At 44.2% G+C, this 230,686-nt stretch carries 183 protein-coding genes, 7 pseudogenes and 1 riboswitch (1 of these 191 only partly in view); of the genes and pseudogenes, 94 read left to right on the top strand and 96 right to left on the bottom strand.

The window, feature by feature from the left end; translation table 11 throughout:
• The first annotated feature begins 526 nt into the window (after positions 1 to 526).
• A complete protein-coding gene (locus tag NLZ44_RS20215; RefSeq protein WP_493753036.1) occupies positions 527 to 964 on the top strand; it encodes a DUF928 domain-containing protein in 438 nt (145 codons plus the stop codon).
• Here the strand turns inward: NLZ44_RS20215 and NLZ44_RS20210 are convergent.
• The gene (locus NLZ44_RS20210) at positions 954 to 2,279 is read right to left on the bottom strand and encodes a protein kinase domain-containing protein (RefSeq protein ID WP_493750945.1); all 1,326 of its coding nucleotides are present in this window, start codon (positions 2,277 to 2,279) and stop codon (positions 954 to 956) included. The two genes, NLZ44_RS20215 and NLZ44_RS20210, sit on opposite strands and share 11 nt — an antisense overlap.
• A gap of 841 nt (positions 2,280 to 3,120) precedes the next feature.
• On the opposite strand from NLZ44_RS20210, the gene NLZ44_RS20205 reads away from it, so the two are divergent.
• Positions 3,121 to 3,339: a DUF4327 family protein gene (locus NLZ44_RS20205; protein ID WP_006618883.1), complete on the top strand. Its 219-nt coding sequence runs from the start codon at positions 3,121 to 3,123 to the stop codon at positions 3,337 to 3,339.
• 14 nt (positions 3,340 to 3,353) lie between these two features.
• Here the strand turns inward: NLZ44_RS20205 and NLZ44_RS20200 are convergent, their stop codons facing one another.
• The 3 genes from NLZ44_RS20200 to NLZ44_RS20190 all read right to left on the bottom strand — a co-directional run bounded on the left by NLZ44_RS20200 (position 3,354) and on the right by NLZ44_RS20190 (position 8,957).
• Complete coding sequence (locus NLZ44_RS20200) at positions 3,354 to 4,607, bottom strand: protein kinase domain-containing protein (protein WP_493750944.1); 1,254 nt, start codon at positions 4,605 to 4,607, stop codon at positions 3,354 to 3,356.
• An 8-nt stretch (positions 4,608 to 4,615) separates the two neighbouring features.
• Positions 4,616 to 6,808: a serine/threonine phosphatase gene (locus tag NLZ44_RS20195; protein WP_493750943.1), complete on the bottom strand. Its 2,193-nt coding sequence runs from the start codon at positions 6,806 to 6,808 to the stop codon at positions 4,616 to 4,618.
• Positions 6,809 to 6,929: 121 nt separating this feature from the next.
• The gene (locus tag NLZ44_RS20190) at positions 6,930 to 8,957 is read right to left on the bottom strand and encodes an amylo-alpha-1,6-glucosidase (protein ID WP_493750942.1); all 2,028 of its coding nucleotides are present in this window, start codon (positions 8,955 to 8,957) and stop codon (positions 6,930 to 6,932) included.
• Positions 8,958 to 9,268: 311 nt separating this feature from the next.
• On the opposite strand from NLZ44_RS20190, the gene NLZ44_RS20185 reads away from it, so the two are divergent.
• Entirely contained in the window at positions 9,269 to 12,841 is a 3,573-nt protein-coding gene (locus tag NLZ44_RS20185; protein WP_493750941.1) for a sensor domain-containing protein, read from the top strand.
• Positions 12,842 to 12,848: 7 nt separating this feature from the next.
• Here NLZ44_RS20185 and NLZ44_RS20180 read toward each other — a convergent pair whose 3' ends face one another.
• The 5 genes from NLZ44_RS20180 to NLZ44_RS20160 form a co-directional block, all read right to left on the bottom strand.
• Positions 12,849 to 13,700 carry an energy-coupling factor ABC transporter ATP-binding protein gene (locus NLZ44_RS20180; RefSeq protein ID WP_493750940.1) on the bottom strand — a complete coding sequence of 284 codons (852 nt, stop codon included), beginning with the start codon at positions 13,698 to 13,700 and terminating at the stop codon, positions 12,849 to 12,851.
• The gene (gene cbiQ, locus NLZ44_RS20175) at positions 13,684 to 14,487 is read right to left on the bottom strand and encodes a cobalt ECF transporter T component CbiQ (RefSeq protein ID WP_493750939.1); all 804 of its coding nucleotides are present in this window, start codon (positions 14,485 to 14,487) and stop codon (positions 13,684 to 13,686) included. Before cbiQ ends, NLZ44_RS20180 begins: the two co-directional genes overlap by 17 nt.
• On the bottom strand, positions 14,488 to 14,796 hold the full coding sequence (locus tag NLZ44_RS20170; RefSeq protein WP_008050789.1) for an energy-coupling factor ABC transporter substrate-binding protein: 309 nt from the start codon (positions 14,794 to 14,796) through the stop codon (positions 14,488 to 14,490).
• A gap of 8 nt (positions 14,797 to 14,804) precedes the next feature.
• Complete coding sequence (locus NLZ44_RS20165) at positions 14,805 to 15,560, bottom strand: energy-coupling factor ABC transporter permease (protein ID WP_008050788.1); 756 nt, start codon at positions 15,558 to 15,560, stop codon at positions 14,805 to 14,807.
• Positions 15,561 to 15,580: 20 nt separating this feature from the next.
• A riboswitch (cobalamin riboswitch) is annotated at positions 15,581 to 15,741 on the bottom strand.
• Positions 15,742 to 15,784: 43 nt separating this feature from the next.
• A complete protein-coding gene (locus NLZ44_RS20160) occupies positions 15,785 to 16,711 on the bottom strand; it encodes a glycosyltransferase family 2 protein (protein WP_493750938.1) in 927 nt (308 codons plus the stop codon).
• Positions 16,712 to 16,833: 122 nt separating this feature from the next.
• Here NLZ44_RS20160 and NLZ44_RS20155 point away from each other — a divergent pair, with 122 nt between their 5' ends.
• Together NLZ44_RS20155 and iscB are read left to right on the top strand one after the other, a co-directional pair.
• The gene (locus NLZ44_RS20155) at positions 16,834 to 18,036 is read left to right on the top strand and encodes an argininosuccinate synthase (protein ID WP_006625671.1); all 1,203 of its coding nucleotides are present in this window, start codon (positions 16,834 to 16,836) and stop codon (positions 18,034 to 18,036) included.
• 285 nt (positions 18,037 to 18,321) lie between these two features.
• A complete protein-coding gene (gene iscB, locus NLZ44_RS20150; protein WP_493750937.1) occupies positions 18,322 to 19,593 on the top strand; it encodes an RNA-guided endonuclease IscB in 1,272 nt (423 codons plus the stop codon).
• A gap of 512 nt (positions 19,594 to 20,105) precedes the next feature.
• Here iscB and NLZ44_RS20145 read toward each other — a convergent pair.
• Positions 20,106 to 21,125 (bottom strand): long-chain acyl-[acyl-carrier-protein] reductase, encoded by a 1,020-nt coding sequence (locus NLZ44_RS20145; protein ID WP_493750936.1) that lies wholly within the window; start codon positions 21,123 to 21,125, stop codon positions 20,106 to 20,108.
• A gap of 368 nt (positions 21,126 to 21,493) precedes the next feature.
• On the opposite strand from NLZ44_RS20145, the gene NLZ44_RS20140 reads away from it, so the two are divergent.
• Positions 21,494 to 21,640: a hypothetical protein gene (locus NLZ44_RS20140; RefSeq protein ID WP_493750935.1), complete on the top strand. Its 147-nt coding sequence runs from the start codon at positions 21,494 to 21,496 to the stop codon at positions 21,638 to 21,640.
• Between the two features lie 79 nt (positions 21,641 to 21,719).
• Here the strand turns inward: NLZ44_RS20140 and NLZ44_RS20135 are convergent, their stop codons facing one another.
• On the bottom strand, positions 21,720 to 22,415 hold the full coding sequence (locus NLZ44_RS20135; protein ID WP_493750934.1) for an aldehyde oxygenase (deformylating): 696 nt from the start codon (positions 22,413 to 22,415) through the stop codon (positions 21,720 to 21,722).
• A gap of 476 nt (positions 22,416 to 22,891) precedes the next feature.
• Here NLZ44_RS20135 and NLZ44_RS20130 point away from each other — a divergent pair, with 476 nt between their 5' ends.
• From NLZ44_RS20130 to NLZ44_RS20070, 13 genes are all read left to right on the top strand, one after another.
• Entirely contained in the window at positions 22,892 to 23,707 is an 816-nt protein-coding gene (locus NLZ44_RS20130) for a carbohydrate ABC transporter permease (RefSeq protein ID WP_008050783.1), read from the top strand.
• An 83-nt stretch (positions 23,708 to 23,790) separates the two neighbouring features.
• The gene (locus NLZ44_RS20125) at positions 23,791 to 24,588 is read left to right on the top strand and encodes a DUF3153 domain-containing protein (RefSeq protein ID WP_111890706.1); all 798 of its coding nucleotides are present in this window, start codon (positions 23,791 to 23,793) and stop codon (positions 24,586 to 24,588) included.
• 102 nt (positions 24,589 to 24,690) lie between these two features.
• Positions 24,691 to 25,824, top strand: coding sequence for a glycosyltransferase family 4 protein (locus NLZ44_RS20120; protein WP_008050780.1), 1,134 nt, complete (start codon positions 24,691 to 24,693; stop codon positions 25,822 to 25,824).
• 128 nt (positions 25,825 to 25,952) lie between these two features.
• A complete protein-coding gene (locus tag NLZ44_RS20115) occupies positions 25,953 to 28,559 on the top strand; it encodes a GAF domain-containing protein (RefSeq protein ID WP_493750933.1) in 2,607 nt (868 codons plus the stop codon).
• A gap of 245 nt (positions 28,560 to 28,804) precedes the next feature.
• Positions 28,805 to 31,471 (top strand): bifunctional acetaldehyde-CoA/alcohol dehydrogenase, encoded by a 2,667-nt coding sequence (gene adhE, locus NLZ44_RS20110; RefSeq protein ID WP_493750932.1) that lies wholly within the window; start codon positions 28,805 to 28,807, stop codon positions 31,469 to 31,471.
• A 191-nt stretch (positions 31,472 to 31,662) separates the two neighbouring features.
• Positions 31,663 to 33,123 (top strand): cation:proton antiporter, encoded by a 1,461-nt coding sequence (locus NLZ44_RS20105; RefSeq protein ID WP_111890709.1) that lies wholly within the window; start codon positions 31,663 to 31,665, stop codon positions 33,121 to 33,123.
• Positions 33,124 to 33,288: 165 nt separating this feature from the next.
• Positions 33,289 to 33,597: an NADH-quinone oxidoreductase subunit K gene (locus NLZ44_RS20100; protein ID WP_493753035.1), complete on the top strand. Its 309-nt coding sequence runs from the start codon at positions 33,289 to 33,291 to the stop codon at positions 33,595 to 33,597.
• Positions 33,594 to 35,054 carry a cation:proton antiporter gene (locus NLZ44_RS20095; protein WP_493750931.1) on the top strand — a complete coding sequence of 487 codons (1,461 nt, stop codon included), beginning with the start codon at positions 33,594 to 33,596 and terminating at the stop codon, positions 35,052 to 35,054. The genes NLZ44_RS20100 and NLZ44_RS20095 overlap by 4 nt, the downstream gene beginning before the upstream one ends.
• The gene (locus tag NLZ44_RS20090; RefSeq protein ID WP_493750930.1) at positions 35,051 to 35,449 is read left to right on the top strand and encodes a cation:proton antiporter; all 399 of its coding nucleotides are present in this window, start codon (positions 35,051 to 35,053) and stop codon (positions 35,447 to 35,449) included. The genes NLZ44_RS20095 and NLZ44_RS20090 overlap by 4 nt, the downstream gene beginning before the upstream one ends.
• Positions 35,446 to 35,706: a hypothetical protein gene (locus NLZ44_RS20085; protein WP_006619692.1), complete on the top strand. Its 261-nt coding sequence runs from the start codon at positions 35,446 to 35,448 to the stop codon at positions 35,704 to 35,706. The genes NLZ44_RS20090 and NLZ44_RS20085 overlap by 4 nt, the downstream gene beginning before the upstream one ends.
• 3 nt (positions 35,707 to 35,709) lie before the next feature.
• Positions 35,710 to 35,991, top strand: coding sequence for a monovalent cation/H(+) antiporter subunit G (locus NLZ44_RS20080; RefSeq protein WP_006669178.1), 282 nt, complete (start codon positions 35,710 to 35,712; stop codon positions 35,989 to 35,991).
• Positions 35,981 to 36,610 (top strand): DUF4040 domain-containing protein, encoded by a 630-nt coding sequence (locus NLZ44_RS20075; protein WP_006625696.1) that lies wholly within the window; start codon positions 35,981 to 35,983, stop codon positions 36,608 to 36,610. Before NLZ44_RS20080 ends, NLZ44_RS20075 begins: the two co-directional genes overlap by 11 nt.
• Complete coding sequence (locus tag NLZ44_RS20070) at positions 36,610 to 37,272, top strand: Na(+)/H(+) antiporter subunit B (RefSeq protein ID WP_111890713.1); 663 nt, start codon at positions 36,610 to 36,612, stop codon at positions 37,270 to 37,272. The genes NLZ44_RS20075 and NLZ44_RS20070 overlap by 1 nt, the downstream gene beginning before the upstream one ends.
• A 6-nt stretch (positions 37,273 to 37,278) precedes the next feature.
• Here NLZ44_RS20070 and NLZ44_RS20065 read toward each other — a convergent pair whose 3' ends face one another.
• From NLZ44_RS20065 to gghA, 4 genes are all read right to left on the bottom strand, one after another.
• Complete coding sequence (locus NLZ44_RS20065) at positions 37,279 to 38,925, bottom strand: ABC1 kinase family protein (RefSeq protein WP_493750929.1); 1,647 nt, start codon at positions 38,923 to 38,925, stop codon at positions 37,279 to 37,281.
• Between the two features lie 24 nt (positions 38,926 to 38,949).
• Positions 38,950 to 40,767, bottom strand: a complete 1,818-nt coding sequence (locus NLZ44_RS20060; protein ID WP_493750928.1) for a polysaccharide biosynthesis/export family protein — start codon at positions 40,765 to 40,767, stop codon at positions 38,950 to 38,952.
• Between the two features lie 132 nt (positions 40,768 to 40,899).
• Positions 40,900 to 41,115, bottom strand: coding sequence for a DUF7219 family protein (locus NLZ44_RS20055; RefSeq protein ID WP_006669175.1), 216 nt, complete (start codon positions 41,113 to 41,115; stop codon positions 40,900 to 40,902).
• Between the two features lie 205 nt (positions 41,116 to 41,320).
• Positions 41,321 to 43,828: a glucosylglycerol hydrolase gene (gghA, locus tag NLZ44_RS20050; protein ID WP_493750927.1), complete on the bottom strand. Its 2,508-nt coding sequence runs from the start codon at positions 43,826 to 43,828 to the stop codon at positions 41,321 to 41,323.
• A 192-nt stretch (positions 43,829 to 44,020) separates the two neighbouring features.
• Here gghA and NLZ44_RS20045 point away from each other — a divergent pair, with 192 nt between their 5' ends.
• The 4 genes from NLZ44_RS20045 to NLZ44_RS20030 all read left to right on the top strand — a co-directional run bounded on the left by NLZ44_RS20045 (position 44,021) and on the right by NLZ44_RS20030 (position 48,675).
• Positions 44,021 to 44,167 (top strand): hypothetical protein, encoded by a 147-nt coding sequence (locus NLZ44_RS20045; RefSeq protein ID WP_008050757.1) that lies wholly within the window; start codon positions 44,021 to 44,023, stop codon positions 44,165 to 44,167.
• A gap of 182 nt (positions 44,168 to 44,349) precedes the next feature.
• Positions 44,350 to 45,858: a glucosylglycerol-phosphate synthase gene (ggpS, locus tag NLZ44_RS20040; protein ID WP_493750926.1), complete on the top strand. Its 1,509-nt coding sequence runs from the start codon at positions 44,350 to 44,352 to the stop codon at positions 45,856 to 45,858.
• A gap of 105 nt (positions 45,859 to 45,963) precedes the next feature.
• Positions 45,964 to 47,658 (top strand): glycerol-3-phosphate dehydrogenase, encoded by a 1,695-nt coding sequence (glpD, locus tag NLZ44_RS20035; protein ID WP_008050755.1) that lies wholly within the window; start codon positions 45,964 to 45,966, stop codon positions 47,656 to 47,658.
• 69 nt (positions 47,659 to 47,727) lie between these two features.
• Positions 47,728 to 48,675, top strand: a complete 948-nt coding sequence (locus tag NLZ44_RS20030; protein WP_493750925.1) for an NAD(P)H-dependent glycerol-3-phosphate dehydrogenase — start codon at positions 47,728 to 47,730, stop codon at positions 48,673 to 48,675.
• A gap of 6 nt (positions 48,676 to 48,681) precedes the next feature.
• On the opposite strand, the gene NLZ44_RS20025 is transcribed toward NLZ44_RS20030, so the two are convergent.
• Both NLZ44_RS20025 and NLZ44_RS20020 read right to left on the bottom strand, forming a co-directional pair.
• Positions 48,682 to 49,932 carry a sensor histidine kinase gene (locus NLZ44_RS20025; RefSeq protein WP_493750924.1) on the bottom strand — a complete coding sequence of 417 codons (1,251 nt, stop codon included), beginning with the start codon at positions 49,930 to 49,932 and terminating at the stop codon, positions 48,682 to 48,684.
• A gap of 66 nt (positions 49,933 to 49,998) precedes the next feature.
• Positions 49,999 to 53,727: a PAS domain-containing protein gene (locus NLZ44_RS20020; protein WP_493750923.1), complete on the bottom strand. Its 3,729-nt coding sequence runs from the start codon at positions 53,725 to 53,727 to the stop codon at positions 49,999 to 50,001.
• Between the two features lie 219 nt (positions 53,728 to 53,946).
• On the opposite strand from NLZ44_RS20020, the gene NLZ44_RS20015 reads away from it, so the two are divergent.
• Positions 53,947 to 55,275: a hypothetical protein gene (locus tag NLZ44_RS20015; protein ID WP_493750922.1), complete on the top strand. Its 1,329-nt coding sequence runs from the start codon at positions 53,947 to 53,949 to the stop codon at positions 55,273 to 55,275.
• Positions 55,276 to 55,281: 6 nt separating this feature from the next.
• On the opposite strand, the gene NLZ44_RS20010 is transcribed toward NLZ44_RS20015, so the two are convergent.
• The 5 genes from NLZ44_RS20010 to NLZ44_RS19990 all read right to left on the bottom strand — a co-directional run bounded on the left by NLZ44_RS20010 (position 55,282) and on the right by NLZ44_RS19990 (position 61,538).
• A complete protein-coding gene (locus NLZ44_RS20010) occupies positions 55,282 to 56,193 on the bottom strand; it encodes a GGDEF domain-containing protein (protein WP_493750921.1) in 912 nt (303 codons plus the stop codon).
• A gap of 309 nt (positions 56,194 to 56,502) precedes the next feature.
• A complete protein-coding gene (locus tag NLZ44_RS20005) occupies positions 56,503 to 56,859 on the bottom strand; it encodes a slr1659 superfamily regulator (RefSeq protein WP_493750920.1) in 357 nt (118 codons plus the stop codon).
• A gap of 57 nt (positions 56,860 to 56,916) precedes the next feature.
• Entirely contained in the window at positions 56,917 to 57,492 is a 576-nt protein-coding gene (locus NLZ44_RS20000) for a slr1658 family protein (protein WP_493750919.1), read from the bottom strand.
• A 222-nt stretch (positions 57,493 to 57,714) separates the two neighbouring features.
• Positions 57,715 to 60,273, bottom strand: a complete 2,559-nt coding sequence (locus tag NLZ44_RS19995; protein ID WP_493750918.1) for a cache domain-containing protein — start codon at positions 60,271 to 60,273, stop codon at positions 57,715 to 57,717.
• Between the two features lie 35 nt (positions 60,274 to 60,308).
• A complete protein-coding gene (locus NLZ44_RS19990; RefSeq protein WP_493750917.1) occupies positions 60,309 to 61,538 on the bottom strand; it encodes an ABC transporter substrate-binding protein in 1,230 nt (409 codons plus the stop codon).
• A gap of 154 nt (positions 61,539 to 61,692) precedes the next feature.
• On the opposite strand from NLZ44_RS19990, the gene NLZ44_RS19985 reads away from it, so the two are divergent.
• From NLZ44_RS19985 to NLZ44_RS19975, 3 genes are all read left to right on the top strand, one after another.
• Positions 61,693 to 62,799: a glycosyl transferase gene (locus NLZ44_RS19985; protein ID WP_493750916.1), complete on the top strand. Its 1,107-nt coding sequence runs from the start codon at positions 61,693 to 61,695 to the stop codon at positions 62,797 to 62,799.
• Between the two features lie 610 nt (positions 62,800 to 63,409).
• Positions 63,410 to 63,874, top strand: coding sequence for an ATP-dependent zinc protease family protein (locus NLZ44_RS19980; protein ID WP_006625720.1), 465 nt, complete (start codon positions 63,410 to 63,412; stop codon positions 63,872 to 63,874).
• A gap of 104 nt (positions 63,875 to 63,978) precedes the next feature.
• Entirely contained in the window at positions 63,979 to 64,545 is a 567-nt protein-coding gene (locus NLZ44_RS19975; protein WP_493750915.1) for a hypothetical protein, read from the top strand.
• Between the two features lie 113 nt (positions 64,546 to 64,658).
• On the opposite strand, the gene NLZ44_RS19970 is transcribed toward NLZ44_RS19975, so the two are convergent.
• A complete protein-coding gene (locus NLZ44_RS19970) occupies positions 64,659 to 65,294 on the bottom strand; it encodes a sigma-70 family RNA polymerase sigma factor (RefSeq protein WP_493750914.1) in 636 nt (211 codons plus the stop codon).
• A 428-nt stretch (positions 65,295 to 65,722) separates the two neighbouring features.
• Between NLZ44_RS19970 and NLZ44_RS19965 the strand changes: the two genes are divergently transcribed.
• A complete protein-coding gene (locus NLZ44_RS19965; RefSeq protein ID WP_493750913.1) occupies positions 65,723 to 66,601 on the top strand; it encodes an ABC transporter permease in 879 nt (292 codons plus the stop codon).
• A 39-nt stretch (positions 66,602 to 66,640) separates the two neighbouring features.
• On the opposite strand, the gene NLZ44_RS19960 is transcribed toward NLZ44_RS19965, so the two are convergent.
• Complete coding sequence (locus NLZ44_RS19960; RefSeq protein ID WP_493750912.1) at positions 66,641 to 66,928, bottom strand: hypothetical protein; 288 nt, start codon at positions 66,926 to 66,928, stop codon at positions 66,641 to 66,643.
• Positions 66,929 to 67,261: 333 nt separating this feature from the next.
• Here NLZ44_RS19960 and NLZ44_RS19955 point away from each other — a divergent pair, with 333 nt between their 5' ends.
• From NLZ44_RS19955 to pyk, 3 genes are all read left to right on the top strand, one after another.
• Positions 67,262 to 68,140 (top strand): ABC transporter permease, encoded by an 879-nt coding sequence (locus NLZ44_RS19955; protein WP_111892152.1) that lies wholly within the window; start codon positions 67,262 to 67,264, stop codon positions 68,138 to 68,140.
• A 260-nt stretch (positions 68,141 to 68,400) separates the two neighbouring features.
• Positions 68,401 to 69,765 carry a hypothetical protein gene (locus NLZ44_RS19950; protein ID WP_493753034.1) on the top strand — a complete coding sequence of 455 codons (1,365 nt, stop codon included), beginning with the start codon at positions 68,401 to 68,403 and terminating at the stop codon, positions 69,763 to 69,765.
• Positions 69,766 to 69,999: 234 nt separating this feature from the next.
• Entirely contained in the window at positions 70,000 to 71,421 is a 1,422-nt protein-coding gene (gene pyk / locus NLZ44_RS19945; RefSeq protein WP_493750911.1) for a pyruvate kinase, read from the top strand.
• Between the two features lie 138 nt (positions 71,422 to 71,559).
• On the opposite strand, the gene dnaB is transcribed toward pyk, so the two are convergent.
• Together dnaB and rplI are read right to left on the bottom strand one after the other, a co-directional pair.
• Complete coding sequence (gene dnaB, locus NLZ44_RS19940; protein WP_493750910.1) at positions 71,560 to 73,323, bottom strand: replicative DNA helicase; 1,764 nt, start codon at positions 73,321 to 73,323, stop codon at positions 71,560 to 71,562.
• Positions 73,324 to 73,428: 105 nt separating this feature from the next.
• A complete protein-coding gene (gene rplI / locus NLZ44_RS19935; protein WP_006669164.1) occupies positions 73,429 to 73,887 on the bottom strand; it encodes a 50S ribosomal protein L9 in 459 nt (152 codons plus the stop codon).
• 158 nt (positions 73,888 to 74,045) lie between these two features.
• On the opposite strand from rplI, the gene NLZ44_RS19930 reads away from it, so the two are divergent.
• Entirely contained in the window at positions 74,046 to 74,828 is a 783-nt protein-coding gene (locus tag NLZ44_RS19930) for an amino acid ABC transporter ATP-binding protein (RefSeq protein WP_493750909.1), read from the top strand.
• A gap of 57 nt (positions 74,829 to 74,885) precedes the next feature.
• Here NLZ44_RS19930 and NLZ44_RS19925 read toward each other — a convergent pair whose 3' ends face one another.
• The 3 genes from NLZ44_RS19925 to NLZ44_RS19915 form a co-directional block, all read right to left on the bottom strand.
• Positions 74,886 to 76,610 carry a potassium channel family protein gene (locus tag NLZ44_RS19925; RefSeq protein WP_493750908.1) on the bottom strand — a complete coding sequence of 575 codons (1,725 nt, stop codon included), beginning with the start codon at positions 76,608 to 76,610 and terminating at the stop codon, positions 74,886 to 74,888.
• 174 nt (positions 76,611 to 76,784) lie between these two features.
• Positions 76,785 to 78,371, bottom strand: coding sequence for a hypothetical protein (locus NLZ44_RS19920; RefSeq protein WP_493750907.1), 1,587 nt, complete (start codon positions 78,369 to 78,371; stop codon positions 76,785 to 76,787).
• Positions 78,372 to 78,416: 45 nt separating this feature from the next.
• Positions 78,417 to 79,367 carry an ABC transporter ATP-binding protein gene (locus NLZ44_RS19915; protein WP_493750906.1) on the bottom strand — a complete coding sequence of 317 codons (951 nt, stop codon included), beginning with the start codon at positions 79,365 to 79,367 and terminating at the stop codon, positions 78,417 to 78,419.
• 128 nt (positions 79,368 to 79,495) lie between these two features.
• Between NLZ44_RS19915 and NLZ44_RS19910 the strand changes: the two genes are divergently transcribed.
• Complete coding sequence (locus NLZ44_RS19910; RefSeq protein WP_493750905.1) at positions 79,496 to 80,080, top strand: nicotinate-nucleotide adenylyltransferase; 585 nt, start codon at positions 79,496 to 79,498, stop codon at positions 80,078 to 80,080.
• Positions 80,081 to 80,082: 2 nt separating this feature from the next.
• A complete protein-coding gene (locus tag NLZ44_RS19905) occupies positions 80,083 to 80,817 on the top strand; it encodes an NUDIX hydrolase (protein WP_008050717.1) in 735 nt (244 codons plus the stop codon).
• A gap of 311 nt (positions 80,818 to 81,128) precedes the next feature.
• On the opposite strand, the gene NLZ44_RS19900 is transcribed toward NLZ44_RS19905, so the two are convergent.
• From NLZ44_RS19900 to NLZ44_RS19880, 5 genes and pseudogenes are all read right to left on the bottom strand, one after another.
• Positions 81,129 to 83,678 carry a glycosyltransferase family 39 protein gene (locus NLZ44_RS19900; RefSeq protein WP_493750904.1) on the bottom strand — a complete coding sequence of 850 codons (2,550 nt, stop codon included), beginning with the start codon at positions 83,676 to 83,678 and terminating at the stop codon, positions 81,129 to 81,131.
• 45 nt (positions 83,679 to 83,723) lie between these two features.
• Positions 83,724 to 84,206 carry a cytochrome b6-f complex subunit IV gene (gene petD / locus NLZ44_RS19895; RefSeq protein WP_006616442.1) on the bottom strand — a complete coding sequence of 161 codons (483 nt, stop codon included), beginning with the start codon at positions 84,204 to 84,206 and terminating at the stop codon, positions 83,724 to 83,726.
• Positions 84,207 to 84,335: 129 nt separating this feature from the next.
• Positions 84,336 to 85,004, bottom strand: coding sequence for a cytochrome b6 (petB, locus tag NLZ44_RS19890; protein ID WP_006616443.1), 669 nt, complete (start codon positions 85,002 to 85,004; stop codon positions 84,336 to 84,338).
• 60 nt (positions 85,005 to 85,064) lie between these two features.
• A pseudogene (locus tag NLZ44_RS19885) lies at positions 85,065 to 85,453 on the bottom strand (zinc ribbon domain-containing protein); the annotation flags it as partial.
• Positions 85,454 to 85,861: 408 nt separating this feature from the next.
• Positions 85,862 to 86,253 (bottom strand): annotated as a pseudogene (locus NLZ44_RS19880) (zinc ribbon domain-containing protein); the annotation flags it as partial.
• Positions 86,254 to 86,459: 206 nt separating this feature from the next.
• Between NLZ44_RS19880 and NLZ44_RS19875 the strand changes: the two are divergent.
• Together NLZ44_RS19875 and NLZ44_RS19870 are read left to right on the top strand one after the other, a co-directional pair.
• On the top strand, positions 86,460 to 87,233 hold the full coding sequence (locus tag NLZ44_RS19875; protein WP_493750903.1) for a hypothetical protein: 774 nt from the start codon (positions 86,460 to 86,462) through the stop codon (positions 87,231 to 87,233).
• A 42-nt stretch (positions 87,234 to 87,275) separates the two neighbouring features.
• On the top strand, positions 87,276 to 87,614 hold the full coding sequence (locus tag NLZ44_RS19870; RefSeq protein ID WP_493750902.1) for a sugar ABC transporter ATP-binding protein: 339 nt from the start codon (positions 87,276 to 87,278) through the stop codon (positions 87,612 to 87,614).
• A 50-nt stretch (positions 87,615 to 87,664) separates the two neighbouring features.
• On the opposite strand, the gene NLZ44_RS19865 is transcribed toward NLZ44_RS19870, so the two are convergent.
• From NLZ44_RS19865 to NLZ44_RS19855, 3 genes are read right to left on the bottom strand one after another with little or no spacing between them, the layout of a single operon-like run.
• On the bottom strand, positions 87,665 to 88,876 hold the full coding sequence (locus NLZ44_RS19865; protein WP_493750901.1) for a DUF790 family protein: 1,212 nt from the start codon (positions 88,874 to 88,876) through the stop codon (positions 87,665 to 87,667).
• The gene (locus NLZ44_RS19860) at positions 88,863 to 88,997 is read right to left on the bottom strand and encodes a hypothetical protein (protein WP_493750900.1); all 135 of its coding nucleotides are present in this window, start codon (positions 88,995 to 88,997) and stop codon (positions 88,863 to 88,865) included. The genes NLZ44_RS19865 and NLZ44_RS19860 overlap by 14 nt, the downstream gene beginning before the upstream one ends.
• A gap of 22 nt (positions 88,998 to 89,019) precedes the next feature.
• Positions 89,020 to 90,129, bottom strand: a complete 1,110-nt coding sequence (locus NLZ44_RS19855; RefSeq protein ID WP_493750899.1) for an S-(hydroxymethyl)glutathione dehydrogenase/class III alcohol dehydrogenase — start codon at positions 90,127 to 90,129, stop codon at positions 89,020 to 89,022.
• 63 nt (positions 90,130 to 90,192) lie between these two features.
• Here NLZ44_RS19855 and NLZ44_RS19850 point away from each other — a divergent pair, with 63 nt between their 5' ends.
• The 3 genes from NLZ44_RS19850 (at position 90,193) to NLZ44_RS19840 (ending at position 93,590) form a co-directional block, all read left to right on the top strand.
• Entirely contained in the window at positions 90,193 to 91,524 is a 1,332-nt protein-coding gene (locus NLZ44_RS19850) for a DNA cytosine methyltransferase (RefSeq protein WP_493750898.1), read from the top strand.
• Between the two features lie 108 nt (positions 91,525 to 91,632).
• Positions 91,633 to 92,994, top strand: coding sequence for an NCS2 family permease (locus tag NLZ44_RS19845; protein WP_493750897.1), 1,362 nt, complete (start codon positions 91,633 to 91,635; stop codon positions 92,992 to 92,994).
• A 56-nt stretch (positions 92,995 to 93,050) separates the two neighbouring features.
• Entirely contained in the window at positions 93,051 to 93,590 is a 540-nt protein-coding gene (locus NLZ44_RS19840; protein ID WP_493750896.1) for a GAF domain-containing protein, read from the top strand.
• 9 nt (positions 93,591 to 93,599) lie between these two features.
• Here the strand turns inward: NLZ44_RS19840 and NLZ44_RS19835 are convergent, their stop codons facing one another.
• The gene (locus tag NLZ44_RS19835) at positions 93,600 to 94,655 is read right to left on the bottom strand and encodes an AI-2E family transporter (RefSeq protein WP_493750895.1); all 1,056 of its coding nucleotides are present in this window, start codon (positions 94,653 to 94,655) and stop codon (positions 93,600 to 93,602) included.
• An 87-nt stretch (positions 94,656 to 94,742) separates the two neighbouring features.
• Complete coding sequence (locus NLZ44_RS19830) at positions 94,743 to 96,467, bottom strand: DMT family transporter (protein WP_493750894.1); 1,725 nt, start codon at positions 96,465 to 96,467, stop codon at positions 94,743 to 94,745.
• A gap of 101 nt (positions 96,468 to 96,568) precedes the next feature.
• On the opposite strand from NLZ44_RS19830, the gene NLZ44_RS19825 reads away from it, so the two are divergent.
• Positions 96,569 to 96,703, top strand: a complete 135-nt coding sequence (locus NLZ44_RS19825; RefSeq protein WP_006625749.1) for a hypothetical protein — start codon at positions 96,569 to 96,571, stop codon at positions 96,701 to 96,703.
• A 43-nt stretch (positions 96,704 to 96,746) separates the two neighbouring features.
• On the opposite strand, the gene NLZ44_RS19820 is transcribed toward NLZ44_RS19825, so the two are convergent.
• From NLZ44_RS19820 to NLZ44_RS19800, 5 genes are all read right to left on the bottom strand, one after another.
• Positions 96,747 to 98,180: a phosphoglucomutase/phosphomannomutase family protein gene (locus NLZ44_RS19820; protein WP_493750893.1), complete on the bottom strand. Its 1,434-nt coding sequence runs from the start codon at positions 98,178 to 98,180 to the stop codon at positions 96,747 to 96,749.
• A 549-nt stretch (positions 98,181 to 98,729) separates the two neighbouring features.
• Entirely contained in the window at positions 98,730 to 99,449 is a 720-nt protein-coding gene (gene folE / locus NLZ44_RS19815; protein WP_006625752.1) for a GTP cyclohydrolase I FolE, read from the bottom strand.
• A gap of 60 nt (positions 99,450 to 99,509) precedes the next feature.
• Positions 99,510 to 100,235 (bottom strand): SDR family oxidoreductase, encoded by a 726-nt coding sequence (locus NLZ44_RS19810; protein WP_493750892.1) that lies wholly within the window; start codon positions 100,233 to 100,235, stop codon positions 99,510 to 99,512.
• A gap of 160 nt (positions 100,236 to 100,395) precedes the next feature.
• Positions 100,396 to 101,379, bottom strand: coding sequence for an acetyl-CoA carboxylase carboxyl transferase subunit alpha (accA, locus tag NLZ44_RS19805; protein WP_493750891.1), 984 nt, complete (start codon positions 101,377 to 101,379; stop codon positions 100,396 to 100,398).
• Positions 101,380 to 101,662: 283 nt separating this feature from the next.
• Entirely contained in the window at positions 101,663 to 102,115 is a 453-nt protein-coding gene (locus tag NLZ44_RS19800; protein ID WP_315639729.1) for a Fur family transcriptional regulator, read from the bottom strand.
• Positions 102,116 to 102,292: 177 nt separating this feature from the next.
• Between NLZ44_RS19800 and NLZ44_RS19795 the strand changes: the two genes are divergently transcribed.
• The gene (locus NLZ44_RS19795; RefSeq protein WP_062945938.1) at positions 102,293 to 102,817 is read left to right on the top strand and encodes a peroxiredoxin; all 525 of its coding nucleotides are present in this window, start codon (positions 102,293 to 102,295) and stop codon (positions 102,815 to 102,817) included.
• Positions 102,818 to 103,233: 416 nt separating this feature from the next.
• Here NLZ44_RS19795 and NLZ44_RS19790 read toward each other — a convergent pair.
• Together NLZ44_RS19790 and NLZ44_RS19785 are read right to left on the bottom strand one after the other, a co-directional pair.
• A pseudogene (locus NLZ44_RS19790) lies at positions 103,234 to 103,415 on the bottom strand (hypothetical protein).
• Positions 103,393 to 105,765 carry a tetratricopeptide repeat protein gene (locus NLZ44_RS19785; protein WP_493750890.1) on the bottom strand — a complete coding sequence of 791 codons (2,373 nt, stop codon included), beginning with the start codon at positions 105,763 to 105,765 and terminating at the stop codon, positions 103,393 to 103,395. The pseudogene NLZ44_RS19790 and the gene NLZ44_RS19785 overlap by 23 nt, the downstream one beginning before the upstream one ends.
• A gap of 156 nt (positions 105,766 to 105,921) precedes the next feature.
• Here NLZ44_RS19785 and NLZ44_RS19780 point away from each other — a divergent pair, with 156 nt between their 5' ends.
• On the top strand, positions 105,922 to 106,509 hold the full coding sequence (locus tag NLZ44_RS19780; protein ID WP_493750889.1) for a PAP/fibrillin family protein: 588 nt from the start codon (positions 105,922 to 105,924) through the stop codon (positions 106,507 to 106,509).
• A 105-nt stretch (positions 106,510 to 106,614) separates the two neighbouring features.
• On the opposite strand, the gene NLZ44_RS19775 is transcribed toward NLZ44_RS19780, so the two are convergent.
• A complete protein-coding gene (locus tag NLZ44_RS19775; RefSeq protein ID WP_315644928.1) occupies positions 106,615 to 107,403 on the bottom strand; it encodes an MOSC domain-containing protein in 789 nt (262 codons plus the stop codon).
• A 53-nt stretch (positions 107,404 to 107,456) separates the two neighbouring features.
• Between NLZ44_RS19775 and NLZ44_RS19770 the strand changes: the two genes are divergently transcribed.
• The 7 genes from NLZ44_RS19770 (at position 107,457) to NLZ44_RS19740 (ending at position 115,510) form a co-directional block, all read left to right on the top strand.
• On the top strand, positions 107,457 to 108,407 hold the full coding sequence (locus tag NLZ44_RS19770) for a DMT family transporter (RefSeq protein WP_006625762.1): 951 nt from the start codon (positions 107,457 to 107,459) through the stop codon (positions 108,405 to 108,407).
• Between the two features lie 172 nt (positions 108,408 to 108,579).
• A complete protein-coding gene (locus NLZ44_RS19765) occupies positions 108,580 to 110,364 on the top strand; it encodes a serine/threonine protein kinase (RefSeq protein WP_493750888.1) in 1,785 nt (594 codons plus the stop codon).
• Positions 110,365 to 110,443: 79 nt separating this feature from the next.
• Positions 110,444 to 110,764: a DUF6825 family protein gene (locus NLZ44_RS19760; RefSeq protein WP_006617515.1), complete on the top strand. Its 321-nt coding sequence runs from the start codon at positions 110,444 to 110,446 to the stop codon at positions 110,762 to 110,764.
• 82 nt (positions 110,765 to 110,846) lie between these two features.
• A complete protein-coding gene (locus NLZ44_RS19755; RefSeq protein ID WP_111890870.1) occupies positions 110,847 to 112,613 on the top strand; it encodes an ABC1 kinase family protein in 1,767 nt (588 codons plus the stop codon).
• A gap of 471 nt (positions 112,614 to 113,084) precedes the next feature.
• The gene (locus NLZ44_RS19750) at positions 113,085 to 113,816 is read left to right on the top strand and encodes a PP2C family protein-serine/threonine phosphatase (protein ID WP_493750887.1); all 732 of its coding nucleotides are present in this window, start codon (positions 113,085 to 113,087) and stop codon (positions 113,814 to 113,816) included.
• A 10-nt stretch (positions 113,817 to 113,826) separates the two neighbouring features.
• On the top strand, positions 113,827 to 114,990 hold the full coding sequence (locus NLZ44_RS19745) for an anhydro-N-acetylmuramic acid kinase (RefSeq protein ID WP_493750886.1): 1,164 nt from the start codon (positions 113,827 to 113,829) through the stop codon (positions 114,988 to 114,990).
• Between the two features lie 67 nt (positions 114,991 to 115,057).
• Complete coding sequence (locus NLZ44_RS19740) at positions 115,058 to 115,510, top strand: hypothetical protein (protein ID WP_493750885.1); 453 nt, start codon at positions 115,058 to 115,060, stop codon at positions 115,508 to 115,510.
• Positions 115,511 to 115,634: 124 nt separating this feature from the next.
• On the opposite strand, the gene NLZ44_RS19735 is transcribed toward NLZ44_RS19740, so the two are convergent.
• The 5 genes from NLZ44_RS19735 to NLZ44_RS19715 all read right to left on the bottom strand — a co-directional run bounded on the left by NLZ44_RS19735 (position 115,635) and on the right by NLZ44_RS19715 (position 121,295).
• Complete coding sequence (locus NLZ44_RS19735) at positions 115,635 to 117,116, bottom strand: DEAD/DEAH box helicase (RefSeq protein WP_493750884.1); 1,482 nt, start codon at positions 117,114 to 117,116, stop codon at positions 115,635 to 115,637.
• A 52-nt stretch (positions 117,117 to 117,168) separates the two neighbouring features.
• Positions 117,169 to 117,549 (bottom strand): YccF domain-containing protein, encoded by a 381-nt coding sequence (locus tag NLZ44_RS19730; RefSeq protein WP_006625774.1) that lies wholly within the window; start codon positions 117,547 to 117,549, stop codon positions 117,169 to 117,171.
• A gap of 24 nt (positions 117,550 to 117,573) precedes the next feature.
• Positions 117,574 to 118,194: a tetratricopeptide repeat protein gene (locus NLZ44_RS19725; RefSeq protein WP_493750883.1), complete on the bottom strand. Its 621-nt coding sequence runs from the start codon at positions 118,192 to 118,194 to the stop codon at positions 117,574 to 117,576.
• 27 nt (positions 118,195 to 118,221) lie between these two features.
• Complete coding sequence (locus tag NLZ44_RS19720; protein WP_006625776.1) at positions 118,222 to 119,304, bottom strand: ATP-dependent 6-phosphofructokinase; 1,083 nt, start codon at positions 119,302 to 119,304, stop codon at positions 118,222 to 118,224.
• Positions 119,305 to 119,999: 695 nt separating this feature from the next.
• Positions 120,000 to 121,295, bottom strand: coding sequence for an FGGY-family carbohydrate kinase (locus NLZ44_RS19715; protein ID WP_493750882.1), 1,296 nt, complete (start codon positions 121,293 to 121,295; stop codon positions 120,000 to 120,002).
• A gap of 220 nt (positions 121,296 to 121,515) precedes the next feature.
• Between NLZ44_RS19715 and NLZ44_RS19710 the strand changes: the two genes are divergently transcribed.
• The 4 genes from NLZ44_RS19710 to pgm all read left to right on the top strand — a co-directional run bounded on the left by NLZ44_RS19710 (position 121,516) and on the right by pgm (position 127,962).
• Positions 121,516 to 122,193 (top strand): peptidoglycan-binding domain-containing protein, encoded by a 678-nt coding sequence (locus NLZ44_RS19710; RefSeq protein ID WP_006625779.1) that lies wholly within the window; start codon positions 121,516 to 121,518, stop codon positions 122,191 to 122,193.
• Positions 122,194 to 122,279: 86 nt separating this feature from the next.
• A complete protein-coding gene (gene purD / locus NLZ44_RS19705; protein WP_493750881.1) occupies positions 122,280 to 123,557 on the top strand; it encodes a phosphoribosylamine--glycine ligase in 1,278 nt (425 codons plus the stop codon).
• A gap of 119 nt (positions 123,558 to 123,676) precedes the next feature.
• A complete protein-coding gene (locus tag NLZ44_RS19700; RefSeq protein WP_493750880.1) occupies positions 123,677 to 125,878 on the top strand; it encodes an ATP-binding protein in 2,202 nt (733 codons plus the stop codon).
• A 428-nt stretch (positions 125,879 to 126,306) separates the two neighbouring features.
• Positions 126,307 to 127,962, top strand: a complete 1,656-nt coding sequence (gene pgm, locus NLZ44_RS19695) for a phosphoglucomutase (alpha-D-glucose-1,6-bisphosphate-dependent) (RefSeq protein ID WP_493750879.1) — start codon at positions 126,307 to 126,309, stop codon at positions 127,960 to 127,962.
• Between the two features lie 92 nt (positions 127,963 to 128,054).
• On the opposite strand, the gene NLZ44_RS19690 is transcribed toward pgm, so the two are convergent.
• Positions 128,055 to 131,309, bottom strand: coding sequence for an alpha-mannosidase (locus tag NLZ44_RS19690; protein ID WP_493750878.1), 3,255 nt, complete (start codon positions 131,307 to 131,309; stop codon positions 128,055 to 128,057).
• A gap of 141 nt (positions 131,310 to 131,450) precedes the next feature.
• On the opposite strand from NLZ44_RS19690, the gene NLZ44_RS19685 reads away from it, so the two are divergent.
• The 7 genes from NLZ44_RS19685 (at position 131,451) to NLZ44_RS19655 (ending at position 137,154) form a co-directional block, all read left to right on the top strand.
• Positions 131,451 to 132,347: a hypothetical protein gene (locus NLZ44_RS19685; RefSeq protein WP_493750877.1), complete on the top strand. Its 897-nt coding sequence runs from the start codon at positions 131,451 to 131,453 to the stop codon at positions 132,345 to 132,347.
• A 489-nt stretch (positions 132,348 to 132,836) separates the two neighbouring features.
• Positions 132,837 to 133,478 (top strand): hypothetical protein, encoded by a 642-nt coding sequence (locus NLZ44_RS19680; protein WP_493750876.1) that lies wholly within the window; start codon positions 132,837 to 132,839, stop codon positions 133,476 to 133,478.
• A complete protein-coding gene (locus NLZ44_RS19675) occupies positions 133,475 to 133,879 on the top strand; it encodes a hypothetical protein (protein ID WP_493750875.1) in 405 nt (134 codons plus the stop codon). The genes NLZ44_RS19680 and NLZ44_RS19675 overlap by 4 nt, the downstream gene beginning before the upstream one ends.
• The gene (locus tag NLZ44_RS19670; RefSeq protein WP_493750874.1) at positions 133,876 to 134,595 is read left to right on the top strand and encodes a hypothetical protein; all 720 of its coding nucleotides are present in this window, start codon (positions 133,876 to 133,878) and stop codon (positions 134,593 to 134,595) included. Before NLZ44_RS19675 ends, NLZ44_RS19670 begins: the two co-directional genes overlap by 4 nt.
• A gap of 407 nt (positions 134,596 to 135,002) precedes the next feature.
• A complete protein-coding gene (locus NLZ44_RS19665) occupies positions 135,003 to 135,119 on the top strand; it encodes a photosystem II reaction center protein I (RefSeq protein ID WP_006616470.1) in 117 nt (38 codons plus the stop codon).
• 365 nt (positions 135,120 to 135,484) lie between these two features.
• Complete coding sequence (locus NLZ44_RS19660) at positions 135,485 to 136,102, top strand: TetR/AcrR family transcriptional regulator (protein ID WP_493750873.1); 618 nt, start codon at positions 135,485 to 135,487, stop codon at positions 136,100 to 136,102.
• 77 nt (positions 136,103 to 136,179) lie between these two features.
• The gene (locus tag NLZ44_RS19655; RefSeq protein ID WP_493750872.1) at positions 136,180 to 137,154 is read left to right on the top strand and encodes a YheT family hydrolase; all 975 of its coding nucleotides are present in this window, start codon (positions 136,180 to 136,182) and stop codon (positions 137,152 to 137,154) included.
• Between the two features lie 154 nt (positions 137,155 to 137,308).
• On the opposite strand, the gene NLZ44_RS19650 is transcribed toward NLZ44_RS19655, so the two are convergent.
• A complete protein-coding gene (locus tag NLZ44_RS19650; protein ID WP_493750871.1) occupies positions 137,309 to 139,369 on the bottom strand; it encodes a protein kinase domain-containing protein in 2,061 nt (686 codons plus the stop codon).
• A gap of 111 nt (positions 139,370 to 139,480) precedes the next feature.
• Here NLZ44_RS19650 and msrP point away from each other — a divergent pair, with 111 nt between their 5' ends.
• Entirely contained in the window at positions 139,481 to 140,452 is a 972-nt protein-coding gene (msrP, locus tag NLZ44_RS19645; RefSeq protein ID WP_493750870.1) for a protein-methionine-sulfoxide reductase catalytic subunit MsrP, read from the top strand.
• Positions 140,453 to 140,951: 499 nt separating this feature from the next.
• Here msrP and NLZ44_RS19640 read toward each other — a convergent pair whose 3' ends face one another.
• The gene (locus NLZ44_RS19640; protein ID WP_493750869.1) at positions 140,952 to 142,352 is read right to left on the bottom strand and encodes an ankyrin repeat domain-containing protein; all 1,401 of its coding nucleotides are present in this window, start codon (positions 142,350 to 142,352) and stop codon (positions 140,952 to 140,954) included.
• 232 nt (positions 142,353 to 142,584) lie between these two features.
• On the opposite strand from NLZ44_RS19640, the gene NLZ44_RS19635 reads away from it, so the two are divergent.
• Positions 142,585 to 143,055 carry a DUF4079 domain-containing protein gene (locus tag NLZ44_RS19635; RefSeq protein ID WP_006619778.1) on the top strand — a complete coding sequence of 157 codons (471 nt, stop codon included), beginning with the start codon at positions 142,585 to 142,587 and terminating at the stop codon, positions 143,053 to 143,055.
• Positions 143,056 to 143,071: 16 nt separating this feature from the next.
• Here NLZ44_RS19635 and NLZ44_RS19630 read toward each other — a convergent pair whose 3' ends face one another.
• Positions 143,072 to 144,235 carry an RNA-guided endonuclease InsQ/TnpB family protein gene (locus NLZ44_RS19630; RefSeq protein ID WP_493753033.1) on the bottom strand — a complete coding sequence of 388 codons (1,164 nt, stop codon included), beginning with the start codon at positions 144,233 to 144,235 and terminating at the stop codon, positions 143,072 to 143,074.
• A 52-nt stretch (positions 144,236 to 144,287) separates the two neighbouring features.
• Positions 144,288 to 146,096, bottom strand: coding sequence for a group II intron reverse transcriptase/maturase (gene ltrA, locus NLZ44_RS19625; RefSeq protein ID WP_493750868.1), 1,809 nt, complete (start codon positions 146,094 to 146,096; stop codon positions 144,288 to 144,290).
• Positions 146,097 to 146,516: 420 nt separating this feature from the next.
• On the opposite strand from ltrA, the gene NLZ44_RS19620 reads away from it, so the two are divergent.
• Positions 146,517 to 146,822 carry a hypothetical protein gene (locus tag NLZ44_RS19620; RefSeq protein ID WP_155839166.1) on the top strand — a complete coding sequence of 102 codons (306 nt, stop codon included), beginning with the start codon at positions 146,517 to 146,519 and terminating at the stop codon, positions 146,820 to 146,822.
• A 98-nt stretch (positions 146,823 to 146,920) separates the two neighbouring features.
• Here the strand turns inward: NLZ44_RS19620 and NLZ44_RS19615 are convergent, their stop codons facing one another.
• Together NLZ44_RS19615 and NLZ44_RS19610 are read right to left on the bottom strand one after the other, a co-directional pair.
• Positions 146,921 to 147,631 (bottom strand): DUF1997 domain-containing protein, encoded by a 711-nt coding sequence (locus NLZ44_RS19615; protein ID WP_493750867.1) that lies wholly within the window; start codon positions 147,629 to 147,631, stop codon positions 146,921 to 146,923.
• A gap of 17 nt (positions 147,632 to 147,648) precedes the next feature.
• Positions 147,649 to 148,041 (bottom strand): annotated as a pseudogene (locus tag NLZ44_RS19610) (zinc ribbon domain-containing protein); the annotation flags it as partial.
• Between the two features lie 298 nt (positions 148,042 to 148,339).
• Between NLZ44_RS19610 and NLZ44_RS19605 the strand changes: the two are divergent.
• Positions 148,340 to 148,999 (top strand): SDR family oxidoreductase, encoded by a 660-nt coding sequence (locus tag NLZ44_RS19605; RefSeq protein WP_493750866.1) that lies wholly within the window; start codon positions 148,340 to 148,342, stop codon positions 148,997 to 148,999.
• A 9-nt stretch (positions 149,000 to 149,008) separates the two neighbouring features.
• Positions 149,009 to 149,833, top strand: coding sequence for a glycoside hydrolase family 24 protein (locus NLZ44_RS19600; RefSeq protein ID WP_493750865.1), 825 nt, complete (start codon positions 149,009 to 149,011; stop codon positions 149,831 to 149,833).
• Positions 149,834 to 150,224: 391 nt separating this feature from the next.
• On the opposite strand, the gene NLZ44_RS19595 is transcribed toward NLZ44_RS19600, so the two are convergent.
• From NLZ44_RS19595 to trxA, 8 genes are all read right to left on the bottom strand, one after another.
• Positions 150,225 to 151,101, bottom strand: a protein-coding gene (locus NLZ44_RS19595) for an IS630 family transposase (RefSeq protein ID WP_493750864.1) whose coding sequence is annotated in 2 segments (ribosomal slippage) — positions 150,225 to 150,770 and positions 150,772 to 151,101 — 876 coding nt in all. Because the reading frame shifts where the segments join, the coding sequence is not laid out codon by codon here.
• Between the two features lie 75 nt (positions 151,102 to 151,176).
• A complete protein-coding gene (locus tag NLZ44_RS19590; RefSeq protein WP_493750863.1) occupies positions 151,177 to 152,106 on the bottom strand; it encodes an Npun_R2821/Npun_R2822 family protein in 930 nt (309 codons plus the stop codon).
• A gap of 10 nt (positions 152,107 to 152,116) precedes the next feature.
• Complete coding sequence (locus NLZ44_RS19585) at positions 152,117 to 153,118, bottom strand: Npun_R2821/Npun_R2822 family protein (protein WP_493750862.1); 1,002 nt, start codon at positions 153,116 to 153,118, stop codon at positions 152,117 to 152,119.
• Between the two features lie 225 nt (positions 153,119 to 153,343).
• Entirely contained in the window at positions 153,344 to 155,350 is a 2,007-nt protein-coding gene (locus NLZ44_RS19580; RefSeq protein ID WP_493750861.1) for an ABC transporter ATP-binding protein, read from the bottom strand.
• A 46-nt stretch (positions 155,351 to 155,396) separates the two neighbouring features.
• On the bottom strand, positions 155,397 to 156,578 hold the full coding sequence (locus tag NLZ44_RS19575) for a glycosyltransferase family 4 protein (protein WP_315664096.1): 1,182 nt from the start codon (positions 156,576 to 156,578) through the stop codon (positions 155,397 to 155,399).
• A 57-nt stretch (positions 156,579 to 156,635) separates the two neighbouring features.
• Positions 156,636 to 157,793, bottom strand: coding sequence for a glycosyltransferase family 4 protein (locus NLZ44_RS19570; RefSeq protein ID WP_493750860.1), 1,158 nt, complete (start codon positions 157,791 to 157,793; stop codon positions 156,636 to 156,638).
• Positions 157,794 to 157,917: 124 nt separating this feature from the next.
• Complete coding sequence (locus NLZ44_RS19565; RefSeq protein ID WP_111890857.1) at positions 157,918 to 159,195, bottom strand: GtrA family protein; 1,278 nt, start codon at positions 159,193 to 159,195, stop codon at positions 157,918 to 157,920.
• Between the two features lie 120 nt (positions 159,196 to 159,315).
• A complete protein-coding gene (gene trxA / locus NLZ44_RS19560) occupies positions 159,316 to 159,642 on the bottom strand; it encodes a thioredoxin (protein WP_006625831.1) in 327 nt (108 codons plus the stop codon).
• A gap of 102 nt (positions 159,643 to 159,744) precedes the next feature.
• Here trxA and fabG point away from each other — a divergent pair, with 102 nt between their 5' ends.
• Together fabG and groL are read left to right on the top strand one after the other, a co-directional pair.
• The gene (gene fabG, locus NLZ44_RS19555) at positions 159,745 to 160,512 is read left to right on the top strand and encodes a 3-oxoacyl-[acyl-carrier-protein] reductase (protein ID WP_111890856.1); all 768 of its coding nucleotides are present in this window, start codon (positions 159,745 to 159,747) and stop codon (positions 160,510 to 160,512) included.
• Between the two features lie 130 nt (positions 160,513 to 160,642).
• The gene (gene groL, locus NLZ44_RS19550; protein ID WP_493750859.1) at positions 160,643 to 162,328 is read left to right on the top strand and encodes a chaperonin GroEL; all 1,686 of its coding nucleotides are present in this window, start codon (positions 160,643 to 160,645) and stop codon (positions 162,326 to 162,328) included.
• Between the two features lie 99 nt (positions 162,329 to 162,427).
• On the opposite strand, the gene NLZ44_RS19545 is transcribed toward groL, so the two are convergent.
• From NLZ44_RS19545 to NLZ44_RS19535, 3 genes are all read right to left on the bottom strand, one after another.
• Complete coding sequence (locus NLZ44_RS19545; protein ID WP_493750858.1) at positions 162,428 to 163,537, bottom strand: hybrid sensor histidine kinase/response regulator; 1,110 nt, start codon at positions 163,535 to 163,537, stop codon at positions 162,428 to 162,430.
• A gap of 90 nt (positions 163,538 to 163,627) precedes the next feature.
• Positions 163,628 to 164,734 carry a hybrid sensor histidine kinase/response regulator gene (locus tag NLZ44_RS19540; RefSeq protein ID WP_493750857.1) on the bottom strand — a complete coding sequence of 369 codons (1,107 nt, stop codon included), beginning with the start codon at positions 164,732 to 164,734 and terminating at the stop codon, positions 163,628 to 163,630.
• Positions 164,735 to 164,829: 95 nt separating this feature from the next.
• The gene (locus tag NLZ44_RS19535; RefSeq protein ID WP_493750856.1) at positions 164,830 to 167,982 is read right to left on the bottom strand and encodes a PAS domain S-box protein; all 3,153 of its coding nucleotides are present in this window, start codon (positions 167,980 to 167,982) and stop codon (positions 164,830 to 164,832) included.
• Between the two features lie 364 nt (positions 167,983 to 168,346).
• Between NLZ44_RS19535 and NLZ44_RS19530 the strand changes: the two genes are divergently transcribed.
• Positions 168,347 to 168,661, top strand: a complete 315-nt coding sequence (locus NLZ44_RS19530) for a hypothetical protein (protein WP_493750855.1) — start codon at positions 168,347 to 168,349, stop codon at positions 168,659 to 168,661.
• Positions 168,662 to 168,857: 196 nt separating this feature from the next.
• Here the strand turns inward: NLZ44_RS19530 and NLZ44_RS19525 are convergent, their stop codons facing one another.
• Together NLZ44_RS19525 and rnc are read right to left on the bottom strand one after the other, a co-directional pair.
• Positions 168,858 to 171,095: a tetratricopeptide repeat protein gene (locus tag NLZ44_RS19525; RefSeq protein ID WP_493750854.1), complete on the bottom strand. Its 2,238-nt coding sequence runs from the start codon at positions 171,093 to 171,095 to the stop codon at positions 168,858 to 168,860.
• A 45-nt stretch (positions 171,096 to 171,140) separates the two neighbouring features.
• The gene (rnc, locus tag NLZ44_RS19520) at positions 171,141 to 172,328 is read right to left on the bottom strand and encodes a ribonuclease III (RefSeq protein ID WP_493750853.1); all 1,188 of its coding nucleotides are present in this window, start codon (positions 172,326 to 172,328) and stop codon (positions 171,141 to 171,143) included.
• Between the two features lie 442 nt (positions 172,329 to 172,770).
• Here rnc and NLZ44_RS19515 point away from each other — a divergent pair, with 442 nt between their 5' ends.
• The 3 genes from NLZ44_RS19515 to NLZ44_RS19505 all read left to right on the top strand — a co-directional run bounded on the left by NLZ44_RS19515 (position 172,771) and on the right by NLZ44_RS19505 (position 177,469).
• A complete protein-coding gene (locus tag NLZ44_RS19515; RefSeq protein WP_048895409.1) occupies positions 172,771 to 173,433 on the top strand; it encodes a vWA domain-containing protein in 663 nt (220 codons plus the stop codon).
• Positions 173,434 to 173,464: 31 nt separating this feature from the next.
• The gene (locus NLZ44_RS19510; protein ID WP_493750852.1) at positions 173,465 to 174,247 is read left to right on the top strand and encodes a PP2C family serine/threonine-protein phosphatase; all 783 of its coding nucleotides are present in this window, start codon (positions 173,465 to 173,467) and stop codon (positions 174,245 to 174,247) included.
• 90 nt (positions 174,248 to 174,337) lie between these two features.
• On the top strand, positions 174,338 to 177,469 hold the full coding sequence (locus NLZ44_RS19505) for a diguanylate cyclase domain-containing protein (RefSeq protein ID WP_493750851.1): 3,132 nt from the start codon (positions 174,338 to 174,340) through the stop codon (positions 177,467 to 177,469).
• On the opposite strand, the gene NLZ44_RS19500 is transcribed toward NLZ44_RS19505, so the two are convergent.
• The 3 genes and pseudogenes from NLZ44_RS19500 to hetZ form a co-directional block, all read right to left on the bottom strand.
• Positions 177,470 to 179,809 carry a transglutaminase TgpA family protein gene (locus tag NLZ44_RS19500; protein ID WP_493750850.1) on the bottom strand — a complete coding sequence of 780 codons (2,340 nt, stop codon included), beginning with the start codon at positions 179,807 to 179,809 and terminating at the stop codon, positions 177,470 to 177,472.
• A 77-nt stretch (positions 179,810 to 179,886) separates the two neighbouring features.
• Positions 179,887 to 180,906, bottom strand: a complete 1,020-nt coding sequence (locus NLZ44_RS19495; protein WP_493750849.1) for a hypothetical protein — start codon at positions 180,904 to 180,906, stop codon at positions 179,887 to 179,889.
• Positions 180,899 to 182,060: pseudogene (gene hetZ / locus NLZ44_RS19490) on the bottom strand (heterocyst differentiation protein HetZ). Before hetZ ends, NLZ44_RS19495 begins: the two are co-directional and overlap by 8 nt.
• Before the next feature lie 192 nt (positions 182,061 to 182,252).
• On the opposite strand from hetZ, the gene NLZ44_RS19485 reads away from it, so the two are divergent.
• Together NLZ44_RS19485 and NLZ44_RS19480 are read left to right on the top strand one after the other, a co-directional pair.
• Positions 182,253 to 182,741, top strand: a complete 489-nt coding sequence (locus NLZ44_RS19485; protein ID WP_493750848.1) for a hypothetical protein — start codon at positions 182,253 to 182,255, stop codon at positions 182,739 to 182,741.
• Between the two features lie 263 nt (positions 182,742 to 183,004).
• Positions 183,005 to 184,447: a CHASE3 domain-containing protein gene (locus NLZ44_RS19480; RefSeq protein ID WP_493750847.1), complete on the top strand. Its 1,443-nt coding sequence runs from the start codon at positions 183,005 to 183,007 to the stop codon at positions 184,445 to 184,447.
• Positions 184,448 to 184,539: 92 nt separating this feature from the next.
• Here the strand turns inward: NLZ44_RS19480 and sds are convergent, their stop codons facing one another.
• Complete coding sequence (sds, locus tag NLZ44_RS19475) at positions 184,540 to 185,511, bottom strand: solanesyl diphosphate synthase (protein ID WP_493750846.1); 972 nt, start codon at positions 185,509 to 185,511, stop codon at positions 184,540 to 184,542.
• Positions 185,512 to 186,283: 772 nt separating this feature from the next.
• Between sds and NLZ44_RS19470 the strand changes: the two genes are divergently transcribed.
• Positions 186,284 to 186,406, top strand: a complete 123-nt coding sequence (locus NLZ44_RS19470) for a hypothetical protein (RefSeq protein WP_006625852.1) — start codon at positions 186,284 to 186,286, stop codon at positions 186,404 to 186,406.
• Positions 186,407 to 186,854: 448 nt separating this feature from the next.
• On the opposite strand, the gene NLZ44_RS19465 is transcribed toward NLZ44_RS19470, so the two are convergent.
• From NLZ44_RS19465 to NLZ44_RS19455, 3 genes are all read right to left on the bottom strand, one after another.
• The gene (locus NLZ44_RS19465) at positions 186,855 to 187,469 is read right to left on the bottom strand and encodes a 7-carboxy-7-deazaguanine synthase QueE (protein WP_008050609.1); all 615 of its coding nucleotides are present in this window, start codon (positions 187,467 to 187,469) and stop codon (positions 186,855 to 186,857) included.
• The gene (locus NLZ44_RS19460) at positions 187,466 to 187,831 is read right to left on the bottom strand and encodes a translation initiation factor (RefSeq protein ID WP_008050607.1); all 366 of its coding nucleotides are present in this window, start codon (positions 187,829 to 187,831) and stop codon (positions 187,466 to 187,468) included. The genes NLZ44_RS19465 and NLZ44_RS19460 overlap by 4 nt, the downstream gene beginning before the upstream one ends.
• A gap of 152 nt (positions 187,832 to 187,983) precedes the next feature.
• Positions 187,984 to 188,562: a pentapeptide repeat-containing protein gene (locus NLZ44_RS19455; RefSeq protein ID WP_008050605.1), complete on the bottom strand. Its 579-nt coding sequence runs from the start codon at positions 188,560 to 188,562 to the stop codon at positions 187,984 to 187,986.
• A gap of 317 nt (positions 188,563 to 188,879) precedes the next feature.
• On the opposite strand from NLZ44_RS19455, the gene NLZ44_RS19450 reads away from it, so the two are divergent.
• On the top strand, positions 188,880 to 191,162 hold the full coding sequence (locus NLZ44_RS19450; RefSeq protein ID WP_493750845.1) for a pentapeptide repeat-containing protein: 2,283 nt from the start codon (positions 188,880 to 188,882) through the stop codon (positions 191,160 to 191,162).
• On the opposite strand, the gene NLZ44_RS19445 is transcribed toward NLZ44_RS19450, so the two are convergent.
• From NLZ44_RS19445 to pgeF, 3 genes are all read right to left on the bottom strand, one after another.
• Positions 191,159 to 191,704, bottom strand: a complete 546-nt coding sequence (locus tag NLZ44_RS19445; protein ID WP_008050600.1) for a hypothetical protein — start codon at positions 191,702 to 191,704, stop codon at positions 191,159 to 191,161. The two genes, NLZ44_RS19450 and NLZ44_RS19445, sit on opposite strands and share 4 nt — an antisense overlap.
• A 68-nt stretch (positions 191,705 to 191,772) precedes the next feature.
• Positions 191,773 to 192,381 (bottom strand): CPP1-like family protein, encoded by a 609-nt coding sequence (locus NLZ44_RS19440; protein WP_493750844.1) that lies wholly within the window; start codon positions 192,379 to 192,381, stop codon positions 191,773 to 191,775.
• A 283-nt stretch (positions 192,382 to 192,664) separates the two neighbouring features.
• Positions 192,665 to 193,462 carry a peptidoglycan editing factor PgeF gene (gene pgeF / locus NLZ44_RS19435; RefSeq protein WP_008050597.1) on the bottom strand — a complete coding sequence of 266 codons (798 nt, stop codon included), beginning with the start codon at positions 193,460 to 193,462 and terminating at the stop codon, positions 192,665 to 192,667.
• A gap of 86 nt (positions 193,463 to 193,548) precedes the next feature.
• Here pgeF and NLZ44_RS19430 point away from each other — a divergent pair, with 86 nt between their 5' ends.
• The 6 genes from NLZ44_RS19430 (at position 193,549) to NLZ44_RS19405 (ending at position 199,276) form a co-directional block, all read left to right on the top strand.
• On the top strand, positions 193,549 to 194,262 hold the full coding sequence (locus tag NLZ44_RS19430) for a biotin--[acetyl-CoA-carboxylase] ligase (protein ID WP_111892496.1): 714 nt from the start codon (positions 193,549 to 193,551) through the stop codon (positions 194,260 to 194,262).
• Positions 194,263 to 194,416: 154 nt separating this feature from the next.
• Positions 194,417 to 195,964, top strand: a complete 1,548-nt coding sequence (locus tag NLZ44_RS19425; protein ID WP_493750843.1) for a M23 family metallopeptidase — start codon at positions 194,417 to 194,419, stop codon at positions 195,962 to 195,964.
• Between the two features lie 325 nt (positions 195,965 to 196,289).
• Complete coding sequence (locus NLZ44_RS19420) at positions 196,290 to 197,048, top strand: Uma2 family endonuclease (RefSeq protein ID WP_035759629.1); 759 nt, start codon at positions 196,290 to 196,292, stop codon at positions 197,046 to 197,048.
• Between the two features lie 109 nt (positions 197,049 to 197,157).
• Positions 197,158 to 197,916 (top strand): Uma2 family endonuclease, encoded by a 759-nt coding sequence (locus NLZ44_RS19415; protein ID WP_035759629.1) that lies wholly within the window; start codon positions 197,158 to 197,160, stop codon positions 197,914 to 197,916.
• 109 nt (positions 197,917 to 198,025) lie between these two features.
• On the top strand, positions 198,026 to 198,742 hold the full coding sequence (locus tag NLZ44_RS19410; protein ID WP_369299524.1) for a Uma2 family endonuclease: 717 nt from the start codon (positions 198,026 to 198,028) through the stop codon (positions 198,740 to 198,742).
• Between the two features lie 51 nt (positions 198,743 to 198,793).
• Positions 198,794 to 199,276, top strand: coding sequence for a low molecular weight protein-tyrosine-phosphatase (locus tag NLZ44_RS19405; protein ID WP_493750842.1), 483 nt, complete (start codon positions 198,794 to 198,796; stop codon positions 199,274 to 199,276).
• Here NLZ44_RS19405 and NLZ44_RS19400 read toward each other — a convergent pair.
• The 3 genes from NLZ44_RS19400 to NLZ44_RS19390 all read right to left on the bottom strand — a co-directional run bounded on the left by NLZ44_RS19400 (position 199,269) and on the right by NLZ44_RS19390 (position 202,762).
• A complete protein-coding gene (locus NLZ44_RS19400; RefSeq protein ID WP_006625870.1) occupies positions 199,269 to 199,937 on the bottom strand; it encodes a response regulator transcription factor in 669 nt (222 codons plus the stop codon). The two genes, NLZ44_RS19405 and NLZ44_RS19400, sit on opposite strands and share 8 nt — an antisense overlap.
• A 246-nt stretch (positions 199,938 to 200,183) precedes the next feature.
• Positions 200,184 to 201,929, bottom strand: a complete 1,746-nt coding sequence (locus tag NLZ44_RS19395) for a hypothetical protein (RefSeq protein WP_493750841.1) — start codon at positions 201,927 to 201,929, stop codon at positions 200,184 to 200,186.
• A 62-nt stretch (positions 201,930 to 201,991) separates the two neighbouring features.
• Complete coding sequence (locus NLZ44_RS19390) at positions 201,992 to 202,762, bottom strand: pentapeptide repeat-containing protein (protein ID WP_493750840.1); 771 nt, start codon at positions 202,760 to 202,762, stop codon at positions 201,992 to 201,994.
• Between the two features lie 201 nt (positions 202,763 to 202,963).
• On the opposite strand from NLZ44_RS19390, the gene NLZ44_RS19385 reads away from it, so the two are divergent.
• A complete protein-coding gene (locus NLZ44_RS19385; RefSeq protein WP_006625873.1) occupies positions 202,964 to 203,167 on the top strand; it encodes a hypothetical protein in 204 nt (67 codons plus the stop codon).
• A gap of 35 nt (positions 203,168 to 203,202) precedes the next feature.
• Here NLZ44_RS19385 and tnpA read toward each other — a convergent pair whose 3' ends face one another.
• The gene (tnpA, locus tag NLZ44_RS19380; RefSeq protein WP_493750839.1) at positions 203,203 to 203,640 is read right to left on the bottom strand and encodes an IS200/IS605 family transposase; all 438 of its coding nucleotides are present in this window, start codon (positions 203,638 to 203,640) and stop codon (positions 203,203 to 203,205) included.
• A gap of 63 nt (positions 203,641 to 203,703) precedes the next feature.
• On the opposite strand from tnpA, the pseudogene NLZ44_RS19375 reads away from it, so the two are divergent.
• Positions 203,704 to 204,876 (top strand): annotated as a pseudogene (locus tag NLZ44_RS19375) (RNA-guided endonuclease InsQ/TnpB family protein).
• A gap of 149 nt (positions 204,877 to 205,025) precedes the next feature.
• On the opposite strand, the gene NLZ44_RS19370 reads toward NLZ44_RS19375, so the two are convergent.
• The 4 genes from NLZ44_RS19370 to NLZ44_RS19355 form a co-directional block, all read right to left on the bottom strand.
• Complete coding sequence (locus tag NLZ44_RS19370; RefSeq protein WP_493750838.1) at positions 205,026 to 205,874, bottom strand: amino acid ABC transporter substrate-binding protein; 849 nt, start codon at positions 205,872 to 205,874, stop codon at positions 205,026 to 205,028.
• 114 nt (positions 205,875 to 205,988) lie between these two features.
• Positions 205,989 to 207,554 carry a helicase C-terminal domain-containing protein gene (locus NLZ44_RS19365; protein WP_493750837.1) on the bottom strand — a complete coding sequence of 522 codons (1,566 nt, stop codon included), beginning with the start codon at positions 207,552 to 207,554 and terminating at the stop codon, positions 205,989 to 205,991.
• 161 nt (positions 207,555 to 207,715) lie between these two features.
• A complete protein-coding gene (locus NLZ44_RS19360) occupies positions 207,716 to 209,269 on the bottom strand; it encodes a pentapeptide repeat-containing protein (protein ID WP_493750836.1) in 1,554 nt (517 codons plus the stop codon).
• A gap of 80 nt (positions 209,270 to 209,349) precedes the next feature.
• Complete coding sequence (locus NLZ44_RS19355) at positions 209,350 to 210,909, bottom strand: pentapeptide repeat-containing protein (RefSeq protein WP_493750835.1); 1,560 nt, start codon at positions 210,907 to 210,909, stop codon at positions 209,350 to 209,352.
• A gap of 234 nt (positions 210,910 to 211,143) precedes the next feature.
• Here NLZ44_RS19355 and NLZ44_RS19350 point away from each other — a divergent pair, with 234 nt between their 5' ends.
• A complete protein-coding gene (locus NLZ44_RS19350; protein WP_008050572.1) occupies positions 211,144 to 212,031 on the top strand; it encodes a prephenate/arogenate dehydrogenase in 888 nt (295 codons plus the stop codon).
• Between the two features lie 43 nt (positions 212,032 to 212,074).
• On the opposite strand, the gene NLZ44_RS19345 is transcribed toward NLZ44_RS19350, so the two are convergent.
• Complete coding sequence (locus tag NLZ44_RS19345; RefSeq protein WP_493750834.1) at positions 212,075 to 212,515, bottom strand: T3SS (YopN, CesT) and YbjN peptide-binding chaperone 1; 441 nt, start codon at positions 212,513 to 212,515, stop codon at positions 212,075 to 212,077.
• A gap of 11 nt (positions 212,516 to 212,526) precedes the next feature.
• The gene (locus NLZ44_RS19340; protein ID WP_493750833.1) at positions 212,527 to 213,000 is read right to left on the bottom strand and encodes a CYTH domain-containing protein; all 474 of its coding nucleotides are present in this window, start codon (positions 212,998 to 213,000) and stop codon (positions 212,527 to 212,529) included.
• A gap of 198 nt (positions 213,001 to 213,198) precedes the next feature.
• Between NLZ44_RS19340 and NLZ44_RS19335 the strand changes: the two genes are divergently transcribed.
• On the top strand, positions 213,199 to 214,158 hold the full coding sequence (locus NLZ44_RS19335; RefSeq protein ID WP_493750832.1) for an orange carotenoid-binding protein: 960 nt from the start codon (positions 213,199 to 213,201) through the stop codon (positions 214,156 to 214,158).
• Positions 214,159 to 214,563: 405 nt separating this feature from the next.
• A complete protein-coding gene (gene frp, locus NLZ44_RS19330; protein WP_493750831.1) occupies positions 214,564 to 214,884 on the top strand; it encodes a fluorescence recovery protein in 321 nt (106 codons plus the stop codon).
• A gap of 105 nt (positions 214,885 to 214,989) precedes the next feature.
• Here the strand turns inward: frp and NLZ44_RS19325 are convergent, their stop codons facing one another.
• Complete coding sequence (locus NLZ44_RS19325) at positions 214,990 to 215,964, bottom strand: carbohydrate kinase family protein (protein ID WP_493750830.1); 975 nt, start codon at positions 215,962 to 215,964, stop codon at positions 214,990 to 214,992.
• A 129-nt stretch (positions 215,965 to 216,093) separates the two neighbouring features.
• On the opposite strand from NLZ44_RS19325, the gene pedR reads away from it, so the two are divergent.
• The 4 genes and pseudogenes from pedR (at position 216,094) to hisS (ending at position 218,495) form a co-directional block, all read left to right on the top strand.
• Complete coding sequence (gene pedR / locus NLZ44_RS19320; protein ID WP_006625886.1) at positions 216,094 to 216,411, top strand: photosynthetic electron transport-dependent transcriptional regulator PedR; 318 nt, start codon at positions 216,094 to 216,096, stop codon at positions 216,409 to 216,411.
• A 19-nt stretch (positions 216,412 to 216,430) separates the two neighbouring features.
• Positions 216,431 to 216,742, top strand: a complete 312-nt coding sequence (locus NLZ44_RS19315; RefSeq protein WP_006625887.1) for a hypothetical protein — start codon at positions 216,431 to 216,433, stop codon at positions 216,740 to 216,742.
• Positions 216,742 to 216,929: pseudogene (locus NLZ44_RS19310) on the top strand (hypothetical protein). Before NLZ44_RS19315 ends, NLZ44_RS19310 begins: the two are co-directional and overlap by 1 nt.
• A 288-nt stretch (positions 216,930 to 217,217) precedes the next feature.
• On the top strand, positions 217,218 to 218,495 hold the full coding sequence (hisS, locus tag NLZ44_RS19305; RefSeq protein ID WP_158536337.1) for a histidine--tRNA ligase: 1,278 nt from the start codon (positions 217,218 to 217,220) through the stop codon (positions 218,493 to 218,495).
• A 196-nt stretch (positions 218,496 to 218,691) separates the two neighbouring features.
• Here the strand turns inward: hisS and NLZ44_RS19300 are convergent, their stop codons facing one another.
• From NLZ44_RS19300 to NLZ44_RS19290, 3 genes are all read right to left on the bottom strand, one after another.
• Positions 218,692 to 219,498: a TPM domain-containing protein gene (locus NLZ44_RS19300; RefSeq protein ID WP_006669763.1), complete on the bottom strand. Its 807-nt coding sequence runs from the start codon at positions 219,496 to 219,498 to the stop codon at positions 218,692 to 218,694.
• Positions 219,499 to 219,657: 159 nt separating this feature from the next.
• On the bottom strand, positions 219,658 to 224,847 hold the full coding sequence (locus tag NLZ44_RS19295) for a WD40 domain-containing protein (RefSeq protein ID WP_493750829.1): 5,190 nt from the start codon (positions 224,845 to 224,847) through the stop codon (positions 219,658 to 219,660).
• A gap of 627 nt (positions 224,848 to 225,474) precedes the next feature.
• Positions 225,475 to 226,830 carry an ATP-binding protein gene (locus NLZ44_RS19290; RefSeq protein WP_493750828.1) on the bottom strand — a complete coding sequence of 452 codons (1,356 nt, stop codon included), beginning with the start codon at positions 226,828 to 226,830 and terminating at the stop codon, positions 225,475 to 225,477.
• Positions 226,831 to 226,977: 147 nt separating this feature from the next.
• Here NLZ44_RS19290 and NLZ44_RS19285 point away from each other — a divergent pair, with 147 nt between their 5' ends.
• From NLZ44_RS19285 to NLZ44_RS19270, 4 genes are all read left to right on the top strand, one after another.
• Positions 226,978 to 227,820, top strand: coding sequence for a cell division protein FtsQ/DivIB (locus NLZ44_RS19285; protein WP_493750827.1), 843 nt, complete (start codon positions 226,978 to 226,980; stop codon positions 227,818 to 227,820).
• Between the two features lie 270 nt (positions 227,821 to 228,090).
• Positions 228,091 to 229,377, top strand: coding sequence for a cell division protein FtsZ (gene ftsZ / locus NLZ44_RS19280; RefSeq protein ID WP_190593610.1), 1,287 nt, complete (start codon positions 228,091 to 228,093; stop codon positions 229,375 to 229,377).
• A gap of 186 nt (positions 229,378 to 229,563) precedes the next feature.
• Complete coding sequence (locus tag NLZ44_RS19275; RefSeq protein WP_493750826.1) at positions 229,564 to 230,610, top strand: caspase family protein; 1,047 nt, start codon at positions 229,564 to 229,566, stop codon at positions 230,608 to 230,610.
• A 30-nt stretch (positions 230,611 to 230,640) separates the two neighbouring features.
• A protein-coding gene (locus tag NLZ44_RS19270) for an nSTAND1 domain-containing NTPase (RefSeq protein WP_493750825.1) crosses the window boundary here: on the top strand, positions 230,641 to 230,686 show its beginning. It continues 2,114 nt past the right edge of the window; 46 of the gene's 2,160 nt are visible here — the first part of the coding sequence; its start codon is at positions 230,641 to 230,643; its stop codon lies off the right edge, out of view.

Genomic DNA, 230,686 nt, shown 5'->3' with positions numbered 1-230,686 from the left:
TATCGATTTTTTTTAACTCAATCTAGGCGATCGCACTCAAAGAAAGCACCTACTCTGAAAAATAAGCCGGACATCAAATCCGCCCCTCGCTCTCTCATCTGCCCCAACTGCAACTCAATCAGGGTCATTGCCATCGGGGAGGGGGTGGCCCGTCCCTTCTCCCAGCGGTTGATGGTCTGGAAGGACACACGCAGATAAGCATAGTTATCATATATGGTATCTGTTTTGTCAGCTTTCTGGTAGGGTATTGGATACCTCTGGTTACCTCTGGATTAGGTTTTGCCCTGAGGGCAATCATCCTCAAAAAACCGGTACTCAGAAACTGGAAGCATAACCACTATATTTAGACCACGAGGGAATAGAATTTTGGGGTTTTTCCCCCGCGCCATAAACCGTTTTTATGATTTTTTTAAACACAATTTTTGTGGGGATTTTCGCCCTACTCTTGGCATTAAATACCTCTGTTTTCCGGGTTTTCGATAGTCGGTAAACCCAGCATTATACAGCACCGCATACCTCTGATAATATCAGAGAATCTCTCAATTTTCAACTCCCAGATCGCGGTAGACCAGGCGATCGCAGCAGTAGCGCTGCAGCGCGGGGAAACTGCACCAGAAACACCCAAATCACCGCTTTAGTTCCTACCCAAAATTGGGGCTATACCCTATCGGCGCGCCCGAAATTTTGGTTTTACTTAACGGCATCTAAAGATTCATCCTGGTCGGCGGAATTTGAACTACAAGACCATCGGAAAAACCGCCTGGCTGAATTTAGCTTAACTGTCAACCCCGGACTGATAGCAGTCACTCTCCCGGAAGATATTTATTTGGAGGAAACGGAAACTAACTACTATTGGCGTTTGTCAATTATTTGCGAACCGAGCGATCGCACTGGGGATTTAGTCGTCAGGGGTCAGGTTTTAAAACGGGAACTTGACCAGGATTTACATGGGGTTAAAGTTTAGTCGCAAATCCACAATAAGAATTGGGGTTATATTGATGATACTCTTTTAAAGCGGCTTCGCAGTCGTCTTGAGTCTCAAACCACTTGCTATAGACTTGGTAGGAATTATGGCTCGATAGGTTGCTATAGTTGGCTGACCAGAAAAAATCAGCCTGGGTGTAGCCGTCCTCCAACAGAGAATGACGCTTATTTTCCGCTTGGTGGGGACTATAAAAGGCAGAATCCCCAATAAAATAAAATGATAGGGGTAGTTGATAGGTTTCGGCGATCGCTTCCGATTCCTTGGGTTCTGACTGCGAATGCCAAAATATGGTCAATCCTAAACCGGCGAGAATCCCTAAGATCACACCTACTATAGCCGGGATTTGCCAATCGGGTCGCCGTTGGGGTGGCTTCGGTGAGGTGGCTTTGGGAAAAATGACTGTCGAAGGGGGAACAGAAATTTCCGTCGATGCTATGGGATGGGATAATCCTTCTAAGGCGGTCAGCATTTCTTGAGCATCAGAAAAGCGATCGCTAGGGTGAAAGCGAGTGGCGCGATCTAAAATATCCGCAAATTCTGGGTTCACCGTTGGGACTAAGTGCCGCCATTGAATTTGCGCCGTGTTTTCATCGATGGCTAACTCCTGGGGGGTTTTCCCCGTTAACATATAAATAGCAGTTACTCCCAGACTGAACAAATCACTGGCAAAAAACGGGTGTCCCGTCGCCTGTTCAGAGGCCATAAATCCCGGTGTACCAATGACCATCGACGGGGTGGGATTACCGCGAGAGTTTAACACAGTCCCCATAATCTCTTTAACCGCGCCAAAGTCAATCAAAACTGGTTTGTAGTGGGGAGGTTGCAGGATGATATTGTCTGGCTTGATGTCTCGGTGAATTAGACCATGGCTGTGGATGGTGTGGAGGACTGGTAGCAGGTTTAACAAAAGATCCCGGACTTGGGTTTCCGACATCGACCCCTGTTGCTTTATGCGACTGGTCAGAATTTCTCCTTCTATCCACTCCTGGACTAAGTAAAACTGGCCGTCTTCTTCTAAATAAGCATACAGGCTAGGAATGCGATCGCTAATTTCTCCTAATTTTTCTAAGACTGTCGCCTCGCGCCTAAAACGTTCCGTGATGATATGATGAACGTTCGGGTCATCAGCTTTCGGTTTTAAGCGTTTGATGGCACAACGGCGGCGAGAGGGCATTTGGTTGTCCTCCGCCAAAAAGGTTTCGCCAAAGCCACCGCTGGCGATCGCCAATAGGATCTCGTAACGGTTATTCAGGATGACAGTAGGGTTGGGTGGGGAGTCTAATGGATTTAACATAGTCGGGACCGGGTAAAGTTGAACGAGGAAACGCACCGATTGCATTAATTTCACTTTATGGGTATAATGGCTTTAGCACAGATGCCAAGGTGCAACTTTACTCAGCATCACAGGGTTTTTCCTCAAACCAACTGGCTGGCTGCGATCGTGCTGATTCTCTAAACGTGACAGCTTGTAGTTCGTCATATTCCCGGATCTGCCGATCATATCTTGTCTTAGCTAAGGCGTTCTGCTACTATGGGTAGCTAAATTAGGTTTTTCCCGTTCAACTCACTATTTCGCGTGGGTCAGCACCCCCGGCTGAAGCACGGGGGCTTCGTGCCCCCCTTTCAGGTAGCTGACCAGCTATAGCCTTAACTGGCTCCGTTCAGAGCAAGAGTTAAAGTTCCTACCCTGGAATGCGTGCTAGTTCCAGGCCCTAGAACCGAATCGTTAAACATCTCTAAGGGGTTAAGGACGTGCGATTTGGATAGTACCGACTCTGAACATTGGCGTTCGCGCAGCGTGCGCGTTAGCGCAAGCGCAAACATTACCCCGCAAGGGAGTCGGAGCCAACCATAGCTCCATGGAGGGGCAACCATACCCCTCCACCCCGCAAAGGGGTGCTGGCGGCTAAAGCCGCTTGAGTCGGTTTTCCTCTCCGTGATCAATCACGGAGCTTCCAACCCTCCCAGGAGTTTTACGTGGAAAAAAAAGTTAGACATTTTTTGGAAAGTATGCTATTGTACATAATCAGGAGGTCTCTTCCCCCAAAAATGCGGATAATTTAGGCATCGGTGCGACATCGCGTGAGGGGAAAACCCGAAAAGTTCTTTAAGATTTCAAAAATTGAAGAGGTATTATGAGCCAAAAGGTTATACACCCGATGGATAAGTTTCAGCGTCAGGTGCATTCCCTAGTGAAGTCTGACATTGTTAAGCCTGAAGATAGCCTGTGGAAAATAGCACTGCTATTTGGGGATAAGTGGAAGTATTGGAAAGCAGAACTGATTGAATTCGGTTTTTCCATGCAAGATCCGATTAGTGAACTGTTGGCTGTTGATGTTTGGGATGAAGAATAAAACTCTGTGAAGCGTTAACATTTTGGTAAGCATTTAGCGAGGGCATCAGCCAAGTCTGTCGCGGTCTGATAGCGATCGCGAGGGGTATATTTAGTTACCCGTTTAATTACCTCGCGTAAGTCCGGGGTAATAGTGGGAATGCGATCGAGATCAAATCCGTATTCTTGGTCTTGTTTCCCGATATAATTTAGGGGACTCTCACCAGTCAATAGAAATATCAAAGTCGCACCGATCGCATATAAATCCGACTGAGTGAGTGGCTGTCCCCTATCTTGTTCTGGTGCGCTATAACCTTCCGCACCAATACGGGTTCCTGGGGGGGTACCAATTTCCTTAACCGCGCCAAAATCGAGGACAATAATCCGGCGATCGCGATGGCGCACCATCAGGTTAGCCGGTTTAATATCCCGGTGGATGATAGGGGGTTGTTGGGTATGGAGATAATCCAAAACTTCACAGGCTTGGATCATGTATTTAATCGCCATTGTCGGCGTTAGGGGTCCACCTTGATAAACTTGTTTTTCCAGATCCTGACCGTGAATCATCTCCATAACTAAATACTTTTTACCCCCATCCACAAAAAAGTCATAAAACTTGGGGACTCCCTGATGATTAAGGGATTTAAGAGTTTTAGCCTCCCGTTCAAACAATTCTTGCGCCTTAGCTATCTTAGCCATATCTGCATTCATCTCCTTGAGTACCACCAAAATGGGGATTGGCTTTCCGGAATGAGTCTGAGGCGCATTAGCCTTGCTATTATTGCTATCCCAGGCTAAAGAGGTGGTTCCCATACCTCCCTGACCAAGGGTTCGCAAAATCTGATAAGTTCGGATAGTCCGTTCAATCTTGATTGGCCAGCCGCAGTGAATACAGAATAGACTACCTGGGGGATTACCATCATGACTACAATTAGGCCTATTAATAACCACAGGGGGAGGGGGTGGAGGTTGTTCAATGGCGACCTTCAGTAAGGGTCCACCCTTAGCCAATTCTAATAAAGCGCCATCAGTCAAAAGTCCCTGGGTCGCTAAAATACCATTAACAAAAGTGCCATTAGTTCCCCGGCTATTGAACATCCACCGAGAATTTTGGGTAGTAGCAGATCTTTGTAAATCGAGATGGTATCGAGAAACCAAGGGATCGACAACCACGACGTGATTATCGGGAGCGCGACCAATTTTAACTAAAGGCTCCGTTTGAAACCGCCATTGTTGAATGGGGTTGGTTCGAGTGCCATCAAGTAGGGTCAATGTCAAGATATCGGACATAATTAGAGTTAGTCTCTGTGATGCACTAAGGCTCGTACTGCGATCGCCGTAATATTGTCATGGCCGTTGTGTTCGTTAGCTAAATCAATTAAGCGATCAACTTCCCGATCTAAACTAGCCTGAGAATCAATCAAAGGTTCGATATGAGTGTGACAATAGGTTTCGACTAAATCATTATCTGTCAACCCATCAGAAGCCAGCAGTAGCAAAGTATCCTCAGTGATATCCCAAAATCTGACATCTGGTTTTAAATACTTGCTATCTCTAGGTCCCAAGGCTTGGGTAAGTTGATAAGCGTCAGGACGGGTGTAGGCGATTTCTGGGTCTACACCCCTAGCAATTTCCCGCTGTCCGACTTCGTGATCAACAGTCATTTGTCGCAAACCTTGACTGCGGGTAAAACTGTAAAGGCGACTATCTCCCACATGAGCGATCGCTACCTGAGTATTAGCTACAATCACTAATACCAAAGTAGTTCCCATGCGACCACTACCAGAACGAGTCCCCTGCATATTAACCCTATAGATAGCCTCATTAGTCTCAGCGATCGCATTTAAGATTAATTGTTCCGAGGGTAAACTATCACTATCAGCCCAGTGAGTCTGAAAATATTCTTTCAGGCTATGTACAGCCATGCGACTAGCCACCTCTCCCCCCGCGTGTCCACCCATACCATCACTTATGATATATAAACCACGAGCATAGAGAGTCTGACTACCGGGGATTTCCTGACGATCTAACAAAGTTTGCATCCCAAAGGAGTCCTCATTTTGCGATCGCTCTTTTCCCACGTCTGTACGACCACAAGCCTGTAAATCCAACAACTGAGGCAACCTAGGAACCGTTGGTGCATCTCCAATTTGCCCTGAAGATCCTGTAATCGGCACATCTGTCTGTAGACGAGTTACAGACGATCGCTGAGGTTCTGTTGTCGGTTGCTCTGGTGGTGTCAGTTCTGCCATAATTTCATCTAACTTTAAGCGTAATTGTTCAACCCCTTCCAATTTGCCCTCCCGTAGATCCCGCAACATTTGGGTAATCGAACCCATCAAAGTCCGTCCAGATAATTGAAATAGACTTTGCCAAAGTTGTCCCAAATCCCCCAAAGTCGGCAATTTTTCCGGGTCATCAGCATAAAGTTGTTTAATAAATAAACTGCCGGGATCAGTGCCAGAAATTGCCAAATTATCCAACCGCAATAAACTTTGGCGATAGTCACCAGGCTCCAGAACTTCCCAGAGTTGCGCCATCTGTTGTAACCAAGCCACAATTTGTTGAAGTGGAGTCTGGATATCGTGCCACTTTTGTTCAAAATCCGGCAAATCCGAACAATCTGGCAACAACACGATCGCCTGAGAGTCTTCTTCCCAGGCATCATGGACCTTGGGAAAATGTTGGGGGTAGCTATAGTATAAATTCCAATACACTTGCGCCGCCGGAATTACCAAAGCCGACCTATTTTTGGGATCATCAGGAGTCAACAGCAAAGCCTCCAGGGGAGAGACCTGCAAAGGTTTACAATCCAACACCGGGACCCTTGACATTTCCCCCAACTGTAAACTCACTCGGGGTTCTAGCAGTTTATATCGTCCTTGGGAATCCAAATAAACCGGTTTATCCACCACAGTAGCTTCTTCAGACGTATCAACTTCAGCCAGAGAAGTCGAGGGGGGGGATAATTCCGTATCCGTCGAGAGCAAATCCCGATCTCCGATCTGTTCAGTATTAGACATCTGCAATAATCCCCCCACCTCCTCCTCATCCTCATCAGAGAGTGACACAGCCATAGAATCATCGCCTACCGTCTCCAAAACCGAATCCGTATCATAGTCCTGAGCTAACATCAGACTAGACTCTGTTGATGTCACCTCAGCACCAGATAGAGTAGTGATCACATCCCAATTCGAGGAAATCTGATCCTGAACGCCATCAACTCCACCCATGAGGTGATCAAAGTTATCTGTAGCCGCCAAGTTTGGGGGTATTTCTTGGGGGGGCGATTCCTGATATGGCTTCTGGCAAAATATAACCGCCTGCCACACCTTCCCAGTTTTAGCCCCACAGTTCCAACAATCGAGCTGATCAAGAGAAACTTGGCAGCTACACTGAGGACAAGACCTATAGGTTAAAGATGTGCCACAGCTTTGGCAAAATTTATGATGGTCTGGGTTTTCAAACTGACATTGGGGACAAACAAGCATTTTTGGGGTTCCCCGTAGCGATTATTTCCATTTTGACATATTCCCGACACTAACCTGAAAGTTAGCGCCGGATTTTTCCGACCCTCGCTAAGTTCAGCAGAAGTGGGTTGGCGACCCTAAATCAGGCTCCTTGATTAGATTCTAACTCAAACCAGGCTCTGAGAACTTCTGCAACCGTCCAGGCTTGAGCAAAACATCCGCGCGGAGACATGGGGGGATCGCCGTCAAAAATTTCGCTGAGGGTGCCGAGTCCATGAGCATTGAGGTGATCTGCCATGGGTGCTAAAAATGACTGTGCTTGAGAAGCATCCCCATAGACGTGAAAATGAGCCAATGCAAAGGGGCCTAGTAGCCATCCCCAAACAGTTCCCTGATGATAGGCTCCATCCCGTTGTAACACATCACCACCATAGACACCCTGATATTTCGCATCTTCCGGCGACAGACTGCGAAGACCATAAGATGTTAGCAGTTTCTGGCTACAGATATCTACTACCTGACGTTGCTGTGGCGGGGTGAGTAGGCAACTATAGCCGACTTTCCCTAATTGAGGCAGAGATATCGCGAAAATTTGATTGGGTCGCAGGGAGCGATCGTCTCCGTCGGGAGTGTCCAGAACATCATAACAGTAGCCTGCCTGTTGATTCCAGAATCGGGAGAAGCCTTGGGCGGTTTTTTTTGCCCAGGTTTCATAGTCCTGACTGGGTTTATCTAATATTTTGGCAATGCGGATCATTACCTGTAGGGCATGGTACCACAGGGCATTAACTTCGATGGGTTTACCGACTCGTGGTGTGACTACCCAATCGCCTACTTTGGCATCCATCCAGGTTAGTTGTGAACCGGGTTCTCCTGCATAGAGTAGTCCGTCTTCTGGATCAACTTTGATATTATAGCGGGTCCCTTGATGATGCCAATGGATGATGGAATCTAAGACCGGGAAAAGTTCTGCTAATAAGTTAATATCTAGGGTGTGGTCGAAATAGGCGCGGATGGCTTCAAAATACCATAGGGTGGCATCAACGGTGTTATAGTCGGGGGTGTCTCCTACTTCTGGGAATCGGTTAGGCAACATTCCGCGATCGACATAATGGGAAAAGGTTTGTAAAATCGTGCGAGCAATATCTGCGCGTCCGGTGGATAGGGTTAAACCGGGTAGCGAGATCATCGTGTCTCGTCCCCAATCTCCAAACCAAGGATAACCTGCAATTATGGTTTTTCCTGGGGTTCCGTCGCTGAGAGTGCGATCGACTATAAACTGATCTGCAGCTAGTATCAGTTGAGTTATCCAATCTGGTGTCTGTGGTGGGGGTGACTTATACTCCAATAAGATGCCGTCTTTTTGGCGCTTTGCCTCTAACTCCGTCATAATATCCAGATTGGGAGGCGCTTTGGTGCTGGCAACCACAGTTAGCGCGCTACCCGGTGTCAGAGTTGTATGTAAAGTACAAGCATGGAGGTGGTCTTCCGTCCAGTCCATCCCTCGGTAACGTTCTATTGCCAAATCATATCCATAGTACCAAGGATTACCCGGCGTAGAAATCATTACCTCTTCTTCCCCACTTCCCTGGGTGAACAGATATAGCGGGTTAGTATCAGGGAATAATCGAATCTCTACCCCTTGTGATCTGGATTTAATATCCATCTGACAGTTATTCCCATGATTGGCATGAGTATTGTAGTGGTGATCCCGATGATTGACCATCGCTTTGAGCGACAAACTTATCGCTTTTGTAGCCCGGAGTAAGGTATATTGGACATAGGTTGTATTTTCACCTGGTTTCATCCATATTCGTTTTTCTAGCAAAGCATCTCCACAAGCAAAGTCCCACACGGGAATAGTCCCCTCTAGTCTAAAGTGTTGAATATGCTTGAAACCTTCGGGATCTACTTTGCCATCAGCCCACCTATTTGTATAAATTGGAAAAAATTGCTCATCATAGCTCACTGTTTCATCTAACTTGGTTAATAACAGGGTTCGATTGAGAGGAGGATTTAAAGCCGCTATCATTAATCCATGATAACGGCGGGTCAACAGTCCGCTGACCGTCCCCGCACCATAACCCCCAATACCATTAGTGATTAACCACTCTCGACATTCACTTGAGTTAAGATAATTGCAAATTTCTCGACCAAATGCTAAAACCATGTTCTATCTTGAATTTCTGTGGTGTAGATTACTTAAATGTATTATAATCTATCTTTAAATAAAAATTAAATTAATTCAGATGCCAACGACATGAGTAATCATCTAACTTACCCGGACCAGATCTGGTCTAGGGGTTAGGAAAAAAATAATCATCTGGTTTTTTCCTCATTTCAATTCTTGGTATTCATGAAATGTATGTATAATATCGGTAGTTTCTCCGTTGATAAGCACCCTGTAAAATTCGTAAGTTTTTGTAATTCTCAAGTTTTCGGTTTTTAACGTTATGTAATTATCAATATTATGGGGGATGTATGCAGGAGAATTCAAGCCTAAAAACACAATACATAAAATCCTCAATTATCAATGGCTCTGCCATCGGATTACTATTGATTAGTACAGTTATTGCTATCCTGAGTTTACTGCCTCTATATAACCGCCTTAAAAACAATCAGGAAAAACAACTGATTTTTGAGAGCCAAAATAGTGCATCAATTATTAATAAATTGATTGATGAATATTTAGATAAATCATTAAAAATAAGTCAAAAACCAGGCATTGGTAGAACCATTAATGCTGAGGTACTAACCGATATTTCTCCGCAAGCCCTAGAAAATACCCGCGAAATGTGGCAAGATTTATTGGGGGATTATCTGACGGGAATTGCCTATATAAATGAGCAAAAAACGGTAATTTTAGCAGTAGGTCAATCCATACCAATAGAATTTTTAAATAAGCATAAAATTTCTACGGTAACAGGAGATATTATCGGTCCCTTTGAAATTGATAATATTCCCCATATTATGATTGAGAATCATGGGGAATTTAACGGCAGCCATTTATTTTTATTTAATTTATCACATCTGCGCCAAAAAATCAGACAAAAAGCCACTTTTTATCATTCAAATTACTTAGAATTGGCGATTTTAAATAATCATGAATTGAAGCCTATTTTGATTGACTATAATCAACCAAATCAGGTAATATCGGCACTGAGTCAACAAACGGATCTTTTAGAAATTATCAAAAGAAATTACCAACGCGGAAATCAAACGGGGGGGCTATGGTGTAATTCCTGTGATGCTTTCATCGCCTATAGTCCGATTCGCAATTTGGAAGCATCATTAATTCTGGGTGAAAAGAAACGGCAACTCTACAGCCCAGTTTATCGCCATATTTTACTATTATCGGGAACGATGATGCTATTTATTATGGTGGGAACTGCTTGTTTAGTGCTAACCATACGTCCCCTTACCAATCAAATTAGCCAAGAAATCTTAGAACGCCATAAAGCGGAGGCGGAATTAATTAAAGAAAAAAACTTTACCCAAACCTTACTAGAAGCTAATCCGGCTTTTTTTATAGTCCTAGATGTGGAAGGAAAAGTCAAATTCATGAATCCCTCGATGCTGAATACTCTAGGCTATAAGCAAGAGGAAGTGGAAGGGATGAACTACAGCGCCACATTTGTGCCGAAGGAAGAGGGAAAATCAGCGCCCTGGGTATTTGAATTAATGATTAATCGTCGCCTCCCCATACGCACGGAAGAAACTATGATCACGAAAGACGATCGCGAGATTATTGTAGAATGGTATGGTCGTGCGGTTTTTAATAAAGAAACAGATGAATATGAATATTTTGTGGGGGCTGGTTTAGATATTACCGATCGCAAACGCGCCGATGAAGAACTCCAACTACTTCAACAAATTACCCACGCTGTCAGTATCTCGGTAGATTTTGACTCAGCTTTAGCAGTGGCTTTAGATCTTCTTTGTCAAACTACCAACTGGGAATTTGGAGAAGCATGGATTCCTAACCATGAACAAACTCATCTGGAATATAGTTTAGTTAGCTATCAAGAAAAACCAGATTTCGCGGGTTTTTATGAACAGAGTAAAAAGTTTTTACTGGGTGTAAATGATGGTTTAGCCGGGAGGGTATGGGCTGGTCAAGAACCGGAATGGGATCGAGATATTTCTGAGGAATCTCAGGCTAATTTTTCCCGCTATTCTCTGATTAAACAATATGGGTTTAAAGCTGGGTTGGGTGTGCCGATTTTAGCAGATAATCGGGTGTTGGCGGTGTTAGTGTTTTTGATGTCAATGCCGCGCGAACAAGATAATCGCTTAGTTAAACTGGTGTCTTCGGTGGCTATGCAATTGGGTTCGGTATTTCAACGGAAGCAAGCAGAGGAGAAATATCGAGATATTTTTGAAAATGCTTTAGAGGGAATTTTTCAAATTGACCTACAAGGAAAATATATTAGTGCTAACCCGGCTTTAGCTAGAATCTTGGGCTATGACTCTCAACAACAACTGTTGGTTATGGGTAGCCAAATTAAGAATGTTTATGCTGACACGGAAAACTATAATAGGTTTATTAATCTTCTACAAACTCGGGGTTCAGTTTCTAATTTTGAAGCCCAAGTTTATCGGCGGGATGGTGAAGCAATTTGGATCTGGCAAAATGCGCGGGCTATTTATAGCGATCGCCATAATCGTGTGCTTTACTATGAAGGGTCAATTATGGAAATTACCCACCTGAAAGAAACGGAAGCTAAACTGCGTCATAGCGCCTCTCACGATTCTCTTACCGATTTATGGAATCGGGCATTTTTCCTAAATAAATTAGATGATTCTATTAGAAAGTGTAAGACCCTAGATAATTATCAATTTGCGATTTTATTTTTAGACCTGGATGGGTTCCAATTTATTAATGATAGCCTCGGACACGCCATCGGCGACCAACTGCTAATCGAGATTAGTAAGCGGCTTACAGATTCTGTGGATTCACATATCCTCGCACGATTGGGAGGGGATGAGTTCACGATTTTATTAGAAAATATTAGGGATATTCAAGAGGCGATCGATGTGGCGGAAAGGATTCAGGAATCCTTAAAATTTCCGATATTCCTCGAAAAAAATCAGATTTTTACGGGTGCGAGTATTGGTATTGTTGAGGGTAACTCTAATTATGAAAGTTCTCCAGAGGTATTAAGAGATGCAGATACGGCCATGTATCGCGCTAAAAGGCAAGGAAAAGGCTGTTATGTGGTTTTTGACTCGACGATGCGAACTAATGCTCTACGGCGCTTATACCTGCAAACCCAGCTACGTTTAGCGTTACAAGAACAACAGTTTGAGCTGAACTATCAACCTATTATTGAACTATCGACGGGGACTATTGCAGGATTTGAGGCTTTATTGCGTTGGGACCACCCCCAAGAGGGTTTGATATCCCCGGCTGAGTTTATCCCGATCGCTGAGGAAGCGGGTTTAATTGTTGATATTGGGGAATGGGTATTGCGACAGGCTTGTTTTCAGTTAAGCGAATGGAAAGAGAAATTTGCGGTTTATTCTAATTTGATGATGAGTGTTAACCTGTCTTCTCAGCAATTTACTAATGATTTAAGTCGGCGCATTAGCAAGATTTTAGTTGAGACGGGGGTGGCGGGTTCGGAGTTAAAATTGGAGATTACAGAAACGGCGATTATGAATGACCCGGAATTAGCGATCGCCACTTTACAACAACTCAAACAACAACAAATCAAAATTTGTATTGATGACTTTGGTACAGGTTACTGTTCGTTGGGTTATCTGCATAAATTCCCAGTAGATATCCTCAAAATTGACCGCTCATTTGTTAGTCAAATTCCCGAAGGTGAGGATAAGCGGGAAATTGTCCGGGTCATTGTGGCTTTGGCTGAAAGTCTGAAGATGGATGCGATCGCGGAAGGTATTGAAACCGCCGAACAACTCCACCATTTACAACAATTTAAGTGTAAATATGGACAGGGTTATTTTTTCTTCCGTCCCCTCAATTGTCAAGCGGTAGAAGCATTATTAAACCATGCTCAAAGGGGATTACCACTACCTACCCAATTTTAAGCAAATTTTAAGAATTTGACCGCCAATAGCGATCGCGTATCTGTTCCTGAATCTGATTTAACTGTGGTTGAGATAAAGCCATATTCTCAGCTTGTAACCAATTAATTAAATCCCCCACTAAAGGAACCCCCAAACCTAAATCTTGGAGTTGTTGACTTTGACTAAAAACGGCTTCTGGTGTACCTTGAAAAGCCAGTTTTCCCCTATCAAGTACCAAAACCCAATCCGCCCAGGCTTCGACAAAATCCAAATTATGAGTAGCGATAACCACAGTAGTTCCTCGCTGTTGAATCTGATTTAATAAGCAGTGAAAATTAGTAACTTGATAAGAGTCAAGATAAGCGGTAGGTTCATCCAAAAATAATAGTTGTGGCTGCAACACCATTATATCAGCAATTGACACCCTTTTTTTCTGCCCCAAACTCAGATAATTAATCGGGAAATCCGCCAAACCCACTAAATCAAATTCAGCCAAAATTTGGCGCACCCGTTGAGCAATTTCTGAGGTAGATAAACCCAAATTACACAAGCCATAGGAAATATCTTCTGACACGGTAGTTGCTACTAACTGCTGTTCAGGATTTTGGAACACTAAACCCACCTTTTGGCGCAATTGATTCAACCATCGCCGTTTATATTGTAGCGGTTGACCTCGCCAACTAATCACCCCGGACTGAGGACGATATAACCCATTAGCTAATCGAAATAAGGTAGTTTTTCCGCAGCCATTACGTCCAATGACAGCATAACGCTGATATCTACCAAATTGACAAGTGATATTTTCCAGAGTTGGCTGCTGACTACCGGGGTAAGTATACTGAACATTATCAAATTCTAGTAACTCAAATTCCGAGGACATAAAACCATCCAATAATCACCAATAATAGTAGACAACCACAACATCCTTCCCAGGTATATCGAGGGTTGGATTGATGGCGAGAAACCGACCAAACCCGCAACTCTCCGTTAAACCCCCGCGCGGTTAATCCTAAACAAATTTGTCGATAATTTTCTAGGGTTTGTTGGAGTAGTTGACTGGTGACAATTCCTAAACTGCGGATTGTAGTTTTCCAGTCACCATAACCGATACGAACCTGTTGAGCGATTAATAATTGACTAGCGGTTTCAGTTAACATAAAAATAAACCGATACATTAACATTAATAGTTCTGTGATTAAACTGGGACAGCCAATCTTACGGAAAATTCTAATGATTTCGACGAGGGGGGTAGTGAGTAAAAGAAAATACATACAGGAGCTTAAAACTAGGGAGCGAGTTAGTAGAAAACCAGCTTGTTGCATTCCTTGATTACTGAAATATATCAAGATATTACCTAGGTTAAATTCCCAGATAATATCAGTTTTAATTAATTCAATATTAGCTGAATTAACCACCCCCAATAGTAAGGCGGGAATGCTAGTTAACCAAAAACTGAAGGGGATGGCTTGCAATTTCAGATAAATTCCTAGGGGAATTTTAGCGTAAATCACGACCCAAATTGTCACCCAAATGGTGATCAATATTTGCAGGAGGGGGGGAGCCGCCAAACTGAGACAAAACAGGATGGCGGCAAAGGCTAACTTATGTTCTGAGGGTAAATACCTTAACCGATTGGTATAGGCGATCGCATCAATTTGATGGTACATTTAGGATGAGCGATTTTTGCCTTGTTTACGGCCTTTATATAAGCCAATCACATAGCCGACGATACCCGCACCAATAGCAGCTTGAGAAACAAATAACAGGCTCTCAATTTCGCCACTGGGAACTTCTAAGATAGGTTCAAACCAGGGTTGATAATTCGGTTGAATTTCGCCGATGAGATTTTCGGCTTGTTCATCGGCTCCCTCATAGTCTCCTCGGATAAAAATTAGCGGCGTTACCGATAAAATAACGACGGCTAAAATCATCCACAAATTGCCATTTTTTACAGCTTTATCAGAAGTTGGTGTCATGATTTTACTTAGCTATTAGCTTTCCCAATTTTCAAGGTTTGCAGTTCTTCTGAGGCGTAGGACTCTAACCAATTCCAAACTACCATAGTTAATAGTCCCTCACTAATTGATAGGGGAATTTGAGTGACTGCAAAAATCCCCGCAAATTTGATAAAGGAAGCCATAACCCCCCCAGAAGCAGCCGGAAAAGCTACGGCTAACTGTATGGAGGTAATTAAATAAGTGGCTAAACTTCCCAAGGCTGCTGCGAAGAAAATACCTAACTTTTGTTGGTTAAATTGGCAGAATAGTTGATAAATGCCATAGGCAACCCAAGGGCCGACAATCGCCATAGAAAATACATTAGCTCCCAAGGTAGTTAAACCGCCGTGAGCGAGTAATACGGCTTGGAAAAGTAGGACTAAACTGCCTAAAACTGTCATCACTGAAGGTCCGAATAAAACCACTCCTAATCCGGTTCCGGTGGGGTGAGAACAACTCCCTGTAACTGAGGGGATTTTTAGAGCTGACAGGACAAAAGTAAAGGCTCCTGCTAGGGCAATTAATAGCTTTAGTTCGGGGTTGTTTCGGGTAATTTTGGTGAGTTTTTGAAAACCAATAACCCAGAAAGGGATGATTAACACCCACCAAAAAATTGACCAGGTAATAGGTAAAAAACCTTCCATAATGTGCATTGCTTGAGCTGGAGTGGCTGCACCTATTACCAAATAAAATGTTAACCCAATCATGGCGATTAGGTGTATCATTCGATGATTTTTGCTCATCTGTACCTCGCAGATTTGTGAGTGAGAAATAACTATAGGCGGGCATCCTGACTCACAGATGGGGTGGACAAATTAGCCGGAAATCTGATTACAGTTGCGGGACAGCGCCGGATTTACACCGAACTTTCCCCATTACTCCTAGTGGCTGTTCCCCACTAGAACCTATAGTTGGCGCTATTGTATCATGTGTAGGTCAACAGTGAACCGAGCTGGCAAATATTTAATTAAGTTTGCTCTCGCCTGGCCCAATATTGTTGGACGGCTTGGACGTTATACCAATTTAAAAAAATTCGAGAAATTTCTAAGGCTAATTGAGGCTGACCACGATTAATTAACCACTGTAAAAAATGCGCCATTGTCCGTTCATTGAGTTGACCTCTTAGGGATAAAATGCCCCAGAGTATCCGATGCAAAATGGTCATTTGAATCATCATTTTGACTGACCAGGTAGGATGTTTTTGATAGAAAACTACCCCCATTCTGCCTCTTTGTTTTTCTTTTTCAATTAGGGCGGGTATTTGGTCTAAGCTAAAGGGTGGATGCCAATGATATCCGACGGCGGCGGGGCATTTGATTAATTTTAAGCCTAATTTTTTGAGCCTAACTCCTAGTTCCAGGTCTTCCCAACCATAAAGCTGAAATTGAGGGTCAAATAATCCGGCTTCGATTAGCCAATGGCGGGCGATCGCCACATTTCCGGTGGCAAAATAAGCGGCAGAAAAATCGGTGATTTTATAGGGTTCTGTGGTGGGATTTTCAAAATTGCAGGTATTCACAACTCGACCATAGGTAAAGATGCGATCGCTTTTTTGAGAGTTGGCAATTAAGGCGGTAGCGTGAGCGGCAAGAAAGCTATCAGTTACCACCAAATCACTATCGATAAAAACAATCAGATCTCCCCTCGCCTGTTCAACTCCCAAATTTCGCGCCGCCGCTGGTCCCTGGTGGTCTTGCTGGTAGATGCGAAGATGGGGAAATTCGAGGGTGTTAGTTCCCAACCATTCCACAGTCCCATCAGTGGAACCATCATCGACTAACACCACCTCATAGCCAGTCACGGCGGCGCTATAGGTTTGATTTTCCAATGCTCTCAGACACTTCTGTAAAATCGGCAAACGGTTATAGGTAGGGATAACAACGCTAAAAAACATATATTTTCTGGGACAGTTGGCGATGCTCTGCAACTATAACCTAATTGTTACAGCCTTACTTTTCAATGGTGGCGATTGGGGTGATAATGAAATGTTTGTTGATCTAGGAGCTTTGGTAGATTATGGGTCGCGCTGAAAAAGCTGTACTTGCCTACTCTGGTGGTGTAGATACCTCTGTCTGTATTCCTTATCTCAAAAATGAGTTTGGGGTAGCTGAAGTAATTACTGTGGCGGTTGACTTGGGACAAGGTGATGAACTAGGACCAGTGAAACAAAAGGCCCTCGACTCTGGCGCGAGTGAGTCTTTAGTGATTGATGTACAACAGCGATTTGTACAGGAGTTTGCTTTTCCGGCTATTCAAGCTAATGCTTTGTATGAGAACCGCTACCCCCTGGCTACGGCTTTAGCACGTCCTTTGATTGCTCAGGTTTTGGTGGAAGTTGCCGAAAAATACGGAGCAGATGCGATCGCTCACGGTTGCACGGGAAAAGGCAATGATCAGGTCCGCTTTGATGTGTCTATCGGCGCTCTCAACCCTAATATTAAGATTTTAGCTCCGGCTAGGGAATGGGGTATGAGTCGGGAAGAGACGATCGCTTATGGGGAAAAATTTGGCATTTCCTTCCCCGTTAAAAAGTCTTCCCCCTACAGTCTCGATCGCAACTTGCTTGGTATGGCGATCGAAGCTGGACCTCTGGAAGACCCCTGGGTTGAACCCCCAGAGGATGTCTATGGGATGACTAAAGCGATCGCTGATACTCCTGACCAGCCAGAATATTTAGAAATTGGCTTTCAATCTGGCATTCCTGTTAGCCTCAATGGGGAAGCACTCAATGGCGTTGACCTCATCTCTCGCTTAAATGCGATCGCCGGAAACCACGGTATCGGACGCATTGATATGATCGAGAATCGTTTGGTAGGTATTAAATCTCGGGAAGTTTACGAATCCCCTGCCATGGTTGTACTCATTCAGGCTCACCGAGATCTTGAAAGTCTGGTTCTCACTTCTGATGTCACCCGCTATAAACGCGGCATTGAGGAAACCTATAGCCAAATTGTCTATAATGGCCTCTGGTTTAGTCCCCTCAAAGGTGCGATCGATGCCTTTATCAAACAAACTCAAGAACGGGTCAGCGGCACTGTACGGGTCAAACTGTTTAAAGGCAATTGCAACATTGTCGGTCGCCAGTCTGACAAATCCCTCTACAGCCTTGACCTGGCTACTTACGGTTCTGAAGATGTATTTGACCACAAAGCCGCCGAAGGATTTATCTATGTTTGGGGTCTTCCCACTCGCGTTTGGTCCGAAAAAATCAGAGAGTAAGATTTAATTGTCAATTATTGGGGCGGGTTCTACAGTTAAGTCAGCACCCCCGGCTGAAGCACGGGGGCTTCGTGCCCCCCGCTTTCAGGTAGCTGACCAGCTTAAGCCTTAACTGGCTACGTTCAGAGCAAGAGTTAAAGTTCCTACCCTGGAATGCGTGCTAGTTCCAGGCCCTAGAACCAAATCGTTAAACAGTTCTAAGGGGTTAAGACAGTGCGATTTGGAAAGTACCGACTCTGAACATTAGCGAAGCAAACGTTACGAGCAATCAGAACAGACGCAACAATGTCTAACCATATTTTCGTTTTAGATACCAACCGCAAGCCCCTGACACCGTGCAAGCCAGGGATGGCACGATCACTGCTCAAAGCCGGGAAAGCATCGGTATTTCGACGCTACCCATTCACCATTATTCTAAACAAGGAGGTTGACGCTAATCCTGAACCCCTCGAACTCAAATTAGACCCAGGCTCTAAAGTCACTGGAATTGCCTTAAAGCAAGGGAATCATATTATCTTTGCTGCCGAGTTGCAGCACCGAGGACAGCAGATTAAAGAAGCATTGCTCTCTCGTCGTCAACTCCGACGTTCTCGACGAAACCGCAAGACCCGATATCGACCAGCTCGGTTCTTGAATCGGACTCGGAGCAAGGGTTGGTTAGCTCCCAGCTGGCAGCATCGAGTAGATACTCTAATGACCTGGGTTCACCGATTTCCTAGACTTGCCCCAGTTGGCCGCATTACCCAAGAGCTAGTACGGTTCGACCTGCAATTGATGGAAAACCCTGAGATATCAGGTGTTGAGTATCAGCAGGGAGAATTACAAGGCTATGAAGTCAGGGAATACCTGTTGTTCAAGTGGGGCAGAACCTGTGCTTACTGTGGGGATCAAAATGTACCACTTGAAGTTGAGCATATCCAGCCTCGGTCTAAGGGTGGCTCTGACCGGGTTTCTAACCTGACGATGGCTTGCCACTCATGCAATCAAGCCAAAGGCAATGGGGACATTCGGGATTTTTTATCGGGCCAGCCTGATGTCCTGAGTCGTCTTCTCAGGCAGGCCAAATCACCCCTTAAAGATGCGGCTGCCGTTAACTCGACCCGATGGGCCTTGTTCAAGGCTCTGAAAGCAACAGGACTCCCAGTTACCACAGGAACTGGCGGACAAACGAAGTTCAATCGACTGAGGCTCAACCTACCTAAAGCTCACTGGCTTGATGCTGCCTGTGTTGGACCAGTCGAATCACTCGAAGTTCTGACTTCAAAACCGTTGCTGATTTTAGCAAAGGGGCATGGAACCCGTCAGATGTGCGGGACGAATAAGTACGGATTCCCTACTCGTCACCGCTCCAGGAGGCAAATTCATAAAGGCTTTCAGACTGGCGACATGGTGACGGCTACGGTCACAGCGGGGAAGAAAATTGGCTCCTATGTAGGACGGGTTCTCTGCCGTGCGTCTGGTAGTTTTGATATTACCACCGCTTCTGTACGGGTGGCAGGCATCAGCCACAAATACTGCCAACCCATTCACAGGAAGGATGGTTACGCCTATGCTTGAAAGATTGACGGGGACTAAAGTCCCCCTGTCGCGTTTCCTCCCCGGTCTAAAGACACGGGGCTTCCACGCTCCCAAGAGGTTTACGTGAAACTCGCCCACCCCCTACTTATGGGATTTTACATAAGTTTTGCTAATTCATACAACCAAATAGATTTTTTTTTTCAAAGAATGTTAATAATTAATACAATTTTAGGGAAAATTGCTCGCCAAAAGTTGACGAGATTATAGGGGTTGTGGTAAGCTAGGAGAAATCGCGCCCAAGGCTTTACTATATCTATTGGCAAAAATAAAGCCGGAAACCCTAATTATATCGCGGTTATAATTATTATCCCGGCAGAAATTAAAATTCACGATTCACGAGTTTTTCGGGAAAATCCCTAGGCTATTTTTACCGACCTTGACAAAAACGACATTTTGTGCATACCCCCAAAAGTCATAAATAATAATGAGATCCTCACCCGAAATTGGGAGTTTAACCGAGTTGGAGGGTAGCGGGTGAGGAGGGGGAAAAGTTATAGCATCAGTGGTTTAAAACCATGTTTAATAGACATCCGACCAATCATATCCATTTTATCCAAAGTGATTTGATTTCTGCCCCAAGAAAAATTGGTATATATAGCCTCAAATTCTAATAACATAGATTCGGCAAAACAGGCGAATAGCTGGCGACCGGGAACATTCATATTGACAATTTTCATGATTTTCCAGTCAATATCTAAAGCGTGTTCCACAATGCCCCCAGACAGGACATGAACACCGGGACTTTGAAACTTAGTTGCCATATTTTTAGGGTAGCCCCCATCAATCAACAAACAGGGTTTTTTCAAAACCTCCGGGTCAATTTCCACACCCTGTGGCATACTAGCGACCCAAACCACAATATCAGCCTGGGGTAATGCTTCATCTAAAGCCATAATTTTACCCCGTCCCAATTCAGCTTGTAGGTTTTGGAGTCTTTGGCGATCGCGAGCAATCAATAGTATTTCAGCCACATCAAGTCTGCCATTTAGCCACCGACAGACCGCACTGCCAATATCTCCGGTAGCGCCACAAACAGCCACAGTAGCCTTAGATAAATCTATTCCCAATTTCGGCGCTGCTTGTTCGACTTGACGGCAAATAATATAAGCCGTGTGTGTGTTTCCGGTAGTGAAGCGCTCAAACTCCAACTTAATGTTGCGAATTCTACCCAGTTGATCCAAATTAAATCTCTCAAAAATAATCGAAGAAAACCCCCCCAAAGCCGTAATATTCATGCCATTTTTTTGAGCATGAGCCATAGCATTAATAATTTTGCGAGTAGCAGCTTTCATGCGGTTAGTCGCCAACATTTCGGGTAAGAAGCAAGACTCTACATACCTACCCTCAATCACCTGACCCGTAATACTTGTTACCTTAATATCCTCAACAATTAAGGGTGGTGCGCTGCACCAAAAATCCAGACCTTGATCAGCATATTCTGCATAACCCAAATCCCGAGCCACAACCTGGGCGTGTTCCAAACTGGTAAGATGACCGATGAGACCAAACATGATTCGACGTTAGTTATTTTTGAGTTAACATCCTCTTGGGGGAGGCTATTCCATTTACCCATTTCCCGGCACGAGCTGTATGAGTCGATGCCGGACCATAGAAATTAATTTTACCTGCAAAGGAGCAGGTTGGGTTGTGATTTTATGTTTAATCTCATCACCAACCTGCCCATAGTGCCAGCAATTCCGAATGAAGCTCTGCCCACCGGCTCCGGCGCGAGGTGGGGGTGTCTTATGCTAATCCCGGACTCCCATGAGTCCAAAGATCACACAAACAAGCCCAGCTTCTAGGTGAACCTCCAGAACATTTGCTGGAGCGCTCCTCACCGTCATTTCGGCGAGTAAGCTTCAGTTTTAGGGATTACGGAGTGTCTCTTGTTTCCGGCGTTCCCAAAGTCAACGACTTAAACATATTTTCACACCAAGTCGCCCTAAAAGGACGAGGTTTTCAACCCATTTTTTCTGATAAGGCTATGACGATTAAGACCCTGGCGATCGCAGATCCCACCCGTTAGCGCGGTTCGGCTGCGATCAGTTCGGCGGAGCTCACCGACCGCACCGACCGTTTTTGTTCAAAATCTCAACCTGACTAAGTTAAACTCCTGCCAAACCATAAGCAGACATCCGCATAATATCGCGGGTAGTGAAACCAATATTGCTCAGAGCTTCCCCATAGGCAATCATGAAGTCCTCAATTAAGGCTTCTTTCTCCATTCCCAGGATACTGGCATCTTTTTCTACCTGGTTAAGCATTTTCCAGACCAGGGGTAGGTTTTGGCGGTTAGCTTCTTCTAGTTCAGCTTTGGACTCTTCAAAGTGAGCTTTCAGCCACTCCTCGCCAAAGTTCAGATGCTCGTACTCATCTTTAACCACGCCTTCGGTAATTTTGCGAGCAAAGGGATCAGCCACGGGGATATAGATGTTGTAAGCAGCGATCGCAAAACTTTCAATAATTAAAGATTGGATCAGCAAACAAGTGACCAACTTCCCTTCAGCCGCCGCCTTTTGGAAATTACCATGAAGTTTAGCAAAGAACTCACGGCCAAAGTCCATGTCTGGGGTAACTTCCAGGTTGCGACCACAAGCCTGAAACCCTTTCTTATGACGCTTTTCCATTTTCGACAGACGAATTAGCTCTTCCCGTTCTTCCGGTAGCATTTCACCCAGTTTGATGTAATTATCATAGGCTTCCTGCTCACCTTCAATTACGATCGCATTAATCCGGCTATAGGCATCTTTATAGGTTTCGTTTTGAAAGTCCAGTTCAGTAATTGTTTCAAGCTGTGGCATAAATTAGATTTCTCCTGGTAACAAACAAATGAGCTGTTCTTGACACTCCCACGCCCCTTAACAGTGGAATTCTTGGTTCAGCGATCCGACTTACACATCTAACTCAAAAGCCAGATACCCAGAGGTCGATATCTCCCCAAGCGTTTTGCTCTCATTCCCGAGAACCTGTTTCGATCTGCCTGACCGTACAGTGGGGTCGAAAAATCGTCTATTTTATAGCTTGCCTCACTCCTTATTGGCCATTATACTGATAATCCAGACACACACAATCATGGTATCTGACCAACTCAATGGCCTTGAGCATCAGCAAGCATTAGGATCTTTATAGTTTACTTTACCTATTTATTCCAGGAATTGACCAACTTTGTAGGATTTTCTAGGATTAGTTCCTGACCTACCCAGTTAAACTTAATGATCATAGCATTTTTGATAAGTTTATCTTAATCCAATTAGCGATCGCCTTATAACTCAACTTTATGAAAAAATCTGTAAACTGGACTACTTTTTTTCAGGTACTGACCCTGTTGTTGTTACTGGTGGGGGCGGGAATTGTCCTGCTGCCTCTAGTGATTGTGGTAGGATCCTCCCTATCAGAACCTAGTGCCGTCGATAGTTCTCAGCTTACCCTGAAAAACTACCAAGAGGCATGGCAGCGGGGTAGCTTTCTGTTAGCCTTCGCCAATTCCACCTTTGTCGCCTTATCTGTAACCGCCTTTCAGGTGATCACCTCAGCCTTAGCGGGTTATGCCTTAGCGCGACTCAAATTTCGCGGCCGCCAGGCGATCGTTTTAGTAGTGTTAGCGACTTTAGTCATTCCCTTTCAATTATTAGTCGTTCCCATTTTTCTCGTCCTCAAATGGGGTCATTTACTCAACTCCTACTGGGCTTTAATCCTACCCACAGCCGTCAACGGCTTCGGGATTTTTCTGTTACGCCAATATTTCATCACCATTCCCGTAGCCTTAGAGGAAGCGGCCACCATTGACGGGGCCAACCGCTGGCAAATTCTCACCCAAATTATGCTACCCCTAGCCCGTCCTGCCCTAGTAACCCTGTTTCTATTTACCTTCATTGGCGAATGGAATGATTTATTCAAGCCCCTGGTATTTACCACCAGACCTGAGTTAAGAACCGTACAACTAGCTTTAGCCGAATTTCAGGAACAGTTTACCAGCAGTTGGCAACTACTAATGGCCGCCGTAGTTATTGCCACTGTCCCCGTGGTGATCTTATTCCTGTTGGGTCAGCGACAGTTCATCCGAGGTATTGCTACCACAGGAATTAAAAATTAACCCCTCAGCAATTGACAATGGTTTGGCGATCGGGTTTGATGAGAAACAGATGAGCAGCCGATTTTCTGGTGAGGCCAAGTTGGATGTTGAAACGATTGCGAGTTCTGATCATCAGTTGTTTAGTTTCCCTGATGCTGGGGGGATGTGTTCACTCCGATATAGGGATTGAATTTTCTGATCAGACCCACGGCAAAATTGTCCAGCATATCCGGTTAGCCGAAGGAGTGACTAACTTCGGATCTGACGCTTTAGATGAGTGGCTTCCGAGTCTGCGTCGTCGCGCCAAACTTCTCAACGGTAAAGCTAAACAATTGTCCAATCAGGAGATTGAAGTTACTATCCCCTTTGACAATGGGGCAGATTTGCAGAAAAAATTTAGCGCCTTTTTTAACCCCATGACCCCCCCCTCTAGCCGATCGCTTCCGGCTACAGAAGGGCAACTACCACAATTTGCCTCAGATTTGCGTTTAAAGCAAAATAACTTAATATTTGCTCTGCGTAATCGGATTAACCTAGAATTAGACCTAACATCCCTAGCCCTAGTAGCCAGCGAGGATAACGTTATTGTTGGGGCCGAAAACCTGATCGACCTAGAATTTAGGCTGATTACTCCTTGGGGGGCGCGGGTCATAGGAGACGGCAACCCCGACTCTGACTCCAACCCGACCACAGAAGAAAACGGCAAGTTGGTAGTATGGACTCTCCAACCTGGAGAGATTAACCGACTCGAAGCCATTTTCTGGGTTCCTAGTCCTGTAGGTATTGGTACAGCTATCATTGCCGTTTTCGCATATTTTGGCTTCCTGCTGAAGTATCGACTGTTATCACCGACTGTCACACCAGCCGCCAATAATAATCAACCCCTTACCTCGGATAGCTAAAACTGGGTAAATTTTACTATGGTGATGACTGTAGTTTTAAAGACTCGTTTTTTATGGTCTCTAAAGCCCTCCCAAATATTTGACAAGCCGCGCTAACTTTTTATGAGAATCGCCCTTTTTACTGAAACATTTTTACCGAAAATAGATGGGATTGTTACCCGTTTATGTCATACCGCCGAACAACTAAATCGCCTAGGTGATGAGGTGCTAATAGTTTCTCCAGAAGGTGGATTAACCGAATATAAAGGCTGTCAAATCTACGGTGTAGATGGATTTCCTCTCCCTATGTATCCCGAACTCAAAATCGGTCTTCCTCATCCGGGAATTGGGGCAAAATTAGCCGAATTTAAACCAGATATTATCCATGTGGCTAACCCGGCTGTATTAGGATTAAGTGGCTTATATTATGGTAAAAAACTCAACGTCGGGTTAGTAGCCTCCTACCATACCCATCTACCCCAATACCTGCACCACTACGGCTTAGGAATGCTGGAGGAATTCCTGTGGGGGTTATTGCGTACAGCCCATAATCAGGCTATGTTAAACCTGTGTACCTCCACAGCTATGGTTGAGGAATTACGCAATCATGGCATTGAACGGGTAGACCTATGGCAGAGGGGGGTGGATACAGAACTGTTCCAACCCCACAAAGCCACTAAAGAAATGCGCGCGAGCCTCAGTATGGGAAACCCAGACGATACCCTACTGTTGTATGTGGGGAGACTAGGAGCCGAAAAAGAAATCGATCGCATTAAACCTATTCTAGCAGCAATACCCAACGCCCGTCTAGCTCTAGTCGGAGATGGTCCGAACCGAGAAAACCTAGAACAACATTTCGCCGGAACTCCCACCAACTTCGTGGGTTATCTGCGGGGAGAACAATTAGCGGCCGCTTACGCCTGCGCTGATGCCTTCATTTTCCCTTCCCGGACAGAAACCCTAGGTTTAGTCCTCCTCGAGGCTATGGCGGCAGGAACCCCCGTAGTAGCCGCGCGGTCTGGGGGAATTCCCGATATTGTCACTGACGGAGTAAATGGCTATCTGTTTGACCCCAAGGATGAACAAGGAGCCATCAAAGCCACCAGTAGACTGTTATCCCATAGTGATGAGCGGGAAAGGTTGCGACAAAATGCTCGATTAGAAGCCGAACGCTGGGGGTGGGCTGCGGCCACTAGCCAACTGAGGCGCTATTATCAAAATATTTTGACTCGTCAATCACTGCCCTCTGTTGCCTAGTTGAGAGGAAACCCGTAGACTTGAGACAAGGAATGGATTATCGCTGTTCCTTGCTTCTTCCTTTTTAGGCTACTGAATCGGGGGATCAACCGTTCAGATGGAGTCCTTTGTCAATTTAACCCCGACCCATGACAGTTTCCCACGCAGGTAGCATTCTGGCTACATTGACTCAAGTTAATCGCATGGGCTTGTTGGCAGATCGTGTAAAAAATCTGCCAATGGGAGAGTTTATTTGTATTCTCGATTTCATTACCGCAGAATTTCAACAATTTCTCCGAGCTATCGAACTGATTAACAATGAAGCGATCGAAACCCTCCTCGAACAGCTTCTCGATGCCTTTACTCTCAAAATCGGACAAATCTTAGAAGCCGATCGCACTACCATTTTTTTGATTAATCGCAGCAAGGGTCAGCTTTGGTACAAAACCTCTCCCGAAAACAACGAAACTGACGGCGAGGGGAACTCCGACTCTAAACATACCGAGGAAATTCGCCTACCTATGGATGTGGGTATTCTTGGCCATGTCGCCTGTACCGGAGAAGCCCTCAATATCACTGATGCTCAAACCCATGAGTTCTTCGACCCCGCTATTGATCAACCATCAGGGTACGAAGCGCGCAGCATTCTCTGTATGCCCATTTTTAGCACCCAAAATCCTCAAGAGGCCGTCGCCGTGGTGCGACTCCTCAATAAAGCAGGCGATCGCCCTTTTACCGAGGAAGACGAACAGCAATTTCGCTCCTTTGCTGATTCTATTGGCATTATCCTCGAAAGCTGTCAATCATTTTTTGTGGCCGCCCGTAACCAGCGAGGTGTAGCAGCCCTCCTCAAGGCTACCACTACCCTCGGTCAAAGTTTAGATCTCGAAACTACTTTGTTATCCGTAATGGAACAGGCGAGAGACCTAATGCAAGCCGATCGCAGTACCATTTTCCTACTCAAAAAAGAAACCGAGGAACTCTGGACTAAAGTAGCTAAGGCTGATGGTAAAACCATGATGGAAATTCGCATTCCCGCTAATAAAGGAATTGCGGGTTATGTGGCTTCCACAGGTCAAGTGCTAAATATTACCAATGCTTATGCAGACCCCCGCTTTGACCCGACAACCGATCGCAAAACTGGCTATCGCACTCGTAATATTCTCTGTATGCCAGTTTACAACGCTAAGGGTGAGCTGATTGGTGTCACTCAGTTAATTAATAAACATAAAGGCAGTTTCACCGATTCTGATGAGGAATTTCTGCGGGCTTTTAATGCTCAGGCGGGTATTGCTTTGCAAAATGCCCAACTGTTTGAAAATGTCATGGTGGAGAAACAGTATCAAAAAGATATTCTCCAAAGTCTCTCAGATGTGGTTATTTCTACCGATTTACAAGGTCGCATTGTTACCATTAATGATGCCGCTTTAGAATTGCTCGGCTGTCCCCGTCACCGTCCCCGCCATCGACAAATTCGCGAATATTGGGAATCTCAACTTAGCGGACAATATATCTGGGATGTTCTTCCTATTGAAAATTTGCAATTGCGTCTTGAGGATAGTCTCAAATTTGCCGCCCGCCATTTTGTCCCCGAACAAAGTTTAACTGTAGGATTAGTCGAAATGATAGTTGGGGAATTTGGAGATACAACACCCATCCCCATTTTGGTGGTTCCTGATGAGAAAAAACCAGATATTTATCATGTTTGGGGTCAAGAATATCAGCCTTTGGATGGCAATGCTTTGGCTGATAATGAGGCGATCGCTTCCGAAATTCGACAGCTAGAACGTAGCATTAATTTGACTGTTAATCCTTTGACTAACCCCGAAGGTGGTGTCCGGGGTGGTTTGGTGGTTTTGGAAGATATTAGCCGCGAAAAACGTATGAAAACTACCATGTATCGCTATATGACTCCCGGAGTGGCTGAACGGGTTATGGCTTTGGGAGAAGATGCTTTGATGATTGGGGAAAGGAAAGAAGTAACTATTCTATTTTCTGATATTCGTGGCTATACCACCTTAACTGAAAATTTGGAAGCCTCTGATGTCGTCGCGTTGTTAAATCAATATTTTGAAACTATGGTCGAAGCTGTTTTTTCCCATGAGGGAACTTTGGATAAGTTTATCGGGGATGCACTTATGGCTGTGTTTGGTGCGCCTCTTCCTCTCAGAGATAATCATGCTTGGATGGCGGTTAAGTCCGCTTTGGATATGCGAAAACGGTTGAAAGATTTTAATGAGTCTCGACCTAATGAACCTCAAATTAAAATTGGTATTGGTATGAGTTCCGGAGAAGTCGTATCGGGAAATATTGGCTCTCAAAAACGGATGGATTATACTGTGATTGGCGATGGGGTTAATTTGAGTTCCCGCTTGGAACAACTGACTAAATTGTATGGCTGTGATATTATTTTAAGTGAGATGACTTATCATTTGTGTGGCGATCGCATTTGGGTGAGAGAGTTGGATAAAGTCCGGGTGAAAGGTAAAAATAATGCCGTTAATATTTATGAGTTGATTGCCTCAAAATCTCAGGCTTTAGATGATGAATTGGTCGAGTTTTTGGGATATTATAACCTGGGAAGACAGGCTTATTTGGCTAGGGATTTTGCTTTGGCTATTAAGCATTTTGAAGTAGCTCAAAAAATGCGATCGGATGATAGGGCCGTCGAAATTCACATCGGTCGCGCCCAGAATTATCTACAAAATACCCCACCCCCCGACTGGGATGGTATCCATACTATGACAACTAAATAATTAAGAATTAAGAATTCAATAATTAATAATTATTGATTGATTATGTATCATGGGATACACCCTTTGGCTATAATCAACGGTAGGGGAGTCAAGCAAACTTGATGTTTGAGCAGGTGCTACCTACACAAATCACGAACAAGCGCTATACTGTCTGATAGTCAAAATCTTTGAGCCACTACTGTACTGTATGGGTCAGCCTAAGACCCTGTACATAGTTGGGTAATAGTCCTATCTGAGGTATTTTCATGGTTAATCGAGTGACCAATATCGAAGAATTAGAGAACTTGATTGCGCGGGTAAAAGTAGCCCAGCAAAAATTCTCTGGCTTCACTCAAGAACAGGTAGACTACATTTTTAAGAAAGCAGCCCTAGCCGCTAATGCTGCGCGTATACCTCTAGCGAAAATAGCCGTCGAAGAAACAGGTATGGGGGTAGTTGAGGATAAGGTGATTAAAAATCACTTCGCCTCGGAAATCATCTATAACAAGTATAAAAACACCAAAACCTGTGGTGTTATTGAATCCGATAAATCCTTCGGATTCCAAAAAATCGCCGAACCTGTGGGCATCTTAGCAGGTATTGTCCCCACTACTAATCCCACCTCTACCGCTATTTTTAAGGCTTTAATTGCCCTAAAAACTCGCAATGGGATTATTTTTTCACCCCACCCCCGCGCCCAAAAATGTACCAATGAGGCGGCGCGTATTATTCTGGAAGCAGCCGTTGAAGCCGGTGCGCCCGAAGATATTATTGGTTGGATTGATGAACCGACAGTTCCCCTATCTCAGGCGTTGATGCAGCATCAGGATATTAAACTGATACTGGCTACAGGGGGTCCGGGAATGGTGCGTGCTGCTTATTCTTCCGGGCGACCCTCTTTAGGTGTTGGTGCGGGGAATACTCCGGCTTTAATTGATGATTCTGCTCATATTAAAATGGCGGTATCTTCGATTATCCTCAGTAAGACTTTTGACAATGGCATGATTTGTGCTAGTGAACAGTCTGTAATTGTCGTTGATTCTATTTATGACCAGGTAAGGGAGGAATTTCTCTCCCGTGGTGCTTATTTCCTCACCCCAGAAGAAACCGATCGCATGGCGAAGGTGATTTTTGTAGACGGTCATCTTAACCCCGAAATTGTCGGTCAAACTGTTAATAAATTGGGAGGAATGGCGGGGCTAAGTCTTCCTGATAATACCCGTGTGATTATCGGCGAACGACCAGATATTGATGATGATGACCCCTTCGCCCATGAAAAACTATCGCCGGTTTTGGTTATGTATCGGGCGAAAGATTTTGAGGATGCCGTTCTGAAAGCTGAACGTTTGGTACAGTTGGGAGGTCGTGGTCACACCGCCGCTTTGTATACTTCCCCTAATAATACTGATCATATTAATGCCTTTGAGGGTAAGGTACAAACCGCGCGGGTGTTAATTAATACCCCTTCATCTCAAGGGGCGATCGGAGATTTGTATAACTTCCGTCTTGACCCTTCTTTAACTCTGGGTTGTGGAACTTGGGGCGGTAATTCCATTAGTGAAAACGTCGAACCTACTCACCTGTTGAATATTAAAACCGTTGCCGAACGACGGGAAAATATGCTGTGGTTCCGAGTCCCTCCCAAAATCTATTTCAAGTATGGTTCCCTACCCGTCGCTTTGCGAGAGTTGGCGGGTAAAAAACGGGCTTTTATTGTCACTGATAAGCCTTTGTTTAATTTGGGAATTACCGCATCTCTTGAGGAAGTTCTCGAAGAAATCGGGGTGAAATATGACGTTTTTTATGATGTTGAACCTGACCCGTCTTTGGATACCGTACAACGGGGTTTAACTCTCATGAATACCTTTGAACCGGATGTCATTATTGCCATTGGTGGTGGGTCGCCTATGGATGCTGCTAAGATTATGTGGCTCATGTATGAACATCCAGATATTGAGTTTGAAGGTTTGGCGATGCGATTTATGGATATCCGTAAACGGGTCTATGATTTGCCGCCGCTGGGAGAAAAAGCACTAATGGTGGCAATTCCTACTACTTCGGGAACTGGATCCGAGGTGACACCCTTTGCTGTGGTTACCGATCGCCGCAATAATATTAAGTATCCTTTGGCAGATTATGCCTTGACTCCTAATATTGCGATCGTTGACCCCGAATTGGTCTTAAATATGCCGAAAAGTTTAACATCTTTTGGGGGTATTGATGCCTTAACTCACGCCCTAGAAGCCTTTGTTTCCGTGTTGGCTTCCGAATACACCAATGGCATGGCTTTAGAAGCCATTCGGCTGATTTTCAAGTATCTACCTAGTTCCTATAACAATGGCGCAAATGACCCGAAAGCACGGGAAAAAATGCACTATGCAGCCACTATGGCAGGCATGGCTTTTGCTAATGGTTTCTTGGGTATTTGCCATTCTATTGCCCACCAATTAGGGGGGACTTTCCACATTCCCCACGGTTTGGCGAATGCCTTAATGATTAGCCATGTAATTCGCTACAATGCTACTGATGCACCCTTCAAACAAGCCACTTTCTCCCAATACAAATATCCTAACACTAAATGGCGTTATGCTCGCGTCGCGGATTATTTGAATTTGGGCGGAAATACTGATGATGAAAAAATCGATCGCCTAATTTTGGCTATTGAAGAACTCAAGCATAAGGTAGGAATTCCTAAAGCCATGAAAGAAGTCGTTAAAGAAAGCGAAGCCGAGTTTTTGGCTAAGGTTGATGAAGTCGCAGATCAAGCCTTTGATGATCAGTGTACAGGGGCCAATCCTCGCTATCCCTTAATTGAGGATCTCAAGCAACTGATTATTGATGCCTATTATGGGCATCCAGTCGTCGCTACCGAAAATAATGGCAAAACTGTATTTCCGACTTTTGGCCCGGAACCAGTTATGATGGGTGAATAGGTTGTGAGTTACCTATAAATTCAAGCCCATTTGAGAGGCGAGTTTCTGACTAGATCAGATCGCCTCTTTTTTTTGCTCAAATGGGGGCCAGCATAGCCATAAATATTTTGGTGTCTATCATGTATAATCCGAATATTAGATTCTCACTAAGAACCTGATTTGAGTAATTATCTGGATGACCATAACAGCCCATGACCTATATCACCATCGTCTTGATATTACTGCCAATTTTGGTAGGATTTTGCATTTATCTATTCCCCAAAATCGATCGCTATTCGGCTATGGCGGTTGTCCTGATGTCTTTTGCTTACGGGTTATGGGTTATCTTAGAACCCCCCAACCTGAATATTCAATTATTGAATAACTTTGGAGTTCAATTATTAATTGATCAGAATAGTGGCTACTTAATCTTGACCAATGCCTTAGTCACTATGGCAGTGATTGTCTACTGTTGGCAGTCCCGGATTACTGGCTTGTTTTTTACTCAGATATTAATTGTTCATAGCAGCCTTAACTCAATTTTTATGTCCCAGGACTTTATTAGTCTATATGTGGCTTTAGAAGTCTTAGCAATAGGCGTTTTTTTATTAATTGCTTATCCTCGCAGCGATCGCTCAATTTGGGTAGGCTTACGCTATCTATTTGTTAGCAATACCGCCATGCTATTCTACCTGGTAGGGGTCGCCCTTGTCTACCAAGCCCATCATTCCTTTGCTTTTGCTGGCTTACGGGGTTCCTCTCCAGAGGCTATATCCCTAATCTTCATGGGTTTATTAGCCAAGGGTGGTATCTTCGTCTCAGGGTTATGGCTACCCATGACCTATGCTGAATCAGAAACCCCTGTTTCCGCCCTTCTCTCAGGAATTGTCACCAAAGCCGGAGTTTTTCCCTTAGTACGTTTAGCTTTAATTCTACCCGAATTTAGCCCAGTTCTAAGCATCTTTGGGGTAGCCGCCGCCTTGTTAGGTGCAATTTATGCCATTTTTGAACAAGACACCAAACGCACCCTCGCTTTTAGTAGTATTTCCCAATTAGGTTTGATGATTGTCGCCCCCGTCGCCGGAAGTTTTTATGCTCTCACTCACGGCTTAGTTAAATCAGCTTTATTCCTCATAGAAGGAAGTCTACCTAGTCGCGACTTTAAACAACTGCACCAGCAGCCGATTACCACTTTCCTCTGGCTAATTCTACTCCTGGCTAGTTTATCTATATCTGGTTTCCCCCTGTTATCTATTTTTTCAGCAAAAGCCCTCGTTTTTAAAGACTTGTCAGCCTGGGAAGATATCGCCCTCAATATTGCCTCAGTGGGAACCGTCATCTATTTTGCCAAATTTATCTTTATTCCCCACGAACAGTCCGCCGCCTCCGAAAAATTTGACTCTCAAAAAGTGGCATTACTGCCAGCTATATGTATTCTGTTTATTGCCTTAATTTTCGCTAATCTTCCCTACTACGAGTCTACCTATACCGTCGAGAAGATTACTAAGGCTTTAGCTACTATTGGGGTGGGTTGGTTAGCCTATTTTATGATTTTCAAAAACTCCCTAATTCACCTCCCGAAAACTTGGGAAAAATTAGACCATCTGATTGGGGTCATGACTCTGAGTTTAACTGGTATATTTTGGCTGGTTGTGTGGTTAAAAATTTCCTAAATTTTTGCCATGATAAACCCGAGCATTTTGGCTAACTAAAATTTTGCCGAAATTCCCAAAAAGATATTTTGTTTTTTGCGGAAATAGTGTATGCTTTACATATAATTAACCAACTCCTTTAGCTGACAGATAATTGTGTTAGAGTCGTTAGTATTCGCCTCCGTGATGTTCGGATTTTTCGGCATCATTCTCAAAAAGAACCTGATGATGAAAATTATCTCCATGGATGTGATGAGTACAGGGGTAATCGCCTATTATGTACTCATCGCCTCACGAGATGGCTTTTTTACGCCGATTATCGGTAATGCCAGAGATAATGGCAGTTATGCCGACCCGGTGCCACAGGCGGTGATTTTGACGGCGATCGTAATTGGCTTTTCCGTCCAAGCATTAATGCTGGTTGGTGTCATGAAGTTAGCCCGCGATAACCCCACCCTAGAAACCGACGAGATCGAAAAGAACAATACCCCATGACCAATATTACGATCGCATTGATAGCATTACCAATGTGTATGGGGTTCAGTATCTATTTACTCCCCAAACTTGATCGCTATCTAGCTGTTTTGGCAGCCCTTTGTTCCCTAGCTTATGGGTTGCAGGTTCTGTTAAATGATACAGATTTGCAAATCAAACTACTAGATAACTTTGGTGTTGAACTATTAGTTGATCAACAAAGTGGCTACTTTATTTTGACCAACGCCCTAGTCACAACTGCAGTGATTTTTTACTGTTGGAACCGGGGGAAAGTCGCTTTTTTTTATGCCCAGACAATCATTTTACATGGCAGTGTTAATGCCACATTTGTTTGCCAGGATTTTATTAGCCTATATGTAGCCCTAGAGGTGTTAGGAATAGCAGTTTTCCTGTTAATTTCCTACCCTCGTAGCGATCGCTCAATTTGGATAGCCCTACGCTATCTATTTGTAAGCAACACCGCCATGCTATTCTACCTGATCGGCGTTGGTATTGTCTACCAAGCTAATCATTCCTTTGCCTTTAGTGGCTTACGGAGTTCCTCTCCAGAAGCCATAGCCCTAATCTTAATGGCACTATTAGTCAAAGGTGGCGTGTTTGTCTCTGGGTTATGGCTACCGCTAACCCACTCCGAATCAGAAACCCCCGTTTCCGCCCTCCTCTCAGGAGTCGTAGTCAAAGCCGGAGTATTTCCCCTAATTCGTTGCGCCCTAATTGTACCAGAGATTGACCCAGTGCTGAGAATCTTTGGTATCAGCACCGCCATTTTCGGTGTAATTTATGCAGTTTTTCAAAAAGACACCAAGCTAACCCTAGCTTTTAGCACCATTTCCCAGTTAGGATTTATCCTCGCTGCCCCAGTAGTTGGCGGGTTTTATGCCCTCACCCACGGCTTGGTTAAATCAGCTTTATTCTTAATAGCTGGAAGTTTACCTAGTCGCAACTTTAAGCAACTACAGGCGCAGCCCATTAATACCTCAGTTTGGATACCATTATTAATAGCCAGTTTGTCCGTGTCTGGCTTCCCTTTACTGTCAGGTTTTGGGGCGAAGATGATCACCTTTAAAAATCTGTTGTCTTGGCAAGAAATCATCCTAAATATAGCGGCAATAGGAACCACCATATACTTTGCCAAATTCATCTTTCTTACCCATACTCAACTACCAGCAACCCCAGAAACTGAGGCAAAGCAGCAGGGATTATGGCCAGCTATGGTAATTCTGCTGGGGGGGCTGATTTTGGCTAACTTTTTCTATTATCAATCAGTTTATACTATTGATAATATTGTCAAATCCCTGGTAACTATAAGTGTCGGATGGTTGGCTTATTTTGTGCTTTTTAAAGACTTAGTAGTGAACCTGTCCAGATCCTGGGAAAAGCTGGAACATATTATTGGTGGAATGACCATCATGTTAACAGTGCTGTTTTGGTTGATTTTCGCGGTGGGTATAGCATGATTAAATATCTGTCTCTCAACTTAATTCTGCGATTAGCTATATGGTTTCTGATTACTGCTGACCTGAGTTTAGCTAATATCATTATCGGGGTGAGTGTGTGTTTATTATTACCCGGTCGTCGCCCCTCTAAGGCGGCTTTAAACGACTGGTTAAGGGCTTTAGGGGAAGTCATTAGGTCAGTGCCTCAAGCCTACCTAGAGGCTTTTGAGATTATCTTAAAACCCCATAATTATGAAGATATCACCATGGAAAGAGTGAAACCCCAAAGAACACCGGGTTTGATTTTTTTAGATATCTTTATCATTACCTTTACCCCGAAAACCATTGTTTTAAAATATCACCAAGAGGGCTGGTATGAAGTCCATTGGGTACGTCGCCGGAGGCCTGATTCATGAACACTATCTTAATGATGATGCTGGTAGCTTTAATGATTCCTATTTACGAAGCCTGCCAAGATGATAATATTTGGCAAAAGGTGTTAGCATTTTCTAGTATTGCTAGTAAAACATCGATCATGATTCTAGTTGTCTCGGTTTTAAGAGATGATTGGATGATTGGCGTAGTTGGGGTAATTATTCTCAGTGTTGGGAATGCGTCTTTAATGCTATTGGCTCAAATTCTTAGACGCATGAGTGATGTATTAACTAAGTGAATCATGATTAACTTATTCAGTGACCTTTTGATGTTAGTTGGGGTGGTCTTTTGGTTTTGGGGAACTTTTCCCCTAGTAGGCGATCGCTCAGTATTATTCAAACTACATGGTTTATCAGTCTCTGATACCTTGGGTTCCATGACCATAGTTTTCGGACTATTACTGAGAATTCCCAGCGAATGGCCCCTGCTGATTCTTGCCATTATTTCTTTGGCAATTTGGAATACTGTTTTAGGATATGTATTAGCTTACTGTTCCAGTAGTGAAGGTGACGATGAACGATAATACTATCTATCTAATCACGGCGTTAATGCCTCTAGCCACCGCTATGGTAGTTTTACAAGTTAACCCCTATCATGCCTTAGTAATTCGTGGTATATTGGGTGCTGTGGCTGCTTTGGTTTATGCGATCTTAGGGGCTGCAGATGTAGCCTTAACTGAAGCATTAGTGGGGACGATGCTGGCAATTACCCTGTATGGGGTGGCGGTGCGTTCTTCTTTGGTCATGCGTTTGGGTGTCCTGAAAGAGGAATTACAACAGCCGGAAAGCGATCGCCCTTTTGGTCAACTGGTCGATGAATTACGGGGAATTTTTCGCCAACATTATATGCGGGTTGAATTAGTACCTTATAAGGACTTAGAAGAGTTACATCATGCCTTAGTCACCAAGGAAATTCATGCCACTTGTATTCAGCCTTTACATTCAATATTTGCCAGTCCATACCCGACCAAATCTCATCAACCAGAATCGCCAGAATCGCCAGAATCGGCGGAACCGGAACCTTTACCCTATTATACCACTACTAGGCTGAAACGGCTCTATGACATTATGCAAGCCGAACTGACATCATCCCGAACCATTTTAAACTATTTTAATTTAACAGAATCTGGAGAGAAACATTAATGAAATGGGTTTATATCGCTGTGGGTGTGATACTTTATCTAAAGATGTTGCTGATCTCCAACCCGATCGATGAATGGTTGGGTCCTTCCATTGTGGAAGTAGTAGTGCAAGATAGTGGTGTACCTAATGCAGTTTCCGGCATCATTTTCAGAAATCGCTTGTATGATACCATCTTCGAGGTAGTGGTTTTTACCATCTCAATTATGGGGTGTAATTTTTTACTAGCCAATGAGAAACCCCTTAGTAAAGTGTATCGATTTACTGATCAGCCTTCCATTGTTTTAGCGCGGCTAGGCGCGACTATTGCGGCTTTGGTGAGTATTGAATTAGCCATTAGGGGTCATCTTAGCCCTGGGGGTGGTTTTGCGGCCGGAGTAGCAGGAGGGACGGCGATCGGTCTAATTGCGATCACTTCTCCACCGGAGTTAATGCAGGGAATTTATCAGCGTTGGCAGGCATCTATTTGGGAGAAAATTTCCGTCCTCATCTTTATTTTATTGGCGGTAATTACTCTGTTTGGTATAGAATTCCCTCATGGGGAATTAGGGAGTTTAGTCAGTGGTGGGATTTTGCCATTACTGAATATTTTAGTAGCCTTAAAGGTGGCTTTGGGGTCCTGGGCGGCGGTGTTAATTTTTATTCGCTATCGGGGGTTATTATAGGTTAATTTACCGTAATTTTCCCGATCGCAATACACTCACCAGCAGCCATAACCCCACCAGGGAAGCCGCCGCAAAGAGGATATTACTAATCAGAGACAACTGGGGAGTTTGCGCCCCAGTTGAAATCATCGCCGCCCCCATAATTAACGAACCGAGTACAATACTAAAAGACAGGCGGTTAGCTGCATCATTTAGGCTATTTTCCAGGCTAGTTAATTCTGGGATTCTAATATTCCATTTGAGGGTTTCGGAAGTAACGCGATCTAAAAACATTTCAATTTGACTAGGCGATCGCAATGATAAACTTTTGAGATCTAAAGCCGTCCTTAACAGAGTCTCTAGGGGGTTATCTCCTAACAATTGATTGCGGAATAACTCCGTCATCAATGGTTTAATCTCATTGAGTAAATTAACTTCCGGGTTAAAACTGCGGGTGACTCCCTCCAAATTCGCCAAAGTTTTAGCATATAATCCCATATTACTAGGGAGGCGAATTCTATTATTGCGAGAAATCTGCAAAATCTCATAGAATACCTGACTAAAATTAATTTCCGCCAGACTCAGATTATAATATCGTCTCAGCATACTATCATAATCATTAGTCAGGCGACCCAGTTGCACCGATTCCGATGATTCTGCTAATTCTAAGGTAAGTTGGGCGCAACGTCTAGCATCTATATCCACAACTGCTAGTAACATTTCGGTTAAAATTTGCTGAGTCCGAGGGTCTAGCCTTCCCACCATTCCACAATCTAAAATAGCTACCCGTCCATCATTAAGATAAAACAGATTTCCTGGGTGGGGGTCCGCATGAAAAAAGCCATCTAAATAGATTTGCTGAAAAAAGGCACGAAATAATAAACTGGTAATTTCTCCCCGGCGTGGATCATCCTCATTTGTCTGTTTCTTAGAAGGTTCTGACAGCAATAAAGGTACACCATCTAACCATTCTAATACCAGTAAATTAGGAGTTGTAAATTCCCAGTAAACTTTGGGAATAATTAACTTTTCGGGGTCAAACCACCGAGTTTTGGAGAGATTTTGCCGCAATTTGTCTGTATATTCAGCTTCTGAGGTAAAGTCTAATTCAGCTTTTAAAGCGCTAGTAAATTCCTCAGCGATCGCCACAATATCATAATCTTCTCCCCAGTCAGTAATCGCCACTAAATCCGCCAAGGATTTAATTAACTCAATATCCTGTTCAACAATAATAGAAATTCCTGGGCGCTGTACTTTCAAGGCAACTTCTTCGCCATTTTTCAATGTAGCGCGATGAATTTGTCCAATAGATGCCGCCGCCACCGCCTCAGTTTCAATACGACTAAAAATCTGGTCTAAAGGTTGAGAAAACTGTTGTCTAAGTTGAGTTTCAATATCCCCCCAAGCCACAGCGGGAACATTAGCTTGTAAATCGGTTAAAGCATCAACATATCTTCCCGGTAGCAAATCAGGACGAGTCGATAAAAGTTGTCCTAACTTGACATAAACCGGACCCAATTCAATTAAAATATTCCGTAAAACATCAGGAGATGGTAGCCGAGGTTCTTCTGGTTTATCCCCCGCTAACAAACCCCGCATATAGTCCCAGCCGTTGCTGAAAACAATTTCCAAAATTTCGCGTTGTCGGGAGTTTTTTTTAGTAATGGAGAACATAAATTTATCGGGGATAAAACGGACTTAGTAATTCCTGAAAATATCAATAAACGCACTGGGAACTACAAAAAGCGATCGCACTCTATTTAACGGCGTAATGATAGTATCTACTGTATCCGAAATACTCGCCAGGGTCGATCGCCCCACAATCACCACATCATTATTTTGGAGAGGAGGATTATTCGGGGAATTACCTCCCTGAGTAAAATCTATTTGCAGGCGGCGCTGTTCCACAGTACCATCAGGGCGAAAGCGAATCAACTCCACCGAGGACTGATGGGCGCGAGAGGTAAACCCCCCGGCCGTCAGTATAGCTTCATTTAAGGGAGTATTAGGGGGAATTTGAACAACTCCAGACCTTTGCACTTCCCCCACCACATTAACACGAATATTGTTTGGGGAGAAACTAGCGTTAGCAATTGCCCCCATTTCCACGGGGTTAATCTCCGTAGCTGTGGGTACAAAAACCGTGTCCCCTTCCTGTAATATTGTATCCTGGGTAGCATCACCATTTTGGAGTAATTCCCAAAGATTAATAGTAATCACTTGGCGACTCCCACGACTATCAGAGCGCCTAATTTCCACCTGTCGAATATCAGCCTCTGGTTTAACCCCTCCCGCCACCTGAATAGCGCGGGTAACAGTGGGGATGCTACCACCACCCGCCGCCCCAGGGACTCCAGCATCTCCGGTGCGAGCAGTGCCAGTAACAGTATAAGGCCCCGGTCGAAATACTTGCCCAATCACAGCAATATTTAAAGGTTCACTTTGGTCAGCCGCAAAACTCGCCGCGCGGCGGTTAGATAATTGTTCCAGATTGGCAGTTTCTACCCCAGGGATGAAGATACTATCGCCATTTTGTAGAACTATATCCTGTTGTAGATTATCTCCGTCTAGGATAGGTTCTAGGTTGACTTCTAGTATTTGTTCTTGTCCCTGGTTGGTGAGGCGGCGAATTTGCACCCGACTGATATCAGCCATTAGCCGAATTCCTCCAGCTTGCTTAATGGCTTGGGTAATGGTAGCGACTCCCCCTGGTCCTCCTTGACTGGGGATGGTATAGGGACCGGGGCGGCGCACTTCTCCAGATACGGCAATATCAATTAGGGTGGCTTCGTTGTTAGCAAAACTAGCCCTAGCAATTTGTCGCCCCATTTCTGGGTCAATTTCGGTGGTGGTGGGAATATAGATAACATCTCCATCCCTAAGCCGGATATCGGTGCTGAGACTACCTGTTTGCAGAAGTTCCATCAGATTTAGATTGATGATTTGCTCTGATGTTCCCAACTGGGGTCGTCGTAGTTGCACCTGTCGCAGGTCTGCGGCTTGGGTGATACCTCCGGCTAATTGTAGGGCGCGGGTAATGGTGGGAAATTGGGAACCTTCCCTCGCCATGGTATAGGAACCGGGGCGGTTGATTTCCCCTGAAATGCCTATTCTGAGGGGACGGGGAGTAATGAGGCTGATGGTTACTCTGGGGTTTCGTAATACTCTGGCGCTTTCATAGCGATCGCCTATAGCCCTAGCCGCCTCTTCTAAGGTCATGCCACTTACGGAAATACTACCAGCTTGGGGAAGGTTAACTGTACCGTCAACTAATACTTCTTGTTGACTGCTATATTGTTCGACGGGAAAAATAAATACTTGGATTACATCACCGGCACCCAAGGTATATGGGGCTTCTTGGGTTGGTGGCGCTGAAAGCTGCGAAAGGTGAGGAGGGGGGTTATTGGTGGGGTTTTCAGCCCAACTGGGGGAAGGTAAAGCGATCGCACCATAGACGAGTAGACCCAGACTGGTTAGGGAAATATATTGTTTGGCGGCATAATGGCATTTAATCATAAATACATAAGTAAGTAGCAGAGGGAGAGGGGTTGCCTAGTTAGGTATAGATTATATCCCCTAGTTTCCACCTCTCCCCCTACCAAAGGGCGATCGCGGTTATCTGTGTGTAGGTCAATTGATGATGACCTACTACGTGAGTTGTTTATGGGTTTTTTTGAGTCTCTTCCACTGTTGTTTGATTTTTTTATAAGACTCTAATGTGGACATTTTCCCGTTGGTTTGCAAAGCGGCAATATAACTAACCTGTTGAGCAAATTCTTGCAGGTTGGCGTTAAATAGCATATTTTCGGGTTGGTCTGATCCTCGATAAGGATAACGGGGGGTCAAAAAGTCGTTTAGTTCCATGATAGCCACCAGTTCAATCAAAATGTGTGATCAAGTTGGGAAATTGTTAGGGACGGCAACAGATATGCAGCCTGAAAACAGAAGATACATTCTCAGGGATGAACTTGTCAAAATCAACCCTGTTGTTTACCGTCCCTACTCCAACCTAACATTAATTTCTGGGAATGCCTGTAGCATGGGTAGCAATTCAGCTATGATCTACAGGTTATTTCTGGGGCTGTTGGGGTACTAACAGGACACCTTGACTATCTTTGAGTTCAAATTTCTTCAAGGAAGCTAGGTTATCATCTAATTGGACTCCGGGAGAGGCGATCGCCACTTTCCACTCGGATAAGTCTAATTCTAGCCAATCTCCCACGGTTACCGTCATTGGTTCCCCTCCCGTATGGGCCACCATCACCACTTGGTCTTCTTCCCGGTAAGGGTTTCCTCGGACTCCATAAAAAACGGTCTGAGTCTGATCACCGATTTTGTGAAACTGATCTGTTCCCATCAAATTCTGACGCAACCAAATGCGATCGTGTCGGAAGCGACGCAACTGCAAATTAAAATTAGTTTGCACAGCATTTAGATCCTCACCATAGTGAGAGACATTACAGATTTCGTAGCAGTCCTCCATAAATTTGAGGGCAAATTCTTTCAGTTTCGGAATATCGAGATCCTTGAGAAAATCCACCATTTCCGGGTGATTAATCTTTTGCCAATATTCAACTTTACACTCTTGTCCGGAATCCCCCAAACAAGCCTGACAAGCCTCTACCACAGCGGGGAGACTATAATCAGCATCAATCATCGCCTGTTGTAAAGCCTTGCCAAACTGCTTGAGTTCTTCTAAGTCCTCAAATCCCAAACTTTTTAAACGAGAAAAAACAAAATCTCGCTGATACAATTCCGGGGTGATTTGCCAATCTAAAAATCCCATTTCTTCGGCGACAACTTTCACGCCATAGCGTTCATCAGTATTGCGGAAAAACATCCAGGGGGCTCTGGTGGTAGCATTAATAAAATCCATGGGTAAACCCGGACTAAAACCATATACCCACAATGTCACCGCCGGATTATCATAACCATTATGCAAAACCTCCGACAAAGTTTTACCCAAATTCCAATTAATTTCTTGGTCTAACTCAACCTGATTACCCCGTCGGACGGTATCATGATTAGCGCAACCCGTAATCCAATTTTCTCCCTGATACATCACCTCACAAACTCGTTTCCATTTTCTATCCCAAAAACCCTTTAAGGTGGGGGTATTATGAGCAAAAATCAACGGCCCCCATTGGAAGGAGTCGGGGCGCAGTTCAATCAGATCTCGATAGGTAGAAATTTCCTCCCATCCTTCCTCTGGCCAGGGTCTGCCATCTTCAAAAATAGTAAACAGTAACCGTTGATAGCCGCCAATATCTTGGACGACATCACTCATGGCTAACAAATAAGCATCATCCTGTTCCACGAAGCCAGTTAAGGGATTAAAAAAGCGGAAATCTTGACCGCCATCAATGCGAATCCCATCAACTCCGGTATTCATTTTACGGCGCTGCATTTCTAGCAAAATTGCCCGCACCGTTGGCAGTTGGTGGTTTAAATCCTGACCATACATATTCTGCCCTTTTAGGAACTGACGATTCAGGAGTAATTCTGATTGGTTATCAGCATGACCATAAACAATGTCATAAATCACCTGAATGGGTCCGGTAGAGAAATTATGCAATGTGGCAATAAAATCCACTACCTCATCAGGGCGACGACTGCCTAGAATTGCGGGATTTGTGGTAGAAGAACCTAAAATTGGCACATCATAGCCCCAATCCTGGGTATCGGGTTTGCTAAGATTAATCTCGATAATGTCTTCATCTTCTGACATGAAGGCGAAAAACTCACTTTCGGGACTATATTCATCCCTAAACTCGATGGGGGGTTCTGTCGGTAGCAGTTGGACAGCACCATAGCCGATATAGTTTTCCTCGAGGGGGGTCAGGGGAATATTTTTGGCTAATTTATCGGAAATGCGACTATAAAGGCTGGTTAATCCCTCAAAGGTTCCAGCAGCGGTGGCGGTTCCTACATGGAGTTGCAGAATGTTTTTGGGAGCCCGAACCCTGGGAATTAATCTGGGGTTGGGTAGGGGGGAGAGATCATCATCATGTAGATCAATGGTGGGGTGGCGGGAGGTTCCCCGACGGCTAAAATATTCTAGGTCGGCGCGTTGGGCTTGTAGGGTTTCGATGTCGTAAAGTTCGGCGGGTCCGAATACTCCATAGGGAAGGGAGTAGGCTAGGGGGTCACGGATGGCTTGCAGTTTTTCGGCTTGGTCAATGTAGCGCAGCCAATAGAATGATCCGACTTGCTCTCGGCTTCCGGGTTCCATTCCGGCCACAACTCCCCAGTGATATTCTCCCTGTTGTTTGAGGTTGAGTCGGGTACGGTGAAAACGGACTACTTGCTGATCTGCCCGCAGGTCTATTTCATCTATGGGGGTGAGTACCTCCAGGAAAATCTCTAGCCTCCTCATGACTTGGGAGGTTAATTTGGGGGTCCAAAATCCGATTTGTGTGAGTCCGTCTCCTAGCCAGTGCGCTCCTAATTTTTGGGCGATAATTTGCGCTTTTTCAAAATAGGAGGCTTTGGAATGCTCGACGGTGGCTGCCCAATTTAGCAGATTTTCGGTTTCTTCGTCTACGAGTTTGATGGTGGGTTCTGTTGTGGTTACCAAAACTAACTTTCTACTTGACTCGACAATTTAACTCTAGTCTAACCCAGGGGTTTCCGACTCTAGCGTTAGTTTTAAATTTGCGATCGCTTCCCCCATTTGTGAATCAACCCTAGGATAGATGTTAACTATGGTTAAGTTTTGTTAACCTGTGAAGGCTAGGCTCCAGTAATAGAGTTAAAGTGTAATAGGTCAATGGCTCAATTGACCATTAGGTGCGGTATCGCTCAAATGTGGTTGATGTTTGATGGCGATCGCATAATTATAGCCTACCTACTGTATGGCGTTGATGGGAAGTTAACACTAACATACTTAACCATCAATTTGTTGTTGTCAATATAGTTTTCATGAATAAATCTATATATCCCTGTTCATCAAGCAAGTCAACTCGTAAATTGACCCACAGGCGCGCTGTATTTTAGCGTGGGAGTTGACCGCAAATGAACATGGCGCGAGACTCCTGAAAATTCAGGCGATCGCATAACTGTAAACCTCAAAATTGTTTCACGGAAAACACAAAAATTATGAAATCTTCACTGGTAATTCTGTACCATCGCGAACCCTACGATGAGGTAATCGAAAATGGAAAAATTCACTACCGAGCCAAAAAAAGCCCTAATGGTATCGTACCGACCCTAAAAAGTTTCTTTGCTAACGTTAATAAAGGCACTTGGGTAGCTTGGAAACAAGTAACAGCCAAGCAAAAAGCGGACTTTCAAGAAAGAGTAGAAGTAGAAGATGAAGGCAACTATACTGTGCGCCGCATAGCCTTAAACGCGGACCAGGTTAAACATTTTTACCACATCACCTCTAAAGAGGCATTCTGGCCAGTTCTACACTCGTTCCCCTATCATTTCACCTCGGAAACAGCAGACTGGGAAAACTTTACCACGATTAATCGTTTATTTGCAGAAGCAGCCTGCGAAGAGGCGGCAGATGATGCCTTAATTTGGATTCATGACTATAACCTATGGTTGGCGGCGCGCTACATTCGGGAAATGAAACCGGACGCACGGATTGCGTTCTTTCATCATACGCCATTTCCGTCGGTGGATGTATTTAATATCCTACCTTGGCGACAGGAAATTGTGGAGAGTCTTTTATGCTGCGATTTAGTCGGTTTCCATATTCCTCGCTACTCGGAGAATTTTGTAAATGTCGCCCGCAGTTTGTGCGAGGTAAAAGTGGTTAAACGGGAACCTGTAGCCCCTCATCTTACCAAAGTAGGAACGGCTTTAGCAGAACCAGAAATGGTCAGCCAACTTGAGTATAAGGGTCAAATAGTGAATATTGACGCTTTCCCGGTGGGTACAAATCCGGGTTTCATAGAATCGGTTTTAGAGAAGCCAGAGGGTCAGTCACGATTGACGGCAATTAGTGAAGAATTAGGCGATCGCAAATTGATTTTGGCTGCGGGTCGGGTGGATTATGTGAAGGGAAATCGGCAGATGTTAGAAGCCTATGAGCGACTGTTAGAACGTCGCCGAGATTTACATGGAAAAGTTCAGTTTCTGATGACTTGTGTATCGGCGGCTGATGGGATGCGGGTTTATAAAACTGCTCAACATCAAATCGAGCAATTAGTAGGTAAAATTAACGGCAGATTTGCGCGATTAGATTGGATGCCGACTTTGTTATTTACCCAGCCTATACCGCTGTCGGATTTGTTTTCCTATTACCGATTAGCTGATGTCTGCTGGACTACTCCCTTGCGGGATGGTTTGAACCTGGTAGCTAAAGAATATGTGGTGGCCAGAGAAGAGCGCGGCGGTGTCTTGGTGCTGTCGGAATTTGTGGGGGCGGCGGTGGAACTTCCCCAGGCGGTTTTGACTAATCCCTATTCGACTCAGCGCATGGATGAGGCGATCGAATATGCTTTAGCAATGGACCCCCAAGAACAAAAACAGCGGATGGCTGAAATGCATAAAACTGTAGTTAAATATGATGTCAAGTATTGGGCGGATCATGTGTTTGAACGTTTCGAGTCTATGACACATCAAAAAGCTGCTGTTAAACAGGCTGTTTCTGTTTAAACAACTAACTAAAAATTCGGTTAATTGGTGAGACCATGCGTAAATGACATCAATTAGCCGAATTTCTGATATTAAAGTAGCCAAGAAAACTCAACTATAATCATCATGGGAGACTATCAAAAAATTCAGGCGGAAACCTACGATTTAATTGTGATTGGCGGTGGTATAAATGGAGCCGGAGTAGCTCGTGATGCGGCGCTGAGGGGCTTAAAAACTATTTTAATTGAAAAAGGGGATTTTGCGGGGGCGACCTCAAGCTGGTCTACTAGGCTGGTTCATGGAGGATTACGTTATCTGGAATATTTCGAGTTTCCCCTAGTGCGTGAGTCCCTGCGAGAGCGAGAAATTTTACTGCGGACAGCCCCCCATTTAGTTAAACCACTGTTATTAACTGTACCAGTTTATGGGGGGCGATCGCGTCCTTATTGGAAAATTTGGGCGGGAATGCTGCTTTATGATGTGTTCAGCTATGACAAGAGTTTACCGACTCATAGAATGCTACCTAACACCCAATTTCAGCAATTATTCCGGTCTTTAGATAAGGAAAATCTGAAAGGCGGCGCTCAGTATTATGATGCTCAAGTAGAATATGCTGAGAGGTTGTGTCTGGAAAATATTATCGCGGCTAAACAAGCGGGCGCAACCATTCTTAATTATGTGGAAGTGACCGGACTTGACCGGGAAGGAAAACGCATTAATCAACTGAATTGTCGGGATGTTTTCAGTGGGGAAACTTTTACGGTTAAGGGTAGTCCGAAGGCGGTAGTTATCAATACTTCTGGCCCTTGGGTCGATCGCGTTTGTAAATTGGGGCGACAGAAAGACGAAGCCGCGCCCATTGGCACAACTCGCAAAATCGGCGGCACTAAAGGCAGCCATATTATTGTAGATCCCTTCCCTGGTGCGCCGGAAACTTCCCTATATGTAGAGGCAAAATCCGACGGGCGACCGTTTTTTATTGTGCCTTGGTTGGGAATGTATCTCATTGGCACTACGGATATTTATTTTAATGAGAATCTGGAAGCCATTAAGGCAGATAATGATGAAATTGATTATCTGTTGCGGGAAACTAATGGCATTCTTCCTACCGCTGAACTTTCGCGTCAAGACGTGAAGTTTACCTATTCTGGGGTCCGCCCCCTTCCCTATGTGGAACCTAGCCAAAAAACGGCTGCTATCACCCGGAAACACATTGTTTATGACCATGATAAAGATGGGGTGGAAAATCTGCTATCTTTGATTGGTGGAAAACTAACGACCTATCGCCAGGTGGCGGAAGAGTTGGTTGAGGCGAGTTATCAGAAAATGGGGCGACCTGCGCCACGGTGTGAGACGGACACGCCACTACCTGGGGCAATTTTCCCTAATGATACTCGCATCGGACAAGCCCTTTATGATTATCGCCCCCAACTACCTCTGAAAACTATTCATCATCTGTTTTCGATTTATGGGGCGCGGGCGCTGGAGGTGTTGCAGCTAACTGATGAACATGAAGAGTTGAGGGAAAAAATTACCCCGGCTTTACCTGATATTAAAGCCCAACTGGTCTACGGAGTGCGATCGGAAATGGCACAAACTTTGGTGGATATTACCCGGCGACGAACTACTCTAGCGATGCACGCGCGCTATGGGTTAGATTTATTACCGACTATCACTGAGACTCTGCAAAAATATGCGGGCTGGACTCAAGAAAAATGCGATCGCGAAGTGGTAGCCTACCATGACTATATGCGGTTAAACTGCATTCCCGATTATGAATTGGAGGCTTGGGAAAAGGCTTTATCACCTCAAATGGTTTAACCATTGGTGATGCTGAGGGCGAGTCCCTGTGAAAATGTACCCTTGTTTAGATAGAATAACGAAGATTTTATGGAATTTCCAGATAAGGAACAGGCAACCCTGACAGTTTTGGGGGCGGGGGCTTGGGGTAGTGCGCTGGCTGAGTTGGCGGGTCATAATGGCCATAAAATTAATCTCTGGTCTCGCCGTTTAGGTAATACTTTGGAGGAAGCGGTAGAAGGCGCTGATTTAATCGTTTCTGCTATTTCTATGAAAGGGGTGGCGGCGACGGCGGGAAAACTCCAGGAAATTGGTATCCCCGATCATGTTCCTATTCTCACTGCGACTAAAGGCTTGGACGCGGAAAGTACCCGGACTCCTTCTCAAATTTGGCACGAGGATTTCCCAGATCATCCCATTGTGGTACTATCTGGACCTAATCTGTCGGCGGAAATTGAACGACATCTTCCGGCGGCGACGGTGGTAGCAAGTGCTGATATGGCGGCGGCGGAGTTCGCCCAAAAGCTATTTGCTTCCAGTTTGCTGCGGGTTTATACCAGTAATGACCCCATGGGGACGGAGTTGGGGGGGACTTTGAAAAATGTAATTGCGATCGCCTCTGGGGTTTGTGATGGTTTAGAATTGGGCATTAATGCCAAATCTGCCCTCCTGACCCGGGCGCTAACCGAAATGATCCGCATTGGGACCCATTTGGGGGGACAGACAGAGACGTTTTTTGGTCTGTCCGGTTTGGGGGATATGTTAGCCACCTGTAATAGTGCTTTAAGCCGTAATTATCGGGTGGGTTATGGTTTGGCTAAGGGTAAAACCTTGGAGGTGATTTTACAGGAGTTGGGTAGTACCGCCGAAGGGGTAAATACCACTAATGTACTGATTGCTATTGCTAACCGCGAAAAAATTCCGGTTCCCATTTCTCGACAGGTCTATCGCTTATTGAACAATGAAATCAACCCCCAAGAAGCGGTTGAAGCCTTGATGGAAAGGGATTTAAAACCGGAGTTTCACGAAGAGTTTTAATTGTGTTTAATTACTGGTTGGGGTTTGCTGTTGGGGAATTTTGATGATGAATTCGGTTCCGGTTTCGGGGTCGGATTTAACTTTGATGGTTCCCCTATGGCTTTCGGTGATAATTTTATGGCTGAGACTTAATCCCATACCTGTACCTATTTGGGGGGGTTTGGTGGTGAATAGGGGTTCAAAAATGCGATCGCATACTGATTCGGGAATGCCGTCACCATTATCATAAATCCTGATTGTTACCCAACCCTCCCCTGATTTATCCGAAGTTTCCGCCTCCGTCGTAATCTTAATTTGGGGCTGAAACTCATTATCTTCTTCTCGGTTAGTATCCAAACTGTCGATCGCATTATTTAACAAGTTCATAAACACCTGATTAAGTTGCCCTGGGTAGCATTGCACCTGGGGCAATTTACCGTAGTTTTCAACTATCTCAATGGCGCGACCTTTTTTACCTTTAATACGTCCTTGTAAAATCAGGAGAATATCTGCCAGACCTTGATGAATATCAACAGTTTTTAATTCCCAATCATCCTGCTTGTAAAAATTCCGCAGAGACTCCACCAAATGGCGGATTCTGTCGGTTCCAATTTTGATTGAGTCTAGCAGTTTTGGAAAATCTTCCAGCAGAAATTCTAAATCAATATCCTCGATTCTTTCCTCAACTTCTGCCGCAGGTTCGGGATAATGTTCACCATACAACTCTACCAATTCCATTAAATCTTGAGCATAACCAGTCGCATGGTTAATATTACCAGTAACAAAGGAAACCGGGTTATTAATTTCGTGGGCGATACCGGACACCATTTGCCCCAAATTCAGCATTTTTTCACTGTATAATAGTTGAGTATAAGCCTGTTTTAAATGTTGATTTTGGGCATGAATTTTTAAGCCACATCGCACCCGCGCTAAAAGCCCATCAATTTCAATGGGTTTGCTCATCCATTCATCCACCCGGTATTCAGAACTCAATCCGTCAAGTGAATTAGAGTCCTCTAGGGTTTCGGCGGCGGTCAAGATGATGAAAAAGGTAGGGGCTAATGTGGGATGGGAACGCAGTTTCTGACATACTTCTAAGCCATTTAACTCCGGTAACATCCAATCACAAATAATTAACTCTGGGGACAGACTTTCGGCTAACTCTAGGGCGGTTTTACCATCTTCTGCGATCGCCACTTGATACCCTTGTTCTTCTAGGGTATTCTGTAGAATCATTTGGGTGGCGATGTCATCATCAACAATTAGAATAGTTGCCATGGGTTTATATTGATTAATTGAGTAGTTACTGTGATGTTAGTTAGTCTATTTTGCCATGTTTTGTGATCAGCTATAAAATTTTTGTTCAATAAAACTATCCACCCGGCTAAGATTTTCCGCGAGGGAGTCAATTAGACTCATACATCCCTCGATAGTTTGGTGGCGGGCTTTTTGTTCGATATCGGCGGCGATCGCAGTTAAAATCGCTACTCCCACATTACCACTAGAACCTTTGATGCGGTGAGCTACCATAGCCATAACTTGAAAGTCTGATGCGCTGGTAGCTTGGCGCAGTTTAATTAGGTCCTGGTGAGCATTTTCCATAAATACAGCCAATAGCTTTTTCTGAAATTCAACCTTACCCCTAGAAATTGTCTGGAGGCGGTCTAAATCGAGCAGGGGGCTGGGTTTATCCTGCTTTTTGTTAGTTTGTATAGTTTTGGGGGTCTGGCTGGTTTGAGGGGCATTTGTGCCGGGCATTTGTTGCCGACGGGCGGCCCAAGTTTGCAGTTTAAATGCTAACTCCTCCTGGGTTATGGGTTTGCTGATATAATCATCCATACCTGCTGATAGGCATTTTTGGCGATCGCTAGGCATGGCGTGGGCGGTGAGGGCGATGACAGTGGTATGGCGATCGTTTCCTTCCCGTTTCCGTAGTTCCTCAGTTGTGGCATAACCATCTAATTTAGGCATCTGACAATCCATAAACACTAGGTCATAATGGCGATCGTTTAATAATTCCAGCACCTGTTCTCCATTTTCCGCCAAATCAGCTTCAATACCTAATAAACTCAACTGATTTAACAATACCTGTTGATTAATAGGATGATCCTCAGCCAGTAAAACTTTTAAATCCAAACCCGCAGGGGAGAGGGTGCTAGAATTATCCCCCAAGCTATCACGACCCGAACGAAACTCGGCTAAATTCACCGTAATTTCATTAGCCATAGCTGTGAGTAAAGCATCAAATAATCGAGAAGCGCGCACAGGTTTAATTAAATAACTTTTAGCCAAGCCATCATCTAATAAATCTTCCACGGAACTGAGTAGGCGCATAGAAGTCATTAGCACCAACTTCGTGGCACTCATGAGGGGTTCATTTTGGATAACTGCCGCTAAATTTTGCTTTCCATAAATTAACAGATTTTGGTCAAAAATTGCCAAATTAAAGGGTTGGTTATTATGGGCGGCATCACGCAACTTTGACAAAGCCATTTCTGGGTCGGAGGCTTCCTGAAGTTCCATCCCCCAAGATTGAATCAGATAGCGGACAGACTGGCGCACACTCGCATTAGCATCGACCACCAAAATTTTTAACTTAGTTAAGGTATCTGGTAAATTGGGAAATGATGCAGTTTTGGATATAGAAAAAGGCAGAGTAAACCAAAAAGTGCTACCTTGATCAACCACACTTTCCAAGCCAATTTCTCCCCCCATAACCTCTACAAGTTGCTTACAAATTACTAAGCCTAACCCGGTTCCTCCAAATTTACGGGTGGTGGAAGCATCTACCTGAGAAAAAGCCTCAAATACCCGTTCTTTAGCCTCAGCCGGAATACCAATGCCAGTATCTTGCACTTCATAACGTAATGTCAAAGGAGCATTAATATCATAGTTAGGAGGGCGGCTAACTCGCAGGGTTACTTCTCCAGCGGGGGTAAATTTAATGCCATTACTCATCAAATTTAAAAGTACCTGTCGCAGTCTACCGGGGTCGCCGCGCAGATAACGGGGAACATTGCGATCGACAATAGCGGCTAATTCAATGCCCTTATTTTCAGCTTGGGCTGCCAATAAATCAATGATATTTTCTAGGCATTCTTCCAAGTCAAAATCTAGTTCTTCTAGTTCAATCTCTTGGGCTTCTAATTTGGAGAAATCGAGAATATCATTAATGATAGCTAAGAGGTGATCCGCACTGGTGCGAATCGCCTGGACAAAATCTTTTTGTTTAGTATCTAGTTCAGTTTTCAGCAATAATCCAGTCATCCCCAAAACCCCATTCATAGGGGTTCTAATTTCATGGCTCATATTAGCGAGAAATTGGGATTTTAGCCGGGAGTTTTCCAAGGCTGCTTCTCGTGCTTTAACCAATTCATCAATGGGATAAGTGGCAATAACCACCCCGCCTATTTCCTGATTTAAGGTATACCAAGGATGAATCGCCCAGCGAAAATATCCCTGGGAACCATCAGGATAAGTCATGGTATCTTCCGAGCAGGAAATAACCTCGCCAGCAATAGCTCTACGGTACAGTTCTCGACAGGTTTCTGAGATATGGGGGAAAATTTCATAGTGGCTACGACCAACTAAGGATTCTTGGGGAAGATGATACTCTTGTAGCCAGCGATCGCTATAAGCTATATAGCGCATAGAACAATCTAAAATGGCTACAGCCACGGGAGCATTAGTAATAATTTGCTGGAGTTGTTCTCGCTCTTTTTGGAGGGTGCTAGTTTTCAGTTTTCGGGATGTTATATCACGTTGTACAAAGACAAAATGGCTAACTTTTCCCGTGTCATCAGTAACGGGAGAAACACTAAGATCCGCCCAATATTTAGAGCCATTCTGACGGTAGTTAATCAATTCCACTTGTAGAGACTGACCCTGACTTAGGGCGACTTCAACTCGCTTTAATTGTTGCTCGTCTGTGTCGATTCCTTGCAGAATATTGGGATTTTTACCAATGATATCTTCTGGCTGATATCCGGTCAGATTAGTAAAGGCTTTATTAATATAAACTATCTGGGAATCCGTGGTGTTTTCGGGGTTAGATTGAGCGATGGCGATCGCATCAGTGGTGTGGCTTACGGCTGATTCTAGTAACCTAAGCCTCTGTTCTTGGCGTTTGCCTTCGGTGATATCAGTACCAATATTACACACGGCTAAAATATGTCTATTTTGATTAAAAATCGGAAAATTTACGGATATAAATTGGCGAATTTTACCATGATAATTGACTATATTTTGGTGAGTTTGCTGCACTCTACCACTGTCGAAAACTTTTTGATCCGATTCTTGTAGTTTTTGGGCGATAGTTGTTGGAAATAAATCATAGTTGGTTTTACCAAGAATCTCCTGGGCTGGTCTATTTAAGAAGATTTCGCACTGACGATTAACCATAATATAACGTTTTTGACTATCTTTGGCACAGATCAGCGCCGGACAGTTATCCAGAATAGCTTGCAGCAAATGTTTCTCTTGTGTAGCATTCGTGGCTATCACTTGCTGCTGTTGAATTTGTAGTTTTAATTGTTTAATGGTTTCCTGAAGTTCAGCGGTCTGATCTTGAATGGTCAACAGAAGATCTGATTGGCTATTTTTGACAGGTGCTTGTGTGTGTTGCCGTGGGTAGCGGGTGGTTTCTGGCCAAGAATTAGGGTTGAGGAGTAGACCATTTGAGTTTTGGAGTTGGGGGGTTGACTCACCCAGCCCCAGACCGGGGATTAATTTAAGTAGTCCCTGGATAATTGATAGGGAAATAATGAAAGCGATCGCCCCTACTGTTAAAATCAGGTTAGGTGTAGGATTTAACCAAGTCTCTCCCTGTAACAGAATAAAGCTACCAGTACAGAGGACAAACAACGCACATAGAAAGATTAATCGGCGCAGGGGAAGATCCCGCCAGCTCCAGATGATGTAGAATAACAGCAGGGCGAGAATGTAGTCAGCGATCGCCAATAGAAAAGATACCCTCTGTGGTAACACCATTGGCTCTATAAATCCTAGGTGGGCGATTAAAGCTAGATCTGGGGCTGATAGTTGACTGACCATTGCCATTACTGTTAAAACCATTAATACTGAAATTTGTATAAGACTAAGCTGACAGAAAAATTGCCTCTATCTCAAGGATGAATTATTGTTACTATTGACACATCTACCTGTAGGGATACCTTAATAATCCCTAAAATCGTCAGTCGATTTCAGGAATTATATAGCTATTGCTTGTAGATGCACAGGAGCTATCCTATAGAAAATATAAACTTTAATCAATTGGGGTAGGAAGGTGTACTTATGGCACGACTTTCGCCAAAATCCTTTGATATTCTGCTGACCGAGATCAATCGGCGGGTTAAAGAAAATCCCATTGACAGAATTGGGGCTGATCTTGTAGTATCCCGGTTGAACAAAAGGCGATCGCCATCGGGAGATTTCCTAACGCGATCGGAAATTGAGGAATTACTTACAGATCAGTTTCCTGATTTTAACCCCAAAGTAATTGATCAAGCCGCCCGGGCTAACCGTCCGGCTGGTGCGCTGAAAAAGCTATTTTGGGGAGGAGGAGTCCTAGGGGGACTAGCTGGGGTAGTTTGGTTAGTTAACTTACCCTATCCAATGATCCGCCAACCAGTGGCTAGAACTGCGCCCTTGCTGTTGCTTCCCAGTTATATTAGCATGGATTATAATTACCGACAGGCGATCGCTTTAGTAGAACAGGCTGATCAATTGGTGAATCGAGCCACAGCTATGACAGACTTTGAACTAGGAAGCGAGAAAGCAAAGCAAGCTCAAAAACACTTGGATAAGTTACCTGTATGGTTTTTAGGATATTACCCAAAGGCTTATTGTAATTTGTTTGGTTGCACGTGGCGCTTTACTTTTGATGAGTATCAAAATACCCGGAAACTGGTGGGTCGCATGGAAGCGCAGATTTTCCAGGAACAGAATGCTTATCAAGCCTTACAGGAAGCTCAACAGGCTTTACAGGTGGCTACAGCACAGTATAATCAAGCACAGTCGGCCGCGGATAAAGAGACAGCCATTAGAGTTTGGCAACAGGCTATTGATCAACTCCGACCAATCCCCGAAGCCACCTTGTCTGGAAAGAATGCACGACAGCAGTTAACCACTGCGGAACGGGATTTTCAGCAGCAGGTAGGGTTTGTCGCTGGTCGTTTACAGGGTAATACTTTAATTGAGGCGGCGCAAATTTTTGCTAGTAAGGCTGCTAATGAAGCTCAAAATCCACCCCATAATCAATTACATTGGCAGCAGGTAATCGAGCATTGGGATGAGGCGATTAAACGCTTGCAACAGATTAATCAAGACAATCCTAGTTATTTAGAAGCTCAAACAAAACTAGCTGAATATCGGTCAAATCGTCGGCAAATTGAACAAAGATTACAGGATGAAAGAGATTCTGTAGCCGCCATGGAAAGAGCCAGACGGTTAATTGTTGAATGGCGACAGTTGACCAGTTCTTCTAATCCGAATTTATCATCTTTAAACCATAAGATATCGGAGGTTATTTATACATTAGAATCAGTGAGACCTGGAACTACTGTTAATGCTGAGGCTCAAGAACTGTTACAAAAAGCACGACATACCCGCAGTCAATTGTAAATTAAGTTATGAATGATGGTCATTTTTGAGACTTTGGCATAAATTTGAAGAGGCGATCGTGACGCGATCGCGTCCGTTAGTTTTAGAATAGTATAGTGCTAGATCAGCCGCTCTAATTAAACTATACTGACAATCAGCGTGTATGGGAAAACCTGCTACCCCCATAGACATAGTAACCCCCTGCATAAAAGTATAGGAATATTGATGGTATAGTTCTTTGATACCTTTCCTAAGAAACTCAGCAATTTGATTAGCATCCTCAATAGTGGTGGAGGGTAAAATAATGAGAAATTCCTCTCCCCCATATCTACAAGTAGTATCTGATAGGCGAGTATGATTTTGTAAAAATCGGCTGACGGCTTTGAGGACGACATCTCCAGCTTGATGTCCCCAGCGATCGTTAAATCCTTTAAAATAATCAATATCGCCTATAATAATACTTAGGGGTTCTTGCTGTTCTTTAGCGCGTTCTAAATGTCGGACTAGGGACTGTTCCATATAGCGACGATTAAATAATCCGGTCAAAGAGTCACGAATACTCAAGTCATGGGAAAATTTTTCAATCAAATCACCATGAGCCGTGGTTGTCTCTAACATAATTTCTAGGTCAGTATTAGTTTGAGATAACCTTTCTAATAAAGATTGTAGCTTTTTTTCAGAAGTTCTCAATTGCTGCTCAGTCACTTGATGCTGGTTGATTTCCTCCTGAAGTTTCTGATTAGAATGATACAATTCCTGTTCCACCAAATCAGCATGAAGCATCGTGGTTTCTAGTAAAATTTCTAAGTCTATTTTGTCTTGTTTAAGTACCTCAATTTCCTCCTGCAATTTCTGATTTTCTAAAACCAAATCTCTCTCCCTATTATGTTCTGGTTCCATCCCCCGACTCACTCCATAATTATCAACAGTGATCAACATCTTAATATCCGTTTTTATCAATTAACTCAGGCACAAATACTAGGGTTTCAATTAACTAAATGCAGTCGGATAGCTGTCGGAAATTTTCAATAAATTTTGATGATCTATATTGCTGGCTGGGGACTACCTAGCAGTTCATCAATCATTGAATACCTAGATAATAATACCTAGATAAAGCTCTGGAGTAACTGGGATAATTTAACTGAGTATGGGTCTGGGAGATGAACAAGTTTTTCAGTGATATTTAACCCAGTTTTAGGCGGTGAGGGATATATGATTGTTGAGTTCAATCATAGCATTTAGTTAAATTTAGGCATCAATTTCCAATTCTAGGCTAGGCATTAATCGCTGCAAATTTTTGAGGGATTTTCCTTGCCAAGGTATTTTGCTAGAAGCTAACAACACCAAGTTAATATTTTTTTTCTGCCTCACTTTAATGACAAATTTAGACAGCATATTAATTCCCGAGCTGTTGAGAAATTGCAACTCTCTGAGGTTGAGGGTAATTTGGGAAGGTTCGATATCTAATACATCATTAAGTAATTTAACCACCGCATTCGACTCTTCTAGGCCATTAAGTCTGAGAGACCCTTTCAGGGTAATAGTAGAGATTTGGCTATCGTAACCAATGCTATAATCTTCAGTTTGATATGATTTAATTACCATGTTTAATTCCTGTATTCAAGTTTTGAACAAATGATATTTAACAACTTGAGATGGTGATTAGATGGTGAGTTGAACCATTGTAGTAACAATAGTCTGGGAGGGATCTTGTTCTAGGGTTTCAAACTTCCAGCCTAGTTTAGCCATATAGTCATTAACCATTGTTAAATATCCTAAGCCTGATTCGGTATCATTTTCTACATTTTTTTCGACCTGATGAATATACATCTCTTGAGGGTCAGAACTCAGCAACTCTTCAATGTAGTCTTGAAAAGAACTAACCGCGTCTTTCTGGATACTATTAGCCACAAAAAATGAGAGATTATCGTGCTGCAAAAATAGCTGTATTTTAATCGGATATGTCGATGATTCATCGCTAAATTTCATAGCATTTTCCAATAACTCATTAGCCACGAAACTGACAGCACTTTTGACTTCCATTTGGCGACTAACTGAGTCTTGCTCTTCTTCCGTTTTTGGGAAAAATGTAGTGACATAATCAGCCATAAAGTTGGCAGATAGACCATTATTTCTCCACCTTTGTTTCAGGGGTACGGAAGTGGGGGAAAACCCAATCACCAAAAACTCATTGCTGGTACTTGGTGCTTCAAAAAATTCTCCAAAAATTCGTTTCATGTTATGTTGAATAACTCAAGGTTTAATAACTTTTGGTAGGTGTACCGCTTGGCTTTAAATAGTTGAGGTAATTTCCAGGGATCAAGTTTCCCCAAAATTGAGAGACATTTCTTAGGGGTCAGAGCATAGGATGTTGTTATTAATGGATTTCAAGTTAAGGATACCATATTTTTGATAATTTGCCTAGAGTTGGATAGTGAGCGAGGGGTGGGAGGGGTAAATCTAGGATAACATCTCATCAACAACCCGTTTCCAGTAAATTTGAGCCACAGCATCACCAGGATTTTCAGCTAAACAGATCTGCAACAATTGAGCAGCTTGCTTATATTGATGTAGATAATAGAGGGTTAATGCTGACTCAAACTGAGTTTTAGTTTTCAACTTAGCGTCGCGACTTTCTGGGGGGTCAGCATCAAATATTTCAAAGACAGAGACCATTTCAGATTTCCCCTTGACGGCGACTTTATCAATAATTCTAAAAGCGTAACTATTAGGATTTTCAAGAGACAGGAATGTGTGTTGGCTAATCAAAAGTGGCACGGCATATTTTTTAGTTAATTCTTCCAAGCGAGCGGCGAGATTAACGGCATCACTAATGACAGTGGTATCAATTTTATCTTTACCTCCAACAATACCTAACATCATAGTTCCGGTATTAATACCAATGCCAATTTTAATAGGTGGTCTTCCTGGTCGTTGGCGGGTAGTATTATAGTCGCTTAATAATTTGAGCATAGCGATTCCCGCCTGGACAGCATCATCAGCACTGCCGCCAAACAATGCCATGATTGCATCTCCCATATATTTATCTATAAATCCGCAATTTTCAATAATTGCCGGTTCCATGCGGCATAAGTAGGCATTAATAAACTTAAAATTATCGCTCAAGCTCATGTTTTCAGAGAGATTAGTAAAGTGGCGAATATCTGAAAACAAAATGGACATTTGTTTTTCAACGGCATCTCCTGATTTAACCTCGACGATACTTTCATAGCCCAAGAAGGATAAAAACTGATTAGGAACAAACCTGCCAGCGGCATCAGTCAGCTGTTCTTGCTCATTGAGGGCTAGTTCTAAATCACAGTTAACTGTAAACATTTCTTCGATAAAACTTTGTCGTTCTGCTTCAGCTTTTTGGCGTTCAGTGATATCTTGAAAAGTAGCGATCGCAAAGGTAATATTTCCGTTATTATCATGAATAGGTCTGGCTCTAGCTTCCACAGGGATGCTGCGATCAGGTTGATGCACTTCAATATCATCAACGACGACATTTTCCCCTCCCAAAGCTCGCTCTAGGGGTAAATTTTCATCGGGATATAGTTGGTCAGTTCCGGCAATATAACTAGGATAAATGACAGAATTTTGATTAGTGAAATCATCTAGGACTGTCCCTGGTCCAAAGAGGATGTGGGCGGCCTGGTTAGTATAGTAAAGTTGCCCAAGATGATCGACAACGACAACGGCCAAAGGCATAGCTTCAAGGAACTGACGCAGAAGTTTATTACTAACCTTTAACTCCTCGGCCAAATCTATATTTTCAGTTTTTAGGCGATCGTTAAGTAAGGTAATTTCCTGATTAGCAATACTAATTTGGGCTTGGTGATATTCAACGGCTTGTTTTTCTATCTGTAGCTGTTCAAGACTCTGATTCAATTCGACTTCAGTCTGTTGAAGTAGGGTAACTTTTTCCTGTAGACCCGCATAGAGTCGTCGCAGTTGTCCAGTCATGCGATTAAAAGCCATAGCTAGGGTTCCCACCTCATCATCGGTCATTACGGGAGCCACAGGGGTGAGGTCGCCGTCTGCGACTTTGGTAGCAACAGTAGCGATCGCCAATATAGGGCGAGAAATTTGGCTCGCCAATAGATAAACGCCGACAGTGAGTAAGCCGGTAAAAGTTAAACCGACCCCTAAAGTAGTCCAAGCCAACTGACGAGCGGGAGCTAGGGCTTCGGAGCGTGGCATTTCGACCAATAGGACAAGTTCTTGCTGTTCTAACCAGCGAAAGACACCGAGTACAGGAACGCCAGCATAGTTTAAATAACTGCCGCGCCCATTTTCCCGTTGTAACCCGCGATCAATGCCTTCGCTGTGACCCCCTCTAGGAAAGTCTTGTCGGCCAAACTCTTCCCCAGATACAAATACGCGCAAGTTATTGATCAAATAGGTTTCCCCTTGTTCTCCTAGCCCAGTAGAATCGAAGATAATCCGATCCATCTGCTCTAGGCTAAGGTGAGCGGCGAGAACACCGATGGTTTCACCTTGACTATTGCGTAGGGGAGTAGAGACAGTCATAGTGGGTCTTTGGGTGACGGGAGAAGGATAAACATTCTGTACAAAGGTCCGGGTTTTCCCTTCGATAAAATATCGATCTCGGACTCGAAATTCTCCTTCCCGGGAGGTATCGGTAGAAAAGACAATTTTGCCGCCCACTGGTGTCAGGATGAATACTTCCTGTAAATCGGGACGACCTGCTAAAGCTGAAGCCATATACTGCTGCATCTGCTGATGAGCTTCGCGAAAAGCGATACTGGATTCATCAGCAGTTAGTAACACTTGGGCTTCGGTAAGAATTTCCGGCAGTTGAGAAAGTGATACAGTTGCATCTACTTGGTTTTTGACCCAGAGATTCAGGGCTTCTTCTTTGAGGGTAGCTGTGACTTCTAGTCGTTCAAAAACTAGGGTTTTAATTGAAGCCCTAGCCTGACTAAATGCGATCGCGCCCACACTGAAAACTGTGACCACTGATAAAAGTAAAAAGTAGACAACTAGCCTGGACATCAGGCTTTTCGTCCAGAACTTCATGAAATTTGCCCTTAGTCATTCGACCTCAATGCTGGATTAACTTGTTTATAGAAAACAGGCTGACCCAATTGGAACTGTAACATGACCACACTTCGCAGGGGGTCTCCAGTTCCCTGGAATTGCATTGTTCCCGTTACACCCTCGTATGTTCCTATTTTAGCGAGTCCTTGCCGAATTGACTCAGGATCTGCTTGATTTTGATTGCGAATGGCGGTTAACATGAGGTTCATGGCATCGTAGCTGAGGGCGGCAGCGGTAGTGGGCAGAAACTTATAGGTCTGTTGGTAAGTTCTAATAAAAGATTCGGAGGCAGGTTCCCGTGATGTAATCGTCCAATTATCCGTAAAAAATGCCCCTTCCAATTGGGGATTTTCTAGGGAAGATAACCCGCCCCAGGTATCACTACCGATAAATTGGGCTTCGATGCCCATTTCGCGACTTTTCTGGGTCTGGATGAGAATATCATTATCATAATTGGGCAAAAATAAAATCTCAGCTTGACTATCTTTAATTCTTTGGAGTTGCTGAGTGAAATCGTCCTGATCAGTAGTGTAAGACTCAAAGGCAACCACTTGACCGCCTAGTTGGGTAAATTCCTCTTGAAAAAACTCGGCTAGATCTCGGTTGTATTCGCTGGCAATATCATAGAGGACGGCTGCAGTTTGTTTGTTTAATTCTTGTTTGGCAAAACCCGCAATAACTTTACCTTGTAAATCGTCGGTAAAGGGAACCCGAAATACAAATTCTTTTCCGGCTGTAGTTTGGGGGTTGGTAGACCAGGAACTAATCATGGGGATACGGGATCTTTCGGCTACATTAGAGACGGGGATAGCGATGCGGCTGAGGGGGAGTCCGACTAGACCAACAATGTTTTTTTCATTAATCAGACGGGTGGCTACTGCTACTGCCTCATCGGGGCTGTCTGTGTCATCTGCGACTTCTAAAACCACTTCCATGTTCTTGCCGTTGATGGCTATACCTCCGGCTTGGTTGACTTGTGTAACTGCTAGTTCTGCGCCTTGTAGGGTTTGTCTACCGACTCCTTCAGTTAATTCTCCGCTCAAGGGGGCCATCAGACCAATAATGATGGTGGATGGGGGGCTGACGCTGGGACTACAGGCTAGGGGCAATAGGGTCAGGAGGACTCCTATGATAAACAGAAATACTCGAAATTTGCTGAGTCTCAGGTGAGTTAACATGGTGTCTGGATATTTGAGAGTTTGTTTAATCAAGCATGACATGGATTGTATGTAATCAATACATTGTGACATGATTTGATACCGGATTGATTGGGAATTCTAAATTATTTGGTGGGGGTAATTATGTTGAAGCGATCGCACTGGGGGGATTTGGGGTAAAATATGTTACCAAAGTTTGAGTGAGTTAATTTCGACTATGACCAGGCCAGCTATTTATATTGCGATTACTAATCACGGATTTGGTCATGCTGTTCGTGCTGCTTCTGTGGCTGCTCAAATCCAGAAATTTTGTCCTGATGTTTTATTATTCTTAGTAACTCAGGCTCCCCGCTGGTTATTGGAGTCTTATATTTTGGGTGATTTTGTGGTGCGATCGCGGGCTTTTGATGTGGGGGTAGTTCAGTCGGATAGTATCACTATGGATAAATTGGCGACTCGTTCCAAGTTAGAGGATATTAAGCAGCGGCAGAGGTCTATTGTAGCCAGAGAAGTTGATTTTATTCGTCAAAATCGGATTAATTTAGTGCTGGCGGATATTCCACCTTTGGCAGCGCCCATAGCTCGGTCGGCTGGGGTTCCTGGTTGGATGATGAGTAATTTTGGGTGGGATTTTATTTATCGTGATTGGGGGGAGGAATTCCAGGAAATAGCGAATTGGATTGGGGAGTGTTTTGGGCAATGCGATCGCTTATTTCGGCTGCCTCTTCATGAGCAGATGACGGCATTTCCTGTCATTGAAGATATGGGTTTAACTGGTGGTGATCCTCGCTATGATTTAGCTAAACTTAGGGCGGACTTTCAGATTAAAACATCGGTAGAAAAAACTATTATGCTGACTTTTGGGGGCTTAGGACTAGACGCAATTCCCTATAATAATTTAGGGCTGTTTCCTGATTATCAGTTCATTACTTTTGATAGCAATTCCCCGGATTTGGATAATTTAATTAAGCCGAGAGATATGGTGAAATCTAGCCCTTCATTAGCGGAATATTCCCGCCTGCGTCCGGTAGATTTGATGCCTTTGTGTGGGCGAGTTATTTCTAAACCAGGCTATAGTACATTTTCGGAAGCATTGCGGTTGGATATTCCCCTAGTGTCTTTGGTGCGGTCCGGTTTTGCTGAGTCTCCGATATTAATTGAGGGGTTAGAAAATTATGGTTTCCACCAAATTCTGACGGCTGCGGAGTTTTTGACGGGAAATTGGGAATTTCTACGCGAACCCCTGAACCCCCCTCGCTTATCGGAAACTTTAGATAAAAATGGAAGTAAAGCGATCGCTGAAGCTGTGGTAGAATTATATTAGACGGTTGTAGATTAGGCTGTCAGTAACAGAAAAACGGAGCTTGCCCTTGGCCTTCCGGGTCAGGAGGGTAGGGGCAGCTTGTGCCAAATCAGGCTTGAGGAGATATAGAAGTAAAGCGATCGCTGAAGCTGTGGTAGAATTATATTAGACGGTTGTAGATTAGGCTGTCAGTAACAGAAAAACGGAGCTTGCCCTTGGCGCTTCCGGGTCAGGAGGGTAGGGGCAGCTTGTGCCAAATCAGGCTTGAGGAGATATAGAAGTAAAGCGATCGCTGAAGCTGTGGTAGAATTATATTAGACGGTTGTAGATTAGGCTGTCAGTAACAGAAAAACGGAGCTTGCCCTTGGCCTTCCGGGTCAGGAGGGTAGGGGCAGCTTGTGCCAAATCAGGCTTGAGGAGATATAGAAGTAAAGCGATCGCTGAAGCTGTGGTAGAATTATATTAGACGGTTGTAGATTAGGCTGTCAGTAACAGAAAAACGGAGCTTGCCCTTGGCCTTCCGGGTCAGGAGGGTAGGGGCAGCTTGTGCCAAATCAGGCTTGAGGAGATATAGAAGTAAAGCGATCGCTGCGAGAAAGCTAAAACAGAGATATCAAAAGGCTGGAAAGGATTGTTGAACAAGCAACAGCGAGATGTAATTGGCTGGCGGGAGTGGCTGGCTCTTCCTGATTTAGGAGTAAGTGCAATTAAGGCTAAAATTGACACAGGAGCGCGTTCCTCTGCCATACACGCCTTTGATGTTCACCATTTCGGCGATGAAGACGAAAGGATGGTTGAGTTCAAAATGCACCCAAAGCAGCGGAATAGCACGGAAACGGTGACAGCGACAGCGAAGGTTTTAGATCAACGAGAGGTGCGAAATTCTGGGGGACATTCTGAAGAAAGGATCGTGATTGTAACTACTGCTCAACTACGGGGACATGAATGGCAGATCGAACTTACGCTAACTAATCGGGATGTGATGGGTTTTCGGATGCTGTTAGGACGCGCGGCTGTCCGGGAAAGGTTCTTAGTGCATCCTGGTAAGTCCTATCTCCTGAGCGCGCGACCGAAACTACCATTCCGTTCAACCTGAAACCAATGGAGTTTTACCAAATGTGGCCCGCCAATGGCAAAGCTTTAGACCCAATAATTTTCTGGTAAACTGGTGTAATCTGCTTAACTCAGGTAAATAATACTATGGTGGAATATAACGACGCACCCAAAACTGGGATCAAATGGCTGGGATTTGTTTGTGGTTCTGTGTTGCTGACCTCAAGCGCGATCTCCTGGGCGGGAGGGCCACCGACTCGGCAAGGTAAACCAGTAATTATTGAAGAACCGGCGGGAAGGCCGACAGAACCCGATCGCACTGGTCCTACGCCGACGGCTCCTGCTGCTACATTACAACCAACACAGCCCACAGAGGATACTATCCCCCGATTTCCCTTACCTAGTGCTAGGATTAGTCCTGTTAATGGCAGAGTTACCCTGAAGCTGATCAATTCTAGTAATGTGGTAATTGAATATCAGGTATCAGGAGGAACCAGACCCAGGCTAGTTGGTCAGCAGTCAGAAAGCACGTTAGAGCAATTGACAATTCCTGTCAACTTGACCTATCAAAGGGAAGATGGGGGTTTGCTGTTTGTGCGTCCGGTAGTAACGAGCTCAGGTGTTTTAGAAATCCGGTTTGAAGCAACTGGTAATATAAACCTAGATACTCGGTCTCTGAGTATTAATGAACAGGGGACAGTATTTCTCAACTAAAGGAGAAAAGGGGACAGACCGCGGCCAAGTGTCTGTTGAACTGTGAGAATGATTGTCAAATTCCCTCTAGGGTTAGCCATCTACCGCAATGCGATCGCCATAATGTAAACAGTTTAATCGGTTGATTGTGTGATAGCTTGACCGAGATAAATAGCGCTAATATCTTCAGGAATAGTAGTTTCTAAAATTTTATACCCTCGTTCTAACAACATCCGCACCTCACTGGGAGAAATAGATTCTCCTTCAGCTTGTAAGTAGGCGGCGATGCGAGTTTCACTCCAGTGAAATGTCTGAGCCATGAGAATTATTAACCGTAACAAGGGTTCAATTTGATCTAAAGCCTGACCGACATAACACCACAGGGGGGGTGGCTGATCTTTGAGTGAGTAATGAATAGACTCAACTGGGGGAAGTTCAGCGCGGTTAATACAGATAGCACTAACGTTAATAATCCAGTTTTGTAGAGTTGTTTCGGAGTCGGGAGTTTTTTCATTACGGAGGTTCAGACCCCGCATTTCATAGAAAATGTGTCGCCAGGTCAAAGCAAATAAATACTCAGCCTGAACTGGTGATTTGACAGAGTGACCAATCAGAGTATAGACAATTAGGGCATAGCGACAGAAAACCACGACAAAGTACCGACCCCGATCTGGATGATTTTGAAAAAGGGTCAGGAGTTCCTGGTCGCTATGGTGGGTCAAAGACTTGACCAGGGTATGATTTGCTTCGGGGAAGTTAAGGGTTTGCAAGGTCTATCTGAGTATGCTACTTGGTCAATTTTATATATGATCCGCACCTTATGCTGGCGCTAAGTGGAGAATTTACGGGTGTTTTACCTGCCTCCATTGCCGTACTTGTCCAATTGGCGATGATTATACCAGAAAATTATCAGACTGCAATACGGAGACCTGTTCGGAGGTGGGGGAATGGGTGGCAATTTCCCAAAAATTTCGCGGCGGTTAGTAAAGTAGGGGTTGACAGGGGGAGGGAATGGCGCTATACTGGGTGTAGTTTATTATAATTGGATATTTGCAAAATTAAAAAATTTGTCAATATTTCCATTATATAAAAATAGTACCGCAAGCAAACGATAAAGTCAAGGGCATCCCCAAAAAAGTCGATTTTTTTTACATTTCTTAATTTTCGTTACAAAACTTAACATAATTACCCTAGTTGTATGATTTTTGTTAAACAGAAGGCTTCAAGTCGGTTGGGGGAAACTGTCGGTGTGAACAAGAGAATATGGTTAATCGTACCCGCGACGGTGTGGTTAGTGATATTTTTTGTAGTACCGCTGGTGATTGTGCTGATTTACAGTTTTTTGGAACGGGGAACCTATGGGGGGGTGGTGTGGTCTTTCACCGTAGGGCAATATCAACGGCTGTTGAATCCCCTATATTTGAGAGTGTTTATGCGATCGCTAGAGCTAGCGGCATTTACGACGATAATTTGTTTAGCGATCGCTTATCCGTTTGCATTTTTCATGGCGACCCGTCCTCGTGGTTGGCGGAATTTATTGTTAATGCTGGTAATCATTCCATTTTGGACTAATTTCTTAGTAAGAACTTATGCTTGGATGATTATTTTACGAGACCAGGGGGTGGTGAATACCCTACTACAAAACCTGCATTTAATTGATGAACCTCTCAACCTATTATTTACGCCGTTTGCTGTCCTAGTTGGTTTAATCTACGGCTATCTACCGTTCATGATTTTACCGTTATATGTAACCTGGGAGCGATTCGACTTTTCCTTAATTGAAGCGGCGCAAGATTTAGGGGCCAACGATATTCGCACAGTCGGGAGGATTTTATTACCGTTAACCAGACGGGGAATTATTGCGGGTTCTATTTTAGTATTCATTCCAGCTTTGGGAGCATTTATAACGCCGGATATTTTAGGAGGGTCGAAAACGGTGATGATTGGTAATTTAATCCAGAATCAATTTCTGCAAGCTCGTCATTGGCCTTTAGGTTCTGCTTTGTCTATACTGTTAATGATGTTAGTGATAATTCCTGTTTGGGTTTATTTCCAAATAGCTGAAAACGGTCAGTAATGCACCCACGAAGATGACGGTTTTTGAGAAGGTGAAGATTTAGGAAGCGCGACGATCGCTGTATCCCAGATATTGATTGTAGGAGGGATTCCCCAAGTATCGATAAGATTTTAATTCACTCATGACGATTTTAGGTTTGTTGACGTTTCGCTCCAAGTAAGATATAGGCAAGACAATCGGCCATAATAGTGATGCTAAGATGAGAACCTGCCATGAAGATAGTTGCGTTTTAGAGGTGTTGCGATCGCGCCAAAATTTTTGAAACAAATAGGCAAATGTGAGAATAGCGATCGCGAAATAGACGCGCACAATCAGGGTAACAATCAAAATCCTTCTCCCAATTCAACTTTTCTGACAACAGGTGTGTGGGGAAGTAGTCCCCCACTACTGACCACAGTAGAGCAAGTCGAAGCTCGATTAGGCAAATATCTAGTCATTAGTTTTGATGAACAGAATGTTCAATATTGCTTATAGTTCGGCTTGACTTGCCCCCATTATAAAAAATATTCAACGGATGTGTGTGACTTGAAACACTTAATTTTGCGAGTGGTATCACTCTCAGTATATTTGCGATTGTATTAGTTAGCTATCAGGATGATAAGGGAGATTTGAAGATTAGAATATCTGCCAATAGGAGTAGGATAGGATAATGAGTACAATATGAACCGATCAACTGTGACCAGACTTGATTTGCTAATCCGTTCCCTGGGTAAAACTGGACTGTGGGTAAATGTCGCCCTAGGGTTTGCGTTTCTATACCTACCGATCGCCATTTTAGTGGTTTATTCGTTCAATGCTTCCCGTTTTAATGCGGTGTGGAGTGGATTTACCCTAGACTGGTATAGGAGTTTATTGGGAAGCATTCCAGCACAGACGGCGGATCTATCGACGACGGGAGTTTGGTCAGCGTTATATAATAGTCTGATAGTGGCTACTATTTCCAGTGCGATCGCCACGATTTTAGGAACAGCGATCGCTTTAGGATTAGAACGCTATAAATTTCCGGGTTATCAGGTTTTAGAAAGTTTGCTATTTTTACCAATGGTCATTCCCGAAATCACCTTGGGGATTTCTTTGTTGGTATTTATGACCCTAATTTTTAGGCTAGTAGAAAACCTAACGGGGATACGATTAACTCTGGGTTTACCAACGGTAATTATTGGTCATATCACGTTTAGTATTTCCTTTGTCACGATTGTGGTGAGGGCGAGAGTAGCAGACCTTGACCCCAGACTAGAAGAAGCAGCATTAGATTTAGGCGCGAATGAATGGCGAGTGTTTCAGCGGGTGACTTTTCCGTTGATTTGGCCGGGTATTTTCAGCGCGGGTTTATTAGCATTTACCTTATCATTAGATGATTTTGTGGTATCATTTTTCACCAGTGGGGTAGGTGCTACCACTTTACCATTGTTTGTTTATGGTATGATTAAACTATCGGTTACGCCTGCGATTAATGCGATCTCAACTTTGATGTTATTAATATCGTTGATTCTGCTATTATCTTCTTTAAAATTGGGAGGTACTGCCGGGTTGGAGTAAAATCAGACAACAGGTGTTAGCAGGCGAAGTAGTGGTAACTGGGGAGTATAACCATCTGTAGGTGGAAACCCTCAGTTTGCCTTACCCCTAGAACCCAAGGGAGCGATCGCCAGAGAAACAGATATCCTGATTTACGAGGATAGCATAGCAAAATAGAGAATGTGGGCTGGTGATCTAACTGAACAAGATTATAGATAATCACCCCGACTCTGAGGATAAATATATTTATAATAGAGGTGAGTCTCATTTTAGTGGGTCGGATGGATATACAACAGGATTATAATCAACAGTGCCTTCAAAGGTTAATCTGGGCAATGAATCAGCTTGGTATTGATGTAGATGCGAAAAAACTGGTCAACATTTCGGAATTAATTGTCCAAACCATGACCGGACCTTGGCGGTATTTCCATACGCCAGATCATATTTTTGAGGTGGGGGGTTCGGAAGATGCGATTGAGGTATTAGCGGCTTTATTCCATGATGTGGTTTATGTACAGGTTGACCAAAGCGTTAACTTTAACCTTACCTATTACTTAGTTCCGTTTATTCGCCAAGTAGGGGAACATCTTTGGATTCGTGAAGCGGTGGATATTCCTGAAGATCCCACCTTTGAAATGGTGCGGATAGTTTTTGATATGTCTCCGGGTAAAATGTTATTGCCTTTAGAAGGGCAAAATGAGTTTTTAAGTGCTTTAGTGGCGGCGAAAGTATTACAACCTTTTCTGAGTCAAGAGTTGTTAGTGCAGATTGTCGCCTGTATAGAAGCCACAATTCCGTTCCGAACTCCCACGAAAACGGGATTAAATAATAGCGATATTTTATATCAAAGATTACAGGCGATCGTTGACAAATTCAACCTGAAATTAACGGATGCGGATCTGATCGAAACTGTGAAGCGATCGATTCGTCTGGCTAATCGTGATGTGCGGAGTTTTGCCGATCCTAGTTCAGCCAGATTTTTAGATAATACATGGAACCTAATTCCCGAAACCAATCATCATCTGAATAACCCTAGTGCTTACACGATTGGTCAGTATAGAACAGCCCTGCAAAAAATGGAAGGGTTTATGAATTTTCTCAAGCCGGAAGTGGTTTTTCATCAATTCCGAGGCTATCCAGAAGATAGCATTTATGAACAATTGGTATCAAGGGCAAAAACAAATATTGCGGTGGGTAGATTATATCTAGGTAGTAAATTATTTACTATTGCCTTTTTAGAAGCCTTATCTCTGCGGTTTGGTCGGGTAATTCCGGTTTCTACGTTAATGGGAGAAATGCCTTCAGAAAATTTTGTAACGGTTTCTTTGGTAGATTTTCTGCCGGAAATGGAAAATGATTATCAACCCCAAGATGAATTAGAATCTACGGTGCTTGTGCTTCTGGAAAAGGGGAGAACTCAGCATTCTTACTATGATATTAAAAATTCACCTTTGACAACATATATGGTTAAGCAGATGGGATTTAAAGAAATCCAAAATCAACGCAACCGCGCCCAAAAGTTTTTTCTACAGGAAATCTCATCGGAGGAATTTTTAGCCGGATGTGATCCACAAATTAAAAAAACGGTGACTGAGGGAATTGTCAAATTATTTGATACTCGGAAAGCTGCTTTGCTGGGAGGCTAAGTGTTATGGTTGCGTCAATCGTCAAAATTTCCGGTTATTTAACATTAGGTTAAGAATAGATTATAGGGGGGATTGGAGAGTTATAAAATTGCCAATATACTTTTATAATATAGGTGGCGAACTGATGTCAGTCCACGAGATGATCGGATGGATATATGAATCAGCGATCGCCTATAACTCTGGCACATTGATCAATCAATCCATAGACTGACCTAATTATTTACTGAAGGGATTATGAAACCTTTAAACCGTCGAACCAAAATTGTAGCTACTATTGGTCCAGCGAGTAATTCTCGTGAAGTTCTTTATCAAATGATTAAAGCTGGGATGAATGTAGTACGCCTCAACTTCTCTCATGGTAGCCATGAACAACACACGAAAACGGTCGCCCTACTGAAAGAAATTTCACAGGAGTTAAAAACATCTATCACGCTATTACAAGACCTACAGGGTCCAAAAATTAGGGTAGGACAGCTTCCTGATGGTGGCATACAATTGATGGCGGGAGAATATATTACCCTAGTTCCTATTGACGAATACGAGAGTAAACCTAATACGATTGCGATCGACTATCTGCACCTGGGAGAAGAAGCGGAAATCGGTGCCCAGGTTCTGCTAGATGATGGATTATTGGAATTAAAGGTTGAGGAAATTTCCGGTAATCAAGTTAAATGTAAAATCATTGAAGGGGGGACTCTGAAAAGCCGTAAAGGGGTTAATCTTCCCAGTTTAACTATACGTTTACCGTCTTTAACTGAAAAAGATCAGCAAGATTTGGAATTTGGGATTTCTCTAGGTGTTGATTGGGTGTCTCTTAGCTTTGTGCGGAATGCAGAAGATGTGCGGGTTCTTAAAGAATTTTTAGCGTCCAAAAATGCGTCACAAATATCGGTGATGGCCAAAATCGAAAAACCTCAAGCGATCGCTAATTTAGAGGAGATTATTTCCGAGTGTAATGGTTTAATGGTAGCCCGGGGTGATCTGGGGGTCGAAATGAGTCCCGAAAGAGTCCCACTACTGCAAAAACAAATTATTCGCCTTTGCAATCAAAAAGGGATTCCAGTAATTACAGCTACTCAAATGCTGGACAGTATGATCAATAATCCCCGTCCGACAAGGGCTGAAGCGTCTGACGTAGCTAATGCAATTATTGATGGAACTGATGCGGTGATGTTATCAGGGGAATCAGCGGTTGGTAAATATCCGATTCGGGCTGTGCAAATGTTAGCGAAAATTGCGGAAGATGTGGAACCGGAAATCAATTTCATCAACTACCCACCCGCGTTCAATGATGAGACCCATGCTATTAGTGAAGCGATAAATACCATTGATAAAATTATCAATCTACATTGCATTGTTGCCTACACTTGTAGTGGTTACACTGGGCAATTAGCGGCTGCTGAACGCCCGAAAGCGCCTGTGGTTGCCTTAACTCCTAATCCCAAGGTTTACCACCGTTTAAACCTAGTTTGGGGCGTGAAACCTCTGCTGCTGGAACAGGAGGTAGAATCGTTTGAGGAACTGATAAATCAAGCCCAAACTTATCTATTAGTGCGCCAAATGGCTTCCCCTGGAGACAAAATTTTGATTATTGGTGGTATCCCCTCGGGGAAAGCGAAGGGAACCAATTTTATCAAAATTCACACCATAGGATAATGAATAATTAATAATTGATAATTGATCACCAGGTGGGGCGGGTTTAGTAATCTTACTTGTGGGAAATTTAATTGACAGTGGAACCCGCCCCTACCGGATAATTGATAATGGATAATAGGGGATAATTAAAAGTAAGAATTATCTGCCTCTGGCGAGATTACGGAAGGTTGTATATTGGGGGTCAAAAAGTAGCTTGATAGTTCCTGTGGGTCCGTTGCGGTGTTTGGTGATAATAATTTCTGTCAGACCGCGATCTGGTGAATCTGGGTTGTAGTAATCATCTCGATATAACATAATTACCATGTCTGCATCCTGTTCGATGGAGTTGTGGACGATGATATTATTAGCGACAAAATTATGTAAACCGGGAACTGTTAAATCATATACTTCTGTTTCTCTGGCGGGTTCAATGGCGGAAATTTCATCCCAATAAATATTATTTTCGGCGGTACAAGCGATTTGATAACCCGTAGTCAATTTATCTAAACGTTCCCAGCCTGTGAGGGTAAAAAATTGATGATTAGCAGTGGCTGTTATGGTATATCCTAAACGAGTTTTTAAATCAAAGGTGGGCTTAACTCCGGTTGCAAAAACCCGCTGAACTGTAGCCTTTTCTAAGTTATGAGTGGCTGGATTTATAGCGAAAACAGAAAAGTCAGATTTTCCAACTAATTCTCGAATGGGAACTGGTAAACGACTATCTGCTAGGGTAACTAAACTATCTCCTGATAAACAACCAGACTCTCTTAAATCGGACATCATGGGACGTTTATTGGTGCGTGACTCAACGCCTCGGCTCAACTGGGAGAGGGTAATTACTGGGAGATTTAGTTCTCTGGCTAAACCTTTAAGCGATCGCGTAATGCGAGATAATTCCTGGACGCGGTTATCAGGGTTAGCCCCTTCCATTAACTGCAAATAATCAATTAAAACTAACCCCAAATTACCACCTTGTTGAGACTGTAGCTGGCGAGTTTTTGACCGCATTTCGGTAACTGTAAGGTTAGGGGTATCATCAATAAAAATTGGCAATTCTGATAGAGTTCCGATCGCCTGAGTAAGGGGTTCCCATTCAGCTTGGCTAATACGTCCGGAACGCAGTCGATTACTTTCAATTCTCGCTTCACTAGATAACAGTCGCTGAACTAACTGTTCCTTAGACATTTCTAGGCTAAAAACGGCAATTGGTAAATTATGCTTTTTGGCAATACTATGGGCGACGGAAATAGCAAAACTGGTTTTTCCCATAGACGGACGACCAGCTACAATAATTAAATCAGACCGTTGAAATCCTCCGGTCATGGCATCTAGGTCATAAAACCCGCATTCAATACCTGGTAAGGCTAATCCTTCTGAACGTTCTTCAATTCCCTGAAAGGTATCAATTAAGGTTTCTGAAATAGACACTAAATCGGGTTTGGGTTTAATTTGTGTAACGCCAAAAATCCGCTGTTCTGCTTGGTCTAACACCTTTTCTAATTCCATGTTAGTCTGATACCCTAACTGGGCGACTTCCTGACCAGCTTGGATTAACTTACGGCGCAAAAACTTATCTATTACTAATAAAGAATACTGGTCAATATTAACAGCGGAGATAGTGCGATCGACTAATTCGCCTAACTTCATCTGACCGCCAGCAGCATCTAATTGATTATGATCTGCTAACCAAGTAGTAACGGTCATTAAATCTGTGGGTTTTCCCTGTAAATGAAGGGTTAGGGTAGCCCGATAGATAGTTTGATGGGCGCTAATGGCAAAATGTTCTGGCTTGAGGATGTCGGCGACGCGACTAATAGCTTCGGAGTCGAGAAGTATACCACCCAAAATCGCTTCCTCCGCCTCAATATTTTGGGGAGGGTTGCGATCGTTGCTTAACGGCGGTATCGGCAGACTCTCAGCCATAATTAGGACATTGTAGACGGTAGATAGTGGCGGTTTGACAGTTATTAATTAGCGGTATTAATTAGCCGAAGCGGGGGCGCGTCGGGCTTGCGCCCCAGGATAGTTCTATGGTGCAACTACATGGATTTCCACTTCGGCGGTAACTTCAGGATGGAGTTTGATATGAGCCTTATAGAAACCGATTTTGTTAATATCAGGTAAGGTGATACCACGGCGATCTACTTCTTGACCTGTAGCCTTCTCAATGGCTTCGGCTAGTTCGCGATCGGTGACGGTTCCAAAGATCGCCTCATTTTCGCCGACTGGTTTAGCAACGGTAAACCGACCGATGGTTTCCAGGGCGGTTTTACGAGACTGGGCTTGTTGTTTAAGTTCAATCAAGCGTTGACGTTCTTCTTCCCGGCGGCGTTCTACCTGTCTGAGAATGCCGGGAGTAGCGCGGACTGCGAAACTATAGGGTAGCAAATAGTTGCGCGCATAACCGGGGGCTACTTCTACTAAATCGCCTTCGCGTCCTAATTTGCTAACATCCTTAGTGAGAACGACTTGAGTTCGCTTTGACATAATGGTTCCTCATAACTGTTTTAACCCAAACACTCTATCTTAGCGATATAAAGGGGGCGATCGCAAGTGAAAACGGAAAAATCTGTGTTGGGCAGTCCTGGCACATTTCAGGTATAATCGACGGTAAAATTTAATATGAGTTCACAATTGTACCTAAAATGACACAGACACAAGCCGGTCCGCCCCAAGACTCGCAAACCCCCGTTTCTGATGCTGTCATTATCGCTCAGGATGTCCATAAGTGGTATGGTAATAACTTCCATGTTCTCCGAGGTGTCAGCCTAAGGGTGAGACGGGGTGAGGTGGTGGTGATCATGGGTCCGAGTGGTTCAGGAAAATCTACGTTTATTCGGACATTTAACGCTTTAGAGGAATTTCAGGAAGGGAGTATTGTGATTGACGGGATCACGCTTTCCCATGATTTGAAAAATATTGAGGAAATTCGTCGGGAAGTGGGAATGGTGTTCCAGCAGTTTAATCTGTTCCCCCATTTAACTATCCTGCAAAATGTGACCCTAGCACCAATCTGGGTGAGGCGATGGCCGAAAGCTAAGGCTGAGGAGGTGGCTATGCAGCTTTTGGAAAGGGTTGGTATTCTGGAACAGGCGAAAAAATATCCGGGTCAGCTTTCTGGGGGTCAGCAGCAACGGGTGGCGATCGCCCGCGCCCTAGCTATGCAACCGAAAATTATGTTATTTGATGAACCTACGTCGGCTCTCGACCCGGAAATGGTGCGGGAAGTGTTAGATGCGATGCGGACTTTGGCTAGTGAGGGTATGACGATGGTTTGTGTCACCCATGAGGTGGGATTTGCGCGAGAGGTAGCCGATCGCGTTGTTTTGATGTCAGATGGTCTCTTGGTGGAAGAAGGGACTCCAGAGGAGTTTTTCAACAATCCTCAAGAAGAACGGACTAAGAGATTTTTGTCACAAATTCTATAGTAGAGTTGGGAACTTCCAACAGATAGCAGCAGAATATCGCAGAACATCAGGGACAAGCTATGTGTCGCTGGTGGCTTTTTCGGTTGGACTCAAATTCCCGGGAAGACGGTTAATAGATAGAGGATGCCAAAGTTGTTGGAGACGGTGCGCGGGAAGGGTCAAATAAAGAACATCTCCGGGACTTAACAGGGAGTCTAATAATTTCCAGCTATGTATAGTTTGGGAGTTGGTTTCGATGTACAGGGGGACAAAATCCACTCTGGTAGCCACATCTTTGACTCTTTGTCCGCAAAAGGGATGGTTAGCGGTGATTAGGGTAGCTAGGGCGACCCAAAGACTATCAGCGGTGATGCCATTGCCTAAAATTCTACCGCCGATCGCGGCGGCCGCAAAGGCAGGCGCAGCAATTTCTGTGGGACTCAGAACTGTCTCAAAATCAAATACCTGCTGAACCATTAGCCCAAATTGAGGGTCTTGGTTACGAACTATCATCCGCAGGTGGGGTGCTATAGCCCTGGCGCTGAGGGCTATTTCTAGGTTGGCGGTGTCGTCACTGGTGACGGCGAGGAGGACTTCTGCTTGTTGAACATTGACGCTTTCTAAGATAGACGACAGGGAAGCATCACCTTCGACAAAGGGTATTCTAAGCGATCGCACTGTACTGATAAAACGACAGTTAGGATCGCGATCAATTACTACTACCTCATAGCCGCTGCGGTGTAGTTGTTCAGCAATTTGAACACCAATGCCACCCAAACCACAGATTATATAATGGTTGCGTTGTGGAACCCGTGTAGCGTTGAGATATTCAGTTAACCTGGTTCCTAGTACAAAGTCATTAAGTAAGGCGTAACAGATACCAATTACCCCAGCACCTACTAGCATCATGATGGCGGTGAAGATTTTAATGCTATCAGGGGCATTCTCGGCGACTTTTTCATTACCCCCAGCCCCGGTAATCATTCCTACTGAAAAATATAGGGAGTCCACTAGAGAATTATCTAAGTTAATGCTTACATAAGTTAGGGTAGCCAAGAAAATTGTCAGCATTAAAACCAGGGTAATCAAAAGGGCTTTTTTGCCATGCTGTTGAAACTTTTTCAGGCTGTTAATGAATTTCATCCCCCTTTGATAGAGGCTGAAACGCTGGGTGCGGATACTGGGTTTAGTGGCAATAATTAGGCGATCGCCTACATCAAGTTTTTGTCCCTCAAGAACTGCTGAGACTAGATCTAAGTGGCTATTATTAGGAATGTAATAGATCAGCATTCGATCGCGATCGCACCATAGGTCATGGAGGCTTTTACCGACCCAAGGATGTTCAGGATCGATAAATTCCTCATGAATTGGCCAGGTTTGGTTAAATAGTCGCAGTTGACCAATAGCACGACTTCCCAAAGCCGCAAAGGTAAACACGGGAGCAGCCAGGGCGGAGACGCTCATGGTACTATGGTCTGGTAAAATGCGATCGAGGCTTTGTCCTAAATTAGTATTAAACAGACGGCTAATAATTCTGATTTTAGGATTGAGAATCCTGGCTTGCATTAAAATAGCTAGATTGGTAGCATCATCATTACCAGCCAGTACGAGGGTATGGGCGCTTTGAATACCAGCGGCTAACAGGGTAGAGGCGGCGCGAAAACTACCGACAACTACATCTGACCCTTCACCTTTTACGGGTTGCTCATTCACCCCTACAACAATAGCTCCTTGTTGTCTCAACAGACGAAAAATTTTGTAGCCAGTGCGTCCTAAGTTGCAAACGATAATTCTAGGTTTCATATTTCGTAAATTGTGGACTCCCCAGGGAGGGTCTAGGTCTACTGTCGGGTGTGTAACCCACTATTATGACAGCCCCAAATTATGACAATTGTATCCGATAACACCGTTTGCCGATTAGATAAATACAGGGCGATCGCTATCAATCACCCTGAGTTAGAAAATCTCTGAGTCAATCTATCTGTTAGTTAGCAAGGCTTTGGATTGAGATTCTCCGGCTTTTACCAGGTTTTTATGTAGCTGTACATTCAGCAGGAATAAGGCAGTCCATTGGATAGCTATAGTTAGGAAAAAGTCGATAAATTGTGCTGATTCTAAACTAGCCCAAGGCGCAAAAGACAGCAAAAATGGCACGGGATATTGGTCGGGTTGTATTGGTATCAGCACCATGCAAATGAAAGGAAATAAGACGATCGCGAGAACAATTCCTACGGCCCAAAGTTGCGGTTTGACGATTTTATTGAGTAGGACTAACTGCGCGACAGTTGCACAAATTAGAATCAAACCACCCAGGAAAACCAAGCCCAAAATCCACTGCCAATTTTGATGAGATTGGGAAGAATTAAATTGAAATTGTGCGGTCAAAATCCAGGGAGTCCACATGACAATTGTGATGATGATATTAGCAAAGACTGCTAACATATTGGGGCTTTTTTCTGCCCATAATAAATCCTGGAATAATTGGCGATTTTTTAGGTGATTACGGGTAGACTCTCGACGATAACGCGCCCAATCTTGCAAGGGTTGACGCTGAGGAGATAAGGCAGCGATCGCCAACAATAAGCACAAGGGAATTATCCCATATAGGAAAAATGTTCCTAACTCTTGCCATGAATTAGACCGGATTGGTGTGACAAACCCTAGCAAAAATAAGTTAAGACTAAATACTGCTAAATAACTCTGTTTTTTGCTGAGTAATGTGGTAGCGGGGTCACTAAAACGGCGGTTTAAAACTTGCCAAGTTCCCACCATTAAAACCACTAAAGTTAGACTCATAAACCCATACCATGCAGCTATATTATAGCTAACCGGAAGATTAAACCATTTAATCCATAAATCCCAGCGATTATTAAAATCTTGCCAAGCATTTTGGTTCTGGTTTGCTAATCTGGCTACACCAAAGATTAACTGCAAAAATTGTAAGCTGGGAAACACTATGAATGCAGCCATTAATGTCCCTAACCAACCGGCGGCAAATCCTACTAAAGGTAATAGCAGAGATAGGCTAAATAAACTCATGGCGACAATAGCAAATACCCCATATTGTAATAGCAGTAATCCGATGGGTATTTGTGCTTTAATAGCGACGATAGTCTGCAATGGTAAAGCTAAAGCCAGTCCTAGGTATAGTAAAATAGGAACACCCATTAGCTTTCCGGCTAAAATATCCCGACCTGGTTGGGGGCTGAGGCGGATAAAATTGAGAGTGCCGCGCTTTTCCTCTAGGGCTAAATCTTGAATTAGCATATACACGCCACCCAACATTAAAGCCATGGGTAAAATCCAATTCATGGTCAGAAATATATCATTCCACCAGGTTTGCCATTCAATAACTATGGGGAACTGTTTAGAGTCGATGATATATCTCCCATAGGGACTTTTTTCGGTGGGTAATTGAGCATAAAAGAAGAATATCAGCAGTGCTTGGCTGAGGAGAGAAACACTACTAACTAAGGTAATACTGCGAGGTTTGAGTCTGCCTTTTAGTTCTCGAATTAACTGGGGATTCCAGTTAGCTACAGATGCCATCAAATTAGGTATCATGATGATTCCCTCAAGTTAAGGATAGTTGGTTAATTTGGGGCGTTTTTAAGATGCCTGTTTATGTCCCAATTTCAAGAAAATTGATTCTAAATTATCCTGGGTGGGATAAAATTGGGTAATGGGTAAACCTGCATCTATGAGCGATCGCAATAAAAGGGCCTGGGTTTCTAAATCACCAGTAAACTGCACCCGTACTTGTTGACTGCCGGGAATTACTTCCCACTCTTCTATGTTGGCACAATTTTTCAAATGTGTAACTAAGGGATTAACAGATCCGAGAGTGGAAATAAAAATTTGTTGATGACTCAGGCGCTGATAGAGTTCGGCTAAAGATGCACTCTCGACTAAATAGCCAAGTTCCATAATGCCTATCGAGGTACAAAAATCCTCTAAATCGCTGAGAACATGGGAAGAAATGAGAATTGTCATTCCAGCTTCTCGCAGGGTTTTAATGATGTCGCGAAACTGTTGGCGGGCGATGGGGTCTAACCCAGAAACAGGTTCATCAAGTAACAGCAAGAGGGGTTGATGAATTACTGTCCGCCCTAAACTTAACCTTTGTTTCATTCCCCGAGATAGGGTAGCAATTAAGCTATGGCGTTTATGGCTAAGGTCCACTAATTCTAAAACTTCATAAATCCGTTGCGATCGCTTAGGTTCTCGGAGATAATATAATCCAGCGAAATAGTCGAGATAATCCTGAACTGTCAGATCATCATAAAGGGGAAAATCATCAGGGAGATAGCCAATATACTGCTTTAAAGTGGGATTAGTGCGATCGCGTAATAGCCTTTCTCCGTGAATATAAATCTCTCCGGTTGAGGGTTCTTCTGCAGTAGCCAGCATCCGCAGTAGGGTAGTTTTTCCCGCCCCATTAGGGCCAATCAGTCCGTAAACTTCCCCCGCCGCCACCTGTAGGTCAAGGTCATGAACTGCTATATGACGGTCGAATTGTTTGGTTAGTCCCCGGGTTTCAATCGCCAATTCTTTAGCCATAAGGGGTATTTTGTAAGTTCTTATTTTGGGACTACAATAATTACAATTGTGGTTACGGAAGGATCTTGATTATTCTTGCGAGTCTCGCTGCATATAGAGATAATAAACCCAGTGATGAGCATTAATCTATGAGCAAAATTGCCCTGTTTGGAACCAGCGCCGATCCTCCCACAGAAGGCCACCAGTCTATTTTAACTCAACTAGGTCAGAGATTCGATCGCGTGTTGGTATGGGCTGCTGATAACCCTTTTAAGTCTCATGGGGCTTCCCTGGAACATCGACAAGCTATGCTACAGGTGTTGATTAACTCAATTTATCCACCCCAAACTAATATTTGGCTGAAACCAGAACTTAGCAGTCGCCGCACGATTGAGACGGTCCACCGGGCTCGGAAATCTTGGCTTAATGACGACTTTACCCTAGTTATCGGCTCAGATTTGGTATCACAGATACCCCGTTGGTATAAAATTAATGATCTGTTGGGTGAGGTTAACTTATTAGTGGTTCCCCGACCAGGCTACGACATTGAAGACCCCGATTTGGCGAAACTGCGAGAGTTAGGGGGAAAAGTAGCGATCGCCAATTGGCAGGGTTTACCTGTTTCCTCCACTGATTTTCGCCAAGCAGGTGATCCTAATCCCATTCCGGGCGCGGTGGCTGATTATATCGCGCGCCAAAATTTATATCAATCTAGTTCTGGCCAGCAGTCCTGAATATGGCAGGAAATCCCCCACAACCATCGACTAGCCACCCCCTCGCTGACTTTAAGGTGGGAGTGGATAATATTATTTTTTCGATTGATACAGCGGCTCATCGCCTGTTGGTATTATTGGTAATGCGACAACAGGAACCTTTTTGCGATCGTTGGAGTCTTCCGGGAACCTTAGTGCGTCAAGGGGAATCCTTAGAAGATGCGGCTTATCGGATTTTAGATGAAAAAATTAAGGTGGAAAACCTTTATTTAGAACAGCTTTATAGTTTTGGCGGACCCAACCGAGATCCGCGAGAAAGTGCAGGGAGTTATAATGTCCGTTACCTATCTGTGAGTTATTTTGCCCTAGTTAGATTTGAGGAAGCGCAATTAATTCCTAATCAATCAACGGGGGTAGCTTGGTATCCCATAGAAGAAGTGCCATCTCTAGCATTTGACCATAATCAGATTTTAGAATATGGATATCGTCGCCTGCGTAATAAGTTAGAATACAGTCCGGTGGCTTTTGATGTACTTCCAGAACTCTTTACCCTAGGGGAATTATACCAATTTTATCTCACAGTTTTAGGTGAGGGTTTCTCGGACTATTCCAATTTTCGCGCCCGTTTACTCAAGCTAGGCTTTCTGTGTGACACGGGTATCAAAACCTCTCGCGGCGCAGGACGACCCGCCACCCTCTACCGCTTCGACGCTGAAGCGTTTAGCCCCTTAAAGGATAAACCTTTAGTTTTTGTCTAGTGCGCTAAATTAACAATTAACAATTAACAATTATAGCCGGGTTTCTCCCCCCACAGGTCAAGAAACCGGGTTTCTAAGCTGAAACCATAGGGCGGGTTTATTAAGATGGTTGTGGGGATGGAGAATTGACAATTAACAATTAACAATTAACAATTAACAATTAACAATTAACAATTAACAATTAACAATTATAGCCGGGTTTCTCCCACCACAGGTCAAGAAACCGGGTTTCTAAGCTGAAACCATAGGGCGGGTTTATTAAGATGGTTGTGGGGATGGAGAATTGACAGTGGAACCCGCCCCTACAATTATTAATTATTAATTAAACTTAATGCTTGTAAGTCCTGTTTGGCTTGGAGAAAGCGCCCTTGTAAGAGGGCAGAAACCCCCCGTAATACTAAAAACTCTGGTTGTTCAGGATTTAATGCTAAGGCTGGTTGTAGGGCAATTTCGGCGGCTCTGGCGTTAAAATTATATAGGTGTACAAAGGCGAGATAAGCATGGGCGAAGGGGTTATTAGGATCGAGTTTGGTGACTGTTTCTAAAGCGGCGATCGCTCCATTTACATCCTGTTCTAACACGGAAGCTAAAGCTAGGCTATATGCTAGGTTTAAATTATCGGGTTCTTGGTTTAACCTATAGGCTAGGGTTTTTTGAGCCTGTTTGGTATAGTCCTGAACTGGATCATATTGGTTAATGCGACGAATTTCATTAAAAATCACCTCCAGTCCCTGTATACCCTGGGGAAGTTTGAGGGCTAGTTGCTGAAGTTGGGTAATTAAATCCAATTCTGGGGCGGGTAAGGCGGCTGCATTAGGGTCAATAGTCAGGGTAATGGGGGGGGATGCGATCGCTAAGGTTTCCCCGGTTTCTCGGCTTAAATAGGTGGCTTGCAGAGTATAATTGCCGGGGGTAGCATCGGGTGGGGGTAGCATTGCCATGCGTTCAACCACCTCGAACCCTGTGGCTGTGTCTTCTGGTAATTCTAGCCGCCCTGAACCTATGGCGCGATCGTGGAACCATTGGGTATTATTGTTATCATCTAATGCAGTCCAAGTCAATAACACCAAACCTGACTCAAGCTGCTGTGGGGGACCTGACCAAATGTAGGTAATGGGAATAGGAACCCCTGGGGGGGCGCTTTCAGGAACAATTACCGCCTCTAAATTCACCACCTCGGAAATATCGGCGCGGGGGGAAACTTCGACGGGTGAGGGGGTGCAACGATGAAGGTTTAAAGTGTTACCATCTGGTAGGATCCAATTGCGATAAACTGGGAACTGAGGACCTTGGGCGATCGCAGTGACCATCAAGGTTTGGGCTTCTTTAATGCGATCGACAGAACCCTGATCTCCCGTTTTGGTGATAAACCAACAGAGGGAACCAGCATCTTGAGAAACTTCGTCATAAGCAATACCGACCTGGCGACCGTAAACCTGAAAATCTTTAATTGCGCCATAGTAGTCGATATTATGCTGATTGATATTTTCGGTGGAAGGCAAAACCCCGATGGTATTCTGTAGGTAGGGTTCGGCTGCCAAAATGGTTGAGATAATTTCTGGGTGAGGCCAGTTAACGCCTATTTCTGCATGGCGGGTATTTCCCGGACTTAGCAAGCTGCGGAATTGTTGACCGGGAACTCCCCCCACCGGCCACAGAGTTAAAATCATTAACAACACGGCTAAAGCCATGGTCCCCCAACGTACTCTCATCCCCCACCATTTCGGCCAGAGTGTGAGTCCCCAAGCTAATACAATTGACAGCATGGGTAATAGGGCGAAGTTGTAGCGGAAGTCTTTATTGGGGTTGAGGGAACAGAGTAAATATCCCCCCACCAGAAATACTGCTAACCAGGCGAAACCAGATTTCGGGGTGTCTGGGGGAAGGCTGCGCCACCGAATTAGGTAAAGTAAAAAACCGACAATGGGAACTAATAATAACGGCCAGGACACATGATCGGGGAGGAGACTTAGATAGTAGGTCCAGGCTTCTGGGTCGGTTAAGGGTGGATCGCCTTCGGCGCGCGCGGCGTATATGGTGGCGCGTTGTACTGATGTGATCATTAACAGCCAGGTATTTGACAGCCACGGACCGAAGACTAACACGGACAGCAAACCAGCGATCGCCATTTGAAAAAACCTTCCCCAGTCCCGTCTTTTTAGGGTTCCCACCGTTACCCACAACAGGGGAACAAACAAAAATAGGGCGGTGGTTTGTTTGACTAAAAATGCGAGTCCTACGGATATTCCTACAGCGATCGCCCATAACCACTGATAACGCGGTTGTTCACATTTGCGCCACATGGTCAGCAGGAAAAAACAGAGGGCGACACTGGCGGTGACCGGATAATCTAGGAGATATTCAAAACGATATAGATATAATGCGGGGAGTAATAAGCATAAACCCGCCGCCCATAAAGCTACTTGGCGGTTAAAAAGTTGGCATCCGATACCGTAAACAGATCCTAGTAATATAGCACTGAACAACAGGTGTACTAGGTTGGCGGTGTCTGGACTAGGAGCAAATATATTTTGAAAGGGAATGGTGAGAATATATACCAGGGGGGGAATTTTGGCTGACAGGTTCCAGATATAATCCCACCACTGACCGGAAAACCATTGGGGGTCTTGGAAGGCGCGGCGGTAGATCAGGCTTCCTGTTAGGTAATAGGCGGGGTCCCAGGCTGGTACAGACCGATCAAAGATAAACCAAAGGCGATCGCTAATGGCTCCTATTAGCCAGATTATACTAATGGCGATCGCACCCGTTATTTTTTTTGACCCTTCAACGATAACCTTTCCCTCCCGATAACTCTGAACCTGATCAAAATTAAACCGAGTTTCCCAGACAATATTAGACACCTTCGCCCCAATTGCCCAAGAAACCCGATTTCCGATGTAATTATACTAGAACAAGCCTAAAGTGAAGGACTTGTCAATGGGGAAAGTTGCGCCAATACCCAGCCACAGGGTCACAAAAGTTCCGAATAGGAATATTGCTGTAGCTACAGGACGACGGAAGGGGTTTTGAAACTTATTGACATTTTCAATGAAAGGAACCACCAACAGACCCACGGGAATGGAAGCCATCATTAACACCCCTAACAATTTGTTGGGGACTACCCGCAGAATTTGGAACACCGGCCAGAAGTACCACTCTGGCAGAATTTCCAGGGGAGTCGCAAAAGGATCGGCAGGTTCTCCTACCATAGCAGGGTCAAGGACTGCCAAACCAACGATTAGCGCAAAAGTTCCAACGATAACTACCGGGAAAACATATAGCAGATCATTAGGCCAAGCTGGTTCACCATAGTAGTTATGGCCCATACCTTTAGCGATTTTCGCTCTCAAGACTGGATCACTGAGATCCGGCTTTTTCATTACTGACATGGTAAGATCGCTCTCCTTAATATTTTGAGATCAAATGGATATGTTCTAATTATCCATTATGATTCGGCTCTGCCACCATCGGGGTAGCAAAAGCTACTCCCGTCCGATGGTTTAAGATTTAGGCAGACCTTAGAGGGGGCCTGAAATACCTTGTTTACGGATCATCAGGAAGTGCAGCAACATGAATACTGCAATCAACCAGGGTAAAACGAAGGTATGCAGGCTGTAGAAACGGCTGAGAGTGGGTTGCCCTACTGCAGCACCACCCCGCATCAATTCAACAATGGTTGAACCTACAATGGGGATAGCTTCGGGAACCCCAGACACAATTTTAACCGCCCAATAGCCGATTTGATCCCAGGGAAGAGAATATCCAGTTACGCCAAAGGAAACTGTGATCACTGCCATAACTACCCCTGTTACCCAGGTGAGTTCCCGTGGCTTTTTGAAACCGCCAGTTAGGTAAACCCGGAAAACGTGCAGGATCATCATTAATACCATCATACTGGCAGACCAGCGATGGATAGAGCGAATCAGCCAACCGAAACTTACTTCTGTCATGATGTACTGAACAGAGGTAAATGCTTCGGCGACGGTCGGCTTATAATAGAAGGTCATCGCAAACCCAGTAGCAAACTGGATTAAGAAGCAAACTAGGGTTATCCCACCCAGACAGTAGAAGATATTTACATGGGGAGGGACGTATTTGCTAGTGATGTCGTCGGATATCGCTTGGACATCTAGCCTTTCGTCAAACCACTTGTAGGTTTTTGATTCGGTGATTTCCTTTGAGAACATGAAGCTAGGATTCCTAAAATATTAATTGCTGCCTTGGTTGTTAGGTCTGAACTGATACATTTACGCGACATTTTTCCGGTTGTTCCCGGACAATGCGACGATAGCACTATTACCCGTTAAGGTAACAGAGGCGGTATCCCGCAAAGCTTTTAGAAAGATTCCAAAAGCACCGTTCCAGTCCCTGGGTAGAGTGAACCCGCACTCCGGACATCGGAACACTTTTGAGCCACCTAGCTGGGAATGGACATGACCACAGTGAGTACAGGTTTTGCTGGTGTATTCTTCGGTCACATCTACAACTGTTCAGTTATTTCCCCTTGATGTCTCAGGGTTAGTTTGAATCGATAATGCGCCCATGTCAGCATGGTTCGGGCAGTCTTAGACCTGATTAGACGCTTCACCTGACTGGCCATATTGGAAGTCTCGAAGGTGGGCAAAAAAATCAGGCTGTGTTATGGGATGGTCAGGGATGTGACCCAATCAACCAAGGGGTTGAAGTCCTCACAGGGTAGTTATTTCGCCCATTTCAGCTCGATTTCATACCCGAAGGTCTCGCACCATACTTGGTATTATACCGTATTGCCGTAAAATGTTAACCTAATTTGAGATTAAATCATGCTCTAACGCTCAGATGGGTCAATACACCAGACTAGCCAGACTTTCCCGTTTAGTTTGGTTAAAGGTCTCTGTCAATTATATGGCAGTGCTAACCTTGAACCCAACGGGTGATTTATATCTCTGACTTGAGAAGATCGGGGATTGGTTGAATGCCTCTCAGTTCAGTCCTAGGGGACCTGAACGCAGATGCTGAAATTTCACCAAGTGCTGAGGATAGCAGACCCAGTGTTCTGATACATTTACGCGACATTTTTCCGGTTGTTCCCGGACAATGCAACGATAGCACTATTACCCGTTAAGGTAACAGAGGCGGTATCCCGCAAAGCTTTTAGAAAGATTCCCAAAGCACCGTTCCAGTCCCGTGGTAGAGTGAACCCCCACTCAGGACATCGGAACACTTTTGAGCCACCTAGCTGGGAATGGACATGACCACAGTGAGTACAGGTTTTGCTGGTGTATTCTTCGGTCACATCTACAACTGTTCAGTTATTTCCCCTTGATGTCTCAGGGTTAGTTTGAATCGATAATGCGCCCATGTCAGCATGGCGCGGGCAGTCTTAGACCTGATTAGACGCTTCACCTTGGCAACCATATTGGAAGTCTCGAAGGTGGGCCCAAAAATCAGGCTGTGTTATGGGATGGCCAGGGATGCGACCTAATCAACCAAGGGGTTGAAGTCCTCACCGGGTAGTCCCCACGCCCATTTCAGCTCTATTTCATACCCGAAGGTCTCGCACCATACTTGGTATTATACCGTATTGCCGTAAAATGTTAACCTAATTTGAGATTAAATCATGCTCTCATAAAAAATGTAACATAACTTTAATCATTATTTGAATGAGCGAAAATCAGATTTCCCCAAAATCAAGTCCCAATTCTCCCGGCGGCGGAGAGTATTTATCTCTATTGCTGGCGGTGGCTTTTTTACTGTTTCTCATGCGGACGGCTTTTCCTTGGCTATTGGCGATCGCCTCTTTTGTGGGTGTTTGGATGCTATGGCGATACTACTCCTACCAGTCTCGCCGCCTACAACAGAGTCTGGATCAGGCTTTTTATGCTTTGATCCGGGAACATGAAGGACGGATCACCCCTTTGGATCTGGCTTTGGCTACTCAGCTTCCCGGTCCCCAAGTTCAGGCTTATCTCGACCAAAAGGCGCTGGAATTTGCGGCTGAGTTTGAGGTAACAGATGATGGTAGGATTTTTTATACTTTCTCGACGGTAGCTTCTGTGACTGTGGCTGACCCAGAACCTGCTATTGATACGGAAATGGCGACTGTGGCTGACCCAGAACCTGCTATTGATACGGAAATGGCGACTGTGGCTGACCCAGAACCTGCTATTGATACTCAAGTTGTGAACCTTCCCCGTCAGACAGTGGAACTTCCCCCGGTTTCTGTTAATCAAGGTCCACTGGTAACCGGGTTTGATGTACATCCCCATAATATTAGACCCCGGAAACCAAAACCCGTTGAACTCTACCCCGCGCCGCACGCCTGCGAGTATTCTCAGGAAAGCCAGGAGTTTCAGTCGCGGCCAGAATTACCTAAGTCGGAGATCACCGAGTTGATGGAACGTAATCGCTTAGGCGATCGCTTTTCGGCGGACTAAGTTGATATAATCAATGTACATAGTCACTCTAAATTTGGGTCAATGAGATATAGATATCAGCGCCAAATTCAACCTAAACTTAGTGCCATTCCCCGTCATAAATCTCAGGCTAATATTTACCGAGGTTTATATCAACTGGCGGTTGAAAAAAAGCGCCTAACCGAAGAATTGGAGGTTTTACAAAGTCGCAGCCAGATCATAGAACAACGACTCGCATTGATTGAAGACCAACTAGGAGAACTAGAAAAAGATGTAACTCAATTATCAGTTCCACCTTCCCCTAAACCTCAAAATAATCTTCCTGTCAATAATCCAGAACCACCACCTAAGTCTAACCCCAAAAATTCCAGCAATCTTAATACGTTTATGGTGGATTATTAGGAAAATTCCAGGCGGTTTTATGGTATAATAACCGAAATACAAGACCGCCTCTACAGGACTTCTAACACTGCTTTCGGGGATAATTTACCCTTAAACCAAACTACACGCGCGGGAATATCACTAATTTCAACTCCCGCTTTAGCTAGGTTTAAACGTTCAGAAATAGCTAAAATTAAATGGTCGCATTCTGACTGTCGGACTTGAGAGAATTTCTTTCTTAAATACTCCGGTCGCCAATAACCAACTATTTCTAACAGAAACATTCTACCATCAGGATGAACTAACCGAAAATCGGGAATCATCACACTACCAGGAATGGGAATTAAATCTACTTCCCTTTCTAGTCGCCACTCGGTTTTTAGGGAACTCCAACGGTCAGCAAAAGACTCCTCAATCATGCTGTCGTAGGCTTTACTTGGGGGATAGTGGCTAACTAATTGACAGTCAGAATTGATGGTGTAACGACCCTTTTTAATTTCCTTAGTATAAGGGTCTCGCTGTTGTAGGGTCGCCTGTAGACTCCATTTAGTGACATGGAGTAAAGCTGGTATCATTTTAGCTAAGGCTAACCCATAGCGTGTACTAGCTTTAAATAAGCTGGTGGGTCCGTCTACTGTAATGGTAAATCCATGGTCTGCGTCTCCTTCAATATACGCCATTAACTGAAATAATTTTAAGTACCGAAACAAAAGTTTATATTCTCCGGGGTCGTTACGGTAGGCGTTGATTTTTATCTCACTAGCACGATAAAATATACCCTGTACTTGTGACAAGTTATAACGGTGAATTAATGCTTCTGGGGTGGGGGTATCAAACTGGGTAAGAATCCGGTTTTCTTGGAGGTCTGCATATAGTCCGTCTTGAATTTCTGAGGGGAAAACTTCCCGTTTTAATTCGGCGGTTAATTTCAGGGATAATTCCTCTAAAGTTTGCGCGGTAGAATAGGGGGAAGGTATCGATTTAGCGGCTGCGGAAAATACCTTTTCTCGTAATTTTTCGGGGTCGAGAGGGCTAAGGATTTCAAAAGTACAAAAACCACTCCTAAGTAAGTGGGCTAATCCTCGTTTGATGCGATAGTTGGGGCTATCTCCTTCTAGGTCTTGGAGTTGGCGGTTTAATTCTCCTTGGCTATGGTTGACGCAGTTGGTAAATTGTTCTATGATTTCGGAGGCGATCGCTAAATTTCCCTGATTAATTGGTAATCTCAGAGGGATAATTGTTTCTCCATTTTGTCGATAGCTGAGTAAATCAGTGGGTAACATATAAGGGTAAAGTTAAGAAGATTATCAGTTGTGGCGATCGCTTTTCTATGGGTGAGGCGGTTGACTCATTCCCATAGACCAGAGAAATGCGATCGAGGCGTGGGTTCGGATTATCTCCCACTTGTCATTGATTTAGCCTCGTATTAAAACATTACCACACTGCGAATAGACTCTCCTCGGTGCATCAAATCAAACCCTTCGTTAATCTGTTCAAAAGGCAAAACATGAGTAATTAAATCATCAATATTAATCTTACCCTCCATATACCAATCAACAATTTTCGGCACATCAGTCCGACCCCTTGCGCCACCAAAAGCCGACCCTTTCCAAACCCTTCCTGTCACCAACTGAAACGGACGGGTACTAATTTCCTGTCCGGCTGATGCTACCCCGATAATAACACTCACCCCCCAACCTTTATGACAGCATTCTAAAGCCTGACGCATAACTTGAACATTACCAATACACTCAAAACTATAGTCAGCGCCACCCTTGGTTAAATCCACCAAATAAGCCACCAAATCACCCTCAATTTCGGCGGGATTCACAAAATGAGTCATCCCAAATTTTTCGGCAATTTCTCGCTTTTGCGGGTTAATATCAACCCCGACAATCATATCACATCCCACCATTTTCGCCCCTTGTATTACATTTAATCCAATCCCCCCCAAGCCAAAAACTACAACTCTAGAACCCGGTTCAACTTTCGCCGTATTAATGACCGCGCCGATACCCGTTGTTACCCCACAACCGATATAACAAACTTTCTCAAAAGGCGCATCTTCCCGAATTTTTGCCACGGCAATTTCTGGCAAAACCGTATAGTTAGAAAAGGTGGAAGTTCCCATATAATGATGAATCATTTTGCCATCTTTAGAAAAACGGCTACTACCATCAGGCATTAATCCCTTTCCTTGGGTTCCTCTAATAGCTTGACAAAGGTTGGTTTTCATGCTAAGACAATACTCGCACTGACGACATTCTGGAGTATATAAAGGGATGACATGATCACCAGGTTTAAGACTTTTGACATCTGGTCCTACTTCTACTACAATTCCCGCGCCTTCATGTCCTAAAATGGCTGGAAATAATCCCTCTGGGTCAGCACCAGATAATGTATAAGCATCAGTATGACAAATTCCTGTAGCTTTAATTTCGACTAACACTTCCCCGGCTTTTGGACCTTCCAGATGGACAGTTTCTAGGCTGAGGGGTTTTCCGGCTGACCAAGCCACGGCGGCTTTAACTTCCATAGTATACCTCTGAGTTGATATGATTATTTAGATTATCATAACTCAGAATCTGGGGATAAATGAATGCAAACAGACTTATTTAATCTGGAAATTAGCCAACCTAAATTTACCTTTGTTGACCTATTCTCTGGTATTGGTGGCTTCCGCATTGCTTTAGAAAATTGGGGCGGTAAATGTTTGGGATATTCGGAAATTGCCGCGAATTCTATACAAGTATATAAACAAAATTTTATCAGAGATGCTAATCTTGATGAACCCAACCTGGGAGATATGCGATCGCTTCATAAATTACCCTTTACGGTCGATTTAATCACGGGGGGAGTTCCTTGTCAACCGTGGTCAATTGCGGGAAAACTTCGGGGGTTAGATGACCCAAGAGGTCAGTTATGGTTAGATACTATTCGAGTGATTAAAATGAATCAACCCTTAGCTTTTATCCTCGAAAATGTTAAAGGTTTGACTGACCCCAGACACCGCCCACAGTTTGAGAGTATTCTTGAGGAATTATCCGCCGCCAATTATCATCTAAAATGGCAGGTAATTAATGCCTCAGATTTTGGCTTACCACAAGACCGCGATCGCGTTTTTATTGTAGGAATACGTCGAGACATTAATCAAGGTAAAAACTTCCAGTTTCCCCAACCTTTAAATCTACATCCAAAACTGTTTGATTTTGTGGAAGGAGTCTCTCAAAAACCCGTGATCAAAAAAAAGTTTTCGCCCCAGGTTTTATTTGGCAACCATATCCCCCCAGCCCGAGGTCGCTTTCAAAAAAATGATGAACTTAATGATTTTTTTCTGTTTTCCGACGTGCGAAATGGACAAACAACTATGCATTCTTGGGATTTAATCGAAACGAGCGATCGCCAAAAACAAATCTGTGATATAATCCTGAAAAATAGGCGCAAAAAAATCTATGGTCCCCAAGACGGGAATCCCATTCCTTTAGCAGCATTACAACAGTTAATTAATGATTTACAAGAATCGGAACTTAATCAACTTATCGACCAACGAATTTTAAGATATGTAGAAAATAGGGGTTATGAATTTGTGAATTCTAAAATATCTTCTGGTATTAACGGAGTCGCCAAAATCTATCTCGCGCACGCCGAAGCGATCGCCACTCTCACCGCGACCGGAACCAAAATATTTGTAGCAACTAAATCCTTTAATTGTCAGAATCATCAACGATATAAGCAAGAGTTTATCAAGACTATCTATCATCCCCAAAAATACAAAGAAATCACCCCCAGAGATACAGCAAGATTACAAGGTTTTCCCGATTGGTTTGTGTTACATCAAAATCCCAGTATTGCCAAAAAACAACTAGGTAATGCTGTCCCCGTCCCCGTAGTCCAGGCAATTGCTAAATTATTATTAAATTTCTGGCTATAAGCATCATATATATGCTAGATGTAGCCACCATACCTATCAATTACTGAATAATTAGCCCAGACCAAGCAGCATTAGTTAATCCTTATATAGCCATATATTTTAATCTCCATGACTGAAAATCCACCATCTCAAGAAAACGCCATATCTAAATTTTTCCAATTTCAGCCACTCCAAACTAACCTGCGAACCGAAATAGTTTCAGGGGTCACGACCTTTGTAACTATGGCTTATATTTTGGCGGTTAACCCCGATATTCTTTCCAATGCCATTTTTTTAGAAACCCCTGGCGACCTATTCGGAGAAATTGCGATCGCCACCGCATTATCCGCCGCCATTGCTACCCTAATTATGGGGCTATATGCTAACTATCCCTTCGCCCTAGCCCCAGGAATGGGTTTAAACGCTTATTTTGCCTTTTCCGTCGTCCTCAGCCAAGGAATTAGCTGGCGAGTCGCCCTAGGCGCAATTTTCATCGAGGGATTAATTTTTATCGCCCTCACCTTTGGAAATATTCGCGCCCAAATTGTCACCGCCATTCCCAGCGGTATTAAACACGCCACCGCCGCCGGAATAGGTCTATTTATCGCCTATATAGCCCTGACAAAGACAGGTTTAATTATCTCATCCCCAGCTACCGTTACCACCCTAGGCGACCTTAGCCAACCCACAGTATTAATCACCCTAATTGGCATTTTAATCACTGCTGCTTTTGTCGTCCGTCGCATTACTGGGGCTTTATTATGGGGTATTATCGCCACCGCATTATTAGGGTGGATTTTAGGCATTGCCCCCTGGCCGCAAGGTATCATTAGTTTACCACAATTTCCCAGAGATTTATTTGGTCAAGCCTTCGTCGGTTTAGGGGGAATATTACAGGGTAATTTTGGGCAACTCTTAACAGTTATATTTGTCTTTCTATTTGTGGATTTATTCGATACCGTCGGCACCTTAACCGGCTTAGGGATGAAAACCGGATATATCAACGAAAAAGGCGAACTTCCCAGGGCAAATAGGGCATTTATTGCGGATGCTGTTGGCACGACAATAGGGGGAATTTTAGGCACTTCAACGGTCACAACTTATATTGAATCAGCATCAGGTATTTCCGAAGGGGGGCGTAGTGGATTTAATGCCATTACCGTGGCGGTTTTATTTTTACTTTCGATGCTATTTATACCTCTACTGGCGGGGATTCCATCTTTTGCTACCGCCCCCACGTTAATTATAGTAGGAGTGTTGATGATGGCTAGTGTCCGGTCAATTGCTTGGGACGACCCTGCCGAGTCTATATCGGCATTTTTAACCCTATTTATTATGCCTCTTAGCTACTCTATTGCTGATGGTTTAGCGGCGGGATTAATTGCTTATCCAATTCTGAAAACCCTCCAGGGTAAATGGTCGGAAACTACTATTGCTATGTGGATTTTAGCTGCCATTTTTTTGTTAAAATTTATTTTAATTGGTGGCTAGTATTGCCTTTATGTTATAATTAGATAGTGGTTGTATTCTGAACTTAATTAAAATAGATGAAGTTCCCTAATATATTCGGTGATTCAACCAATAGTAACCCTAATCCTAACAGTGATCCACGGTTTCAACAATTTGTTGAACGTTTACAACAGGTGGAAGATCGCGATCGCCTAATTCAGGAAACCCTGAATGGGTTACGAAAACACCTGAAAAGCGATCGGATAGTCTTATACTACTTTTATAAGCAGTGGCGCGGACAAGTCACCTTTGAATCACTGCGTTATATCGACTATTCGATTTATGGCTCAACTGGGGCTGATGATTGTTTCAACGATAAATATGCTAGACTCTATTTAGAAGGGAGAATATCGGCAATTTCAGATATTGATGAAGCTGACATTGACTCCTGTCACCGCGATTTTCTGAAAAGCATCAGAGTTAAGGCAAATTTAGCGGTTCCAGTGATTAAAAATCAACAATTATGGGGATTACTAATTGCCCACCATTGTCAAACCCCCCACTCTTGGGTTAATGCCGAAATTGACACCATGAAACAGGCGGCTAAATTATTATCAGAATCACCATTTTTGGACTAATGCCATTAATTACTGTTCATTTTTGCCTGGTATTTGCTTAACCCCGGCATTTTTTATGTTCACAAAACCCACAATTACAGCAGCAATAGGAATGGATAAAAACAAGCCCAAAAATCCGGCAATTCTGGCACCGAGTAATAAAGCAAAAAATATAATAACCGGATTGAGATTAACAGAATTTTGCATAATTCGAGGCATCAAAATATTTTCCTCAATCTGCTGTAATAAAACGCAATAAACTATCACTTGTAAGCTAATTAAAATTCCCTTTGGTAAAACAATTATGGCTGACAGAATAATGCCAATGGTCGCACCGACCCCCGGAATTAAATCAAAAACTCCCACTAAAGTCGCCAAAAATAGTGGATAGGGCGCTTGGAGAATTAAATAGACAAAAAAAGCGGAGACTCCAAAAAAAACGGATAAAATTAATCGACCTCTGAAAAATCCCAAAAAATTATTTCTCAAAGATAAGGTAAAATCCTCGATATTAGATGGGAAAAAACTTTGAAAAGATGCCCAAAGTTCCTCGCCATTAAGTAGCATAAAAAATGTGACTACTAAGACGATAATAAATTCCACCAAACCCGATAAAATTTTCCCAACAGCCGCCGTCCCAAAGCCAAATAAATTGGAGACTTCCTGCTTTAAATCCTCTTGTAAAAAATCTAAATTAACCCTGATATTGGCATTTTTTAGCAAATTTTCTATTTGGTCAACAAGATTGACAAAAGAATCCAATAAATCTGGTGCTTGGCTGACAAATTGTTGCAACTCGGAAACTATAGCCAAGCCCAAAGTTGCTACTAAACCTATGAGCAATAATAAGCTAGTTAAAAACACGACTACAACGGCGACAGTATGGCTGGTATATTTTTGTAGCCATTGCACGGGATAATTGAGTAAAAAGGCAAAAATAGCGGCAAAGACAAAAACAATTATGATGGTTTCAAAATAAGCAATAAATTGAATAAACGCCCAGCCAAAGGCAAACAGGAGCAAATAACGAACTAAACGAGAATTACTAAAAAAATTCTCAAAGGGTCTACTGGTCTGTTTGCTCATCTGTAAATAGCACTCAAAAGTTGCTCTATGGAAATCTCAATAAAAAGGGAGAATCGGAACTGCCAAAGACAGTTCCGTAACTCATAACTAAGCCTTGCGTTTAGCAACTAACATCCTTTCGACACTCATACTTCCCACTCCGACAATTACCAAACCCATTCCTGAAATTTGCCTCAAGGTCAAAGCCTCACCAATAATCAGAAAAGCCAGCAAAGCTGTTAATGCAGGTCCAGAAGTGCCGATAATGGAAGCTAATGCAGCCCCGGCGGAACGAATAGCGAAGTTATTAAGTAAATAACTCAATAGGGTTAGTACGCCCAAAATCGCCCCACCGATGATAATGGGATTCCATAAATCGGGGTTAACTTCTAATCCGAGATTATCTGGTAAGAACATCAAACTTAAAGCACAAAAGACAAAAATGGAGGCAAAATTGACCAAACTAAATGGAATTGGGTGCAATTTTCCGGCAGCAATTTGGGTGAGTAGTACATAACCAGCAAAGGCAATTCCCGCCCCCAAGGCTGCTAAAACTCCAATTTCGGTATTACCTGCGGCTCCTCCAAAAAAGTTAGGTAGAGATAAAATACCACCAATTAAAATGGTGACCATTGCTCCTATTCTAATTAAAGTAGGCCGATCGCCAAAAAGTCCCCAGGAAGCCAAAACGGTGATAATCGGGTAGACAAAGAAGATGGTAATGGCAATCCCTGTGGGAATTTCACCGATCGCAATATAGATACAAACCTGAGACAAAAACAGGAAGAAACCGCTACCGATAACCGTTACAATAAGTCTAGAGTCTCCGGAGTTCAGAAATCGGCGAATATCAGTCCAAACCGCCGGATAGAGAAAAGTTGCCAAAAAGGGCATGAGTAGCATTACCACGATCATTCGCAGCAACAGAATCAGTAGAGAATTTCCCAAACCCGGAGTAATCACCCCATCGACCTCAAACAGCCCAAACATGACTTTGGGAGTATCAGAGGTTTTGAGAAGAATCCTCAAACAGACATTAAACAGGGACAGTACCAAGGCGGACATGAGCGCCAAAAACAAACCCACCTGCACACTAGAAGGGGGACTAGGAGTCTGAGGCGGTTTATGTGTAATCTCAAGTTCCTGCTTGTCACGGGAGCCTGGCGGTAACACGCGGGGTGAATCTGCTGTTAACTCTTCGGTAGGATTCAACTGCTGTCGCAACCGATTTACGACGGTTTCTAGCAAGGTCTCAACCTGCTGTTCCAGGCTTTGCATATTGCTCAACCGCTGAGATAAATCGCTGTGATAGCTATTTAACTCCTGCTGTAGACCGTGAAAAGTCTGATTGAGACTGCCTTCTAAAACTGCTTCTAACTCCTGGGGAGCCAAATCATCCGCCTCTGAACTTCCCGACAGCATAGGAGTAGCCTCTCCTGAAAGCAAAGGTTGATCAGATTCAACCCGTATTTGATTAATACGCGCAATCAGTTCCCGTTGCAAATTATTAGCTAAAATTTGCGCCAGTTGCTTGAGCCACACCCGTTGTTTGGCTAGGTCCCGTTCGGATAAAGTTTCTGATTGTTGTGATTGCAACTCCTGATGTTTTCGTTGGAGGCTTTCAATATCAGCGATCAGACGATCTTTATCCTGCTGAAGTCGTAGGACATCCTGTGATAGCCGATCCCTAAAATTCCGGTGGAAAGCCTCCACCTCTTGAATGACTGTATTTAAGACCTCTTCTGGTGGTCTACTGTCATCATTACCGGAGGGTTTCGGTTGATAGTCTTGTTTCCCCATAGCGCGATTAACCTCTGAATCGATCTGAAGCATGAGAGCAAATCTGGCCCTATTATGTTTTTCTCTTTACTCTGCTCTCAGGCTTACTGTCCACTCATTCATTAAAACAGGAAAGGCACAATCGTACACTTAACTTGACAAGAGGACAGACTATTAGGCACTGTTGGGCAGTTATTAGAGATAACGGGGCGCGATCGCCAATTTGGCATCTAACTAGGGTGCGTCAGGTTGAGGTAATTAACGGGAAACCCGAAACCATCAACTACTGACGCAGGTTCTAACTAGCTTGGCATCATTAGATGAGGTCTAAGGTCAAGCATTATGGCTTAACGCCCAATCCTTAGCCCAATTTAGGGTTTGCTTTACGGTTTCCATACTATCTGCCTCGCAGTAAAGGCGCAAGACTGGTTCGGTACCACTAAAGCGGATTAGTAACCAACGGTTATCGGCTAATCGGAACTTGTAACCATCTACAGTCAGACAATCAACTACTTTCACGCCAGCGATTTCTGTCAGAGGGTTATTATCTAACTCAGTGACTAGCTTCTGACGCACATCCATACTAGCTAAGGGTAAATCAATGCGATCGTAAGCTGAACTGAAGTTTACCTGCTGCTGTAGACGGTGATAAGTTTGGCTCAGGTCTTCCCCTGACTCTACGACGGATTCTAGGACATAAAGGGCTGACAGGAGTGCATCCCGTTCGGGGATATGATTGCCATAACCAATGCCTCCGGACTCTTCACCGCCAATTAGTACGGCATTGGATAACATCCGATCAGCAATATATTTATAGCCAATGGGGGTTTCGTACAATGGCAGGTTAAACATTTCTACTATCCGAGGAATTAGGTCAGAACCACTCACGGTTTTGATTACTTCCCCAGTAAATCCCCGTCTGGTTGATAGGTGTTCTAGCAGAATCGGAATTAGAACCTGAGAACTGAGGAAATTTCCCTGGCCGTCTACTGCTGCAATGCGATCGCTATCTCCATCAAAAACTAGCCCGACTGTGACTCCATTAGCTTTGGGGGCATGGCTTTTAATCTGTCGGAACAGTTCGGACAAATAGCGGGGTAAAGGTTCCGGTGCGCCGCCGCCAAACAGCGGGTCGCGATCGCTATTAATTTCCTGTACACCATCGCCAATCAGTCGCCCCAGTCCTCCGGCTGCCGCACCGTGCATCACATCAGCAAACACGGTCAACTTTCCAGAAGCGATCGCCTCATGAATAGCAGCCATATTGACTTTGGATCTCAAAGTTTCACAATATCCCGGCCAAGGGTCGAAGGATTCCAAACTACCAGGAATCTCGGCATCTGAAAGAGGCTTATCTAAAAGGCTTTCAATCTTTTGGGTGACATCAGGATTCACTGAACCACCAAATCCGCCCTTCACCTTGAGTCCCAAATATTTACCGGGATTATGGCTGGCGGTAATCACGATCGCCCCTAAAGCCTGCTGTTGATAGGCTGCCAGACTAAAAGCGGGAGTTGGTGCATAGCTGCTGCTAAGTTTAACATCAAACCCCGCCTGTTGAATGGCTGCGGCCGCTGCCCCAGCAAACTCTTCCGCCAAAAAACGGCGATCGTAACCAACAATTATAGTTTTATTGCCGGTGTCGGGAAACGTTTGTTGTAGCACCATTGCGGCCAACGGAGCCACCAACCTAACTCGCTCAAAGGTGAAATCATCAGCAATTACGCCTCGCCAGCCATCAGTACCAAATTTAATGGGTTGAGTCATTGGGTTATCCTAGCTAGAAAGCTGCCAAACTATGCACCATCGGGGGTGATTCTATTAAGTGACGTACACCCGCCACCCATGCCAGACTATGGTGCGGGCTTCTCCCACGGCGCGAGTATTACCTCTGTTTAGCCGATTCGAGCCTCTTATAGTGAGGAATACGCCGAGCGGGGCGGGTTTATTAATATCCTGGTGGGGTCCGAGAATTTACTGCGGAACCCGGAGGGCGGGTTTATTAATATCCTGGTGGGGTCCGAGAATTTACTGCGGAACCCGGAGGGCGGGTTTATTAATATCCTGGTGAGGTCCGAGAATTTACTGCGGAACCCGGAGGGCGGGTTTATTAATATCCTGGTGAGGTCCGAGAATTTACTGCGGAACCCGCCCCTACCATTATTGTTCTGGATTCGGGAGATTTGTCTGTGAAAACCGCCCCCCATTCCCAGACAGACTGTGAGGGCGGGTTCCTTTCCTACGCGCGACTCTATTTCCACCCCCGTTACTCGTGAACCCTCCCCTACTTGAGGTCAGGCTGGAGTATTAAATCAGTTAAAAGGAAGGTTGGTGACGGATGAGATTCAAAAATTCTTCCCTGGTCTTCTGATCATCTTGGAAGACACCAATCATGGCACTGGTAACTGTCCAAGAACCTGGTTTCTGCACCCCTCTCATTGCCATACACATATGGCTTGCTTCCATCACCACCGCTACCCCTTGGGGTTCTAGGACGCTTTGGATAGCTTCGGCTACTTGTCGGGTCAGACGTTCCTGCACCTGAAGGCGACGGGAATACATCTCTACCACACGAGCCAGTTTGCTTAATCCAATTACCTTTTGGTTGGGAATATAAGCCACATGGGCTTTACCCATGAAGGGTAGCATATGATGTTCACACAAGCTAAAGAAATTAATATCCCTGACTAAAACCATCTCTTCATGTCCTTCGTCAAAGATGGCATCATTTACCAGTTCTTCCAGGGATTGACTGTAGCCGTTGGTCAGAAATCGCATGGCTTCGGCGACTCTTTTCGGGGTTTTTAGCAGTCCTTCCCTTTCTGGGTCTTCCCCTACCCCTAACAAAATAGTTTCTACAGCACCCATCATTTCTTCCTGAGTAACTTCCCTCCTGCCCAGGTTTTGAGGGCTGGCGTGCCAAGAAGAACTCCGATCCGGACGGGTGGCAATGCGACTCTGGTTATCTACATTTTTCATGCCATTGGGATTAGATGTATCGGCAGAATTAAAACTGTTTGACGATGCGATGGTCATAATAAATTGAAAACAATTCAGAACAAAGTGAAATGGTTAACAGATAACAGAATTACACATTTAGAACGTACCGATATTGGGCATTAAAATCAGTTCATCAATGGTAGCTTCTGGCGGCAGTTGCACTGTGTGTACAACTGATTTAGCAACGGTTGACGGGGTTAACATCAAACTGCGATCGAAATCAGCTTCCACAGTTTCTGTATCCCATAAACCAGTATTTACAGACCCAGGACATAATGCGGTCACTCTGATTCCATAGGGTCGCTCTTCGATCGCTAGGGCTTTTGATAGCGCCATTAATCCGAATTTGCTCACACAATAAGCACCCCAATTGGGGAAGACTTGCTTACCACCAATGGAAACAATATTGACTATGGTTCCGTCACCTTTTTCTCGCATTCCTGGTAATACACCTTTAATACATTCAAAAACACTGGTCAAATTTAAATCTATAATCTTTTGCCAGTCTTCTAAAGGTGTATTAGCCAAGGATTCTGTATAGCCCATGCCTGCATTATTCACTAGAATATTGAAGGGGCCAAAGGCTGCGGAAATGGTGGCAATTTGCGCGTGAACTTGGTCGGTTTTGGATAGGTCTAAGGCGTAGGCTTTCGCTTCTACTCCCGCTTTTCTGGCTTCTTCGGCTACGACCTCTAATGCTTCTAGCGATCGACTCACTAACGCGACATGAATGCCAATATCTGCAAAGGCTAGGGCAATTTCCTTGCCAATGCCACTACTGGCCCCTGTGATTAGCGCTCGTCGTTCTGGGGGTGAACTCATTTACGGTTTGGATGAGGTTTGCTTGGTTTTAACTGATTTAACAACTGCTGCAATTGCTGATTGTGAGATAATTGTTAAAATTTGTTACTCAGACATTATATCTCTCATAAATACAATCGCGCAAAATTTTGACCAAAAATACCTGAAATGCCTCCCTGACTTATGCCGGAACTATCTCCGAAAATACCCCGATCTGGCGGAATTTCTGATAGCGCATTTCTCGGCGCTGCTCAGGGGTTAAAGACATTAATTCACCCAAAGTCCTTACCAGACATTGCTTGAGCTTTTCAGCGGCCTGTAGGGGGTTGCTGTGCGCTCCCCCATCGGGTTCTGGTACAATCTGATCGATAATCCCTAATTCTTTGAGATCTGGGGCAGTAATTTTGAGAGCCTGAGCGGCTTGGGGCGCTTGGCCTGCATCTTTCCAAAGGATGGCAGCACAAGCCTCTGGGGTGGCTACTGTATACACAGAATGCTCGAGCATTAATAGCTGTTCCCCTACTCCTATACCTAAAGCTCCCCCTGACCCTCCTTCACCGATCACTGTGCAAATAATCGGAACATCTAGGCTAAACATTTCTCTTAAATTATAGGCGATCGCCTCCCCTTGACCTAATTTTTCCGCATCTACCCCAGCCCAGGCTCCGGGAGTATCGATAAAGGTTAAAATTGGCATACCAAAGCGGTTGGCGTGTTCCATCAGTCGCATCGCCTTCCGGTAACCTCCCGGGGCGGCCATGCCGAAATTCCGAGCCACATTATCTTTAGTGTCTCTACCCTTTTGATGGCCTAGCATTACTACCGCTTGATTCGCTAAACGCCCTACTCCCCCCACTAACGCCGGATCATCATACCCTCGGCGATCGCCATGTACTTCCATCCACTCATCACTCATCGCTTGGATATAATCTAAGGTGCTGGGGCGACGTGGATGCCTCGCTAGTTGCAGACGCTGCGACGGTGACAGGCTACTAAATATTTCCTGTCTCAGTTGGGTCGCCCTGCTTTCTAACTGCCGAATTTGATCAGAAACATCAACCCCATTTTCCTCCGCCAGTTGGCGAATTTGATCAATACGAGCCTCCAGTTCGGCTAGGGGCTTTTCAAAATCTAGTAAAATTGGTTTGCGGTTGGGTGTGGCCACGCCTCAATTAACCTTTAGTAGCGAGTAAGTACAATCTTTTGGTGATTTACCTGGGGCTGAGGTGGGGGTGAGTTTCCCACTTCCCCCTACAGCCCAGGCTTCCTGTTTCATCCGCCGTTGTCAACCTTGGACCAGCCAATTTTGGGTCAATCACAGCGTCTAGCTTTTTTACAAAAGTTCGCCCACCACGGCTACTATTTTGCTCCGATTGCCCCTAATTATACCACCAATTGGTATCAGGCTGTCTCGCTCATATCTTTTTGGCGCTCTCGCCTCAGAATTGCTATTCTACATCGGTTTTCTGGGCATTTTCTCCGGCGCAATTCTCACATAAACCATGCACTGTCACTTCGTAACTTTCCGCCACTAAACCTGACCCTAATTGGCTCAGATCTACTTGCGAGAGTTTTTCCCAAGCAATATCTGCGATCGCTTTACACTGGCGACACTGAAAATGGTGATGCGGCGCTACATTTCCATCATACCTGGCTACCCCCTGCTCCAGCAACACTTCCCGCACTAACCCCACTTCCTTTAGTAGTTGCACAGAAGTATAAACTGTCGCCTGAGAAGATACCGGAAAATCCTTATTTAAATCTGTCAGCAGTTGTTCCGCCGTGGGATGGTCAGCACGAGACAACAGATTAGCATAGATCGCAAAACGCTGAGGAGTTACCTTTAAACCCTTCCCCTTCAGCCGTTTGACAATTTCTGTTCGCTCTAGTCCACTCTCCATCTCAGATCGCTGTTTGTTTGATTTTGGCTACTCATGTCCCCATTATATCTATTTCTAGTCCAGAGTCAACTTGAAATCAGACTCATTCTTAAAATAGTTATAAATACTCATTTACAAATCAACAAATCAGAATTATTCTTAGTTAAGAACATTTTTAGTAAATTTCCTCAACAAACTATGGTTATCGAAAAAGTACCCGACGTTGTATTCAAAACCCGCGTTCGTGACGAGTCCGTAGGTGGCCCTAACCCCTTCCGTTGGCAAGACAGAACCACCCAAGAAATTTTTGGCGGTAAGCGAGTTGTCGTCTTTTCCCTACCTGGTGCTTTTACCCCTACTTGTTCCTCCACACACCTACCCCGCTATGAGGAACTCTACGATGAGATCAAAGCTCAAGGAATTGATGAGATTGTCTGCGTTTCTGTTAATGACGCTTTTGTAATGTTCCAATGGGGTAAACAACAAGGCGCTGAAAAAGTCTTCTTACTCCCTGATGGTAATGGCGAATTTACCCGCAAAATGGGGATGTTGGTTGATAAGTCTAACCTCGGTTTTGGGATGCGTTCTTGGCGCTATTCTATGGTCGTTAACGATGGCAAAATTGAGAAAATCTTTGTGGAACCAGACTTCGGCGATAACTGCCCCACAGACCCCTTTGAAGTCTCTGATGCTGATACCATGTTGGCTTATCTGAAAGGTTAATCCCTCCAACGCCCCCCTCATTATCAGGGGGGTTTCTCGATATTTCCCCTTGACATTTTTGGGGATTTTAGCTAATATAGTAGCGTGGGAAAATGTGGGCGCATATATAACGTCTATATTAATCCCCCCCAGTCCTTGGCAGTCTGGGGAGAAAACTCCCGAAGTTTCTATCAGTCAGCACCCCCGGCTGAAGCACAGGGGCTTCGTGCCCCCCTTTCAGGTAGCTGACCAGCTATAGCCTTAACTGGCTACGTTCAGAGCAAGAGTTAAAGTTCCTACCCTGGAATGCGTGCTAGTTCCAGGCCCTAGAACCGAATCGTTAAACATCTCTAAGGGGTTAAGGACGTGCGATTTGGATAGTACCGACTCTGAACATTGGCGTTCGCGCAGCGTGCGCGTTAGCGCAAGCGCAAACATTACCCCGCAAGGGAGTCGGAGCCAACCATAGCTCCATGGAGGGGCAACCATACCCCTCCACCCCGCAAGGGGGTGCTGGCGGCTAAAGCCGCTTGAGTCGGTTTTCCTCTCCGCGATAAATCACGGAGCTTCCAACCCTCCCAGGAGTTTTACGTGAATTATAGGCGCTGTTGCAATTGATTTTTCGATCGCACCGCCGGGGGGAAACCGGGTTGAATTTTCAGAGCTTCATCATAAGCATCGATCGCCTCGTTATATCGGCCCATTCTTTCCAAAACTAAACCCCTATTCACCAAAATCAAGGGATCTTGGGGTTGAATTTCCTGGGCTTTATCGAAGGCATTGAGCGACTCGTTATAGCGCCCTTGATGACTAAAAGCGATCGCCCTACCCACTAATGATTGATGGTCATTAGGATTAATATTCAAAGCCCGGTCGAAAGACTCCAGAGCCGCATTAATCTTGGAATTAGCCATTGACGTATTTCCTTCAGCCCTTAGCGCCTGACTCCACTGGCTGAGAGCAAACCCCCGATCTCGTAGAGCCGGGACAAAGGAAGGCCGCAACTCAATCGCTCGGTCATAGGCGGCGATCGCCCCTTCAAAATCTCCCCGACCACCAGCCAGGATAGAGCCTCGATTATGCCAAGCTAGATGAGACTCTGGCTGAACTTCAATAGCGCGATCTGATATGGTCACCGCCTCTTCAGTACGTCCCAGGGGAGAAAACAAGACATTGCCCTTTTGTAGTAAGGCTTGAAAGTGCTGTGGGTTAATTTCCAAAGCCTTCTGATAGGACTCTAAAGCCTGTTCATGGCGGCCCAACTTACTCAGTACAGAACCGCGTTCCACCCAAATTTCGGCTCGTCGAGGTTGTTCTCTCAAAATATCATCATAGGTAGCCAGTGCTTCCGAATACACCTGCGCCGCCTCAGCCATTTTCCCCTGATATTCCAGAGCGATCGCCTTACTTTGCCAAACACTAGGAGCAGATGGTCTAATAGTCTTCGCCTGATCAAAAGCCGACACCGCCTCATCGTATCGCTGCAAACCAATTAAAGCAATACCCTTACCATGCCAAGCCCTGGCATTATTAGGATCAATAGCGATCGCCTGTTCATGAGCATCTAAAGCCTTCTGGGGTTCTCCCATTTGGTAAAGTAATGTTCCCTTACTCGTCAGCACATCAGAGTTTTCCGGGTCTAGTTCCAGAGCTTTTTGATAATCTACCAAAGCGCGATCGTGCCTTCCCAATTCCGCCAAAGCATCGGCTTGACCCGCCCAAGCAGTCGCATGATTAGGTTGAATTTCAGTAGCGCGAACAAACATATTGCGAGCATCTTCGGTGTTACCATCGTTTAACAGTTGATTACCCCGTCGCACATAGTAAGCAGGTCTAAAAGTCGGCACTACTAGCTCAAACAATCCCAAAAACACCCCACACCCAGCCAAAGCCGCCCCGACATACCATCCTTTTACCGATAACCCTTTGGAAACCTTTGTCGGACTGGACTTAACCAGAGTTGGCAACTGCGCCACACCCGGACTAACTGAGGGTGCAATAGTTGGAGGTAAATTATTTGCCCCTCCAGTCCCCGTCATGGTTTGTTGTCTGGTTTCTTCCCCATAAATATTTCCCCCAGTGGCGGGGGGGCGCACTTGAGTCGCGGCGACTACTCCCCCGGCATTGGTGAGCATAGTTGGGTCATTTACCACCTGTCTAAGCCGTTGCACGTCAGCCAAAACCTCTCCGGCGGACTGATAGCGATCGACCAGATGAGATGCCACCATCCGGTCTAAAATAGCACAGAGTCCGTCACTAACACAGGCTTTCGGCTTCCAGATTGATTCTCCCGTCTGATCTCGTTCTAATTGGTGAGGGTGAATACCTGTTAAAGCCCTAATTGCGGTCATTCCCACCGCATACAAATCACTACTAAAATGGGGTTTCCCCTGAAGTTGCTCTGGTGGCGAATAGCCGTATGTACTAATAGCAACGGTCAAATTAGAATCACTACCCCCGGCTGCTTTCTGAATTTGTTTAACCGCCCCAAAGTCAATCAGCATCAACTTTTGATCCGCATGGCGTCGCATAATATTAGAGGGCTTAATATCCCGATGGATCACGTTTTGCTGATGGACATAATCCAAAATTGACAGAATATCCTCCAAAAAGTCAATTACCTGAGCTTCTGTCCAATGGCTGCCAGGGGGTAGTTCTTCTGTTAGGGGTTCCCCCCTTACTAACTCCTGTACCAGATAAAATTCCTGGTCTTCTTCAAAGTAAGCATACAATGTCGGGATTTGAGGATGGCGCGAACCTAAGCTATGCAATACTTGAGCCTCGCTGTTGAATAGCCTTCTAGCTGTTTGCAGGGTTGCTGGATCAGTAATTTGAGGTTTGAGTTGCTTAACGATACATTCTGGGTTTCCAGGCAACTGACTATCCTCGGCCAGATAGGTCTGGCCAAATGCTCCTCCTCCAATCCTTTGTAGTAATTTGTAGCGCCCACCAATAACTTTAGGAAGCATTCAGTTTAGCCTCAAGAAAATTTCAGATTTTGGCACATTGTAGGGGCAGGTCGGTACTTTTCTCGCTATACTATGGCATTGATAGCCATTATAGCAGGTTAAACTAGCCCTGAAAACCACCTTGGTTCCCTAAATTTATCCCCAAAACATTGTGATATGCTCAAAAAAGCGACTTTATTAGAAGCCATTGCCGGGAAAAATCGAGGTTTACTGGCTACAGAGAGCGACAAAACTGCTATTCTCTCTGCGATCGCTCAATTGGAAGATTATAATCCCACCCCTCGACCTGTAGAAGCACTTGAGTTATTAGATGGCAATTGGCGACTACTTTACACCAACAGCCAAGAACTCTTGGGGATTGACCGCTTTCCGTTTTATAATTTGGGGCAGATTTATCAATGTATTCGCGCCCGCAATGGCAAAATTTACAACATTGCTGAAATTGTCGGCATCCCCTATTTGGAAGGCATGGTTAGTGTGGCTGCCCGGTTTGAAGCGGTTTCTCAAAAGCGATTTCAGGTCAAATTTAACCGTTTTGTTATCGGCTTACAGCGTCTCATATCCTATCAATACCCTAACCAGTTTATTGATGAAATTGAATCTGATAAAAAGTTCTTGGCTGTAGATTTTACCCTCCAAGAACAGCAACAACAAGGATGGTTAGATATTACTTATTTAGACGAAGATATGCGGATTGGCAGAGGCAATGTTGGTAGTGTGTTTGTCCTCACCAAAGTTAAATGATACCCATAGCCCTACCCTAGGGATTATTATAATTGATGGTTGGGTGGGTTATTTTATGCAAAATTAAATTGATTTATAGGAGGTTGTAATAATCAATTATTGAGACTATTTAATTGCTAGGGTTTCTCCAGTGGTGACAACTGCACCAGTGATAACTTTAGCAATGACTCCAGTTTGAGCGTGTCCGAATTTGGCGGAGAGTTGAGAGAGGAGAGAGATATCACGATCGCCTGTATCTGGGTTAACATCAATATTCAGACAGCGACCAATAGGCGCGGTGACTTCCACCAAAGCTGATCCCAATTTTAGGCGATTTCCTACCCAGTTAAATTCCGACCAAGCGGGAATATTATCAACTATAAAATTCGCTCTAAAACGGCGCGGATCAATGTAATTAACCCCGACTTTTTCAGCAATATCATCGAGGGTAGCCTGAGAAATAATAGAAATCTGTCCTTGGTGACGGTCTTGATAGCGAGTGTCCCCGGTAGTGGTTCCCACCAAACGCACAGGACTATATTGGGGATGTCTAGCAGAGGTACTAGGGGTGAGAGAGTGTAGATATTCACTGAAAAAAGCACTAATGCGATCGCGTCCGGTTTCAGTCCCTAAATTAGCCGCAGCCAACAATTCGCCATTTTTGGTAATTTCTAAGGTCTGACTGGTAGTATCATAAGCACAATTGAGACTAGCTAACTGTCCCCAATCATTTTGAACAGCAAAATGCTTTTTTGATAGCCAGGGAGTCAGGGGTTGCGCGTCTCCCATATCTGTAAACATCAAAGCAAATGCGCGATCGCCAAGAATGCCAAAGTTTTCTACCAATTGGACGCGATCGCATACTTGCGCGGTCAAACCCTTAACAGGATGTACAAATATTGTGTTAATCTTCATCGGCTATCCAACTCCATCAGACCATATATCAAACCATATCAGATACCCACCCCATGAAAACCTTAAATAAATCCCCCCATTGGCTAGTTATAGCGATCGTCTTTCTTGGTGTGGTAGCCATCTCTACGGGGTCAATTTTTGTGCGTTTAGCCATTGATGCAGCGGGGCTGCGGGGGGTAGGGTTTAGCTTGCTAATATCCGCCTCCCGGCTATCTATTGCGGCTTTATTGCTGACCCCTACCTGGGGGAGAGTTTCCTGGCGCACCTATAAACGAGAGGCGATATTCTACGCCATTGGCGCTGGAATATGTTTAGCCACCCATTTTTCTGTCTGGATAACTTCCCTATCTTATACATCGATTGCGGCATCAACTACTATTGTAACTACCAGTTCTATTTGGGTAGCGGTGTTATCTTGGCTATGGTGGCACGAAAGACCTGGGAAAGCGACCATATTAGGAATGACGATCGCTCTGAGTGGAGGTATGATCATCGGTTTAGCAGATGCTAAATTATCCACAGTGGCTAGTAATCCGATCGCCGGGAATATTTTAGCCCTAATGGGTGCGATCACCGCCGCCCTTTATCTGATGTTAGGAAGAGAAGCACAACAGCGGGGACTATCCCTCAGTGCATATATAGCGATCGCCTATACTGTAGGAGCGATGATTTTGCTACCCCTACCCCTACTATGGGGAGTTAACTATACTGGTCATTCTGCCACAGTCTATTTTTATCTAATCCTGATGGGATTAGTCCCCCAACTAATTGGCCACACCAGCTTTAATTGGGCGGTTAACCGTACTTCCCCCACCTTAGTCACACTGGCGATTTTACTAGAACCTGTGGCGGCGAGTTTTTTGGGCTATCTGCTATTTGCAGAAGTTCCCTCAAGGCGATTAATATTAGGAGCCATAGTCATTCTAACGGGGGTGGCGATCGCTACGCGCGGCAACAATGCCTCTAAAACTCAATCTAACCCACAGGAAACGGCAACCCCCTAACACCTTGTCAGAAGGGACTAGCTGCAATTATGGCTAAATCAAGGTTAAGGAACACACTACTATCGCGAAAAGGGATTAGACTATCCTAGGACTGGTATAACTATGGTGATTGGCGATCGCATAATAGCCGGAACCAGATCAACGATTAGGGCTAAAATTGGAAGGTCGGGAAATGAACTTAACCACTGTTGGGAATGGAAAATATCGAATTGATAGCATTTTAGGTCAGGGGGATTTCTGCATTACCTACAGAGGGACTAATCAGGTAACAGGTCAAATCGTTGCCATTAGAACCCTTGACCTCAACCTGAACGATGATCAAGATATCCCACAACTGCGACATCAATTTATAGCGATCGCTAAACGTTGGAGTCGCTGTCAGCATCCTAATTTAGTCGGGGTTATAGACTTATTTGATGAACAGGGCTTTCCATTTTTAGTTATGACCTATACTCCCGGTCAATCTCTACAAGACTACCTAAAAACTCAGCCCCCCCTACCCGTCCCACAGGCTATTCACTACATTCGCCAAATCGCATTAGCCCTACAAGCAATTCATCAACAAGGACTCATTCACTGTAACCTGCAACCTGCTTGCATTATTAAGCCGATCGGGACTAATTCCTTGATACTTAGTGGTTTGGGAGTCGGTAGTCATCTCAAACCTGATCAACTCAACCGTTATATTTATAACCGTCCCCTCTCCGGTGGATATGCAGCCCTTGAACAATATCTTCCCAATGAACAACCTAGCCAAGCCACAGACATCTATGCACTCTCAGCCCTACTGTACTATCTGTTAACAGGGGAAACCCCCCTAGAAGCGCCCCTATGTGCGAACCAACTCACAGAAGAATTAATCGGAGTGGAAAAACCATCGGTGGGGAAATTGCACCCAGACTTAAACCCAGAAGTGGAAGAAGCTGTGCGCTGGGGATTAGAGATCCAAGCCTCAAATCGTCCCTCTAATATCTCGGAATGGTTGAATATCCTCCCTACCCCGGAAAAAGCCCTAATTATCAGGGAAACTGTGATCAAAATCCCCTACCACAACCATAATCGAGAAACAGAAACCGGCACCCCTAATGATAATTCTGCCACCCCGGCCGGGTATGATCGGCAACAATCTACTACCAAACAGATTAGGCGATCGCCTGTTCCCCAATGGGGGCTGTTGCTAGTATTTTTCCTCACCTCTATGATATCCGGTTGGTTAGGGTTTGCCATTACCCGCAGCTATAGTCAAAAATTAGCGACCCGACCCAGCAACAGCCATTTGAAATCTGAAAAAGAGCTAGGCTTGGTCATAGATCCCAATTCCCCTATCTTTGAAACACCCGCCCTAGTGGGAGAAAATCAGGGCCTGCCTGGTCCTGCTAATGACCTGGAAATATTAGGCGATGGTAGTACCAATCTGGCAGAATTGCTCAAAGATGTGGCTTTTTCAGAAACTCAGGATAATCACCAAGACCTCTATAATAGTTCTGGAGCCATTACCAGTACGGATGATTATGCTGATCAAGCCTTTCCTGAGTCCCCGACTTCATCCTATTGGCAGAATTACCCAGCCCTGGAACCTTCACCAACTCAAAACTCTCGCGATGATCATACCCACAACGAGCCGACAGAACATTATGGCGATCGCATACCTGCTAGAGGTTCCCACGAGACGACTATTGAGGATTTTCGACCCTCTTATCCCCTAGAGTTACCAGAGTTAGCACCAGTTAACCCTGACATTCTCCACAACTCACCTCTCGATCAGGATTTACCTACCACTTTACCTCAACGGCAGATTGAGGATGATTATGATCAATGGTTGAATAATGAACCGCGATCAAGCGATCGTATACTTGAGGACGAGAACCCAAAACGTTGGGATGAGTTTTTACCCCCAAGACCAAGCCAACCCGATTGGGAATTATCCCAGTTTTTCACTTCCAGACCACAGGGATAATCAACTTCCACATCAAAAAGCGCGTGCATCTGAGAGGAAGCGCGTTATAATTTGTTACGGAACTTAGCAAAACTTTTATATGAGTAAGCCATCTGTTCATTCTTTCTTTGTGGGCCGGGCCTTAGCAGAAGGACTCTATGAACAAATTGAAAACATCTTGTCCAATGGCCTGAGTGAATTAGGCAAATTTGATGCCGAACAACGGGAGAAACTCCGTGATTTTACCAATCAGGTCATCCAGAAGGCTGATTCTGAGGCGGAAAAACAGGGTATCAATCAAATGGCAGACAATAGTGGCTTTGGTTCCGAATCAGTTGATTTACAGGAAACTATCGACGACCTCCGGGCGGAAATTGCCCAAATGCGATCGGAACTACAGCGTTACCGTAACCAAGCCTAAGTGCAGACCACTGCCATACATCCTGTCATACATCCTTAATTAAACCCATTGATTAGCTGGAAACGCAATTTTGGAAACGCGAGTGTCTGTTCCCCTTGATGAGTCAAATCATCCCTACCGGAACCATGAAAATATCCCACCTAACCCAGTGGCTTCAGCCACTCCCAAACCCTATGGTCAAAAATCCTACCGTTGGAACCGTAAACATTATTCCCGTCAACGGCGATTTATTGACATTTGGACCTTTGTTCTCCTATGGCTAGGGTGGCTGTGGAGAGATGGTAAACAATGGAGTTACATAGGTGGTTACACCGAAGAAAAAAAACTGGTCAGAAAGAGACAGCAGGCTATCTGGGTCAGGGAAAGCCTCCTAGACCTAGGACCAACCTTTATCAAATTAGGTCAACTGTTCTCCACCCGTGCTGACCTATTCCCCGGTGAATATGTCGAGGAACTTTCTAAACTACAGGATCGCGTCCCCGCTTTTCCCTATGAACAATGTCGGGAAATCATCGACCAAGATTTTGGTAAATCCGTTGAGCAACTATTTCGCAACTTTGACCCGGTTCCCCTAGCTGCCGCTAGTTTAGGCCAAGTCCACAAGGCTCAACTCTACTCCGGTGCTGATGTGGTGGTCAAAGTCCAACGACCTGGACTTAAACAGCTATTTGAGGTCGATCTAGCTATTCTTAAAGGTATTGCTCGCTATTTCCAAAATCATCCTAAATGGGGTCGAGGTCGCGACTGGCTGGGAATTTATGACGAATGTTGCCGAATTCTCTGGGAGGAAATAGACTATCTTAATGAGGGCCGCAATGCGGATACCTTCCGGCGTAATTTCCGCCATTGTGATTGGGTTCAGGTTCCCCGGGTTTGCTGGCAATTTTCATCCCCACGGGTCTTGACTTTGGAGTATCTTCCAGGAATTAAAATTAGTAACTATGAAGCCTTGGAAGCATCGGGTTTGGACCGGAAACAACTGGCTCAAATGGGGGCTAAAGCCTATTTACAACAACTCCTTAATGATGGCTTTTTCCATGCTGACCCTCATCCGGGTAATATTGCCGTTAGTCCCCAGGGACAGCTAATCTTTTATGATTTCGGTATGATGGGGCGGATTACTTCTAATCTGCGGGAAAAGCTGATGGAAACACTATTTGGCATTGCTAATAAGGATGCCGATCGCGTCGTGAAATCCCTCATTGAAGTGGGCGCTTTGGCTCCTACCGGAGATATGAGCCCCGTGCGACGCTCCATCCAGTATATGCTAGATAATTTCATGGATCAACCCTTTGAGGAGCAATCCATTGCAGCTATTAGTGATGATCTCTATGAGATCGCCTATGACCAACCCTTCCGCTTCCCGGCTACATTTACTTTTGTGATGCGTGCCTTTTCTACCCTCGAAGGGGTCGGTAAAGGCTTAGACCCGGAATTTAATTTTATGGAGGTGGCACAACCCTTTGCCATACAACTTATGTCTAATGGAAATGGCTCCCAAACAACTAATAGTATCATAAATGAAATCGGTCGTCAAGCAGCTCAGGTCAGTTCCACGGCTTTGGGTTTACCGAGTCGCATTGAACAAACCCTTGATAAACTAGAACAAGGAGATTTGCGAATGCGGGTGCGGGCGACGGAAACCGATCGCCTCCTGCGCCGGGTCAGTAACGTGCAAATGGGGACTAACTACGCTTTGTTAGTGGGGGCATTTACTTTATCGGCAACACTACTGTTTATTAGTGATCAAGTGTGGTTAGCCCTTGTGATTGCCTTTTTGGCGTTGCTCATGGCAGTTGTTTTGATACGACTGATTAGACAAATCAATCGCTTTGATAGAATGCTGTAGATACAGATATCGCGGGTCGTAAAATGGGCGATGTTGCTCCCCCGGGGTGGCACCAAAGCCCAGTCTGGACATGGGATTCACTCATCAAAAAATGATCATTGATATCCCCACAGACACAAACAACGAAAAAAGCCCAGGGGTCAACCACCCCAAACTAAGGGGTAATCCTCAAGGTTCTAAAAACTTCTAAAAATGTCATAAGAGACATGGGTTATTGATGCCAAAAAACTACCTTTAAATCCTGTGGTAACTATGTCATCTCAAAAAGGGGACTCAACATATTAAAATTTGTCTAGCTAAAAAAACTGATATTATTAAAGGAATTTTAGCTCAGTCCAAGCGTCCCGGAAAAGATGCTACTGCTGTTAACTCAACTTGCTGGTCTATTATGCAACATAGAAATCACTCTCAGCTTCCTCCCCCCATTAATCGGAGTACCGATTTGGTGCTAGTCTGCACGGAGGAAGATTTATGAAACGCTATTTCGCAGGTTTGACTGATACGGGAAAAGTTCGCACTGTCAACCAAGATGCCTATTACATAGACGAGGAAGGACGGTTTTTTATCGTGGCTGATGGTATGGGTGGTCATGCTGGCGGTCAAGAGGCTAGTCAAATTGCCACTCAAACTATTACAGAACATCTTAATGCTCATTGGGATTCTTCGGATCCTTCCCCGGTATTACTCAAAGAAGCCTTTATAGCGGCTAACCGCGCTATCCTTGAAGACCAAATCTCCCATCCTGAACGTTCTGATATGGGGACGACAGCAGTGGTGGCTTTGTTTCGTGACGGGCAGTCCTGGTGCGCTAATGTGGGAGACTCCCGCCTCTATCGCCTACGGGGACATACGTTAACTCAAATTTCGGAAGACCAAACTTGGGTGGCGCAAGCGGTTAAACGTAAGGCTATATCCCCTGATGAGGCGCGGGTACATCCCTGGCGGCACGTTTTGTCTCAGTGTTTGGGACGGGAAGATTTATCTCAAATTGATATTTTTCCCATGGAAATTCAAGCAGGCGATCGCCTATTATTATGCAGCGATGGCTTGACGGAGGAGTTACCAGATTCTGTCATTGCTAATCAGCTTAAATCCATTCGCGCCTGTGAGGCGGCGACTCAGGCTTTGGTTGATGCGGCTATTGATAGGGAAGGGAAAGATAATATCACCGTCATTGTGGTGATGATCAATCAGGACGATTAATTAGGCTTCCATGACTGTTGTTATTGGTCTGATCAGCGGTACTTCTGTGGATGGTATTGATGCAGTTTCAGTTCGTCTGAAAGGATCAACTACAGATCTACAGGTGCAATGTCTAGCTAAGGCTACTTATCCCTATCCGCCTCAACTGCGATCGCAAATTTTAGCCATCTGTGGGGGTGGATCCATTTCTGTGGCTGATTTAGCCACTTTGGATGATGCGATCGCAGGGGAATTTTCCCGGGCGGCTGTGAATATCCAACAACAATCACCACCAGCTGAGTTAATTGGTTCCCACGGTCAAACCGTTTATCACCGACCACCACACCCCGATGCCACTATCCCTTTGGGCTATAGTGTACAACTAGGGCGACCAGAGGCGATCGCTCATCAAACCGGTATCACTACCGTTGGTAATTTTCGCCTCGCTGATATCGCCGCCCAAGGAGAAGGCGCGCCCCTAGTTCCGGCTGTCGATGCCTACCTCCTCCGTCACCCTCACCTCTATCGCTGTATTCAAAATATCGGTGGTATTGGCAATGTTACCGTTTTACCTCCCGCAAATATACCCGAATCACATCCTGTGCGGGGATGGGATACTGGACCTGGTAATGCTTTAATCGATTTAGCCGTCGCATATCTATCTGATGGTCGTCAAAGTTATGATTTAGATGGCGCATGGTCCAGTCGTGGTACTCCCTGCACTCCATTAGTCCAAAAGCTGATGGCAGACCCCTTTTTTCAGACTCCGCCGCCTAAGTCCACCGGACGGGAATTGTTCGGAGTTGAATATCTCCAAAAATACTTACAACAAACTCAAGTCTATAATCTTTCCCCAGCCGATATCCTCGCCACCTTAACCGAAGTTACTGCTGTTTCCATTACCCACAGCTATCGCCATTTTTTGCCCCAATTACCAGATCAAGTCCTCCTATGTGGCGGCGGATGCCATAATCACTATCTCCGAACTCGCCTAGAACAGCTTTTACACCCTATCCCTATTATGACCACCGCCGATGCCGGAGTTGATCCCGATTTTAAAGAAGCGATCGCTTTTGCTGTCCTCGCCTATTGGCGCACCCTCCGCATTCCTGGTAATCTACCCGAAGTTACAGGCGCTAGTCAGTCTGTGCTGTTAGGGAATATTTTTGACCCTCATCGCACCATTGGGCTATAATAACCCCAGTTGTGCAAAATGACATCTGCTCAACAGTTTCCCGACCACTGAGTAACAAATTAGTGCTGTGGCTCACACTTTTTTAATGGAACCTGGTCAGTGGCTGGTGGAAGGAACCTGGCTAGATCGTAATCAAGCGCCTATCAGCGTTCGTGGTAAAACATTAGTTGCATGGCATCAGAGTGAGTGGTTCAGTCTGGTGACTAAGTTGGTGTTTCCAGGAAGCGATCGTGATGACATCATTTTGCAGTATCGAGGACGACTCGACAACAACGAACGTCAGTACACCTTTTTAATGCAGCATAGCGCCTTCGGTAAAGTCGAAGGGGAAGGCTTAATCAGTCCCTCCCTAATTGTCCAACGATTTTGGGTACTTGGGGATGAACGTCAGCGACGCAGTGGTTTGGAAAGTTTCCGCCGCTTTGACAATAATCGATATTATTATTCTAGTGCCATTATGGCTGGTCATCATCTCAATCTCTCCAGCATCATGGAAGCTACCTTAGAACGAAAAACTTAAATCGGTATTTTTTTCATGTATTAATTACCGGGTCGGTGGGGGCGGGTTTATTAATATTGTCGTCGGGAGGCGATGTCCTAGGGGAGGCGCGCCCCTACAATTATTAATTATTAATTATTAATTATTAATTATCAATATCCCATTTTTCTGAAGATTCGGCGGCTTTTGGAGATGACGATCGCTCTAGATCATATAATCCAGTAGGTGGGGAAATCTTGGGTTTTTGAGGTTGGGGCTGTTTGTGACCCCGCCGCCGTTGGGAGGTCTGTTCTTCGCTGGTGTTTTCAGTAATTACCTCATACAAAACCGCCCGTTTTCCGGTTTGGCTTCCCTTACGCAATACCCTTCCTAGACGTTGGATATATTCCCGCTCCGACCCAGTACCTGATAAAATAATTGCGATTTTGGCATCAGGAACATCAACCCCTTCATTCAGAACATGGGAAGCCACGAGGGTTCGATACTCTCCTTGGCGAAATTTATCCAGGATTTGATGACGTTCTTTCACAGGTGTTTGATGGGTGATAGCCGGGATTAAGAAATCTTGAGAAATTCGATAAACCGTAGTATTATCTACTGTAAAAATTAGGGTTCTTTCGGGGTGATTTTGGCTGATAATGTCGGCTAATATCCGTAACTTTCCATCAGTACAAAGGGCGATTTCTTTAGCTTGACGATGGGCTAACATCGCCCGACGACCAGAAGCCGATCGCCCACTGACCATCACAAATTGTTTCCAACCTTCTAAACTACCTAGGCGGATATTTTGGTTTTTGAGAAAATCGTTTCTAACTTTAATTAACTCTTGATAGCGATCGCGTTCAGGTTCCGACAGTTTAACTTTAATCTGCACAATATCATGGTCTGCTAAAGCCACCCCCGCTAATTGTTCCGGTGTGCGATGATAAACCGTAGGACCGATTAAATGGTTTAAATCACTGTGACGACCGTCAGACCTATCTGGGGTCGCCGTTAGTCCTAGACGATAGGGGGCGATCGCATATTCTGCAATGACTCGATAGAAGTCTGTGGGGAGGTGGTGACATTCATCAAACACCAATAAACCATAGCGATTTCCCAGGGTTTCCGCCTGCAAGGTGGCTGAGTCGTATGTGGCGACCAAAATTGATGTTTTATCCCGTGAACCGCCCCCCAACAGCCCAATATCTGCCTCTGGGAAAGCAGCTACTAGGTGGGCATACCACTGGTGCATTAAATCTAGGGTCGGCACCACCACTAGGGTACTACAGGCGATCGCTTCTATAGCCAATTGCGCCAGGTAGGTTTTTCCCGAAGCTGTCGGTAATACCACAACTCCCCTATTCCCGCCATTTTCCCAGGCGCTTAAAGCCTCTTGTTGATGCACATAAGGCGACATTTCTAGGCGGGAAACTAACTTTAAGGGATGGAAGATTTTGGCTTCGTCAAGAAAATCTACTTTTTCCTCTTGTAAACACTTGATCAGAAAAGGGTAAGAAATCGCAGGTACACGAAATTTCTCTACCCGATCATCCCAAACTGCGTAATCAATCCAACCTCTACCTCTGGGGGGAGGATGCAGGGTTAATGTGCCGCGTTCAAAGGTTAATTTAGGTAGGCGAGGCATGAATTATATAGGAAGTAGCTGCTTTGGTTGATTACCATTAACCTGATTCGGGTTATCTTTGAATATCGCGAAATTCACGACCAAAGGGTAATAAAGCCATAGGGATGAGTTTAAAGTGTTGTTTCGCAAAAGGAATCCCAATGATGGTAATTGCCAAAATTAAACCATGCAATAAATGGGATAAGGCGATTTCCCAGCCAAAAAATATTACCCAAACCACGTTAAAAATCATGGTTAACAGATTAGATGAATCCGGGGAAACTACGCTTTCTTTACCAAAAGGGGTCATGGTAGCAAACCCTAGTTTAATGGCTTGGATACCAAAGGGAATGCCGATAATGGTTAAGCAAATAGTGATACCACCAATAATGTAACCTAATCCAGATAAAAAACCTCCGAAAATTAACCAGATGATGTTTCCTAACAAAGTCATAGTTTCAGATTCCTAATTTCCATTTTATTGCCATCCTCTCAGTTGACAGTGAACTAGAGACAGATCCCACATATAATCATTGAGTTTATACTGAGTAGCTGCTTGGGTGATAAAATAACGCGATCGCTCCTGATCACCCGCCGCCTCATAATATAATCCCACATAAAGATGGGCGTAAAATCTACCCTGTTGTCCTAACCAGGTTCCCCTATTGAGCACTTCATCCGGGCTACAATTTCCCTGATATAGGCTGTAAACTTGTCCCATGATTGTCCGAGAATCACCTGAGACAGGCAATAAAGATATTCTAGCTGATTCTACTCCCTGTAATTTAGCCAGACAAAGATATCGCCATACTGTCTCCTCAACATCTTGGTGATTCACAGTCAAATCAATCTCAAACTGATCCGCACCGGCTTGGAACTGTTCCCCATAATAATAGGATAAACCACGCTGCCACAGGTATGGTTTAATCCGGGGGTCTAAGGCTTCGGCTTGGTCGAAGTCCTTAATTGATTCGGCAATTTGACCCAGTTTGAAGTAAACCATCCCCCGGCGAATGTAAGCATCCGGATCACCAGAGCGATCGCTGATTACCTCCTGCCAATGCTTGAGTTGATTTTCCAGTAAAATTTGACGATTCATTCCTACCCTAAAGCACCACTTTTATGGTTAATCCCCTAAACAGATTCCCATACTCCGAGCTGTCTTCACTAGAATATCATTAGTATCAACACCCTTATACTGAGCGATCGCCTCCGCAATGGGTACACTTTCCACATGACGGTTACGCCAAGTTACCATCTGGTCAAACTTGCCATCTGCAATTAAGTCTACTGCTGCTACCCCAAAAGCTGATCCGATTAAACGTTCCACAGAAGAAGGAGTTCCCCCCCTTTGAATATGACCTAAAACTGTCACTCTCGTTTCTGCACCACTAGCCTCGGAAATGCGATCGGCTAAATAATGACCAATACCACCCAGCCTAGATTGACCTAATTGATTAGTGGTCATCACGGTTTCTCCCGCACCAGTCCTAACCGCCTCAGCTACAATCACCAGACAGTAGTTTTTCCCCTGATGCTGCAAATCCTCAATTTTTTGACAAATACTATCCAGACTGTAGGGAATTTCGGGAATCAGAATTACATCCGCACCCCCCGCAATTCCCGCATGGAGAGCAATATGTCCCGCATCCCTTCCCATAACCTCTAAAATCATTACCCGGCTATGGCTGGCGGCGGTGAAGTGCAATCTATCTAAGGCTTCGGTCGCGATATTCACAGCGGTATCAAATCCGATTGATAGATCGGTGCTACCTACATCATTATCTATGGTTTTCGGTACACCAACTAGGTTCAGATTTCCCTGAACTGCTAAACGCCTTAAAATTGCGAGACTGCCATCCCCACCAATGCCAATCAGCGCATCTAATCCTAATTCATGATAACCGTCAATGATTTCTTGGGAGCGATCTTGCACACTACCATCGGCCATCGGAAAAGCAAAGGGATCTCCTTTATTCGTTGTCCCTAGAATTGTCCCCCCTGCTGTCAGAATTGGATCTACTTTTTCTATGGTTAACGGTGTCGCTGATGGCGGACGCAGCATTAAGCCGTGGGTGGCTTGGCGTATCCCCATTACTTCCCAGCCATAAGTCCCCTGGGCTCGATATACCGCCGCCCTAATTACTGCATTTAATCCAGCACAGTCACCACCGCTGGTCAGAATCCCGATGCGCTTAGGTTTTGCCATACTTCTGATTATTCTGATATAGCCTCAAAACAGTTTATCAGTTATTTGCTTTCCCAATTTGATTTTTTAATCAAGTTGCGATCGCCCCAGGTTCATGGGTTGACAGGGCTGCGGAAATTGTTTATAATTACTATTGTAATGCTAAATAATGGAAATATTACCTTTTAACCGAAAAATGTCACTATCTCCATTATCTAATAGTATAGCGTCAACCTCCCCGAAAGTCAACCCACCCCCCCCCAAAAAAAAGGTCGATTTTTTTAACCCTGAAAGTTTGATTTTTTAATCAAGCTGCGATCGCCCCCGGCTCAGGGGTTGACAGGGCTGCGGAAATTGTTTATAATTACTATAGTAATGCTAAATAATCGAAATATTACCTTTTAACCGAAAAATGTCAATATCTCCATTATCTAATAGTATAGCGTCAACCTCCCCGAAAGTCAACCCACCCCCCCCAAAAAAAGGTCGATTTTTTTAACCCTGAAAGTTTGATTTTTTAATCAAGCTGCGATCGCCCCAGGTTCAGGGGTTGACAGGGCTGCGGAAATTGTTTATAATTACTATAGTAATGCTAAATAATCGAAATATTACCTTTTAACCGAAAAATGTCAATATATCCATTATTTAATAGTATAGCGTCAACAGCCCCGAAAGTCAACCCACATCCCAAAAAAGGTCGATTTTTTTAACATTTCTTAACAATTTGATTTTTTAATCAACTCCCCCCGCATAGCTAAACAGGCTGTTCCGTAGGCAGCTTGGGTGTGTGGAGAAGGGAGTACAGGGACTCGGAGATGATGGTGGCGAATAGTAGTCCAGGTGGAATTTTTGGCCCCACCGCCAGCAGTATAGACGCGCTGGAGAGGACTTGCGCCTAGGTTTTGTAAAAGTTGATAACCTTGAGACTCAATACGGGCGATCGCATTTAGTAAGCCATGGAGAAATTCTACATCATTACTGGGGCGAGGTTCAAGACGGGGTAACAAATTGGGGTCATTGATAGGAAAGCGATCGCCCGGTTGCAATAGGGGATAATAATCTAGGAGAGTGGGAGTGTTAGGATTAATCTGGCGGCTGAGGCTTTCCAATTGGCGATCGCTAAAAAAGTGTCGCAATATGGCACCCCCCGTATTAGAAGCGCCGCCAGTCAGCCACAAATCACCAAACCTGTGGCTGTAAATGCCATATTTAGCAACATTGATAGCGGTAGGACTTAACAGCTTTAACACCAGGGTTGAACCTAGGGAAGTGACAGCCTCCCCAGGGGAACTAGCACCGGAGGCTATGAAAGCGGCGATGCTATCTGTAGTTCCGGCTCTAATTATACAATCTGGGCGCAATCGAAAGCGATCGCTTAATTGTCGATTAATAGGGCTAATACAGGTTCCTGGGGTCAGGACTTTTGGCAAAATCGGCGTAAATTTACCCCCCCATTTAATAGCCTCTAACAACCACGACTGATAGCAAAGATTCACCACATCATAGCCGAGTTTGAGACTATTATGATGGTCACTAATACCCAACTTATCATGTAATAAAAATCCTAGCCAGTCTGCTTGATGCAAAAAATATAACTTTCCGGGTGGCGGCGGGGTAAGATTTTCTTGCCACCAGAGTAGTTTGACCAAGCTAGAGGTACTACTCAAAACCGGATTGTCTGGGGGTGCGATCGCTTTTAGTCTCTCCACAATAGCCTGATCACAACTGTGATGATAAGCGAGCGGTGCGGTGACCGGATTCCCCATCTCATCACATAATAACACTGTAGCAGAAGTACCATTAATGGCGATCGATCTAATCTGAGAACATAAATCTTTAGGAATTTGATTGAGTAACTCAAATAACCCATTTTTCCAGAGTTTCGGTGATTCCATAGTCACCAATGATTCCTTCCAGGTACAAACCCCCTCTGCATGAACCCCTCCCAGGGTATCAATCACTACTGAACGAGCCCCAGAAGTACCAAAATCTATACCTAAAAATAGATTCATAATAAATGTCAGTGATTAACAATAAGCAACTCGCAAAGTGGTACAATTATATATTTGTGTCTTCACAATTATATTAAGTTTTGCAAAAAAATCTTGATTTTCATAGTTAACCCTAGACTTTTGCGGGTCAAACAGCTATAAATTAATAACCCGTGGTAGCATCTCGAATTAGATCAACCATTGGTCAACTTTTTTTTCAAATACTGAATTAGGAGATGAAATGGATACAATTGCCTACAATCATCTAGTCTCTAGCTATGAGTCTCCCCAGCAGTTCAACCTCAGCGACAACTTGATTCTGTTTCGGGGTGTTAACTGGAGTAAAGTTTCTACTACCTGCTTAATGCCAATTATCGGTGCAGCCATTGGTTTGTCAATTTTGGGTTCCACCAGCGCCGCCCAAGCCTCCATCTACTATGGTTCCTCTGGCAACCATGTGGTACAATTGCAGAACGCCTTAGCTAATCATGGCTACTTCCGCGCGCGGTCTACCGGCTATTTTGGTTCAATTACCAAGCACTCCGTTAAAGCCTTTCAGCGTGACTATGGGTTGGTAGCAGATGGCATTGTTGGTCCCGCCACAGCTTCCGCTTTGGGACTCCATTGCTACACCTCCTGCTATGTTAAATCTCCTCCCAAACGCCATTATGGCTATCATGCAGCCAGTCACCGCCCCCGTCGTGGTCGTGGCTACCATAAATCCCTGTCCCACGGTGACAGTTGTTCCCGAGTTACTAACTTGCAACATAAACTAGCTTACTACGGTTATTTCCACGCGCGCGCCACCGGATATTTTGGTCCAATTACCACCAAAGCAGTTAAAGCCTTCCAGCGTGACTACGGCTTGAGAGTTGATGGTGTGGCGGGTCCGGCTACCTTGGCGGCTTTGGGAATGTAGGATTTCCTCAAAATTTGGTTTAATTATTATCGACAAGCCTACATCGTTTTGGTGTAGGTTTTATTTGTTGAAGGTGCGAGGTTCTTGTGAAAATATTAGTTGTTGGAAACGGTGGTAGAGAACACGCCTTAGCTTGGACACTCACTCAGTCAGAAACAGTCCAACAGGTTATCTGTACTCCCGGAAATGGCGGGACTGCTACCCTAACCAAATGTCAAAATAGAAATATCCCGGTTGAGGATATCCCGGCTATTGTTGCTTTGGCTAAAGATGAAGCCATTGATTTGGTGGTCGTCGGTCCAGAAGTGCCCCTGGCTTTGGGTATTGCAGATGAACTTACTAAAAATCATATTAAAGTATTTGGACCCGGACGTGAAGGCGCAAAATTAGAAGCGAGTAAGTCCTGGGCTAAAGATTTGATGTTAGCAGCAGGAGTCCCTACCGCCACGGGGGCTGTATTTACTGACCCCCAAGCTGCTAAAGACTATATTACTCAAGTTCCCATTGTTATTAAAGCTGATGGACTCGCGGCGGGAAAAGGGGTTATTGTTGCTACTAGCCTGGAAATGGCTGATTCGGCTATTACCTCCATTTCTCAGGGAGAATTTGGTCAAGATAATTGCCAAATTGTGATCGAGGAGTTTCTACAGGGTCAAGAGGTCTCGGTTTTAGCTATTACTGATGGTAAAACTATTCGCCCCCTAATTCCGGCTCAAGATCATAAACCTATTGGAGAAGGTGACACGGGACCTAATACTGGCGGTATGGGCGCTTATGCGCCTACTCCCCTGGTCTCTGATACGTTAATGGTGAAAATACAACGGGAGGTTCTTGAACCTACTTTACAGGAACTTCAAAACCGGGGAATTGATTATTGTGGTATTATCTATGCGGGATTGATGATTACCCCTGATGGTGATTTAATGGTTCTGGAGTTTAACTGTAGATTTGGAGACCCGGAAACTCAGGCTGTACTCCTCATGTTAGATACTCCCCTAGACCAGATTTTAACAGCTTGTTGCGATCGCCGTCTGGCAGAACTTCCCCCTATTCGTTGGAAACCCGGAGTTTCCCTATGTGTGGTTTTGGCTTCCTGTGGTTATCCGGGAACTTATCCAAAAGGTAAGCTGATTACTGGTATTGACGCAGCATCAGCCTTGGGTGCTAAAGTATTTCATGCCGGAACTCGCCTGGTCGATGGACAAATAATCACCGACGGGGGCAGAGTTTTGGGTGTAACCGCTATCGGTGACACTGTAGAAACTGCTATCACCAATGCTTATCAGGCTGTGGACTGCATTAACTTTGACGGAATGTACTGTCGCCGAGATATTGGTTTTAGACTCCGACAAAGCCAAAATTAATCAATTATGTACAGCCTTAACAAAACTTAACTCCAATTTTTGCTAAACTGTGGTAGAGAATCTGGCGATCGTCTACGCTAGATACTGATAAGCAGTTCCCCAACCCAGAACCGTACAAGATGCTGGCAATTCTCACCAAACTTCCAGAAATTCTCAGAAATTGGTGGTCTGAGTTTACCCTACAAACCCGACTCATGGCGGGAGCTACCCTGGTGGTGTCCCTATTGATGAGCGGTTTAACCTTTTGGGCCGTTAATACCATTCAGCAAGACGCTCGTCTTAATGATACCCGCTATGGTCGAGATTTGGGCTTACTTTTAGCCGCTAATGTCGCCCCCATGATTTCTGAAAATAATCGGGAAGAAGTAGCCCGCTTCTCCCGTCAGTTCTACACCAGCACCTCTAGTGTGCGATATATGCTCTATGCTGACCCCGACGGCGAGATTTTCCTCGGTCTCCCCTTTTCTGATTCCGCAGTCCAGAACTCCCTCACCCTGCGACGACGGATGCAACTACCAGAAAATTTTATCGCCAGTGTCGAAGCTAGGGATTATTCCGCTTTACCTATGGTCCGCCAGCATCTCACCCCTGGGGGTCAAATAACAGATGTATTTGTTCCCCTAATGCACGATGACAAATATCTGGGAATTTTGGCGATCGGTATTAATCCTAATCCCACCGTTGTCGTCTCCTCTAACTTAACTCGTGACGTTACCTTAGCAGTTTTCGTCTCTATCTGGGTTATGGTAATTTTAGGGGCGGTTTTTAATGCCCTAACCATTACTCAGCCGATTAAAGAACTACTAATGGGAGTCAAAAATATAGCTGCTGGTAACTTTAGACAACGCATTGATTTACCCTTTGGCGGTGAATTGGGAGAACTCATATTGAGTTTTAATGAAATGGCAGAACGCCTGGAAAGCTACGACGAACAAAATATCGAAGAGTTGACCGCCGAAAAAGCCAAGCTAGAAACTCTGGTTTCAACTATTGCAGATGGTGCAGTTTTAATAGATGCTGAACTTAATCTAATTCTCGTCAACCCGACCGCGCGTCGCCTCTTTGGGTGGGAACGTCAAAGCGTCATTTCTGAAAACGTTTTAACCTATCTTCCCGCACCAGTATTACAAGAACTATCTCAACCATTACAAAAAATTGCCTCTGGAAACCTAGAAGGAGGAGAATTTCGTTGTTCTCTCACTGAACCAAATAATCGGACTCTCCGCATTCTTCTCACCACAGTTTTACTACATAAATCTCCCGGTGTAGAACCCCTCTGCGCTAGTTGTATCTATGACCACGATAATAGTTGCACCTCCCCCCAAAGACCCCAAGCTAATGAATGTACATTCTACAATCAAGATGCCACCGTCAAAAATCAGGAAAACTATCGGGAAAGTTTAAAAGGCATTGCTATGACCGTTCAGGATATCACCCGAGAAGTCGAACTAAATGACGCTAAAAGCCAGTTTATCAGTAACGTTTCCCATGAGTTGAGAACACCTTTATTTAACATTAAATCTTTTATCGAAACTCTCCACGACTATGGCGATGATTTAAGTGAAGAAGAACGTCGAGAATTTTTAGAAACCGCTAACCATGAAACTGACCGCCTTACCCGTCTAGTTAATGATGTTTTAGATTTATCTCGCCTTGAGTCCTGTCGTATTTATCACATGGAACCTGTTGATATTGCTCATCCTATTGAACAAACCCTACGGACTTATCAACTGAATGCGCGAGATAAGGGAATTGAATTGAGTAAAGAGGTAGAACCTAACCTACCAACTGTTAGAGGTCACTTTGATTTGTTGTTACAAGTCCTTACTAACTTGGTCGGAAATTCCCTCAAATTTACCGAAGCTGGAGGAAAAGTAATAATTCGTGCATATTTATTAGATGATAGCCATCATATCTCCCTGGCTGATAGTCGAGAAGCGGAAGAAATTGAACGGGGAGGTTGGATTATGTCTCCACCACCACCTCGACCTTTAGATAGGCATATTTCCCACAATTCACACCTATATCAGAGAGTGGTACGCATCGAGGTTTCTGATACCGGAAGCGGTATTGCTTTGGAAGACCAAGAATATGTTTTTACTCGCTTCTTTAGAGTCGAAAATCGAGTGCATACATTGGAAGGTACTGGCTTGGGTTTATCTATTGTTAGGAATATTATTGAAAAGCATAATTCTCAGGTACATTTGGTTAGTGAGTTGGGAGTGGGAACTACCTTCTGGTTTGATTTGGCTGTCTACCAGGAAGACCAACAAAATTTGATTCCTGATGTGGTCGCACCAGCTATGGAGTTCCTATCATGAGCTATTATCCCCATGTCTACGCCATCAACCAATATGCACAAAATGTCGATTTTTTCAAGATGTCTATTTTGGGCTTCCTCTCCGTAGCCTAAAATTGGTGCATCGGGATTTTTTTTAATTGCTCAGAGAATAATTATTTTGGCGATAGAATAGGGGTTATAGCCCCTATTTTTACAAATAGACACAGTAACCCCTTGGGTGCGATTTACTCTACCCTACCATAACCCCTATAATCTCGTCAATATTTTGAGAGAAATTATCAATAAAAATGTATTAATTCTTAACAAACTTTATAAAATTAAAACTATTGGCAGCGACACATTAGTAAAACTTAACTTAAATTAGCCCAAATTGCGATGATAAATACACAGGACACTGACTGGTATAATCTCAACCATTACCCAGAGTATAGAATCATCAAGATAATAATGGTAGCCAAAAACATTAGCCCCTTGGCCGGAAAAATCGCCCCAGGTGATATCTTGGAAAATATCGATCGCCTTATTGAGCAATATTATTCAGTGCGTCCAGATCCCAACAATCCTCAACAGCAAGTAAGCTTCGGTACATCTGGACACCGGGGATGTTCGGCTAACGGCACTTTTAACGAAGACCATATCCTAGCAGTTACTCAAGCGACGGTAGAATATCGCCGCCACCAAGGCATTACGGGTCCCCTGTATATGGGTCACGACTCCCACGCTTTATCTGAACCGGCGCAAAAAACCGCCCTAGAAGTTTTAGCAGCCAACCAAGTAGAAACCTACATAGCCACAGAGGAAGGAAATGGCAGATTTACCCCCACCCCGGCGGTTTCCCATGCCATTCTCACCTACAACCGCCAACGTACAGAAGGTTTAGCGGACGGTATTATCGTCACCCCCTCCCATAATCCCCCGTCGGACGGCGGCTTTAAATACAATCCCCCCTCTGGCGGTCCGGCAGGTCCGGAAATCACCAAATGGATTGAACAACGGGCTAATCAAATCCTGGCTGATGGTAATCGCGCGGTAAGTCGCAGCCCTTACAATCAGGCATTATACGCCAGCACCACCCACAGTTTTGACTTCATTACCCCATATATTGCTGACCTGGAAAATATTATCGATATGGCAGCAATTCGGGAATCAGGAATTAAAATAGGTGTTGACCCATTGGGGGGTTCTAATATTGGTTATTGGGAACCTATTGCAGAACGTTATGGGTTAAATTTGACTATAGTCAATCCTACAGTTGACCCGACTTTTGGGTTTATGACTGTAGACTGGGATGGGAAAATTCGCATGGACTGTTCCTCTCCTTATGCTATGGCGAATTTGGTTAAACTCAAAGATGATTATGATATCGCTTTTGGGAATGATACGGACTCAGACCGACATGGTATTGTTACCCCTAGCATGGGATTAATGAACCCTAATCATTTCCTGTCTGTGGCTATTTGGTATTTATTCACTAATCGACAAGGCTGGAGTCCTGAAAGTGCGATCGGGAAAACTTTAGTTAGCAGCAGTTTGATTGACCGGGTAGCTAAGGATATTAATCGCCAACTTTGTGAGGTTCCTGTAGGCTTTAAATGGTTTGTAGATGGCTTGCTAGACGGTTCTTTGGGTTTTGGCGGTGAAGAAAGCGCTGGCGCATCTTTCCTGCGAATGGATGGCACAGTTTGGACTACTGATAAAGATGGGATTATTATGGATTTACTGGCGGCGGAAATTACGGCTAAAACTGGTAAAGACCCTGGTATGCACTATAAAGACATGACTGAACGTTTGGGTCGCGCCTACTATTCCCGTATTGATTCTGCTGCTAATTCTGAACAAAAAGCACGCCTCAGTAAGTTATCTCCAGAAGATGTGAAAGCATCAACTTTGGCGGGTGATCCAATCGTGGCTAAAATGACTAATGCACCGGGAAATAATGCGGCTATAGGTGGTTTAAAAGTTACGACGGAACAAGGTTGGTTTGCTGCACGTCCATCGGGTACAGAAGATGTCTATAAAATCTATGCGGAAAGTTTTAAGGGGGAAGAACATTTGAATCAGATTATTTCGGAAGCACAAAAAATTGTGAGTGACACCTTTTAATAATTAATCAATTTTCCTGAGAAGCTGGGTTTTTAAAAACTTTTTTCCCAATTCTACCCGGCTTCTCAAGTCCTGGTAGTCTGATGATTATCTCAAGTTACTTCGTCACTCCCAGTCTTCCCAGAAATGGCTAACCCTAACACCTGCCAAGGTTGCATCTTTCGGTCAAAAACCCCAACCCTTTCCTCCAATAAGTTGACGGCATAGTTGACCTGGACTCCTAAACTATTCTCGAATTCCAATACTCCCCCACTTCCTTGACACTCATAACCTCGTATAATCCAAGTCTGGTGGTCTAAGTGCGATCGCTTCACAGCCATTAACACAAAATTACTAGCACTAAAACCTAAAAAACTCCGACAGGACTCACCACCAGTTATCCCCACATTAGATAACTCTAAAACCCTCACCTGTAGCGGCTGATTAAACTCATAACCTCGTCGCACAGTTTCCCCCTGTCGCCAATCACCTAAATGGGGGTAAATACCATAACTAAACTCATGAACACCTACATCAGCTTTCGGGTCGGGCCATAAAGAACCCCGTAGCAAACTTAAACCAATTTCATCTGGCTTAAAATCATATCCATACTTACAATCATTTAGCAATGATACACCATAATTACCATCACTCAGACTCCCCCAATTTAAAGCAGGAACTTCCCATTTGGATTTGTCAAAATTTGTCTGGGGTTCGGTCTTTCTCTCCATTACACCACAAGGGATTTCATAACTCAGTAAATCTGCATTTATAGACAATGGAAAATAACCCTTCATTAACACATGATTCTCTCGCCACTCTACTCGACACTCAACCCGTAAAATTGGCGACCATATCGATAAAACATAATCTTGACAAAACCGAGAGTTATTAAATCTCTTGAAAACTCGCAACCTCCCGCGTAGATAACCTTTTTCGACAAACTCAATTGACTCTAGTTGCGGACTATCTAAGGGATACTTATGATAATTGGGGTCAATATTCCAAGCATCCCAATATTGTCCCTGGTCTCGAAACAGTCGCCATTGATGTCCGGGATATGTCAAGACTTCCCGACTATTGACTTTATCAAAAATCTCGATTAAGTCTCCTGTTTCTCCCGACACTTTTACCCGTAAATACTGATTCTCAAATTCCCAATTTTCGGAATTTTTACGATTAGTATTGACATCTAAACGGGAACCTGATATAGTGTAGTAAAGTCGGAAAAGGTGCGCGCATATAAGGTCATTTTTCGGCTCAAACCCTTGATTCATGGGGGTTTCAGGGGATTTAGGCACTAACCAGAAACAGCGATAACCGACTGACGGCACATCAGTTGCAAAAAACAGCAATTCAGACCGACCTGAAACCCGCACCAGTTGGGAATTTAAGGCATTTCCAGTGCTTTCGCAAACATCCCAACTTCCCTGGGGGGGTAATGGGACTTGGACAATTTCGGAACGAGTCCAATTGAGGGGGTTAAAGACGACAATGGGTATAGCTTGAGGTTGTGGGGGGTAAGGGAGAGAAATGGAAGAAGCGATCGCATCTAATGCTCTATTTTCAGCATCTCCAGCGGTTGTCGCGGCTGCCTGCCAACCCCGGTTAGCATCCTCATAGACCTCAGCAATAGCGGACCCTGGGAGGATATCATGAAACTGATTAAACAAAACCCCCTTCCATGCCTCTTCTAAGGTCGCCTGGGGAACTTCAAACCCGGTCACGATAGAAGCGACAGCGGACCACAACTCAGCCCGATAGAGCAACCCTTCGCACAAACGATTCCAACGCTTTTGGTCAGCGTGGGTAGTATAGCAACCTCGATGAAACTCGAGATATAACTCATCATTCCACACTGGAAGATTGGGTAAATCACCCAGCCCATCCAAATAATCGACGGCGGACATAAAACGCAAATCAGGAAACAGAGGGGACGATCGCCAACGACGGATGACCTCCAACATTTCCCGCGTCGGACCGCCGCCATGATCGCCAACTCCTGGCAACCATAAACACTCATTTAAGCCAGTTTGAGACTCCCACTCAATGCCATAGTTTACTAACTTGAGGGGTTCGACATTTTCCCCAATTGGTGCAGACATCAAACTGACAATTTCGGTACCGTTCAAACCTCGCCAGCGAAAACAACCATAGGGAAAGACTGTTGTATCATTCCACCGCAACTTTTGAGTCGCAAAAAAATCAATCCTTCCCAGAGTCAGCAACTGGGGAAGTTGCCAAGAAAAACCAAAACTATCGGGTAGCCAAGCTATACGGGAGACTTCCCCAAACTTCTCAGCGACATAATATTGACCATAGAAAATTTGGCGAACAATTGACTCCCCAGAAACGGTATTTAATTCGGGTTCAACCCATAAACCAGCGGCGACCTCCCAACGCTTCTGGGAAATCCGATTTTGGATTAACTTAAACAAATCGGGTCTATTTTCCTCAAGCCAAGCATATAGCGCGGGGGTAGAATGAGTAAAAATCAACTCAGGAAAATCATCCTGTAAAGCGAGGACGGACTCAAAGGTTTTAATGGCGACCGACCAAGTTTCGGCGACTGACCATAGCCAAGCCAAGTCTAAATGAGCATGACCTAAAAACCTAAACTTAACTAACTTTAAATCCGCACAGGTCTCCCAACACTCTCGCAGACGGAATAACTCGGACATCAATAAATGGCGATCGCCTACAATATCCCAATTTATCCTACTAACGGCTTCCCCTAACTCCTGCCACCTTTGGGGAGAGAGGAGGGGGAAAACTTGTGCGCGACTTGTCAACTCCAACTCATCAATATTTCCCTTCAGCAGATAACTAGAGTAAACCGCCAACTCGTCGCCAATAAAACCCGGATCAATATCTCCAACTTTTCCGGCTTGGTAGACACAACTAGAGGCTACCAAAGCACCTCGATCATGAGGGGGACTTACCAACCTTAAAAAGATCCTAAACTTGGTGGAAGGTAAGACGGACTCGGACAAAACGATCGCTGTCCTACAATCAAATAAATCTCCCGACTGTACCAAACTACCATTAACATAAACTTCAGCCAACTGTGCCCACCAAACCAAACTCAATTTCAAGCATAAACCCTCCAACCTATACCCCCCTAAATTAGCGGGAATATTAACCTCCTGGGCTAACCACAAAACTTTCCCCCCCTCAGACCAAGCTACATGACCCCGATCATTCAAATCCACGAAGGACCAATCACGCCACCCCTGGTTCATTTGTGGGGAAATATCTCCCTCATGAAACCGCCACCGTCTCTGAAGATCGGATCTGGTCATCTCCCGCAATCTGGCGATCGCCTGATTAATCACAACACGACTATCATCAGAACTAGATAAACTCATGTTCAGCCATCAACCACTCAACTAACAAACATCATGACTTATCCTGTTGGCTCTTGCCTATTCCCTGTAAGTTGCTGTACAATGGAAGGCACGAGCTATTAATAACCCCATAAACCATCTCTTAGCATAACTTGAGCCTATATGTCCTCAGCCTACTCCGGTCCCTATAAAAGCCGCCTGTTTAACTTCCTCCTGAGCAACTATCAGCAATTTACTGATGCTTGCGATCGCACTTGGCGCAATATTCGCTACGCGACCAGCGCCACCACCCAAATTTTACTTTATCCGATTTATCTAATTCTCCAAAATACTCCTCTGAGCAACTTTACACTTCCCACCCCCAAAGTCTCACCATCATTACCCTCCGCAGAAACCACGGCGAAGGAGAACCCCCAACCACAACCATCATCTTACCCTACTGTACTTTTAGCGATCGACAACACGATCGCAGAAATTGAACCTCAAATCAAACCGGTCGCCACGACGCTTTTCCATAACTTCCACCTATGGATATTTTCGACCCTCAATTATTTACTCAAAGAACCCACCGATAATCTCAACCCCTCTCTAAGGGTATCGGTACCACTTCCAGATCCTTGGAAAACCTCAAAACCACCTTTACCTTTAACCAATTCTCAACCTCAATTTAGATTAAACTCGACTTCCCCCAAGACTCGGACTCCTCAACTTCCCCCCAGTCAAACTCTCCCTAATTTTCCCAAGTTAGAATCACAAATACTGGAACAATTAAACCACCATCAAGGATCACAACTACAACTAGCGACTTCCCCTAACACCTCCCTCACAGAAGGTGGTAGCATAGCCTATTCTCAAAAACGAGAAGTAGAAGCTAAACCATTATGGTTAGAAACACCAGCAGAAGCGATCGGATATGTTAAACATCCCCTACAATCTTTAATTGAATGGTTGGATAGGGTTATAGCGATCGCTGAACAAATTATCATCAAAATAGTTAACTGGTTAAAATCATCCCCACACCTTTCAATTATCCAAAAATTAGCCCCACCTCGCTCCTAATCACCCTTGACACCTACCTCCACATCTGCTTTTATATTAAAAATAGGGCATATTTGGCTATACGCTTGATTCTTTATTCAACACATTACCTCCCAACTCCCACCTTCGACCTGTCAACTCTCGGACTTCCCCCAACTCTCACCCGTCAACTCCCACCCGTCAACTCTCGGACCTGTCAACTCTCGGACTTACCCCACCTCTCACCTGTCAACTCCCACCCGTCAACTCTCGGACTTCCCAACTTTCCAACTTCCCAGCTTTCAAACTTCCCAACTTCCCAACTTCCCAACTTCCCAACTTCCCAACTTTGAAACTCTCCAACTCTCAGACCTGTCAACTCTCGGACCTGTCAACTCTCGGACTTACCCCACCTCTCACCTGTCAACTCCCACCCGTCAACTCTCAGACTTCCCCCAACTCCCACCCGTCAACTCTCGGACTTCCCAACTTTCCAACTTCCCAGCTTTCAAACTTCCCAACTTCCCAACTTTGAAACTCTCCAACTCTCCGACCTGTCAACTCTCGGACTTCCCAACTTTCCAACTTCCCCCAACTCCCACCTCCGACCTGTCAACTCTCGGACTTCCCCCAACTCTCACCCGTCAACTCTCCAACTCTCGGACTTGTCAACTCCCACCCGTCAACTCTCGGACTTCCCAACTTTCCAACTTCCCAGCTTTCAAACTTCCCAACTTTGAAACTCTCCAACTCTCAGACCTGTCAACTCTCGGACCTGTCAACTCTCGGACTTACCCCACCTCTCACCTGTCAACTCCCACCCGTCAACTCTCAGACTTCCCCCAACTCCCACCCGTCAACTCTCGGACTTCCCAACTTTCCAACTTCCCAGCTTTCAAACTTCCCAACTTCCCAACTTTGAAACTCTCCAACTCTCAGACCTGTCAACTCTCGGACTTCCCAACTTTCCAACTTCCCCCAACTCCCACCTCCGACCTGTCAACTCTCGGACTTCCCCCAACTCTCACCCGTCAACTCTCCAACTCTCGGACTTGTCAACTCCCACCCGTCAACTCTCGGACCTGTCAACTCCCACCCGTCAACTCTCGGACTTCCCAACTTTCCAACTTCCCAGCTTTCAAACTTCCCAACTTCCCAACTTCCCAACTTTGAAACTCTCCAACTCTCAGACCTGTCAACTCTCGGACTTCCCAACTTTCCAACTTCCCCCAACTCCCACCTCCGACCTGTCAACTCTCGGACTTCCCCCAACTCCCACCCGTCAACTCTCGGACCTGTCAACTCCCACCCGTCAACTCTCCGACCTGTCAACTCCCACCCGTCAACTCTCGGACTTCCCAACTTTTCAACTTCCCAGCTTTCAAACTTCCCAACTTCCCAACTTTGAAACTCTCCAACTCTCAGACCTGTCAACTCTCGGACCTGTCAACTCTCGGACTTACCCCACCTCTCACCTGTCAACTCCCACCCGTCAACTCTCGGACTTCCCAACTTTCCAACTTCCCAGCTTTCAAACTTCCCAACTTCCCAACTTCCCAACTTCCCAACTTTGAAACTCTCCAACTCTCAGACCTGTCAACTCTCGGACTTCCCAACTTTCCAACTTCCCCCAACTCCCACCTCCGACCTGTCAACTCTCGGACTTCCCCCAACTCTCACCCGTCAACTCTCCAACTCTCGGACCTGTCAACTCTCAGACCTGTCAACTCTCGGACTTCCCAACTTTCCAACTTCCCCCAACTCCCACCTCCGACCTGTCAACTCTCGGACTTCCCCCAACTCCCACCTCCGACCTGTCAACTCTCGGACTTCCCAACTTCCCAACTCTCGGACTTCCCCCAACTCCCACCTCCGACCTGTCAACTCTCGGACTTCCCAACTTCCCAACTCTCGGACTTCCCCCAACTCCCACCTCCGACCTGTCAACTCTCGGACTTTCCAACTTTCCAACTTCCCAACTTCCCAACTCTCGGACTTTCCAACTTTCCAACTTCCCAGCTTTGAAACTCTCCAACTCTCAGACCTGTCAACTCTCGGACTTCCCAACTTTCCAACTCTTGGACCCGTCAACTCTCCAACTCTCCAACTCTCCAACTCTCCAACTCTCCAACTCTCGGACTTACCCCACCTCTCACCTGTCAACTCCCACCCGTCAACTCTCGGACTTCCCAGCTTTGAAACTCTCCAACTCTCGGACCTGTCAACTCTCCAACTTCCCACCTCACACCAGCTCCCCTTGACATCTACCGCCGCCTCTGCTATGATGTAACCGTAGGGTAAATATGGCTATACGCTTGATTATTTATTCAACATTCTTTCCAGAAAGCGATCGCCACCTCACCCCAGCTCCCCTTGACATCTACCGCCGCCTCTGCTATGATGTAACCGTAGGGTGAACATGGCTATACGCTTGATTATTTATTCAACATTCTTTCCAGAAAGCGATCGCCACCTCACCCCAGCTCCCCTTGACATCTACCGCCGCCTCTGCTATGATGTAACCATAGGGTAAACATGGCTATACGCTTGATTATTTATTCAACATTCTTTCCAGAAAGCGATCGCCCCAGAAAGCCATAAAATCCTTAAACCAAAGCCCAAATTAAGATATGATGGGAAAACAGTGCAAATTGCATAACCCAATCAAAAACCGATTCCCCAGGGAGTAATAAAACAATGGTAACTCTGAAAATCATCGTTAACATCGTTGTCCTCTTCTTCGTAGGCTTATTTATCTTTGGATTCTTATCCAATGACCCCTCACGAAACCCCAAACGTCGGGACTTAGAGTAATCCGGCGGAATTCCCAAGCCAAAACCTGATCTAGGGGGGTAAATGGGGTGATCAGTTATCATGTATAACCAATAACTCCATTTACCCTATTATCACCGATTTAGGATAAGTTTGACTAGCCATAATATGTGGTTAATTGTTATCTAAAAAACTGCCTATAATTACCCTATAGATTGGCATCTTTCCCTAACTAAACTACCAATATAAATAGCTAAAATCCGCTAGGATTAACTCCTTTTAATTGGCTAGGGAGAAGTTAATAACCATGCGATCGCACCTAGTCCGATATATGATTTAAAAGGCAGATTCTCTCAAGGGATCAGCCCATATATCAGATTGAAATATGTATAAGGATGGTGTGAAGAATGTCAAAGATTACTAATGAACAACCCCAGCCAGAATTGACAGATAAAGCCGAACAAATTTTGCGGGGGGCGATGCCAGAATTTCTCACCCACGGTTATGCTAGTACCAGTATGGATAGAGTCGCCAAAGCAGCCGGGGTGTCCAAACAAACCCTATATAGTCATTTTTCCGACAAAGATGGGTTGTTTACCGCCCTAGTCAAAAGGATAGCCTCAGAAAAACTCCGAATTGTGTGGTCGCCTCCCCTATCAGGGAAACCAGAGTTAGTGTTACGAGACTTAGCCAAGCGAATACTAATGGAAAATATAAGCGATCGCGAATATCTTGGCTTTATCCGGTTAATCGTCTCCGAGTCAGGAAAACGCCCAGACCTAGCCCAAGTATTTTTAACAACCCTAGTCAAGCCCGCCATAGACACCCTGACAGAGTATTTAAAAACCTGCCAAGAATTGACCATTACCGACCCAGAAGCCACAGCCCGAATCTTCGTAGGCTCCCTGATTCATTATATGGTAGTCCAAGAGATTTTGCAAGGCAAAGATTCCCTACCCATGACAGCCGATCGCCTAATCGATAATTTAGTAGAATTAATTATCCATCAAAAAGCCCTACCATAAAGAATCATCATCAAAATCCTGTCATGTCGTCATCTCCCAGTTATCGCCCCCCATTTTTCCTCAAAAACGGGTTAATAATGACCCTTTATACAGCCCGGCAAATTAGCAAAACCTGGCAAAATCACACCCACGAACCCGCCCCCCACTATCAACAAAAAATCTTCACCGGGGCGGGGGGTGTCCCCATCTTTGGTATTTATGCAATTCCCCCCAACCCCCAAGGCACAATAATTGCCACTTATGGCATTGTAGGAGACTTAGAAAATCAGTGGTTTTTAAAAATACTAGGTCGCAAAGCCTTCGCCCATGGTTATGCGGTAGTATTATTCGACTGGCGCGCCCACGGTAAAACGGGTAAACTCTCCCCCACACTGCAATCTGACGGCTTATATGAAGGACAAGACTTTGTAGAAATTGCTAACCAGTCACTCGCCCTAGGCTGTCCAGCCCCCATAAGTTTATTAGGTTTTTCCTTGGGGGGACAATTAGCCTTGTGGGGGTTAAAAGCCGCCCAAAGTTCCAGCAATTTAGACATAGCTGGTGCAGCCGTAGTTTGCCCTAGTTTAGACTCCAATAGATCCCTAACCTATTTAGAAAATCATCCGGTCGGGAAGTATTTAGAAAAAGCCATTACCCGCCAACTGCAAATACTCGCCCATAAACTGAATCAAAACCACCCCAATATCTTCAATCAAGAAGCGATCGCCAGAGTCAATTCAATTCGTAGTTTTGACCACGAATTAGTAATTGAAAAACTAGGATTTGCCACAGTAGAAGACTATTTTACCGCCACCAGTGGCTTGCAGATTTTACCGCAATTATACAAACCCACCCTAATTTTATATGCCGAAGATGACCCTCTATTCGACCCCAGCATTATCCCCGATTTAAAAGCGTTAGCGAGACAGAATAAAGCCATTGACCTATGGCTAACCCCATCAGGAGGGCACGTCTGCCATATTAGCAGTAAATCCTGTCAAAAACAATGGGGCGATCGTGACCCTTGGTGGGCATGGAATCGCATTTTAAACTGGTTTGGAAGCCGGCGATGATTATGCACCCATAGCCAGGCGACGTGATTATTGTAACCGTCAAATCACAATCATCTTAGGGTGCGTCGCCTTCTCGCCGCCGCCGGGAAAACCAGACTTGGCGAGGGGTTATCAAGACTCTGGTAGAATAGAGGATGGACTGGAGAACTAGCCCCTAGGGATGGCGACCCACGCGAGACCAACCCATTGGCCACACCTTAATACTATTATCAAAACTGCCACTAACTAAAGTTGGCTGAACCGGGTTAAAAACAACATTCACCCAGTGTTGATGACCTTTAATCGTCCCTATTAAGCCCCCTGAACCGATTTGCCATAACTTAACAGTACCCTCAAAATCCCCACTAGCCAGAGTTTGACCATCAGGACTAAAAGACAGAGATTGAATTTTATCACCATGACCCGTCAAAGTTTGCAGAGGGAGACTGGTAAAATATTCCAACTCCAGGCGATTTAAGTCCCATAGGCGCACAGTCCGATCCCAACTTCCCGTAGCCAGAGTTTGACCATCAGGGCTAACAGCCAAAGACCAGATAGCTTGAGGATGAGCCGCTAAACTCCGCCGCAATTGACCAGTTTCCCGATCCCATAATTCCAGCAAACCATTACTGCTACCACTGATTAACATTTGACCATTAGCACTAAAAGCGATCGCCTGTATCTGTTCCTCGTAACCCCGTAAAGTTCTTTCCTCAAAGCCGGTGTCAACATTCCACAAGCGAATCGACCCATCACCTCCCGCACTAGCCAAACTAGCACCATCAGGACTAAAAGCCAAAGCATGAACCCAACCCCGATGACCAGGTAACACCCGCACCAGACGACTATTCCACAAGTCCCAAATCCGAATAGTGCCATCACCCCCAGCACTAGCCAAAAATCGACCTTCAGGAGCGATCGCTATTGTAGCAACCGGTTGGTTATGACCAGATAAAGTATTAACTACAGTCCCCGTATCAATATCCACCAAGTTAATCGAGCCATCAGTCTGACCACTAGCTACCAATTGACCATCGGGAGTAATAGCGATCGACCAAATCGGCCCATCACCCGATCGCAAAGTCCGCACCCCAGAGGATTTTCTCTTCTGATAACCGCGACGATAATTATCAGGTCTGTTTCTGTTATAGTTAGGGCGAACCTCCGGCATTCTTCTCACCGGAATTTCAGGGCTTCTGGGGCTTTCGGGAACTGGAGTCGGCAATCGCGAAGCCAAAATCAGAGACAGTATTGTCAGTGCAATTCCACCCCAGGCCGTCATAATCCACTGCTGGTCAGAACTTTCCGCAAACGCCCCAGCCGTTGGTCCTCCTTTCAAATAAGCGATCGCCTCCGATGCTGACTGATAACGACGGGCCGGATTTCGCTCTACCAACCTATCTAAAATCCTTCCTAATCGACGGCTAACAGGGCGTTTAAGGTAGTCTCGCCACACCCAAGTATTTGATTTAACATCAAACAACTCAAAAGGCGAAACATCCGTCATTAAGTGCAGACAAGTCACCCCCAAACTGTAAAGATCATTTCTCCCATCAAAATGTCCTTGAGTTTGTTCTGGGGCCACATATTCCGCCGCCCCCATCATCCGTTCACCAGGGTATTGTTCAACCTCCACCAGAGGAATAGCCGACCCAAAATCCACCAGAGACAAACGATTACCCCCAGAACCATCATATTGAGGGGAACGAACAATATTTTCCGGCTTAATATCCCCATGAACAATACCATTGTCATGGACAACCTCTAGCACCGGAAGTACAGACGTAAGTAGATCCCAAATCTGGATTTCTCCAAATACCCCATCACTAGCCAACTCATCAGCCAAATTGCGTCCGCGAATATACTCATGAACAAAATACTTAGATCCATCCTCTTCAAAACTCGCCCAAAGTTCTGGAATCAAAGAAAGGTGACCAATTCTCTCCAACTCCCGCGCACGCAACTTCAAATCGACTATATGCTTATAGCAATCAATTTCACCAGTTCCAGAATCAACATTTTCCGGCGAACCTATAAATTGCTTAATCGTACATTGAGGCTTAGACGGCTTATCCTCATCCACAGCCAAAAAAGTCCGACTGTTAGCACTTTCTCCTAAAATCCTCACGATCCGGTAGCGGTCTTTCAGGCGCAAACTAGCTCCACAACTCTTACAAGTCCTTTGACCAGGAGAATTCTGCGGGTGCTGACACTGGGGATTTATGCAGTAACTCATAACCAGGCATTGTTTCGGTGTATTCTAATTATATGATATGCTTTTCACACCTGGGTAGCCACACACCCTAGCATAAAAACCATGTAATCAAACGCAACACCCTATATATATATGTCGCTAATTCGCATATCTCCCGACTGGCAACTACCCGAAAAACTCGTTACCCCAGAATCAGCCTTTGTCAACCGCCGTAAATTTCTCAAACAAGTAGTCGGCGCAGGACTGGCCGCCTCTATTTTACCCCTACAAGGATGCGATCGCACTTCTGCCACCTTCCAGACTACCCAAACCACCTATCCCAACCTAGCCCAAAATCCTAACTTTCTCAACCTCTCATCAGCAACTACCCCCGAAGACCTCGCTACCCGTTATAACAACTACTACGAATTTGGCGGGTCTAAATCTATTTGGGAAGCCGCCCAAAACCTCCCTACCGATAACTGGCGAGTAGAAGTCTCAGGACTCGTCAAAAATCCCCGCACCTACGATATCGACGATTTACACAAAAAATTCCCCCTCCAAGAAAGAATCTATCGATTTCGCTGTGTCGAAGCCTGGGCTATGGTAGTTCCCTGGGTCGGTTTTCCCATGCGTCTACTCATGGCCGACGTTGAACCCACCAGCGCCGCCAAATTTGTCCGCTTCACTTCCTTTTATGACCCCAAAATCACCAAAGGTCCTGGTTTCTGGGCTACTAATTATCCCTGGCCCTATACTGAAGCATTAACTATTCAGGAAATGGCTAATGAATTGGCATTTTTTGCCACCGGAATTTATGGCAAAACTCTCCCCAAACAAAATGGCGCACCTTTACGCATGGTTCTACCTTGGAAATACGGCTTTAAAGGCGCTAAATCTATTGTCAAAATCGAATTTTTAGACCACCAACCTCCCACATTTTGGAATACCTTAGTCCCTAACGAATATGGCTTTGTCGCTAATGTTAACCCTAACAAACCTCATCCCCGTTGGTCTCAAGCTACCGAACGCATTGTTGGTAATGGTCCGAGTTTCTCCTGGGACACTCAACCCACATTAATTTATAACGGCTATGGAGAATATGTAGCCCATTTGTACACCTGAAAAGTTCACCAGCCAGCTAACCCACACTCTCTTTAGCAGACTAAGTGCCTTGCGCCCCTACCTTATTTGAGTCACGACACCTACCCCACCGAATGCGTAGCTAGTTCCCCCCCTCTGTCCTCAGCAGTTAAACAAGTCGTGAAGATCCTTAACTAGCGTCCTTCTTATCTAACCTGTATCGAGACTCATTCCCCAATTTCCCTTGCTTCAGCCCCGAGAGCGTCAATTGCTCAACCTCCTGGGAAATCATGATCTTCCCATTTATGTTAAGTTTTGTCACAAATTTTAATTGATGTTAAAAATTCGCCCGATTCGAGGCAGGGGACTTGACTTTTGCCTGGGCTTCATGGTATATTCTATATAATCGAGATATATGCTTTTTTTCTGGGATAGACATATTCCCATTATTTAACTATAAATCTATCATAGCATTCCTCGCCGTCCCTGTCAACCTCTATTCTTTCCGCGCGAGGGTTGGTTAATTGAATAAAAAATCAAGTTATTCTTGAGCGCCAGCGGCTCTCAACAGCTTAACAATTTCGTGATGTCGGTTAAATTCGGCTAACATTAAAGCTGTACAACCCCCACGATGTTTAAGATTAATATTTGCACCGCGTTCAATGAGCAATTGAACTGCGAACTGATGACCACGATGAGCGGCCCACATCAAAGCTGTAGCTCCCTTGTCGTCCTGAAGATTCAGGTCAATTGGGGTAAGAAGTAGCCGTTCAATAATCGCCACATTTCCCACTTCAGCGGCGGTCATTAAAGGAGTTTTACCGCCTTCTGTAGTCAGATGAATATCGGCACCACTATTAAGCAGGATTTGTACAGCGTTTAAATCTCCCTGTCGGATAGCCAAAGAAAGAGGAGTTTCGCCACTAATTTTAGCATTAAGAAGAGCATCACGGCGATCGCGAGAAATACGAGGAACTAACAGAGCCATAATCTCACCATGTCCCTGGATAGCTGCTAACATCAGGGGGACATCGCCGAAGCGATTAACCGCGTGAACATCAGCCCCCCAACCGAGGAGAAGTTTGACCATATCCTGGTGTCCTTCTAGGACGGCCAAATGTAGAGCAGTTTCACCATCGCGATCGCCAGTATAAATATCAGCCCCAGCTTTAAGCAAGGCACTAGCGATAGATAATTGACCCTGAGCCGCCGCGGCCATGAGAGCCGTGCTACCATCGCTATTGCGGGCATTAACATTAGCCCCAGCTCGGATCAACAATTCTACCATTTGCCAATCTCCCCTATCAGTAGCCACCATAAGGGGAGTTTCCCCAGACTCATTACAGACATTGACATTTAAACCCATGTCTAGCCAGGTGGGGAGACCTTCAGGGCGACCAGAGGCAACCACCTGAAATAATATGCTCGAATCAGGTAATGGCTCTAAGGTAGCCCCAGCTTCCCGGAGGTCTTCAGCAATTTCGAGATGGTTTTGTGATAGTGCTAATTTCCAGGCTGTATCGCCGGAGCGATCGATGACATTAACATCAGCCCCATGGTGCCATAGCAATTTTACCATAGAGCGATCGCCCATCTGGGTAGCAGCCATGAGAGCCGTGCTACCGTCCTCATTTTGAGCATTGACATTAGCGCCGCTTTGTAGTAGTAAACGAACACAGTCAAGTTGACCATGAGCCGCCGCCACCATAAGAGCCGTGATACCATAGCGGCGACTAGGATAATTAACATCAGCTCCCCGTTGCACCAACACCCGCAAAATCTCCAAGTATCCTGCCTGTGCTGCCAACATTAACACCGTAACACCATCGCGATCTTTAGCGTTAGCATTTCCCCCCTTAGCCAGGATAGCGCGGGTGTTAATTAAATTACCCGTCTTAACCGCTCTAACTAAGGTACTGTCCCGCTGTGTTGTTGAACCCATGAAATGTTTTTCTCATCCCACTCGTTGGTTGGAGGACAGAACTACGATGACTCCATAATAGAGAACCCCGCAGTTGCCAATTGCATCTTCGCAGGATCTATCAAAAACAGTCAATCTTTTTAGCCCATAACATAAGCAAATTCCCACAGCCGGAAGATATCACAAACACAACTGATCAGTAATATGCTAAGTTTTATGAAGATTTCATCATTTTACCGATTCGGAGAACACTATGGATCTGCCAATTCCAGATACTATCAAACCCTACCTGAATTTTATTCACCCAGCGATTATGTGGGTGTTGTTAGCCCTAACAATTTACGCAATGTACCTAGGGGTGCAAATTCGGCGCACCAGGTCATCCGAGGGGGAACAGAAAAAAGAACTGATCAAGGGAAAATTCAATAGCAAACACTATCAAGTCGGGTCGCTGATCCTGGCTTTGATGGTGCTAGGCTCTATTGGTGGAATGAGTGTCACCTATATCAACAACCATAAATTATTTGTGGGTCCTCATCTCCTAGTAGGATTAGGGATGACTGGAATGGTGGCGGTTTCAGCTTCTCTGAGTCCCCTGATGCAAAAGGGGGTTAATTGGGCGCGATATACTCATATCGGCTTGAACACAGTATTGTTAGGACTGTTTTTGTGGCAAGCCCTAACAGGGGTAGAAATCCTGCAACGGATTATCAGCAATATGTAGTTTGACACTCCCCGCGCTAAAGCGACGGGGATTCTTCACTCAACGAGCCAACTTGCTCAGACAGGATTGCTCCAGCCAAAGTAGAGGTCGATTCTCCTGAAGCGTTGCTTGCGTCTAGCGCCAAAGTTCCGGTATGCCCTACCGTACTCAATCCCCGACTAAGGATGTTTCTCGCTGCATTATAGTCCCTGTCCATCACACATCCACATCGACAAACATGAGTTCGAGTGGATAAAGTCTTCTGCACAATGACACCGCAGCGAGAGCATTCCTGGCTTGTCCTGTGGGGTGGAACAGCAATAGTGCTCTTGCCGAACACCTTGCCAAAATATTCCAACCACACCCGAAACTGATACCAGGAAGCGTCGCTAATCGATTTAGCAAGGCTGTGATTTCGCACCATATTCCTGATTCTCAAATCTTCATAGGCTACCAAGTCGTTAGACTGGATTACGCATCTTGCCAACTTCACAGCCAAATCTTTACGCTGCCTACTTATCTTGAGATGGCGCTTGCCTAGAACCACCTTGGCCTTGGCTCGATTCTGACCCCCTTTCTTCCTTCTGGAAACAGTGCGCTGCGACTGCTTTAGTCGTGATTCACTTTTCCTGAGATGCCGGGGGTTTCCAACTGTTTCACCGTTGCTATCGGTGTAGAACTCTTTGAGTCCAACATCCAAGCCGATGGCTCGACCAGAGGGTTCAACAAATTCAGTCCGTTCTACACGAATACAGAACTGAACATAGTAGCCATCGGCTCTTTTGACGAGGCGAACTCGCTTAATCTGCTCTATTGGATAGAAATGCAGATCACGAGTGCCTTTGAGCTTTAGTCTACCAATGCCCTTCTTGTCGGTGAAGGTGATTGCCTTGCGATTCGAGTCTAACTTCCACCCAGAGGTTTTGTACTCTACCGAGCGGTTATTTTTCTTAAAAGAGGGAAACCCTTTCTTTCCGGGGATACCCTTCTTGCAGTTTTCGTAGAATCGAGAGATTGCACTCCAGGCTCTTTCTGCGGATGCTTGCCGAGCCATGCTGTTGAGTTCAGCAGCAAAAGGGAATTCCTTAGCAAGTTGAGCACATAGCTTTTGCAGGTCGTTCTGTCCAGTTCCCTGGTTGTCCATCCAATAACGGATGGCTTTGTTTCGGATGAACTGAACTGTTCTCACCGCCTCGTCTATGGCGCTGAATTGCTGGGGTTTTCCGTAGGCTTTGAACTCTAGTACAGTTAAACTAAGCCGGGTAGTCGCCCACCCGACTCGTCTCCAAAACCGGACTTGAGACTTTAACCTCATCCGGCTCCTCGATAACTTGGCTCTTGTCATGAGAACCGTGACTACCATCTAAGGCCGTCTTAACGTCGTGACAGTGACGGTGAAGAAGTTGGAGGTTCTTGTATGTATCCTTTCCGCCTTTCGACTTAGGGATGATGTGGTCGATTTCCATCACGTCTTCTTCCCGGAATGTTAGTCCGCAGTGGGCGCACTTCCCTTTTTGTTTCTTCAAGAGCTTTGACACCCTTGTAGGAATTCCTGGTTGTTTGCCCATTCTTGTACTCCAGTATTTAAGATTACCGTCGTATGGACTGGCTTCGCCTTTGACCTTGGTGTGGTGGATAATTGGTGTTTCTGCATGGCTTCGTAACTGCATCGGGTTTGACTCCGTGCGAGTCGCGAAAGCCCAATTTCTACTTCCAATCTTCCGCCAATATTTCCGAGCTACCCATTTCCCAGTCTTATTTGAGTGTCTTCTTTTTCCCCATCTGGCTAATTTCCAATAGAGGAGTTCGTCCAATTGGGAGAATATTTGTTTTGACACCGCAGTTGAGTAGTAGTTACTCCATCCCCTGATGACCGGATTAAGGTGCCTAATTAGCCCCTCTTGTGGTGCGACGATGTGAGAATCTACTATCTGTTTCAATTTCTGGTAATGGGACTTGACAGCCTTCTTGCTGGGTTTGATGATGGTTTTGAATCCTAGAGGCTCATTATGGGTATTCTTCCCGGTTTTGTATTTGCCAACTTTATGTTGTCGGATGTTAAAACCGAGAAAATCGAATCCCGGGTTATCACCCTCAAGAGTGTGAGTGATATGAGTTTTTTCCTCTTTGAGTTCTAATCCCATCCCTTTCAACCATTCCTGGATGTGGTCACGACATTTCTCGATTACCCCAAGGTTTTCGTGAATGATAACGAAGTCATCTGCGTATCTGATTAAGGATACTGCTCGTCTTCGATTGGTACGACTACCTTTTCCAGGTAGTTGTTCCACTAATTCCTTGATGCTCTCTTCCATGCCGTGGAGGGCAATATTTGCCAGTAGGGGACTTATTACGCCTCCCTGTGGTGTCCCCTCATCGGTCGGGAATAGCTGTCCAGAATCTATTACCCCAGCTTTTAACCATGCCCGGATTTGTCGTCTGATGGCGGGTATCGTTTCGAGCTTGTCCAATAGTTTGCCATGGTCAATCCTGTCAAAGCATTTAGCAATGTCGGCGTCTAATACCCATTTAGGTTTGCACCTAATGGCATTGAATATTGCCCCGATTGCGTCCTGACAAGACCTACCTGGTCTGAACCCGTATGAGTTAGGTTCAAATTTGGCTTCCCATTGGGGTTCGAGTGCCATTTTGACTAAGGCTTGTAATGCGCGGTCGTATATTGTGGGTATTCCTAATGGTCTCTTTTCGTCTCTTCCCGGTTTGGGAATCCATACCCGACGTGCGGGTTTGGCTTTTGAGTTGAGCTTCAATTGACCTACAAGGCGCATACGTGCTTTTGGGGATAGGGATTTAACCCCATCCACTCCTGCCGTCTTTTTGCCTTGATTATCTTGTGTAACCCGACGAGCCGCTAACATTCTGGCTGACCAGCTCTTCAGCAGTAACTTTTGGAGTCCGCGAACTGTTTTTATGTCACCACGACGTTCGGCTTGATGAATCCGTTTTTGCAGGCGGAAGACTCGACGTTCGATTGATTTCCAATCGACATCTCGCCATTCCAGCACCACCGTATTGTTTCCAATCGTTTTGGGCATTTCCATGCTACTAAGGCTCCATCTTCCAAGTTATCGTGAGTCCGTCAGCATATCCTGGGCATTACCCCAGACATTCGCTTCTGACTCAATCCTTCCTCACGTTGGCTTGCGGATGGTTTCCTACTCAGGATTTCGACCTTATTCCTGAGAGCAACAACGGAGGTTACTTCGTTCCAGATATCGATTGATTGTGCCTTTAGGATGCCACTTTACGCCGGGTTTATTTGGGTGTATGAGAGGTCTGTATGATATCAGCCTCCCCTTTATCCTTTAGCCATTTTGGCTCCTGCGTGTCAGTCTAATTTTCGCAGGTTTATAGTAACGACGCTTTCGGACGTGACTTCGTTTTCTATCCATGGACACTTGCTCAAGAGGGCGCCCGTTTAGACCCAGGCTTACTCCCTTTCATCCCCGCTTCACAGATTGATGACCAGTCGCTACTGTGGGGGACGTGCTTTCACGCGATACACCTCGCGGGATGGACTTTCACCACCATCGATATCTAGTTGTCAAGGTTCAATGCCCTTTGGGGGCTGTGTTCCTTGCCCCGCCTACGTTTCAGGAATTTTCCTTCTACTTTTGGCGGGAACGAATCGCACATCATGGCTATATCCATGCACACAATATAAGCCGTCTTGGCAGGACGGCGACTCAAGTCGCCGTGTCGTCTTTCATCCCCGCGCTAAAGCGACGGGGCTTTCAGACTCCCGCACTATTGTCGTAAGTAAGTAGTCGTCATATCTATTATAGCCTAGACCCAGCTACGATAACCGGTGGGGGGTTGCTACCAAGGCATCAGCAATTATCCCCCCACCGCACCTTACAGATAACTAGCGGTTTTTACGTTTCTTGGGAAAGGGCAAGTTTTGGGTAGTGTGAAAGTCTAGTTGGGTTTTGTAACTAAGGCGACGAGAAACCTGTTTGACTATCTTCTTGAGAAGGCTATCTCCGGTTTTCTGAATTAGCGCCCGCGACATATCCAAAATGAACTTGGGGAACTTCACCCCCACAGCCAGATCTAAATGCCATTTAGCCCCAGTCACGATCGCCGGACAATTTTCCGGTTCCACTTGGTATTTCTCACAGACCTCCTCAACCGACAGTTGCACCAGTTTCATAGTCGATTGAAAATCCACCTCATAACCAGGGGGAACATAATCAGGAATTGGTGTGGTGCGGATACGATAGATTCCAGCTTCGTCTGGGGGGACTAATTCTAAGCCGACTCTAGCTTCTACTTGATAGCCAAAAGCCCCGAAACGTCCAATAATTAGGGAATAGGAGTTTTCGCCAATGGGTTCGGTTTTCATCGGTTGCGCGCATCGACAAAACCAACCTTGGTGATGTCCCAGATATTCGGCTACGGTCTCCCAATCCGCAAACATCTCCATACAGTCGTCGTAGTCGGTGTGAAACCACATTTGTTCTGGTTGTTCTGTGGAGTCTTGTTGTTCTGGGTCGGAAGGCTGCATATCACGGGGGTTATTTAGGTCTGGCTCAGATGCTGCTACTGGCTGAGATCTAACGAAATTGTGTGGCATGATGGGTTCTGATACATTTACGCGACATTTTTCCGGTTGTTCCCGGACAATGCGACGATAGCACTATTACCCGTTAAGGTAACAGAGGCGGTATCCCGCAAAGCTTTTAGAAAGATTCCAAAAGCACCGTTCCAGTCCCGTGGTAGAGTGAACCCGCACTCCGGACATCGGAACACTTTTGAGCCACCTAGCTGGGAATGGACATGACCACAGTGAGTACAGGTTTTGCTGGTGTATTCTTCGGTCACATCTACAACTGTTCAGTTATTTCCGCGCTTATGTCTCAGGGTTAGTTTGAATCGATAATGCGCCCATGTCAGCATGGCGCGGGCAGTCTTAGACCTGATTAGACGCTTCACCTTGGCAACCATATTGGAAGTCTCGAAGGGGGGCAAAAAAATCAGGCTGTGTTATGGGATGGCCAGGGATGCGACCCAATCAACCAAGGGGTTGAAGTCCTCACCGGGTAGTTATTTCGCCCATTTCAGCTCTATTTCATACCCGAAGGTCTCGCACCATACTTGGTATTATACCGTATTGCCGTAAAATGTTAACCTAATTTGAGATTAAATCATGCTCCTCGAATATGCCATTTGCTTCTATCTACTAGAATGCCTTGTAGCTCGGTAAAACCGCTACAATAAATCTACCATTATTTTTTTAGGAAAAATGGCTGGCATTTCACTGGGTTGAGCATAGGTGTAACAGATGAAGGCATTTGTAGCAGGTGCGACAGGTCAAACAGGTCGCCGAATTGTCCAGGCTCTTTGTGAACGGCAAATCCCTGTCCGCGCTATGGTTAGAGATTTGCAGAAGGCTAAGGGTATGTTTCCCGAGCAAGTCGAGATTGTAGTCGGGGATGTATTGGACCCGAAAACTTTGGAAGATTGTATCGGTGATAGTACGGTGGTTTTGTGTGCAACGGGTGCGACTCCCAGTTTTGACTTCACGGGTCCCTATCGGGTGGATTACGAGGGGACTAAGAATTTGGTCAATGTTTCTAAGGATAAGGGAATTCAGCATTTTGTAATGGTCTCGTCGTTGTGTGTGTCACAGTTTTTTCACCCTCTCAATCTGTTCTGGTTGATTTTGCTGTGGAAGAAACAAGCTGAGGAGTATCTACAAAATAGCGGGTTGACTTATACTATTGTTAGGCCTGGGGGTTTGAAAAATGAGGAGACTGATTATCCCATTGTTATGGGGGCCCCGGATACTTTGTTTGATGGCAGTATTCCCCGGACTCAGGTGGCTCAAGTGTCTGTAGAGGCTTTATTTGTGCCAGAGGCTGGTAATAAAATTGTGGAAGTTGTCAGTAAACCGGGAGAACCACAAAACTCCCTCTCTCAGTTGTTCGCTAGTGTGCCTTAATGGTTGATTATGCACCAATCAAGATCCCCTAGAAGACGCGATCGCCGTGTGGTGCGATCGAAAACTATAGCAGGCGGCGATTTGACTCCTGAAATGATGCCATCACCATTGGCGGGGATGCCATATCGACGGACTCGGCGCAGAGGAGGGTTATTCAAACTTCTCTTACTGAGTTTTTTGCTACTCTGGGGGGTCGGTTGGCTATGGGGTCAGGTTGTTACCCGATTTGGTGAAGGTCGGGTGGCGATCGACCACCATCTTAGTAATGAATGGCCACCGTTAGTCATGCGCGGAGGTGATCCTTACATTAGATCTCTTATGCGGACGATTTCAGCCAGTGAGTCTAATTATCCGCGACCCTATCATGTCATTTACGGTGGCAAGTATGTCTCAGATTTGAGTCACCACCCCGATCGCTGTGTTACCATTGTTGCTGGACCCAATCAAGGTAAATGCACCACGGCGGCCGGACGTTACCAGTTTTTATCATCTACCTGGGAACAGATGGCCGAGCGCTACCATCCCAAACCTGCCAGATTTTGGTATTGGCATCCCTATAGTTTTGAGCCAGAATATCAAGACCTAGTGGTTTATCGTTGGTTATTGGATCAGGAGTTTTGGGGTGTCGATATTTCCCGAATGTTACAAGAGGGACGACTCAATGAAGTTTTGAAGTTGCTCTCAGGAACTTGGACCAGTTTAGGATATGGGATTGAGGATAATATGATGACCAGTTCCCTCCCCAGGGTTTATGAACAAGTCCTGCAAGAGGAACTCTTTCGCGCTTACAATAGTAATAGCCTAACAGATGATAATTTTGTATCTGGCAATTAGATAGTAGTATATACCCATAATTAATAACAACCTTCTTTCTTTATGGTTGGTGCGCCTAAATGTCGAACTACAGCAGTTTGTAGATACCTCGCTAAACGTCCATAAATTTTTATTACCCCTAAAAAAAACTATATTATTTTGATTTTGATTTGATGTCACAAGCTCTCCCAGTTTCGAGTAATATCTACTAGGCTTTTTTGAACAAGGAAAAGGTAAAGTTTGTGGAGAAGGTTCTACCAGTTATCTCAGGAGTAAAGAAGCACCAAAAGCCATATTGGCTCCTGAAGTTGAACGACTTAGCCAGCTACTTGGGCGAGATGTAAGCCACTGGAAGTTAAACAAAACTAAGTTTGATAGTCTTAATTGAGCAATATAGCATTAGTCAAGGTGGTTAGGACGCAGCTTGGAGAACGGAATCCATGGCATCATGGAGAGAATCAAACTGCTCAATACAGTGGCGAATACGGGCTTTCAGCCACGACCAACATTTCTCTATCTTGTTGAGGTCTGGCGAATAAGGCGGAAGATAGAGTAAACGGCATTGAGCTGCCTCCACCAGTTCAGCAATCCGCCCCCCTTTATGAAACGTTGCATTGTCCAATACTAGAGTCTGACCTGGCTTCAATGTTGGAATTAAGATCAACTCCAACCACAACTCAAACACTGTCCGATTACAACAACCCTCAAAGCTAAAGGGGGCTAAGAGTTGTTGATGACACCATGCAGCCATATAGCTCACCCGGCCCTGCCTCTTCCCTGATTTGAGGGCATGGAAGCGTTTTCCTTCCTCGCAGTAACCATAAGGGTAATCCGAGTCCTGACTATTCATGCCAGCTTCATCGAGGTAGACCACTTCTTGTGGCTCCATCTGTTCAACCTGAGCAATAAACTCCTCTCGCTGTTGCTCATCACGTTCTTGGTAGCCGTAAGTTTTTTTTTCTGGTGAAGCCAATTTTCTTCAAGGCTCTGGATATGGTGCGAGGAGAGATGTCGTCATCCCAAAGTTGAGCCATTTGAGCGGAGGTTTTGTGGCCATGCTCTTGGGCAAAAGCCTTGAATTTCTGCCAGTCGGTAATTTTGTGGTTATTGCCAGGTCGGTGATTAGGTTTAGGGAGGAAGTCTCCGGTCTGTGCTTTTCTTTGCAGCCAGAGATTAATGGTGTTCCGGCTGACATTGAAAACTTGACTGGCTTCTGTTTTGGGCATACCGTCTAGTTCAATTGCATTAATAACTTTTTGTCTGAGGTCGTAACTATAGGGGGCTGGCATTTTTGGTCTTCTTAGTCATCTCGTCCTCTCCATTATACGTCCTAACTTTCCTGTCTTGTGCTATACATAACTGTATTAAAAACCCAAAAATGACTTGAGTTTTTGTTTGATGGGCTGTAGAAAGCTAGTTTTTACTTGAGGCTTTAACAACAAGTTATCATCAGGTATAGTGGTTTCATTTAAATACCGATAATGTTTCCATATATCCCAATAGGGACAACCGGGTTCTATTTCAATTCCTGCCCAGTGCAGGTATTCTAAGGATTGATTAACATTGGGGTCAATGAGGTTATACTCGCCTTGGCGTTGGAAGTGTTTACTACCAGCCCAGCTTCCGGGTGCGCCACCTGGTCTATAAACGATATTAAATCGACGTGGCACTTTCTTTAATATCATATAGTTGATTATGGGCTGGTCTGAGGTTTTTTGAGAAAAGTCAAAGTATTCGGGATGCTGGGAACATTCAGTAAAGGTTTGGTATAAAACTTCCTCAGAAATTAGACTTTTTTTAGCTCCCCAAAAACCACCATTAAAAATGTCTTTAATACTACTATCATCTAAGACACCATCGGCAAATATTTGAGGGGTAAAAACATTTTTGATGCCGCCTCGGTGTTGATAATCATAGCAAATAAAGTCATGTTCATCCAAATAATTAGTCGTTTCGATTATTTTGTCGAAGACGACAATATCGGTGTCGATATAAATAAATTTATCAAACTCTCCAAACCAGCAGGCTTGTTTACGAAATTGGTTGGGTCGGGCGAAGAATCCTTCACCAAATATCTGGTATAATTTATTAGACAACCTCTCTATGAATTCCAAGTCTTGATAGAGTTCGACCCCATAGCCACTTTTTAAGGTTTGATAGATTTGTTGATAGTTATCATCATAGGGAATTAAAACTATGGGGGTATCAACATCATGTAAGCGGATACTATTCAAAAGAGCGATCGCTTGCTCTGTTGCTCGGTCATTAGCTGTGATATAAATGCCACGACTCATAGGATTATCCTTATTTTTTCAAGGTTGACTTTAATTTATTGATAGCCCGTTGTAATAAACTGGGACTGGGATTATATGGTTTGGGCTTCGACTTAAATTCAGGTCGTTTCTCGGGTTCGTGTAAATAGCGGTAATGTAAAAAAATGTCTCGATAGGGGAAATAAATATTTTCTCCAGCACATACTCTAGCGAAAATCTTAGAAGATAACCCTATATAATGCAAATAGGTTAAACGTTGACCTTGATCATAGAGTAGATTATCTACTTCTTGAAAGTGGGAGGAAGTGATGCTATTCCCAGTAATTTCGGTTTTGGGTAAATTTAATGCTAGGTTATAGACTTTTAAACCACTTTTCATCACCATATAATTCAAAATAGGCTGATCAGCAGCCCAAATGTATAAAACCTCAGCTTCTCCGTCTCGTAAGTTTTTCAGTAGCTGCTCTGTTGTCTGTGGGTCAAATATTTTTTTTCTGGAAGCATACAGACCCGAACAAAATATAGAAGATTGAATCTTGTCAGGACTAAATAACTGATTGATTCCCGGATAGTTAACGTCATAAACATGACCAATATCTTTGTATTGAAAATCGTAAACCACCCAATCATTATCATTGAGTTTTTCTAAAATTTGGTCTACAGGTTTCATTAAAAGAGCGTCTGCATCAATATAAACAAAACGATCAAAGGGTCCATCAAAAGCGCAAAATGGACGATGATGACCAAATCTATAGTAAGGGACAAATCCTTTCTCTAATCGGCGTTGATGAGCGTTCGGGTGAGCATCCCAAACATCCTTAAAAAACTGATCCCACCGCTCCATTGATTGGCGATCGCTATAAATTTGCACCTGGGGACGACGGGCAACTTCCGCAGTAATCCTTTCGATATTATCATTATAGGGATAGATACAAACTGGCATATCCGGTCCCTGATTAGCTTCAATACTATTTAAAAGAGCTACGAGTTGGTCATAAACTTTATCGTTAGCCAGGGTACAAATTCCATCCATAATATTAAAATTGGGTGAATGGGCTTGAGGATAATGATGGTTAATTATTAGTCAAAATTTAGGTTAAGTAAATTTTGGTCACAATTCCATAACCATTCTCAGGGTAACATTAAATAATCTATGAGTCAAGCACTTGATGTTAAGAAATATCAAGGTCAATTGTCATATAGGTTTAACTGAGAGATGAACTGGTGTTTGGAGTGGATAACAAGGAATCTGTAGGATTTATGAGCGCAACTTATTTTCAAAAACTTCTAAAGTCCTTAACAAAGAAATAGCCGACTGATAAGCCTCTTCGGTGAGTTCCTCTTGTTCTTCTGGTGTATCTATAATCCCATCTGCTAGTAATCTGAGAGAACCAATAATTGAGTTAAGAAAACCACGAGCTTCATAGGAGGACTTGGCTAAAACCTGCTCATCAATGGTACTTTGAGACTGACCTTGGTCAGAAAATTGTATATCATGGAGACGGCGGTAGTAGCCATCTTCTTTCTGAAGAAGTTCGTGGTGAGTACCTACTTCCATGAGTTCTCCCCGTTCTAATACCGCAATTTGGTCAGCTTTTTGAACTGTAGAAAGACGGTGAGCAATTACGAGAACAGTGCGATCGCGACTCAGGCGATCAATAGCTTCTTGTACGAGGCGTTCTGAGACGGTATCTAAAGCACTGGTAGCCTCATCTAAAATCAGAATTTTGGGTTTTTGGAGTAAAGCACGAGCGATCGCTAATCGTTGTCGCTGTCCTCCGGAAAGCATGACACCGCGATCGCCAATTTCCGTTTCCCATTGTCGGGGTAGTGCCATAATAAAATCATATGCGTTAGCCTGTTTTGCTGCGTCGCGGATCTCTTCATCGGTGGCATCAGGACGAGCATACATAATATTATTTTTCACCGTATCATTGAACAAAAATGTCGTCTGACTAACAATCCCCATTTCCTGTCTTAGACTTCTAATATCATATTCTCGGATATCAACTCCATCTATTTCAATGCCGCCAGATGTCGGGTCATAAAATCGAGGTAGCAGATCAGCAAAAGTTGATTTACCCGCACCTGAACCACCCACCAAGGCTAAAGTTGTTCCCTTATAAAGCGAGAGATCAACATCTTTAATCACCATTTGACTTTGACCAGGATAAGCAAAAGAAATATTACGGAAATGAATTTTATCTTCAAATCCAATAAATTGTAATTTTCCCGATGACATAATTGGTTTATTATCTCGTCTCCACAAATCATAAGCTGTTTCAAAACTAGCCGCGCCTCTAGCAATTTGATTTCTGATGTTGCTCAAATTAGATATGACTGGTAATAAACGGAATAATACCAACAAGTATGTTAACAAAATAGCCGAAAGATTTTCTAGCTGATCTGCAAATAAATATCGTCCCAAAATTAAGATAAAAATCACAGTTAAAATACTTGTGACTTCATTCAGTGGTTGAATTAAGGCAGAATTCATTTGAGTTTTGAGGGCGAGATTCTCAATCTCAAGCATAATCTTTCTAATAGTTTTATATTCTCTATTTTCAGTTCCTACTGACTTAATTAAACGAATGCCATTAAGGGTTTCTATAACTTTAACTGAATAATTTTTTTGTTGTTGGTTCAGAATGTTTCCCAAGTATTTAGAACGACGTATAATTAGTTGATTGATTAGCACTATTCCCCCGGCTAATATCGAAGAAACAATTGTCAATTGCCAAGATAGAGATAGCAAAATCCATAGAAATAAGAATATAGTGATGACTTGGCTGACTAAATCAATGTATGAATTGATAGTTTGAGTAGTTTGTGCTGTGTCTGATCCCAATCGCTTAGTCAGGTCTCCAATTTTAGTTTTACTATAAAAGTCTAAATCCGTATCTAAGAGGGTCTGAAGCATTTCGGATTTAATAGTATTGGTTAGACTTTTAATAAAAGCGACCGAAAGTAAACTTCTACAATAGAGAGTTAAGTTTTTCAGAATAATAGTGAAAATTATGGCAAACAGCATTACTGAAAGACGATATTGTTCAGGAATGCCATCAAAAGGAGATAATAAAACTCTAATAATTTGTGGGGCATTATCAACATCAATTTCCTGACCAGTAATTTGCAAAACTACCGGCACAATTAAGGCAGTATTAACACCATTAAATAAAGCACCAGAAAATCCCAGGATAATATTTCCAGTAATCATTAATGGGTATTGGCGTATAAATCGAGCAATAAATTTTTTATCCGACATATAATATTTCCTTGGCTATACAAAATTTATAGTAATTATCCTTAAATTAATCTGATAATGAAACCAACAAATTTGATAAAATATCTGTCATTGTCTCAATACTATAATATTTGATACATCTTTGCCTAGCTCTGTTCCCCAGTTCGGTAGATGCTGGTAAGTCTTGAAAGATAAATTCAATTTTTTCGGCTATTTCTGAGGGAGAACTAGGAGATACTAAATAGCCAGTATCTGCTAAAATCTGGGGAATATCTCCAACTTTTGTAGCTATAATCGGTTTAGCCATTGCCATGCCATCGGTAAGTTTTAAGGGAAATTGAGCCAGAGTAGCTGGAGTCTCTCTCTGGGGAACTACGATAATATGAGCAGCAGCTACAATCTCAGGCATAGCAGTGTGTGAAGACTTGGGAAGCTGGATAATCCACCGTCCCCATTTTTCTGTCAATTGACGATCATAGTCGTCATAAGGACTACCACCAACAATCACTAATCTGAGATCGGGCTGATTTAAGGTATCCAATGCTATTAAAACATCTTCTACGCCTTTATAGGGTCTAGGAGCGCCGGGAAACATTAAGATTCGATAATCACTTAAACCATATTTCTCCCTGCTAATTTGTGGGTTGTATAAGGATGGGTCAAACAGTTCTGTATCTTTACCGTTGGGTAAGTAAATACCACCAAAGCGGTTTTGCAGAAACTGGGTGTGGATAGTGACAGCATCAGCTTTGGATACGAAATTTTCGGCCCATTTAAGGTACACTCGATGGTCGGGTTGACGGAATGCTCCATCTGATTTTAGAATATCCCTAGCTATGTTTCGCACAGAAGGTTTATATCGCCATTTATCCCCCCCAGACCAACTTAATTCCCAATCATCAATATCCAAGATTAATTTACGCGAAGGGTTGAGGCTCTTTTTTAGCCAGGATAGACCTAAACTGGTCATTTTGACTTTATAGGCGTAGATGATATCACCAGTGATGTGACTTAGTAATTTTTGAGCAGAAGCGAAAAACCGTGGGTAGGATGGATAGCTAGGAATGGCAATAATTTTTAAATCTGTACTAGAAATTAACCCTTGTTGATCTGGAGGACAAAAGCCTACTATTTCTACTTCACAGTGCATTTTTTGCAGGGCTTTAGCTAATAAAAATGGTCGCACACCCCCACCCCACCTACCTGCCCCACTAGAGGATAAATCGCTAACAACTACAGAAACTTTCACGTTTTTAAATACTCTCCCTTATCTGTATAAATGATGTTCAAAGAATATATGTCCCTATTAATTAGGGTTATCAAAATAGCTATTGACGAGGTTTTGCATCTCTGACATAAAGCGATCGCTTCCAAATAAATAGCGTCTTTCGTACATAGATTTACGCATTTTTTCGCCGCGACCTGGGTTGCTTAAAAGGTTAACAATCTTTTGAGTTGCTTCTTCAGGATTAGCAAATAACAAATCCTGATTTTCTTCTCCGACAATTTCTACCTGTCCTCCTTTATTTTTGACAAAAGGAATTGCGCCAGCTTTGACCATTTCAGCAATCGAGATACCAAAGGGTTCTTGCTTACAATGGATCCCATATCTGCACTTAGACATAACTTTTATATAGTCTTGATAAGGGAGATTTTTATAGAGTGTGATCCAGTCGGAATTCTGATCAATCATTTTTTGCAAAAACCGCTGATATCCTATAGCATAGGTTCCACCACCTCCCCCAGTCAGACATAACTTGATATCAAAACCCTGGTCTCGCACACGACTGAGAATTTCAATGACTTTATGTGGTTCTTTCGGCTTGGTCAGACGACCACTACAAATAAAGGTATTTTCTTTTTGTTCCCAGGGAACATCCTGAACATCCATCACCACAGGAGGATAAATAACTAAGGGTTCGACATCATATAATGTTTTAAACCTTTGAGCCACATATTTAGAGTTAGCAATTGACAGGTTGCTGGTCATACTTTCCCAAGAAAAGTTAGACACTTTATTATAGAGTTTCTTTTGTTCTAAAACTTTCACCCAGTGAATGTACTGCATTCCTTTACATCCCATATCAGCAGCGTTGTAAGCCGATATTACTAGGTCATATTCATGACAGTGAGATTTTAAATAACGCAGGAGTATATGAAATTGCAACATCCGAATATCTGCATTATTAGCGCGTAAAAATTCCAAAGGTTTACGGAGTCCCTGATTAAAAATAGACCTAACTTTCACAGTTTGCTGATCAAGCTGGGTATCATACATCACATTTAACTGATTGAAGTCTACATCAGAAATTGTAAATAGTGTCAGATCATATTGATTTTTTAATGCTTCTAACATCCACAAACCGACGCATTCGGCACCCCCTCCAGCAAAATTAGGATAAAATAGCGCGATTTTTTTTGAGGTTTTTGTTTCTGGGTTAGAATTCATATTAATTGCCGCCATATAATTGGGAATCTCTAATTTTTTTCGCTATCAGTGTCTGCCACCTTATTAAGGGTGACTTGTGGAAATTATCTGATTTGGATGGTGAGTTTTTATATTCATTCAAAAGGTAGAATTGGCAAATTTATGGTTTGACCTCTGTCACTCGCCAACTCAATTTTAGGTTAACCCAGAAATTCCAAAATGTCACGATCGCGATCGCACCCAATTTAGCCATATAGGCATTTAAGCCCAACACCGAAACCAACAGGTTGAGTATGATTACATTCAATCCTAACCCCATCAGGCAAATCAGATTAAATTTTAACAATCTTTTAAGTCTTCGATGACCGCCAGACTGTTGGCGAGACAAATCCCGAAAAGTCCATTGATCATTCCAGATAAAGTTATTGATAATCGCCATTTCCGCCGATAGCACTGCACTTAGGGTCAGGGGTAAACCCCAGCCATCTAATAACAGATAAAAGATAGCCATATCGACAAATAAGCCACTAAACCCGACCACTGCAAATCTGGCAAACCGACCCACTGGCCAATTATCGATCCGCAATCTTAGCAAATGCTGTAAATACTCAAAATACTGCCTACTGGTAACTTTACTATATCCCTCCTGACGTTCTTGGAACACATAGCCGACTTCCTGAATGTTAGCAATTCTCCCCCGACCCAATACCTCAATCAAAATCTTGTATCCCACGGGGTTGAGGTCGATATTAGCCAGGGTATCGCGCCGCAGCATAAAATAACCACTCATAGGATCAGAAACCCGACCCACTACCCCGGGTAAAATCATCAACCCCAGCATTTGTGCGCCACGAGACAAAATCCGTCGCGCCAAACTCCAATCACTGACCCCACCCCCAGAAACATGACGACTAGCGACAGCTAAATCAGCCCCACACTGGATTTGCGACCACAATTGTAGTATGGTGTCTAGGGGGTGTTGTAGGTCAGCATCAATGACAGCTAAAATCTCACCCAACGCCACCTGCCAGCCTCTAATTACGGCGGTTGATAGACCCCTTTCTCCTCGGCGGCGCATAACCCGCAACTGGGGATAATAAGTAGCTATGTTGGTGGCGACTTCCCAAGTGCGATCGGGGCTATCATCGTCAATTACAATCAACTCATACTGTCTAGGAATGACTTGATCTAATAACCCGGTGAGGCGATCAATCAAGATGGGTATATTTTGGCTTTCCCGAAAAGTGGGAATAGCTACGGACAGCAGAATTGACGGACGATCCAAATCCGTTGGTTGTGGAACTTCTCCAGAAATCCTTAACGGACCTTCGGGAACAGGTAAAAGACCATAAATCTCTGGGGTGCAAGTATTGACAACTTTACTATTGTGTGGCTTCATGTCACCACAACCGGAACCGGAACTAGAAAAGGGATACATCCAGGACTCCCACACCAAATATAAGCCTAATTACCATAAGGTATTTATTGACGCACTTCAAGTTTCATAGTCGATCGCCTATAAAAGGAACACCCCCACAAGCGATCGCCACTCCGTAGGTTACAGCAACCCATAAAGCCATTTAATCAGTTCTGGTGCGCGTTTAACCCCTTCAAAACGGTCTACCGGTTGACCATTTTTAAAAAATATCAATGTTGGGAGAGCTTCTATTTGATAATCCGAGGCAATTTGCGGATATTTATCGGTGTCAATTTTGACGATTTGGATTTGTTCTTTCATCTCTTGGTTAACTTCCTGCAAAATCGGAGCCATCATTTGACAGGGACCGCACCAAGTGGCGTAAAAGTCCACCAAAACAGGGACTTCGGAACTCTCAAGAAGTTCCTGAAAATTCTGAAACTGCTTTTTAACTGCCATAATCCCCATGAATTAGCTATTGCTCAATTTCCCATTATATATCGCTGTACCTCAAACCCCATTCCCCTTATCATAATTGAGTTGGAAGTTAACTGGAAAGGAAAAATCCCGATGGAAATGTTACCAGAATCAATGCAGCAGTTAAAACAGCAGGTGGCCTTAGTAACTGGTGCATCTAGGGGTATTGGTTCAGCGATCGCATTAGAACTGGCCCAACAAGGGGCTAAAGTAGTTGTCAACTATGCCAGTTCTAGCACAGCGGCCGAGAAAGTAGTAGCGGAAATTACCGAAGCCGGAGGAGAGGCGATCGCCATGAAAGCGGACGTATCCCAAGCCGAGGAAGTAGATCAGCTAATCAAAGATATTGTAGACCAGTGTGGTGGCATCAATATCCTAGTCAACAACGCTGGTATCACCCGCGACACCCTATTGTTGAGGATGAAACCCTCGGACTGGGAAGCCGTAATCAACCTTAACCTAACCGGAGTGTTTCTATGCTGTCGCGCGGTAGCTAAAATCATGCTGAAAGCGCGATCGGGTAGGATCATCAATATTGCTTCCGTGGCGGGTCAAATGGGGAACCCCGGTCAAGCCAACTACAGCGCCGCCAAAGCCGGAGTCATAGGTTTAACCAAAACCCTAGCCAAAGAATTTGCGATTCGGGGAGTGTTAGTTAATGCCGTCGCCCCGGGTTTTATAGCCACAGACATGACCAAAGACTTAAAAAACACCGAAGAGATCCTGAAATTTATTCCCCTAGGTCGTTACGGTGAACCCAAAGAAGTCGCCGGGTTAGTCAGATTTTTGGCTGCTGACCCCGCCGCCGCCTATATCACCGGTCAGGTTATCAATGTTGATGGTGGCATGGTCATGGCTTAGACCACCCTTAACCCCCCAGGACTGATAACTTGGGACTGTCCCCACCCCAATTTGGTACGGTTTCCACGAATTAGCACTCGTACACCATGAGTGCTAAATTGACTATTTGGAGAGCTAAATTAGGTGTAATATGGCGAAAATCGTAGCCTTTGACGAAGAATCACGGCGAGCGATCGAGCGGGGAGTCAACGCCCTAGCAGACGCAGTTCGTGTTACCCTCGGTCCAAGAGGTCGCAATGTACTGATAGAGAAAAAATTTGGCGTACCGGATATTGTCAGTGATGGAATTACCGTAGCCAAAGCGATCGAATTAGGAGATCCCCTAGAAAATACAGGCGCGCGGTTAATTCAAGAAGTAGCAGCGAAAACCAATGATGTGGCTGGAGATGGTACTACCACAGCAGCAGTTTTGGCTCAAGCCATGATACAGGAAGGCTTGAAGAATGTGGCGGCGGGTGCGAACCCCGTGGCTTTGCGGCGGGGAATTGATAAAACCATTCAGTATCTGGTCAAAGAAATTGAATCCTTAGCTAAACCCGTCGAAGGAAGTGCGATCGAACAGGTAGCCACAGTTTCCGCCGGGAATGATAAGGAAGTGGGAGAGATGATCGCCCTAGCCATGGACAAAGTGACCAAAGACGGAGTAATCACCGTTGAGGAGTCCAAGTCCCTAACCACCGAATTAGAAGTTGTGGAAGGGATGCAAATCGATCGCGGTTATATTTCCCCCTACTTCATCACCGATAGCGAACGGATGACAGTAGAGTTAGACAATGCTCGTGTCCTGATTACCGATAAAAAAATCAGTGCCATTCAGGATATTGTCTCCGTCCTGGAAAAAGTCGCCCGTTCTGGTCAACCCCTGCTCATTATAGCCGAAGACATCGACGGCGAAGCCCTAGCCACCTTAGTTGTCAACAAAGCCCGGGGTGTGTTGAATGTAGCCGGTATTAAAGCCCCTGGTTTCGGCGAACGTCGGAAAGCCATGCTCCAAGATATTGCCATTCTCACCGGGGGTCAGTTGATTTCCGAAGAAATTGGCTTAAACTTGGAAACAGCCACCGTAGAGATGCTAGGAACAGCCACTAAAGTCACAATTAACAAGGACTCCACCACCATTGTTTCTGGTTCCGGTCATCAAGGTGAGATCCAACAGCGGGTCGAACAATTGCGTAAGCAACTGGCAGAAACTGATTCCGAATATGATCAGGAAAAACTACAAGAACGCATTGCTAAGTTAGCTGGCGGTGTGGCAGTCATTAAAGTTGGTGCGGCTACGGAAACTGAACTGAAATCCCGTAAACTTCGTATTGAAGATGCTCTGAATGCCACTAAAGCTGCTGTGGATGAAGGAATTGTTCCCGGTGGCGGTACAACCTTAATTCACTTGGTCAAAAAGGTAGAGCAACTGGCTGCAACTTTCAGCATAGAAGAGGAAAAGCTGGGAGCTAAAATTGTGGCACGAGCTTTGGAAGCGCCTCTGCGTCAAATTGCTAATAATGCAGGGGTTGAGGGTTCTGTAGTTGTTGAACAAGTCCGTAACAGTGACTCTAATATTGGTTACAATGCTTTAACGGGTAACTTTGAAGACTTGATTGTGGCAGGAATTTTAGACCCAGCCAAGGTGGTTCGCTCTTCCCTGCAAAATGCTGGCTCAATTGCGGGAATGGTGATTACCACTGAGGTTCTCGTGGTTGAGAAGCCTGAGCCTAAACCAGCAATGCCAGATATGGACGGCATGGGTGGTATGGGTGGTATGGGTGGTATGGGTGGTATGGGTGGTATGGGTGGTATGGGTGGCATGGGAATGATGTAATTCCTGCCCATCAACCTATAACCTATATCCTCAGTTCATCGAATAGGGAGTCTTGCGGCTATTGGAGGACTCCCTCTCCTCGTTGTCAACTATTTGGTTTCAGCCTGGGAGTACATCCAAGCCTAGGGGTAAGTTTAGGGAAATGGTGGTTTGTTGGTTAGATTCGCTTTCAATTCTCCACTGGCCGCCATGCAGTTCTACAATACATTTAGTAATACTTAGTCCTAGTCCTGAGCCTTGCTGTTCGTACAGTTTTCGCTCAAATTGTACGTGAGCGCCAATTTTACTGATTTGTTCTGGGGTCATCCCTCGACCGCGATCGCTTATTTTTAGTAATAACAATTCCTCACCTACTTGACTAATTACCTGAATTGGTGTACCGGGTTCCGAAAATTTACAAGCATTATCAATCAATTCTACTACCACTTTTTCAAGCTGGTTAGCTGCCATCTGTACCGTGGCATTTTCTAGGTCAAATTCTAGGTCTGTCTCCCTTTGGTGTTCTTGGGCTTGTTGGGTGGCGGCTTTGATAATAACTGATTGGCTGTCTTTGACCTGAATGGATCGGAGCGATCGCACTTTTTCTACATTTAAACCGATAATTTCCAAATCTGCATATAGCAAAAAATTGATGATTAAACGATAGAGGCGGCGACCGGAAATCCGAATATCTTGCAAAATTTCCTTGATTTCATCCGGTTCAAATAAGTCTAAATTCGAGAGTAGTAACTCCGTATTACTGATGATGCCATTTAGGGGGGTTCGTAATTCATGAGGGAGGGAATGGGTGATATTTTCCCGTAATTCCCGCATCTGTATTTCCGATTGCTGTTTGATTAAAGACTGTTTTTCTAATCTGATGGCGATCGCTGTTAACAATTCTTCCATAGAACAGGGTTTAGTTAGGTAATCATCCGCTCCTAAATTCATCCCCTCCCGTAAATCATGGCGATCGGCTTTAGCCGTTAAAAATATAAACGGAATTGTCGCCGTTTCCATATGGGATCTTAACTCCTTTAATACTCCATAACCATCTAACTCAGGCATCATCACATCACAGAGAATTAAATCCGGTAAATGTTTGTGAGCCTGTTCTACACCCAACCTGCCATTCTCAGCCGAGATCACATCAAAATCTTCTATCTCCAGTAATTCTACCAAATTCTCCCGAATTGTCTCTTCATCCTCAATTACTAAAACTTTAGCCATATTAATTCTGCTTTCGTTTATTCTAATTTTGTACCTATACCTAGATCGGTTAAATCAGTTAATAGGTTCAATTATGCCATATTTAGATATTTAGGAAACCTCTGTGATTGGCAAAATCACTGTAAATGTGGTTCCCTGTCCTAATTCACTGTCAACAGTAATCTCTCCTCCATGCAAATCCACAGCTTGCTTAACAATAGATAATCCTAATCCTGTACCTTTGATGTTTCCGACATTAGAACCACGTTCAAAGGCTTGAAATAGCTTTTGTTTATACTCTGGTGGTAAACCTATACCCGCGTCTTTAACCCGAAAAATTATCTGATTTTCTTTGCGAATAACATCAAAATTAATCACCCCACCATCGGGAGAATATTTGATAGCATTGGATAATAAATTAGCTAGAATATGACCCAGCAATTTTTCATCTAACATTACCGGATCATCTAAATCTCCCCAGGTTTTTAATTCGAGTTGGTGTTGTTCATTCACTTGTACCATTAACTGGTCTATGAGTAATTGGCTCAACTTGACCACATTAACTAACTTAGGAGCAAAAATCAATTTTCCCGAACTAGACTTACTTAATGTTAATACATCTTCTAGTAATTGATTCATACTATTAATTGATGACTGGATTCGCTGAAAATGTTTAAGTTTTTTCTGATCATCTAGTTGCGAGTCATATTTAGACAACAGCTCCGTAGACATTTGAATGGAAGTCAGAGGGTTTTTTAAATCATGGGATGCTATGGATAATAGTCGTGTTTTTTCGGCTTCTAAATCTTGCAATAAATTCAGAGAGTCCTTGACTTGCTTTTCCTGCTTATATCTCTGTAATGCCATACGGATAGCTGCATGAACTTCTCGCTCCTTAAATGGTTTTAAAAGATAACCATAAGACCCAGTAGATTCCGCTCTTTCTAGGGTACTATCATCAGCATAAGCCGTCAGGTAAATTACCGGAGTTCCATATTGTTCATGGATTTTGGCGGCGGTTTCAATACCATCCATATCCCCTTTAATCACAATATCCATTAATACTAAATCAGGGTTAGTTTCCGCCACTTTGGCGATCGCAGCTAGTCCAGAAGAAACAATCCCCACTACAGTATATCCCAAGGACTTGAGTTTTCTGGCTAATCCTTTAGCAATTAATAACTCATCCTCGACAATCAGAATTTGGACAGTGTTCATGGTATCGCCCCTAGTTTTTTGGTATGCTGAAAACTATCGTAATTATACAAAATTGCTGATCATTATTGATGTTCCCATATAACAATTTAATAATTTCAATATCTTTGTCTATAGGACAATTCTGAGAAAGTCAATTGAAATGCTGTTCCCTCCGTTACGTCCAATAGTTCTAAGTTCCCCTCTATCTGCTCAGTCAGAGTCCAGATCAACTCCATTCCTAGGGATTCCACATTGCGAATATCTAGTCCTTCTGGAATCCCGACCCCATTATCCCGGATAATCAGAGTAATAATACCTAGATTGTCTTGATGAAGTTCTAACCCAAGTTTACCAGGACGTTCATCGACAAAGGCGTGTTTAAAAGCATTAGATATCAGTTCATTGACAATTAAACTACAAGGGTTAGCTGTTTCCAGGTTAAGTTCAACCGATTCTATATCTAATTCTAAGTCAACTGTGTGAGCTTCTGTACCGTAAGAGTCAAATAGTTGCTCAACTAAATCATTGAGATAGTCCCCAAAGTTAATCCGATCAAGACCAGTTGACTTATATAGTTTTTCGTGGATCAGAGCCATAGATTGAATGCGTTGTTGGCTATCTGACAAAAGTTTGATTACTTCTGGGTTGTCCGTGTAATCCGATTGAAATTCTAATAAATTGGAAACTACCAGCAAGTTATTTTTCACTCGGTGGTGAATTTCTTTCAGCAAAATTTCTTTTTCTTTAAGGGAGTTCATTAATTTATCTTCGGCGTGTTTCCGTTCGATCGCCGTTGCTAAAACATTAGCTACACTTTGCAGAAAGTGTACATCTTCCTGCACAAATTCCCTAGTTTCCGTAGTATAAACCCCCAAAATGCCATAATAGGAATTTTGGCTTTCAATGGGAATACTCATACCATTAATATGGGGAAACTGATAAATATTAGAGGATAGTTCTGGTTTGAGGTTAAGGTGGTGGCTAGGAGAGGGTGTAGTTGATGATGATTCAGGTAAAATAAATGAGTAAACCTGGTGATATTTGTCAGTTTTTAAGCGATGATTATGGCTGTGTTGATGGTTAGCGATCGCCACAGTCAGGCGATCGGGTTCAGACACCCGTATTTCTAATAACTTACAATAATCTACCTGTAAACATCGACCCACCATCGCCACAATATCCTCAATTAATATCTCCGAGTCAATACCCAAGAGAGCTTTTTGTCCGACTTCAGCTACCATAGCCTGCTGATAAGCCTTAGTCGCAATTTCCGCCTCAATTTTTTGTCTCTCCGCAATTTCAACTCGCAACTTTTCGTTAGTTTCTTGTAGTTGAGATGTTCGCTTTTCTACCAGCATTTCCAAGTCTTGGTTCAATTCTTGCAGAGATTTTTCGGCGGATTTTAGTTCACTAATATCAGTGAGAGTTCCCACAAAACCAACTATTTCGTCATCATCATCGAGTTCAGGAACAGCTTGGGAAAAAACCCAAACCACCTTACCATCACCATGACAAAAACGATATTCTAACTGAAACATTTGATGATTATTAACGCATTTATTCCATTCATTAATTACCCGTTCTCGGTCATCAGGATGAAGCCTTTTAGTCCAACCATACCCAAACATTTCCATGACTGAACAGCCAACCAAATCACATCCACGCTCATTGATATAGACAGATTTACCTTCAGCATCAGTCCGAAATATCCCCACCGGAGAAATATCTGTAAGAGTCGCATAGCGAGCCTCACTTTCTCGCAAAGCATCCTCAACCTGACAACGTTCAATTTCTAATAACTCCCGTTCTGTCACATCTTGAACTAATGACAAAATCGATATAACCTGATGGGACTCATCCCGTAATACTGAGTTATACCATTCACAGTAGATTACTCTCCCGTCCTTGGTATAGTTACGGTTCTTACAAATATTTTTATTGGTTTTTTCCCCGATTAAATCACCGATCACTTTTTCTACTAATTCTAGGTCTTCTTCAAAGACAATTTGCCATTCTCCCCAATGAATACCTATGATTTCTTCAGCCTTCCAACCAAAGATTTTTTCCGCTTGATTTCCCCAATATTGTACCTTAAATTCTGGGTCCCATTCAATCACAGCTAGGGGAGAATTTTCCACGTGCGATCGCATTTTATGATTAGCTTTTAATAACTCTTTTTTTGACTGTTTTTGTTCCTCCAAGTACCTGGTAAGCATTTGATTAGTTTTTTGCAGTTCAAGGGTACGTTCTTGCACCCGTTGTTCCAATTCCGCCGTCAGAGTTTGTAAAGCTGATTCAGCTCGCTTATTTTCAGTAATATCACGAGCCACCCAAGCCACAGATTCCGAGGAAATGGGGGAGATATTTGCCGAAAACCACAAGCAATTACCTTCCACATTCAGATGATATTCAAAATTAATAATTCTCCCCGTTTGCAAACATTGATTAACTTTTTCTCTCAAAATATTGTCCGGGTAATCAGGAGAAAATAGCTGCCGAGTTTGGTTAATTATTTGAGATGTATTACCCTCGGATTTTGTACCTAGGTATTCATGATTATTTTGCCGGGACTTGCGGGGAGTCTGAATCGAATTGGTGCGAGTATTAATAATCAGGATAATATCAGTCAAAGCATCAAAAAATGTCAGAAGATTCGGTTCACCAGTTCGCAATTTTTGTTCAATCATGCGGATGATACCCCGTTGACTGATTTCCCCCTGTAGTTGGGCATTTGTATTTTGTAATTGAGCCTTAAATTGTGCCAGTTGCTGTTGCAGCTTAGTGGGGCTAATTCTACTGGGAATATCATGGTTAGGATGGGAATCAAAAAGTTTTTCTATCACCCGATACTCCGTAATTATTCCAGTTAAATAATCTTGCTCATCTACAACTGGAATATGGTGAATTTTATGGGTTTTTAATTGTTGAATAATTGTATAAATATCTGGCTCATCTGTTTCTCGCAGAACTACCGGGGGTTGTCTCATCACCTCAGACACCATCAGGTCTCCCGGATTTTCCCCCGCACCAATTAGCTGCACCACGTCCCTTTCCGTCCACATACCCACCAATTTCCCGTCTTCCACCACCAGTACACAACTGTTAGGGGGGAAGTTTTCTGTTCCCCACTGGTCTGATGGCTCCTGACTCATTAAAGCCATTACTTCCATCACGGAGGTATTAGGAACAACGGTTAGGGGGTCTCTATGGATGATGTCGTTTAAATTTGGACTGGACATAAGCCAAGGGTTAATCGTGGGTGTAGACATTGATTCCCCTACTCTCCTTGATCAGATATTAGGATTAATAATAACATAACAAATTATCACAGTTTCAGCGGTTCCGATCAAGTAAAAGCCATTCACAATCAACAGTTGAACCTGTTACTTAGGATCTATAGAGTATCTTGTGACTGATTTTTATCATTAATTAACCATTGAGATAATTGATAGCTTAATCAACTTTATGATAGTATAATCAACAAGCTGTCATCGAAGGGGGATGAGCAATTTTGCTGATTTTGATAGATTTTTAGCCTCCCTTAATTTGTTGGTAAATCTTGACTTATCATACAGACTTTTTAGCAAAGTTAAGTTATGCTCAAACTACAAACCAACTTGAGCAATAGGTTTCATGAAAACCAAATCTTGGTCTTTAATGGCTGGTGTAGCTGTGACCGCATTTTCTTGGGGAATTGTCCCAGCTTGGGCGGAAAATTGGATTTTTATGGGTGAGGCTGCCACCGGGGAAGATGTATATGTAGATGCTGATAGTATTTCACGGAACCGGGAAGGGTTGAGATTTATCTATAGCATTGGTGAAGAAACCATCTATGCAATAGCTTACTGTGACTCACGCACCTGGTATGTCAGCGGTTACGATGAAGTATATTCCCCAAGCAGTCATGCCACATCTAATATGATTGATTATGTCTGTTCCCAGGAATAACCAGTCTCAGTAATCTTTTAACCACAATTTAACTATCCATGGGGAGTCAATAAACCGGAGATTTATTACTGCGGGTATAGTACCAAAGTAGATCCCTTGGAAATCCTCAAATATGGATGAGATAAAGGCGATCGATTGAGGAACTGGTGAAAGGGGCGGGATATCCGTTGCTGTATATGCCGCCCTATTTTTAAGATTAAGCCAAACCAGCGGCTTGAATTGTCTGCATAAGCCTGTCGATATTGATGACAATATTAATATTTTTGCCTATAAGTTTGGCTTCATTTTCCGGCAAATTATCTCCTAATATCGGATAATATTCCAGTTCACAAATACCACTCAATAATCGATAAATTGACGGACAATAATCTGGTGATAAGATTTCAATAACTGTGGTCCCAGTTTGACAGAAAGCTAAATTAGTTAGTCCTGCACCATGTGGGCTAATAATCACTTCGGAAGTAGCGAAAAGTTCCGCTTGTTGTTCAAGAGTCATTGATTCTAATTGTACTGGTTTAATATTAAACTGTGTTAGGCATTCTATCACCTGGGAATTATTCAAGACCTGGCGAGATGGTGCTAGGGTGCGATCTATATAAATTCGCTGTTTAGTATCCCCCAAACTCGGACAAAAAGTTTGTTTGAGAAAATCACAATTCCACTGGCTAATTTGTAAGCCTTGTTGAGATGAAAGGTTAGGAGTTGGGATAATTATTTGCGCGGCTTTCAGATGATTGATATCTTTATTGCTGATGATTTTTTCGGGTGGAATTTTGAGGGTCTCTAAAGCCTGTTTCTGGTAAGGCTTATCCCAAGCATTTACCACAAATTTATCAATTGAGTTCAGGTCAATTCCCGCAGCTTCTAATAAATGAAAACGGGCGATAATATCTAACATCCAGTGAAAATATCCCGCCCCAAAACGCACAGATAAAAAGGCAACCACACCATCAATTTCATGGGGTGGCGGTAGGTGTTCGGATACGGCGACAAACTCCGCCCCACCACTAGCTAAATCAGTGACTAATTTGCCATCATCTGTGAAAACTGCACTGGTCGCCATATCTCCCCACACGCGCCCATTTTCGACAATAGCCACCCCGAAATCTCCGGTTGATATCTGACAGGTTGTAAATGTTTCGGGAAGGTTGGGAATTAAAATATTAGCGGGTTTAATCTCAATAGTCTTAGCTGGGTATATGAGGATATATTGAACACTAGGATGGGTTGGGATGGTTGTGGTTTTTTCTGATAAATTAGGCAATATTTCTCGGATAAATTTTGATGATAATTTCTTGAAGTTTAGGGCATTATTGGCATCCTCAATTAAACCTCTATGGGCTAATATTTTGGCAAAATGATGATAGGCTTTGATCAAGTCTGGTTTGCGCTTTAATGCGTCTATACATAGGTTTTGTGCTTCTGGGAAACGTTGCTTTTCGGTTAACAGTTGTGCGAGAATATCATAAAGCCATATTAACTCTGGTTTCAGTTCGATCGCTTTTTGATAAGCCGCGATCGCCTCATCAATATGACCTGCTAATTTCAGCGCGTGACCTAGTTTTTGATGTAACCAAGAAAGCTGAGGGTTGAGTGTAATGGCTTGGCGATAATTAGCGATCGCTTCTTCGGTTTCTCCCGTTTCTAGTAAGCTATCTCCTAAACTCATATACAGCCAATCTACATCAGGTTTTAAAGCGATCGCCTGACCACATACCGGAATTAATTCCGACCATTTTTCCTGAGTTTTCAAAACTTGGGCTAGTCCATAATAATAGTAAAACTGGTTCGGGTTAATTTCCAGAGCCTTTTCATAGCATTTAACCGCATCTTCCCACCTTTGCTGCTGTCCGAAAATTTGCCCTAAATTATGATACAATACATCCGATTGATTCGGATAATTGACAATTGCTTTTTGATAAATAGCGATCGCCTGTTCTAATTGCTGCTTTTGTTGTAACTGATTCCCCAAATTCAGATAATCTTCAAAACTCACCGGGTCTGAACCTAATAAAATAGCCTGAAACCAATATTCTGTCGCCTTTTTCGGCTGACCACATTGGGTAAACACCTTAGCCAAATTACGATAGAACCCCGCCATATTAGGGCGAATTTCCAGAGCCTTTTCATAGGCATTTATCGCCTCATTCCAGCGTTGATTTTGGGCGTACAGACTTCCCAAATTAGCATAAACCTCCGCAAAATCAGGCGCAATTTTCAAAGCATTATGATAACAAGACTCCGCCGCCACAAAATCCCCTTGTAACTGTCTGACAGTTCCCAAAGTTTTATAAGACAACGCAAAATCAGGGTCGATTTTTAACGCTTGTTCACAGCAGTTAATCGACTCCCCCCAATTCCTTTGTTTTAAATAGGAAACTGCTTGTTCATTAAGTTGAATAACTTCCGATTGCAGATTCTCATTATTTGACATTTTACAGTAACTCCCAGTAAATCACAATTTCACCTTATACCACTGTTATAAACCCAATTTATCTATTTTACCCAGAGCATTTTCAGCCGCCTTTTTACTAGCCTCTTTTTTACTGGAACCTTTACCCTCTCCATAAACCTTACCCTGAACCATAACCTGGACAGTGAACTGTTTTTTGTGGTCGGCTCCTTCCTCCTTAATTGTTTCATATTCTGGTGTAATTGGACCTATATTTTTTTGCACCCATTCCTGTAATCTATTTTTGGAGTCCGTCGCCACTTTACCCGAATTACCTTGAGACTGGGAAGCAATTTCAGCTATCACCGAATCAAACAAAGGTTGTAGAAATTCCTGTACTTTCTTCATCCCAGAATCCAAAAAATAAGCCCCAATCATCGCCTCAAACGTATTGCTTAATAAGGAAGGATTCAGTGCCGCCCCTTTCCCTAATCTGATATATTGTTGTAGGGCTAATTTTTCCGCAAACTTAGCCAACTGCTTATTTTCCACCAAAGCCGATCGCAACTTAGTTAAATCACCTTCATTACCGACGCTTTTATACTTATTATAAAGATACTCACCCGATATAAAATTTAACACCGAATCCCCCAAAAACTCCAACAATTCATTATCCCGATTAACTTCCTTCGGGTGTTCATACATATAGGAACTGTGAGTTAAGGCGTGATTGAGTAAATCCACATTTTTAAAAGGGATTTTTTTCAGCAATTTAGCAAATTCTCGCCGCAGTTTTTTTTCTCGGTCAGGAACCAGATTTTTTTCTTCGATAATTTTGCTTAACATAGTTTCCTGATGTTGTTCTAATTGATGAATTATGGATTTATCAGCCTGAAAAGCCGTCAAAAGCACCACCATATTATCTATAGCACGTTCCGTGTCTCGGTGAGAAAATTCATTCCCATGAGCCCAGTTATTCCTAAGTTGGATTAACTCAAATATTATCCCCCTATGTTGATTATCCACATGGTCATCATCTTGAAAAATCTTATCCCATTTCTTCGATATAACTTGCAGTAATGCTCCGATATCTTGAGATAGCCTCTCCTCCAATTCTCGCTTTTTCATGTTTTTGTATTTCGTGAGATATTTTTGGGCTTCCTCCTGCCATTGGTCTGAATATTTGTTTTTCATTTCCTGTTTAAACTGAGGATATAAGCCCTCAGCTAACAACTCTAAAGCGTCCCCAATTCTTTCTTTATTGCTAATCATCATTTGCTATCTAATAATTAATTAGCGACTATTATAGCTAATCTTCCTAAACAGGTTATTGATATAGCTGGCTATTCATAACTTCTGATCATCTATCAATCCTCAATTTATTTGATTTTCAAAAGACTGTTAAGAATTATTACAGATTTATGGAAAATTGCTCGCCAAAAGTTGACGAGATTCTGGGGGTTATGATACCATCAAATAAATCGCACCCAAGGCTTTACTCTGTCCTTCTGCAAAAATAGAGCCTACAACCCTGATTATATGGCGATTAAAATTATTATCTCACCAAAATATTAAATTTGCGATGCACGAGTTTTGAGGACAACAGCGATCGCCTTTTTTATGCCTATTGACAAAAACGCCACTTTGTGCATTCTTAATTGTTGATGATTGACTGATATCCTAGGTGATGTGGATGGTCAGAGTCAAAAATCAAAATATGAGACTTGAGGAAGCGGTTGAATTTGCCGAAAACCCGGAGCCCCGGTGTCCCTGTGTGTTATTGCTAGACACATCAGCATCTATGCAGGGAGAACCCCTAGATGGTCTCAATGCAGGATTAATGACTTTTAGGGAGAACCTAATCAAAGACGAACTCGCGAAAAAACGGGTTGAGATCGCGCTGATCACCTTTGATAACCAGGTAAAAATCATCCAGGATTTTGTCACAGCCGATCGCTTTGAACCCCCCCTGTTAAACGCCCAGGGTCAAACCTATATGGGAACAGCCATAGGGGAGGCTTTAGACATGATTGCCAGTCGCAAAGCCGAGTATCGCAATAATGGGATTACCTACTATCGTCCTTGGGTGTTCATGATTACCGACGGCGAACCCCAGGGAGAAAGCGATCGCATCACAGAACAGGCCATTAAACGCATTCGAGACGAGGAAGCCAACAAACAGGTCGCATTCTTTGCGGTAGGCGTAGAAGGGGCGAATATGGAGCGCTTAGGAGAGATTGCTCAACGAACCCCCCTGAAACTGAAAGGGTTAGATTTTCGGGAAATGTTCATTTGGCTATCGGCCAGTATGCAAACAGTTTCTCACTCCAAAGTTGACGAACAGGTAGCCCTACCACCGCCAGGATGGGGAACTGTCTAGCCAAAAACTCATGCGATCGCAGACTTTTACCATGAACCCAAATTCTGCCTACTGGCAAATTATCTCAGCTTCCGTGGCGGGAACCAGTCACGAAAAGCAAGCCATTCCCTGTCAAGATGCTCATATCTATCGGGAGATTGACCCCCATCAATTTATTGTCGCTGTAGCCGATGGTGCGGGTTCAGCTTCCCTTGCTGATGTGGGAGCCCAACTAGCAGTTAAAACCGCCACCCAATTAATCGAAGAGTATCTATCCTCCGTCGATGACACCGCCGCCGTGGACTGGAACAGTCAATTGTTAGCTGTCGTTAACCAAACCAAACAGGCCATCGAAGCCGAAGCCGACCACAGGGATATATTGGCGCGGGAACTAGCAACCACATTAATTTTAGGGGTAATTACCGCTTCCACCATTGCTGTAGTTCAGATAGGTGATGGCGCGGTGGTAGTTGAAGATCAACAGGGAACTTTGATGGCTTTAACTATTCCCGCCAGTGGAGAATATTTAAACGAAACCACCTTTCTGGTTTCCCCGAATGCGTTAGAATCTGCTCAAATTCAGGTATGGTCTGGAATGCCTAAGTATTTGGCTATATTTTCCGATGGTTTACAAATGTTAGGATTAAAAATGCCTGAAGGAAAACCGCACGCTCCGTTTTTTTCTCCTTTATTTCAATTTGTGGAAACTATCTGCGATCGCACAGAAGCCGAACAACAGTTAATTTCATTTTTGCGATCGCCTAGGGTAAATCAGCGCACCGATGATGATTTAACCCTTATTTTAGCTGCCAAAAAGCCAACATCATCCCAATAAACGCCATTACAATATGTACAGCCGTAACTCTCTACGGGAACCCCAGGGGCTATAATATACCAAATATAGACTCTTATTATATGGGGGTCAGTGGTCTTGTCCAATTTACATCGATGGTTACAGTCCATTAAGAGGCGATTTAAATACTGCTGGTTAGCTTTATTCATTGGTGCGATCGCCACTCTCGCCGTGCTGCTGATTTGGCACAAACTCTACATCCGAGAGCAACGGCATTTTGCACAACTGGTGCAACAACAAGCCAACAGCATCCAATCTATCCTCAATCGAGAGTTATCCAGCCACATTGTATCCCTAAATCGTATCGCCAAGCGTTGGGAACTCAGTAATGGCACTTCCCGAGAATTTTGGGAAGCTGATGTCAGCAACTATTTAGATGATACTCATGGCTACCAAGCCATACTCTGGGTAGATCCATCTTTTATCGTCCGTTGGATAGTTCCTTTAGAGGGAAACGAACAAGTCCAGGATATGGATTGGACACAAGAACGCCGTCGGCGAATTAGTTTAAGAGTAGCCAGAGACCTCAATCAGATTATCCTGAGTAAACATATTTCATTAGTTCAGGGTGGCGAGGGATTTCTAGTAATTATTCCCCTATTTATTGATGACCGCCATGATGGGTTTATTTTAGGAGTCTTTCAATTTGAATCCTTCTTTGATGGGATTTTAGCGATATCTCCCTTGTATACGATTCAAATATATGACCGTGGTAATTTAGTTTATAGCAGTGGTAATTTCTCAGAATCACCCTTTCAAAAAACCTCAATTGTCCGCGCCTATGGAGCCGATTGGACAGTCCAAATTTCTCCGCAACCTGCTTGGATTGAAGAGGGAAAATCTCCCCTTCCCACCCTGGTTTTATCAGCAGGTTTAATCATAGTTTGGACTATGGCACTCACCGTCTATTTAGGTCAGTATGCTTGGCGTTATGCTGATCGAACCAGAAAAATTAACCAGCAATTGCAAAATGAAATCATCCACAGACAGCAAATAGAAGCCATCCTCCTAGACTCCCAAAGACAATATCAAACCCTCGTCGAAAATTCTCCTGATATGATTCAACGCTTTGATACCAGTTTTAAACATATTTATGTCAGTCCAATTTTAAGCCAATTAACCGGAATTCCTCTACATACTTGGATGGGCAAAAGTTGCCGGGATTTGCCATTCTATGTAGCCATGGCTGATAGTTGGGAGGCGGCGGCGAATCGGTTATTAACAACTGGTGAAAAACAGATTATTGAATTTGAAGCCGAGACAGTTAATGGTTGGCGTTATTTTGAAATGGCGATCGTCCCAGAAATTAACCAAGGCCAAAATATTACATCAATTCTTTGTATTTCCAGAGATGTAACTGACCGGAAACAAGCGGAAATATCCCTAAAACTTAGTCAAGCCAAGTTTGAAGCATTGGTAACTAATATGCCGGGAATGGTCTATAGTTACTGTCCAAACAACTCCCAAAATCTGCCTTATTTTAAATTTGTGAGTCATCACTGCTTTGATATCTTTGAATTAGAAGCTAATACTATTCTGGCAGACATCAATTCTCTGATTAACTTAATCCACCCAGATGATTTACCGTCTTTGCGTGAATCAATGCAACAATCTTTGCAGGAATTTTTACCCTGGTATTGGCAAGGTCGGGTTATTACTAATTCGGGAAAAATGAAGTGGGTAGAATGTAATTCTCAACCCCAATCAACCCCAGAAGGTAATATTTGGCATGGCATTGTTTTTGATATTACTGCACGCAAAAAATATGAAGAAAATCTGCTGCGTTTCCAGGGTATTGTTGCCACGACTGCGGAAGCGATCGCCTTAATTAATCGGGATTATATTTACCAAATTGTTAATCAAACCTACGCCTATTTAACCGGAAAATCCGAGGATTTTATTATTGGCAATATCATCGAAAATGTATTAGGTAAACAGATTTTTCAGCAAACAGTTAAGCCTCTATTTGATAGATGTCTAGCCGGAGAAATAGTCCGCTATGAAGCCTGGTTAAGTTTTCCGGGAGAACCCAAGTTTATCGGAGCCACCTATTCCCCGATTTTGCAACCTGATGGCACAGTAAATGAAGTGATTGTCACTGTCCGAGATTTAACCTCATTAAAACAGGCAGAACTTGCCATTAAACAACAATCTGAGAGACAGGATATCTTATCAAAAGTCACCAATAGAATCCGGCGATCGCTTCATCTTCAGGATATCCTTAATACCACCGTTGTCGAAGTCTCTAAAGTTCTCAGTAATGACATAGTTTTAGTCTATAAATTCAACTTAAATTGGACTGGTAAAATTATTGCTCATTCTAGGGAACTATCTAGGGACTCTGACCTACTTTTTTGTGCAATAGATCCGGTCATGACTATCAAAATTGACCAAATAATTTTGGAAATTGCCCAATCTTGTCGCACCGGAAAAATCAATGCTTCTGTGGAAAGGTGGCAAAAATTTCAAGGACCGACTCATTTAATCTTCCCCATTTGGTTAGAAGCCGAGCAACTTTGGGGACTACTTATCGCTTATTTTTCCTCAGAAGATAGCAACTATAAACCCGCAGAAATCGATATGCTGAAACAACTAACAGAACAGTTAGCGATCGCCATTCAACAAGGCGAACTATATCATCAGATCCAGATAGCCCATGGGGAACTCGAAAAAGTCTACAATCTCGATTCTCTGACCGGAATCGCTAACCGCCGCAATTTTGATCATATTTTACAGCAGGAATGGTTACAACTGCAACGGGAAAAACAACCCCTATCAATAATCATGTGTGATATTGATTATTTTAAGTGTTATAATGACACTTATGGACACATTGCCGGGGATAAATGCCTGCAAAGGGTAGCTAATGCCATCAAAAATTCCCTGAAACGACCGAGGGATTTAGTCGCCCGTTATGGTGGCGAAGAATTTGTGATTTTATTACCCAACACACCCATAGAAGGTGGTGTAGAAATTAGCCAACAAATACAGGAAGCTGTGTTCAAGTTAAATATGCAGCCCGGCGCAATTCCTGCTAACTTCCAACGGGTGACTGTGAGTATGGGAATTGCCAGCCAAATTCCCACCAAAAACAAATCACCTACCCAACTTATTTTTCATGCCGACTGCGCCCTCTACCAAGCCAAAAACAATGGCAGAAACCAATATGTTATTGCCAATGCCGCAGAGTGCCATAGGGGCTAATTATCTGCGTCTGTATCGTTGCTGAAATCGCTTAATCCCGGCTTTTTCCAAGTTTTTAACTAACTGTTGCAGTTGAGTTAAATTAGTGTTTCTGCGTCCATATCGCCAATGCACATAAGTTTGACAAACTTCTGATATCGCCTCAGCTTCATCAACAGAACATTGATTAGCGATCGCCTCTGCATACTCCACCGGAGTTTGGGCGGGATGTTTCGGATAACCCCGTTGGGCTAATAATGCCAACAGTTTTTGATATAGTCTTTCTTCCGGGGGTAATTTAGCCAAGCGTCGTCTCTCGCGCCAATTTTTCCATCCATCCCACAGCAACCAACTTAGGAACCCGACACCAGATAAAGTTATCGTGGCCGTAAACAAGCCAACCCACCCCCTAGTAAACAGATCGATAAACCAGCCGACAACCGTATCCACCGCCCCGAAAATAGTCGCCAATATCCTCTGTAAACTATTTGTTACCGGAGAAGGTAGCCATCCCGCCACCCAATTCCAAAAAGCCCTCAGCGCACTAAAAGTCTGATTTTCCTCAATAGAAGGCGGGATTAAATCCATCCCCGGAATGGGATTAAAAGCAAACCAACCATATTCAGGAAAATAAACCTCCGTCATCGCATGAGCATCAGTATTTTTAATCACATATAACCCCGTAAATGGGTTAAACTCACCCGGTTCAAAACCCGCCGTTAGTCGCGCCGGAATGCCAATAGAACGCAACATAATGGTTAACACCGTCGCAAAGTGATCTGGATAACCGCCTCTGATAATTTCTCCCTCTGGACTATCTTTATAGCCAAACAAAAACGCCTCCACCAAATCCTCATCAGGTCTCAAAAAAGGCGGGTCTTCTTGTAGTTTATAAACGGGGCTTTGTTTTAAATATTGAGCCAAATAAAGGGCTATTTCATAGGGAGATGTTAAGGCTTGTTGCTCAGGGTTGGATTGATTCCGCGCCGCCAAAATCTCCTCGGTTCTTTGTCGCACCCTGTCCCGAATTTCATCAGGAACCTGCAAATAGTAATCACGAATAGCTTGTGTGTAGTCAGTGGAGGCTTGACCCAACTGGGTGCGGTTACGATAGGGGACTCTGGAAATCACCGTATAGGTTAATCCCTCCCGCAACATCAAAGGCGATCGCAAAGTTCCCTCTCGGTCGATCGCAATTTCCTCAGTGGGGAAATACAATTGTTTAGCCTGTTTTAAAGCCGGGATTAAATTAGGTAATTGAATCACCGCCGTATAACTTTGGATCACCTCCCTAGTTCTAGCCTGTGTCGGTCGCTGAAACAGATTAAACAGATAGGACCACCAAACCCGTTGGACAGTTTCCACCTGGTCATTACGGGAAATTTCCCATCCCTGACCCGTGTACTTATCAAAGCCGATCACCCGAAAAAATCCCCGCGCCTGCGATCGAACCCTCAGCACAACCTGCGGCCTTAAATTTCCCCTAAGATTCTGATTAATCCGAGTGTTAAAACCATAATATTGAACCTCATCTAAAACACCCGCCCCCGACTCCTGATTTTGTCCAGTTCCCGACCCCGTGCCATCTCCAGAATCCCCCGTATAACCAGGGTTAAAAATTTGTCTGCCATCAAATTCCCCTCGTGGCATTTGAATAGGGGAACTCATCGGAAAGTTCCGCAGTTGATAGCCAGGAAACCGAGGGAGAAGGGCAAAAATCACCAATCCCAACGCCACAATAGCCAGAAAGCTAACCCCCAAAAACTTGAAATTCAAGTTAGAAGGAATCCTCAATTTAGGAGAACTAGCCTCCGAGGGGTTCAACTTTTCCAATCCCAACCGGGAACGGTAATCTAAGATTAAAGTTGGCAACGAGAGCGCCAAAAACACCAAAATCACCGGCCCAAAAGTCAAAGTTTGGCTAAGAGTACCAGCCACCCCCATTAAAATCAAGCCAATGACCATCGAATAGCCCAGATCCTTGCGTCGTGGCAGATCAAAGCTATGGAGAACCTGCAAATTAATTAACAGTTGTGCCAAAACAATTCTGGTATCGATCAACTCCAGCACTAGACGACTGAAAAAAACCGCCATTGCTACCAACATACCAATAGCAATACAAAATTTAATTGGCACATTACGATGACGACGACGAAACCAACTCCAGGTCGCCCCCACCAAACTGACAGGGATCGCCCATAGATTTAGTGGCTCCTCGATCGCCACATCAGTAGCAATAATGCCCACAACCACCAATAACTGCACGAAAATGCGGAGCAGAAGTGAGTCCTCTGGCTCAGGTTGAGGTATTGCTTCGATCCGTCGCCACAATTGGCTCAAGATAGGGATATCGGCTGTCATGGATTTGAAAATTGGGTAATCACTCTCAGATTACTGTAACCCATATTTCTGAAAAAATCCGCTGCACCTATCAATATTTAACTCATCATCCGAGGGTAAATGGCAAAACAGAGGGGATTTTGTTCGCAGTCATAAAACAACACATTGAGTCGATAGATCTGATTAGGCTCTGGATCTACCAATTCCATGGTCACATATCCGGCTGAGGTACGTCTGGCTGTGGTTTCGCCATGATTTCCCTTCAATTGCAGACATCCACCCGCAGGCAAATTCGCCAAAATCATTAAGCAATTGCCATAATCGCGGGTCTGATATTGGGCTTGTACTGTTAACAGCCCTAAGCTAGTTTGCCACTCCTGAAGCCCTACCGACTTATTCAAAAAACAAGTTATCGTCAGCGTATCGAGGATTTCTCGCGCCGCCAGTAGCAACAAAACCATTTGCTGTTGTTGATTAGCCGTCTCATAGGGGGGGAGTTGTAGCTTGTTCAATTCAGGATCGCGAACTTCCCCTAAAACCAGCCTACCTGCCCATTCATTAAGCAAATCAGAGGCTTGTGGGAAAAAACTTTCCACCGCTTCCACCAGTTTCGCGCCTTGTTGTAGGGTTGAATGCAAAACCTTCTGACACGGAGTCAGAAGATCAGCAAAAACCGTTTCTGGTAGAAAAGTAGACCATTTCAGGTTTTCCCTTTGAGCATTCCACCAAGAAGGATTGGGAACAGTCGGATCGCTAATCACGTCTGGGTAAATAGCATCAGCACCGAGTTCAGTTTCCCAAGGGAATAGCGGTGGTTTTTCTTGGATCTCAATTCTTAACCTGTTTTTTAACAGGCTTTCAAATCTGTCTTTCACGGTTGGTATCTCTCCCAGTTTAATTGGTTCGTCGTTGGGGTAGAAAACGTCAATCTCTTCATAGTCGGGTAGGTCAGCTTCTGACCACCCTGGTTCTTCGACCCTAGAACTATTTGCTAATTGATCTGCTGAGGTAGCAGGTTCACCAGCAGCAGAGGAAACAGTTTCAAGGGGTTGTGATTCAGACCCCTCGAAAAACTGGCACTCGGAGAGTTGACGATCTGGATTTATTTCGTTATTCATCAGTAGATGCACTAGCTCCGGACACTGAACGATTTCTAAGATCCCAGGCTAATTCCAAAACTTTAAACCACCGCTTTTGTACTTGAGTCGCCTTGCAACCTAGCTTTTCGGCGATCGCATGATCAGATAGCCCCTTTTGCTTTAACCTTAGCAAATCCTTTTGATCTTGGCTAAGTTGACTCTGGAAATCCTCCCACTGGTGCGGGAGTAAACCCAAATTACGATCTAAATCCGCTTCTAACCACTGATGCACCAATTCCCAACGATGACCCAAAGCAAATCGCAACAAATGATATTTAAATCGCTGTTGGAGATAATCCCGTTGGCGAGGGGTTAGCCCCAAAATCGCCTCTATCTCTCGAGTTGGCAAATCTTGCATTCGCAAGGTGAAATAATCGGCACAGTCTTTTTGATTGTGTTCCTCAAGATATTCGATTAACTCTTCCACAACCGTTTGGCGTAGGGATTCTAGTTCTGGTTCGTTAGACTCAGCCACCATGGCGGCTCGCACCTCTTGTACAGATGAGTCGTTCCAGGTTTGATCAGAATCCTGTATCCCACCTTCTGCGGCTTGATCAAGATCCACAAACGCTTCTCTGGGTTGTTGTTGAGAAAATGTCTGCGATCGTAGAATGATTAATTGTTGACTACGACCTCGGGCGAGAGGAATACGCCGTTTCCCATATCGTTCCGTAAAGGCTAGATATTCGGCTAGTTCCAGTAATGTCCGGGGACGATAATCCGCCGGAATTTGGTTTTCCTTGCGGAAGGCATTTAGTGATTCAACATAAAACCCCTGTAAAAAGTCCCTAATCAGTTCCAACCTAGCGTGATAACTTGATTGAACCTGGCGCGGTGTGATATATCGATAGACAATGGCACTGAGAGTGCTGTGGAGTTCCAACGGTGCTCTGCTTTGACCTGAGTTGATAATAGTGAAGACATTGTTGTAAGCGATGCTGTGCGAGCGTCATCGCCCAAGTCTCCACATCCCCCGAGGCTTGGATGCGCTGGCTTTCTGTACAGATCCGAATTGCTTCTTCTGTTAAGCGCCAAGCGATATCCTGACAGTTCTGCTCAGATGCCTGGGTCGCTTGTTTGAGCTCACCGGACAACCGTTGAAAAATTTTATGGCTCTGGCAGATTTCCCCCATGATGATAATTTTAGTAACAATGACCCTAACCTATGCTTTCCAGTAGAGCCTCTGAGTTTCCGGAGGGTTTCCCAATCGGGTCGTGTTTAGTTACGATCACGACACTGGCAATTTTCTAGTCGCCTACCTGATCAATTGGGGTTTTCTCAGTTATCATGTAGCGCGAAAATCAGCACTTACTCAAGTTTAACAATGGATTTCGACCAACAAATTCAAGCCTTGATTGAAAATGCCCCCCAGGATGGTTCTACTCCTGACATTATTAAGGCGATCGCTCCCGGTCTCAAGTTACTGGCCGCTCAATTAGCGCACCTACAGTATTTTATTTTGACCAGTCTTGACCAAAATTGGGTATTAACTACTCTCGGTAATGTGGATAATCCGGATCTACAAAAGCAAGTTATCTATGCTTTTTCTAGTTTAGATGATGCTTCCGTTCACTCTAGGATAGATATTTCCACTTCTGTGGTCGCTGTCCCCGTTCCCGTTACCCACATTTTGTTTCAGGCGATCGCTATCCCCCAACTAGATAGTTTTATTTTCTTTGACCAGCCTGGTCATCTTGACGCTGCTACTGAGGTTAAACGTCAAGATGTACAGGATACTATCCAAGTTTACCTACAACAATATCAGTCTCTGCGTCGCTCTAAGTCTCGCCCTATCCCTCCAGATATTGCTTAAATCAGTCCCCTTACCCCCGTACCACTTTCTCCTTCCCTTGACCCTCAAAACTCCGTTTCTTAATGGTTTCTTAATTGTCAAAATCACAGGTATTTTATATAATTATAGTGACTGTTAATTAACCCCCAAAAATTTTCCCTAAATCAGCCCCTTGCATCTGCTATTTCCACCTAGGGTTCGGGTGGGGTCAGCCAGCCATGTCCGTTCATCAAAACTGCTCACACGGTCAACTATTTCTCACCAAAATCTGGCAGCTTTGTATTATGAAAATTAATCAAGTAATATATCTAGGATTTAGTGCCATTTTTATATTAGTCGGCATCAGTAGCTTAGTGGAAGAGTGGCAACAAAGAACTCTAGAGCAATCCTTTAAGTTGGTAGTTCATACCTACGAAGTTAAGCTGAATTTGCAGGATATTTACAAAAATTTGGTCGATGCAGAAAGCGCTCAAAGGGGATTCATTATTACCGAAGACGCAGGTTTTTTAGAACCCTATTATTCAGCTAATACACAAATTGAGGGTAATTTAGACACTTTATCTCAATTGCTGCAAGGTAATTCTATACAAACCCAGAGATTAACCAATCTTCAAAACTTAACTAACCAAAAATTGGCGCGACTTGAACAAAACATCAATTTAGCTAGAGCCGGAGAATCAGAACAAGTTTCCATTCAGGTTAGTTCGGGAATTGGTAAGCAAATTATGGATAATATTCGCAGTGAAATTAATAGGATGATTGAGGAGGAACAAAATTTATTGATTGACCGAAATCAGCGTTATCAAGCCATCCAAAAATTAGCAATAATCATTAATTGGGGTAATTTTTTTATGGTAATCACCATTGGCTCTATAATTAGCTTTATTGTGATTCGTGTGATTATGAATCCTATTCAACAAGTTACACAGGTTCTGGCTACCTCCTCAGCAGAAATTGCCGTGGCTACTGAACAACAGCAGAGACTAGCCAGCCATCAAGCTGTTTCCATTAATCAAACTACTAATGCTATTCAACAAATTAGCGAAGGGGCTAAACAATCAGCGGAGGATGCTGATCACGCTTTAGGAAAGGCTCAACAGGTTTTAGACATCAGTGAACATGGCAATCAAGTAGTCCAACAAAACTTGGCAAGTATTGCCGAATTAACTGATAATGTCGAAAATATCTCAGAACAAATTGAGGTTTTGAGACAGCATACAGTGGAAATAAGCACTATATCTAATTTAGTATCTAGTTTAGCTAATCAGACTAATATATTGGCTCTGAATGCCTCTGTTGAAGCTGTGCGTGCGGGAGAAGCAGGTCGCGGATTTGGTTTGGTGGCGGTGGAGGTTCGTAAGTTATCAGACCAAAGCCGAAACTCAGCTAGGGAGATTGATAATTTGGTTGGTCTGATTCAAAATTCCCTGAAATCTACCATTGAAGCTGCACAAAAGGGAACAGAAAACGTTAAGGTGGGTATGAAAATGACGGAAAATACTGCTAATGTATTTGTAGAGGTGGCTGATGGCATTAAAAATGTGGTCAGCAGTAATCAAAAAATTGCTCAAATCTCTGAACAACAGGCGATCGCTATTCAGCAAATTGTCACAGCTACCAATTCTATTAATCAAGCAGCAGTGGAAACCGCTAGTGGCATTCAACAAACCCAAGTCGGTACTCAAAACCTGAATCAGGCGGCCCATACTCTCCGGGTTTTGGTATAACCAAAGTCTCCCCAACTGGCAATTGTCACCATGGAAATTGATACCAAATCCCTGATGGGGGAGATGTCGCCACCCCCACCGAACCTAATAAATCAGTATATTCTACTCACCACATAGTCCCCTAATTCCACCAGAGCTTGACGAGACTCTGAAGGGGGTAACTGCTTGATATGTTCTACGGCGACCTGGGCGTGGTGGATGGCTAGTTCTCGGGATTTCTCAATCCCAGAACTTTCTTGAATTAAGGCGATCGCCTGTTCCAAGTCCCCATCTTGAGCAAATTCGCGATCGATCAGAGTTTCCAGAAAAGGCTTTTCTGCCAGAGCAAACAGGGTCGGAGCCGTCAGATTTCCGCTTTTGAGATCCGAAGCAGCCGGTTTACCTAGGGATTCCGTCGAACCTGTAAAGTCTAAAATATCATCGACAATTTGAAACGCCAAGCCAATATTACGACCATATTTATACAAATCTTCTGCTAGTTCTGGTGAAACTCCACTTAACAGACCAGCCGCCTTAGAACTATTGGCGATTAAGGATGCTGTCTTGTAGTAACTCTTTTCGAGATAGGCTTCAATGGACAAGCTAGTGTCAAATCGATTTAGTCCCTGTTGAATTTCTCCCTCTGCCAGATCCATGATCACCTGTGACAGAAGTTTAACTACCTCTAAGTTATCCAGGTTGGCTAAATACCAGGAGGACTGGGCAAATAGGAAGTCTCCGGCTAAAACCGCCACCCGGTTATTAAACAAACTGTGAACTGTCGGGACACCCCGCCGCAGTTCTGATTCATCCACCACGTCATCATGAACCAAACTAGCAGTATGGATCATTTCTGTGATTTCAGCCAGACGGCGGTGCTTAGGTATGATTTCGTGATCGGGCATGGTTGCCCTAGATATTAGCAGCACGATCGCCGGACGCACCCGTTTTCCCTGTACGCTAAATAAATGCTCTGCTGCTGCATACAGGATCGGGTGACGAGCGCCCACCAGTTGTTTCAGGTTATCGGTTAGCAGTTTTAGGTCTGCTTCAACGGTCGAAAATAGAAGAGTGCGAGAGGTCATGGGTTTGCCAACTCAGGCTGGATGATTAACAAAATTTTACATATTATAGTTCGATTTTAAGCTAAGGCTATCATCTCACCAAACTCTCAACTGGGATTATACCCCACCAGAGCATCAACTTGAGATCTTCACCACACCTGCATCAAATCTAATTAACCGTGAACCCCCTACAGGGCGGGTTGATTCATCTTGGACTATGCCAAATTAGCTACTAGACGGGCCTACCCCTAGATGATCTCTGCCCTCTCCCCCATCACCTATTGTCCATTATCCGTTGTCCATTGCCCCTGAAAATTTTTTTCTCATAATTGGTACAATTCGTTAATTTTGTGTTAGCTTAATTATTAAGAGTTTAAAAAAATTCTACACATTAAGGGCAACAGGTGTGGCAGCCAAATATTAACTGGCTGTTGTTGCACAGGTTATCCGCAGAAAAGGGGATAGCTAGGGGCGATTTTAGAAGTTCCTAAGCTGGCATCAGATTATGGTGTGGCGGCTTGGTGGGTTCAAGACCAATCAGCACGGTCTAGGCTTATATTTAGGCGGCGGACTTGCTGTAGAAGTCTGGTAACTTGGCATAGGTATTAGGGAAACTTTCTGGAGTTGCAAATCTCTGGTTAGTTATTGTTCATGTGCCTGGTGGTATCCCTGATTAGATAGCGATCGCCACCCAGCTATAACCTGGCGTGGGAAACCTGCCCCTATGTATATGTAGCTACTCTTAAACTCCCATATATGCTCCTCTCTCACACACAGACTAGCCGCACCACCTATGAACTACCACGAATTACCGTTAATGATTCCCCTACTCGCCACCGGTTATGTGTTGACTATTTATTTGCTGTTGATGGTGGCTAAACATACAGCAGCGCGATTTTCTCGCTTTCGCTCTTAGTTATATTGATCACCGATCATTAATTCGCTGAAAACAACCACTCCCATTTGGCGGAGTGGTCTTTTCTCTGATGAAATATTATTCACACAAACAGACTCGGTAAAATTACTTAGTTACATAGACAATAGGCGATCGCGATCGCTATGCAGATTGACTGACAGTTAACCGCTGGTCGGAAATAGCCGTGTCTAATTTTTCCCAAGAGTAAATAAAGGGAGAACTTGCCAGCGAACAAGATGCCCAATCACTTTGCACAGAACCGTGAAACAACTGGCAAACACCGCCTCGTCGCCCCTCAGATTTATAGTGGAGGCAATTGCGACAAGTCGATGGAGTAGAATTTTTGATCGGCATGACAAACCTCTGGAGCTCACTTGATTTATTGTTTATCAAAATCGCTCAAGAACCTGTTATCTAAACTACAGTTTGCCAAGAAATATCAATCAATCTATTCCACACCAATATATTTATGAAGCTGAACCGAAAGCCGATAACCTGGAAACTGTTTTAATTTTGCCAATACCAAAGGCAAAGTGCGGTCTATATCAGTCCACTGCGGTTGTAAAAAAACCGGAATCGTAGAATTTTCCGCCAAACGGCATCGATAAAACTCCAACTCATCCCCCACATCAATCACCAACTTAATTTCGGAAGCCCGTCGCCACATCTGTGATACCACCGGATAACGGGGGCTGATATGTTCCTTGGGACTCAGAGTAATCCAGCATAGATCAGAAACATCTTGCCAAAACGCCCCCGATGTCTCAATAGAAACCTGCCTCCCAGTTTCTTCTAATACCCTCACCAAATCAGGTAACTGAGGATATATAAACGGTTCACCCCCAGAAATTACCACCCTTGGCGACACCAACTCCGCCAAAAGTTCATCAAAACTACGCATATTCCGGGGTAAACCTTTCCCCCCATCAGCATATCCGGTGTCACACCAAGGACAACCCACCGGACACCCCGCCAACCGAATAAAATCTACAGGAGTTCCCGCCCAATAACCCTCCCCTTGGATGGTTTGCTGAAAAGTCTCATGTACTGGAATTGTAATCATCCGCCGCTTTTTTTAGCTTTATATCCCAATTGAGTAAGTATTTGCAGTAACTTATCAGTATGATCACCCTGAATTTCCAGAGTTTGGTCTTTCATGGTTCCTCCAGTGCCGCACTGATTTTTCAGTTGTTTTAATAACTTACTCAGGGTCTGTTCATTGCTTTGAAAGCCGGAAATAACCGTGACTGTTTTACCGCCCCGTCCCTTACGAGTTGCCTGCACTTTTAAGTTTTGCTGTTGGGGGGGTAAGTCCGGCACTCCTGGTTCCATAGCTTCGGAATTAGAAGAATTGCCAAACTCTGAGTAAGCGATCCGATTCTTATGAGACGATTTCCTATCAAAATTTCCCGAATATGGGGCCATAACTCATTACTCAATAACATACTAAAGCGGGAAGTTACCCCTACTTCCATCTTCCGACTCAGCAGGGGGAACTATTTAACCTATAGCGGAAAACCGCCAAGAGTGGCAAGTTGATAGTTGTTAATCATCAATTAATTTGACTGGGCGCTGTCTCAGGCAGTAACTTTAGAGTTGAGGGTGGGACTAGGAACTTCCTCAAAAATGGCTCCCTGTTCTTTTAACTCCTGGATACGAGCAGCATTTAACCCGGTAACCTGTTTAAATTTGACGTTTTGCAACAATGCCCCGGTTAGGTTAGCTTCCTTGAGGTTGACACCCTGAAATTTGGCGTGACTCAGTGCTGCATCTACGAGTTCAGCCCGCATGAGGTTAGCTCGACTCAAATCGGCATAACTAAGGTTAGCATGGGTGAGAATGGCTCCGCTCAAATCGGCCCCACTCAAATCGGCCCCACTCAAATCGGCACCTGTTAGATCTGCCCGGGTCAGGTTGGCTCCGCTGAGGTCGGCTCCGCTGAGGTTGGCACAATACAGGTTTGCTCCTATTAAGTTAGCATTGAATAGGCTAACACCAAGCAAATTGGCTCGAAATAGGTTCGCCCGAAATAGGTTCGCCCGAAATAGGTTCGCGCCACTCAGGTTAGCATTACTCAGGTCCGCCCGGAATAGGTCTGTATCCCGGAAATTGCGATCGCCTGCTGCATAAAGGTTGAGCAGTTCTTGTGAATTCATGATAATTTCCTAATCTCCAATATGATTAACTGCAATTGTGCCTAAGTTCTTGTTCAATCGGGCAAAACTTTATTTTAATTTAAAAAACCACGGGTATCAGTCAGCCCCACATCCTGCATATCCTTTCAAATTACAGTCGGCGACTGCACAATAGGGATGATGTAATTTAGGAATTATTGACATTAATTGTGGGTTTGGATATAATTGGCACTATATTATACCCTATTATCCCCTCGGCTGAAAAAGTGCGATCGCTAACTGGCTAAGTAATTAAACAGACTTGCTCTAGTTTCTTGTCATTCCGAAAATACAATCTTATGAGCAACACTTATAATTCCGGTACTGACCTGGTAGACTCCTCTGGTAATCTGGATTCTGCTCAAGATAGTAGAGACTTACCAGATATCATCTTTGATTTTTTTATTAAGATTGTAAAAAAATATGACTCCGAGACAGTCTTAGAAGAATTTATCGGATTATTTTGGTATCTGAACTGTAGCGATGAACAGGCTAATAATGCTTTGAGAACTCAACTGAAGCAGCCATCATCAACAGCCGCCATTCATCCGATCCTGAAAAGAAGTTGTTATATTTTAGCCAATAACTGGTATATTAGTCGCAATTATCAAGCCGTTGAGTTACTGCTAGAACATCTGGAAAATACCGAAAGCGATGAAGATGACATTCTCGATCCTGAATTAGGAAAACTCAGAACTCAGGTTAAATATTTTCTGCAAAGTGCTGATATTCAAGATATTCGTCATTGTGTATTACAGCATTCTCAGGGCTGGAGTAGTCGTTATAAAAGTTATTTATTAGTTAACCAATATATTGACCCAAATAACTCTCAGGAACAGCAAGAGGTAGCGCGAAATATATCTAAACAACTCCGAGAACAGTATAAATTTGACCTGGCGATGTATCTGGCTCACTCATCACCAAAAACTCAACTCCAAAATGAAACCAACATTAAAAACCCTACTCAGCTAGGAGATCAAGTTTTAGATATACTTAAAAAAACCATTTCCACCCAGCGCGTTTACAGCTATACCCATCAAGCTGAATTGTTTTTAAAACAAACTAATAAGGTTACTTATAGAGATTTTAAAAATGCCTTACCTGAATACTTAATGATTCAGAGCGGGGAAAAATCTACTACCCGTATTTTGCGGGAAAAAATTTCCGCCCAACTGAAAGATTTGTATAATTTCCATGATTACAGAATTATCAATGACGATTTAAAAATTCGTACCTGTCATAGTCTCATCGACTTTTTGACGATAGAGGATGGAGAGAACCCCTCTTTTATTTTTACATTTATGATTAATCAGGGTAGTATTTTTACCTTGGCTATTCTGATGCTAAAAGTTATTTTACTAGACCACTCGTCTAAAGTACACTTAGAGTTAAAAGTGGCTCAACTGATTCAATTTTATCAAAAATATGAAGAAGAACGATGTCGTCAGTTTATATTGTTTTTGGAAATTTTCAATCTGGTATTGACAATTTTTACGGAAAACGTCCAATATCACCTGGTGAAGATGGATCAGGATGATGTATCAGGACCTCTGACTGATAACTTGGATGCTTACCGGGTTTTCTCTCAATGTAAAGGACTTGATTTGCGTCAAGCTAATCTGAATAATCTGAACTTAAAAAGTCTGGATCTCAAGGGAGCAGACTTTAGAGGTGTGAATATGATTCAAATGGATTTGAGTGAGCTTGATCTACGGTTGGCAAATTTAGAGGGTGCTAATCTCCAACAGGCTAATCTTAATGGAACTCAGTTATTTATTGTTAATTTAAAACAGAGTAATTTGCTAGAAGCGAGTCTGCTAGATGCTAATTTAGCCCGGGCGGATTTGCAGCAGGCTAATTTAAATCGTGCTGATTTAACAGGGGCTAATCTTCATCGGGCTAATTTAACAGCAGTTGATTTGACTGAGGCTAAGTTATGCTCAACTAATTTAGAAAATGCCGATTTACAAGGGGCAAATTTGGAGTTGGCTAACCTCAATGGTGCTTGTTTAAGTCAAGCTAATTTACAGGGGGTTAATTTACGCGGCGCTCAACTGCGATCGGCTAATTTGCGAGGTGTGGATTTAAGGGGGGCTTGTTTGCGAGAGGCGGCGCTGACGGAAGCTGATTTAACGGGGGCTAATCTCCAGGGTGCCAATTTGCAGGGGGCGCAACTAGACAGGGTTAATTTGACGGGAGCGATGCTGGAGCAAGCTAATCTTTCCTATGTTAAACTTAATCAGGCTAGTTTAGAGCGATCGCATTTAGTTGGTGCTAAGTTGGTTTATGCTCAACTGCGCTATAGTATTTTAAGCCACGCTAATCTAATGGGTGCTAATCTCAGCTATGCTGATTTAACCCGTGCTAATTTAGCTGGTAGCAATCTTAGCCATACCCATCTATTTCGGGCGGCTATTCGTCATGCTGACCTCGCACAAGCAGACCTCTCCAATGCTAATTTATTGGGTGCAAATTTATTTGGTAGTAATCTGACTGAAGCCCATATAACAGGTGCCAAATTTGGGAACAATTGTGGACTGTCTGACGAAACCAGAAAGTGGATAGGTTCACGGTTGGATTAGTCAGTAAATACTCGAAAATCCTGAATACGCCACCCTTTAGATTCTAGGTGAATTTGGCAGTTCATGGGAGAGACCTGGAAATCACAGATGTAATATCCGACTAAATTACCATTATCGTTACACACCCGCAAATTATATCCATAGTGGCGGGTAAATTCGGCAAAATGATGGATAAATATAAACTGTTCGAGATAGCGTTTCTGGTTCCATTGGAAACGGTTAACCACTAAAGTGATAAACCTGTCCAGATATACATTTGGTAGAATCGGGGTAGAATCGAATCCTATAAACCACTGATTGAGTGTTTCGCCGCCGTAGCGTTTTTCAGCTAACCAAAGGCTGGGAATACTTAGTTCTGTTTGAGATAGGGGTGGTGGCGGTAAGATAGCGCGTTGAGGAAAGCAGGGTTTGGCGGTTTTATTAAATTCCCAATTGGGTAAAGTTTGCGATCGCCCTATTTCACCCCATCCCGTAATGGTCAATAAACAGAACACGAAAAAATATACCCTGGTTATCCAGGGATATTGCTGATTTAAAGCCATGATTATCTAATGTCCAGTGAACCCTGAAAAATCAGGCTATATCCAGGCTTACCTTGCTTAATCCACCTTTACCGGAGAAAGCTACTAACTAACCACAAAACTATCAGCGTGACTAAGGTAATGAACCGTTCAACTGATAGGGTAGCTCCCGCCATGGGGCTAAGTAAACTTCCCAAGATTAATCCCAGAATTAATCCCCCCACGGTCAGCAGAACCGAGCGACCAAATTTGTTCTCTTTGCGGTTGAGAAAATACAGAGAGGTAGCCACCCCCAAGGCGAGGGGAAGTTGTAGCAGGGAGATCTCAATAGCTGGATATAGGCTCACAACTCCCAAACCCAGGTAAATCAATGACGGCCACATCAACTCCGCACGAGAAGGCGTATCGAGCATTCCAGTCAACCAGGAGGCTTTAGGAGTGGTCTGGGGTTGAACTTCCTTAGCTGGAGGCCCAGCGATGCGTTCAGGAAAGCGAATCCGCTCAGGTACTTTGATTTTACCCTCTTGGCGCATTCTGAGGCGATCCATAAGGATGGCATCATAAGCGGCCTCAATAGATTCTATCACCTGGCGCTCACCGGTGTGCTGTTCTCTCAGGCGATCGCGGGCATCCTGAATTTCATCAAAGGATGCGTCAATCGTAACCCCAAGCTGTTCATAAGGACTTTGCTGGCTCATCGCATTTAATTTAACTGGAGTCTAATCAATTGACATTGGACCCGCCGTCAAACGGACGGGGATTCCCAAACCTGACGATTTAGGTTTACTGTTTCATCGCACCCACCTCTACCCTCAAGGAGTTTCTGGTCTTCTAGTCCGGACCCAGACCATCCCCGCCAGCCCTGCGGTTGTGATGAGTCGATCAAAACTCATAGAGATGAGATGATGAGATGATGGGTTGATTTTAACACAATCTTCTCTGGAATTGTGTGGCTGGGGTGGTTTGGCAGATGCAACAAGATTAGGAAAAACTAACTATTCCAGACCATTGAACCAATTTCAGCCGATCGCGCCTATAGGAAAATAATAGCTCAGGCTGGCTGTAGGTACACTCAGAACAGATAGCTATTTGCTCAGGGTCTAAACCAACGGCTTCGAGTTGCAAAGCGTTAAAACGGCGAATATCGACCCGTAGGCGATCGGGTTCCGGGTCAGACAATAGGGGGGGGTCTGGTAGGTGGAATAAGGGTTCTAAAATTTCGGAGATACTGCTGGCTGTATCAATCATTTGTAGGGTAGCGCCTAGTTTGACTGCTACATCCTGTGAGACTTGATAGCATTCCCCGGAAATAGCTGGACCCATGGCGACTCGTAAATTAGCAATCTGGCTGCCTTGCTGTTGAAATTGAGCGATCGCCAATGGTAGAATTCTGGTAGATGTACCGCGCCACCCGGCATGAATGGCAGCTACTCGCCCGGTTACCACATCACCTATAAGCACAGGAACACAGTCAGCACTGGCTACCCAGACGGATTCTAAGCCTTTATTGGTTATTAAGCCATCAGCTTCCGACCAGGATATTTCCTCGCTATTGGTTTCAGTTTTTGGTATAGGGGAAACCTGAGTGGTTTTGAAAACCTGGTTACCATGAACCTGTTTGAGACGGTAGACCTGGGCGGATGGTTCCAGAACCTGCACTAAATCAACAGGAGAACGGGGGCTAAATCGTCGCGAAAAAAAACCATGTGGCCAGTCTTTTAAGATACTACAGGTTAAATAGGGCAGTTGTTGCCACTGATACCAAGTCCAGATGTGCATTGTGTCAGTGAAAAGAGATTTCAGGGAACAGCTTAACCGGGAAAGCGCGACAATTATTGATTTAACTTACCGGGATATTTGATTAAATGGATTGCGATCGCATACTGGGTGCTTTACAGGCTTTACAAGAAAACGCCGTGGCTGTTGGCTCGCCGACGGTCTCCTACCTTGACCTTGATGCTTCTCCGTCTATCCTCATATTTGATCAGCTTGGTTCCACTAATGAAACCCTGTGGGAGTTGTTGAACACTGGTAAAGCCGCCCCTAGAACCACAGTGATCGCTCTCCAACAAACAGCAGGACGGGGACAATGGGGGCGTGAGTGGCAGTCAGAATTGGGGGGATTGTACTTGTCTTATGCCCTCGCCCTCCATCAGACTATCACAGATGCTGCTACCCCACAGCATAACTATATAGCCTGGTTAACCCAATGTAGCGCTTGGGGTATTGCTACAGTTTTACGCTCGCGCGGTATTCCCGTCTGGCTGAAATGGCCTAATGATCTGCTCCTGACAAAACGCAAATTGGGTGGTATCCTAACAGAAACTAAAGTCCACAAGGGAAAAATCAGCCAAGCCGTGATTGGAGTCGGTCTGAATTGGAGTAACTCTGTACCCCCCACTGGCATTAATCTGCAAGAATTTTTCAATGCACATCCCACTACGCCTGGGGTAAACTCACGAGAAATGTTGGCAGCTATTGTGATCTGGGGTATCGAGTTAGGGTTAATGCACTATGCACAGAGGGGAAGTAAGGGTCTGATGTCATCCTATATGGAACTGCTTCTTCTGAACTCATAGGACTCTTAACCCTTTCGCGGAGCGACTACGCAGTAGTATCCCCCTGGGAAATTATTTCCCCATTGTACGTCAGGCTCTGTAGAATGAAACTCGGTTAAAGCCTAAACAACTCAATTCTACAATTGCCCAATTTATCATCTGGTTGTGTGAGGAAATGACAGAATCCAGTTACTCTAAATCTAATGTAAAATCTACCCAGCCTATTTCCCATAATAGTAGACTGTCCTGGCGCTCCCTGGCGTTGGGATTAAGCTGTTTGAGTGGGGTAGGATTATTGGTAAATCGTGCGATCGCCTATGAAGAATTTTCTATCCCCTTTGATAACGAACCCCTAGAATCCTACAACACCTACACCCCCGAACCAGAACCCTATTACGCGCCGCCAGTTCAGGAATCTTATATAGCGCCAGAACCCTACTACGAACCAGAACCCTATTACGCGCCGCCAGTTCAGGAATCTTATATAGCGCCAGAACCCTACTACGAACCAGAACCCTATTACGCGCCGCCAGTTCAGGAATCTTATATAGCGCCAGAACCTTACTACGAACCAGAACCCTATTACGAACCAGAACCCTATTATGAGCCACCCATAGAAAGCTCAGGTGGTTACATCGCCCCACCAGAACAGCCGATTTATTTGCCAGAAAAGCACCAAACGGCATCGCCACCCTCTTATGAGAATATTTCTCCCCCATCTGCATCCACAGCCCAGGGAACACCATTTAATAACCCAGATCATAACTTTATCGACCCTACAGATTACAGTATTGGGGCTACAGGAGGCGGTGGTTATGAAGCGCCTTCAACCGTCATCTTTTCCGAGCGCCAGACAGGTTGTGAAACAGCGGTTGGAGTCGGTCAAACTGTTGATCGATTGTGTGTTCCGCCACCCGCACCTATTGCTGAAATTCCTGGTCAGCCTACTTATGGGACAGGATATCCCACCGGGGGAGGGAAAACAGTTACTCAGCACCGTCAGCCTTCCCATTCATTCGGTCAACAAGCAACAGGAAGAACTCACTCAGCCCACAGCAGAGGCTGGGGAACTACAAACGTCGCCGCCAGTTATGGTGACTCTCCAGACTATTCCTATCAGGTCCCTGTAGCCGGATTAAGTCCGGTGCAAGTGGGACCCATCAGCATGAGTGCGATGAGTAATTCAGGTTTGAGTTACTATAAGCGCACCATGCGACCCCCCAGACTTCCCGGAAATTCAGATACTCACCTGCTTTTCCCCCTCAGTATTCCCGCCCCAATTACTTCATTATTTGGTTGGCGACAACACCCAATTTTGGGAACTGGCCGTTTCCATACAGGTATTGATTTCGGAGCAGATACCGGAACTCCTGTAGTGGCATCTTATTCAGGGGAAGTTACCCTGGCTGACTGGTTAGGGGGATATGGTTTAACCGTGGTTCTTAACCACCAGAAAAAATCGAAAGAAACCCTTTATGCTCACCTATCAGAATTGTTTGTCAAACCGGGAGAATTTGTCCAACAAGGGGAGGTAATTGGACGGGTAGGAAGTACGGGAATGTCTACAGGACCTCACCTGCACTTTGAGTTACGGAAGCTGACTAATGAAGGCTGGGTAGCGATTGATCCACTATTACAGATAGAATTTGCCCTCGCTCAACTAATCAATACTCTGCGCGTGGCTGGAGGTACCAGCAGAGGAATTTATTGCTGCCCTACCTAACCAAACGAGGAACTGGGAAACAGGTTTGCCTCAACTGCCTCCCCTTCCTCCGGGTATGGATATCATTGTTCCCAATTTGGAACCACCTACCATCAACTTTGGCTTTAAAGAAAACGTGGAGAAAGCACAACAATAGGCGATAGGTTTTGCGCCACCAAAAACTGATAATTTACCCGCCTTCAATAGTATGGCGGGTTTATTGGTTGCTAATTCACTTGGTAAAATATCTGTGGATCCCCGGAAGTGGAGAAGAGAAGGAAAGGAGAGGAGCGATCGCCTTGTCAGATATGCTATAGTCAAGTCAGAACTATCGGTTCTCTTGTATATGACTGCCACCGAATCTTTAACGACTCTACCGGATCATACCCAACTTCCCTGTGAAGACGGAACCTTTGTGAAAAACTTTCAAGAACACCCCCAAAGTATCCTATTAACCGATTCTATTCGTCCGGTTCTTAATCAAATACATCCAGACGGACAATATTGCATTGGTCAAGATAGTGGGATTTACTGGCGCATTACAGACCCACCCCAAAAAGGAGCGGAAGCACCGGACTGGTTTTATGTGGCGAATGTTCCCCCTACTCTTAATGGTAAACTGCGACGGTCTTATGTATTGTGGCAAGAATTAATCTGTCCCCAAATCATCATTGAATTTGTATCTGGGGATGGTTCAGAAGAACGAGATAAAACCGCTTGGAAAGGCAAGTTTTGGATTTATGAAACGGTAATAAGAACGCCGTATTATGCCATCTATGAAGTGGAAAAATCTCAGGTAGAAGTGTATCGTTTAGAGGGTAGTTTCTATGAGTTGCTAACCCCAAATAACCGCAATCATTACCCAATTCCCGAAATGGGAGTAGAGTTAGGTATCTGGTCGGGAATATATCAGAACGTGGAATTACCTTGGTTGCGTTGGTGGGATAGTGATGGTAATTTACTGTTATCTGGTGAAGAACGAGCGGAACGGGAACAACAACGAGCGGAACAGGAACGACAACGAGCGGAACGGGAACGACAACGAGCCGATCGCCTAGCAGCTCGTTTACAGGAATTGGGAATTGATCCTAATGAAATCATCTGAAATTATCCAATTTTGGCTTTAGTGTCATAGAAGTGGAGAAGAGAAGGAGAGGAGCGATCGCCTTGTCAGATATGCTATAGTCAAGTCAGAACTATCGGTTCTCTTGTATATGACTGCCACCGAATCTTTAACGACTCTACCGGATCATACCCAACTTCCCTGTGAAGACGGAACCTTTGTGAAAAACTTTCAAGAACACCCCCAAAGTATCCTATTAACCGATTCTATTCGTCCGGTTCTTAATCAAATACATCCAGACGGACAATATTGCATTGGTCAAGATAGTGGGATTTACTGGCGCATTACAGACCCACCCCAAAAAGGAGCGGAAGCACCGGACTGGTTTTATGTGGCGAATGTTCCCCCTACTCTTAATGGTAAACTGCGACGGTCTTATGTATTGTGGCAAGAATTAATCTGTCCCCAAATCATCATTGAATTTGTATCTGGGGATGGTTCAGAAGAACGAGATAAAACCGCTTGGAAAGGCAAGTTTTGGATTTATGAAACGGTAATAAGAACGCCGTATTATGCCATCTATGAAGTGGAAAAATCTCAGGTAGAAGTGTATCGTTTAGAGGGTAGTTTCTATGAGTTGCTAACCCCAAATAACCGCAATCATTACCCAATTCCCGAAATGGGAGTAGAGTTAGGTATCTGGTCGGGAATATATCAGAACGTGGAATTACCTTGGTTGCGTTGGTGGGATAGTGATGGTAATTTACTGTTATCTGGTGAAGAACGAGCGGAACGGGAACAACAACGAGCGGAACAGGAACGACAACGAGCGGAACGGGAACGACAACGAGCCGATCGCCTAGCAGCTCGTTTACAGGAATTGGGAATTGATCCTAATGAAATCATCTGAAATTATCCAATTTTGGCTTTAGTGTCATAGAAGTGGAAAAGAGAAGGAGAGGAGCGATCGCCTTGTCAGATATGCTATAGTTAAGTCAGAACTATCGGTTCTCTTGTATATGACTGCCACCGAATCTTTAACGACTCTACCGGATCATACCCAACTTCCCTGTGAAGACGGAACCTTTGTGAAAAACTTTCAAGAACACCCCCAAAGTATCCTATTAACCGATTCTATTCGTCCGGTTCTTAATCAAATACATCCAGACGGACAATATTGCATTGGTCAAGATAGTGGGATTTACTGGCGCATTACAGACCCACCCGAGAAAGGAGCGGAAGCACCGGACTGGTTTTATGTGGCGAATGTTCCCCCGACCCTCAATGGTAAACTGCGACGGTCTTATGTATTGTGGCAAGAATTAATCTGTCCCCAAATCATCATCGAATTTGTATCTGGGGATGGTTCAGAAGAACGAGATAAAACCGCTTGGAAAGGCAAGTTTTGGATTTATGAAACGGTAATAAGAACGCCGTATTATGCCATCTATGAAGTGGAAAAATCTCAGGTAGAAGTGTATCGTTTAGAGGGTAGTTTCTATGAGTTGCTAACCCCAAATAACCGCAATCATTACCCAATTCCCGAAATGGGAGTAGAGTTAGGTATCTGGTCGGGAATATATCAGAACGTGGAATTACCTTGGTTGCGTTGGTGGGATAGTGATGGTAATTTACTGTTATCTGGTGAAGAACGAGCGGAACGGGAACGACAACGAGCCGATCGCCTAGCAGCTCGTTTACAGGAATTGGGAATTGATCCGAATGAAATTATGTGAAATTATATAATTATGGCGTTAGTGCCATAGTCAAAAATCGTGTTTGCAACTATGTCCTATAGATTGTTATTTGTTTGTCTGGGAAATATTTGTCGATCGCCTTCAGCCGAGAATATTATGAATCATCTGATCGAAGAGGCTAATTTGAGCGATCGCATTGTCTGTGATTCGGCGGGGACATCAGGCTATCATATTGGTTCGGCCCCTGATCCTCGTATGACTATGGCTGCGAAAAAACGAGGCATTGTCCTCAAGGGTTCTGCTCGTCAGTTCACCGCCTCCGATTTTGATAATTTCGATCTAATTTTGGCGATGGATCGGGACAATTATCAGCAAATTCTGTATCTTGATCGAGGGAAAAAATATGGTGATAAGGTTAAGCTAATGTGCGATTTCTGTAGCCATCATACCTTGAAAGAAGTTCCCGATCCCTACTATGGTGGTCCGGAAGGTTTTAATCAGGTGATTGATTTGCTACTAGATGCCTGTGAAGGCTTATTAGAATTTGTAGTTAATCAACCATCGGTTAATTAATTAGGTCATTTTCCAAGGCAAACCGTACCAGTGCAGCGCGGTTACTGCTGTCAGTTTTGCGGAGTAAACTGCTAACATACTTTTCGACAGTGCGAGAACTCAGATGCAGAGAATTTCCGATTTTGACGTTGGATAATCCTTCTGTAAGTAGGTTCAAAACCTGTTGTTCTCGTTCGGTGAGATGAATGTTGGTAGTTGATAAACTGTGAAAATGATGCCGTTTATAACGGGGACTGGTATGGTTTGATAGGGGTTCATTAATCCGAGACCTCCATTCTGCTTCAATGAGTTGCGATCGCTCTAAAAGCGCCCTAATCACTACACCTAACTCATCTAATTCAAAAGGCTTAGGGAGATAATTATCACACCCGAGTTGATAGCCCCGAATCCGCTCTTCGGTACTGGTATGAGCGGTTAAAAAAATCACTGGTAACAAACGGAAACCAGGTTGGGAACGAACTCGCTTGACTAGCTCAAAACCATCCATTTCTGGCATGGCAATATCTGTTACTATCAGGTGTGGTTGATGCTTTTCTACCAATTCGAGTGCTTCCTGACCATTGGTGGCAGAAATGACCATATATCCTGACATTTCCAGATAATCGCTAATCGAAAGGCGAGTTCCCAAATCATCATCAACGACTAGAAGTGTCAAAGGCATAGGAACTGGAGATAAAAGACTAGAGATTTAGATTCTCTATGGGTTTTAGAGATAGGCTGACTCACAAAAAACACCTCACCAACTAGGAAGTTAATACCAAATGCTGTAGCTATCCTCAAATCGCCACTACTTAAATGATTATTTGGGATTGTTTATTTTAACATTATATGTAGTTGACAAGTGGATAGCTTAAGGGATAAGTATTTATCCCTGTACTGATCAGTGGCATGGCAGGGGGCTGTATGATTAGGCATACATCTGGGTTTCCAAGACTTTGATGGTTTGCTGGCGGGTTTTCTGATATGTAAATAATTGTCTCACATCAAATTGAGAAGATAACACTCTTTCCGGCAGCCACTCCCCCGGCTGAGTTATGGCTTGTAAGCCTTGGAGTTCTGTGATCATGTCTCTATAGGCGGGTAAGCCAGATAATTTACTAGATCGAGGGTTGGGTGTGTCTCCAAAGGAACCCACAGCTTGCCAATTTTTACCTGTGGCTGTGGTGGTGCGATCGCTATTATGACCTATACCCAAGGCCATTTTTTCGGTAGCGGGGAGTAAGGCTACTTGGGCGATCGCCACCAGGGCTGCTGTCCCAATTAATCCAGTTATCCCCTCTAGCATTGGCATTCCCGACAACAGACCCAAACCACCACGGGAGACACTGTTATAAGCCGACTCGGCTAGAGTTCCAGGTAAAACTTCAATGGGTGGGAAGTTGGCTGAAGGTCTCTGTTGGGGTTGGGTCTCGTTTATATAGGCTTTAGCAGTAGCGATCGCTTTCCAGGACTGTTCCCAATGGTCTGATGGTAATTCACTGTGCAACTGAAAGCTACCTTCTCGCCATAGGTAAAAAATCACCTGACACACTTGGGGAATTTCAGCTTGTGCTATCCAAGCCTCAAAGCGTTTGAATAGGGGCTGATTCTGAACATTTGTCCCCTGACGAAACTTAGTAAATATAGATAGAAAATCAGGTCTTTCTTCCTGTGCAATGGTCTGGCTGGTATTAATACTATTAATAATTATGGCATCTACAGTCATTGACAAAGCGATGGCACTAGATCTCAGATAATATTGTTTGAGAATCTTAGGGAGGGAGGAATGCAAAATTATGGCATCCAGACGAGTGAGGTTGTCTAAATTAGTAACCATCTCCCCGGCACGCAAATATTGATAAGTGCTGCGGATATCTCGTTGTTCTGTTAGTTCTAATTGACCTGCATTTAAGGCTAACTCAATAGATTTTTCAATAGCCATTAATCGGGAATTATAACTAGCAATAAGATAGCGCTGACTTAACTCGGAATATACAGGAGAAGACAGAAACAAATAATCCAGCAAATTTAGAGCGTTAGGGTCTTGAATAACCGAGCCTGATTGCAGATTATTATAAGCCTGAAAACATCTAATTTTACTGCGGTCATGAATGGGAGATTGTACAATCAGGTTGTTGATTTTACGGTCAATATTATCAGAGGGCTGGTTGAGTAAAGTATGCAAAATTAAAAAGGCATCCTCTCCCTGCAATCCACACCCTTTCAGACGCAGATTAGCACCTTCTGAGCTATGGGGTGGGATTTTCACTTCATATCTTTTACCTGTTTTTACCATAACCATTTGAGTCCCCCCATTGGTGGCAATTTGAGCCGGGACAAAAATATGATAAAGCTCATCTGTACTCCAGTCATATTCTGGATTAGTGGGGATTTCGTCCTCGGCTTCTGGATAAATATTTTCGACCCATCCTTGAGCGCGTTTAACCACAGAAGCCCCAGAATTGGTGGCTTTATGCAGTGCGGCTTTCCCCACTTCGGAAGCGCGATGAGTAATCGAATCCCCCACCTCAGTTGCTGTTTTTCGAGCTGTTTCCGTGGCTCGATCGCTCAGGGATTTACCCAACTCTGATGCGGGTTGACTCCAATTTTTAGGCAGACCGGATACTTTCTGGTTTACGGAATCCCAAAAAGATTGATTTTGGCGATCGCCCATAGTCTACAACTCCATCCAAACTCGCATTAAACCAACAGTAGTGTCCACTCAATTATTTTTGCTTAGAACAGAAATCTTAACAGTAGGGGAGTAGCGCTTTCCAGCAGTTCCATAACCCCGCCATTACGGGCTCTAAGTTCCTGGGGATTTTGACGAAATTCGATGATTTCCATCAACTGAGCAGCAATTTCCTGCCCTTCCTGGCTCCCCAATCTATTATATAGTTCTTGAGCCTGTTTAGCATCTGACATGGCTCTATTTAAATCACCCAAATCCGCCCAAGCCATACTGCGAGCAAAATAAGCCGCCGCCAGGTTAGGATTGAGACTCAGGGCGCGGTTGTAGTGGTCTATGGCATTTTTATAGTTCCCTTCCAAGGCTTCTTTAACTCCCAGGCGATAGAAATCCTCGGCATTGCCAATATTAGTCGGGAGTCCCACCACTCCAATTAATTGAGCCTCAGTAATATTAGCCTCAAGGGCGATCGCATTAGCCAAATAAGCGCCCCGCAAATCCGACCCCGCCAGGTTTGCCCCAGTCAGGTTCGCCCCAGTCAGGTTCGCCCCAAATAAACTCGCCCCAGTCAGGTTCGCCCCAGTCAGATTAGCCCCAGTCAGGTTAGCACGACTCAGGTTAGCCCCAGTCAGGTTAGCCCCGCTGAGGTTAGCCCCGCTGAGATCTGCTAACACCAAACCCGCATTAGTCAGATTGCAGTTTGGACATTCTTTAGTTGATAGGAGTTGTCGGATCTCCTGTAAATTACTGGCCCGGACCGGAGCCATTGGTAGGATAGCAATCGACAGGGTAATCATCGTTAGAATTGGGAATTTCATCGAAGATCTCCGGTAGCGAGTAAGCGTTCATGAACCTTTATTCTATACCATTTTCCGCCCATGACTTGGGTAGTATATATGCGGCAATTGTGATCTAAATCAGGTTTAATATTGATCACAATCACAATGGCTGACGCGCTCTATCACTTCCATAATCCCTAGAACGTAAGATAATAGCTACATAGCGTTATATGAGTTCCCATGCTGGCGCAATTCTCACCCTCATCTAACAATCTCGATGCTCTAATTGATCGCATTTTTGTTTCTCGCAAGATCACCCGCGAGGACCAAAAGCAACTTATGTACTTGCTTCTATCCAAGGAATGTCTGAGTGATGAAGAACACGACTGCATTAACGAAGTATTCGATCGCCTACGTCGGGGATTACTCCACGTTGTTGAGTAAATTATCGAAAATTTTGGGTTGAAAACCCCGTCGTTCTACGACGGCTTTTCTTGGTTTTTAATGTAAGACTTCAGAACCTCTAATGGTGCGCCACCGATTGAAGATACAAAATAACTAGGCGACCATAAAGATTCTTTTCCGTAGAGTTTAGGGAATCTGGCTTGCCCATATCTACGACTGGCAAATCCTTTTAAAGCATTTACTATGACAGAAATAGAGAGTTGAGGAGGGTATTCAACTAAGGTATGAATATGGTCTGACTCCCCATTAAATTCCAGCACTTGAAAATTCATTTTTTCAGCCACTTCTCGAAAAGACTTCAGGATTAACATCAGGCTCTCCACTGTCAAGATTTGGCGACGATACTTAGTCACACAGACCAAATGAATCTTTAAATCCGAAACAGACGCTCTTTTCGTCAAAGGGTTGACATCTACCAGACTCCTAGCTATAATTAATGCAGACTCATACATTTTTACAGTATGAAGCTAAGATATCGATATCGAATTTACCCAACAGACCAACAATAGAGATTGATGTCTCAATTGTTAGGATGCTGTCGGGTAATATTTAACGATGCCTTAGCATATTGTCAAGAACAATACCGTGCGGGTAACAAAAAGCCTAATATCAACGAACTTTCTCAAAGACTTACAGAACTCAAAAAAACCGAGGAAAAAATCTGGTTGGGAGAAGTTTCTTCTATTCCCTTACAACAGTCTTTAAGAGATTTAGAGCAGGCTTACTCTAACTTTTTCAAATCCTGTAAAGGACAAAGAAAAGGTAAGAAAGTTAAACCTCCCAAGTTTAAAAAGCGTAAATCTAAGCAATCCGCTAGATTTATGGATAATGGTTTTAAACTCTACCTTAATTCGGATTACATTTACATCGCTAAAATGGGTGATATTAAAGTAGTCTGGAGTAGAGAGTTACCCACAAAACCTTCTAGTGCCACCTTAATCAAAGACAGTGCTGATAGGTATTTTGTCAGTTTTGTTGTTGAGTTTAATCCTCAACCCTTACCGGAAAACCAAAATTCTGTAGGAATTGATTTAGGAATCACTGATTTTGCCACATTAAGCAATGGTGAGAAAGTTAAATCTCCTAAGCCTTTAAAGAAACAACTAAAGCGTTTAAGAAGATGACAACGTAATTTGTCGAGGAAACAGAAAGGCAGTCAAAGAAGGGAAGTTGCTAGAAAGAAATTAGCTAAACTTTACGCCAAGATTTCTGATACCAGAAACGATTTTCTTCAGAAATTGTCAACTCGGATTATTCGTGAAAACCAAACGATAGTCTTGGAAGATTTAAAGGTTTCAGGGATGATTAAAAACCGAAAACTATCCCGTGCTATTTCGGATTTGGGTTGGCGCAGTTTGAGAACAATGCTAGAAGTTAAATCTGTTATGTACGGGCGTGATTTTCGTGTCATTGATAGATGGATTCCCACTTCTCAAACCGGTTCTGGCTGCGGTTTTCGCGGTGGCAAAAAAGAATTAAATATGAGAGAGTGGACTTGTTTAAATTGTGGCACATCTCATGATAGAGATGTTAACGCTGCGATTAATATTAAGGTCGCCGGAGGGCATTTGGAGACTTTAAACGGATGTGGAGAGAGGGTCAGACTTTCTGTAAAGAAAGCACATCTCAATGAAGCGTCAACCCGTCCAGCATTTCAACAATTGTCAATCTTTGATTTGTTGAAATAGATGGAAAGCCCCGTTAGCGCACGCCGGGACGGATAGGCGGGTGTCAAAACTCATGCAGGCAGAATATACGATTAATTTCGCCTCCCCAAAACACGAGAAACCCCCTCCAGATTTCCCGGTTTGTTGATCGGCATATTCTCGGTCAATACTTATTCAAATTTACGATAAGGGAACCTACCTTGGTTGGTATCAAACCATTGATTCCAAAGGGTAGTGTTTTCTGGGCTGGCAATAGTTGAATTAACTACTCGGCTCCACTCCCGGCTGTTCATGGGTAGGATACATCCGTAATTCTCGAAGGTCAGGGGTTGGCTGGGAACCAGTTGAAAGTTCTGGCGATCGCTCCCATCTTTCCACAACTGTCCAAGCAACAGAATACCATCACTAACAATGCCTTGTAATTCCCCCGCCTGTAAGCGGCGGATACCTTCAGCGCGGCTAGGGACGGCTTCCCATTGGGCTTCTGGGTAAACTGGGCGCAACTCGCTATCAGCGGTGGTAGATTCTAAAAATCCAATGGTAACCCGTTCCAAGCTAACGGTTGAAATGTCTGTTTCGGATAGTTGGGTGGGGTCAAGGCGATCGCGATTTTCAGTTTTGACTAACATCTGAATCCCCGTTACAAAAAAGGGAGTAGAAAAATCCACCCCATTTTCCCGTTCAGCGGTGATGCTAGTAGCCTCGCACACCAGGTCTAGGTTTCCCTTTTGGACTTGTTCAAAGCGATCGAGTAGGGTAACAGTAGTCATCTCCAACCGGATCGGCTGGTTTAGCTTCTCTTCAAGGCGACCATGAATCAACCTAATCAAATCGACAGAATATCCCTCGATCTCGCCATTATCGTTTAAATAGCTAAAGGGAACCGCATCAGTCCGTACACCCGCCCGCAGGACTCCAGTTCGTCCGATTTGTTCTAAAACAGTTTCCGCCGCTGCATATCCAGTAAAGCCAACACTCAGGATTAAGCTAAGTAGGGGAATTGCCAACTTTTGATTCATAGATCTAATTTAAATGGTGGGCGATTATCAAAAAAACCCAGTTAAAAACTTTGCCCAATTGGGCAAAGGAAATTGATGGTATCATAGCACTGTTGGCAAGGACAATCAAGCCAGTTAAATATTTAACCAGGTGGTGTCGAGATAATCGATTTGAACGTGGGGACTCAGGGCTGTTAGTACCTGTTTTCCATAGGTGCGACGAGTTACCCGACTATCTAATAGGGCTACGATACCTTGTTTGTGGCGAACGGGAGCGACAGCACCCTGTAACTCTCTTAAGGCGGCGGGGAGTAAATATAGCCGAAACCAGTCCTGGCGCTGCTGTTTGTAGTAGGCGACGGTCCCGGCTACTAGGGGATTTTCTAGGGAGGGTAAGGGTAAAGTGGCGATCGCTAACAAATGGGGAGAAACTAACTGATGCTGATGGTTTCGCCAAAATTGCCAACCCGTAACTAAAACCCCTGTTTCGCTGATAGCTGTGGTTTCCACCTGTACTAGGGAACCAAACTCAGAAGCTAACACCGCCGCCACTCTTCCTTTGAGGGGAATATCCTCAACCAATATAACTTTCAAACCACTAATATTGATACTCATAGATAGTAAGATCCGCAATTGGTCAATTAATGCCTTCTCAAACTGGGGTGTATTTGGCATGGGTATCCGAGAAGGTAGATAAAGTTGAATTAATTGGCTTTGGCGATCGGGTGTAAATTTCACACAGGTTAAATCCCCTAATCCCATGCTCTGACGATAAATGGGAGCGTTTTTATCCAAGTCTAAAGCGCCGCCAATCAAGACTACGGGTTGTTTTTCCCAAATGGGACTCAAGGCTGAAGCTACTTCTAGGGGACTGCAATATAATTTGAATGAACCCTGCGCGCGGTCAACTTCTACCCACTTTAGTTGATTTTCAGATAACCATTGATGGTAAAACTCGTGCCACCGAGAGTCTAAGCCTTGACTAGAGGTTTCGGCTGAGGTAGTAGTTGATTCTGTGGGTTGTGTAAGAGCCACAAACAGATTTTGGAGAATATCCTGTTCTTCGGAGTCGAGGAGATGACAACCATAAAGATTAGCTGGGTGCGCGAAAATTGAGCGAATTAGACGCACTTGGGTTAACTGGAGGGTGTCTCGCCATTCTGGTCGATTCTGGGTTAATAGGGTCCAGTCTGACCATTCTAAGGCGACGGTGAGGCGATCGCGACTCCACTGTTCTAAATCATCGGCACCATCAATAATGGTGGGAATATGTGGGGGAAAGTGCTGGTTTTCGCCTAGTCTATCTGCTAACCATATTTGAGGGGTGGTTAGTAGCAAACCCTGAAAATCTTGACTTGGCCAGCGATCGCCTTTTTGAATCGCCATCAGGGTTAATTTCTGATCATCTGCATCTGTAATACCCTTAATTTTAGGAATTTCCACGGTCAAGAGTTGCTCAATTACCGATTCGGAGGCGACGATGACAGTAGCTTTTTTACCAACTAAAACCGGAATTAGATAACTAAACCGATAGGGATGATCGAGGACTTTTGGCATCACCCCGGTTTGAATTAATGCACTACGTCCCAAACGCAAGGCGCGCGCCACTAATCTTGTCATTGTCAAATAGTGTGGCCAGTCCATGTCACCAACGGACTGCACCAAACGACGAACCAGATTATGTGCTTCTACTTCAATCACAGGGTTATCAAGCCAAATATTTAGTAATGGTGCCAGAGGTTCTCAACTTCAGCCCATCGACTTCTAGTTTAGCTTGTAGTGAGCAGAACACCGACCAACCCACAGCATCGAACCCGGACCCATGAATGATTAATGGTTAACCTGGAGATTTGATGCTACTGTTAGGGCATATCATTGAAACTGTTAATAAAAGCCATTACTTGGTCAAAATTAGGGGTGGAATTGGCATCGGAACCACTATTAGGAGAGGGATTGAGTTTGCTGATTTGCGAGTTTTCATGAACCATAATCATTTTCTGGCCGCCATTGGTTAATTGCGTGCGGGTCGGTTTACTAAAAAATGGCGGATTGAATTCTGAGCGAATGGTGCGGGCTATTTTTTTCATCTCATTAACTTTAGCAATTACTTGACCCATAGCGCTTAATAATTGCGATCGCCGCTCCTTTTTCAGGGCAGAATCTTGAATCTGACGCAGTAAATTAACGATATTTTTCTGGGTTTGGGGAGCATCATCAAAGGGTAAAATAGCCAGACAGCCAATAGCAAATAGTTCTTGTTCTTGGTTAGCAATAAATGTGATTTTGGTAGTGCGATCGCCTACTTCTAGGCTGGGGGGACGTTCCATGACGGGAAACTCTTGAGCAATTTTGTGGTAAATGTTGGCTAAAGCCATATTCGCATCTTGATCTAAGGAGGAATTAACCAGAATCTCAACTATAGGTCGAGTTTGATTAAAAAACTTTCGGAGACTTTCCCGATCAAAATGATAAACCTGACTATGATCACCATTAGCACTCAAATCCACCCATTCACAGGTAATCTCATCAGCTTTTAGATTAAACCTAGAAACTTGATAAAGTTTAGCGCCAGTTAATGTGGCTCCCGACAAGTCTGCGCCACTCCAATTGGCTCGAATTAAGTTAGCTTGGCTCAAGTCAGCGTGAACTAAACTAGCCTTTACTAACACCGCGCTGCTTAAATTAGCACCGGACAAATTAGCACCACTGAGGTTAGCCTCTGTCAAATTAGCACCACTCAGGTCAGCCCCTTGTAGGTCAGTCCAGCGCATATTTGCACCACTAAAATCAGCATTACTCAAGTTAGCATAGGTCAGATTTGCTTGTCTTAATTCTGCATTAGTAAAATCAGCTTTAGGTAAATTAACTTTAACTAAATCCGCTCCTCGTAGGTCGGTTTTGGTAAATTGAGTCAAAGCTCCAGAAGCGCCTCGCAGTTTCGCGCCACTTAAATTAGCACCATTAAAGTTAGTCTGCTGAAGTTTGGTTTCACGCAGATCCGCCCCATTTAAGTTGGCTTGGGTGAAGTTAGCTTTAGTGAGTTTCGCCCTAATTAATTCTGCTCTAATTAATAGGGAGTTAATTAACTGTGCTTCCGTTAAATCTGCTCTCACCAAATTAGCTACATTAATGGTGGCTTGATTTAAAATAGCTTTGGTGAGATTAGCATTACTTAATCGAGCTACATTTAGGTTAGCACGACTCAAATTCACTTCCCTTAAATCCGAGGCGCTTAAATTAGCTACACTCAAGGATGCAGCACTTAAATTAGCTCCGGCTAAGTTAATTCGACTCAAATTAATTTCGTTTAAATTGATGTCCTCAAAATCTCGTTCTCCATCTCGATATCTTTTGACAATTGCATAAACTTTAAGAACGTCACTCTCAGAATTTTGATGGTTGTTAGTATCTGTCATTCTGTGGAAAATTCACTGTTGATGTTAAAATGATTAAGAGAGCAATTAACGAGGGAGCTAGAGGATTTTTGATGACATAATTATGGGGAATCAAAACTGGCTACAAAACTGGTGAAAATATCTGGGGTTGCCATTGCCATTTGCCGATATTTTTCGGGTGTGATTTTGGATAAATCCATCAACCCAGGAATCTGACTAAATTGCCGCCCAAATTCAGGATGGCTATGAATTGCCAAATATTCCCCTACTAAATTGCTTAAAATGGTTTGAGTTGGGCAGTTAAAAAAATCCTGAAATTTGCGAATTTCTTCGCTTAATTTATCGGACAATAACTTGTCTTCTAAACGGCTAATTTTTTTAATCATCTCGATACCAAACTGAATCACTTGGTTAGATAATCTGACTCCCATTTGAGAACTATTTTCTAAGGTGAGCATCCGCAATGATTCCAGAATACACTCCCGCGTTTTCGCGACATCTGCAAAGGGTAGAATCACTACATAAGCTGTCAGAAATAGCTGTTCCTCATCATCTATTCTAAAAGATAAGAGGGTTCGGCGCGAACCTATATCAATGCTAGGGGGAGATTTGATAAAGGGATAGTGTTGGATAATTTGCCGATATATGGAAGCTAAAATGCAGTGGGTATCTGGATCTAGGGGTGCATTAATACGGATTTGAACGGTGGGAGATTCAACGTTAAAAAATTGATGAGCTTCTTGGGAGCTAAAACGCTGTATTTTGCTACCATCACCGTTAGGACTCAGATCAATCCAATCGCAGGTGATCTCATCTGCAATTAAACTAAATCTGGACACTCCATAAAGTTTAGTTCCTGTCAATGCGGAACCTCGCAGGTCAGCATCTGTCCAGTCACACTCGATCAAATTAGCTTGGGTTAAATCAGCATGAATGGCGGTACAATTGAGTAAACTTGCACCACTAAGATTAGCACCGCGTAAACTTGCGCCACTTAATTGGGTGGCTTCTAAGTTGGCGCCACTCAGGTTAGCACCACTTAAATTCGCCCAGCGGAGATTTGCGCCACTCAGGTTAGCACCACGAAGATCTGCGCCACTTAGTTCAGCTTGTCGCAGTTCAGCGTTACGGAGATTAACCCCCCTAAGATCGGCTCGTGTAAGATCAGCACGGGTTAGGTTAGAGCGTTCTAGGTTACTGAGAATTAAACAGGCTTCTGAGAGATTAGCCCCGGATAAATTGGTTTGTTGGAGGTCGGCGTGTCTGAGGGTGGCTTCTCTTAAATCGGCTTCGGTTAAATTCGCCCCATTGACTATGGCTTCGCTGAGTTCGGCTCGCATTAGTTCGGCGCGAATTAAGGACGCATCGACGAGGTTGGCTTGACTGAGATCGGCTCTGATCAGGTTGGCCACGTTGAGAACTGCTTCATTGAGGTTGGCTCCCTGGAGAATAGCGCCGCTAAGTTTGGAAACGTTCAGTTTGGCTCGAGTTAGGTTAACGCCTGTTAGGTTGGCTCCACTAAAGTTGGTAACGCTCAAAACGGCTTCTGTCAAATTAGCCTGACTAAGATTGACCCGGCTCAGATTGGCTTCACATAGCAGAATGGCACTAAAATCACGGTTCCCGGATTGGTATTCTAGCAGCAGTTCTTCGGCATCCATGCCTTTTTCGCTCCAGTTTAATGTCGGCAAATTAAACTGTTATTCTATCAAAATTTGGGGGGGATATGTCAATTCGTTGAGTTGGTGTCATAAATCTCTATGGGGTTTTGGGTTGACAATTTGCCAAAAGTTTGCTTGATTGGGAATTGATTTAAAGTTATTTGGTTGTGCATTGGCGCTTCCAGTTTTTCCCACAGGTAAACTCAGGGGAGCGATCGCACTTAATAATATTTAATGAATATTGGTATTGTCGGATTGGGTTTGATTGGCGGTTCCCTAGGCTTGGATTTGCGTTCTTTGTTGGAGGGGGAGGGATTAACTGAACCCCTGGGAGAATCAGTGCTACAGGGGGGGCGGGTGTTGGGGGTTTCTCGCCGCCAGTCTACCTGTGAAAGGGCGATCGCTATGGGGGCGGTTGATGAAGCCTCTTGTAGTTTGTCGTTGATGGCTAGGGCGGATCTTGTGTTTATTTGTACCCCAATAGGGGCGATCGCTTCTACGGTTGAACAACTATTGGAACACCTGAATCCTCACGCCATTTTAACAGATGTAGGTTCGGTAAAAACTCCTATTGTTGATATTATATCTCCCATAAGGCGGAACTTTGTGGGAGGACATCCCATGGCGGGAACAGCTTATAGTGGTATTGATGCGGCACAGTTCAAGTTATTTGTAGGGCGACCCTATGTAATTACTCCCACGGAAACCACCCCCCCAGAAGCGACGGAGGTAGTGGTGGCGATCGCTAATTTACTAGGCGCGAGGGTTTATCAATGTTCCCCCATGGACCATGATCGGGCGGTAGCTTGGATCTCTCATCTCCCGGTCATGGTTAGCGCTAGTCTCATTGCTGCGACGGCTACTGAGGAAAATCAGGATATCCTGGATCTGGCTTATCAACTAGCAAGTTCTGGGTTTCGAGACACCAGCCGGGTGGGTGGTGGGAACCCTGAGTTAGGGGTGATGATGGCTAAGTATAATCGGGAAGCTGTGTTAAAGTCTTTGTCTAATTATCGCGAAAGTTTAGATAAAATTACACTCGCCATTCAACAGGAAGACTGGGAGACTTTAGAACAGTATTTAACGGCTACTCAACAAGGGCGATCGCGGTTTAATTGTTAAGATTCGGGATAATGCCCTAGTTTTATGGTTGGTAGCAAAACGATTATGGTACAATGTCTAAAGCCCTTTTACCGCCCCACTTCTGGATGATTTGATCATCAAAATCGTCGGCTGTTTCTAAGACAGATAAAACTGAGGACTCTAATTCTCCGGGGTCACAGGTTGAACCGACTATGGTATGGCTAAGGTAAATATGATCATGGTCATCGATCGCAAAACCACCAAAGCGCATTTGAGAATTTTTCAATAATAAAAATTGCATCAATTCCGGGGTAATTTCTGCCCCTTGAACTACGAGCGATCGCGTTTCAATGACAGCATCTTCGTGCCAGGGGTAAATTCGCACTTCCACCCACGCGGAACCCAGAAATAAACCAAAGCCAGGATCGTCTAATTTTTCCCAAGGATACTGAGTGAACATCTCTTGCATCCAGATAGCCACCTGTTCATAACATTCTCGTTGAACTTGGGTCTGAAATTCCATGATTGTTGTCCTCACTTGATATGCCACTGAGTATAGGGAAACTTGGTTAAATTAGCGTTATAATATCGGTAATCGTGACTAACTTCTTCCCCGATCCATTCTGGTAACTCCAAAGCCTGCTCCGGGCTGTTTAATTCCACTTCGGCTAAAATTAACCCCTGATTATCCCCGAAAAATTCGTCAACTTCCCAGATCAGATCACCGATGGGAATTTTATAGCGTTTCTTGTCAATGAGAGGGCCAACGCATAAACTAGATAACATCTGTTCGGCATCCTCAATGGGAATCAGATATTCAAACTCGGCGCGCTGATAGCCCTCAGAAGCGCCCTTAATGGTCAAATAGCCCTGATTTCCGGCGATGCGGACTCGGACGGTTTTTTCTGGGGTGGTGGTGATATAGCCCTGACGGTAAACCACTCCCACAGAAAGCGATCGCCACTGGTCCCCGCGCACTAAAAATTTACGTTCGATCTCAACTGCCATATTTTAGTCAATTTGCCCAATTTACCAAGCTGTGCGCCTATTGTATCGCGCTATCCGGGTCAACAGTGAACAGTTAAGCCCTCCCCTGACTAATCGGTGGTATAAAAAAAATTCTGCATTCTCAGATACCTAAACTTGTAAATTTTTGTTAAGTATGGTAAAGTTGCTTTAACAGAAATTGAAGTAGAGGTACACATAATGCCATTCACCATTGACTCGGCTCGTAGCATTTTTCCAGAAACCCTAGCGGCTGACGTAGTTCCGGCGACGATCGCTCGGTTCAAGCAGCTTAGTGCCGAAGATCAACTGGCTCTCATTTGGTTTGCGTATCTGGAAATGGGTAAAACCATCACCATTGCGGCTCCTGGGGCGGCGAATATGCAGTTTGCTGAAAAAACCCTAGAGGAAATTAGCCAGATGACTCCCCTACAGCAAACCCAAGCTATGTGTGACCTGGCGAACCGGACAGATACCCCCATTTGTCGCACCTATGCTAGTTGGTCTGCTAATATCAAGCTGGGTTTCTGGTATGAACTAGGGCGTTTCATGGAACAAGGAGTTGTTGCGCCTATTCCCGAAGGCTACAAACTCTCAGCTAACGCCAATGCTATCCTGGTGACGATTCAAGGTATCGATCCAGGTCAACAAATCACGGTACTCCGCAATTGTGTTGTTGATATGGGGTTCGATACGAGTAAATTAGGCAGCTATCAACGGGTAGCAGAACCTGTTGTACCTCCTAAAGAGATGTCCCAACGGACTAAAGTTCAAATCGAAGGTGTGACCAATTCCACAGTCCTGCAATACATGGACAACTTGAATGCTAACGATTTTGATAACTTAATTAGTCTGTTTGCAGAAGATGGAGCGTTACAACCTCCTTTCCAAAAACCAATTGTTGGTCGCGATAATGTGCTGCGGTTTTTCCGGGAAGAATGCCAGAACTTGAAGTTAATCCCAGAACGAGGTGTTTCTGAACCGACGGAAGATGGCTATACTCAGATTAAGGTTACTGGTAAAGTGCAAACTCCCTGGTTTGGTGGTAATGTGGGGATGAATATTGCTTGGCGCTTCTTGCTGAACCCAGAAAATAAGGTTTTCTTTGTGGCGATCGATTTGTTAGCATCTCCCAAAGAGTTGTTGAACTTGGTGCGCTAGAATAGAGTTCACCTAGAAACTTCATAGGCGAGCGTTTTATGAAAAAAAGCGCTCCCTTTTATAGTGGGGTTTTTGAGGGGTATACTACCTCTTTAATAAAGTCGATTCCCCATCGATTGAATGTGGCGATGATTGTAGTGTTACGGGCAGTAAAAAGTTACTTGAGGTTAAGAGGACTAAGAAGACCGTGTTTAATATAGCATTATGAAATGATTTGTGAACTACCAGCGGCTCAGATAAAATTACAACCACAGGAGATAAAGTTCATAATGATTTATCGAAGATTTCTGATGGCTATATGATGATTGATAGCACCTATTTATTGCCTAGATATATTCATACGGTACTCGCGCACTAATATCGAGCAAATATCGGCTGTGGTAATGCTCAATTAGGTAATGATAAGTGAGTGAAATTAATTGGTCTGAACAGGATAAAAACGCGGCTGTAGATGCCTTACATAAGGCTTATGAGCGCGAGGTTAAGATTCTGATTGATGAGGTTAGGCAACAAGCGTTTAATCTCACAGAAATTGACGAGGTGTGGAAATTGCATGATTTTTTGAGTGCAAGAAGACACGATATTGATGGTAAGTATGACTATCGAGATGCTGCCAGTGTGTTTGTGTTAGCCACATTAGTTAAACAGGGATGGTTAAGCCTGGAAGAATTACAGGTTTTGGGTCGAGATAAATTAGCGAAAATCTCGGCTTTGACTAGGCTCTAATTCTCGCACCTATTGAATAAGGGCGGGTTGAGTAGTTGGACTGTTGAGAATCAAAACTGATTACTGAACCCGCCCCCAGCAATAAGATTTTTAACTTTTGAGTGGCTATGGCTGCTGTTTGAGAAATTCCTCAACCTGGGCGGCGGTGGGTTGGGCAGCGATCGCTCCTAATTCAGTAGTAACCAAGGCTCCCACTGCACTAGCATAGGTAACGATCGCCCTAGCGGTTTCGGGGTTATGGAGGCTAGGGATACCCAACTGCAAGACCTGATGAATAAAGCCAGCCACAAAGCCATCACCTGCGCCAGTGGTATCTTGAACTGGGACAGAAAATCCGGGAAAATAACCCTCATGATCTCCGAGACAGTAAGCACAACCGCGATCGCCTTTAGTAACTAACACCCCCTCCACGGAGTCTAGGCGATAGTTAATGGTACCAGGATCAGTAGTATCAAATAGCCAGATACTTTCAGACTCTGATAATTTGACAAAATCAACCTGTTTGAGCAAATCCATAATTAGGGGTTTGGCTGCTTCCGGGTCTGGCCAAAAATTCGGTCGCCAGTTAATATCTACTAAAATCTTGAGATTATAGCGATCGGCTAACCTCAAAGCATGAGTAATAGCATGGCGGGTTTGCTGGTAGGCGAGTTCCAATGTACCCAACACCAAAAAGTCAGCATTTACAAACAAAGACTCTGGTATGGCTTCGGCTTGCAAATAGGCATCAGCGAAATCGATAGTATTGAGATTCCCAAATCCGGCAAACTCTCGCTCACCAGTGCCTGAACGCAACACATAAACCCGTCGGGTGGGTGCTGATGGGTGTCTTTGAATGCCTGTAGTATCAACCCCGACCAATTGAAGAAACCCCAGGAGGCGATCGCCGCCTTCATCAGAACCCACCGCCCCAATAAACCCGGCAGAGGTTCCCAATTTCACCAAAGCACAAGCGACATTAGCCGGAGCCCCTCCCGGGTGAGCCGTCCAAGACTTAACTTCTCCCCAGGACTGGTTCGGCTCGTCTGCCAAGCAATCAAATAAAATTTCACCGAGGCAAATAACGCGAGAATGATTCATCTTGACTGTCAAAAATAGAGTTCACAGAATCTGCGCTGGGGCAGAAGCATCTGAGGTTAGAAGACGTAAATGGATTGTACAGTTTAAAATGGTGATAAGTAAGTAAATATGCAGAGATAGGATACCTCTATGTCCGACAGTAAATTCAAATCCCCTGTCTCCCTCTCGGAAAGAGAACTACAGGTTGTGGAACTGGTGGCGATCGGTTTGACTAACCAGGAAATCGCCGAAAAGCTGGAAATCAGCAAACGTACAGTAGATAACCACATAAGTAACATCCTGACTAAAACCTCGACAGGTAATCGGGTGGAGTTGGTCCGCTGGTCTTTGCAATGGGGTAAAGTTTGCATTGATAATATCAATTGCTGCACCCTACCAGAACCAGAATCATCAGCAGAATTAACTGATAGTGTTGATGAAACTGTATCCTCTCCTATAGTTGAGTAAATATAGATCACTGATCATCATGGCAAGTTGTGACTCAAAAATCTGTTATCACCTTTGCTGTCCGCGATTACCTTTAGCGGTTTATCGGGAAGTGGCTGCTCACCTGCGACAGGTGGAGGGTGTACAGACGGGTTTAGTGCCTATGTCTAAAGATACCGACGGCGGGGAATTGCCGAAATTTGACCCCATTGAGAGTCAAATCGCAGCCCTATCAATTGAATATTCGGAATCATCTGACGGGGACATTAACTCGCAAGTTGAACGGATTTTAGCTTATTATGGCGATCGCTATGGTTCTTGGCAATCTTTAGACACCATCAACATAAATTGATCACCAGGAAATTGGTCAGTACAGAAGGCTCACGTAAAACTCCTGGGAGGGTTGGAAGCTCCGTGATTGATCGCGGAGAGGAAAACCGACTCAAGCGGCTTTAGCCGCCAGCACCCCCTTGCGGGGTGGAGGGGTATGGTTGCCCCTCCATGGAGCTATGGTTGGCTCCGACTCCCTTGCGGGGTAATGTTTGCTTCGCTAATGTTCAGAGTCGGTACTTTCCCAATCGCACTGTCTTAACCCCTTAGGACTGTTTAACGATTCGGTTCTCGTGCCGGGAACTAGCACGCATTCCCGGGTAGGAACTTTAACTCTTGCTCTGAACGTAGCCAGTTAAGGCTTAAGCTGGTCAGCTACCTGAAGGGGAGGGCACGAAGCCCCCGTGCTTCAGCCGGGGGTGCTGACAGCTTCCCTGAGTATGGGGATCATGCTCCTAGCGGTGAGTCATATTTTGGCACGGATTTATATATTAGAGATGGAATCAATTCAAAGTTTACGAGGAACCCGTGATATCCTCCCAGAGGAAGTCGGTTATTGGCAATGGGTAGCTTCTGTGGCTGAGGAGACTTTGGCGCGAGGTAATTATCAAGAAATCAGAACACCAATTTTTGAGCCAACTGCCTTGTTTGAAAGGGGTATCGGTGAGGCTACGGATGTGGTGGGAAAGGAGATGTACACTTTCTGCGATCGCGGCGATCGCTCTATTACCCTGCGTCCTGAAGGTACAGCCGGGGTAGTCCGAGCTTATATTGAGCGAAAACTATTCGCTAACCCTGGTGTACAACGACTATGGTATATGGGGCCGATGTTTCGCTACGAACGTCCTCAAGCGGGACGACAACGACAATTTCATCAACTTGGGGTGGAGGTTCTCGGTAGTGATGACCCCCGCGCTGATGTGGAAGTGATCGCGGTGGCGGTGGATATCCTCAAGAGTTTGGGAGTCACCAATCTGCATTTGAATCTTAATTCAGTAGGCGATCGCACTGATCGCCAAAATTATCGTCAAGCGTTGGTGGATTATCTGACACCCTTTCAGGACGAACTTGATCAAGACTCTCGCGATCGCCTTACCCGTAACCCGATGCGGATTTTGGATAGTAAGGATGAACGCACCCAGGAAATTACCCGCGACGCTCCCAGTATTTTGGACTATCTGGGAGAGCGATCGCAATCTCACTTTGAACGAGTCCAGTATTTGATTAAGGAATTGGGGATTTCTTACACCCTCAATCCTCGACTGGTTCGCGGTTTGGACTATTACACCCATACTGCTTTTGAGATTATTTCTGATGACCTTGGCGCTCAGGCTACCGTTTGCGGCGGTGGTCGCTATGATGGTTTGGTCCAGGAACTTGGCGGCCCGGAAGTCCCGGCGGTGGGTTGGGCGATCGGTTTGGAACGTTTAATTATTCTGCTTCAGCAATTGCACCAACCTCCACAAGTTACCCCAGAATTATATTTGGTGTCTCGCGGAGAAAAAGCGGAGGCTAATGGTCTGATTTTGGCTCAAAAACTGCGTCAAGCGGGGTTGAGGGTTGAATTAGACCTGAGTGGTAGTGCTTTTGGTAAACAGTTTAAACGAGCCGATCGCAGTGGTGCTGTGGCTTGTTTGGTGTTGGGAGATGCTGAAGCGATCGCCGGAACTGTGAACCTCAAATGGTTGAAAAGTGGCGAGCAAACTGTCTTCAACCAAGTTGATATAATTGCCAAGGCTGACCAAATAAAACAACAGTTAATTGCCAATAATTAATTATTAGTTAATTGGCGGTTTTTGCTGAGTAAAAACAAGGGGGGTAATTGTGGAAATGACTGCTGGGAGTGATTAAACTGCCATAATTCTTGTTAATTAAAAAGGCGGTTTTTGCAGATATGGGCGGGTTAGAAAATCACGGTTAATTGACAATAAACTGCTGAACCCGCCCTAATTTATAGGAATCGTCAAAGGTTTAAGTTTCCGAGGTGGAAGAGTGGTTAAAGGCGGGAGTTAGATAAGCCGCCAAAACAGCGATTAAGAAAGCCGAGACGTTGCGAATTACCGGAACCCAGTCGGAGGTGCGACTAATTACCGGACCCAGACCGAAGGCTATAAATAAAATGCCCCACAGGGGAGAAAAGATTAAGGCCCATTGCCAAGCCACAATTTGTCCGGGTTTACGGGGAATAGCCGCAATACCACAAATCACCCCACCCAAGGCGGAGGTGATTAAGGTGAGAATCCATTGTTCTCTGGGAAGACCGGGAACTACTCGACAACCACCATCTTTGAGTAAACAGGTTTCAATGGTTTGGATAGATTGCAATATTGATTGATCTTCACCATTATCGCGGACAAAGTATTGATTACCGTAGCGGGTCTGAAGTTCGACCCAAAAGGTTCGGGTCAGCAGGTCGTATAGATCCCGACCGACACTAAAGTTAAGAATATTACCGCCGCGTTGATCAGCTACCAATAGGACACTGTGTTCATCAAGTCCCCAATATTGCTTAACGGCGCGACCGGGAGTGCGATCGAACTGAGTTAAAACCCTGAGTTTCCAGCCAGTTTGGGATTCAAACTGTTTCAGGTCTTCGGCTAAAAGGTCTTCTTGAACGTCTGTCAGCAGTTCAGCTAAATCTATGATCGGGGTTTGGACTTCGGGTAAAAGTTCAGGGTTGTTGTAAGCGCCTGCTACAGGTGCGATCGCCCAGGTGGAAAGCACGACACAGAATACAGCAATGAATCGGAAGAGTTTGTGCGACCAGATTTGTTGCATAGATATTTTATACCAAATAATCAAATGTGAACGACGGCAGATGTTGCTTAACCCACAGATAATGCCAACTCATATTCGTTACAATTGTTAACCTTATCATAAAATCGGAGAAATGCAGCCAGTGTCTATGACGATTCCTGATCAGGGTAAGGAGGCTTGTTAACTCCTCTGGTAGGTGTTCTCGCACAATTGGCGATCGCTATCCCTAACATTAGGATTATGGTCAAGATAGTTGCGAACCCACTCACAAGCCTTGTCTACGAGACTATCGAGATCCAAATTCCACAGAATCACGCTGTGGTCGCGACTAGCGGAGGCTAATGTTCGGCCATCTGGACTGAAAGTCAGAGACATAACACTATCACCATGTCCCATCAAAGTTTTTAGCAAAGTTCCGTCCTTAGCGCTCCAAATGCGAACATGACTATCATAACTAGCGGAAGCCACTAAAGACCCATCAGGACTAAAGACTACACGAGTGACACTATCGCTAGTCCCTTTTAATAGGGTATTGAGCAAAACTCCCTCCTGAGTCCACAATTTAACTGTATTGTCGTATCCAGCAGAGGCTATAACTTTACCATCGGGACTAAAGTTAACCCCCAAGACATAACTTTCATGAGCCTGGATAGTTTTGAGGCGATCAAGCATAGTATTGGCTGGGTCCCACTTCCACAGAATTAAAGTCCCATCATCACTGGCGGAAATCACTGTCCGACTATCGGGACTAAAACTCACCTGATTAACCCATTCCTGATGTCCTCTGATGGTGCGTAGGAATTGACCATCAGCAGTCCAGAGTTTAATGGTTCCATCCTTGCTTCCGGTGAGGATATACTCACCGTCTGGACTATAAGTCACAGTCATGACGCTATCAGTGTGACCTACTAAGGTGGCGACTGGAGAGGGTACAAACAGAGATTTTGGCATGACCCCAATACCGTTAAACTTGGAAAGCTGCAGTTTACTGGGCCAATTGCGGGACAAGTCGGACTGGGGATTAAGGCGTTTCCAGATTTTGACTGTGTGATCATAGGATGCTGTGGCTAACCATTCTCCGTTAGGACTAAAACTCACGGAAGAAACGCGATCGCTATGACCTGATAGAGTTTGTAGGAGTTTCCCGGAACTACTCCATAATTTCACGGTTGTATCTTGAGACCCAGAAGCTAAGATTTGACCATCAGGACTAAAGCTAACATCGAGAACTCGATCATTATGAGCTTTTAAAGTGGCTCTGGGGTTAGTGTGGAGATTCCATAACTTCACGGTTTTGTCATAACTTGATGAAGCTAGGGTGCGATCGTCCGGGGAAAAACGTACCCTTGTTACTTTATCTCCATGACCGCGAAAGGTTTTGAGTAATTCCCCTTCCCAACTCCAGACTTTGACGGTTTTATCATATCCGGCTGTGGCTAAAGTCCGACCATCGTGAGAAAATGAGACGCAGAAAACAATATTTTCATCTACTTGTAAAGTCCTGAGTAATTCCCCTTGGCGAGTCCAGAGTTTCACTGTTCCATCTGTACCGCTGGTGGCTATGAATTGACCATTGGGGGAGAAATTAACTGCATAAATTACTGAGTCCCGATTTTTGGTGTGGGTGATACTCATTAATCTTCTACCCTGTTGGTTAAAAAATTGCACGTCTCCTTGATTGGCTGCGGCGGCTAATATTTCCCCGTCAGGACTAAAGTTAACCCAGGTGAGTGCGGTATGGCGAAAACGAATAGTCCGGATGATTTCTCCCTGTAAATTCCATAGTCTGATGGTGCGATCGCTCCCCGCCGAGGCTATCATTTTACCATCAGGAGAGAAGCGAACGGATTTGACTCTATCTGTATGTCCGATGAATGTTTGTAACAGTTTACCGTCCCGACTCCATAGTTTAACTGTATGGTCATCAGAAGCCGAAACTAACATTTGACCACAGGAGCTAAAATCTAGGCTAGTTACATTATGATGATGTCCGGTTAAAGTGGCGATCGCCTTCCCTTCAGGAGTCCATAATCTGATAGTATTATCTGTACTAGCAGAGGCTAATATATCCCCCGTGGGACTATAAACTACATCCCACACTATATCCGCGTGACCCTCTAGGCGGTTCTGTTCATGAATCCCATAAACTCCTTGTCCTAGGGTTGCTGCTACCCGAATTTCCGCATCATGGAAACTGTTAGCATTGAGAGATAAGGACTTAATTTTTTTGATTTGTTGAGCCGCTTTTAAACTTTCCAGTAAAGCATCAAAACGATAATTAGAGAAAAATAGTGCCTCGGAAGATGCTGTTAATGAGGTGATATAAGATAGGCGTTTTTGTTGGTAAGCAATTTTGGTTGATACCCCTAATCCGAGAGTGGCAATAATTGACACACAAAGCAGTTGTTTTAAGAGTCGATTACGGTGTATCAGTTGTTTTTCGCTTTCGCTTTGAGCCGCTTCGGCTTGGGTTTTTGCTTTCAGACTTTGTTGCAGTTTCTTTTCGATTTCTACCTGGCGCTGTGCGGCGAGAATTCCATAGCGTTCTCGGATGGGAAATACGAGATAATCATACATGAGTTGATAGCGGTCTTCTGTTTGCTCATGCTGACGCAGTAGCAAACCTGATTCTAGGATAATATCGATAAAATTATGATGATTATCGCTGGGTTTATTATCCCCAAATTTACCGGGAGTAACCGTAGATGGATCTGGTCTAATCGCCGCGATTAATTGCGATCGCGTTTTCATGGGACGGGCGAGTTTTTCATCCGTAAGCGCAAATAAAATATCCCATGCTGCATTGGCGTTGGGGGGGCCGCAGTCTTGAATAATACCATTAATAAAATGCTCGATTAGTTGGTTTTTGGGATGGTCTCCGAGTCTCTCATATTCGGCTAAGGTCGTGATTCCTCTTAGTCCTTCTTCCTGGAGTTGCGAGCAAACTACCTGTAACTCAATTGGTCTCACTTCGGAGCTTTCATCCGCTAAATCTTTTACTAATTTATCAATTAAAGCCGGTTCTAAATGAAAGTTAGCACGTTTGGTTAAAGCCTGAATAACTCGGTGAGCTTCCGCCTTGGTAAAATCTCGCAAATGGTAGCGAATATGTTTATCTAAAATATTGTTATTTATGGCATCTAAAGGCGATAACTGTTCCGATTCCAATAACCAAGGTAAACACTCTTCCCGCAGGGAAATAATTACCTTAACAAAAGGCGCGTTTAGACAGAGATTTAAAAACTCATAAAATGTCTGGCGTTGTGAGCGATCGCGACAGAGAAAAAAGAATTCCTCAAATTGGTCAAAAATCAGAACAGTCAGGAGATTGTGATCGGTATTTTCCTGGATACGACTGTTAATAAATGAATCGGGATGCAAAATATATGAGGTGCGATCGCGATGATTCAAAGAGTCAATATCCATGCTATTATACATAGCATTACTACCTTGGGAAGCCTTGATAATTGTCCGATACCAAAGCCGTTTTAAATTCTTGGCTTTAATATTCAGACTATCTTGATTAATTAAGGCTGTAGCTAAGGCTGCTTCTAGTTCTCGCACCCAGTCTGTATAACTATTAATTACCACGGGTAGAACATTACGAGCCCCTAAACTAATTTCCGCCATAGCTGGGACTAAACCCGCATTAATTAACGAACTTTTACCGACTCCAGAACTACCATGTAGGACAATTAATTTATGATCATCTCGTCCTAACCTGTGAATCAGATTATTAATATCTTGATTACGGCTATTATTAGTCATCTCAAAACCCGGGCTAATAGCCGCTTTTGAGGTATTATTTTGAGAGCAACTAACCGGGTTTAATGCCTGTTTAGATGGCTGCAATTGATGGACTCCAATAAAAGCACGAAATCCGTATTGATGCTCAACTTCTCGTTGTCTTTGTTTAATCCGAAATGCTTTGATATATTGACCTTGTTCGTAGTAGAGATTACGCAATTCCGCCAAAATATCAATATACAATTGCGGATCATAACTGGGGGAGGTTTCTTGGCGGGCTTTTTCTAGTTCCCTAATCGCTGTTTCCCATTCATTTAAATGTTTATGACTGCGAGCCAATAGCAGCAGATAAGTTCCCCGTTCATTGGGGCGCTTTTCCGAGTCAATAATTGCTAGGGCTAGTTTAGTTAGTTCTAAGGCTTTATGCCATTTTTTCTGCTGAAGAGCTACTTCAGCCATAAATCCATAATCTTGGGCTAATTGGCGATCGCAACCGTATGCTAAATGGATTTTTATTCCCGTTTCCGCTAGGTTCTGTAAATCCTCCCATTGGTATAATCCCTTCAGAACATCCCCTAAATAACAGAGAATTCCAGCTACTAAATCTGGTCTTCCCGCCATTTCAAAAGCCTGTCGGGATTGTTCTAAGTGGGTTTTAGCTGAATGCAGCACTTTGACGTTAGTACCTGGGGATTTGGCATGGGGAATGTGTCGCGATCGCATAGCTTTTAGGCGATCGTTTAAGGCAATGTGAAATAAGATAATCCCCCGGATAACTTGATAGGAAATAGGATAGGCAAATTGATAGGGGTCAGCACTGGTTGTGGTCGGAGAGATCCAATTTTCCAGATCCGCTAAACTTTGTTGATAATGAACGCGCGCCTCCTCTCCTAAGTCTTGAGCATCTTTATCTAAGCCAAAAATAAATTGTTTCGTCCCTTGGAGAAAAAGGTTAAGTTCCACTCCCCTGTGTTGTAAATCTTTCCAAGCCAATTCTAATTCCCGGCGACGACTCGAACCAATACTTAGGTCATATTTCGGGGATTTTGACCTGCCATAAAATTTGCCGCTTTGCAGTTCTCCTGACCTAATTCGTAATTCCGCTAAGGAAAACAGCGTGTTACCTTGGAGGGTCAGTGATTTAATCAAGTCCGGGGTCGCCATTTCAAATTTAATCGTAGCTGCACCCCAACTTTTAAAGTCTGGCGCTAGTCGGATTAGTTTTTTGGCTAGGATATCTGTAGTCCACAATACTAAAGGACAGGAAAAATTCTTCCGAAATTCATCCCGGACTTGGTTGGTCGAACTTAGCAGGGTTTCTAAAGCCTCTACTGTGTCTAAACCCATGACCATTAAGACGCTAGGGGTAGGGGTGGCTATGCGATCTAATAATGTGGTGTAGAGGGTGGTAACTTTCGGGGAAAGCGTGATGGTTTGAATGGTCTCTGCTTCTGGTAATTTTTCCCGTAATTGCTTGATAACTTTCGTTTGCAGATAGGAATAGTTACAGCTTACTAAAATTAGAGAAAATTGACCTTTGGAAAAAGAAATAGCGCGGGCTAATCTTTGTAGCGATCGCTGATTTTGGCTCTCGAATTGCTGAGGCGTTAATTGAGTAGTCATGGCTGAATTTTACCTGGATCTAGGATGGCTATTTAATCGGCTTTGGTCAGGATTAATAATTGTGAATTTGACCAAAATAAAGCTATGGAGAGATGGGCATAAATAGGGATTTAACCATGGGGATCATTGCTAATGGGGATAATGTCCCTCATCTGCAAATTTGTTTCCCATTACCTTGATTATAGATGCCTCCCCATGGGTTGGCTTGGACATGATTAAATTTTCATAATTTATTTACAATTACCATCTGCCTAAAAATAGCAATACTCAAATCAATTATTCATTGATGAAAATACGATTAGTGATTTGTGTGGTTGATTAACCATAGCGGGAGCTGGCTACCGCTCAAATCTGAAACTATGATCCAACTCATAGTATGCTGGCACATTTAACCAACTAGACCCTGACTACCACTTATTATACATAAAAAATGATAGCTTATTAAAAAATTCTAAAACTTTAATACTTCGAGGATATTTTCTGCGGATTTTTCAGCCGCAATCAATCCGATATTGGCTGAAATTACAGGTAAAATTTCCAGGTAAAAATCACCGATATATCTGACCATAATATCGGCTGCTAGATGGTCCTAATTAGGAGTTATGGGGAGATATTGAGCAGATCTAATTAATTCATAATTGCTGCTGGTGGATGAGTAGGATATTTATTAAGATGCCAATTTTGATATTTGGGTGTATCTATCAAAGCTGGGTTAATGCCAAACCAACGACCAGAGCGATCGCGATATTCAAAGACAAACATACTCCGCAAGAGGGTTTGACATTCATCTTCCCCGCGCACGCTTTGATTTTCGACTACTTGCAAAAGTAAATCCCACTCGTCATCGGTAATAGCTCCTAATAGGTCATCGCGATATTCCCGAATTACCGTCTCTAAACAATCAGCCGAAAAAGGTGGATCATCCTGTTGTAGACAACTGTACATTAACATTAGTAATCGTCTCATGTGACCACCACTAACCCGACAGAGGCGATCGAGAACTTGGGGGGTCTCAAACAATTCGGGAATATAAGAAATCCGTTCTTCGGGTGGTAAATTCGGGAAAGCACGCGCTAAAACCATCTGTTGCAATAAAGCCATACCTTGGGGATTATCTGAACCATCTCGATTGCATACTGGAACCATCGGCAAGACTTTTGGTTTCACCCCAAATCGACTGGAAAGCCGACCATAATCATTAGAAAACATTAAAGTTAAAGGAATTGTATAGACCACATGACAATGTAGCCGTCTGAGTTGCTCACCCCGATCAACAAATAAATATTCTGGCTGAGTACGTCCCCAGGATTTGGGGGAATTATCTACCCGATCTAAATTATCAACAATCACTACTAACCCGTTTTTGCCTCTCTTTTTGAGAGTCTCGTTAGAAGGTTTAAGTAGTTCCTCATTAATCGCCTCTAAAATAGTGCTAACCCTCGGTTCAAGGTATTGTCGCAGTTGAGATCTCAGTTTAGGGGAATCTTTGGTGCGAGCGGTAATTCTGGCAATACCAACGGAAATTTCCGCCTCACCAGATAATTCAATGGGGGTTTGCAAAAAATCACCAATCTCCGTAAACAGGCGGCCGAAGTATCCGGGTTTTAACTGCACTGCGGCGGTTTGAATGCTTTCGCTCACTTGACGGGCGATCGCCAGTACAATATCACTGATGTCAACATCAGCCATATCCAGGTCTTGGGATGACTCAAAGTAAACTACATGGTATCCTTGTTGGTCCAGACTATCTTTGAGTCTAAACAGTTCTGTGGATTTTCCGCAGCCAATGTGTCCAGAAAATAACTGACAGGTGGGTTCATCACCCGAAAGCAATGTGATAGTGCGGCTTAACTCACGAACAATATTGCTGCCACGAACTGACGAAAAATCGATATAATACTGCTGATCTTCCAGATTCGCCATATCAATGGTTTTGCTGGGATTGCAGGCTTTGTAAAATTGGTTTAGGTTAAGTTCAACCATAATTGACTCAGTTATGTTACGATGCCTCATTTTGAGTGTAGGATGATGCTGATACGCTAGGGATGTGGTTTGTCCCCCCACTGGGGGAATAGCAGTCAAGGGGGATAGTCTTTTAGATAAGGGAATTAGAAGGGACAAAAATTAGGAATGGCCAATATTGTGTTTACTTCTCGCAATCGATTAGGGACTCGCCGACGACAACTTCGCCGTCAGCGACGTTTAAAATTGGTTCGGGTGATTTGGCAGGTTCTGGCGGTCGGAGGTATTTCTGGGGGGGTATTTTGGGGAATTAGTCAGCCGATTTGGTTAATTAAAGAAGCTGAACAGGTCGAGATTAAGGGTAATCAGTTACTTTCTCAGCACAATATTCGCTCACACCTGCCTTTGTCCTATCCTCAATCAGTATGGCAAATTCAACCTTCCGCTATTCAACAAGCCTTGATCGATAATGCTCCCATATCGGAAGCGATCGTGATTAGGCAGGTATTTCCTCCCCGCCTTACTATAGAAGTGACTGAACGAGAACCTGTGGCGATCGCTCAACCTCCCATAGGAAGCACTACCCCAGGAACTGAGGCGATCGTTGGCTGGTTGGATGCTGAAGGTAGTTGGATGCCATTATCAAGTTATACTGAGCTAGAACAAACAGGTCAACTGCCAAATCTGAGAGTAATCGGTAACGTTGAGATGTATCGACCCCATTGGCAGCAGATGTATAGTGATCTGAGTCGCTCCCCGGTTGACATCCATGAAATTGACTGGCAGAATCCAGCTAATATTATTTTAATGACTGAGATCGGCGAGGTGCATATTGGCTCATACAGTACACACTTTTGGGAACAATTGCAGGTTATCGATCGCATGAGAAAATTGCCGGAACAAGTTGATGTGAGTCAAGTGGACTATATTGATCTCAGAAATCCCAACTCTCCCTTGGTGTTAATGATCTCAGATCAGTCATCACTATCAGAAGCCTCCTTCTCTAAGTGAACCCTTGACTACATCCCTGTATAGTTTAAATCATTATTAAACTAACCAGGACCGGGGAGAGATTCCTAGGGTCAGTATTCAGAGCCGGGAACAGCTTAACTGGAACCAAAAGGAAAGACTTGACCATCTAGGTGTCACTAACTATCTAAGTCCTACTGTCCTGATAACTGCTATATTAGCGTTTTGGGTTGTTAGCTCAACTTAAACAAACTTAGTTGACTTGGACTTGTTTAAATATTAAAACTGATTCATCTACCCCAAATACTTAAAATGATGCTTGAGAAGAGCAATCTGGGATCTACCCCAAATAACAACCAACCTGAAGGAAAAGCCAGCCTGTGGACGGCAGCAGAATCGGCTAACCCCTTTCGCCAAAATAATGAAGGATTAAATAATCATAATAATGATGGTAACGCCGTCCCTAATGAACAGTCCTGGAGTAGTGATATTGTGCCTAGCAACGCTGCCAAAATTAAAGTTATTGGTGTAGGGGGAAGTGGCGGAAATGCCATTAACCGGATGATTGATAGCGAGGTCTCCGGTGTCGAGTTTTGGGCCGTCAATACCGATGCCCAAGCCCTTACTCAGTCTAAAGCATCTAAACGCCTTCAGGTTGGTCAAAAACTGACCAGAGGTTTGGGAGCTGGCGGAAATCCGGCGATCGGTCAAAAAGCCGCTGAAGAGTCCCGGGATGAAATCGCCCAAGCCTTAGACGGTGCCGATTTGGTCTTTATTACCGCTGGTCTAGGTGGCGGCACCGGTACTGGTGGCGCTCCCATTGTCGCCGAAATCGCCAAAGAAGTTGGAGCCTTAACTATTGGCGTAGTTACCCGTCCTTTCACCTTTGAGGGACGGCGACGCATTTCCCAGGCTGACGAGGGAATTGCCGCCCTTCAAACTCGCGTTGATACCCTCATTGTGATTCCTAACAATAAGCTCCTGTCCGTCATTAATGAGCAAACCCCTGTACAGGAAGCCTTCCGCTATGCTGATGATGTATTGCGCCAGGGGGTTCAGGGTATTTCTGATATTATTACCATTCCCGGATTGGTGAATGTGGACTTTGCTGATGTCCGTGCCGTCATGGCTGATGCCGGTTCCGCTTTATTGGGTATTGGTATTGGTTCTGGTAAGTCACGCGCGCGGGAAGCTGCCTTAACTGCTATTTCTTCGCCTTTATTAGAATCCTCCATTGAGGGTGCGCGGGGAGTTGTATTTAATATTACTGGAGGCACAGACCTGACCTTGCATGAGGTCAATGCTGCCGCCGAGACCATTTATGAAGTCGTCGATCCTAATGCTAATATTATTTTTGGGGCCGTCATTGATGAACGGATGCAGGGTGAAGTCAAAATTACCGTCATTGCTACCGGGTTCACCGGTGAATCTAAATCTACTGTTCCCCAATCCGGCAGAGAGGTTCCTTTGTCTCGACCCATAACTTCTATTCCTCAGCAGCGCACTATACCGACTCCTGCTCCTGAGCCACAACCTCAGCCCCAGGAACTTGATATTCCCGATTTTCTCCGTCGTCGCCGTCCGCCTCCTGGTCGGTAGAGCATCAAAAATTCCTAAATTCCTATCCCCCCTTAACCCATCTGATTACCGGGTAGAGGGGTTATTTATGGGAATTGGGCGCTGAGGGTCATAGCGTGTTAAGCAATAATTAAACTATTCGCCACTTTCCGGATCTGAGGTTAGCCTATAGGTATCAGAAGGGCAATTTCTAGTTGCCATTAAATTATGTCTAGCACTTATAAAAACGGACACGCTTTAGTAATTGGGGTTGGTCAAGATTTACCCAACACCGTTAATGACGCAAAAGGTTTAGCTGCCATTCTCACCGACCCGTCCAGATGCGCCTATCCACCCGAACAGGTGACATTATTAGTTAATGAAAAAGCCGATCGCTCTCAGGTATTAGAAGCCCTAGATCAACTCGCTAAAACCACCAATTCCGAGTCAACTGTAGTTATCTATTTTTCCGGTCATGGCTATCAAGTCGCCTCACCTACCGGGGAGTTTTATTATTTCATGCCCTATGGCTACAACATTAATAAACTCTATCAAACTGCTATTAGTGGTCAGGAATTTTCCGAAAAACTTAAAGCTATTACCTCCCAAAAACTGTTAATTTTATTGGACTGTTGCCATGCGGGAGGCGTGGGAGAAGCCAAAGCACCAGGACTAGAAATGGCTGCCTCTCCTTTACCGCCTGAAGCCATCAAGTTATTACAAGAAGGTCGAGGAAAAGCCTTGATTGCCTCCTGTAAGGAAGATGAACTCTCATATCTTTATAAACACAAACATAATAGCGAATTTACCATGGCTTTAATGGAAGCCTTTTGTGGTTCTGGGGTCGCTAAAAAAGATGGTTCGGTGAGGGTCGCCGATTTAGCCTTACATACTCGCCAGGTCATCCCCACCCGCACCCAAGACCGACAACACCCGGTTTTACACTATGAAAATGCTGATAATTTTGTGGTGGCTTATTATGCGGGGGGAAGCATAGAACCCAAAGGGTTGCCATTTCCGCAAGCGACAGAAGAACCGGAAACCGAAACGGCGGCTAAGTCTCAACCTTCCGTGGTGTTTGACCAAAAAGACCAAACCGTTGACAATCAAACTAATATTGCTGGAAATGTGGGAGAAATTGGGAAACAGGAAACCCATATTTCTGGGGGGTTTAATCAACCGGGTTGGAAGGTTGGCGGTGATGTGATTCAATCACAGCGAGATGTGGTTATCGGTGCGAAACAACGGAAAACCAATGACTCCGAAGATGAATAGTAAAACCGAGTAATTTGCAGGTAAATAATCATGGTAAAATCACCATCAGAACTGAATCAGAATCCCCTTGAAGATG

The sequence above is a fragment of the Arthrospira sp. PCC 9901 genome (assembly GCF_059013425.1).
This window is presented reverse-complemented; position numbering and strand designations above follow the sequence as displayed.

Bases quoted from the DNA above. Each gene is read 5' to 3' on its own strand.
- NLZ44_RS20210 (WP_493750945.1), bottom strand. From the start codon at position 2,279: ATGTTAAATCCATTAGACTCCCCACCCAACCCTACTGTCATCCTGAAT.
- NLZ44_RS20205 (WP_006618883.1), top strand. From the start codon at position 3,121: ATGAGCCAAAAGGTTATACACCCGATGGATAAGTTTCAGCGTCAGGTG.
- NLZ44_RS20200 (WP_493750944.1), bottom strand. From the start codon at position 4,607: ATGTCCGATATCTTGACATTGACCCTACTTGATGGCACTCGAACCAAC.
- NLZ44_RS20195 (WP_493750943.1), bottom strand. From the start codon at position 6,808: ATGCTTGTTTGTCCCCAATGTCAGTTTGAAAACCCAGACCATCATAAA.
- NLZ44_RS20190 (WP_493750942.1), bottom strand. From the start codon at position 8,957: ATGGTTTTAGCATTTGGTCGAGAAATTTGCAATTATCTTAACTCAAGT.
- NLZ44_RS20185 (WP_493750941.1), top strand. From the start codon at position 9,269: ATGCAGGAGAATTCAAGCCTAAAAACACAATACATAAAATCCTCAATT.
- NLZ44_RS20180 (WP_493750940.1), bottom strand. From the start codon at position 13,700: ATGTCCTCGGAATTTGAGTTACTAGAATTTGATAATGTTCAGTATACT.
- cbiQ (WP_493750939.1), bottom strand. From the start codon at position 14,487: ATGTACCATCAAATTGATGCGATCGCCTATACCAATCGGTTAAGGTAT.
- NLZ44_RS20170 (WP_008050789.1), bottom strand. From the start codon at position 14,796: ATGACACCAACTTCTGATAAAGCTGTAAAAAATGGCAATTTGTGGATG.
- NLZ44_RS20165 (WP_008050788.1), bottom strand. From the start codon at position 15,560: ATGAGCAAAAATCATCGAATGATACACCTAATCGCCATGATTGGGTTA.
- NLZ44_RS20160 (WP_493750938.1), bottom strand. From the start codon at position 16,711: ATGTTTTTTAGCGTTGTTATCCCTACCTATAACCGTTTGCCGATTTTA.
- NLZ44_RS20155 (WP_006625671.1), top strand. From the start codon at position 16,834: ATGGGTCGCGCTGAAAAAGCTGTACTTGCCTACTCTGGTGGTGTAGAT.
- iscB (WP_493750937.1), top strand. From the start codon at position 18,322: ATGTCTAACCATATTTTCGTTTTAGATACCAACCGCAAGCCCCTGACA.
- NLZ44_RS20145 (WP_493750936.1), bottom strand. From the start codon at position 21,125: ATGTTTGGTCTCATCGGTCATCTTACCAGTTTGGAACACGCCCAGGTT.
- NLZ44_RS20135 (WP_493750934.1), bottom strand. From the start codon at position 22,415: ATGCCACAGCTTGAAACAATTACTGAACTGGACTTTCAAAACGAAACC.
- NLZ44_RS20130 (WP_008050783.1), top strand. From the start codon at position 22,892: ATGAAAAAATCTGTAAACTGGACTACTTTTTTTCAGGTACTGACCCTG.
- NLZ44_RS20125 (WP_111890706.1), top strand. From the start codon at position 23,791: ATGTTGAAACGATTGCGAGTTCTGATCATCAGTTGTTTAGTTTCCCTG.
- NLZ44_RS20120 (WP_008050780.1), top strand. From the start codon at position 24,691: ATGAGAATCGCCCTTTTTACTGAAACATTTTTACCGAAAATAGATGGG.
- NLZ44_RS20115 (WP_493750933.1), top strand. From the start codon at position 25,953: ATGACAGTTTCCCACGCAGGTAGCATTCTGGCTACATTGACTCAAGTT.
- adhE (WP_493750932.1), top strand. From the start codon at position 28,805: ATGGTTAATCGAGTGACCAATATCGAAGAATTAGAGAACTTGATTGCG.
- NLZ44_RS20105 (WP_111890709.1), top strand. From the start codon at position 31,663: ATGACCTATATCACCATCGTCTTGATATTACTGCCAATTTTGGTAGGA.
- NLZ44_RS20100 (WP_493753035.1), top strand. From the start codon at position 33,289: ATGTTCGGATTTTTCGGCATCATTCTCAAAAAGAACCTGATGATGAAA.
- NLZ44_RS20095 (WP_493750931.1), top strand. From the start codon at position 33,594: ATGACCAATATTACGATCGCATTGATAGCATTACCAATGTGTATGGGG.
- NLZ44_RS20090 (WP_493750930.1), top strand. From the start codon at position 35,051: ATGATTAAATATCTGTCTCTCAACTTAATTCTGCGATTAGCTATATGG.
- NLZ44_RS20085 (WP_006619692.1), top strand. From the start codon at position 35,446: ATGAACACTATCTTAATGATGATGCTGGTAGCTTTAATGATTCCTATT.
- NLZ44_RS20080 (WP_006669178.1), top strand. From the start codon at position 35,710: ATGATTAACTTATTCAGTGACCTTTTGATGTTAGTTGGGGTGGTCTTT.
- NLZ44_RS20075 (WP_006625696.1), top strand. From the start codon at position 35,981: ATGAACGATAATACTATCTATCTAATCACGGCGTTAATGCCTCTAGCC.
- NLZ44_RS20070 (WP_111890713.1), top strand. From the start codon at position 36,610: ATGAAATGGGTTTATATCGCTGTGGGTGTGATACTTTATCTAAAGATG.
- NLZ44_RS20065 (WP_493750929.1), bottom strand. From the start codon at position 38,925: ATGTTCTCCATTACTAAAAAAAACTCCCGACAACGCGAAATTTTGGAA.
- NLZ44_RS20060 (WP_493750928.1), bottom strand. From the start codon at position 40,767: ATGATTAAATGCCATTATGCCGCCAAACAATATATTTCCCTAACCAGT.
- NLZ44_RS20055 (WP_006669175.1), bottom strand. From the start codon at position 41,115: ATGGAACTAAACGACTTTTTGACCCCCCGTTATCCTTATCGAGGATCA.
- NLZ44_RS20045 (WP_008050757.1), top strand. From the start codon at position 44,021: ATGGCTCAATTGACCATTAGGTGCGGTATCGCTCAAATGTGGTTGATG.
- ggpS (WP_493750926.1), top strand. From the start codon at position 44,350: ATGAAATCTTCACTGGTAATTCTGTACCATCGCGAACCCTACGATGAG.
- glpD (WP_008050755.1), top strand. From the start codon at position 45,964: ATGGGAGACTATCAAAAAATTCAGGCGGAAACCTACGATTTAATTGTG.
- NLZ44_RS20030 (WP_493750925.1), top strand. From the start codon at position 47,728: ATGGAATTTCCAGATAAGGAACAGGCAACCCTGACAGTTTTGGGGGCG.
- NLZ44_RS20025 (WP_493750924.1), bottom strand. From the start codon at position 49,932: ATGGCAACTATTCTAATTGTTGATGATGACATCGCCACCCAAATGATT.
- NLZ44_RS20020 (WP_493750923.1), bottom strand. From the start codon at position 53,727: ATGGTTTTAACAGTAATGGCAATGGTCAGTCAACTATCAGCCCCAGAT.
- NLZ44_RS20015 (WP_493750922.1), top strand. From the start codon at position 53,947: ATGGCACGACTTTCGCCAAAATCCTTTGATATTCTGCTGACCGAGATC.
- NLZ44_RS20010 (WP_493750921.1), bottom strand. From the start codon at position 56,193: ATGTTGATCACTGTTGATAATTATGGAGTGAGTCGGGGGATGGAACCA.
- NLZ44_RS20005 (WP_493750920.1), bottom strand. From the start codon at position 56,859: ATGGTAATTAAATCATATCAAACTGAAGATTATAGCATTGGTTACGAT.
- NLZ44_RS20000 (WP_493750919.1), bottom strand. From the start codon at position 57,492: ATGAAACGAATTTTTGGAGAATTTTTTGAAGCACCAAGTACCAGCAAT.
- NLZ44_RS19995 (WP_493750918.1), bottom strand. From the start codon at position 60,273: ATGTCCAGGCTAGTTGTCTACTTTTTACTTTTATCAGTGGTCACAGTT.
- NLZ44_RS19990 (WP_493750917.1), bottom strand. From the start codon at position 61,538: ATGTCATGCTTGATTAAACAAACTCTCAAATATCCAGACACCATGTTA.
- NLZ44_RS19985 (WP_493750916.1), top strand. From the start codon at position 61,693: ATGACCAGGCCAGCTATTTATATTGCGATTACTAATCACGGATTTGGT.
- NLZ44_RS19975 (WP_493750915.1), top strand. From the start codon at position 63,979: ATGGTGGAATATAACGACGCACCCAAAACTGGGATCAAATGGCTGGGA.
- NLZ44_RS19965 (WP_493750913.1), top strand. From the start codon at position 65,723: ATGATTTTTGTTAAACAGAAGGCTTCAAGTCGGTTGGGGGAAACTGTC.
- NLZ44_RS19955 (WP_111892152.1), top strand. From the start codon at position 67,262: ATGAACCGATCAACTGTGACCAGACTTGATTTGCTAATCCGTTCCCTG.
- NLZ44_RS19950 (WP_493753034.1), top strand. From the start codon at position 68,401: ATGGATATACAACAGGATTATAATCAACAGTGCCTTCAAAGGTTAATC.
- pyk (WP_493750911.1), top strand. From the start codon at position 70,000: ATGAAACCTTTAAACCGTCGAACCAAAATTGTAGCTACTATTGGTCCA.
- dnaB (WP_493750910.1), bottom strand. From the start codon at position 73,323: ATGGCTGAGAGTCTGCCGATACCGCCGTTAAGCAACGATCGCAACCCT.
- rplI (WP_006669164.1), bottom strand. From the start codon at position 73,887: ATGTCAAAGCGAACTCAAGTCGTTCTCACTAAGGATGTTAGCAAATTA.
- NLZ44_RS19930 (WP_493750909.1), top strand. From the start codon at position 74,046: ATGACACAGACACAAGCCGGTCCGCCCCAAGACTCGCAAACCCCCGTT.
- NLZ44_RS19925 (WP_493750908.1), bottom strand. From the start codon at position 76,610: ATGAAACCTAGAATTATCGTTTGCAACTTAGGACGCACTGGCTACAAA.
- NLZ44_RS19920 (WP_493750907.1), bottom strand. From the start codon at position 78,371: ATGATACCTAATTTGATGGCATCTGTAGCTAACTGGAATCCCCAGTTA.
- NLZ44_RS19915 (WP_493750906.1), bottom strand. From the start codon at position 79,367: ATGGCTAAAGAATTGGCGATTGAAACCCGGGGACTAACCAAACAATTC.
- NLZ44_RS19910 (WP_493750905.1), top strand. From the start codon at position 79,496: ATGAGCAAAATTGCCCTGTTTGGAACCAGCGCCGATCCTCCCACAGAA.
- NLZ44_RS19905 (WP_008050717.1), top strand. From the start codon at position 80,083: ATGGCAGGAAATCCCCCACAACCATCGACTAGCCACCCCCTCGCTGAC.
- petD (WP_006616442.1), bottom strand. From the start codon at position 84,206: ATGTCAGTAATGAAAAAGCCGGATCTCAGTGATCCAGTCTTGAGAGCG.
- petB (WP_006616443.1), bottom strand. From the start codon at position 85,004: ATGTTCTCAAAGGAAATCACCGAATCAAAAACCTACAAGTGGTTTGAC.
- NLZ44_RS19875 (WP_493750903.1), top strand. From the start codon at position 86,460: ATGAGCGAAAATCAGATTTCCCCAAAATCAAGTCCCAATTCTCCCGGC.
- NLZ44_RS19870 (WP_493750902.1), top strand. From the start codon at position 87,276: ATGAGATATAGATATCAGCGCCAAATTCAACCTAAACTTAGTGCCATT.
- NLZ44_RS19865 (WP_493750901.1), bottom strand. From the start codon at position 88,876: ATGTTACCCACTGATTTACTCAGCTATCGACAAAATGGAGAAACAATT.
- NLZ44_RS19855 (WP_493750899.1), bottom strand. From the start codon at position 90,129: ATGGAAGTTAAAGCCGCCGTGGCTTGGTCAGCCGGAAAACCCCTCAGC.
- NLZ44_RS19850 (WP_493750898.1), top strand. From the start codon at position 90,193: ATGCAAACAGACTTATTTAATCTGGAAATTAGCCAACCTAAATTTACC.
- NLZ44_RS19845 (WP_493750897.1), top strand. From the start codon at position 91,633: ATGACTGAAAATCCACCATCTCAAGAAAACGCCATATCTAAATTTTTC.
- NLZ44_RS19840 (WP_493750896.1), top strand. From the start codon at position 93,051: ATGAAGTTCCCTAATATATTCGGTGATTCAACCAATAGTAACCCTAAT.
- NLZ44_RS19835 (WP_493750895.1), bottom strand. From the start codon at position 94,655: ATGAGCAAACAGACCAGTAGACCCTTTGAGAATTTTTTTAGTAATTCT.
- NLZ44_RS19830 (WP_493750894.1), bottom strand. From the start codon at position 96,467: ATGCTTCAGATCGATTCAGAGGTTAATCGCGCTATGGGGAAACAAGAC.
- NLZ44_RS19820 (WP_493750893.1), bottom strand. From the start codon at position 98,180: ATGACTCAACCCATTAAATTTGGTACTGATGGCTGGCGAGGCGTAATT.
- folE (WP_006625752.1), bottom strand. From the start codon at position 99,449: ATGACCATCGCATCGTCAAACAGTTTTAATTCTGCCGATACATCTAAT.
- NLZ44_RS19810 (WP_493750892.1), bottom strand. From the start codon at position 100,235: ATGAGTTCACCCCCAGAACGACGAGCGCTAATCACAGGGGCCAGTAGT.
- NLZ44_RS19800 (WP_315639729.1), bottom strand. From the start codon at position 102,115: ATGGAGAGTGGACTAGAGCGAACAGAAATTGTCAAACGGCTGAAGGGG.
- NLZ44_RS19795 (WP_062945938.1), top strand. From the start codon at position 102,293: ATGGTTATCGAAAAAGTACCCGACGTTGTATTCAAAACCCGCGTTCGT.
- NLZ44_RS19785 (WP_493750890.1), bottom strand. From the start codon at position 105,765: ATGCTTCCTAAAGTTATTGGTGGGCGCTACAAATTACTACAAAGGATT.
- NLZ44_RS19780 (WP_493750889.1), top strand. From the start codon at position 105,922: ATGCTCAAAAAAGCGACTTTATTAGAAGCCATTGCCGGGAAAAATCGA.
- NLZ44_RS19775 (WP_315644928.1), bottom strand. From the start codon at position 107,403: ATGAAGATTAACACAATATTTGTACATCCTGTTAAGGGTTTGACCGCG.
- NLZ44_RS19770 (WP_006625762.1), top strand. From the start codon at position 107,457: ATGAAAACCTTAAATAAATCCCCCCATTGGCTAGTTATAGCGATCGTC.
- NLZ44_RS19765 (WP_493750888.1), top strand. From the start codon at position 108,580: ATGAACTTAACCACTGTTGGGAATGGAAAATATCGAATTGATAGCATT.
- NLZ44_RS19760 (WP_006617515.1), top strand. From the start codon at position 110,444: ATGAGTAAGCCATCTGTTCATTCTTTCTTTGTGGGCCGGGCCTTAGCA.
- NLZ44_RS19750 (WP_493750887.1), top strand. From the start codon at position 113,085: ATGAAACGCTATTTCGCAGGTTTGACTGATACGGGAAAAGTTCGCACT.
- NLZ44_RS19745 (WP_493750886.1), top strand. From the start codon at position 113,827: ATGACTGTTGTTATTGGTCTGATCAGCGGTACTTCTGTGGATGGTATT.
- NLZ44_RS19735 (WP_493750884.1), bottom strand. From the start codon at position 117,116: ATGCCTCGCCTACCTAAATTAACCTTTGAACGCGGCACATTAACCCTG.
- NLZ44_RS19730 (WP_006625774.1), bottom strand. From the start codon at position 117,549: ATGACTTTGTTAGGAAACATCATCTGGTTAATTTTCGGAGGTTTTTTA.
- NLZ44_RS19725 (WP_493750883.1), bottom strand. From the start codon at position 118,194: ATGAATCGTCAAATTTTACTGGAAAATCAACTCAAGCATTGGCAGGAG.
- NLZ44_RS19720 (WP_006625776.1), bottom strand. From the start codon at position 119,304: ATGGCAAAACCTAAGCGCATCGGGATTCTGACCAGCGGTGGTGACTGT.
- NLZ44_RS19715 (WP_493750882.1), bottom strand. From the start codon at position 121,295: ATGAATCTATTTTTAGGTATAGATTTTGGTACTTCTGGGGCTCGTTCA.
- NLZ44_RS19710 (WP_006625779.1), top strand. From the start codon at position 121,516: ATGGATACAATTGCCTACAATCATCTAGTCTCTAGCTATGAGTCTCCC.
- NLZ44_RS19700 (WP_493750880.1), top strand. From the start codon at position 123,677: ATGCTGGCAATTCTCACCAAACTTCCAGAAATTCTCAGAAATTGGTGG.
- pgm (WP_493750879.1), top strand. From the start codon at position 126,307: ATGGTAGCCAAAAACATTAGCCCCTTGGCCGGAAAAATCGCCCCAGGT.
- NLZ44_RS19690 (WP_493750878.1), bottom strand. From the start codon at position 131,309: ATGAGTTTATCTAGTTCTGATGATAGTCGTGTTGTGATTAATCAGGCG.
- NLZ44_RS19685 (WP_493750877.1), top strand. From the start codon at position 131,451: ATGTCCTCAGCCTACTCCGGTCCCTATAAAAGCCGCCTGTTTAACTTC.
- NLZ44_RS19665 (WP_006616470.1), top strand. From the start codon at position 135,003: ATGGTAACTCTGAAAATCATCGTTAACATCGTTGTCCTCTTCTTCGTA.
- NLZ44_RS19660 (WP_493750873.1), top strand. From the start codon at position 135,485: ATGTCAAAGATTACTAATGAACAACCCCAGCCAGAATTGACAGATAAA.
- NLZ44_RS19655 (WP_493750872.1), top strand. From the start codon at position 136,180: ATGACCCTTTATACAGCCCGGCAAATTAGCAAAACCTGGCAAAATCAC.
- NLZ44_RS19650 (WP_493750871.1), bottom strand. From the start codon at position 139,369: ATGAGTTACTGCATAAATCCCCAGTGTCAGCACCCGCAGAATTCTCCT.
- msrP (WP_493750870.1), top strand. From the start codon at position 139,481: ATGTCGCTAATTCGCATATCTCCCGACTGGCAACTACCCGAAAAACTC.
- NLZ44_RS19640 (WP_493750869.1), bottom strand. From the start codon at position 142,352: ATGGGTTCAACAACACAGCGGGACAGTACCTTAGTTAGAGCGGTTAAG.
- NLZ44_RS19635 (WP_006619778.1), top strand. From the start codon at position 142,585: ATGGATCTGCCAATTCCAGATACTATCAAACCCTACCTGAATTTTATT.
- ltrA (WP_493750868.1), bottom strand. From the start codon at position 146,096: ATGGAAATGCCCAAAACGATTGGAAACAATACGGTGGTGCTGGAATGG.
- NLZ44_RS19620 (WP_155839166.1), top strand. From the start codon at position 146,517: ATGACCAGTCGCTACTGTGGGGGACGTGCTTTCACGCGATACACCTCG.
- NLZ44_RS19615 (WP_493750867.1), bottom strand. From the start codon at position 147,631: ATGCCACACAATTTCGTTAGATCTCAGCCAGTAGCAGCATCTGAGCCA.
- NLZ44_RS19605 (WP_493750866.1), top strand. From the start codon at position 148,340: ATGAAGGCATTTGTAGCAGGTGCGACAGGTCAAACAGGTCGCCGAATT.
- NLZ44_RS19600 (WP_493750865.1), top strand. From the start codon at position 149,009: ATGCACCAATCAAGATCCCCTAGAAGACGCGATCGCCGTGTGGTGCGA.
- NLZ44_RS19590 (WP_493750863.1), bottom strand. From the start codon at position 152,106: ATGAGTCGTGGCATTTATATCACAGCTAATGACCGAGCAACAGAGCAA.
- NLZ44_RS19585 (WP_493750862.1), bottom strand. From the start codon at position 153,118: ATGGATGGAATTTGTACCCTGGCTAACGATAAAGTTTATGACCAACTC.
- NLZ44_RS19580 (WP_493750861.1), bottom strand. From the start codon at position 155,350: ATGTCGGATAAAAAATTTATTGCTCGATTTATACGCCAATACCCATTA.
- NLZ44_RS19570 (WP_493750860.1), bottom strand. From the start codon at position 157,793: ATGGCGGCAATTAATATGAATTCTAACCCAGAAACAAAAACCTCAAAA.
- NLZ44_RS19565 (WP_111890857.1), bottom strand. From the start codon at position 159,195: ATGTATCCCTTTTCTAGTTCCGGTTCCGGTTGTGGTGACATGAAGCCA.
- trxA (WP_006625831.1), bottom strand. From the start codon at position 159,642: ATGGGGATTATGGCAGTTAAAAAGCAGTTTCAGAATTTTCAGGAACTT.
- fabG (WP_111890856.1), top strand. From the start codon at position 159,745: ATGGAAATGTTACCAGAATCAATGCAGCAGTTAAAACAGCAGGTGGCC.
- groL (WP_493750859.1), top strand. From the start codon at position 160,643: ATGGCGAAAATCGTAGCCTTTGACGAAGAATCACGGCGAGCGATCGAG.
- NLZ44_RS19545 (WP_493750858.1), bottom strand. From the start codon at position 163,537: ATGGCTAAAGTTTTAGTAATTGAGGATGAAGAGACAATTCGGGAGAAT.
- NLZ44_RS19540 (WP_493750857.1), bottom strand. From the start codon at position 164,734: ATGAACACTGTCCAAATTCTGATTGTCGAGGATGAGTTATTAATTGCT.
- NLZ44_RS19535 (WP_493750856.1), bottom strand. From the start codon at position 167,982: ATGTCTACACCCACGATTAACCCTTGGCTTATGTCCAGTCCAAATTTA.
- NLZ44_RS19530 (WP_493750855.1), top strand. From the start codon at position 168,347: ATGAAAACCAAATCTTGGTCTTTAATGGCTGGTGTAGCTGTGACCGCA.
- NLZ44_RS19525 (WP_493750854.1), bottom strand. From the start codon at position 171,095: ATGTCAAATAATGAGAATCTGCAATCGGAAGTTATTCAACTTAATGAA.
- rnc (WP_493750853.1), bottom strand. From the start codon at position 172,328: ATGATGATTAGCAATAAAGAAAGAATTGGGGACGCTTTAGAGTTGTTA.
- NLZ44_RS19515 (WP_048895409.1), top strand. From the start codon at position 172,771: ATGAGACTTGAGGAAGCGGTTGAATTTGCCGAAAACCCGGAGCCCCGG.
- NLZ44_RS19510 (WP_493750852.1), top strand. From the start codon at position 173,465: ATGAACCCAAATTCTGCCTACTGGCAAATTATCTCAGCTTCCGTGGCG.
- NLZ44_RS19500 (WP_493750850.1), bottom strand. From the start codon at position 179,809: ATGACAGCCGATATCCCTATCTTGAGCCAATTGTGGCGACGGATCGAA.
- NLZ44_RS19495 (WP_493750849.1), bottom strand. From the start codon at position 180,906: ATGAATAACGAAATAAATCCAGATCGTCAACTCTCCGAGTGCCAGTTT.
- NLZ44_RS19485 (WP_493750848.1), top strand. From the start codon at position 182,253: ATGGATTTCGACCAACAAATTCAAGCCTTGATTGAAAATGCCCCCCAG.
- NLZ44_RS19480 (WP_493750847.1), top strand. From the start codon at position 183,005: ATGAAAATTAATCAAGTAATATATCTAGGATTTAGTGCCATTTTTATA.
- sds (WP_493750846.1), bottom strand. From the start codon at position 185,511: ATGACCTCTCGCACTCTTCTATTTTCGACCGTTGAAGCAGACCTAAAA.
- NLZ44_RS19470 (WP_006625852.1), top strand. From the start codon at position 186,284: ATGAACTACCACGAATTACCGTTAATGATTCCCCTACTCGCCACCGGT.
- NLZ44_RS19465 (WP_008050609.1), bottom strand. From the start codon at position 187,469: ATGATTACAATTCCAGTACATGAGACTTTTCAGCAAACCATCCAAGGG.
- NLZ44_RS19460 (WP_008050607.1), bottom strand. From the start codon at position 187,831: ATGGCCCCATATTCGGGAAATTTTGATAGGAAATCGTCTCATAAGAAT.
- NLZ44_RS19455 (WP_008050605.1), bottom strand. From the start codon at position 188,562: ATGAATTCACAAGAACTGCTCAACCTTTATGCAGCAGGCGATCGCAAT.
- NLZ44_RS19450 (WP_493750845.1), top strand. From the start codon at position 188,880: ATGAGCAACACTTATAATTCCGGTACTGACCTGGTAGACTCCTCTGGT.
- NLZ44_RS19445 (WP_008050600.1), bottom strand. From the start codon at position 191,704: ATGGCTTTAAATCAGCAATATCCCTGGATAACCAGGGTATATTTTTTC.
- NLZ44_RS19440 (WP_493750844.1), bottom strand. From the start codon at position 192,381: ATGAGCCAGCAAAGTCCTTATGAACAGCTTGGGGTTACGATTGACGCA.
- pgeF (WP_008050597.1), bottom strand. From the start codon at position 193,462: ATGCACATCTGGACTTGGTATCAGTGGCAACAACTGCCCTATTTAACC.
- NLZ44_RS19430 (WP_111892496.1), top strand. From the start codon at position 193,549: ATGGATTGCGATCGCATACTGGGTGCTTTACAGGCTTTACAAGAAAAC.
- NLZ44_RS19425 (WP_493750843.1), top strand. From the start codon at position 194,417: ATGACAGAATCCAGTTACTCTAAATCTAATGTAAAATCTACCCAGCCT.
- NLZ44_RS19420 (WP_035759629.1), top strand. From the start codon at position 196,290: ATGACTGCCACCGAATCTTTAACGACTCTACCGGATCATACCCAACTT.
- NLZ44_RS19415 (WP_035759629.1), top strand. From the start codon at position 197,158: ATGACTGCCACCGAATCTTTAACGACTCTACCGGATCATACCCAACTT.
- NLZ44_RS19410 (WP_369299524.1), top strand. From the start codon at position 198,026: ATGACTGCCACCGAATCTTTAACGACTCTACCGGATCATACCCAACTT.
- NLZ44_RS19405 (WP_493750842.1), top strand. From the start codon at position 198,794: ATGTCCTATAGATTGTTATTTGTTTGTCTGGGAAATATTTGTCGATCG.
- NLZ44_RS19400 (WP_006625870.1), bottom strand. From the start codon at position 199,937: ATGCCTTTGACACTTCTAGTCGTTGATGATGATTTGGGAACTCGCCTT.
- NLZ44_RS19395 (WP_493750841.1), bottom strand. From the start codon at position 201,929: ATGGGCGATCGCCAAAATCAATCTTTTTGGGATTCCGTAAACCAGAAA.
- NLZ44_RS19390 (WP_493750840.1), bottom strand. From the start codon at position 202,762: ATGAAATTCCCAATTCTAACGATGATTACCCTGTCGATTGCTATCCTA.
- NLZ44_RS19385 (WP_006625873.1), top strand. From the start codon at position 202,964: ATGCTGGCGCAATTCTCACCCTCATCTAACAATCTCGATGCTCTAATT.
- tnpA (WP_493750839.1), bottom strand. From the start codon at position 203,640: ATGTATGAGTCTGCATTAATTATAGCTAGGAGTCTGGTAGATGTCAAC.
- NLZ44_RS19370 (WP_493750838.1), bottom strand. From the start codon at position 205,874: ATGAATCAAAAGTTGGCAATTCCCCTACTTAGCTTAATCCTGAGTGTT.
- NLZ44_RS19360 (WP_493750836.1), bottom strand. From the start codon at position 209,269: ATGACAGATACTAACAACCATCAAAATTCTGAGAGTGACGTTCTTAAA.
- NLZ44_RS19355 (WP_493750835.1), bottom strand. From the start codon at position 210,909: ATGGATGCCGAAGAACTGCTGCTAGAATACCAATCCGGGAACCGTGAT.
- NLZ44_RS19350 (WP_008050572.1), top strand. From the start codon at position 211,144: ATGAATATTGGTATTGTCGGATTGGGTTTGATTGGCGGTTCCCTAGGC.
- NLZ44_RS19345 (WP_493750834.1), bottom strand. From the start codon at position 212,515: ATGGAATTTCAGACCCAAGTTCAACGAGAATGTTATGAACAGGTGGCT.
- NLZ44_RS19340 (WP_493750833.1), bottom strand. From the start codon at position 213,000: ATGGCAGTTGAGATCGAACGTAAATTTTTAGTGCGCGGGGACCAGTGG.
- NLZ44_RS19335 (WP_493750832.1), top strand. From the start codon at position 213,199: ATGCCATTCACCATTGACTCGGCTCGTAGCATTTTTCCAGAAACCCTA.
- NLZ44_RS19325 (WP_493750830.1), bottom strand. From the start codon at position 215,964: ATGAATCATTCTCGCGTTATTTGCCTCGGTGAAATTTTATTTGATTGC.
- pedR (WP_006625886.1), top strand. From the start codon at position 216,094: ATGTCCGACAGTAAATTCAAATCCCCTGTCTCCCTCTCGGAAAGAGAA.
- NLZ44_RS19315 (WP_006625887.1), top strand. From the start codon at position 216,431: ATGGCAAGTTGTGACTCAAAAATCTGTTATCACCTTTGCTGTCCGCGA.
- hisS (WP_158536337.1), top strand. From the start codon at position 217,218: ATGGAATCAATTCAAAGTTTACGAGGAACCCGTGATATCCTCCCAGAG.
- NLZ44_RS19300 (WP_006669763.1), bottom strand. From the start codon at position 219,498: ATGCAACAAATCTGGTCGCACAAACTCTTCCGATTCATTGCTGTATTC.
- NLZ44_RS19295 (WP_493750829.1), bottom strand. From the start codon at position 224,847: ATGACTACTCAATTAACGCCTCAGCAATTCGAGAGCCAAAATCAGCGA.
- NLZ44_RS19290 (WP_493750828.1), bottom strand. From the start codon at position 226,830: ATGGTTGAACTTAACCTAAACCAATTTTACAAAGCCTGCAATCCCAGC.
- NLZ44_RS19285 (WP_493750827.1), top strand. From the start codon at position 226,978: ATGGCCAATATTGTGTTTACTTCTCGCAATCGATTAGGGACTCGCCGA.
- ftsZ (WP_190593610.1), top strand. From the start codon at position 228,091: ATGATGCTTGAGAAGAGCAATCTGGGATCTACCCCAAATAACAACCAA.
- NLZ44_RS19275 (WP_493750826.1), top strand. From the start codon at position 229,564: ATGTCTAGCACTTATAAAAACGGACACGCTTTAGTAATTGGGGTTGGT.